The organism is Citrobacter amalonaticus (assembly GCF_018252635.1).
Lineage (GTDB): Bacteria > Pseudomonadota > Gammaproteobacteria > Enterobacterales > Enterobacteriaceae > Citrobacter_A > Citrobacter_A amalonaticus_E.
The window spans coordinates 115,343-346,028 of sequence record NZ_JAGTXM010000003.1 but is presented as its reverse complement, the minus strand read 5'-3'; the positions used below and the strand labels follow the sequence as shown (position 1 = coordinate 346,028).

The following is a 230,686-nucleotide window of genomic DNA, read 5'->3' as shown; positions in this document are numbered from 1 at the left end:
AGTCATCCGCATTCTGATACAGCGACACGGTTTCATCGCTTTTCTCACAGCCCGCCAGCATAAACACAGCGGTAACGGCGAATGCGACAGGTGTCAGATGGCGCGCGCTCCAGCTTTTGCGGAACGAGGCGTGATGGATGGATTTTGTCCGTTTCATTTTCGTCTTTCCTGGACCCAGTGATTATTACTGCTCAGGATAGAGGATGAGTGGTTGAAAATGAAGCGAGAAGAGGCCGGAATGCGTCCCAATGGCGGGATCTTTACGTTGCCTTACGTTCAGACGGGGCCGAAGCCCCGTCATCGCGTTTAATTACGGAATGGATTGTTACCGTTGCTGCTGGTAGCACGTGCTGATGCTGGTTGCGCGGCAGGTGCTGCCGCGTTGGCAGCATAGCCGTCGGCGTTAGCGTCCATCTGCGGGGTTTCCGGCGCGACGTGTTCCGGTGAGGTGGAAATCGGTTTGCCCAGCGTGTTGTTCAACGCTACCAGATCCTGCTCGTTCAACGTACCCAGCGCTGACTTGATATTCAACTGGTTGATCAGGTAGTTATAACGCGCATTCGCCAGTTGCTGCTTGGCGTTGTACAGCGTGGTGGTCGCATCCAGCACATCAACGATAGTACGTGTACCCACGGAGTAGCCCGCTTCCATCGCATCTAATGAGCTCTGGGCGGAAACCACGGCTTGTTTGTACGCGTTAATACTGCTGATCGACGCATTGATGTTGTTAAAGGACGAACGTACGGTCTGCACCACGCTACGGTGGGCGCTTTCCAGTTGCTCGCTGGCGCCAACAAAGTTGTACTGCGCCTGTTTCACCTGCGAGTTCACCATCCCGCCCTGATAAATCGGCAGCGAGAAGCTCAGACCCACTTTATTCTGGCCCATATTGCTGTCGTCATACTGTGCCGAGCCGCGGGTTTTAGAACCGCTGTATGAGGTGTCAGACACACCGGTAGAGGCGGTTAAATCCAGGGTTGGCAGATGGCCATCCTGCGCCTGACGAATCTGCTCGCGTGCCAGATCCTGGCTCAGACGCGCCTGTAACAGCGTCAGGTTACGGTTTTCGGCTTCTTTCAGCAGGGCGTTTACCGCCTGCGGTTTATCAGTTTTAAAGTTGTCGACGTTCAGTGACGCCAGTTCCGGGTAGTAGTTGCCGGTGACCTGACGCAGTTCTTCAACCGCGTTGTCGAGATCGTTACGGGCAGTCACTTCGTTCGCCAGCACGGTATCGTATTGCGAACGGGCGTTTTGCACGTCAGTGATGGCGACCAGGCCCACGTTGAAACGCTGGGTGGTTTGATCCAACTGACGATAAATCGCCTCTTTCTGTGCCTGGGTGTAAGAAAGAACGTCAATGGCGTTCAGCACTTTAAAATAGGCGCTCGCGGTGTTGAGGATCAGCGTTTGCTGGTCCGTCTGGAAGGTGACGTCCTGAATACCCGCCGATTTTTCCTGCAGAGTCAGCGCCCGCCATTTCGACATATCGAAAAGGGACTGCGTTAATTGCAGGGACGCACTGGTGGCGTTTGAGTTCACGCCGTTAGCATCGCGGTAGCCGTTGCTGTAGGTGTAATCGGCACCTAAGCCCAGTTGAGGCAGTAAAGGACTACGTGCTTCGTTGATTTTTTCGAATGCAGCATCGCGATCGGCGGCGGATTTACGCAATTCCGGGTTGCTCAGGCGTGCTTGCTGATAAACTTGCATCAGGTTCTCTGCCTGGCTCAGTGTGCTGAACCCCGACAGGCTCAGGCCGATAAGGATGGGGAGCAATTTCTTCATTTGCATTCCTTGTTGTGAAGCAGTATTTAGCGCTGATCAAATTTTAAAAATAATTGCTGATTCTAGCAGAATCCGCCACCGCAAAAAGTTGGCGTTCTGTGCCATCAGGCGTTAATTTGCACCAATTTACCACAAGGTCGATGAAACGGCAGTCAAACGCCCTTGAAATTCACATTTAAATCACTATTGGTACAGGACGGCACAATGCGCAAATCAGGCAACTCGCCAGTAACTTTCGCCAAAAACGATGTAGAAATTATTGCACGAGAAACGCTATATCGCGGTTTTTTTTCGCTGGATCTTTATCGCTTTCGCCACCGTTTATTCAACGGTGAAATGAGCCAGGAAGTGCGTAGAGAAATTTTTGAGCGCGGTCATGCGGCAGTCTTGCTACCCTTTGACCCTGAGCGGGATGAAGTGGTGTTAGTCGAGCAGGTGCGCATCGCGGCCTATGACACCAGTGAAACACCATGGCTACTGGAGATGGTGGCCGGGATGATCGAAGAAGGTGAAAGCGTTGAGGATGTGGCCCGCCGTGAAGCGATGGAAGAGGCCGGCATCGAGGTAAAACGGACGAAACCGGTGCTCAGTTTTCTGGCAAGCCCTGGCGGCACCAGTGAGCGCTCGTCAATTATGGTGGGTGAAGTGGACGCCACGACCGCGAACGGGATCCACGGTCTGGCTGATGAAAACGAAGACATTCGGGTTCATGTGGTAAGCCGGGAGCAGGCTTACCGTTGGGTAGAAGAGGGGAAAATTGATAACGCGGCTTCGGTCATCGCCCTGCAATGGCTGCAACTGCACTATAAAGAGTTAATACACGAGTGGAAAAAATGAAGCGCTATACACCTGACTTCCCTGAAATGATGCGTCTTTGCGAAACGAATTTTTCGCAACTGCGACGCCTGCTGCCGCGTAATGATGCGCCTGGCGAAACGGTGAGTTACCAGGTGGGCAACGCACAATATCGGATTACGATCGTGGAATCGACCCGATACACAACGCTGGTGACTATCGAGCAGACGGCACCGGCCATCACCTACTGGAGCCTGCCGTCACTGACTGTACGGCTCTACCATGACGCGATGGTCGCCGAAGTGTGTTCAACTCAGCAGATCTTTCGCTTCAAAGCACGGTATGATTATCCAAATAAAAAGTTGCATCAACGCGACGAAAAGCATCAAATTAATCAGTTTCTGGCCGATTGGCTGCGATACTGTTTAGCACATGGAGCGATGGCGATTCCGGTTTACTAGCGTCGTGAAACCTAAGGACACCATTTGGAAAGCCTGTTAAACCTCTCTCTGGCTGGTGAGGCCAGAGTCAGGATCTTGCAAATTACTGATACTCACCTGTTTGCCGAAAAGCACGAAACGCTATTGGGCGTAAACACCTGGGAAAGCTACCAGGCCGTGTTGGATGCCATTCATGCCGAGGGGCAGGAATACGATCTGATCGTGGCGACAGGTGATTTAGCTCAGGATCAAACCGCTGCGGCCTATCAGCACTTTGCTGAAGGTATCGCAAGCTTTCGTGCGCCTTGCGTTTGGTTGCCCGGCAATCATGACTTCCAGCCTGCGATGTACAGCGCGTTACAAGAGGCGGGGATTTCCCCGGCAAAATGCGTCATGGTTGGTGAACAGTGGCAAATCCTGCTGCTGGACAGTCAGGTCTTCGGCGTGCCTCACGGCGAACTGAGTGAATTTCAGCTCGAGTGGCTGGAGCGTAAACTTGCTGCGGACCCTGAGCGTCACACTCTGCTGCTTCTGCATCATCACCCCATGCCTGCGGGATGCAGTTGGCTGGATCAACATAGCCTGCGTAACGCGGCCGAACTGGACAACGTGCTGGTGAATTATCCGCGTGTGAAATATTTACTTTGCGGGCATATTCATCAGGAACTGGATCTCGACTGGAATGGTCGTCGTCTTCTGGCAACGCCCTCCACCTGCGTTCAGTTTAAACCTCATTGTGCGAACTTTACCCTTGATAGCATCGGTCCAGGCTGGCGTACGCTGGAGCTGTTTGCCGACGGTACGTTGAAAACAGACGTCTGTCGTTTGCAGGGTACTGAGTTCCGACCTGATACCGCTTCTGAAGGCTACTGATGTCTACGCTTCTTTATCTGCACGGCTTTAATAGTTCGCCTCGTTCGGCGAAGGCCTGTCTGCTGAAAAACTGGCTGCGCGAACAGTATCCTCATGTCGAGATGATTGTGCCGCAGCTGCCGCCATATCCGGCCGATGCCGCAGAGATGCTGGAATCTATCGTGCTGGAGCACGGCGGCGAGGCGCTGGGCGTGGTGGGATCGTCATTAGGCGGTTATTACGCCACCTGGCTGTCGCAGTGCTTTATGCTGCCTGCGGTAGTTGTCAATCCAGCTGTCCGGCCATTTGAACTGTTGATCGACTACCTCGGTCAGAACGAGAACCCCTACACGGGGCAGCAATATGTGCTAGAGTCACGCCATATTTACGATCTTAAAGTCATGCAGATCGACCCGCTGGAAGCGTCAGATTTAATCTGGCTGCTGCAACAGACGGGAGATGAAGTGCTGGACTACCGCCAGGCAGTGGCGTATTACGCTTCTTGCCGCCAGACTGTTATTGAAGGTGGAAACCATGCTTTCACGGGCTTCGAAGATTATTTCAACCCGATTGTCGATTTCCTTGGACTGCACAGTTGCTGACAATCATTTCGAATTGCTATTAAAACCATGACGCAAACTTATAACGCTGATGCCATTGAGGTACTCACTGGGCTTGAGCCGGTACGCCGTCGCCCAGGGATGTATACCGATACGACCCGCCCCAACCATCTTGGGCAGGAAGTGATTGATAACAGTGTCGATGAAGCACTGGCAGGCCACGCGAAACGCGTGGATGTGATTTTACATGCCGATCAATCTCTGGAAGTTATCGATGACGGTCGCGGCATGCCCGTGGACATTCACCCGGAAGAGGGCGTTCCGGCGGTTGAATTGATCCTTTGTCGGCTGCATGCAGGCGGCAAGTTCTCGAACAAGAACTATCAGTTCTCCGGTGGCCTGCACGGCGTGGGGATCTCTGTAGTGAACGCCCTGTCGAAGCGCGTGGAAGTAAACGTGCGTCGTGATGGTCAGGTGTATAACATTGCGTTTGAGAACGGCGAGAAGGTTCAGGATTTGCAGGTTGTTGGCAACTGCGGCAAGCGTAATACCGGCACCAGCGTCCATTTCTGGCCGGACGAAACCTTTTTCGACAGTCCGCGCTTTTCCGTCTCGCGATTAACGCACGTGCTGAAAGCCAAAGCCGTGCTGTGCCCTGGCGTTGAAATCACCTTTAAAGATGAAGTCAATAACAGCGAACAGCGCTGGTGCTATCAGGATGGTCTGAACGACTATCTGGGCGAAGCGGTAAACGGCCTGCCGACGCTGCCGGAAAAACCGTTCATCGGCAATTTTTCCGGGGATACAGAGACGGTCGACTGGGCGCTGCTGTGGCTACCAGAAGGTGGCGAACTGCTAACCGAAAGCTATGTGAACCTGATCCCGACCATGCAGGGCGGGACGCACGTGAACGGTCTGCGTCAGGGGCTGCTCGACGCGATGCGTGAGTTCTGCGAATACCGCAACATTCTGCCACGTGGCGTGAAGCTCTCGGCGGAAGATATCTGGGATCGCTGCGCTTACGTGCTGTCGGTGAAAATGCAGGATCCGCAGTTTGCCGGACAAACCAAAGAACGTCTGTCGTCACGTCAGTGTGCGGCATTTGTCTCCGGCGTGGTGAAAGATGCCTTCAGCCTGTGGCTGAACCAGAACGTTCAGTCAGCCGAACTGCTGGCGGAGATGGTGATCTCCAGCGCCCAGCGTCGACTGCGTGCGGCGAAGAAAGTGGTGCGTAAAAAACTGACCAGCGGTCCGGCGCTGCCGGGGAAACTGGCGGACTGCACCGCGCAGGATCTGAATCGTACCGAACTGTTCCTGGTGGAAGGGGACTCGGCGGGCGGCTCCGCCAAGCAGGCACGCGATCGTGAATATCAGGCGATCATGCCGCTTAAGGGTAAGATCCTGAACACCTGGGAAGTCTCTTCAGATGAAGTCCTGGCCTCGCAGGAAGTGCACGATATTTCTGTTGCGATCGGTATCGATCCGGACAGCGACGATCTGAGCCAGTTACGTTACGGCAAGATTTGTATTCTGGCGGATGCAGATTCCGATGGTCTGCATATCGCCACGCTGCTTTGCGCCCTGTTTGTGAAACATTTCCGCACGCTGGTGAAACACGGACATGTCTATGTCGCGCTGCCGCCGTTGTACCGTATCGATCTCGGCAAAGAGGTCTATTACGCGCTGACGGAAGAAGAGAAGGCGGGCGTACTGGAACAGTTGAAGCGCAAGAAAGGCAAGCCAAACGTACAGCGCTTTAAAGGGCTGGGCGAAATGAATCCAATGCAGTTGCGCGAAACCACGCTGGATCCTAACACACGTCGTCTGGTCCAACTCGTCATCGATGATGAGGACGACCAGCGTACAAACGCCATGATGGATATGCTGCTGGCGAAGAAACGCTCTGAAGATCGCCGCAACTGGTTGCAGGAAAAAGGCGACCTCGCGGATATCGACGGGTAATCGTGAGTTCCTCTGTTGATCAAAGGGTAAGCCTCTATGGCTTACCCTTTTGCCATTATGATATCTGATTGATCTTGCCAGAGAGGTCTATTAGTCTCAATCGAGGCGAGAACGCGGATTTACGCTATGGCAAGGACCGGGGACGGACGCCAAAAATACATAATAAGGAAACAGGATGAACAACACACATCTGTCTAAGAGCGTTGACGCCCTTAAACCCTCCGCTATCAGGGAATTACTCAAACATAGCAAAATGCCTGGCGTGATATCGCTGGGCGGCGGCATTCCCAGCCCGGAACTGTTTGATAAAACAGGGCTGGAAATGGCCACGCGCAACATGATGGAAAACCAGTTTCAGGATGCGTTCCAGTACGGTCTGAGTGAAGGTTTTCCGCCTCTGCGGGAAGCGATCGTACGGTTGTGCCAGAACCGAGGCATTCAGGCCTCGTCTGACGCCATCCTGGTGACCAATGGGTCACAGCAGTCGCTGGATATTCTGGCGAGAACGCTGATCAATCCGGGCGATAAAGTGGTGGTAGAACGTCCAACCTATCTTGCCGCTTTGCAGGTGCTGCAACTGTCTCAGGCGGATATTCTGTCTGTTGGCACCGATCAAGACGGCATGATCGTGGACGATCTGGAAGTATTGCTACAGAACAATACGATCAAGTTTGTCTATATCGTGCCGACGTTTGGGAACCCCGGTGGTGTGGTCCTCAGTGATTCTCGTCGTCAGAAGTTGGTTCAACTGGCGAAGCAGCATGACTTTGCCATCATCGAAGACGATCCCTACGGTGAAATCAATTTCACCGACGAGACCTATAAAACCCTGTCCCAGCATGCCCGGGAGAGCGGATGCCCTGAGCGAGTGATTTATACCTCGACCTTTTCCAAGATTCTGGCTCCAGGCCTGCGCGTGGGTTGGGTGGTACTACCGGAATGGATCAGACAAAAAGCGACCATCGTTAAGCAGGCGACCGATCTGCATACCAGCGCGCATTCGCAGGCGATGGCAGCCAGCTATTTGATGTTAGATCGTCTGGAAGATCAAATTCAGCTCATTCGCCAGTCGTACCGTGAGAAGTGCAATGTGCTGGCAGATGCGATTCGCAGCGAGCTGGGTGAGCATATCTCATTCCATATGCCGCAGGGGGGAATGTTCCTGTGGGGGACGTTCCGTTACGATTTCGATACCACGGCCTGGCTTTCTCGCACATTGCAGGAAAAGGTGGTGTTCGTGCCGGGAGAGTTTTTCTTCTGTGGTAATCCGGACAAACGCACATTACGTATGTCTTTTGCTACGCCAACGGCGGATGAGCTGGAAGAAGCGGTGCGGAGACTGAAAAAAGCGCTGCCCTGAGGCCGCTTTTGCCGGGTCTGACATTGATGGCGGACCCGGCGCAACGCGGTATGATTAAATACCAGATTCCAGAATACGAATATTCATATCCAGCACGTCACCTTTAACGGCTTCGCTGTAGGCTTTCATATGCGGGGTCTGCAGGTGCGCTTCAAGATGCGCGATGGTTTCCCACTGCTCAATCATCACGATTGAATCAGGCGCCATGGTCTGGAAACTTACGTTTGCCGCATGATCTACCATCGGCGCGTAGCCGTGGCAGCCTTCTTCTTTCAATACGACAGGAACAATTTTCGCAAACTGATCGAGGACGGCCTGACGGTGATGTTGCCCTGGACGGGTGCGGATTTCAGCAATAACTGTAAGCATGGTTAACTCCTTCTAATTCCAGATTACTAGTTAACCAAAAATCGCCTGCAGATGCTCGCGATATTCTGCAACAGAACGTGGTACATCCGGCATTTTAATAACGTCATTGGTAATAAAGGTTGGCAGCGCTTCCATTCCAAGGAATTGATTCGCCTTATGGAACGGCAGATAAACGCCATCCACGCCCACGCCATGGAAGAACTGATCTTTGTCGGTGAAGGCTTCCATCGGCGCGTTCCAGGTCAGAGAAAGCATGTATTTTTTCCCCTGAATCAGGCCGCCGGAACCGTATTTTTTCGAGGCATCTGAGCGAGTACGACCATCGCTGGCATACAGTGTGCCGTGACCTTCGGTGAACACGTCATCAATGTATTTTTTCACGGTCCACGGCGCACCCATCCACCAGCCTGGCATCTGCCAAATCACCACATCAGCCCAGACGAAGTTCTGCACTTCTTCTTTCACGTCGTAATCACCGTCAGCGCGGACGATTTTGACGCTATGCCCGAGATCGCGCAGCGTGCCGTCAGCGACTTCCGTCAGGGTGTCGTTCAATTGGCCGTTGGAGTGTGCGAATTTTTTCGCGCCGTTGATAATCAGGATATTGCTCATTGTTAATCCTCTCAGAAATACGTTTGAGACTAATTTTACGTCAACAGGCGGTAGGGTGAAATTAGCAAAATGTGCAAAGTCTTTTGCATCTGACGCAATAATCGACGATTACCAGCGTACTGTCGCGATAAAACCGCCGTCTGGCGCATTGCCAAACGACACCGTCATGCCGTGCAGGGCGGCAATACGGCGGACAATCGACAGGCCCAGCCCGCTGCCAGTCACATGTTGGCCCGGTGGACGATAAAAGCGCTCACCAATGTGGGGCAGAACTTCCGCTGCGACACCGGGACCGTTATCTCTGACAGTCAACTGCCTGGCATCAAGCGTGACATCAACCACGCTGCCTTTCGGGCTGTAGCGGATGGCATTATCCAGCAGATTGCGCACCAGCAGGCTGAGCAGCAGCGGTTGTCCGGTGCGCGTCACATTGTGGGCGTTAATCTGTAAACGCATATCGATCTGCGCCTGCTGCGCAGGTTGCCAGATGTCCATCACCGCAGACTGAAGCACTTCTTCAAGTGAGAGCGTGGTGACATCCTGGAGGTTATCCAGCGAATCGAGGCGGGAAAGCGTCAGCAACTGATCGACAAGACGTGTGGCGCGATCGATGCCCGTGTGGAGTTGCATCAGCGCTTTCGCGCGTGCCTGTGGATCATCATCGGAAAGCTGTGCGACCTCCGTCTGAACTTTCAGCGCCGTTAACGGACTACGCAGTTCGTGGGCGGCGTCTGAGGTAAAGCGCCGTTCGCGAACCATCATCTTATGGATGCGGGTGAAAAGCTGGTTGAGCGATTCGACCAGCGGGCGCACCTCGCTCGGTACGCCACGCGAACTGAGTGGCTCGCTGGATTCCGGATCGCGCAAGCGCAACGCCAGCGCCAGCTTTTTCAGCGGCATAAGTTCCCGATGTAGCAGCATAATCAACAACAGCAGCATCAGCGGCAGAGCGATAAGCCAGGGAACCAGTTGCGCCATCACAATCGCCAGCGCCATATCTTCACGGTATTCCCACTCCTGACCGACCACGATGCGGTACTTGCCATCGGCGGACGTCAGCCAGATAAAACGCCATTTATCGTCATCGCCGTTGAGCTGACCGTCATCAAACCCTTCCCGACGGTAGCTATAGGGGATGTTCTGCCCATTGTCGCCGTCGTGCAGCACCATCTTGCCATCTGTGGTATAGACGGCAAAGGTCAGTACATCATCATCAACATGACCGTGCTTGAATTTCTTCGGTGTATGCGCCATCCGTTCGGTGGCGTGTAATTCATTGATATCAAGCGTAATCAGGCGTTTGGCGAAGAGCATCAACTGCGTATCAAACAGTTCATCGACGTTATCGGTTGTTTTCTTCCAGGCGACAAAACTCGATGCTGCCCAGGTAAAGGCTGCCAGTATCAGAAAGATGAGGGTTAGCCTGACGCGCAGGCTGAGTTGCCGCGTCACGATGAAGCCTCGCCAAGCGTGTAGCCGATGCCATGGACAGTGCGAATGAAATCGCTGCCCAGTTTGCGCCGCAGATGGTGTACGTGCACTTCAACGGCATTGCTGGTGACCTCTTCGTCCCAGTTATACAGCTTCTCTTCAATGAGCTTGCGTGGCAGAACGCGTCCGGCATTGCGCATCAGCAACTCCAGAAGCGCAAATTCTTTTGGCTTGAGTATCAGCGGCTCACCCCCCAGCGTCGCGACCCGATCGCCGGGGCTTAAGATCACCCGCCCGTGGCGTAATTCACTGCTGGCCTGACCGCTGGCGCGACGCATCAACGCCTCCAGCCTGGCGGCGACTTCTATCAGCGCAAAGGGCTTACACAGATAATCATCCGCGCCGAGACGAAGTCCTTCTACGCGCTCGGCCAGCGCATCGCGTGCGGTGAGGATCAGCACTGGCTCGCGCTTCCCTTGTTCGCGCCAGTCGCGCAGAATATCGCGCCCGTCCATTCCCGGCAGCGTGAGGTCGAGGATCACCGCATCGTAAGGTGCGCTGTAGAGCGCTTCTTTTCCCTGACGACCATCGGTAAACCAGTCGACACTAAAACCCATTTTACTCAATCCGGTCTTAATGCCGTCGCCAATCAACGCATCATCTTCAATCAGTAAAATTCGCATCGCTTCATCCCTGCATCCGTTGGCATAAAGGCAAGTAAACCGCGATGTCGCACGCGTTGTACAGCAAAAATGAGACTTTTTTTTGCCTTAAGAACTCGTTAAGGATTAGCGTGTTTAATGGATATCAAGTGACATCAAAGGGAGAAATGATCATGAAAAAACTGGCTACAATTGTTGCCGTTATGGCGCTCTGCTCTGCACCGGTTTTGGCAGCGCAGCAGGGTGGTTTTTCTGGCCCGTCCGCGACACAAACGCAGAGCGGCGGCTTCCAGGGACCAAACGGCAGTAGCACGACGGTAGAAAGTGCGAAATCCATGCGTGATGACACATGGGTGACGTTGCGCGGCAGCATCGTTGAACGCATTTCCGATGACCTCTATCTGTTTAAAGACGCGACAGGCACCATCAATGTCGATATCGACCACAAACGCTGGAACGGCGTAACGGTCACCCCGCAGGATACCGTTGAAATTCAAGGGGAAGTGGACAAAGACTGGAATTCCGTGGAAATTGACGTGAAGCAAATCAGTAAAGTCAGTAAATAATCCCCATCAGGGCCGCGTTCGCGGCCCTTTTCTTTGTGACTCAACGCGTCAGATAAGGTAGTATCTGCGGCAATATTGCCTGAAAAGATACTGCGTATCTGGCGGGCTTACAGTTGAGGAATCACGATTAATGAGCGATATGGCAGAGCGCCTTGCGCTGCATGAATTCACGGAAAACGCCTATCTGAATTACTCCATGTACGTCATCATGGACAGGGCGTTGCCGTTTATTGGTGATGGTCTGAAACCCGTTCAGCGCCGCATCGTCTATGCGATGTCAGAGCTGGGGCTGAATGCCAGCGCCAAATTTAAAAAATCCGCCCGTACCGTCGGCGACGTGCTGGGTAAATACCACCCGCACGGAGACAGTGCCTGCTATGAGGCCATGGTGCTGATGGCGCAGCCATTCTCTTACCGTTATCCGCTGGTCGATGGCCAGGGAAACTGGGGGGCGCCGGACGATCCGAAATCCTTCGCGGCGATGCGTTATACCGAATCCCGCCTGTCAAAATACGCCGAACTGCTGTTGAGCGAACTCGGTCAGGGAACCGCTGACTGGGTGCCAAACTTCGACGGAACGATGCAGGAGCCGAAAATGTTGCCTGCGCGTCTGCCGAACATCCTGCTTAACGGCACGACCGGCATCGCTGTCGGCATGGCGACCGATATTCCGCCGCACAACCTGCGCGAAGTGGCAAAAGCCGCGATCGCTCTGATTGAGCAGCCGAAAACGACGCTGGACGCGCTGCTGGATATTGTCCACGGCCCGGACTACCCGACCGAAGCGGAAATCATTACCCCGCGCGCCGAAATCCGTAAGATTTATGAAAACGGGCGCGGCTCCGTGCGCATGCGCGCGGTGTGGAAGAAAGAAGACGGCGCGGTGGTGATTACTGCGCTGCCGCACCAGGTTTCCGGCGCGCGCGTGCTGGAGCAAATCGCGGCCCAGATGCGCAATAAAAAGCTGCCGATGGTTGACGATCTGCGCGATGAATCCGATCACGAAAACCCGACCCGTCTGGTGGTGGTGCCGCGTTCCAACCGTGTGGACATGGAGCAGGTGATGAACCACCTGTTTGCCACCACCGATCTGGAAAAGAGCTATCGCATTAACCTCAATATGATCGGTCTTGATGGGCGTCCGGCGGTGAAAAACCTGCTGGAGATCCTCACCGAATGGCTGGCATTCCGCCGTGATACCGTACGTCGCCGCCTGAACTATCGTCTGGAGAAAGTCCTCAAACGCCTGCATATCCTGGAAGGTTTACTGGTGGCGTTTCTCAATATCGACGAAGTCATTGAGATCATCCGTACGGAAGATGAGCCTAAACCCGCGCTGATGTCGCGTTTTGGTATTACCGAAACGCAGGCCGAAGCAATCCTCGAACTGAAATTGCGTCATCTCGCCAAACTGGAAGAGATGAAGATTCGCGGTGAGCAGGATGAACTGGCGAAAGAGCGCGATCAGTTGCAAGCGATCCTCGCGTCTGAACGCAAAATGAATACCCTGCTGAAGAAAGAGCTGCAGGCTGATGCCGACGCCTATGGCGACGATCGTCGTTCGCCGCTGCGCGAACGTGAAGAAGCGAAAGCGATGAGCGAACACGACATGCTGCCGTCTGAGCCGGTCACGATTGTGCTGTCGCAGATGGGCTGGGTGCGTAGTGCCAAAGGTCATGATATTGACGCGCAGGGACTGAATTACAAAGCGGGCGACAGCTTTAAATCCGCAGTGAAAGGTAAGAGCAACCAGCCGGTAGTGTTTATCGATACCACCGGGCGCAGTTACGCCATTGATCCGATCACCTTACCGTCGGCGCGCGGTCAGGGCGAACCGTTGACCGGCAAACTGACGCTGCCGCCAGGCGCGACCGTTGAGCATATGCTGATGGAAGGCGATGAGCAGAAACTGCTGATGGCATCGGATGCGGGTTACGGTTTCGTCTGTACGTTCAACGATCTGGTGGCGCGCAACCGTGCCGGTAAGACGCTCATTACGCTACCGGAAAACGCCCGCGTCATGCCGCCTGTGGTGATTGAAGATGAAACGGACATGCTGCTGGCGATAACGACAGCCGGACGTATGCTGATGTTCCCGGTCAGCGATCTGCCACAGTTGTCGAAAGGTAAAGGCAATAAGATCATCAACATTCCGTCCGCAGACGCTGCACGGGGTGATGATGCGCTGGCGCTGCTCTACGTTCTACCGCCGCAAAGTACGCTGACTATTCACGTCGGGAAACGAAAAATTAAGCTGCGTCCGGAAGAGTTGCAGAAAGTGACCGGTGAGCGCGGTCGTCGTGGAACGTTGATGCGCGGTTTGCAACGCATCGATCGCATCGACATTGATTCGCCGCGTCGCGCCAGCAGCGGCGACAGCGAAGAGTAATTTGCGTGGGCCGGATGGCGGCTTTGCCTTATCCGGCCCACGCAGATGCCCCTTGTGGACTGGATAAGACGTGCCAGTCCACAAGGGACGTGCCTTCGTTCCTGCCGGATGACAGTAATATTTCCCGTAAAACCGTTGTTTATTCGTGAGTCGCGATTAACAATACAGTTTTCCAGAGAGCCACATTAACAATACCCTAACCTGATAGCAGGTGACGTAGAATCCCGGGCTCTTAGGCCTTCAGAGGTTGTTATGCTATTTATTTTTCGACTTATTATTACCGTAATCTATTCCATCCTGGTTTGTGTTTTCGGTTCTCTTTACTGCTTGCTCAGCCCGCGTAACCCAAAACACGTCGCGACCTTCGGGCACATGTTTGGTCGCCTGGCGCCGCTGTTCGGCCTGAAGGTGGAGTGCCGTAAACCCGCGGATGCGGAACGCTACGGCAATGCTATCTATATCGCTAACCATCAGAATAACTACGATATGGTGACTGCCGCGAATATCGTGCAGCCGCCGACCGTGACCGTCGGGAAGAAAAGCCTGCTGTGGATCCCGTTTTTTGGTCAGTTGTACTGGCTGACGGGAAACCTGCTGATCGACCGTAATAACCGCGCAAAAGCGCACGGCACGATTGCTGAAGTGGTGAACCATTTTAAAAAGCGTCGTATCTCTATCTGGATGTTCCCGGAAGGCACCCGCAGCCGGGGGCGTGGCCTGCTGCCATTTAAAACCGGCGCGTTTCATGCCGCGATTGCGGCTGGCGTCCCGATTATTCCGGTGTGCGTTTCCAATACCTCGAATAAAATTAACCTGAATCGCCTGAAGAATGGTCTGGTGATCGTGGAAATGCTGCCGCCGGTGGATATCAGTCAGTATGGTAAAGATCAGGTTCGTGAACTGGCTGCGCACTGCCGCTCGTTGATGGAACAAAAGATTGCTGAACTCGATAAAGAAGTTGCCGAGCGCGAAGCCGCCGGAAAAGTGTGATTCAGCGATAAACGCTTACTCATTCACGCTGCAAGCCAATGTTTCTGCAGCGTAGAGTATGACGAGTTTTTTGCAGGAAACGAGTTCCTGCCCGTAATTTAGCCAGTTTTACATGGAGCATATATGTCATTCAGTCGGCGTCAGTTCATTCAGGCATCGGGGATCGTGCTGTGTGCCGGTGCTGTTCCGCTGAGGGCCAATGCTGCCGGTCAGCAACAGCCGCTGCCCGTCCCGCCGCTACTGGAGTCACGTCGGGGCCAGCCGTTATTTATGACGCTGCAGCGTTCGCACTGGTCCTTTACCCAGGGGACGCGCGCGCCGGTCTGGGGCGTTAACGGGCGTTATCTCGGACCGACGATCCGCGTCTGGAAAGGGGATGACGTTAAGCTGATTTACAGTAACCGTCTGGCTGAAAATGTCTCGATGACAATCGCCGGTTTACAGGTGCCGGGTCCGCTGATGGGCGGTCCGGCGCGCATGATGTCGCCAAATGCCGACTGGGCGCCCGTGCTGCCTATCCGTCAAAACGCCGCCACGCTGTGGTATCACGCCAATACGCCGAACCGTACCGCGCAACAGGTCTACAATGGCCTGGCCGGGATGTGGCTGGTTGAAGATGAGGTCAGTAAATCGCTGCCGATCCCGAACCATTACGGCGTCGATGACTTCCCGATTATTATTCAGGACAAGCGGCTGGATAACTTTGGCACGCCGGAATACAGCGAACCAGGCAGCGGTGGTTTTGTTGGCGATACGCTGTTGGTCAACGGGGTGCAAAGTCCTTACGTGGAAGTGTCCCGTGGCTGGGTACGCCTGCGCCTGCTGAATGCCTCTAACTCCCGTCGTTATCAGTTGCAGATGAGCGATGGTCGCGCGCTACATGTCATCTCCGGCGATCAGGGCTTTTTGCCTGCGCCGGTGTCGGTAAAACAGTTGTCGCTGGCGCCCGGTGAGCGCCGCGAAATTCTGGTTGATATGACCAATGGCGATGAAGTGTCGATTACCTGCGGCGAGGCGGCGAGCATTGTTGACCGAATCCGGGGGTTCTTCGAACCGTCGAGCATTCTGGTGTCCACGCTGGTGTTAACGTTGCGCCCAACCGGTCTGCTGCCGCTGGTGACCGACAGCCTGCCGATGCGCCTGCTGCCGACCGAGATCATGAGCGGTACGCCAATTCGCAGTCGCGATATCAGTCTGGGCGACGATCCAGGCATCAACGGCCAGTTATGGGATGTCAACCGCATTGATATCACCGCCCAGCAGGGCTCCTGGGAGCGCTGGACGGTGCGGGCCGATATGCCACAATCGTTTCACATCGAAGGCGTTTCGTTTCTCGTGCGAAATGTTAACGGTGCGATGCCGTTCCCGGAAGATCGTGGCTGGAAAGACACGGTCTGGGTGGATGGGCAGGTAGAGCTGCTGGTGTATTACGGGCAGCCGTCGTGGGCGCATTTCCCGTTTTACTTCCACAGCCAGACGCTGGAAATGGCGGACCGGGGATCCATCGGTCAAATTTTAGTGAATCCGGCGGCGTAATCCTCCTCTCTCTCGCTGACAGGCGAGAGAGATTATCCTTCGATTTCTCTTTCGTTCCGGCATATAATCGCCGGCCTTTGATTATTTTTTTACCATTTTTGGAAGCACTATGAGCGCAATATCCCTGATCCAGCCAGACAGAGATCTCTTCTCCTGGCCTCAGTACTGGGCGGCCTGTTTTGGTCCTGCTCCTTTTTTGCCGATGTCACGCGACGAAATGGATCAACTTGGCTGGGATAGCTGCGACATTATTCTGGTAACCGGCGATGCGTATGTCGATCACCCGAGTTTCGGTATGGCGATTTGTGGTCGCATGCTGGAAGCACAGGGCTTCCGTGTCGGCATCATTGCGCAGCCGGACTGGAACAGCAAAGACGACTTTATGCGTCTGGGCAAACCGAACCTGTTCTTCGGCGTCACCGCCGGCAATATGGACTCAATGATCAACCGCTACACCGCCGATCGCCGCCTGCGTCATGATGATGCCTATACTCCGGATAACGTGGCGGGCAAGCGCCCGGACCGCGCCACGCTGGTCTATACCCAGCGCTGTAAAGAGGCATGGAAAGATGTGCCAGTGATCCTCGGCGGTATTGAAGCGAGCCTGCGCCGTACCGCGCATTATGATTACTGGTCGGATACCGTACGCCGTTCGGTGCTGGTGGATTCTAAAGCCGACATGTTGATGTTTGGCAACGGTGAGCGTCCGCTGGTGGAAGTAGCGCACCGACTGGCGATGGGCGAAACCATCGACCAGATCCGTGATGTGCGTAACACTGCCATTATGGTGAAAGAGGCGTTACCGGGCTGGAGCGGCGTCGATTCTACGCGTCTGGACACGCCGGGGAAAATCGATCCGATCCCGCATCCGTATGGCGAAGATTTGCCGTGTGCGGACAATAAACCGGTGGCACCGAAAAAGCAGGAGGCGAAAGCCGTTACCGTGCAGCCGCCGCGTCCAAAGCCGTGGGAAAAAACCTACGTTCTGCTGCCGTCCTTCGAAAAAGTGAAGGGCGATAAAGTGCTGTATGCCCACGCCTCGCGCATTCTGCATCATGAAACCAACCCGGGTTGCGCGCGTGCGTTGATGCAAAAGCACGGCGATCGTTATATCTGGATTAACCCGCCGGCAATTCCACTCTCAACCGAAGAGATGGACAGCGTTTTTGCTTTGCCGTACAAGCGTGTGCCGCATCCGGCGTACGGCAACAGTCGTATTCCTGCCTATGAGATGATTCGCTTCTCGATCAACATCATGCGCGGCTGCTTCGGTGGCTGCTCGTTCTGTTCGATCACCGAACACGAAGGGCGCATTATTCAGAGCCGCTCTGAAGATTCGATCATTAATGAGATCGAAGCGATCCGCGATACCGTCCCCGGCTTTACCGGCGTGATCTCCGATCTCGGCGGTCCGACGGCCAACATGTATATGCTGCGCTGCAAATCGCCGCGCGCGGAACAGACCTGCCGTCGCCTGTCGTGCGTCTATCCCGATATCTGTCCGCATATGGATACCAACCACGAGCCGACGATCAATCTGTATCGCCGTGCGCGCGATCTGAAAGGCATCAAGAAGATCCTGATCGCATCCGGCGTGCGTTACGACATCGCCGTGGAAGACCCGCGCTACATCAAAGAGCTGGCGACCCACCACGTCGGCGGTTATCTGAAGATTGCGCCGGAACATACCGAAGAAGGGCCGCTGTCGAAGATGATGAAGCCGGGTATGGGCAGCTATGACCGCTTCAAAGAACTGTTCGATCTCTACTCAAAGCAGGCAGGGAAAGAGCAGTATCTGATTCCATACTTCATCTCCGCGCATCCGGGAACGCGTGACGAGGATATGGTGAATCTGGCGTTGTGGCTGAAAAAACATCGCTTCCGTCTCGATCAGGTGCAGAATTTCTATCCGTCGCCGCTGGCTAACTCGACCACCATGTATTACACCGGCAAAAATCCGCTGGGTAAAATTGGTTATAAGAGTGAAGATGTGGTGGTGCCGAAGGGGGATAAGCAGCGTCGTTTACATAAAGCGCTGTTGCGTTACCACGATCCGGCGAACTGGCCGATGATCCGTCAGGCGCTGGAAGAGATGGGTAAAAAGCACCTGATTGGCGGACGCCGCGAATGCCTGGTACCTGCGCCGACGCTGGAAGAGATGCGCGAAGCGCGTCGTCAGAACCGCCACACCCGTCCGGCATTGACCAAGCACACGCCGGTGGCGCATCAGCGTCAGACGCCAGCAGCCCATAAAAAGCGCGGAAAAGTCGCCGGGCGATAAGCAGGTTTCCGGGTTACATGGTTTGATAAATTGGCTGCTAATGCAGCCAATTTATTATCCGTAGTTGGCAAACGACTAACCGATTCAGGAGACGGTGATGAAAGCAGGGATAATGGCAGGAGTGATGGCGATCGCCCTGTTGCAAAGTGGTTGTGTGGTGCATCACCAGATACTGCCCGAGGTTGGAGGACAGCTTGTCAATAACGCGGGTAACCCGGTATCAGGTGCGGAACTCACTCTGGTGAGTACAGAAGAGTCCATTCAGACATACTCTGATGACAATGGCCGTTTTGCCTTTCAGCCTGCCTATAAATGGACTTTCTTTCTGCCAGTAGGCCCGATGGACTGGTACTTTCACACTTCGTTACATGTGAGTATGAATGGCAAGGACTATGAAACTGAACTAGGCGGTGCCTTTGGTGGGCCGCACGCGCTTGAGGGGCGGAAGTTTAACGTGACCTGTACGTTGCCGGACAAACACGGCGAGGTGACATGCCAGTAATGAACAAAATAAAAGCCCGACATAACGCCGGGCTTGAGGGAAGAGAATTAACCGCCGAACTGGTCTGGATCGGGACCTAAGCGTTTTCCCCGATCGAGTTTGGCAATTTCGCCTAATTCGTCTTTGTCGAGACGGAAATCCCAGACGTCAAAGTTTTCCGCGATACGCGATGGCGTAACGGATTTCGGGATCACCACCAGGCCGTTATCCAGATGCCAGCGGATAACAATCTGTGCCGGGGTTTTTCCGTATTTATCCGCCAGGTCACGAATGATTTTCTGATCGAAAACGCCTTCCCCACCCTGTGCCAGCGGGCTCCAGGACTCCGTCTGGATTTTATGCGTCGCATTCCACGCGTGGAGCTGGCGCTGTTGCATCAGCGGATGCAGTTCGATCTGGTTAATTACCGGTGTGACGCCCGTTTCATCAATCAGACGCTGGAGATGGTTGACCTGGAAGTTACACACACCGATGCTCTTAATCAGTCCCTCTTTTTGCAGCTCGATCATGCCTTGCCAGGCGGAAACATAGTGATCGATTGCCGGAACCGGCCAGTGCATCAGATACAGATCGAGATAATCGAGCTGGAGTTTTTCCAGACTTTCCATCAATGCGTCGCGGGGGCGTTTCTGATCGTCATTCCACAGCTTGGTGGTGATGAACAGTTCATCGCGGGGGAGACCTGCGCTGGCTAACGCTTTGCCGACGCCGTCTTCATTTTTGTAGGCGGCAGCGGTATCGATGGACCGGTAACCGACTTCCAGTGCTTTATGAATGGCGGAGACGACCTCGTCGTTACCGGCTTTCCATACGCCTAACCCCAGTTGGGGCATTACGTTGCCATCCTGAAGCTTAATTACGGTTTGGTTTGCCATTTTTCCTCCTTCATGTGCTCATCACCGGAGGGGGACTCCGGTGATGTAGGGTGACTTAAGTCTGGACGAAATGCCCAAAAACGAAAGCCAGAGGTGAAAAAAGCTTAGCGGGCTGCCTCGTAAATGCGGCGGCTGACGTCCAGGGTAATGTCTTTGTGCTCACCCAGTTGCGTCATGCCGTGTTCTTCAAGTTTCGCCAGCAGTGCCGGGATTGAACTGCCGTCAAGTCCATAGCCAGACAGGCGAGTCGGCACGCCCAGTTGCTCGAAGAAATTACGGGTGGCTGCAATCGCGGCATCAATTCGCTCATCTTCAGACCCGTCGGTGATGTTCCACACGCGCTCAGCATATTGCAGCAGTTTGGCTCGTTTGGTATCGCGTTTTTCATTCCACAGCGCGGGCAGAACCACCGCCAGCGTTTGAGCGTGATCCAGACCGTGCATCGCCGTCAGTTCATGACCCAGCATATGGGTTGCCCAGTCCTGCGGCACGCCTGCGCCAATCAGGCCGTTCAGCGCCTGGGTGGCTGCCCACATGACGTTCGCACGTACATCGTAGTTTTCCGGATCTTTCAGCGCCTTCGGACCATCTTCCACCAGCGTCAGCAGAATGCCCTCCGCGAAGCGATCCTGAATTTTGGCATCAACCGGATAGGTGACGTACTGCTCGACGGTATGCACAAACGCATCAACCACGCCATTCGCCACCTGACGTGGCGGCAGGGTGTAGGTGTACACCGGATCCAGTACCGCAAAGACTGGTTGTACATGGGCAGAATGGAAGGCCTGCTTGTCGCCGGTGGTTTTTCGCGAGATGACTGCGCCTTTGTTGGATTCAGAACCGGTCGCCGGCAGCGTCAGAACAGAGCCCATCGGGATGGCGCTTTTAATGTCACTCCCGCTGGTTTGCAGGATATGCCACGGATCGATGCCATCCGCATAGTGGGCGGCAGCGGCGATGAATTTGGTGCCATCAAGTACAGAGCCACCGCCGACGGCCAGCAGGAAGGTAATGTTCTCGTCACGGGCAATTTTGACGGCGTTCATCAGCGTTTCATACGACGGGTTAGGTTCAATGCCGCCAAATTCACGCACGTCCAGGCCTTTAAGCGCATCCTGTACTTGCGCCAGTACGCCAGTCTTTTTCACGCTGCCGCCGCCATAGGTGATCAGCACGCGTGCGTCCTGTGGGATTTGTGCGCGCAGTTCAGCGATTGCGCCTTTACCAAACAGAATGCGGGTCGGGGTATGCAGATTAAAGTTATTCATTGCTCGTTCCCTTATGTGGGTAAAAAAAGAGGGCAGGTAGGGTCTGCCGGATGGAGAACATTGTGGTCGTGCGCGGCTATCCTCTCAATGCTCATTTCTGCCAATGTCTTGCCCATTTCTCCAGAGTACTGGAGAAAAGCGATAAATTTGCGCACAATCAAGGCGTCGTCATCCGTTGAGAAAATAACCCGTTATGAACCGCGAAGAGATCTGTTTACTGCTGACAGATAAAGTTAAGCAGTTGAAAAACAATGAACCTAAACTCAGTGCGTTACTGCCGGACATCCGTCTGCTGTATGGTACAGAACCGGGTTTACGGACACCCGTGATGTACGACCCCGGCATCATATTTCTCTTTTCCGGACATAAAATTGGTTACATCAATGAGCGGGTTTTCCGTTACGACGCCAATGAATACCTGCTGCTGACTGTACCTTTACCCTTCGAATGTGAAACTTATGCGACACAGGACGTACCGCTCGCCGGATTTCGCCTCAATGTCGATATCCTGCAATTGCAGGAGCTGCTGATGGACATTGGCGAAGACGAACACTTTCAGCCGTCGATGGCGGCAAGCGGGATCAACTCCGCCACGCTCTCCGAGGAGATCCTCTGTGCGGCGGAACGTCTACTCGACGTCATGGAGCGACCGCTGGACGCGCGAATTCTCGGTAAACAGATTATCCGTGAAATCCTCTATCATGTTCTGATCGGGCCACGCGGCGGCGCGCTGCTGGCGTTGGTGAGTCGTCAGACCCATTTCAGCCTGATTAGCCGTGTGCTCAAGCGCATTGAGAATAAGTACACCGAAAATCTCAATGTCGAGCAACTGGCGGCTGAAGCCAACATGAGCGTCTCTGCTTTTCACCATAATTTTAAATCAGTGACCAGCACATCGCCGTTGCAGTACCTGAAAACCTATCGGCTACACAAAGCGCGGATGATGATCATTCACGACGGCATGAAAGCCAGCGCAGCGGCAATGCAGGTGGGCTACGAAAGCGCATCGCAGTTCAGTCGCGAATTCAAGCGCTATTTCGGGGTGACGCCGGGAGAAGATGCGGCGCGGATCCGCACCATGCAGGGGAGTTAATGTGGTTGTGAGGCAGCCGGATACGCGACGTGTCATCCGGCTGGATTCAGGTCAGGCGCTGCAGTATTTCTTCTTAATCACGACTACAACCGTGCCGATCAACCCTGCTGCCAGCAGGAAAATGGGCAGGATCATCAGGAAGGTCATGACCTGATCTTCATGGCGCTTCACAAACGGGATCATGCTAAGCGCATAGCCAAAGCTGGTGACCACACCGACCCACAGCAACCCGCTCAACCAGTTAAAAAACTGGAAGCGGCGGTTAGAGAGGCCGGAAATCCCCGCCATGGTTGGCAGCAGCGTGCGCACGAACGCCAGAAAACGTCCTGCCAGCAGCGCCAGCAGTCCGTGGCGGTCAAACATACAGGTCGCACGCTGGTGGTATTTCGCCGGAAGTTGCGCCAGCCAGCCTTTTACCGTTCGCGTATTGCCCAGCCAGCGTCCCTGAATATAACTCAGCCAACAGCCGAGGCTGGCTGCTGTTGTCAGAATGATCAGGGTCGGGATAAAGCTCATGACGCCCTGCGCGACTAATGCACCCGCCAGTAACAGCAGACTATCGCCAGGTAAAAATGAAGCCGGTAACAGGCCATTCTCTAAAAACAACGTGGCGAACATCACAAAGTAGACGACGCTAACAACGTGTGGGTCCGCCAGCGCGGCAAAATCATGTTGCCAGAGCGCAGCGATAATATCTTGAATGACAGCCATGGACTTTCCTGTGGAACAGCGTTTACGCCTTAATGAACCTATTGTACTCCTGAACAGCCCGGGATGCCTTGATCCCGGGCGCAACTAATGCAGACAATTTTGTTCAACGTGTCTGCACTGATGTCCATGGGCGTCAATTTTACACGAGGCGAGAAAATCCGGCGGCTAAATCTGCAATCAGATCGTCAACATTCTCTAAACCAATGTGGAGACGAATCAGTGTGCCGCTGAAATCCACACCCCCTTGCGGGCGAATTTCTGCAATTTGTTCAGGCTGATTGGCCAGAATCAGCGACTCAAAACCGCCCCATGAATAGGCCATGCTGAAGAGGTTGAAGTGATCCAGATAAGCGGACAGTTCGTCATTATTGAGCTTTTTGTTCAGCACAAACGAGAACAAGCCGCTGCTTCCTGTAAAGTCACGTTTCCAGAATTCGTGCCCTTTACTGCCCGGTAACGCCGGATGATTCACGCGGGCAACCTGCGGATGCGCTGCCAGCCATTCGGCCACCTTCAGACTGCTTTCATGATGCTGACGCAGACGCACGCCCAGGGTGCGCAGCCCGCGGCTGGTCATATAAGCCGTATCGGCATCGACCATTTGCCCCATCAGATAGGCATTCTCACGCAACCGATCCCAGCAGCGGGCGTTCGAAACGGCGGTACCAGCCATCGCATCGGAGTGACCAATCAGGTACTTGGTTCCGGCCTGAATTGAGATATCAACGCCGAAGTCGAGGGCTTTAAACAACACACCCGCCGCCCAGGTGTTATCGATCATAATGATGGCGTCCGGCGTAACGCGTCGGACGGCGGCGACAATCGCCGGGACGTCGTGGACTTCCATGGTCACGGATCCCGGCGACTCGAGGAAAACGACTTTGGTGTTGGGCTGAAGATGTTTAACAATGTCAGCACCGACCAGCGGATCGAACCAGCCAGTGGTTACGCCCAGTTTGCCAAGGATTTTGGTACAGAAATCCTGGCTCGGCTCATAGGCCGTGTTGGTCATCAGCACGTGATCGCCCTGTTCGACAAATGCCAGAATGGTGTTCGCAACGGCGGCAGCACCGCAGGGGAAGAGCGCGCAACCGGCACCGCCTTCGAGTTCGCACATCGCTTCCTGTAACGAGAAATGGGTTAATGTGCCGCGACGGCCATAAAACAATTCGCCGTTGGCGCGATTGCGGGTGGCGTGTTTTTTAGCTTCGACCGTTTCAAAAACCAACGACGAGGCGCGCTGGATCACGCTGTTCACTGAGCCCAGTGTGTATTTTTTACTGCGTCCCGCGCTGACCAGTTTTGTGTCCAGTTGCTTATCTGCCATAGTGTGCTTCCTGTTTTTATACGTCTGGACGTCTAAACTACCACGAATGAAAAAATGCGCATCCTCAGGAATAGGATAAAGCACAATATTTTATCAAAATCGCCTCCCGTGACGTTTTACTGCGTAAGCGCAAGGAAAAGAAACCGAAGGTGCGGCACTATGTAAATAGTAATGAGAACGACTATCAATTCGACGTCGTTTTGATATTATTACGCTCAGATTTTGTGATTTGCGTCCTGGAGATACAGAGTGGGTAATAATTTGATGCAGACGGATCTTTCCGTCTGGGGTATGTATCAGCACGCCGATATCGTGGTTAAGTGCGTGATGATTGGTCTGATTCTGGCGTCAGTGGTCACCTGGGCTATCTTCTTCAGTAAGAGCGTTGAGTTCTTTTCCCAGAAGCGCCGGCTTAAGCGCGAACAGCAACTGTTGGCGGAAGCCCGCTCTCTGGATCAGGCAAGCGATATCGCAGCAAACTTTGGTGCTAAAAGCTTAAGCACCCAATTGCTCAATGAAGCACAGAACGAACTGGAACTGTCTCAGGGCAGTGAAGACAACGAAGGGATTAAAGAGCGTACCGGTTTTCGTCTGGAGCGTCGCGTTGCGGCGGCGGGACGTCATATGGGGCGCGGAAATGGTTACCTGGCGACCATCGGGGCGATTTCACCCTTTGTCGGTCTGTTCGGTACGGTCTGGGGCATCATGAACAGCTTTATCGGGATTGCACAAACGCAAACCACTAACCTCGCCGTCGTTGCGCCAGGTATTGCAGAAGCGCTGCTGGCGACAGCCATCGGTCTGGTTGCGGCCATTCCCGCCGTGGTTATTTATAACATCTTTGCCCGTCAGATTGGCGGTCTTAAAGCGATGCTGGGTGATGTGGCAGCACAGGTGCTGTTGTTGCAAAGCCGTGACCTGGATCTGGATGCTAGCGCATCTGCCCATCCGGTACGTACCGCGCAGAAATTACGTGTAGGGTAATGTTTCATGGCAATGCGTCTTAATGAAAATCTGGACGATAACGGTGAAATGCATGAAATCAACGTGACGCCATTTATCGACGTCATGCTGGTACTGCTGATCATCTTTATGGTGGCTGCGCCGCTGGCGACAGTGGATGTGAAGGTCAATCTGCCAGCCTCCTCCAGTACGCCGCAACCGCGCCCGGAAAAACCGGTTTATCTGTCGGTCAAAGCGGACAACAGCATGTTTATTGGTAACGATCCGGTGACGGACGAGACCATGGTGGCAGAACTGAATGCGTTAACCGACGGGAAGAAAGACACCACGATCTTCTTCCGTGCGGATAAAACCGTCGACTATGAAACCCTGATGAAGGTGATGGACACGCTGCATCAGGCGGGTTATCTGAAGATCGGTCTGGTCGGCGAAGAGGTCGCGAAAGCGAAATAATTGTTGTCGCTACGGGCACAATGAGAAGTAAAGCCGGGTAAGGCGTTATCGCTACCCGGCTTTTTTATTGTCGTCACGCCGGGATTATACCTGGCGTTCATTGAGCGCAACGGTGGTGATGGTCATCGTGCCAGTGTTTCCTTCGGCCAGTTTGCGCGTCAGTCGCAGCGTAGCGGTCTCACGGGCCAGCAAATGCTGCCAGGCGCTCTCCAGTCGCGCCATGATTTTGTCACTCAGCGCTGGGTTCTGTTTGATAATGGCGTTGATCGCCGCGCCATAAATCTCTTCCTTCACCTGAAGCGCGTAAATTTCCCGTCGGTTCTGCCATTTCAGACGAACCAGCGCCGCAGGAATGGAGGTCACTTCTTGCGCCACGCTTTCAAGGACCGCATTTTTATTGGCGATGAGCGCGGCAAGATTCTGCTTTAAGATAAATTGATCGCTTTTATTTTCATCTAAAGCCAAATAGACATTATTATCTTCAACATCTTTAATCATGGTTCATCGTCCAGAGAATAGAAAAGGGGCGAATCTTTCTCCCGGGTAATTAAATTAAGCCAAATATCATTACCGTTTTCATTTATATGTGTGGTCATTTCAGTGATTATTTTACTTAAGGTTTGGGCATCGATATCGCCTTCAGCCTGTAACGCATTAATAACTCGAGCGAAAGTCTCAATTTTCGCCACTCGCTCAAGCCGTTCTTTAAAATGACGATCACGTTCTTCGAGTAGAATATTTTTAGATTGTCCGGTGGCGGTCGTACTCATTAAGACATCGGCTTCATAATCGCTGAGGGTTGTTTTGCCTTGAGTGAAATTGTCATTATTTTCGGCTGTTTCTTTCGTCTGACCTGCGGCTGACAGATGAAAACGTGGTGGGACAAGGTGCTCAGGCAGCATGTCACAATATCCTTTAATATCAAATGAATAGTTATTTTTATTTGGCAGGTCGCGTTGACAATAACATGGGCTAATTTTAGAATCAAAAAAAATGGAGTCATTCTATGAACAGTATTTTTTATTCTGTCATTACCTTGCTATTGCTGACCGGCGGCGTGCTTTTATTAATGCGCGAGTTTAATAAACCGCGCAGCGCTGAAGAACTGGCCTCTGCGACTCAATCAGTACCGCTGACTAAAGAAGAGGGAGAGGATCATTTTTCCGCGCTGATGAATGCTATTACACCGGTATGGTACTGGCGCGTCAATCACGAATATATTGATTTCCTTCACGCAACAATAAAACGCATGACGATGGCGCAATTGAATGACACGCCAGGGCTGTTTGATGCTCAACGGCGTTGCAGCGATCTCAACTCAGCGGTGTACAAATACTACGACACGATAAAAAAGCGCTGCCTCAACGGTGAGAAAGTCCCGCATTCCGATCTTGACGTGTTGAACTTACGCCAGTGCTTCCGGGAGTTTAGCGTCGAAGCGTATCCGTCCCTGGTGGCGCTGGTGTGGCCTGAGTATCAGCGTCCGTGGATCAATCCTGACGAAGTTTGAGGGGGATGTTGATCTGATGTTGCACAGTTGGGATATACTGTCGCTCGGTTTTTGCAACATCACAGGAATTTATGGAACGCTTTCTCGAAAACGTCATGTATGCGTCTCGCTGGCTGCTGGCACCGGTATACTTTGGTTTGTCCCTGGCATTGGTTGCGCTGGCGCTGAAATTCTTTCAGGAAATTTTTCATGTGCTGCCCAATATCTTTTCGATGGCAGAAGCTGATCTGATTCTGGTGCTGCTGTCGCTGGTAGATATGACCCTTGTCGGCGGACTGCTGGTGATGGTGATGTTTTCCGGCTATGAGAATTTCGTTTCGCAACTGGATATCTCTGAGGGACGGGAAAAGCTGAACTGGCTGGGGAAGATGGATGCGACCTCACTGAAAAACAAAGTGGCGGCCTCGATTGTCGCCATCTCTTCCATTCATCTGCTGCGCGTCTTTATGGATGCGAAGAACGTGCCGGATAACAAGCTGATGTGGTACGTCATTATCCATCTCACCTTCGTATTGTCGGCGTTTGTGATGGGCTATCTCGACAGGTTAACCCGCCATAAACACTGACTGAACAGACCGGGTAGCCGCTGTCGCTACCCGGCACTGAACGTTACTTATCGGATGATGCCTGCCAGAGATTCAGTCCACCGTCAGCGACATGCTTATCAATCTGCGTCAGCTCTTCTGCGGTGAACGACAGATTTTTCAACGCCTGAACGTTTTCTTCCAGTTGCTCCGGGCGGCTTGCGCCAATCAGTACGGACGTGACGCGATCGTCTTTCAACAGCCAACTGAGCGCCATTTGCGCCATTGACTGACCGCGCTGCTGCGCCATCTCATTAAGCAGACGCAGGCTATTGAGGTTCGCTTCCGTCAGCATATTTTCCGTCAGACCACGTACCTTCTTCCCTTCGCGCTGCATACGTGAACCGTCCGGGATGCCGTTCAAATACTTCCCGGTGAGCAGTCCCTGTGCCAGCGGCGTAAAGGCGATGCAGCCCACGCCGTTGGCTTTTAACGTATCCAGCAAACCGCTCTTATCAACCCAGCGGTTCAGCAGGTTGTAAGAAGGTTGATGGATAAGCAGCGGGATCTTCCACTCGCGCAATAGCTCAGCCATTTTTTGCGTCCGTTCCGGCGAGTAAGACGAAATACCGACATACAGCGCTTTACCACTTTGCACGGCGTAAGCCAGTGCGGAGGCCGTTTCTTCCATCGGCGTGTTTTCATCCACGCGGTGAGAATAGAAAATATCGACGTAATCCAGACCCATACGCTTCAGGCTTTGATCGAGACTGGCGAGCAAATATTTACGCGAGCCGCCGGAACCATAGGGGCCAGGCCACATGTCATAGCCCGCTTTCGTCGAGATAATCAGTTCATCACGATACTGCGCAAAGTCTTCGCGCAGCAGGCGACCGAAATTTTCTTCCGCGCTACCCGGAGGCGGCCCGTAGTTGTTGGCTAAATCAAAGTGGGTGATCCCTAAATCAAAGGCTTTTCGCAACAGCGCTCGCTGCGAGTCGAGAGTCTGAACGTGACCGAAGCTGTGCCACAGACCGAGCGATAGCGCAGGCAGTCGGAGGCCACTTTTACCGCAGTAGCGGTACTGCATATTCTCATAGCGATCGGGGGAGGCGTTCCAGGACATGATGTCTCCTTTCTTGTGATGAATTTTCGAAACAGCGTTTTCATTCTATGCTTATAAAATCACAAATCCCGGAAATATGCGATGACGCGTCTGACAGCCAAAGATTTTCCGCAAGAATTGCTTGATTATTACGACTACTACGCACACGGAAAAATCTCGAAACGAGAGTTCCTTAATCTCGCGGCAAAGTACGCCGTTGGCGGGGTGACGGCGCTTGCGTTGTTCAATATGCTCAAGCCTGACTACGCGCTGGCGGAACAGGTGAAATTTACCGATCCCGATATTTTGCCTGAGTATATTCGCTATCCATCGCCAAACGGCCATGGCACCGTGCGGGGTTATTTAGTGAAACCGGCTAAAGTGACGGGCAAAGTGCCTGCTGTAGTCGTGGTGCATGAGAACCGGGGGTTGAATCCCTATATTGAGGATGTCGCAAGGCGGGTAGCAAAAGCGGGTTACATTGCGCTGGCGCCCGATGGTTTAAGCTCGGCAGGAGGCTATCCTGGAAACGATGAAGAAGGGAAAGCTTTGCAGCAGAAAGTGGATCCGACGATGTTGATGAATGATTTTTTTGCCGCCGTCGAATTTATGAAACAACACCCTGACGCCAGTGGAAAAGTGGGGATCACCGGGTTTTGCTACGGTGGCGGCGTCTCAAATGCCGCTGCCGTGGCCTATCCGGAACTGTCATGTGCGGTGCCGTTTTATGGCCGCCAGCCTCCTGCAACTGATGTGCCGAAGATAAAAGCACCGATACTGCTGCATTACGCGGAGCTGGATAAAAATATCAATGAAGGCTGGCCGGTGTATGAAGCTGCATTGAAAGAGAATAATAAAGTTTATGAGGCTTATATTTATCCCGGCGTGAATCATGGCTTTCATAATGACTCGACGCCACGATATGACCAGGCCGCTGCTGAACTGGCCTGGCAAAGAACGCTGGCATGGTTTGAAAAATATTTATCATAAATAACAGGATAATCATTCGTTAGGTAATATTCCCGGTGTTTTTCATTGCTAATTATAGGAATATAAGGAGCGGGGATATTGTTTATGAAAGTAAAAAAAATAAAAGTCAGTATATATTCTTCGTTCTTTGCCGATAACGAGATTAAGACTCGCCTACAGGCGACTTATCTCTAACGGCAAGGAACATATATGCACATACTGCGTAATTTCACTATTCGTGTCGTCATGCTGACGATCCTGGGTATTTTCTGTTTAATGTGGGTGGGTGTGGGTTTGTACAGCACCTGGTCTCTTTCCCGTGTCGCTGAAGGCAACGAAGTCGATCGCCATCTTGTTCGTCAGATGACGGTGCTCAGCCAGGGCAACGATCAGTATTTCCGCTTTGTTACCCGACTCAGTCGCGCGATGGAACTGAAAGCCAGCGGCGGTACGCCGGATTTCGCTCCTGTGCAGCAGGCGCTGGATAACATGAGCAAAAAACTGCAAGAGATGAAAAACCTGTCACCGGGCCCGATGGATCCCGAGGTTTCTGGCGCTGTGCTGGCAAGCTGGCAGGATCTGCTCGATAAGGGCGTCACGCCGCAAATGCAACTGGCACAGCAGGGTACCCAGACTGCCTGGAGCGAACAGGCAAACAACGTGACGCCAGTATTGAGCCGGGCATTTGGTGCTAATGCGGAACGTTTTAATAACGCTGCGGGTGTGATGCTTGATCAAACCCGCGTGATGGTGGATGGCAAAACGTCGATCATCCGTACGCTGATCATCGGAGCGGTGATCCTGGGTATTGCGATCCTCTTCTTCACCGATCGCTATCTGGTGACTATGCTGGTGAAACCTCTGGCGCGGATCCGGCAACAGTTTCGTCAGATTGCCCAGGGCGATCTCAGTCAGCCGATTGACGATATTGGGCGCAACTGCGTCGGCCAGCTCGTGCCTTTATTACGGGCAATGCAGGACAGCCTGCGCGATGCGGTAAACACGATCCGTTCTGGCAGCGACAATATCTGGCGCGGCGCCACTGAAATCTCCAGCGGCAACAACGATCTTTCATCACGAACGGAAGAGCAGGCCGCGGCGCTGGAAGAGACTGCTGCCAGCATGGAGCAGCTTACCGCAACGGTGAAACTGAATGCGGATAACGCCCGTCAGGCAAGTCTTCTGGCTGATTCGGCATCGCGCACAGCAGGAAAAGGCGGTTCGCTGGTGTCTGAAGTCGTCGAGACCATGGACGGGATTTCCGCCAGCTCGAAGCAGATTGCGGAAATTACGACCGTCATCAATAGCATTGCTTTTCAGACCAACATTCTTGCATTGAACGCTGCGGTCGAAGCGGCGCGTGCGGGTGAGCAAGGACGTGGATTTGCCGTCGTCGCAGGTGAAGTGCGTAATCTGGCAAGCCGCAGTGCAAACGCGGCAAAAGAGATTGAAACACTCATTGCCGAATCTGTTCGTCGAGTCGACCATGGCGCGGCGCTGGTGAAGGATACCGGTTCAACGATGGAGGCGATCCTGCGCGGCGTGACGGAAGTCGACACCATCATGAAGCAAATTGCCTCGGCGTCTGAAGAACAGAGCAAAGGGATTTCACAGGTCGGCGTCGCGATTACCCAGATGGATGGCGTTACGCAGCAAAACGCCGCGCTGGTGGAGCAGGTTTCCGCCGCCGCCGCTGCGCTGGAAAGGCAAACGGAAGATTTACAACGTTCCGTACAACAGTTCCGGTTGTCGCAAGATGACACACCCAATCTCCCCGCCAAACGTGCGGCTTCCGCCGGTCAACAACGCCCGGCAACCGCAGCGTCAGGCAATGAGTGGGTGGCGTTTTAAGGGACGGTAAAAAAGTCGCTGAACCCTCTGGCCTTTGTTTAAAAGATCGCTATATAATTTCATATATAGCGATTAGGGAGGGGTCATGAGCAATCATTTTGGTAAGGGTCTGATGGCGGGATTAAGCGCCACGCAGGCTGACAGCGCCCGTAATGTAGCGGATTTTTGTTCGGATTATAAACGCGGCTTCGTATTAGGTTTCTCGCATCGCATGTTTGAAAAAACCGGTGACAGGCAACTCAGCGCCTGGGAAGCGGGGATCCTGACGCGCCGTTACGGCCTGGATAAAGAGATGGTGATGGACTTCTTCCGCGAAAATCAATCCAGCACCACAATTCGATTTTTTATGGCCGGTTATCGACTCGAAGGTTGATCTAAAGGGGGTATTATCTTGCTTTAATTACTTACACTAGCCGTCATTCCCTTCGTTTTATTATTCCCGCGCAGTATTATAGGCTACATAACCATAACAAAAGTGTGGTAAATGGCGCACCGATCGCAGTTACGGATTTGTGGTTGGTGCAAAATAAGAGCCAGGTCTTCGTAACGGAATAACTATAAAATGACTGGAGATAACACTCTCATTAATTCCCATGGCGTAAACCGTCGTGATTTCATGAAGCTTTGTGCAGCTCTCGCCGCCACGATGGGGCTCAGTAGCAAAGCCGCCGCCGAAATGGCTGAATCGGTATCCCGTCCGCAGCGCCCACCGGTTGTCTGGATTGGTGCTCAGGAATGCACGGGCTGTACCGAATCCCTCCTTCGCGCGACCCACCCCACGGTAGAAAACCTTGTTCTGGAGACCATCTCTCTGGAATATCATGAGGTACTTTCCGCCGCTTTCGGCCACCAGGTTGAAGAAAACAAACACAATGCGCTTGAGAAGTATAAAGGGCAGTATGTGTTGGTTGTTGATGGTTCCATCCCCTTAAAAGATAACGGTATTTACTGCATGGTTGCCGGTGAGCCGATTGTGGATCATATCCGCAAAGCGGCAGAAGGCGCGGCAGCGATTATCGCTATTGGTTCCTGTGCTGCATGGGGCGGCGTCGCCGCTGCTGGCGTGAACCCGACCGGCGCGGTTGGCCTGCAGGAAGTGCTCCCAGGTAAAACCATCATCAATATTCCTGGTTGTCCGCCGAACCCGCATAACTTCCTGGCGACCGTCGCCCATATCATCACCTGGGGCAAGCCGCCGAAGCTGGATGCGAAAAACCGTCCGACCTTCGCCTACGGACGTCTGATTCACGAACACTGCGAACGTCGCCCGCACTTCGATGCCGGTCGCTTCGCGAAAGAGTACGGCGATGAAGGTCACCGCGAAGGCTGGTGCCTCTACCACCTTGGCTGCAAAGGGCCAGAAACCTGGGGCAATTGCTCCACACTGCAATTCTGCGATGTTGGCGGCGTATGGCCGGTGGCGATTGGTCACCCGTGCTACGGCTGCAACGAAGAAGGCGTTGGTTTCCATAAGGGCATTCACCAACTTGCTCATGTGGAAAATCAGACACCACGCTCCGAAAAACCTGATGTGAATATGAAAGAGGGCGGCAACATTTCTGCCGGCGCTATCGGGTTGCTTGGCGGCGTTGTCGGTCTGGTGGCCGGTGTCAGCGTCATGGCAGTTCGTGAACTGGGGCGTCAGCAAAAGAAAGATAACGCTGACTCACGGGGAGAATAACCGTGAACAGACGTAACTTTATCAAAGCAGCCTCCGGCGGGGCGTTGCTGTTAGGCGCTGCGCCGTCTATCAGCCACGCGGCTGCAGAAAATCGCCCGCCCATCCCCGGTTCTCTGGGCATGTTGTATGACTCGACACTGTGCGTGGGCTGTCAGGCCTGTGTGACCAAGTGTCAGGATATCAACTTCCCGATGCGTAACCCTGAAGGGGCGCAGACCTGGTCGAACAACGACAAGCTGTCACCGTATACCAACAACATCATTCAGGTGTGGCGCAGCGGTACAGGCGTGAATAAAGATCAGGAAGAGAACGGCTATGCATACATCAAGAAACAGTGTATGCACTGCGTCGATCCCAACTGCGTCTCTGTCTGCCCGGTATCCGCACTGAAAAAAGATCCGAAAACCGGCATCGTTCATTACAACAAAGACGTCTGTACCGGCTGCCGTTACTGCATGGTTGCCTGTCCGTACAACGTGCCGAAGTATGACTACAACAACCCGTTTGGTGCGCTTCACAAATGTGAACTGTGTAACCAGAAAGGCGTTGAGCGTCTCGATAAGGGCGGCTTGCCGGGCTGTGTTGAGGTTTGTCCTGCCGGAGCGGTCATTTTTGGTACCCGCGAAGAGTTGATGGCCGAGGCGCAAAAACGCCTGGCGCTGAAGCCTGGTAGCGAATACCACTATCCGCGTCAAACCCTGAAAACGGGCGATACCTACGTGCATACCGTGCCGAAGTACTATCCGCATCTTTACGGTGAAAAAGAGGGCGGTGGGACTCAGGTGTTGGTACTGACCGGGGTGCCTTACGAGAATCTGGATTTGCCGAAGCTGGATGAGATTTCAACCGGCGCGCGTTCCGAACATGTTCAACACACCCTGTATAAAGGCATGATGCTACCACTGGCCGTGCTGGCGGGCTTGACCGTGCTGGTTCGTCGTAATACCAAAAACGACCATCACGACGGAGGAGACGATCATGAGTCATGATCCTAAACCGCTGGGCGGCAAAATTATCAGCAAACCGGTCATCATCTTCGGACCGTTAATCATCCTCTGTATGCTCCTGATCGTGAAGCGTCTGGTATTTGGATTGGGGTCAGTCTCCGATCTGAACGGCGGTTTTCCGTGGGGCGTCTGGATTGCCTTTGACCTGTTAATCGGCACCGGCTTTGCCTGTGGCGGTTGGGCGCTGGCGTGGGCGGTATATGTCTTCAACCGGGGACAATACCATCCGCTGGTACGTCCGGCGCTGCTGGCGAGCCTCTTTGGTTATTCTCTGGGGGGCCTGTCGATCACCATTGACGTGGGTCGTTACTGGAACCTGCCGTACTTCTACATTCCGGGTCACTTTAACGTGAACTCGGTGCTGTTCGAGACGGCGGTCTGTATGACCATCTACATTGGGGTGATGGCGCTGGAGTTTGCCCCTGCGTTGTTTGAACGTCTGGGCTGGAAGGTGTCGCTGAAACGCCTGAATAAGCTGATGTTCTTCATCATCGCCCTCGGCGCGCTGTTACCGACCATGCACCAGTCCTCAATGGGGTCGCTGATGATCTCAGCAGGCTACAAGGTGCATCCGCTGTGGCAAAGCTATGAAATGCTGCCGCTGTTCTCGGTATTGACCGCCTTTATTATGGGCTTCTCGATTGTCATCTTTGAAGGCTCGCTGGTTCAGGCTGGCCTGAGAGGAAACGGGCCGGATGAGAAGAACCTGTTCATCAAGTTGACGAACACCATCAGCGTGATGCTGGCGATCTTTGTCGTGCTGCGCTTTGGTGAGCTGATTTACCGGGACAAGCTATCGTATGCCTTTGCCGGCGATTTCTACTCAGCCATGTTCTGGCTTGAAGTCGTGCTGATGGTCTTCCCGATAGTAGTGCTGCGCGTGGCGAAACTGCGTAATGACTCCCGTATGCTGTACCTGTCTGCGCTGAGTGCGCTGTTAGGTTGTGCTGCATGGCGTCTGTCCTATTCGCTGGTGGCATTTAATCCAGGCGGCGGCTACCACTACTTCCCGACCTGGGAAGAACTGTTGATTTCTATTGGTTTTGTGGCTATTGAGATTTGCGCTTACATCGTACTCATTCGTCTACTGCCGATACTTCCTCCTTTAAAACAAAACGATCACAATCGTCATGAGGCGAGCAAAGCATGAGCCAGAGAATTACTATTGATCCTGTAACCCGTATTGAGGGGCACTTACGTATCGATTGCGAAATCGAGAACGGCGTTGTTTCAAAAGCATGGGCCTCTGGCACCATGTGGCGCGGTATGGAAGAGATCGTGAAGAATCGCGATCCGCGTGACGCGTGGATGATTGTGCAGCGTATTTGCGGCGTTTGTACGACAACGCACGCGATCGCCTCGGTTCGTGCGGCAGAAAGCGCGCTGAATATTGACGTTCCGGTTAACGCTCAGTATATCCGTAACATCATTCTGTCGGCGCATACCACTCATGACCATATCGTTCACTTCTACCAGCTTTCGGCGCTGGACTGGGTGGATATTACTTCTGCGCTGAAAGCCGATCCGGCAAAAGCGTCAGCGATGCTGAACGGCGTGTCGACATGGCATCTGAACAGCGCGGAAGAGTTCACGAAGGTTCAGAATAAGATCAAAGATCTGGTTGCCAGCGGCCAGTTGGGAATTTTCGCCAACGGTTACTGGGGACACCCGGCGATGAAACTGCCGCCGGAAGTGAACCTGATCGCCGTTGCTCACTACCTGCAGGCGCTGGAATGTCAGCGTGATGCCAACCGCGTGGTGGCACTGCTGGGCGGTAAAACACCGCACATCCAGAACCTGGCGGTGGGGGGGGTTGCCAACCCGATCAATCTCGATGGCCTGGGCGTACTGAACCTGGAACGCCTGATGTACATCAAGTCCTTCATCGACAAACTGAGCGACTTTGTTGAACAGGTTTACAAGGTGGATACCGCGGTGATTGCCGCGTTCTACCCGGACTGGCTGGAACATGGTAAAGGGGCGGTTAACTATCTGGCTGCGCCGGAATTCCCGACAGACGGTAAGAACGGTAGCTTCCTGTTCCCTGGTGGTTATATCGAAAATGCGGATCTGTCGAGCTATCGCCCGATCTCCTCTCACTCCGACGAATACCTGATCAAAGGGATTCAGGAGAGCGCCAAACACGCCTGGTATAAAGACGAAGCTCCGCAGGCACCGTGGGAGGGGACGACCATTCCGGAATATAACGGCTGGTCAGATGATGGCAAATATTCATGGGTGAAATCCCCAACGTTCTACGGTAAAACCGTCGAAGTGGGACCGCTGGCAAACATGCTGGTTAAGCTGGCGTCCGGACGTGAGGCCACGAAGGCGAAACTGAATGAAATCATTGCGATTTATCAGAAGCTGACGGGTAAAACGCTGGAAGTGGCACAGTTGCACTCTACGCTGGGTCGCATTATTGGTCGTACCGTTCACTGCTGTGAACTGCAGGGTATCCTACAGAATCAGTACAGTGCGCTGATTGCCAATATCGGCAAAGGTGACCACACCACGTTCGTGAAACCAAATATTCCGGCAACGGGCGAATTTAAAGGCGTTGGTTTCCTTGAAGCGCCGCGTGGAATGCTCTCTCACTGGATGGTGATTAAAGACGGCATTATCAGCAACTACCAGGCGGTAGTACCATCAACCTGGAACTCCGGTCCGCGTAACTTCAATGATGACGTCGGTCCGTACGAACAGTCGCTGGTAGGTACGCCGATTGCCGATCCGGAAAAACCGCTGGAAGTGGTACGTACTATTCACTCCTTCGACCCCTGCATGGCGTGCGCAGTGCACGTTGTTGACGCTGACGGGAACGAAGTTGTCTCTGTGAAGGTTCTGTAATGCGGATTTTAGTCTTAGGGGTTGGCAATATTTTGCTGACCGATGAAGCCATCGGCGTTCGTATCGTTGAAGCCTTAGAGCAGCGATATGAATTACCGGATTTCGTCGAAATCCTCGATGGCGGCACGGCGGGTATGGAGTTGCTCGGCGACATGGCGAACCGGGATCATCTGATCATCGCAGACGCCATTGTGTCGAAAAAAAATGCACCAGGTACCCTCATGATCCTGCGGGATGATGAAGTACCGGCGCTGTTTACTAACAAAATTTCCCCGCATCAACTGGGCCTGGCCGACGTTTTGTCGGCCCTTCGCTTCACCGGTGAGTTTCCGAAAAAACTGACGCTGATTGGCGTCATTCCGGAATCACTGGAGCCGAATATTGGCTTGACGCCAACGGTGGAAGCGATGATTGAACCTGCGCTTGCGCAGGTTCTGGCTGCGCTGCGTGAGTCGGGCGTTGAAGCGATCCCACGGGAGGCGGCTCATGTCTGAGGAGATTTCCGGGTTCCAGACTGCTCCGAAAGCACAGGTTCAGGCTGCGTTTGAAGCGATTGCGCAGCGTTCAATGCATGATCTGTCTTTTCTGCATCCTGATATGCCGGTATATGTCTCTGATTTTACGCTGTTTGAAGGGCAGTGGACGGGATGTGTGATTACGCCGTGGATGCTGAGTGCATTGATTTTCCCGGGGCCAGACCAGCTCTGGCCGGTGCGCAAAGTCAGTGAAAAGCTTGGGTTGCGTCTGCCGTACGGCACGATGACGTTCACGGTGGGTGAGCTGGATGGCGTATCGCAGTACCTGTCCTGCTCCCTGATGTCGCCGCTCAACCACAGTCTGTCTGCGCAAGAGGGTGTGCGTCTGGCCGATGACTGCGCACGGATGTTACTGTCACTGCCGGTCAGCGATCCGGATGCGCCGCAGACAAGTCGTCGCGCGCTGCTGTTCGGGCGTCGGGGTTTGCAGAATGCATGAGCTGTCTCTTTGCCAGAGTGCGGTTGAAATCATTCAACAGCAGGCTGAGCAGCATGGTGTAGAGCGCGTCACCGGCGTGTGGCTGGAGATTGGCGCGCTGTCTTGTGTCGAAGAAAGCGCGGTACGTTTTAGTTTTGACATTGTCTGCCAGGGGACGGTGGCGCAAGGTTGTGAATTGCACATCGATTACAAGCCGGCGCAGGCATGGTGCTGGGATTGTAGCCAGGCGGTTGAAATCATCCGACATGATGCGCAGTGCCCGCGTTGTCATGGCGACCGACTGCGCGTTGATACCGGCGATTCGCTGAAAGTGAAAAGTATTGAAGTTGAATAACCCATGATGTGACATGGGGCGGAGTCAGATATGTGTATAGGCGTTCCGGGCCAGGTTCTGGCCGTCGGTGAAGATATTCACCAGCTTGCGCAGGTTGAAGTATGCGGCATCAAGCGTGATGTGAATATTGCGCTGATCTGTGAGGGTAGTCCTGCAGAACTGGTCGGGCAGTGGGTATTGGTGCATGTGGGGTTTGCGATGAGCATCATCGATGAAGAAGAAGCCAAAGCCACGCTGGATGCGCTACGCCGTATGGAGTACGATGTGACCAGCGCCTGATAATGTATGCCGGACAGGTGATATCCGGCATTTTTCTCGTTTATGCCTGACGCTTATCTTCGGTGTTTGTCTCGAAGTCACCGGCGTCATGACGTTCATGGAGCTGCTCGTTTAGCGGCCCGTTGGTACGATTCACAATTCGCCCACGCTTAACCGCCGGGCGTTCAGCGATCGTTTTCGCCCAGCGCTGCACATTTTTGTAGCTGCTCGCGTCAAGAAATTCTGCCGCGTCGTACACATTGCCCAGCACCACGTTGCCAAACCACGGCCAGATAGCCATATCGGCAATAGTGTACTCATCGCCCGCCACGTAAGCGTTATTCGCCAGCTGCTTATCCAGCACGTCCAGCAGGCGTTTGGCTTCCATCGTAAAGCGGTTGATCGCGTACTCAATCTTCACCGGCGCGTAGTGATAGAAGTGGCCAAAACCGCCGCCGAGGAAGGGCGCAGCGCCCTGGAGCCAGAACAGCCAGTTCAGGGTTTCTGTGCGTTTTGCTCGATCCTGCGGCAGGAAATAGCCAAACTTTTCCGCCAGATACAGCAGGATCGATCCCGACTCAAACACGCGCACCGGCGGATTCTGCGAATGATCGCGTAATGCCGGGATCTTCGAGTTCGGGTTAACCTCTACAAAGCCGCTGGAGAACTGATCTCCTTCGCCAATGCGGATCAGCCAGGCATCGTACTCCGCACCGCTCACTCCCTGCGCCAGCAGTTCTTCCAGCATGATGGTGACTTTCTGACCGTTCGGCGTGCCCAGCGAATAGAGCTGAAGCGGATGCTTACCGATGGGCAGCGTTTTGTCGTGCGTTGGACCGGAGATCGGACGGTTGATGTTGGCGAACGCGCCGCCGCTGGATTTTTCCCACGTCCAGACTTTCGCGGGCTGATAAGTGTTATCTGACATGTTGACCTGCCTTCTGAGTGGTTGTGTTGAAGCAGTGTAGCAGGTCGCCATCCGGACCTTTAACAGATTGGCACATTTACGCCTGGCTAATTTTTGTTGTTGCGCGCGCTCCCGCTGCGTTGAGGTGTATGATGGATGGCGATGTAGAGCAGGCAAGCAGACGCTGCTCAGCGGTATAGTTTTGAGGTAAGGTGCATGAGCAAAGGAACGACCAGTCAGGATGCCCCATTCGGGACATTACTGGGCTATGCCCCCGGCGGTGTAGCGATCTATTCTTCAGATTACAGCTCCCTAGACCCACGGGACTATGACGATGATGCTGCATTTCGTAGCTATATCGACAATGAATATATGGGCCACAAATGGCAGTGCGTTGAATTCGCACGCCGTTTCCTCTTCCTGAATTATGGTGCGGTGTTCACCGATGTCGGTATGGCGTGGGAGATATTCTCGCTGCGTTTCTTGCGCGAAGTGGTGAACGACAACATTTTGCCGTTGCAGGCGTTTCCGAACGGTTCACCCCGCGCGCCGGTCGCCGGAGCGTTGTTGATTTGGCAGAAAGGCGGTGAATTTAAAGACACCGGCCACGTCGCGATTATTACTCAGCTGCTGGAAAACAAAATCCGCATTGCCGAGCAGAACGTGATTCACACACCGCTACCTCCCGGACAGCAGTGGACGCGTGAGCTGGAGATGGTGGTGGAAAATGGCTGCTATACCCTGAAAGATACCTTCGACGACACCACCATTCTGGGCTGGATGATCCAGACCGACGAGACCGAACACAGTCTGCCGCAGCCGGAGATTGCCAATGACTCGCTGAAGATTGGCGCGGCAAGACTGGAAGAAAAGGGACAGTTTGACGGCAAGTGGCTGGACGAGCAGGATCCACTGCAGAAAGCCTATATTGCGGCGAATGGTCACGTAATCAATCAGGATCCGTATCAGTATTTCACAATGACAGAAACTGCCGAACAGGAGCTGATTAAAGCGACCAACGAGCTGCATCTGATGTATCTGCACGCCACTGACAAGGTGCTGAAAGACGACAACCTGCTGGCGCTGTTCGATATTCCCAAAATCCTCTGGCCCCGTTTGCGTCTCTCCTGGCAACGTCGCCGCCACCATATGATCACCGGTCGTATGGATTTTTGTATGGATGAGCGTGGGCTGAAGGTGTACGAATACAACGCCGATTCCGCGTCGTGTCATACCGAAGCGGGGCTGATCCTCGAGCGCTGGGCGGAGCAGGGCTATAAAGGGCAGGGGCACAACCCGGCAGAAGGGTTGATTAACGAGCTGGCAGGAGCCTGGAAACACAGTCACGCGCGTCATTTTGTGCACATCATGCAGGATAAGGATATTGAGGAAAACTATCATGCCCAGTTTATGCAGCAGGCGCTGCATCAGGCCGGGTTTGAAAGCAAGATCCTGCGTGGGCTGGATGAACTGCGCTGGGACGATGCCGGACAACTCATTGACGGTGACGGACGTCTGGTGAACTGCGTCTGGAAAACCTGGGCGTGGGAAACGGCGATTGAGCAGGTGCGCGAAGTCAGTGAAACTGAATATGCCGCCGTGCCGATTCGTACTGGACATACCCACCAGGACGTACGGCTGATTGATGTGCTACTGCGCCCGGAAGTACTGGTCTTTGAGCCGCTGTGGACAGTGATTCCCGGTAACAAAGCGATTCTGCCAATTCTGTGGCAACTCTTCCCGCACCACCGCTACCTGCTGGATACCGATTTCATCGTTAATGATGAACTGGCGCAAACCGGTTATGCGGTAAAACCGATTGCCGGGCGCTGTGGAAGCAATATCGACCTGGTCAGCCATCAGGAAGAGCTACTGGATAAAACCAGCGGGAAATTTGCGGAACAGAAGAATATTTACCAGCAGTTGTGGTGTCTGCCAAACGTCGCCGGTAAATATATTCAGGTATGCACCTTTACCGTCGGCGGAAACTACGGCGGCACCTGTCTGCGGGGTGACGAATCGCTGGTGATCAAAAAAGAGAGCGATATTGAACCGTTGATAGTGGTGAAGGGATAGGATACCTGTATCCATCAGAACCCGCCTGTTGGCGGGTTTTCTGCGTTCGGATGGTGATAACGCAGGGGGAAATTAATTCGGATTGACGCACATTATCGCCGCCGTATATGGCGTACTAATAAGCCATGCGTTATGCAATTTTTTAAACCCCAGGAGGAGAGTGCGTGCTGTGGTATCGATCAAATACTGGTTAAAGAGCTGATTTGGCACATTATCAGAAAGATGAGCATGCACTTTGCTGATGTTGATGGCGATTTTGCTGTCGGCAGCCATCTCAGAGGTCATCCTGAGTTCTCTGCGAACCTGATAGGTCTGATTATTACTCCCATCTTTTAACAGGCCAGTGATATTCATTGTGCCTTCCTTCCCTTGCGTCAGATCAAACACTATCGTGCCGGTAAAGATCTTTTTGTCAGGATAATCAATCCATTTGACGGTAGCTGTACAATTGATTTTTTCCGGAGCAACAGGAAAACGGACGAGCAGGAGCAATGTGATAACACCCATCGCGGCAAGAATAAAAACGGAGATAACGCTTTTTTTAGTTGCTGACATAGATATCCCTACAGCCAGTGAGCTTTTCAGTATTCTTATTTTCAAATGTACAGGCAGTTAAAAATGCGCTTCCTGTCGAGTTGAATACATATAAGTCTTCCGCATCGAAGATCAGAAAAGTGCCGCCGACACAAGAAAAATGCCCCTCTGCCAGTTGGTTAATTTTATTCATGGCTGTCTGACGATACGCCGAAGAAAAAGGCGAGGTGGTAAAAACTGAACATCCATTCAGTGAGCCTAATTGATGGAGCTGAACATTCTCAATCCGTTCAGAGAACAACATGTTGCTCAACAACAGACGCAGAAGATAAGCTACACAGAGGAGGGTAAGCAGCGAGATGCACACCAGCATAAAGCGGGAGCATGGCGTTTTAGACGGGAGATTCGCTGCCGCGACAGCAACCGGCCGGCCTTTATTTTGGCATACATCCTCCGGTGACCGAATTTCCGCTGCCTTGCAGAGCGTCACGGTGGCATTTAATGAAAAACCCAGTTTCGGGATGGTCTGAATGATCTCTTTACAGCCCAGAAGCGCAAAATTCCTGCGTAGCAGCGAAATATATTGATTAAGACTGTTTCCGGAACCAGTGTAACCATACTTATCCCAGACATCATGTATAATGTTATTGCGGGTAAGCACAGTATTGGGTTCATCCAGTAAGTGCGTTAACAGTCGACCTGCCGTTTCTGACAGCAAAATATTATTTTCAGGTGAGACAGCGTGACTCAAAAGTCGACTGTCGCTTTCATAGATAATCTCATTATTAATAAGATATTTCATTCTCTACCCACCCGAGTGTAATTTCCGTTAATTATACATTTTCTATTTATTCCACACTATTCCTTTTTAAACTACAGTGATTGTTATTAATGTTAATAAAAGGTTTTATTTTGTGTTGCTTGATGTTTTTTTTAATGTCAGTACGGTTCATTGGAGCAGGATGAAAAAACGATTGTTTGGAATTTAAATCTATGAAGTCTGTAATTTACGGTTTTTTATTTTATAACGTCATATAATGTTGATTTATTATTTTGTTATCCTGGTGCTGAAGGTAAACTTGCTGGGCCGTATGAAAGGGGGCAGGAATAATGATTGATAATATGTTTAATAATATCCTTGATGAAGTATCCGCGTTTGCTCAACCGATCATTAATATAAAAAGTGGTATGCCCATAGGTCTGGAGATCCTTCTGCGCCGTAAAGCGAAAAATGGGGAAGGATATACCTCACCAGAGACGATTCTGGAAAAAACAACATCTCTTGAGGATCATAACGCGATTACCCTGCGGTTACTGGAAATTGTCTCAGGATATAGGCGTTATGTACATGATCAGAATGTTCATCAAGAACCGTCATTTATCTCATTGAACATCATTGCTGAACAGTTAGCCTGCCCGACACTGGTCGAAAAACTGATTCAGTTTCAACAGGCCTTACCGGAAGGCACAGACTTACTTATCGAATTGCTTGAAGGGCACGGGAAAGATTTAAATGATGGTATAAAATCAACTATAGTGTCTTTAAGCAACTATGGAATCAAATTTGGCATTGATGACTTTGGTAATAATTCAATTTGTCTTAAATATCTCGAAGCCTTGCATTTGAATGTTTTAAAGATGGATATCAGTATGGCCTGTATCAAAGGCGGAAAATTGCTATTCGAAAAGACTATTCAGTCTCTGGTGTATCTGGCAAAAAGAATGAATGTGCTATTGATTGCCGAAGGGGTGGAAACCAAAGAACAACTCATCCTTCTGCAAGCGTGCGGTGTCCAGAACGTACAAGGTTTTTATTTTAAAAAACCTTATCCTCTGGATGTCTTGTTGACATAAAGCGCCCTTTTTCCTCAATGAAATAAACTCCTCCTCCCTGAATCTATTCTTCTCCGTTTTATCACAAATCCTTCCAACCCATTCAATCCTTATGGATTGTTTTACAATAGTATCACACAGATTATTTCCTATTGAGTTTTAACATCACGCTAAGCCACACCTTGTATTATTCTTATAAATAACGATTCATTCTCATTGAGAAGGGTAAGCATACAAGAGTACATTTTCTGATTATCAAGTTATATCCAGGAACAGCATGTTTATTGCTGTTTACAGTTTATGTATTTACTGGTGTACAAGAAAAAAATAATGGTTTTTTTAATCTTATAATTCCTGGTTGTAACTCACTTAAGATAGCTTGTGGAGTTATTTATGTTGCGGGCGATAGATATAACTGAATAATGTCGATGACAATGACGAAATAAACTATCAAAGTAAATATTGTAATATTAGTAATTCTTTGTAAGTTATTGATATTATGGTGTTTTATATTTGTAAAGCAAGGTTTGATATTGCGATTTCACTCGATTTATAGCGTGAGTATAAACAAAATTGATCGCCAGCATTTTTTTAAATAATATAGCTGAGCAAATTTGTTTTACAGAGAGAATATAATAATGAATACGTTCAATAAGTCGTTATCGGCTGTTTGTTTTGCTTTTATTAGTGGCATATCCGGGCAATCGGTAGCGGCTGATGGAACCGTGCACTTTACAGGGACCATTCTTGATCAGGCGTGTGAAGTTGATGGCGGAAGTCAGGATCTAAAAGTCGAGTTGGGGACAATCTCGGCGAAATCTCTCGAAAACCAGGGCGAGTCCGCAGCAACGCCTTTTACCATTGCTTTGCATAATTGCCCGGAGTCAGTGACCAAAGCACAGGTTCGCTTTGACGGCACACCGGATAGCGTAAATAAAGATCTTCTGCAGCTTTCTGGCTATGGCAACGATGGTGTGGCTAAAGATGTCGGTATTATGATCACTGACATGAATAATCACCCCATTCCTGTGTATAAAAATTCAGGTGATTTTGCGCTGAATGGCCCTGACAACACCCTGCAATTTCTGGCGAAATATGTCGGAACCACGAAAGCGATTCCGACGGGTGGCACTGCAGACGGTATTGCTGTTTTCTCCATCGACTATCGCTAAATGACTATCGGGAAATAAATTATGGAGCAAGGACGCTTTTAAGATAATGATACGGTATTTATATAAATGAAAAAATTGTTGATTATTTTTATCGTGTTCTCCTTTCCCTCGTCGGCAGGCGTCTTGATCAACGGAACACGTATTATCTATGCGGAAAGCAATAAATCGGGAAGTATTTCAATTGAAAATCCGGAGGCGTCCCGGGCTTATCTTATTCAGTCATGGGTTGATGGCGGTGATAAAAAAAACACAAGGCAGTTTATTATTACTCCACCCTTGTTAAGAATGGATGCTGGTGACAGAACGGAGCTTAAAATTATTCGCGTGGCGGAGTTGCCCTCAGACAGAGAAAGTCTCTTTTGGCTGAATATTAGGGCGATTCCTTCAGCAAAAAAAGGTCATGACAACAGTCTGCAGATTGCTGTGAAGTCGAGAATGAAGCTTTTCTACAGGCCTCTGGCACTGGCTAAGTCACCAGCCGAAAGCGATAAGAAGCTGGTCGCGCGTTACAATAGCGGGCATGTTGACGTGACCAATCCGACACCCTTTCACCTTGTGTTTTACTCATTTGTGGTAGACGACAATGAGATAAAAGAAGCGGATGTCGTTAAGCCATTTTCAACGGTCAGTTATCCTCTCAGGGGAAATCGTTCACCTAAAACAGTATCCTGGCGTCTTATTGATGATTTTGGGACCGTAACCCATATACAAAAACAGATGCTGTAGTCTTTTTATTCTATGAATATAATAAATGCCTTTTTTAGGGTAGGGTTGGCTTTATTTTTTATTCCGGCATACGGATGTGCTGAGGACTATTTCAACCCCGCATTTCTTACGCTGGATGAGGGCGTCTCGTCTGATGTTGATCTCAGCCAGTTTGAGCAACATGGCGCGCAGGCTCCTGGTCAATATGAGATGAATGTCAAACTTAACCACTTTGATATTCAATCCATGACGATTGATCTAGAACCAGGCGCTCATCAGCCTTTGGTTGCCCGATTCACGAAAAGCCAATTGAGTACACTGGGGATCGATCTCAGGCAATTACCTGAGCTGAATTTACTGTCTGCACAAGCCCTCACGCCACCACTGGAGGAATTGATCTCCGGAGCAATCTCAGAGGTGGATTTTCTCAGCCACACGATTCGCTTATCGGTGCCGCAAAAAAATATTGAAAGACAAGCGCAGGGGACAATCCCTCCTGAAAAGTGGGATGACGGGATTACCACCCTGTTTACAAACTACGCCTTCTCGGGCTCTCTGAACCGACAGCAGGCATATGGATCCCAAAATAACAGCTATCTGAATCTGCATAATGGCCTGAATATGGGAGCATGGAGGGTACGTAATACCGCGATTTGGAGTAACAATCGCTGGGATTCAACAAATACCTATGTGACCCGAAATCTTCTGTTATTCGGCGGAAGTCGCTTCACCCTTGGAGAATACTGGTCCAATAGCCTGCTTTTTGACACTTTTCAGTTCAAAGGTGTGACGCTTGAGTCAGATGATTCAATGCTACCTGAATCCATGAAAGGATTTGCGCCAACCATACGGGGAATCGCAAAAACCGATGCCAGAGTTGAGGTGAAACAAAACGGCTTTACGGTGTATGAGGACTGGGTTCCACCTGGACGTTTCGAAATAAGAGATCTTCATCCGACCACGGCCAGTGGTGATCTCCAGGTCAACATTTATGAATCAACGGGTGAGGTCCGCAGTTTTCAGGAACCCTACTCGGCGGTACCTGTTATGCAGCGCGAAGGACAGGTGAAATATACAGTCTCGTCAGGGATATATGGTGGCAACGCTGAAAGCGCGAATCCTGAATTTGTCCAGAGTACGCTGGCATATGGTGTGTCTACTCGCCTCACGGCCTATGCCGGGATTATCGCGGCAGCCGACTATTTTTCCTGGGGAACTGGTATGGGTTTTGGCCTGGGTTATTTCGGATCGCTATCTACCGATTTCGTCAGAACCCAGGGGCATCCTCAAAAGTCGTCTGTCGATAAAGAGTTAAAGAGCGGTTATATGCACATGCAATATGCCAAAATAATCCAACCCACCAGTACTGGTGTAACGGTAGAAAGTTATTTCTACAATAATAAAAGCTACCGTTCTTTTTCAGACTTTAACTCACGTGTTTATGACGGAAATAATCGCTTTAATCTACAACGGAAAATGAATGCTACGATTAGCCAGCCGCTTCCGGCTGAACTGGGGGAGATATTTTTTTCATCCTCAATAAATAAGTATTGGGAGGAGCAAAAATCGGACACCTCATTTACTCTCGGTTATACCCTATATGATAAGGACGTCAGTTATAACTTAACCTTTGCTCAAACCAGAAGTACTGAAAGTAGCGGAAACGATCGACAGATAGCGCTATCCGTACAAATTCCGTTAGGCGTGTCGCATACAAATACCTGGTTGTCATGGAATGGGCAAAGCTCAAATCATGAACGTTCTCGCCATCAGGTAGGGCTCAATGGCGTGTCGCTGAAGGATAATGCTTTATCCTGGAGCATTCAGCAATCTTTCGGCGCTAACGCTGCAGTCCGCAGTGGAAATATGCAGGCTAATTACCGGTCCCGCTATCATCAAAGTAATGTGGGCTATAGCTACAACCATGATAGTCACAGTCAGCAGCTAAATTATGGCATCAATGGTGGCATTGTGGCGCATCAGGAAGGCGTGACGTTTTCTCAACCCATTGGTGATACATTTGCCCTGATAAGCACAGGTCATGTTCGCGATATCAAACTGGAACATACGACCAATATTTCCACGGATTCTGAGGGATACGCTGTCGTCCCGTATCTGACCCCCTATCATCACAATAGTCTTGCCATCGATCCGACTTCTTTTTCCGCCGAGGTCGAAGCGGACAAGACGCGTAAGGATGCGGTTCCCACAAAGGGGGCGGTAATATTACGGCGATTTGATTTAAAAACCGGGCATAAAGCTTTATTTACTCTACTCAGGAAAAAGCATGTCGTTCCGTTTGGCGCGAACGTTACGCTTCGTGGCAGCGATATAATGAGTATGGTCGGAGATAATGGCGAAGTCTATTTAAGCGGTTTGCCCGATCATGGGGCTCTCCATGTTTCATGGGGGAAGGGGGAAATGGCGAATTGCAGCGCAACCTACCGTATCGATAACCCTGCGTTGACAAATGGGATCTTTATTAACGATCTGGAGTGCCAGTAAGAATGAAATATATATTCTCCGCCATTATTTTCTCAGTCAGCATGAGTGTCAGCGCGGCTGATGGTATTTGCCATTCAACCAGCGGGCAAAATAAGTACACCGTTTTTGTCAATGAGATGCTCGCCGGTCATCGCCAACAGGACAAATCCCTTCCGGATGTAAGATGGTCTGAATCGCCCTATCAACTGAGTTGTGTCTGCTCGCCCGCTTTTCGCCATGATCATGTCACGTGGAAAGCAACCACCAACCTCGCGCCATTTAACGAAAAAAAATATTATTACCAGGTCAATGACTATCTGGCTGTCAGGACCAATGTAAATGTTCAGGGGGAGGAGTGGGAACACTACGTTCCTTTTGATGGCGCGATTGATAGTGCTCCACTCCATGGCGATTGCCAGAGAATGTATGAAACGACAGGCACCAGCGGAAGTTTGTCGTTGTATCTGCGAAAATCCGTCTCCGGTCAAATTCACATTCCCAGAACGCGTCTTTTCCAGTTATTCGCGACCACACATGAATCGTCCGGTGCTCCAAATGATGGATTTGGTCATGAGCCCATCAGCGAACTGTGGCTGGAAGGCGACATTACGGGCCCGGCATCCTGCGTCATCAACGATGGCAATATTATTCATGTTGATCTGCACGCTGTAAACCGTAATGCGCTGAATCAGCGGGGGAAGAAGCCCGATCGCTATAGCGATGAGCGCGTGAAAATATCACTGAAATGTATGAATGTGAATGAAGCCGTGCAGGTTAAACTCCGGCTAAGTGCTGTTTCTGTAGGGCAGGATCTTCCTGCAATCAAAACCAGTAACCCGGATGTCGGGATTGTGCTGGAACATGCGAAGGCAAGAATTATCCCGCAACGCACAGAAATTCCGGTTCCCATTACGGACCAACATGGTGAAGTAGAACTTGAGGTTTATCCTGTCAATGCCCGGGGTAACATTCCAGTCAGTGGGGTTTTTGAAGCGACCGCCGGTCTGGATGTGATTTATAAATAAGCGGCTGCCTGCGTTGCCAAACCCGGTTCACTGCGATCAAAACCCGCCTTTTTGGCGGGATGTCTGAAATAGAATGTCGGGCCCGATTGGTGTATGTCCTTCTTACTGAGGAGGCTACACAGTCGGATAGTGCCTCGCAGCATTATCGTTCATCCTCGGAGATTCATCCGTAACGGTCTTTGCGGTTTTGTTATTAGCAGGCAGATGACGATGCTATGCTTTTTTTCTGTATAAAAGTGAGGCTGGAGGCGTAAATACACCAGTGTATGAATAATTAGTTGCAAATTGTCATAACTTTTTATTTATAGCTCATCAAGACAGCATATTCTTTTGGTAGGTTGGGGTTTTATAAAAGTCAATACCCCATCGTTGTTTTGAATTGGAATCCCGCACTGTAATGAGTCCCAATTGGGATGAGTTTATGGCTTTACAATAAACTTATATATAATTGAGTGGGGTCTGAATAATAGTAAACATAAAATTCATTCATGCATTTAATATTATAAATGTCGACGCCTTGACAGGCCTTCTTGACGTCAGTTCAGGCACCTGTTTATCATGATGCTCATTAAGACGGGCACGTATTGAATTGCTTGTTTTTTATTATGGACATTTCCGTCATGCTTTAGTCACGGAGATGTTTTCTCATTATTGTCACCGGAAGCGCAATGAAAAAAATATTTGCATCGGTTCTCCTGTCGATATTTATCTTGTCAGGAACGGTTCATGCCGCATTAACATTAAACGCGGACCGTCTGGTTTATAACGAAAAAGACGGAGATGCGTCGGTAACGATCCACAGCTCTGAAGAGCGAGCTTACCTTATTCAGTCCTGGATAGACGCGGGAGACAGCTCGGCCACCAAAAAATTGCCCTTTGTGGTAACTCCGCCATTGTTTCGTCTGACGCCAAAGAGCGATAACGTGATTCGGGTGGTTTATCTCGGCAATGGGTTGCCAGCCGATCGCGAAAGCCTGTTCTGGCTGGATGTAAAAGGTGTTCCCGGGCTCACCGACTCAGAAGCTAAAGTGGAAAACCGAATGGTGTTAGCCGTTAATAACCGCATTAAGTTCTTTTTTCGCCCGGCGGGCCTGAAAGGCGATCCGGGTGAGGGGGTGAAGAATTTGCAATGGTCTCGTTCGGGTAATAGTGTCACTGTTAATAACAGCTCACCGTTTAATCTGGTGTTAAGCGATATTATTGTCGATAAAGAATCTGTCCCGGTTTCTGTTGTGAGTAATAACACGGTCATTCCGGCGTTTGGCAATAAGACTTATCAAATTAAACATACACTATCGGCTAATACCCGTGTGGAATGGGATGCGATTAACGATTTTGGCGTAACTTCAAAAAAATATTCACAGCAGCTTAATTGAAAATTTAAGACGTTATGCAACACACAAGGATTTCGTGGCTTGCTTTATTCGTCGCGTCAGTGATATGCCGTCCTCTGCATGCAGGGGAATATTTCGATCCAGGATTGCTGCAAACCGTAAATGGTGGAGCAACAATCAACGATACCACGCTATTAAGCCAGGGTTACCAACCTCCTGGTACTTATCAGGTGCATATTGACGTTAATGGTCAAGCGCGGCTGGTGAGCAGTATCCGGTTTGAACTGAATAAAGATAAACAGCTCATTCCTTGTTTATCTTTTAAAACCTATCAGGAGCTTGGGGTGGATATGAATAAAGTTGACTCAAAAAATGAAGATAACGCGCTGACGAATACCTGCAAGTCAATGGAGGAACAACTGCCGGGTACAAAAGCCGTTTATGACTTTGCCTCACTCCAACTGGATATTTCCATTCCGCAAACGCTGTTACGTGATGAGAGCGAACAGGGGGTTCCTGTAGAAGAGTGGGATGATGGCATTCCTGCGCTCATCACTCAGTACCAGCTGTCAGGACAGCAGTATATCCGTCACAGTACAAATACGACAGATTCTGTTTTCGCAAACCTGACCAATGGCGTGAATATCGGACGCTGGCGATACCGTAATAATTCAACCCTTAGTAACGATACGGGCTGGAAGAGTCTCTCCAGCTATGTGGAGACCGCAGTGCGTTCGCTCAAGGGAGAACTCACTGTGGGGGATGCCAGCACCCCGGCGGATGTTTTCGACAGTCTGCTGGTCCGTGGCGTCCAGCTTAGCTCTGATGACGATATGCTCCCTGAACAACTGAATGGATTTGCGCCACTCATTCGCGGGATTGCAAAAAGTAACGCTCAGGTGACAATCAGAGATAACGGTTATGTCATTTATCAGCGCAACGTGCCGCCAGGCCCTTTTGTCATTGGCGATCTCTCGTCCGTCTCTAACGGTGGCAAGCTGGATGTGACGGTGACGGAAGCGGATGGTTCAGAGTCTCACAGCACGGTCGCTTACTCAAATGTGCCGCAACTGCTGCGCCGTGGACAATTTAAATACAGCCTTGTTGGCGGGCATTTTCTGTCAAACGACGGCGCCGTCATGGATAACCCTGAGATTGCTCAGCTTACGCTGTCCTATGGTTTGCCTCTGAATACCACGCTATATGGCGGCAGTCAGTTGCAGGCGCAATTTAAGGCATTCAGCGCTGGCATGGGGGTTGACTTGCAGCGCCTTGGCGGAATCGCCGTTGATAATACCCATAGCCGCGCGCAGCGTGAAAACACACCAGAATACACGGGGGATATGTTGCGTCTGACTTACCGCAACAGTATCCCGGAATCGAATACACAAATTCAGTTGGACAGTCGTCATTATCGACACGATTACCTCTCATTCAACGACTGGGCCAATACAAAAGATCTGTTTCAGGACAGCCGCAAGCGTCGTGAATACAACTTAACCCTGAACCAGGAGCTCACGACCGAACATAGCCTGTACGCCACGCTGAGCCGGACGGAAAATGCCGATAACAGCATCTCTCGTTCATGGCAGCTCGGCTGGAATGGTTCATGGAAGCTGGTGAGCTTTTCGCTTGCCTGGAGTATGACGCGAAACGAAAGCGATGCTGAATGGGACAAACAACTGGCGTTCACGCTTTCCGTTCCGTTAGGTGAATGGTTCCCGGCCTCTCAGCCCATGATCAACTATACCACCACCTCGGGGATGAAAGGCGACGTGAGCCAGCAGATGGGGATCGCTGGCAAAGTGGGAGAACGACAGGATCTCAACTGGAATATGCAACTCTCCAGTGACACAGGACAAGATGGAGGTGATACGCAGAGCGGTTCTCTGGGTCTCGATTATCAGGGGAAATATGGCGATATGAATGTCACTTACAACGCCGATCACAACCAGTATCTCTCCTGGAATGCATCCGGAAGCCTTATTGCCCACCGTCATGGCATGACGGCAGGCCGCTACTCCAATAACAGTCTGGCACTGGTCGCTATTCCGGGAGCCGCCGACATTCCTCTGGATGGCGGGCAGAATGTCGTGACCGACTGGCGGGGTTATGCGATCGTCCCCGATCTGCAAACTTATCGCCGCAATTCACTCAGTATTGATACCCATACCAGCAAAGCGGTGGATTTTGTCAGCACCTCCGCTCAGGTTGTGCCGACTAAGGACGCCATTGTGCTGGCGAAATTTACGGCGATAAGCGGACGTAAAGTGGTCATGACGGTAACCCGTCAGGGAAAAACAGTGCCATTTGGCGCACGGGCAACTATTGATGGCAGCAACGACACTTATTACGTCGGCGATATGGGGCAAGTTTATCTGAACGCGGCGCCTGACAGCGGAAGCGTAACCTTCCGCTGGGGCGACAAACAAACCTGCTCAGCGCCTTATAGGCTGCCAGCAAAAGAGGGGGAAACGCTCCCCATCGCCATACTCTCCGTTGAGTGCCATTAAGGATAATGATGATGAAATTACGCCTGATGACACTGTTGTTCAGTAGCCTGACGCTTTGGGCGGGAGAGGCTCTGGCGCTGGAAGACGCGTGTACGCTCAATCAGCAGGTAAAACGCCAGAGCCTTACTGTTCCTGTCTCTGTGCAACTACCGACCACAATGACTTCGGTTTCTGTTGGTACCGTACTGTACAAGAAAGAGCAGTCGCTGGCGCAACTTACGGGGACGCATCGGCCAATCCTGCCCGTCTGTATTAAAAAAAACCATCAGACGCTGGTCGGTCGTATTAGCAGTGCTCAACGCGGGAAAAATATCTGGGCTACGTCTTTGCCAGGGCTGGGGGTGCGTATTACGGTGATTTATGACAAACCCGGTATGCCCCATAAAGAGTGGCTGCTGCCTTTTAACGCCGTTCTCGACGACGTAACGCAAAAGGAACTGACCACAGAGGATATTAAATTAAGATTTGAAGCAATAAAAACCGGCCCAATCGAGGGTGGGACGTTCAGCGTAAAGCTACCGTCGTTACTGACCCTAAGCGATAATTCGCTGGTGGTAAATCTGGCGCTCACTGTTATTGCCGCGAAAGCGCATTGTTCAATCTTAATACCTCAACCGCAAATTGATCTCACTCCCATTGATGCAAAAGAGCTACTGGACAATCGTCATGGTGCCGACTGGCCTGTGAGCGTGAATTTACAGTGCCTGAATACTCAGCATGCAAGCATTAATATCGAAGGCGTTTATGCAGCGAATACTCCAACAGTGTTTGCAAATGTGGCAACGGACACCCCGGCAAAAGGCGTCGGAATTGAAATGGCATTTAACGGCATCGTTATGCAGCCAGGCCATCCTGTAGATATTGCCATGCCCCAACAACAAATGGGATTTCCGCTACCGCTTTCCGTTCGCTATGCCAGAACGGAACAATCTGTTTCAGGAGGAAAAGTAAAAGCGCAAATTACGCTCCATATTAATTATCTGTAATCCACTAAACCGTAAATAAAAAATACGGAAGACCACTTGCGCTTTTTAGGGCGCAAGCGTGCTTCGCTTATTTTAATTTCAAGGAAAATACAAGGATATCAGTATGAAGAAGTCACTTTTAGGTTTAGCCGTTTCCGCCATGTTTGTTATGGGTGCTGCCCAGGCACAGGATGTTTCCGCCACGCTGAGCGTAACGGGTACGGTAACCAACAACGACACGGGCTGCGCGATTAACCTGACGCAGAGTTCAGTCAAAGTGAACGGAGACATCACAAGTATGGCTGTTCAGGGGGCTGATGCACTGCCAACCAGCCTTGTTCAACTCAGCGTAACCGGGGCCAGCGCAAGCGCAAACGATGTTTGCGACTCACTTGCGGATGAGGGCAAACTGGCTTATCGCTTCCTTGGCACGGTCGATACTGCGGATGGTAACGTACTGGCTAACACGAATACCGGCGAAGGCGCAGCTACCGGTGTAGGGATTGCTCTGTATAACCTTGGCGGCAAAGTGGTCCCTGTTAACAGTGGAACGCTGCCTGTAGAAAAAGGAACGACAACCGCTCTGGGACTCGGCCTGGTGAAACTCACTGGGCAGACTCCGGTACAGGGTTCAGTACAGGGTTCATTGACCATTCAGCTTGATCGTCTGTGATTTATTTCTCCTCACCACTGGTGAGGAGATTTTTAAATGACATGCAAGGATAGAAAGATGAAAAAATCATTATCCGCAATCAGTGCATTAACGCTACTGATTGCAGGCACGGCCCTGGCGCAAACGGATCCAAAGGACATTTCTGCTGCGCTTTCCATTAGCGGTACCGCTTTTAATCCAGCCACCATCTGTACTGTGAGCATCAATCCCACCACCATTAGTATGGAAGCAAAGATTGAACAACTGGTAGAACAAGGCGTAAAGCAGCTCCCTTCTGATATCGTCAATATTTCTGTTAATGGCGATGAGAATTGCCTCGCGATGGTCGCTGACGGGAAGATGGGCTACCGCTTCACTGGTGCTGGTGATTCCGTTACCGGTCATGTGTTGGCTAACGCAGATACTTCTGCGGCTGCAGCATCAGGTGTTGGCGTGGGTATGTTCTCGATTTATGGCGATCCCATTGCGCTGAATACCGACCTGCTAAAATCGACCGGTGCAGACCATTTAGGCTTAAAACTGGTTTCACTCGACAGAGCGGTTCCTGCAACGCCAGGTAACGTCAGCAGCACGCTGACAGTGCAAATCGAACGCCTGTAATTTTCACCTTAGATAAAACAGCAAGAAAGCCTGCTTTTTTGCTGTTTTTTTCATTCCAGACTGGAATCATCATGAAGAAAAAATCACTGATTCTTGCTGTAAGTTGTGCCTTGATTTCTGTCATCACGCCTTTACGAGCAGCAGAAACCACGCAGGACTCAGGGCAAGATTTCGTTGTTTATGGCCGGCTTGAACGTGTGAAAAGCAGTTGTACCGTGTTGATGAGCAAATACGTTCTCTCTTTGCACCACAGTGCGACCTTGCTTCCTGAACAAGGAAGCCCGGTCACCTCGATGGTGCCCGATGACCATATCTATATACAGTTGGGCGGGGATAACTGCGATGCAGAGGAAGGCTACAAAAATATCGGTCTGAAGTTTGTGGGGAAAGCTGATGATATTGATGGCAGCGTGCTGGAAAATACTGATACCAGTGAATCAGCCGCTACGGGGATCGGGATCCAGCTTTTCGGTATGGATAAGAGTGCGATAGTGCCAAATGTGACTATCGCCAGATTCCCCGCTGCGGTCAGTGGGGACGGGAGTCCAACGACGCACCCGGCCTCATTCCCGCTGAATCTGGCGCTTGTTAAGCTGAAAAACAGTAGCGTGACATTGGGTTCCGTCAAAACCAATCTGACAGTACAAATCGAACGCCTGTAACCATTGCAGGATGACCCATTCTAAGGGAAAAAAATGACAAAAACGCATTTTCGCTTTTTCCTCCTGCCACTCATGCTGGCGGCAGGCATCGGGCAAGCGATCGCTGAAGAGAACACCGCTACGTTGCAGATATCTGGTACAGTCAAGCCAAATACCTTCAGTTGTACGGTAATGCTCAATGAATCCTCAATTTCACTGTTGGAAAAAACGGATACGTTGATCAAACAAGGGGATGAGGCCACCAATCCGATACTCATCCATATTTCAGTCGACAGGACTAACAGCCAGTGTGCCACGCTGGCTGATCAAGGCAAAATTGCCTTTAAAGTGCTCGGCAATGCTGATACCACCGATGCCAATGCGCTGGCTAATTCGCTTACGGATGAAACGGCGGCTAAAGGCGTAGCCATTGGTGTTTTTGACAGCGCCAACAAACCTTTTGCTATCAATAGCGGAACACTACCGCTACAGGACGATACGACGATTGGCATACAAATGGTGCAACTGACGGGGCAGGAAGTGGTGCCGGGAAATATTAACTCCATGGCAACAGTACAAATTGAACGTCTGTAGTCTCATGCCCATCTGATGATGGGCATTTTCTCTCTCATCACTTCTCACTTCGCCACATCTGGACGCTCTTTCTTCTTAACCCCAGATTAAATCAGCCATATTCTCTAATTCAAATCATGTATCGCTGCGCTGGTGCTGAACGCCTGTCATGTCTACGGTCAGAGGGGTAAGCGGATAAGGCATTTGCGCCGTCATCTGGCAATTCCCAACATAGCCCAAAAGCAAAAACCCAGCCATAGGCTGGGTTCTTTAAATAGTGGTGCCCGGACTCGGAATCGAACCAAGGACACGGGGATTTTCAATCCCCTGCTCTACCGACTGAGCTATCCGGGCAACGGGGCGCATTAAAACCGATCCGTCTCGTTTCGTCAACGAAATTTCTTCATTTCAACGCAGACTGCACAATCTATCACCACTTTGCTGTTATTGCACGCATTCTCAGGCGAAATACGCGGTCCAGGCGGCAGAAAGCGGCATGGCGAGGAGCAGCGCCGGGAGCATATTGACCACGGCAAACATTTTAATCCCGCAGATGCGTAAGCCGGTGGCAACCAGCAGTAATCCCCCGACCGAACTGAAATCGGCCATCATCGCAGGGGTGGTGAGCGGCAATATCAGCGCCGCACAGGTCGCCAGTGAAAGCTGGATGAGCAGCATCGGGGCCGAAATAGCCGAAACGGCGATACCCAGCGAGCAGGCGAAGATCATGGCGGTAAAGAAATCGAGGAAGGATTTAGCAATCAGGATACTCGGATCGCCGGTCATCCCTTCGCGCATGGCCCCAAAAATCCCCGTGCCGCTGGCGCAGAATAGAACGATGATCGCGACATAGTTCTGGATAAACGATTCATGGGGCTGCTTTTTCCCGGGCCGCATAAAGAGTGTTTGCGCTTTGGCGACGGCTTTGTTGATCCCTTTTTCCAGATAGCAAAACTCACCAATTAATGCGCCGACCAGCGTTGCCAGCACCATAACCGGAAGATTGGCGCATTTGACCACCAGTAAGATACCAATGCCAAGCGATGCGAGACCGAAAATAGAGGTCATTGAGACACGAATCCGTTCCGGCAAACGTTGGCTCAGAAGGGCGCCAATAACGCCACCCACCAAAACGGCGCTGGCATTAATAAAAGGTCCGATTACCACGTAAGCTCCTGCTAATTATTTTGTCAGATTGCATTATTATGACTTGGTTCTCATTTACAGTGTTGTTTAACCGCAACAAGTGTGCATAAGAATTAACTCTTGCCCCTCCTGGTTAAAGGTGCCATGATTGCGCGAATTTTCTCCAGTCCGTTCGGGGCCGCATGGGATGAACGCAACACCTTCACATCGCCTTTCGCATCGCCGCTTAGCGCGATGTCTGCCCCTTCTCGTAATTCCTTCCCTTTTACTCACCATGCGGTGAGGGCAACGCATGCTCACTGCAGGACAACAGTAAAATCAGAAGCGGTCTGCTTTTACTGATGTCTGGCGGTCGGAGCTGGTGACCAGTTTGGCCTGAACATCTCGTGGGGCAGGGCATTGAGCCTTGTCCGGGACTCTTATTCTCCCGAAACGGGTTTTTGCGCTTATGAAATCAATGAACATTGCCGCCAGTAGTGAACTGGTCTCTCGTTTATCTACTCATCGCGGCGTTGTGGCGCTGGACAGTACAGACTTTACCGATGTTGCTGCCGTCGTCATGACCGTTGCCGATAGCCGTAGCGGTATTCTTGCGCTTCTCAAACGCACGGGCTTTCACCTGCCGGTCTTTATTCTCACTGAAGAGAACATGGATCTGCCCGCAGGCGCGACGGCGGTGATCCGTGGCAATGCGCAGGAGTGGCTCGAGCTGGAATCCGCCGCCTGTCTGTATGAGGAAGATCTTCTGCCGCCGTTTTACGATACGCTGACGCAGTATGTGGAAATGAAAAACAGCACGTTTGCCTGTCCGGGGCATCAGCACGGCGCGTTCTTTAAAAAGCATCCGGCTGGACGTCATTTCTATGATTTCTTTGGCGAAAATATTTTTCGTGCCGACATGTGCAATGCCGACGTGAAATTGGGGGATTTGCTGATTCACGAGGGGTCGGCAAAACATGCGCAGAAGTTTGCCGCCAAAGTCTTCCACGCCGATAAAACCTATTTCGTTCTGAACGGCACGTCGGCGGCGAATAAAGTGGTCACCAATGCGCTGCTAACGCGTGGCGATCTGGTGCTGTTCGATCGCAACAACCACAAGTCGAATCACCATGGTGCGCTGATTCAGGCAGGCGCCACCCCGGTGTATCTGGAGGCTGCCCGTAACCCGTTTGGTTTTATCGGTGGGATCGATGAACACTGTTTTGATGAAGCGTACCTGCGCGAACAGATCCGCGACGTAGCAGTCGAAAAGGCAGAATTGCCGCGTCCCTTCAGGCTGGCAATCATCCAGTTGGGAACCTACGACGGCACGATCTACAACGCCCGTCAGGTGATCGACAAAATCGGTCATCTTTGTGACTACATTCTTTTTGACTCAGCCTGGGTCGGCTATGAGCAGTTTATCCCGATGATGGCCGACGGCTCGCCGCTGCTGCTGGAGCTGAATGAAAACGATCCGGGAATTTTCGTCACCCAGTCGGTGCATAAACAGCAGGCCGGATTCTCACAGACCTCGCAGATCCACAAGAAAGATAATCATATTCGCGGCCAGGCGCGTTTCTGTCCGCATAAGCGGCTGAACAATGCGTTCATGCTGCACGCTTCAACCAGTCCGTTCTACCCCCTGTTTGCCGCGCTGGACGTCAATGCCAAAATCCACGAAGGGGAGAGCGGTCGACGTCTGTGGGCAGAGTGCGTAACGCTGGGGATTGAGGCGCGTAAGGCTATCCTGACCCATTGTAAGCTGCTTGCGCCGTTTATTCCGCCGGTTGTGGATGGTAAGGCGTGGCAGTCGTATCCCACCGAGGTGATTGCCCGCGAACGACGTTTCTTCAGCTTTGCGCCGGGCGCGAAATGGCACGGCTTTGAAGGGTATGACGACGACCAGTATTTTGTCGATCCGTGCAAGCTACTGCTCACCACGCCGGGTATTGATGCGCAGACCGGTCGTTATACTGATTTTGGTATCCCGGCCACTATTCTGGCCCACTATTTGCGCGAAAACGGCATTGTGCCGGAGAAGTGCGATCTCAACTCGATTCTGTTCCTGCTGACGCCCGCTGAGAGTTCAGAAAAGATGGCACATCTGACGGCGATGCTGGCGCAGTTCGAACAGCATATTGAAGACGACACGCCGCTTGCGCAGGTGCTTCCGACTATCTTCAATAAATATCCGGTGCGCTATCGCGACTACACCCTGCGCGAACTGTGTCAGGAGATGCACGATCTGTATGTCAGTTTCGACGTGAAGGATCTGCAAAAATCGATGTTCCGCCAGGAGAGTTTCCCGACGGTGGCGCTGAACCCACAGGACGCCCACAGCGCCTTTATTCGTGGTGATGTTGAACTGGTGCGCATTCGTGATGCTGAAGGCCGTATCGCGGCGGAAGGCGCGCTGCCGTATCCTCCTGGCGTGCTGTGCGTCGTGCCGGGCGAAGTCTGGGGCGGTGCGGTACAGCGTTATTTCCTGGCGCTGGAAGAGGGGGTGAATATGCTGCCGGGGTTCTCACCGGAGTTACAGGGCGTTTACAGTGAAACCGACGCCGACGGAATTAAACGCTTGTACGGGTATGTTTTGAAGTAATCAAAGGAAAATGCCGGATGGCGCTTGCGCTTATCCGGCATGGTGTTTGGTGTAGGCCGGATAAGCGCAAGCGCCATCCGGCAGAGAGATTAATGTGCGACGGTCTGCGTGCCGGCAGGAACGCGAACGTGCTTGTACTTAAACAGCGCCACGAAGGCAAAGGCCAATACCAGTGAGTAGCCGGCAAAAATCAGCCACACGGTCTGCCAGTCGGTAATGCCGTTCAGAGTATAGTGTTCCACCACTTTCCCGCTTACCACACCGCCGAGGATACAGCCGAAGCCGTTGGTCATCATCAGGAACATGCCCTGCGCGCTGGCGCGGATTTCCGGGCGAACTTCTTTCTCAACGAACACCGAACCGGAGATGTTGAAGAAGTCGAAGGCGCAACCGTAAACAATCATCGACAGAACCAACAGTACGGTACCGAACGGGCTCGGGTCGCCGTAGGCGAACAGGCCGAAGCGTAACATCCACGCCACGATACTGATCAGCATCACGTTCTTGATCCCGTAACGGCTCAGGAAGAACGGAATGGTCAGGATGAACAGGGTTTCAGAGATCTGCGAGATCGACATCATCACCGACGCATGCTCAACGATAAAGCTTCCGGAGAACAGCGGATTGTTGTCGAAGCTGTGCAGGAAGGTGTTCCCGAACATGTTGGTAATTTGCAGTTCTGCGCCGAGCATCATCGAGAAGATGAAGAAGATCGCCATGCGCTTGTTTTTAAACAGCGCGAAGGCATCCAGACCCAGCATAGAAGTCCAGCTTTGATTCTTCTGCTGATTCGCCACCGGAATGTGCGGCAGGGTCAACGTAAACAGCACCAGTATCACAGAGAGCGCGGCACCAATATACAGTTGCATATGGCTCAGTTCGAAACCGGAGAAACTGACGGCCCACATGGCGGCGATGAAACCGATGGTGCCCCAGATACGAATCGGCGGGAAGTCGGTGACAATGTCCATGCCTGCGTTCTGCAAGCGGTAATAGGAGATAGTGTTGATCAGCCCAAGCGTTGGCATATAGGCCAGCGAGTTAAGCAGGATCACAAAGAACATCGCTCCCGGCGTTGTGACCTCAGCGGCGATGAACAGCGTCACCGCACCCACCACGTGACAGATGGCGTAGACCCACTTTGCACTGAGCCATTTGTCCGCCACGATCCCCAGAAGGGTCGGCATCAGAACCGCCGCGATCCCCAGCGAGCTGTAAACAGCACCAATAGAAGCACCATCAAATTTGAGAGTGACAAACATATAGGAGCCGAGGGTGGTCAGCCAACTTCCCCACAGGCAGAACTGCAGAAAGGAGAGTATTTTCAGCTGCAGCTTAAGATTCATGTTAATTTCCTCACACAGGAAGGCGAATGGATGTTTCGATTGGCACAAATGCCGTGACTGTATGATGTGATTCTATCAACGACGATGGGGGATTTTTTGTTACCTGTGACAAATAATTGCAAAACAATACCTTTTTGCAATGCGAAAGGGTGATGGTTATCACGATTTTTCAACGCCCGCTCGCCGTTTTACCGGGAGCGGGGAAGAGCAGGATCAGTTCCGCCGATAGGTTTTTTGCGCGGAATTGACTTTATACAGGTAGCGACGGGACTCAGAAGAAGGATGACGCGTGGTTAACGTCTGGTATACATCCCCAGGGGTCATGCTATTGATGATATTCGCCGCCTGCACTTTATCACTGGAGAAGACGCGCAGTACGCTGCCCGCCCCGCCGTTGTAGGCGGTAATTACCGCATAGCGCCGCGAAGTCGGGTTGGAGATTCCGGCCAGATAGACATTATTGAGCATCGCCAGATATGCGGTGCCGGTATCAATGTTGCTGGCCGGATCGAACAGTTCACTGCGACTCGGCGTACCGGAACGGCCTTGTGAGCGATAAACATCTTTCCCGGCAGTATGCTGAACCACCTGCATCAGACCCAGCGCATCGGAACGACTCACGGCGTACGGGTTGAAGGACGATTCCGTTTGCATAATGGCCAGAATCAGCGATTCATCAATGCCATATTTGTGGGACGCCTTGCGCACCATGCCGAGGTATTTATGCGCACGTTTATCCAGGTGGTTCGGCACCAGATTAATTGTCACGCTGAAAATCATACGGATCCCGTTGCTGCGGCTTTTCATCCGCGTTTGCAGCAGGTAATCAGCGAAATTCGTCGCCCGGCCTTCCCAGCGAATCGGTTGTCCTGTGTGATCAAGCACCTGGCCGTACAGGAACGGTTCTCTGGAGATCTGAATATCATCGACGTCAGAGTAGAGGTCGACAGAGGTGGGATCGTCCCCCATCAGTAGCGTTTTAATGATGGCGCGACGCAAATGTGCCGCAGGCTCCGTCCCGGCGATGGTTTCAACGGTAATGGTCCCGTCGTCAAAGTTAATATGGCTGCGGGTCTGGTACTGATCGGTATACTTCACATAGTCCTTCGGACCGGCGATCAGCACTTCCTGATAGCCCCACAGATTTTCAATGTTGTGGGCAAACTGCCCCATCAGAATGTCAAAACCGTTGGTATCCTTGATCCAGGCTTCGTTATAAGAATCGCCTTTTTTGGTCGAGCTGGAACAGGAGATAAGTAACGGCGCAATAACAGCAAGCGCGAGAAATTTTTTCATCATTCCGGGAGTGCGTGTTGTGTTTGTCGTTGTGCGTTGTCGCCGGATAGCGTTGAGCCATCCGGCAACGCGCTTATTTTTTATCTTCCGGTGTATAACCTTCGATATGCACGTCTTTACCTTCAAACAGGAAGTTGATCATCTCCTGTTCCAGTAGTTTGCGGTGATCGACGTTCATCATGTTGAGTTTCTTTTCGTTGATAAGCATGGTCTGCTTATGCTGCCACTGCGCCCACGCTTCCTTTGAAATCTCGTTATAAATGCGTTTCCCCAGTTCGCCAGGGTACAGCTGGAAATCCTGTCCTTCTGCTTCACGCTGCAGGAAAGTGCAAAAAATCGTTCTGCTCATAACTCATCCTCTTTATCGTCCGGTGCGTTAAACAGGGGCACCGGAACGTAACTGCTGTAATAAACGCTCCACCGGAGCCGCCAGGCCAACAGATGGCGGTTGCGCTAAGTTATACCAGAGCGCGTTGCCTTCATCCATGCATGAACCGCATGAAGACACAGTAAGCCACATAGGCACAATATCCAGATGGAAATGGCTGAACGTATGGCGAAACGCGTTAAGTTGGGTCAAATTATCAGCGTTCACATGCCGTTGCGCCAGCCATTCCCGTAATTCCTCTTCACTGGCAAACTGCGGAAAACAGAATAAGCCGCCCCACAATCCGCTTGGCGGGCGCTGAGCCAGTAAGACGTCGTCCTGATGTTGCAGCAGCAGAAAATAACCTGTCCGCTCTGGCAGCGTCTGCTTTGGCTTCTTACCGGGATAGAGCGACCAGCTGTCGTTCGCAAAAGCGATACAGCCGTTCTGCAACGGGCACAGTGAACATTTCGGCTTTGAGCGCGTGCACACCATCGCGCCTAAGTCCATCATCGCCTGGTTAAAACGCTCCACGCCCTTGACTGGCGTAACCTGTTCGCTCAGATCCCAGAGCGTTTTCTCGACCTCTTTTTTACCCGGCCAGCCGCTAACAGCATAGCAGCGCGCCAGCACGCGTTTAACGTTGCCGTCAAGAATAGGAAAAGGTTTACCCAGCGAGAGTGACAGCACGGCGCCGGCGGTTGAGCGTCCGACGCCGGGAAGCGCCGCCACCTCTTCAAAGGTTTCCGGGAAAACACCTTTATGTAGTGTAGCGACCTGTTGCGCCGCCTTGTGCAGATTGCGCGCCCGGGCGTAGTAGCCGAGCCCCGTCCACAGGTGGAGCACTTCGTCCAGAGGCGCGTTGGCGAGATCGGTTACCGTCGGGAAATGGGCCATAAACCGTTCAAAGTAAGGAATGACCGTCGTCACCTGGGTCTGTTGCAGCATCACTTCTGAGAGCCATACTTTGTAAGGCGTCTTATCAATTTGCCAGGGCAGGGTTTTTCGCCCGTATTTATCGTACCAGTCCAGAACCTGGGCTGAAAATTGAGACGCTTGCATGGTCACCGAATTCATTATTGTTGGGGGCAAGATTGCAGCACAGAGGCAACAGGGTGTAAACCGGAACTTTCCGCAGCGTGAGCGCTTCCTTTACTTGCATCCGGCAACTAACTTTGGATAATGCCCGTTTTCAGACCTTAATCACAAGCAGACTTAACTTTTATGAAAAACGACGTCATCTCACCGGAATTTGATGAAAACGGCCGTCCACTGCGCCGGATTCGTAGTTTTGTTCGTCGCCAGGGGCGACTGACCAAAGGGCAGGAGCACGCGCTGGAAAACTACTGGCCGGTGATGGGCGTTGAATTCAGCGAAGAGCCGATGGATTTCGCGACGTTGTTTGCCCGTGAAGCGCCGGTCACGCTTGAGATTGGCTTTGGCATGGGAGCCTCGCTGGTGGCGATGGCGAAAGCGCGCCCGGAGCAAAATTTCCTCGGTATTGAGGTTCACTCGCCGGGCGTGGGCGCCTGTCTGGCGTCGGCCCATGAAGAGGGCGTTGAGAACCTGCGGGTGATGTGCCATGACGCGGTCGAAGTGCTGCATAAAATGATTCCTGACAATTCTTTAACCATGGTTCAGCTCTTTTTCCCTGACCCGTGGCACAAAGCACGTCATAATAAACGCCGTATCGTTCAGGTACCGTTTGCCGAGCTGGTCAAAAGCAAACTGAAGCTGGGCGGCGTGTTCCACATGGCGACCGACTGGGAAGCTTATGCCGAGCACATGCTTGACGTGATGTCCTCCATTGACGGATATAAAAACCTGTCGGAGAGCAATGATTACGTACCGCGCCCACCATCGCGCCCGGTAACCAAATTTGAACAACGTGGCCATCGTCTTGGTCACGGCGTATGGGACTTAATGTTCGAGAGGGTGAAATAATGGCAAAGAACCGTAGCCGTCGTCTGCGTAAAAAAATGCACATCGACGAATTCCAGGAATTAGGATTTTCGGTGGCATGGCGTTTCCCGGAAGGTACATCTGAAGAGCAGGTTGATAAAATCGTTGATGACTTTATCAACGATGTCATTGAACCGAACAAACTGGCCTTTGACGGCAGCGGTTATCTGGCCTGGGAAGGTCTGATCTGCATGCAGGAAATCGGCAAATGCACTGAAGAACATCAGGCGATTGTGCGTAAGTGGCTGGAAGAGCGCAAACTAGAAGAAGTGCGTACCAGCGAACTTTTCGACGTTTGGTGGGACTAACAACGCATACGGGGCCAGCATTTGCTGGCCCGATTTGTCTTGAGGGAAAGTTATGATGCACAAAATGCTGCTGGCGGCAGCCCTTTCTGTCACCGCGATGGCCGCTCATGCAGACTACCAGTGCAGCGTCACGCCGCGTGACGATGTGATTCTGAGCCCGCAGACGGTGCAGGTGAAGGGTGAAAACGGCAACCTGGTGATCACGCCTGACGGCAATGTGATGTTTAACGGTAAGCAATACGCGCTGACCGCTGCACAGCGCGAGCAGGCAAAAGATTACCAGGCCGAACTGCGCAGCGCGCTGCCATGGATTGATGAAGGTGCCAGAAGTCGTGTCGAAAAAGGGCGCGTGGCGCTGGATAAAATTATCGCTAAAGAAGTCGGCGAGAGCAGTAACATGCGGGGGCGTCTGACGAAACTGGATGCCCAGTTGAAAGCGCAGATGAACCGGATTATCGAGCATCGTACCGACGGCCTGACCTTCCACTACAAGGCTATCGATCAGGTTCGCGCCGATGGTCAACAATTGGTGAACCAGGCGATGGGCGGTATTTTGCAGGACAGCATCAACGAGATGGGGGCGAAAGCCGTCCTGAAAGGCGGTGGTAATCCACTGCAGGGCGTGCTTGGTAGCCTTGGCGGACTGCAAACAGCGATTCAGGACGAATGGAAGAATCAGGAAAAAGATTTCCAGCAGTTCGGTAAAGACGTGTGCAGCCGCGTGGTGACGCTGGAAGATAACCGCAAAGCACTGGTCAGTACGCTGAAATAAACTTTTCATATAAAACAATGGCACAGATCGTCTCTGTGCCATTTTGTTTTGCCTTTCTGCTTCGTTTTGATATCCACCTCTAAATTTAACAATCTGAAAAATACATTTGTCTGGTTAATTGGATGAAATCACATTATTCATCTCTGGCATTGGGATAATGCGGCAAATTCACGTAACTGGAGAAATAACATGGAGTTTTTCAGGAAAACGGCGCTGGCTGCACTGGTTATGGGCTTCAGCGGCGCGGCGCTCGCCTTACCTAACGTCACTATTTTAGCGACGGGCGGGACGATTGCCGGTGGCGGTGACTCCGCAACCAAATCCAACTATACGGCGGGGAAGGTTGGCGTAGAGAATCTGGTCAGGGCCGTGCCTCAGCTTAAGGATATCGCTAACGTTAAGGGCGAGCAGGTTGTCAATATTGGCTCGCAGGATATGAACGACGACGTCTGGTTAACCCTGGCGAAGAAAATCAATACCGAGTGTGACAACACCGACGGTTTCGTGATTACGCACGGTACTGACACCATGGAAGAGACGGCTTACTTCCTCGATCTGACCGTGAAATGCAACAAGCCAGTCGTGCTGGTTGGGGCGATGCGTCCGTCTACCGGAATGAGTGCGGATGGCCCGTTCAACCTCTACAACGCCGTGGTCACGGCGGCGGATAAAGCCTCGGCCAATCGTGGCGTGCTGGTGGTGATGAACGATACCGTACTTGATGGACGTGACGTCACTAAAACCAACACCACCGATGTGGCCACCTTCAAATCTGTTAATTACGGTCCGCTGGGCTACATTCATAACGGCAAAATCGACTACCAACGTACGCCTGCGCGTAAGCACACGACCTCCACGCCTTTCGACGTCTCTAAACTGACTGAACTGCCGAAAGTGGGGATCGTGTATAACTACGCGAATGCGTCAGATCTTCCAGCAAAAGCGCTGGTGGATGCGGGTTATGATGGGATTGTGAGCGCCGGTGTGGGTAACGGCAACCTGTACAAAACCGTCTTCGATACGCTGGCAACCGCGGCGCATAAAGGGACGGTTGTGGTGCGTTCTTCCCGCGTACCGACCGGTTCAACCACTCAGGATGCGGAAATCGATGATGCGAAGTACGGTTTCGTTGCCTCCGGTTCTCTGAACCCGCAGAAGGCCCGCGTACTGCTGCAACTGGCGTTGACTCAGACCAAAGATCCGCAACAGATCCAGACGATGTTTAATCAGTATTAATGACTGACGGTAGCAGTTCGCCGGATGGCGGCGCAAGGCCTTATCCGGCCTACAGTGACACATGTTCTGTAGGCCTGATAAGCGCACATTATCCGGTCTACGGATGACACATTTTTCTGTAGGCCTGATAAGCGCAGCGCCATCAGGCAGTTCGCCGGATGGCGGCGCAAGGCCTTATCCGGCCTACAGTGACACATGTTCTGTAGGCCTGATGAGCGCACATTATCCGGTCTATGGGTGACACATTTTTCTGTAGGCATGATAAGCGCAGCGCCATCAGGCAGTTGCCGGATGGCGGCACACATTGACGACCTTACTCGGCGAGAAACAACTCAAGCAGCGAATTTAAAAACAGTTTACCGTGCTGGGTGATCTGCCAGTACGTCTCGCACTCAGTCAGATACCCCTGGGCGATGGCGTAATCAAGCGGCTGACGAATCACCGTCTCCGACAACCCTGTATACTGCGTAAATTCAGCCCGCGGTGCCGCTTCCAGCAGACGGAATCGGTTCATAAAGAATTCAAACGGCTTATCGGCCTGCTCCACATCGCGCTGGCTTTCCAGATAACGCCCCTGCATATAGCCACGTGGATGGCGCGTTTTGGTGGTGCGCAGAATGCGGCCATCAGGGAACGTGACCTTACCGTGCGCGCCGCAGCCAATGCCCAGATAATCGCCAAAGCGCCAGTAGTTCAGGTTGTGCTGACACTGGTAGCCCGGTCTGGCATAGGCTGAGGTTTCATACTGCTGATAACCTGCGACGGTTAACAACTGGTGGCCCTGCTCGAAGATGTCCCACAGCGCATCATCGTCCGGTAACACCGGCGGGCGAGAACCAAACAGCGTATTCGGTTCGATCGTCAACTGATACCACGAGAGATGTGGCGGATTCAGCGCAATTGCCTGGCGCAGGTCATCCAGCGCGTCGTCCAGCGACTGATCCGGCAGGCCGTGCATTAAATCGAGATTAAAGCTGCGAAGGCCTAACCCGCTGGCGAGTTTCGCAGCGCGTCTGGCTTCTTCCGGGCCGTGAATGCGTCCCAGACGCTTCAGTTTGGGTTCGCTAAAGCTCTGCACACCGATAGAAATACGGTTCACCCCGGCATGCTGATAATCGACAAAGCGATCGGCTTCCACGGTGCCGGGGTTCGCTTCCATAGTAATTTCTGCATCTGCTGACAGATTCAGGCGCGCACGCACGCCATCGAGCAGCGTTTGCATCGCCGGGCCGGAAAGCAGACTCGGCGTACCGCCACCGATAAAAATGGTCTTTACTTCACGGTCCTGCGCATACGCAACGTCCGCGTCGAGATCGCTCAGCAGATGCTGGACGTAATCATCGTGCGGGACTTCACCTTTGAGCGCATGCGAGTTGAAGTCGCAATACGGGCATTTCTGCACGCACCATGGGATGTGAATGTAAAGACTCAGCGGCGGCAACTTAACCATTACGTAAGGCTTCCAGCAGCAGCTTCAGCGCCTGTCCACGGTGGGAAATTGCGCTTTTCTCCTCACGCGTCAGTTCGGCGGCGGTTTTGCCTTCCGAAGGCACGAAGAAGATTGGGTCATAGCCAAAACCGCCGTTGCCTGCTGCCGTACGCGCAATCACGCCCGGCCAACTGCCGTGGCACACCAGCGGTGTGGGATCGTCAGCATGACGCAGATAGACCAGCACGCAGTGGAAGCGCGCCTGACGCTGTTCGTCCGGCACATCCTTCAGAGCATGTAACAGCTTTTCCAGGTTCTGTTGGTCGCTCGCGTCTTCACCGGCATAGCGTGCGGAATAGATACCCGGCGCGCCGCCCAGTGCGTCAACGGCCAGACCGGAGTCGTCGGCAATTGCCGGTAACCCGGTTATCTGCGCGGCATGACGCGCTTTCAGGATCGCGTTTTCAATAAAGGTCAGCCCGGTCTCTTCGGCTGAATCGACGCCGAGATCGGTTTGCGCTACCACATCAAGCCCGAAATCGCTGAGCAGCGACGCGAGCTCACGCACTTTACCGGCATTGCCGGTCGCGAGGACAACTTTTTGCATAGGATACCTAATTCGTTAATGCCGCGACTTCTGGCGGGATCTGTTGCGGATGAATGATTTTAACCTGTTTATGGCGGCCCAGTTCGCCCTTTTCAATGACGACCTGGCTCTTTGCCACGCGGAACTGCTTACCGAGAAACTTCACCAGATGACTGTTCGCCTGGCCGTCCACCGGCGGGGCGGTAATGGCGACTTTCAGTTCGTCGCCATGTAAACCGACAATACTGTCGCGGCTGGCTTTCGGCTGAATATAGAGCCGCAAAACCAGTCCGTCATCGCAGCGGGTTACGGCACTCATAGCGCCATCCACAGCCCCGGCAGCAACATGTTACCGGTTGCTTGCAGAACCTCACCAATCCCCATGTTGATGACATACAACAGCAGGACGAGAACCATTGGCGAGAAATCGATCCCGCCCATCCCCGGCAGAATGCGACGAATCGGGCGCAGCAGCGGGTCGGCCAACTGAATCAGTACATACTCAATCGGGCTACGGCCCTGGCTTACCCAGCTCATAATGGCCATCACCAGCAACACCCAGAAGATCAACAAACCGATGGTTTTGAGCACGATCAGCACGGCGGCGATCCAGACGATCGGCAGGAACGTCACCACTTTAAACAGCACTATCGCTTTGATAAAGCTGAGGATAAATGCAACCAGCAGCGATGCGCTGTCGACCGGTCCCATCGGGGGAATAATACGGCGCAGCGGCCCAATAATCGGTTGCGTCACTTTCACCACGAACTGGGAGAAAGGGTTATAAAAGTCACAGCGAGCCCATTGCATCCACACGCGCAATAACAGCACCATGGTGTACAGCTCAATTACCGTTGAGAGCAAGAAGGTCAACGTATTCATGGCGTTCCTCAGATTTCCTTAATTTTTTGTGTAATCACGTGCACCAAAAATGGCGGTGCCGATACGTACCATCGTGCTACCCGCCGCAATGGCGGCTTCCATATCATCTGACATACCCAGCGACAGGGTATCGACGTCAGGATAGCGCGTTTTCAGCCCGGCAAATGCTACCGCCATTTGGCGTGCAACTTCAAACTGCCTTACATAATCTGACTCAGGGGCAGGGATCGCCATCAGACCGCGCAGACGAAGATTCGGTAATTCGACGACCTCTGCGGCAAGCGCGTCCAGTTCCTCCAGTGAAATGCCGGACTTGCTGTTCTCATCGCTGATATTGATTTGAATCAGCACGTTCAACGGCGCCAGCTCCGCCGGACGCTGTTCGCTGAGACGAGTAGCAATGCGCAGACGATCGAGGGTATGGCACCAGTCAAAGTGCTCGGCCACCAGACGGCTCTTGTTGGACTGTAACGGGCCGATAAAGTGCCATTGCAGGCCGGCAATGCCTTTCTCGCGAAAGTGGCGAATTTTCTCCACCCCTTCCTGCACATAGTTTTCACCAAAGGCCAACTGACCGGCAGCGATGGCGTCTTCGATGGCGCTCGCAGGTTTGGTTTTACTCACTGCAAGTAACGTAACTTCTTCGCAAGCGCGCCCGCAACGCGATGCGGCGGCTGAGATTTTGTCCCGGACCTGTGCCAGGTTATGCGCGATATCGTTCATTTTCCGAGGATCTGTATATGAATATGGAAGAAATTGTGGCCCTTAGTGTAAAGCATAACGTCTCGGATCTACACCTAAGCAATGCGTGGCCTGCGCGCTGGCGAAAACAGGGGCGTATGGAGCGTGCGCCCTTCACCGTTGCCGACATTAGCGGACTGCTGGCGGACTGGCTGGATGAAGGGCAGCAGACGGCGTTACGGCAAAACGGGCAACTGGATTTCGCTGTTTCACTTATGGGAAACCTGCGTCTGCGGGCCAGCGCCTTTCACCAGCGGCAGGGGACGTCGCTGGCGCTGCGGCTGCTGCCGACGCAGTGCCCGACGCTGGAAACGCTGGGGACGCCTTCCGTACTGCCCGAACTGCTTTGCAGCGAGAATGGCTTAATACTGGTGACGGGCGCTACGGGCAGCGGAAAATCAACCACGCTGGCGGCGATGGTGGCGTGGCTGAATCAGCATATTGATGGGCATATTCTGACGCTGGAAGATCCGATCGAGTATGTCTACGCCAGCCAGCGCTGTCTGATTCAGCAACGTGAAGTGGGATTACACTGCGCCTCGTTTGCCGCGGGGTTGCGCGCGGCGCTGCGTGAAGATCCGGACGTGATTCTGCTGGGAGAGTTACGCGATAGCGAGACCATTCGTCTGGCGCTGACGGCGGCGGAAACGGGGCATCTGGTGCTGGCGACGCTGCATACGCGTGGCGCCGCGCAGGCGGTTGAGCGGCTGGTGGACTCTTTTCCGGCGCAAGAAAAGGACCCGGTGCGCAGCCAACTGGCAGGCAGTCTGCGCGCCGTGCTGTCGCAGAAACTGGAGTCCGACAAGCAGGAGGGACGCGTTGCACTATTTGAACTGCTGATCAACACCCCGGCGGCAGGGAATTTGATCCGGGAAGGGAAGTCCCATCAGTTACCCCATGTCATTCAGAGCGGACAGCAGATGGGGATGATGACCTTCGCCCAGAGCCTGCAACAGCGGCAGGCGCAGGGAAGGCTTTGAGAAACGCGTAGCTTCAGTAGCCCTGTTCGAAGTAGCTTTCGAGAATAATGACGGCGGAAGCGGAGTCGATCTTCCCTTTATTTAGCGCCCGATAGCCGCCGTGTTCGAACAGCCCTGAGCGCGCTTCTACGGTACTGAGACGTTCATCGTGCAAGGTGACCGTGACGCCGAAACGTCCGTGAATGCGGTTGGCGAACTTGCGCGCGCGGGCTGTAAGCGGTTGCTCGGTACCGTCCATATTCAGCGGCAGGCCAACGATAATCTCATCCGGCTGCCACTCTTTGAGCAGGCGCTCGATCAGGTTCCAGTCTGGCGTACCGTCCTGCGCTTTAATCGCGGGCAGCGCGCGCGCCGTGCCGGTAATGCGCTGACCAATCGCTACGCCGATACTTTTAGTGCCAAAATCAAAGGCCAGTAATGTTTCGCTCATCAGGCATGCCCCGCCACGCCGGGCATCGTCAGGATGTCGATGCCAATCAGTCTGGCAGCGTCACGCCAGCGATCGGCAATCGGTGTTTTAAACAGGATATTGAGATCGGCGGGGGCGGTCAGCCAGGCGTTGTCCAGTAGCTCTTGTTCAAGCTGGCCTTTATCCCAGGAGGAGTAACCAAGTGCGACCAGCACGTCGGCAGGCTGTTCGCTCGTGCCTAAGGTTTCGAGTACGTCGCGTGACGTGGTGATCACGGTGTTATCCGAGATGCGGATACTGGAGGCAAAGCGCGACGGCGGCGTGTGCAGGATAAACCCGCGATCTTCCGCTAACGGACCGCCAAGCATCACGGCTTTATCCAGACGAATCGCCGGATCGCGCGGTTCCGGCGCGATTTTCAGTTTTTCCAGAATCCCTTCAATCTGGAGATTTTCCAGAGGCTTATTCACAATAATCCCCATTGCGCCATCTTCGTTATGTTCGCAAATGTACACCACTGAACGGCGGAAAATCGGATCCTGGAGAGCAGGCATGGCAATAAGAAAGTGATGCTGTAAATTCATTGTCAGAGGTTCTGTTTCCTGGTTCAAAAAAGCAACAGGGGGTCAGTATGTGGGTAAAGCGCACGGATGTCACTACTGTAGGCCGGATAAGACGCCTGTGTCGCCATTCGGCATCGGTGTCTTAATGCCTGATGGCGTTATGCTTATCAGGCCTACAAAGGCATGCTGGATGTCGTCATCCAGCAAACGACTTATTTCTGCAAACGTGCTTCGATAGCGTCCATCAACATCCCGGTGATAGAGACAGGGAATTCGGCTTCAATTTCGCGAATGCAGGTTGGGCTGGTGACGTTAATTTCGGTCAGACGATCGCCAATGATATCCAGACCGACAAAAATCAGCCCTTTGGCTTTCAGCGTTGGTCCGATACGGCGTGCGATTTCCCAATCGCTGTCGGTTAACGGACGCGGTTCGCCGCGACCGCCAGCGGCCAGGTTGCCACGGGTTTCGCCACCCTGCGGAATACGCGCCAGGCAGTAAGGAACCGGTTCGCCATCGACGACCAGCACGCGCTTGTCGCCATCTTTAATGGCTGGCAGATAGTTCTGCGCCATGCAGTAGCGAGTACCGTGCTCGGTCAGGGTTTCCGTAATCACGCCGAGGTTCGGGTCACCTTCTTTAACGCGGAAGATCGACGCGCCGCCCATACCGTCCAGCGGCTTGAGAATGATATCGCTGTGCTTCTGCCAGAAGGCCTTCAACTGCGCTTTGTTGCGAGTGACCAGCGTTTCCGGCGTCAGGTCAGAGAACCAGGCCGTGAACAGTTTTTCGTTACAATCGCGTAGGCTCTGCGGCTTGTTAACAATAAGCGTCCCTTTTTCTTCCGCGCGTTCCAGAATATAGGTGGCGTAGATGAACTCGGTATCAAACGGCGGATCTTTACGCATCAGAATGACGTCGAGGGCGTCCAGCGGCAGATCCTGCTCGCCGGTAAACTCGTACCATTTATCATAGTTCTGTTCGACGCTCAGGGTGCGCGTCCGGGCGCGAGCTTCACCGTTAATCAGATAAAGATCGGCCATCTCCATATAATGAAGTTCGTAACCACGACGTTGCGCTTCCAGCAGCATAGCGAAGCTGGAGTCTTTCTTGATATTGATGCTTGCGATGGGGTCCATCACGATGCCGAGCTTGATCATTATTCTTCTCCGTTAGCCCAGATCGCCAAATCGCACCTGAAGCGCGGTAATGGCGGTGAGCGCAGTTGTCTCAGTACGCAGAACGCGAGGTCCTAACAGGATATCAGTAAACTGATAGCGTGCGGTCATGGCAATCTCCTCTGCGGATAGCCCGCCTTCCGGGCCAATCAACAGACGAACACGCTCAACCGGTAGCGGCAATGTGTTAATGCTGTCGCTGGCGCGGGGATGAAGGTTCAGCTTTAGCCCCTCGTCCTGTTCCGCGCACCAGGCTTCCAGATCCATGGCCGGGCGAATTTCCGGTACCCGGTTGCGACCACACTGTTCACAGGCGGCAATGGCGATTTTCTGCCACTGCTGGCGCTTCTTGTTCAGACGTTCATTGTCCAGTTTAACGCCGCAGCGTTCAGAAAAAAGTGGCGTAATGAGGCTTACACCCAGTTCGATCGATTTCTGAATAGTGAATTCCATCTTCTCGCCGCGCGACATCACCTGACCAAGATGGATGTGCAGCGGTGATTCACGATCGTCAATCTCGCCACGCAGCACCTTTACGTCCACGCTTTTCTTGCTGGCCTGGGTGATTTCAGCGTCGAAAACCTGATTGCTGCCATCAAACAATTGCAGCGCCTGACCCGGTCCCATCCGCAGGACGCGTCCAATGTGGTTGGCGGCGTCTTCGCACAGAGAAATCTGGCTGCCGGAGGTAATGGGGTCAGGGTGATAAATGCGGGGAATGCGCATAGTAAAAAGTCCGCGTAATCAAGAATCCCGCTAGTGTAGGTTAGCTCTTTTGCGCCTGGCAAGCGCGTTGCACGTAAGGATTGTGGTTTCCCTGTATCTTCGCGATACGTTCATCACGTTCGCACTCCCAGTCGGTGACCGGATACAGCTTGTTCCAGGCGTTAAACAACTGGGTTTGCTGGCGGGATAGCGTCAGGCTGTACTGGTCGCGCATATAAAAGTAGGTCCGCGCAATCGCGCCGCGGGCACGGGCGGGCGGTTCGGCGACCTTTTCTTTGAAATCGACTTTCATCGCGCACTGTCCGTACTGGCCTTCGCCGCCGTTCCACTGGCTGTACATGAAGTTACCGCGATCGCCATTCACCTCGCCGACGGCGGGTTGCAGGTTGTGCATGTCGCTTTCCATTTTGCGATAGACCGGATCTTTGGCGCAGTTTTTCCGTCCTCCGTCCTGCCAGCACTGACGCTGGTGGCCAAACTGCCATGCCGGAACCACGTGTTCCCATTCGATTCGGCTGGCGCGATTCTCGTTCTTTCGCACTTTGTAACCGCAGGAGTCGAGATCGACGATCCCTTTCTTGCCCTGCCAGTTGATTTTGCATCCGCAATAGAAGTCGCCAGGAACATCGGCGTTAACCTTGACGCCAGCGGTCTTTGCCTGTGAAAAACTATTAATACCTGCGGCCAACGTCTGGCCGGAAAGGGCTGCTGCAAAAAAGGCGGCAGCCATAGAAAGATGACGGTACATCATGAACTCCGTATCAAAACGAGCCCGCAACGTAACGAAAGTTGATGTGTGATGCAATCAGCCAGATCAGGAAAGTTCCTGATAGTTCTGGCTATTTAAGCGGCACTAGAGGTTCGCCACAGTGAACGCAGCGGTAGGTGGCTTCGCCGCGCATAACGCGATTATGGCGACGGATGGTCAGTTGATGCTCCTGACACTGACAGCGGTAAGGGAAGGTGTTGCGGCGTACCGATTGCAGTTCGAACTGGTGGGTGCGGCGTGCGGGGACACCGAGCACGCTTTCCATCATCCACTTCCACTCTTTTCCGTGCGGCGCAACCCGGCCAAATCGCTTCCACACCAGTAAATGCGCCAGTTCATGCGGCACCACTTCGTTGATAAACGCCTCGACGTTTTCCATCAACAGCACCGGATTAAGGCGAATTTCGTAACTCTCCAGCCAGGCGGTGCCGGCAGAGGTGCCACGTTGCTGATACACCAGCTTTGGTTCGGGATAGCTGCGGCCGAGCTTCAGATTAGCCTGAGCGAGATTTTCCCGCAGGCTGCGCATAACGGCTTGCTGGACGGCGATAGGGAGACGGGCGGTTTTCATAACGGCAGAGAATAGTGCGACAGGGACGGGACTGCAAGAGGAAGGCGTCCTCCCGCGGGGGGAGGACGTAGAAGGGAATTAATCGTGAGCCCCGATTTCGCGCAGCTTACGACCTTTCATCAGGTTACGTTCGATGTGTTCCAGCGAGACGTGTTTGGTTTCCGGAACCAGCCACAGCGTCAGCAGGATAAACAGCACGTTCAGACCCGCGTAGACCCAGAAGGTATTCGCGTTACCGAGGTTTTGCAGCATGGTCAGGAACGTCGCGCCGACAATCATATTGGCAATCCAGTTAGTGGCGGTCGAGCAGGTGATACCGAAATCGCGGCCTTTCAGCGGCTGGATTTCAGAACACAGCACCCAAATCAGCGGACCGGCGCTCATGGCGAAACCAATGATGAACATCAGCAGCATGGCGATAGCAAAGTACTGCGCGGACGGCGAGTGGATGCCAACATGCATCATCGTTCCGAGGATCCCCATTCCGGCCGCCATCACCAGGAAGCCCAGCGTCAGCGTCGGTTTACGACCCCAGCGGTCAACCAGGCCGATAGCGATGAAGGTGGCCAGTACGTTGGTCAAACCGACAATCACGGTGCCCCACATCTGCTCAGAGGTGTTGGTGTATCCCGCCATTTCAAAGATTTTTGGTGCGTAATACATGATGACGTTCATCCCGGTGAACTGCTGCATCACCTGCAACAGCACGCCAAGAAACACCGCGCGACGGAAGTTGCTGTTCTCTTTGAACAGCGCCCAACCACTCTGTTTCACTTGTAGACTTTCGCGGATCTCATCTAACTCGCGTTTGGCTTCCGCGCTGGTATCACGCAGACGCAGCAGCACGCGTTCGGCATCGACAAAGCGACGTTTCGCAGCAAACCAGCGCGGGCTGTCCGGCAGGAAGAAGACGCCAATTAGTAGCAGAATCGCCGGGATGATAATCACGCCCAGCATCCAGCGCCATGCGCCGCTGTAGCTGAAGGCAGTGTCAGAAAGATAAGCCCCCAGGATGCCGATAGTGATCATCAACTGGTACATGGAGATCATACTGCCGCGAATTTTCTCCGGTGCGATCTCAGACAGATACAGCGGGGCGGTGTACGAGGCCACGCCGACGGCCAGCCCCAGCAGGACGCGGGAAAGGATCAACACTTCAACGTTTGGCGCCGCAGCGGAGAACAGCGAGCCGGCGACAAACAGGATCGCGCCGATCATCAGGCTCTTCTTGCGCCCGAGCTTGAAAGAAAGCCAGCCGCTGCCGACCGCACCGACCGCCGCACCGAACATCATGGAGCTGACGACCCACTCCTGGGTGTGTGCGGAGATCTGGAATTCATCCGTGATAAACGGTAATGCGCCAGCGATAACGCCGATATCCAGGCCAAAAAGTAATCCTGCCAGGGCTGCAAGGAAGCAGACAAAAAATGTCATCGCTTTATTGGAACGCCCCTGTTTTTTATTGTCAGGCATTATGCCCTCCGGTTGGGTTATCAGTTTTGTTGATAATTAGGGTAGGTGAGTACACCGCAAAAATATGTGATTGTTATCACGTAAGTGTAATCGGTTACACTAACCATTTATCAATGGTTGATTTAACAAATTGAAAATTATAGATTAATTATATTGAGGTGGTGAGCATTTGTTCTGATTTCAGACTTAGCTCAAATGAAATGTAACAGCAGAGAAAGCCTGAACATGCAAAGTGATTATTCTGAAAATAATGCTTTCACTCCCTGGTGTAAGCGGTTCCAAATGGTGGTGTGCGGAAGCATGTCCAGGCGAGGCGCAAATAAAAAAGGCCAGCACGAGGCTGGCCTTAAGTCACGGATGACGGTCGCTTATTTCAGACCGGCAGCCTCGCGCAGTACCTGCGCTTTGTCGGTTTTTTCCCACGGGAAATGTTCGCGACCAAAGTGACCGTAGGCGGCGGTCTCTTTATAGATCGGGTGCAGCAGATCCAACATCTGAATCAGACCGTATGGACGCAGGTCGAAGAATTCGCGAACCAGCAGGGTCAGTTGTTCAGCCGGCACTTTCTCAGTACCGAAGGTTTCCACCATGATGGACGTTGGTTCAGCCACGCCGATCGCGTAGGAAACCTGAATTTCACAACGATCTGCCAGGCCTGCGGCAACAATGTTTTTCGCGACATAGCGTCCTGCGTAAGCCGCTGAACGGTCCACTTTTGAGGGATCTTTACCGGAGAACGCGCCGCCGCCGTGACGTGCCATGCCGCCGTAGGTATCGACGATGATCTTACGACCGGTCAGTCCGCAGTCACCCATTGGGCCGCCGATAACAAAACGGCCGGTCGGGTTGATGAAGAATTTGGTGGCAGAGTTCAGCCATTCGGTCGGCAGTACCGGTTTGATAATCTCTTCCATCACCGCTTCTTTCAGCGTCGTCTGCTCGATCTCTTCCGCATGCTGGGTGGAGAGCACTACGGCGTCGATGCCGACAATTTTGCCGTCGTCATACTGGAAGGTCACCTGACTTTTCGCATCCGGGCGCAGCCACGGCAGGGTGCCGTTTTTACGCACTTCGGCCTGACGCTGCACCAGTCGGTGCGCGTAGGTGATCGGCGCGGGCATCAGCACGTCGGTTTCGTTGGTCGCATAGCCGAACATCAGACCCTGGTCGCCAGCGCCCTGTTCCAGCGGATCGGCACGGTCAACGCCCTGGTTGATATCCGGGGACTGTTTACCAATGGCGCTCAGGACTGCACACGAGTTGGCATCAAAGCCCATGTCGGAATGCACATAGCCAATTTCGCGCACGGTATTACGCGTGATCTCTTCGATATCGACCCATGCGCTGGTGGTGATTTCCCCGCCAACTAAAACCATACCGGTTTTTACGTAGGTTTCACACGCGACGCGCGCTTTCGGATCCTGTTCCAGGATAGCGTCCAGCACGGCATCAGAGATTTGGTCAGCGATTTTGTCAGGATGCCCTTCTGATACGGACTCGGACGTAAAAAGGTGTTTTGCCATTTTTTGTTTCACCTAAGGAGAATTTGGTTAGCTCAAACTGTTGTGCGGAAAAGCCAAAGCAGAAGATTCTACCAAGGCCTGCAGGTTAGTGACACTGGCAGTCTGAGTGTTAATCAGTATGGATGGATTAACATCTGGATGGCTATTTTAGGTCACTTCTTCACCCGATTTCCAGTATTTTTTGAATCAGCTCTCACTGTGTTGAAAAACCTGATGGAAATTTTTACAGACACTGCTGGCAATGTGCGCATTTATGTTTTGCTTTTTTACCGGGTTGTCGGTATAAAACGCGGCGCGCGGCTCATATCCGTCATACTTCAAGTTGCATGTGCGTTGGCTTCCTCGTTCGCCCCAGTCACTTACTCATGTAAGCTCCCGGGGACTCACTGCGTTGCCGCCTTCCTGCAACTCGAATTATTTTGGATAGACAAAAAGCACACGACGTTTTCTTCGTGTCGCCACTTCCAGCCGGGTTAAAACGTTAGCGTTGGCTTGTGGGTGCGTTCCTGATGGAGCGACCATGGAGGTGATAAGAGATAATGAACCGTTGTATTCTGCTGAATCTGTCGCACCGTTCTGGTGTGCGTATGTCCCCCGCAATTTGCATCTCTGCTTTGCATACCTGCCGATGTTATACCCATCTCGGCGCTTCTCAGGACTCCAGAGCCGGTAACGGGCACTAAGGACTGAACAAGGGCGCTCTTGTGGAAACAAGAGTTTTCTCGTGGTTTCGCCGAACCGTCATACGTAAGTTCGGTTATGTGTTTTACAATGATATGAAAAAGAAACCGGTCGCGCAGGCGGAGTACCAGCACTTTCTGCTGGAAAATCCGACTGTTTATGGGTTGTTATCGCCTCTTCGGATTGCGATAGTAGTCAACTGTTTTACACTTGTTAATAAAATTTGAGGTTCGCTATGTCTGACGACATGTCTTTGGGTTCGCCTTCGTCAGCAGGCGAACAGGGTGTACTACGCTCCATGCAGGAGGTTGCAATGAGCTCCCAGGAAGCCAGCAAGATGCTGCGTACTTACAATATTGCCTGGTGGGGCAATAACTACTACGACGTCAATGAGTTGGGTCACATTAGCGTGTGCCCTGACCCGGACGTGCCGGAAGCGCGTGTCGATCTCGCTAAGCTGGTGAAAGCGCGTGAAGCGCAAGGGCAACGCCTGCCGGCGCTGTTCTGTTTCCCACAGATCCTGCAACACCGCCTGCGCTCTATTAACGCCGCGTTCAAGCGCGCGCGTGAATCGTACGGCTACAACGGTGACTACTTCCTGGTTTATCCCATCAAGGTGAACCAGCATCGTCGCGTGATCGAATCCTTAATCCATTCTGGCGAACCGCTGGGGCTGGAAGCCGGTTCCAAAGCGGAACTGATGGCGGTGCTGGCGCATGCCGGAATGACCCGATCGGTGATCGTGTGTAACGGCTACAAAGACCGTGAATACATTCGTCTGGCGCTGATCGGCGAGAAGATGGGTCACAAGGTCTATCTGGTCATCGAAAAGATGTCTGAAATCGCCATTGTGCTGGACGAAGCCGAACGTCTGAATGTGATTCCGCGCCTGGGCGTGCGTGCCCGTCTGGCCTCGCAGGGGTCCGGCAAATGGCAGTCCTCCGGCGGCGAAAAATCCAAATTCGGCCTGGCGGCAACGCAGGTTCTGCAACTGGTGGAAACGCTGCGTGAAGCCGGGCGTCTCGATAGCCTGCAATTGCTGCATTTCCACCTCGGTTCGCAGATGGCGAATATCCGCGATATCGCTACCGGCGTGCGTGAGTCTGCCAGATTCTACGTTGAGCTGCATAAGCTCGGCGTCAACATCCAGTGCTTTGACGTAGGCGGCGGACTGGGCGTGGACTATGAAGGAACCCGTTCGCAGTCTGACTGCTCGGTGAACTACGGCCTGAATGAGTACGCCAACAACATCATCTGGGCGATTGGCGATGCCTGTGAAGAGAACGGTCTCCCGCATCCGACGGTGATCACCGAGTCTGGTCGTGCGGTGACCGCGCACCACACGGTGCTGGTATCCAACATCATTGGTGTTGAGCGTAACGAATACACCGTGCCTGTCGCGCCTGCTGACGACGCGCCGCGCGCGCTGCAAAGCATGTGGGAAACCTGGCAGGAGATGCACGAGCCGGGTACTCGTCGCTCGCTGCGCGAATGGTTGCATGACAGCCAGATGGATTTGCACGACATTCATATTGGTTACTCATCCGGCACCTTCAGCCTGCAGGAGCGCGCGTGGGCGGAACAGCTTTACCTGAGCATGTGTCACGAAGTGCAGAAACAGCTGGATCCGCAAAACCGCGCGCACCGTCCAATCATCGACGAACTACAGGAGCGTATGGCGGACAAAATGTACGTCAACTTCTCGTTGTTCCAGTCGATGCCGGATGCATGGGGAATCGATCAACTGTTCCCGGTTTTGCCGCTGGAAGGGCTGGATCAGGTCCCTGAACGTCGAGCGGTCCTGCTGGATATTACCTGTGATTCCGACGGCGCTATCGATCACTACATTGATGGCGACGGTATTGCGACCACCATGCCGATGCCAGAGTACGATCCGGATAATCCGCCGATGCTCGGTTTCTTTATGGTTGGCGCGTACCAGGAGATCCTCGGCAATATGCACAACCTGTTTGGCGATACCGAAGCGGTTGACGTATTTGTCTTCCCGGACGGCAGCGTGGAAGTTGAGCTGTCGGATGAAGGGGATACGGTGGCGGATATGCTGCAATATGTGCAGTTGGATCCGAACACGTTGCTGACGCATTTCCGCGATCAGGTGAAACAGACCGGGCTTGACGATGCGCTGCAGCAGCAGTTCCTCGAAGAGTTCGAAGCGGGTCTCTACGGATACACTTATCTCGAAGATGAGTAATAGCTGTGCCCGGGTGACTTGAACCTGAGCAAATAAGCAACGATAATTTAGCCAATTAGTGTGTTTACGAATCAAACCCTTTCTCGTCGGGCCTAACGACGCGGGAGGGTTTTTTTATATCGACGAATATGAGGTTTTTGCCATGAGCACCTTAGGTCATCAGTATGATAACTCCCTGGTTTCTAACGCCTTTGGTTTCCTGCGTCTGCCGCTGAATTTCCAGCCGTATGACAGCGATGCCGACTGGGTGATCACCGGCGTGCCGTTTGACATGGCGACGTCCGGTCGCGCGGGTGGACGTCACGGCCCGGCGGCAATCCGCCTGGTGTCAACGAATCTGGCCTGGGAACATAACCGCTTCCCGTGGAATTTTGACATGCGTGAGCGCCTGAACGTGGTGGACTGCGGCGATCTGGTTTACGCCTTTGGCGATGCGCGTGAAATGAGCGAAAAGCTGCAGGCGCACGCGGAGAAACTGCTGGCCGCCGGTAAACGTATGCTCTCTTTTGGCGGTGACCACTTTGTGACGCTACCGCTGCTGCGCGCGCACGCAAAACACTTTGGCAAAATGGCGCTGGTCCATTTCGATGCGCACACCGACACCTATGCGAACGGCTGTGAGTTTGACCACGGCACGATGTTCTACACCGCACCGAACGAAGGGTTGATCGACCCGAATCACTCCGTGCAAATCGGCATTCGTACGGAATTCGATAAAGACAACGGTTTTACCGTGTTGGACGCCTGTCAGGTGAACGATCGTGGCGTTGATGACATCATCGCGCAGGTGAAGCAGATTGTCGGTGACATGCCGGTCTATCTGACCTTCGATATCGACTGCCTGGATCCGGCATTTGCACCGGGGACTGGCACGCCAGTGATTGGCGGGCTGACCTCCGATCGCGCCATCAAGCTGGTGCGCGGCCTGAAAGATCTCAACATTGTCGGGATGGACGTGGTGGAAGTGGCTCCGGCTTACGATCAATCGGAAATCACTGCCCTGGCGGCGGCCACGCTGGCCCTGGAGATGCTGTATATTCAGGCGGCGAAGAAAGGCGAGTAACGGACTCAGTGCCGGATGACGATGCTAACGCATCTTATCCGGCCTACCGCGCTTCGCCAATAACGCCCGATCACCGGACTAAATTTGTTGTTCTGTAGGCCGGATAAGGCGTTTACGCCGTCATCCGGCACTGCTCAATGGTTACTTAATCCCGTCCGCTTTCATGCGATCGCGAATATGTTGCGCACGTTCGGCGGAGGCCGGGTGATCGTCAAACATCGAGCTTTGACGACCTTCTTCCAGTTTCGCCAGTTTTTCGAAGCTGGTAGCAAGCCCCGCCGGGCTAATACCGCGCTTGCGCAACAGATCGTACGAGTAGTCGTCTGCTTCCGACTCCTGACGCTGAGAGAACTGCGAGTTCACCAGTTTTTCCCCCAGATCGCCAAGCTGTGACTGCGACAGGCTGCCGACGATCCCACCCGCAGAGGCTGCGGCTGCGCGAACGGCGTTGGTGCCCAGCGCCACCTGCATACCTTTCTTAACGTGTCCGAGCGCAACGTGACCCATTTCATGGCCAATCACTGCTTCGACTTCGTTATCCGTCATCATGTCCATCAGGCCGCTATAGACGCGAATGCAGCCGTTCGCCATTGCGAAGGCATTCACGTCTTTCGCCATGTAGACCTTGTAATTCACCGCTTGTCCGTTGATGTTATCGCCGAGCGCTGTGGCGATTTTGCTCAGGCGCTTCGCGTACTCGCTGCTGGCTGGCGCGATGGTCGCCTTACCATCCATTTCCGTACAGGCCTGGTTGCTTAACGCAATCACCTGCGCGTCGCTCAGACTGTAGGCCTGAAAAGCCTCAGCCCCTGAGGAGAGTAGTCCATTGGAGTTCATATTCTGGCAGCCGGTCAGCACCGTCGCCATGCCCATAACAAGCAGTAACGCGCGAATCTTCATGTTTTTTTCTTCCACACGAAATAACGATTGTTCTAAAAGTGCGCGATTTGCAGATGAATCCGCGCTCACGGTAAGTATAAAGAAAAGAACAACAAGCGGGCGAGCAGATTGCGCAACATGCGAGTGTGATCCGGAGATTTCTGAAGCGGCAAAAGGATGCTCCATGTACATGACACGCGGCTTGGGTTACATTGTTCGCACTTTTTTCCGGCGTAGCCCAAAACGCGCTGTCGTCAAGTCGTTGCGGGTATGGCCTTCATCATCCGATCTGGAGTCAAAATGTCCTCACGTAAAGAGCTTGCCAATGCTATTCGTGCGCTGAGCATGGACGCAGTACAGAAAGCCAAATCCGGTCACCCGGGTGCCCCGATGGGTATGGCTGACATTGCCGAAGTCCTGTGGCGTGATTTCCTGAACCACAACCCGAGCAACCCGTCCTGGGCCGATCGTGACCGTTTTGTGCTGTCTAACGGCCACGGCTCCATGTTGATTTACAGCCTGCTGCACCTCACCGGTTACGATCTGCCGATGTCTGAGCTGCAGAACTTCCGTCAGCTGCATTCCAAAACCCCGGGTCACCCGGAAGTGGGTTACACCGCGGGTGTTGAAACCACCACGGGTCCGCTGGGACAGGGTATTGCGAACGCGGTTGGTATGGCTATCGCTGAAAAAACACTGGCAGCACAGTTCAACCGTCCGGGCCACGACATCGTTGACCATTACACCTACGCGTTTATGGGCGACGGCTGCATGATGGAGGGTATCTCTCACGAGGTATGCTCTCTGGCCGGTACGCTGAAGCTGGGCAAACTGGTGGCGTTCTACGATGACAACGGTATCTCTATCGATGGTCACGTTGAAGGCTGGTTCACTGACGATACCGCCAAACGCTTTGAAGCGTACGGCTGGCACGTGGTACGTGGTGTTGATGGGCATGATGCAGACGCTATTAAACGCGCGGTAGAAGAAGCTCGCGCCGTTACCGACAAACCGTCCCTGCTGATGTGCAAAACCATCATTGGTTTCGGTTCCCCGAACAAAGCCGGTACCCACGATTCCCACGGCGCGCCGCTGGGCGATGCCGAAATCGCACTGACCCGCGAACAGTTGGGCTGGAAATACGCGCCGTTCGAAATCCCGTCTGAAATCTATGCCCAGTGGGATGCGAAAGAAGCAGGCCAGGCGAAAGAGTCTGCCTGGAACGAAAAATTCGCGGCCTATGCTAAAGCCTTCCCGCAGGAAGCGGCTGAATTCACCCGTCGTATGAAAGGCGAAATGCCGTCTGACTTCGACGCGAAGGCAAAAGAATTCATCGCTAAGCTGCAGGCTAACCCGGCGAAAATCGCCAGCCGTAAAGCGTCTCAGAATGCGATCGAAGCTTTCGGTCCCTGGCTTCCAGAATTCCTCGGCGGTTCCGCTGACCTGGCGCCTTCTAACCTGACCCTGTGGTCCGGTTCTAAAGCGATCAACGAAGACACGGCCGGTAACTATATCCATTACGGTGTTCGTGAATTCGGTATGACCGCGATTGCCAATGGTATCTCTCTGCACGGTGGTTTCCTGCCGTACACCTCCACCTTCCTGATGTTTGTCGAATATGCGCGTAACGCGGTGCGTATGGCTGCCCTGATGAAACAGCGTCAGGTGATGGTGTACACCCACGACTCCATCGGTCTGGGTGAAGATGGTCCGACTCACCAGCCGGTAGAGCAGGTGGCTTCTCTGCGCGTCACGCCGAACATGAGCACCTGGCGTCCGTGTGACCAGGTTGAATCTGCGGTGGCGTGGAAGTACGGCGTTGAGCGTCAGGACGGTCCGACCGCACTGATCCTCTCCCGTCAGAATCTGGCACAGCAGGAACGTACTGAAGAGCAGCTGGCGAACATCGCTCGCGGTGGCTACGTACTGAAAGATTGCGCGGGCCAGCCTGAGCTTATCTTCATTGCGACCGGTTCTGAAGTTGAGCTGGCGGTTGCCGCATGGGACAAACTGACCGCAGAAGGCGTGAAAGCGCGTGTGGTCTCCATGCCGTCCACCGATGCATTCGACAAGCAGGATGCCGCTTACCGTGAATCCGTGCTGCCGAAAGCGGTTACCGCTCGTGTGGCAGTGGAAGCCGGTATCGCTGACTACTGGTTTAAATACGTGGGCCTGAACGGCGCAATCGTCGGGATGACCACCTTTGGCGAATCTGCTCCAGCAGAACAGCTGTTCGAAGAGTTCGGATTCACCGTCGACAACGTTGTCGCGAAAGCAAAAGCACTGCTGTAATCATCATTACAATAGTCTCTAACGGGTCGCTTCGGCGGCCCGTTATCATCTGGAAAGGTAGTTATTTTTATTCGAGCAAGTGGTTATTGTAGATCTGCTTCACAAAACTGATATTTAACATGTTATTAAATTTGCAACCGTCATCACATAATTACTCTTGCTATTTTATTTTTATTTTGCAACACATTGTTTTTAAATGATTTGATTTATTGCCCGTTTTGTTTGCCCCTGTTTTTACCTCGATTGCTTTCATTTCACCGCGCGCGTATTTTGTTTTTAGCAAGACGTTGTACCCTAAAAATAAAATAAGGACAATTTATGCGGTTGATTGACTATTTTCCTGAAGCATCTATTTCAATAAAACCGGTGGCAAAGAACTGGCAGGAAGCCATTGATTTTTCCATGTCATCGTTGCTGGCAAATCATTATGTGAATGCCAATTATATCCAGGCTATAAAAGATTCGACGATCAACAATGGTCCTTATTATATTCTGGCTCCCGGTGTGGCGATGCCGCATGCTCGCCCGGAATGTGGTGCGTTAAAAACAGGTATGTCATTAACGCTACTTAACCAGGAAGTACAGTTTACCGACGATGACGAACCCGTGAAATTACTTATTGGGTTATCAGCGGCGAATGCCGATTCACATATCGGCGCTATCCAGGCTTTAAGCGAACTATTATGTGAAGAGGAAAACCTGGCAGCATTATTGGCTGCTAAATCAGAAAAACAGCTGGCGGATATTATCGCCCGCGCATAATCATTTTCTCCTCGACAGGATATTATCATGGAACACAAGTCTGCTCGTGCAAAGGTCCAGGCTTTTGGGGGATTTTTGACTGCAATGGTCATCCCTAATATTGGTGCTTTTATTGCCTGGGGTTTTATTACTGCATTATTTATTCCGACAGGGTGGATGCCCAATGAGCATTTTGCCAAAATAGTTGGCCCGATGATTACCTATTTACTTCCCGTGATGATTGGCTCTACCGGTGGGCATCTGGTGGGCGGAAAACGCGGGGCAGTGATGGGAGGGATCGGTACCATCGGTGTGATCATCGGCGCGGACATCCCGATGTTCCTCGGTTCAATGATCATGGGGCCGCTGGGTGGTCTGGTGATTAAATACATTGACCGGCTGCTGGACCAGCGTATTCCCGCGGGCTTTGAGATGGTGATTAATAACTTCTCTTTAGGCATTGCCGGGATGCTGTTGTGCCTGCTGGGGTTTGAAGTCATTGGCCCGGCGGTCCTCATTGCCAATAACTTTGTGAAAGAGTGCATTGAATCACTGGTGCATGCCGGTTATCTACCGCTGCTTTCATTGATTAATGAGCCTGCGAAAATCCTCTTTCTGAATAATGCAATCGATCAGGGGGTCTATTATCCACTGGGAATGCAGCAGGCCTCGGAGACGGGAAAATCCATTTTCTTCATGGTGGCCTCAAACCCTGGCCCCGGTTTAGGTTTACTGCTGGCGTTTACCTTCTTTGGTAAAGGGATGGCGAAGAAATCTGCCCCCGGCGCCATGATTATCCATTTTCTGGGCGGTATTCACGAACTCTACTTCCCGTACGTGCTGATGAAGCCACTGACTCTGATCGGCATGATTGCCGGGGGAATGAGCGGAACATGGGTGTTTAATCTGTTAGGCGGCGGCCTGGTTGCGGGCCCCAGCCCAGGATCGATTTTCGCTTATCTGGCGTTGACGCCAAAAGGCGCTTTCCTTGCCACGATTGCAGGCGTGACGGCGGGAACCGTGGTGACCTTTATCATCACCTCATTGATCCTGAAAATGGAAAGAAATGGTCTGGCCGAGAGTGAAGAGACGTTCAGTGATTCAGCCAAAGCTGTTAAAGCCATGAAGCAGGAAGGTAGTTTTTCATATCGCAATGTCAAACGTATCGCCTTTGTCTGTGATGCGGGAATGGGGTCCAGTGCGATGGGGGCGACGACGTTTCGTAAGCGCCTGGAAAAAGCCGGCTTATCTATCGATGTCAAACATTACGCCATCGAAAATGTTCCTGATGATGCCGATATTATTGTTACGCACGCCAGTCTTGAGGGGCGCGTTAAACGAGTCAGTCATAAGCCCTTAGTGTTGATTAAAAATTATATTGGCGATCCACTGCTTGACGATTTATTTAACCACCTAACGTCGAATTAGCCTTTCTGGTTCCTGGAGTTAATATGAAAACGAAAGTTGCTGCAATATATGGCAAACAGGATGTCCGTATCCGTGAGTTTGAATTACCTGAAATCACGGAAAATGAACTGTTAGTCAGCGTCATTTCCGATAGCGTATGCTTATCCACCTGGAAAGCTGCGACATTAGCCAGTGAACATAAGCGAGTTCCTGATGACCTGGAAAATCACCCGGTGATTACCGGTCACGAATGCGCTGGAATCATTGTCGACGTAGGAAAAAATCTGACCGGGACATATAAGAAAGGGCAACGTTTTGTTTTACAACCTGCAATGGGATTGCCCAGCGGTTATTCCGCAGGATACAGCTACGAATATTTCGGCGGTAATGCCACATATATGATTATTCCGGAAGTTGCGGTAAATCTGGGATGTGTCTTGCCATATCATGGTTCTTATTTTGCGGCCGCCTCGCTGGCGGAACCGATGTGCTGCATTATTGGTGCCTATAAGGCGAATTATCATACGACGCCTTATGTGTATGAGCATCGGATGGGAATTAAGCCCGGTGGCAATATTGCACTTTTAGCCTGCGCCGGGCCAATGGGGATCGGTGCGATTGATTATGCCATCAACGGCGGGATCCAACCGGCACGCGTGGTGGTTGTGGATATCGATGAAACGCGTCTGGCACAGGCTAAAAAACTGCTCCCGGTCGAACTGGCCGCACGCAAGGGAATCGAACTCATCTATGTGAATTCGTCTGGTATGGCCGATCCCGCGACGCAACTGCGTGAATTAACGGGCGGAGCCGGGTTCGATGACGTTTTTGTCTATGCCGCCGTGCCGGCTGTCGTGGAGATGGCTGACGATATTCTGGCAGAAGATGGCTGTCTGAACTTCTTCGCCGGTCCGACGGAGAGCCGTTTCAAAGTGCCTTTTAATTTCTACAACGTGCATTACAACAGTACGCACGTCGTCGGAACCTCCGGCGGTTCGACCGATGATATGAAAGAGGCGATTGCACTGAGCGCGACGGGCCAGCTTCAGCCGTCGTTTATGGTGACCCATATTGGCGGTCTCGATGCGGTGCCAGATACCGTTCTGAATTTGCCGGATATTCCGGGCGGCAAGAAGCTTATCTATAACGGAGTGACGATGCCGCTAACTGCCATTGCTGATTTCGCTGAGAAAGGCAAAACCGATCCGTTGTTCAGGGAGCTGGCGCGTTTAGTAGCCCAGACGCACGGTATCTGGAACGAGAAGGCGGAAAGATACCTGCTGGCGCAGTTTGGTGTGGATATCGGGGAGGCGGCGGCATGAAGTCGTTGGCATGGCCGCTGTTTCGCATCACGGAGCAGGCAGCGCTGGCTGCCTGGCCGCAAACCGGCTGCGGCGATAAGAACAAAATCGATGGTCTGGCAGTGAACGCGATGCGCGCGGCCCTGAATGATATTGCCATTCGCGGGCGCATCGTCATTGGTGAGGGCGAGATCGATAACGCGCCGATGCTGTGGATTGGCGAAGAGGTCGGCAGCGGCAGCGGGCCTGAGGTTGATATCGCTGTTGATCCTATTGAAGGCACCCGGATGGTCGCGATGGGCCAGAGCAATGCGCTGGCGGTGATGGCATTTGCGCCGCGGGGAAGTTTGTTACATGCCCCTGATATGTACATGAAAAAATTGGTTGTTAATCGGCAGGCGAAAGGGGTGATTAACCTGGCGCGGCCACTGGCGGATAATTTGCGTCAGGTAGCGAAAGCGCTGGGCAAACCGCTGGATCGACTGCGCATGGCTACGCTGGATAAACCGCGCCTTCAGCCAGCGATTATCGAAGCCACGCAACTGGGGGTGAAAGTCTTTGCCCTGCCAGATGGCGATGTGGCCGCCAGCGTTCTGGCCTGTTTGCAGGATAATCCTTATGACCTGATGTATACCATTGGCGGTGCGCCAGAAGGCGTCATCTCCGCCTGCGCGGTGAAAGCGTTGGGAGGTGATATGCAGGCCGAGCTGATCGATTTTTGCGAAGCGAAAGGCGACACCGCGGAGCATCGGCTTATCGCCGCCCAGGAGCGCCAGCGCTGCGCGGACATGGGCGTCGAGGTTAATCGGGTCTATACGCTCGATGAAATGGTGGCGGGACAGGACGTCCTCTTTAGCGCGACCGGAGTCACCGGCGGCGATCTTGTGAATGGGATCCAACAGGTTGCAAAGGGGGTACGGACGCAAACTTTACTGATCGGCGGCGCGGATCGAACGTGTAATATAATAGACTCTCTGCATTCATGGTGATTGATCGGGAAACAAATGACGACGCTGACAGAAGACGATGTGCTGGAGCAACTGGATGCTCAAAATAACTTACTTTCGTTTATGACGACGGCACATTCCATTTTGCTACAGGGCATTAAGCGCTTTCTGCCGTCGCTATTTGTCGATAACGATGAAGAGATTGTGGAATATGCAGTGAAGCCGTTACTTGCCCAGAGTGGGCCGCTTGATGATATTGACGTTGCGCTACGCCTGATTTACGCGCTGGGAAAAATGGACAAATGGCTTTATGCCGATATTACGCATTTTTCGCAGTTTTATCAGTACGTCAGCGAACGGGATGAGATCCCGGGGTTTGCCGATGACATCACCTGGGATTTTATCAGCAACGTCAACAGTATCACCCGAAATACGACCTTATATAGCGCGCTGGAGTCGATGAAATTTGCCGACTTTGCCGCGTGGTCTGAGGTGCGTTTTTCCGGAATGGTCAAGACGGCAATGACGCTGGCGGTGACGTCAATTTTGAAGGAATTAACACCGTGAAAATCGGACTGATGGTTAATGGGTTGCCGGTTGAAGCCCATTATCATGATGATGAGATAGAAAACGTTCATAAACCGTTATTACAGCGACTGGCAAACGTCCATTCCGCGAACGCCAGGCGACGCACGATTGTGTTTCTGAGTGCGCCGCCCGGAACGGGGAAATCCACACTGACCACGTTCTGGGAATGGCTTTCTCGTCAGGACGCCTCTTTACCGTCGATCCAGACGCTCCCGATGGATGGTTTCCATCATTACAATGACTGGCTGGATACTCACCATCTGCGTGCGTTCAAAGGGGCGCCAGAAACGTTTGACGTTGAAAAACTGGCGCAGAATCTGCGGCAGATTAGAGAAGACGAGGGAACCTGGCCACAGTATGACCGGCAAAAGCACGATCCGGTCGAAGACGCGATTGTGGTGAGCGCGCCGATTGTCATTGTGGAAGGAAACTGGCTGCTGCGGGATGACGAGAGATGGCGAGCGCTGGCGGCGTTCTGCGATTTTTCCCTGTTCATTCGTGCGCCAGCGGAGGCCCTGCGTACACGGCTGGTAGGGCGTAAGTTGGCCGGAGGATTATCGCCAGCTGATGCCGAGGCGTTTTACACGCGCACGGATGGACCGAATGTGGAGCGTGTGCTGCGCCAGAGCCGCCCGGCCGATCTGTTGCTGGAGATGAACGCCTGCGGGGAATACCGTCTCGCCTGACGATAAATTATTCCAGCTACGTCGTGATGGTTATTACGCCTTACTGGAATAATTCCCCCATCCTTCGCGGGTAAAATGTGATGCAGGTCATATAGCTGGCTTTATGCTCTGGACAATCGTTCCTTTTATTCCCCGTTTCGCTTATTCTAGCTGAAGCGTTTCAGTCGATTAAATGTTCGACAAATAATCAATCAGTCGCAGTTTGCGACAGGTAAGGTTTCCCTGAACGATGCGCTGGATTACTCTGTCAGCCACATCTGAATCGGGATAGCCTTGCAGGAGATCTATGACCGTACGCGTAGCGATTAATGGCTTCGGTCGCATCGGACGTAATGTGGTTCGTGCTTTATATGAATCCGGACGTCGGGCGGAAATCACCGTGGTGGCAATCAATGAACTGGCGGATGCTTCAGGCATGGCGCATTTGTTGAAATATGACACCAGCCATGGACGTTTTGCATGGGACGTTCGCCAGGAGCGCGAGCAGCTCATGGTTGGCGACGACGCGATTCGCATTCTGCATGAGTCTTCGCTTGACGCGCTACCCTGGCGCGAGCTCGGCATTGATATCGTACTGGACTGTACAGGCGTCTACGGGAACCGTGAACACGGCGAGGCGCATATCGCCGCCGGCGCGAAGAAAGTGCTCTTTTCACATCCTGGCAGCAACGATCTCGACGCCACCGTGGTATTTGGCGTCAATCATGATCAACTGCGTGCGGAACACCGCATCGTCTCCAATGCTTCGTGTACCACGAATTGTATTATTCCCATTATCAAATTATTGGATGATGCCTATGGCATAGAGTCCGGTACGGTGACGACCATTCACTCCGCGATGCACGATCAGCAGGTGATTGATGCGTACCACTCTGATCTGCGCCGTACGCGTGCGGCGAGTCAGTCAATCATTCCGGTCGATACCAAACTGGCGGCAGGCATCACCCGTATTTTCCCGCAGTTTAACGATCGTTTTGAAGCGATTGCGGTGCGGGTACCGACGATAAACGTCACGGCAATCGACCTAAGCGTCACGGTGATGAAACCCGTAAAAGCGAATGAAGTCAACCAGTTGCTGCAAAAAGCGGCACAAGGTGCATTTCATGATATAGTTGACTATACGGAATTACCGTTGGTCTCCGTCGATTTTAATCACGATCCGCATAGCGCCATTGTTGATGGCACACAAACGCGGGTCAGTGGCGCGCACCTTATTAAGACCCTGGTCTGGTGTGACAATGAATGGGGCTTTGCTAACAGAATGCTCGATACCACGTTAGCGATGGCTGCAAAAGGTTTCAGGTAGGGCGCAAGAGCGTCTGCAAAACTTTATCAAGAATCAACGAGAGGATTCACCATGTCTGTAATCAAGATGACCGATTTGGATCTTGCTGGTAAACGTGTTTTTATCCGTGCGGATCTGAACGTACCAGTTAAAGAAGGGAAAGTGACCAGCGATGCGCGTATCCGTGCTTCTCTGCCGACCATCGAACTGGCCCTGAAACAAGGTGCTAAAGTGATGGTAACTTCCCACCTGGGTCGTCCTACCGAAGGCGAGTACAACGAAGAATTCTCTCTGCTGCCGGTTGTAAATTATCTGAAAGACAAACTGTCTAACCCGGTTCGCCTGGTAAAAGATTACCTCGACGGCGTTGAAGTCGCTGCCGGTGAACTGGTGGTTCTGGAAAACGTTCGCTTCAACAAAGGCGAGAAGAAAGACGACGAAGCGCTGTCCAAAAAATATGCCGCGCTGTGTGACGTGTTTGTAATGGACGCTTTTGGTACGGCTCACCGTGCGCAGGCTTCCACTCACGGTATCGGCAAATTTGCCGATGTCGCGTGTGCCGGTCCGCTGCTGGCCGCAGAACTGGACGCGCTGGGTAAAGCGCTGAAAGAGCCGGCTCGTCCGATGGTCGCTATCGTGGGTGGTTCTAAAGTTTCTACTAAACTGACCGTTCTGGATTCCCTGTCCAAAATCGCTGATCAGCTGATCGTTGGCGGCGGCATCGCGAACACCTTCGTTGCCGCTCAAGGCCACAGTGTGGGTAAATCTCTGTACGAAGCGGATCTGGTTGACGAAGCGAAACGTCTGCTGACCACGTGCGATATCCCGGTTCCGACTGACGTTCGCGTCGCGACCGAGTTCTCTGAAAGCGCTGCCGCCACGCTGAAATCTGTCAACGACGTGAAAGAAGACGAGCAGATCCTGGATATCGGCGATGCGTCTGCACAGCAGCTGGCTGAAATCCTGAAGAATGCAAAAACCATTCTGTGGAACGGCCCGGTTGGCGTGTTCGAATTCCCGAACTTCCGTAAAGGGACTGAAATCGTGGCTAACGCGATTGCTGACAGTGACGCGTTCTCTATCGCAGGCGGCGGTGATACGCTGGCGGCTATCGACCTGTTCGGTATTGCTGACAAAATCTCCTACATCTCCACTGGCGGCGGCGCATTCCTTGAATTCGTGGAAGGTAAAGTTCTGCCTGCAGTAGCGATGCTCGAAGAGCGCGCTAAGAAGTAAGACACTCATGGGCAGGGAAACCTGCCCAATTTTCAGCGCGCTATAGTGGCACGCACCCCTTTCCAAGGCCGAAGATACAGGACTCGTAACATGTCTAAAATTTTTGATTTCGTAAAACCTGGCGTGATCACCGGTGATGACGTACAGAAAGTTTTCCAGGTAGCAAAAGAAAACAACTTCGCTCTGCCAGCAGTTAACTGCGTGGGTACCGACTCTATCAACGCCGTTCTGGAAACCGCTGCAAAAGTTAAAGCACCGGTCATCGTACAGTTCTCCAATGGCGGCGCAGCGTTCATCGCCGGTAAAGGCGTGAAGACCGACGTTCCTCAGGGCGCTGCTATTCTGGGCGCAATCTCTGGTGCGCATCACGTTCACCAGATGGCTGAGCACTACGGTGTTCCGGTTATCCTGCACACTGACCACTGCGCGAAGAAACTGCTGCCGTGGATCGACGGTCTGCTGGACGCGGGTGAAAAACACTTTGCAGCAACCGGTAAGCCGCTGTTCTCTTCTCACATGATTGACCTGTCTGAAGAGTCTCTGGAAGAGAATATCGAAATCTGCTCCAAATACCTGGCGCGCATGTCCAAAATGGGCATGACCCTGGAAATCGAACTGGGTTGCACCGGTGGTGAAGAAGATGGCGTGGACAACAGCCACATGGACGCTTCTGCCCTGTACACCCAGCCGGAAGACGTGGATTACGCGTACACCGAGCTGAGCAAAATCAGCCCGCGCTTCACCATTGCAGCTTCCTTCGGTAACGTACACGGTGTTTACAAGCCGGGTAACGTGGTTCTGACCCCGACTATCCTGCGCGACTCTCAGGATTATGTTTCTAAGAAACACAACCTGCCGCACAACAGCCTGAACTTCGTCTTCCACGGTGGTTCTGGTTCTACCGCTCAGGAAATCAAAGACTCCGTAAGCTACGGCGTAGTCAAAATGAACATCGATACCGATACCCAATGGGCGACCTGGGAAGGTGTTCTGAACTACTATAAAGCGAACGAAGCGTATCTGCAGGGTCAGCTGGGTAACCCGAAAGGCGAAGATCAGCCGAACAAGAAATACTACGATCCGCGTGTATGGCTGCGTGCTGGCCAGACTTCTATGATCACCCGTCTGGAACAGGCTTTCAAAGAACTGAACGCCATCGACGTGCTGTAATCGGGTCCGCTGATTGTAAAAATGGCTTCCTTCGGGAAGCCTTTTTTATGCTTTGCTGTCGGCGGATATTGTAGGCCGGATAAGACGCTTAAGCGTCTTATCCGGCAATGACAAACGGCAAGGTATTTACTGTGTTACGCAGGTGCCTTTCTCACCCATTAATATCTGCGGCGCATCCTTCAGGGCGCCAATAAACGCCGAACTTCCGGTTTGCTTCACAAACTGGATCACCGCCGCGGCTTTGGGTCCCATTGCGCCGTCTGGTGCGGCAAACGGTGCCAGCTCTTCTGTCGTGACGTGCCGTAATGCACGCGCCTGCGGGGTTCCCCAGTGTTCATAAACGGCATCGGCATCGGTCAGGATCAGCAGGTGATCGGCGTTGATGGCATTAGCCAGCACCGCCGCGGTGAGATCTTTATCGATCACCGCTTCGACACCCTGATATCCTTCCCCTTGCGGAACTACCGGCACTCCGCCACCGCCGCAGCAAATCACCGTATGTCCTGCTTCCATCAGCATCTGGATGGCCTCGCTGTCGAGGATGTTTTGCGGTATCGGCGAGGGAACCACCCGGCGAATATATTGCCCATCTGCCTTCATTGTCCAGCCATAACGTTGTTCCAGTTCAGCCTGTTGATCCGGTTGATAGACGGGGCCAATGTACTTACCCGGAGCGGCAAACGCCTCATCCTGCGGATCGACTTCTACCCGTGTCATCAGCGTGGTTACGGGGCAACCCGCCGTTTTTTGCGTCAGCGCCTGGGCGATGGCGACACCAATCATTCCCTGACTTTCGGCTACCAGGATATCCAGCGGCCAGGCGGGTGATTCTGTGTACGCCGCGTTCTGCAACGCCAGCAGCCCGACCTGAGGACCGTTTCCGTGAACAATCACCAGTTGATAATCGCGGGCCAGCATCGCCACCCATTGCGCAAAAACCTGAATGCTGCGTTGTTGGTTTTCCGCACTCAGAATTTCTCCGCGCTGTAATAATGCATTCCCACCCAGCGCAATGACCAGTTTCTTTTTCATTATGACCTCAATGTGCAAAAAATATCTCGTGGTCAAAATAACGTTCCTGACTTTTTATAATGTGATTTATTCGACAGCTTATTGACTGATAAAAATAACGTGTTAATTAGGATTGTTTTTAATTTCTTTGTTTAAATTATTTGAAAAATGATTGTTAGACTTTTTTTAATAATGCTACGGCCAGTTCCCAGGAATTTATAACAATGAATTTTGTGTGACTTTGCTCAAACGAAATGATGGCGCAGCCCGATATGGTGAACAGAGTTAAAACATCAAGCCTCATCAATCGTCAGATAACCTGAGGTGTTCAACGGTAAATATTACCGGGAGATTGCTTATGTCTGAATCATGTGAAGTGACTGAGGTCACAAAGAAAAAAGGAATACCGGCCTGGTGGGTGACCATTTTCCTGTTCTGGCTGGGGTGGATTTTCATGTATGCCGACCGGACAGTATTGAACCCGGTGATGGGCGAACTGGAGAAGGAATTTGGCTTAAGTGGAACGCAATTAGGCATTCTTAATTCAGTGTTTTATTTTTCTTATGCGTTATTACAGGTTCCGGCCGGAATACTGGGTGACAAAATCGGCAAGAAAAAAGTGCTGGTGCCTGGGTTTATTCTCTTTGGCGTTTTTACTGCCGTTACCGGTTGGGCTAAAAGTTGGTACATGCTGCTGTTTGCCCGCGTGGTCACGGGCGCGGGAGAAGGGACCTATTACGGCCCACAGTACGGCCTTTCTTCCGAGCAAATTCCCAAAAAATACCGTTCGCTCGGCAGCGCCATTATCAATAGCGGTATGGCCTTCGGTATTGCGCTGGGGCTGATGACGTCAAGCTGGCTGGTGTACGATCAGGGTCATTCATGGCGGATGCCGTTCTACGCGATGGCTGTTCCTTCGGTACTCGTGGGAATTGCGATTTGGCTGTTTGTGAAAGAAAAGAAACGCACCGTAGATACCGATGGTCAACCGGTGAAAAAAGGCAAATTCAGCGATCTCCTGAGAAACCGCAACCTCGTTCTGACCTATATTATGGTGTTTTGCAGCCTGTTTGGTTTCTTCGTTATTCTGACCTGGCTTCCCTATTATCTTCAAAGTGAACGCGGTATTGCCGGTAGCGAAACCGGGTTTATCTCTTCGCTGGTGGCCTGGATTTCAATACCCGGCGCACTGTTATTCTCCAGCCTGTCCGACAAATTAGGTAAGCGTAAACCGTTAATTATGTTCCTTGTGCCGGTGGCGATCCTCAGCATGCTGTCCATTGTCTGGATGCCAAATATGACCGGCGTGATTGTCGCCCTGTGTATTTATGGTCTCGTTGGCAAACTGGCGCTGGATCCCGTGCTGGTTGCGTTGGTTGCTGATAGCGTTGATGAAAATAATTACAGCACCGCGTTTGGCTTATTTAATTTCATCGGTATGAGCTCTTCCATTCTGGCTCCCATTATTGCCGGTGCGGCGCGCGATATAACGGGCAGCCTGGCATCCAGTTTTTATGTATCAGCCATTCTGTTAGCGATTGGATTGGTTGCCATGCTGTTTTTGAAAGAAAAACGTACATAAGAGGTAGCGGTAATGATTTACGCCTTTATTAAAAAGGGAAGCTTTCAGGACTCCGTCAGCCTGATGATCATTTCCCGGAAATTAAGTGAGCGTCCGGAAGTTGATCAGGTTTCCGTCATGATGGGAACGCCAGCGAATAAAGCGATGCTGGATTCCACAGGCTTCTGGCATAACGATTTTGCCGAAGCCACGCCGAACGATATTTGTGTGGCGGTACGAACGCATGACGAGCAGCCCGGGATCCTCGAACTCATTCGCGAACAGCTGGAAAAAGAGTTGAGCGCCATTGCCAGCGCCTCGGGCAGTTCACAGCAACTGCTGAAGGCACGTCGCTGGGAGAGCGCGTGTCAGAAATTACCGCAGGCCAATCTGCTGCTGGTGTCGGTTGCCGGGGAGTATGCGGCCTCCGTAGCAAAAGAGGGACTGCTGGCCGGTAAAAACGTGATGATGTTCTCCGATAACGTCCCGCTGGAGAAGGAAGTCGAGCTGAAAACGTTGGCTCGCGAAAAAGGGCTTATCGTGATGGGACCGGACTGCGGGACGGCGATGATTGCCGGAAGCCCACTGGCTTTCGCGAACGTGTTACCCGACGGCGGGATTGGCGTGATAGGGGCCTCGGGGACGGGGATTCAGGAGGTCACCTCGCAGATTGCGCTACATCAGCAGGGGATCAGCCATGCCATCGGCTTAGGGGGACGCGATCTGAGCGCGGAAGTGGGTGGCATCAGCGCGTTAACGGCGCTGGAAATGCTGGCTGCCGATGATGCCACGCGGGTGATCGCCTTTGTCTCCAAGCCGCCGTCGCCGCAGGTCAGAACCCGCATTATCCATGCGATGCAAAAAGTGGGTAAACCGGTGGTCGCGCTCTTTCTCGGGAATAAACCGGATCAGCGCCGTGAGGGGAATGTCTGGCTGGCGAATTCGCTCTCGGATGCTGCCCAACTGGCAGTGCTGCTGATGCGCGTGGCGCAGCAGCGCCTGATTCAACCCGAGGTGGCTGGAAAAGGCATTTATGGTCTGTATGCCGGTGGAACCCTTGCGGCTGAAGCGGCGATGCTGCTTTCGGCCGGGTTGGGTGTACCGGTGAGCGAAAGCCACGCCGCTGGCGTGATGCTTGACGCACAGGGCCATCGCATTGTCGATCTGGGGGATGACAGCTACACGCTGGGTCGACCACACCCGATGATCGACCCGACAACCCGCAGCATTGAAATCGAAAAGCTGGCAGCGATGCCGGATGTGGGCGTGCTGCTGCTGGATGTGGTGCTGGGCTATGGCGCCTGTGCTGACCCGGCTGGCGCCGTCGTGGAGGCTGTCCAACAGGTTCGAGCAACGCGGAACGCGCCGCTGGTCACCATCGCCACCCTGACCGGAACCGATGCCGACCCACAGGGACGCAGTGGACAAACTGACATTCTGCGTGAAGCAGGAATCGCCGTGGTGGAAACCCTGGAAGAGGCCGTGTTACTCGCCATCAGCCTGACACATCATCAGGACGCCCGTTCCTCAGACGCACCTAACCCCTTGCTGGATGGGGTGCAGGTGATCAATGCCGGACTGCGTAGCTTCGCGCTGGATCTGCAAAGCAGCGGCACGCCGGTTGTGCATTATCAGTGGGCGCCGATTGCCGGTGGCAACGCGCGTCTCGCCAGTTTACTCAAGCAGTTACATTAATTCAGAGGTACCGATATGTATTCATCAATTGCACAGGCTAACGACGCCATTATTGAACGCATCAAAGCCGCCCGCCCACACTGGGTTGCTGTTCGTCCTGCGAAAGAGGCGGTGGTTGAATTGTCCACCGGGCGTAAATTGCTGCACGCCGGCCCGCCGATTGCCTGGGAAGAGATGACGGGCCCCATGCGCGGCGCCTGTATCGGCGCATCGCTGTTTGAGGGGTGGGCGGCCAGTGAAGAAGAGGCCATCGGTCTCCTGAGTCAGGGAGAAGTGGAATTTATCCCGTGTCATCATGTTGGCGCCGTCGGCCCGATGGGCGGGATTACCTCGGCCAACATGCCTGTGCTGGTAGTCCGGGACGTGGTACACGGCAATCAGTCCTGCTGCAACCTGAATGAAGGGATCGGCAAGGTTATGCGTTTCGGCGCCTACGGTGAGGATGTACAGACGCGTCTACGCTGGATGCGCGATACGCTGGCTCCGGTGTTACAGGAGGCCCTGACTCGCATGGAAAACGGGGTGGATCTGACGGCGATGATGGCCCAGGCGATTACAATGGGGGATGAATTTCATCAGCGTAATATCGCGGCCTCGTCGCTACTGTTGCGCACGCTGTCCCCTGTGATCGCCGGTCTTGACCGCCCGAAAGCCGAAATCATTGCGGTACTCCAATTCCTGAGCGTGACCGATCAGTTCTTCCTCAACCTGGCAATGGCTTACAGCAAAGCGGTGATGGATGCGGCGGCAGTAATTAAAGCAGGCTCTATCGTGACGGCAATGACGCGTAATGGTCGTGATTTTGGTATTCGCGTCAGCGGCACCGGCGACCGGTGGTTTACCGCGCCGGTAAATACGCCACAGGGTTTATTTTTTACCGGCTACAGTCAGGCTGACGCTAACCCGGATATTGGTGATAGCGCCATTACCGAGACGCTGGGCATTGGTGGCGCAGCCATGATTGCTGCACCCGGCGTGACGCGTTTCGTCGGTGCGGGCGGTATGGGTGCCGCGCTGGAAACGTCCGAAGAGATGGCGGAAATCTACCTCGCTAATAACCCTTTGTTTCAGATCCCTTCCTGGGATTTCAAAGGGGCGTGTCTGGGGCTGGATATCCGTCGCGTCGTGGAAACGGGGATAACGCCGCTGATCAACACCGGTATCGCTCACCGCGACGCCGGGATCGGTCAGGTTGGTGCGGGGACCGTACGCGCACCGCTGCTGTGCTTTGAAAAAGCGCTGGAAGCGCTGGCGGAAGAGCACCACATCACGGCATAAGTGACGAGTAAAAGGGGCGGCAATGCCGCCCCGGAGTGGAGCGATGAATACATTCAATGCCCTGGCCTGCGCCGGGCTTTATCGACTTCCTGATGGTGAATGGACGCTGCACAGTCGCTTCTCGCAGGCGATCAATTTCAGCCATGCAAACGGCGAGTTACTGACCTTATACCGCTACGGTAAAGGGATGGGGCCGACCGGTGTGTTGTTGAGCCATACTCAGTTTTCCCGCCTGAAGACGGTTTCGCGCTTGTGCAAAAACGGGGATCTACTGACCGGGCAAGGGGTAACCCTTCGCCCTCAGCGCCAGCTCCGGTTACAACTGATTCCTTCCGCCATCGCACTTCTCGACCTGTCTTCTTGCGCTCAGCAAACGGGTCTGGGTGGTGCGCTCAACCAGCCACTCAATACCGTGGCGTGTTATCCGCAGATCGTCGCCGGGCTGGAGCGTTGGGCGAGTGGGGCCGCGCCTGACTGGCATTGGCTCATCGGACGAGGCCCCGGGCTCACGCCCAGCGGTGATGATATGTTGACGGGAATGCTGGCGGTCCTTATAGCTGCCGGGATACCGGTTAACCTTTTTTTACCCCCGGCGGATCAACTCGCGCGGCTGACAACTTCGGTAAGCTGTAGCTATCTTAACAGTGCCAGAGTAGGCGAATTTTCGACGCCGGTGTTAGGTGTCATGCGCAGCTTGCAAACCGGGCGTGATGCCGGCCGCGCGCTTCGTCGTTTGCTCACGGTGGGGCACACTTCCGGCGCTGACACAGTGTTGGGGATGGCGCTGGCGCAACGCTGGTTACAGATGGCTGACTCAAGGGGAATGCATGCTCGACCAGGAAACAATACGTACGTTTATTCGGGTGGCTGAGACGGAAAGTTTTTCCCGTGCCGCCAGTTCGCTGCATAAGACGCCTGCGGCAATCAGCTATCGCATAAAAACGCTGGAGGAACAGGTGGGGACGCAGCTTTTTTTGCGTACCACGCGTTCCGTCAGCCTGACGCTGGCCGGGCAGCATCTGCTCGAACATTGCCGACAGTGGCTTAACTGGCTGGACGCCATGCCCGATGAGCTGCAGCAAATCAATGCGGGCGTTGAGCGTCAGGTCAATATTGTCGTCAATAACTTGCTGTATCAGCCGCAGACGACTGCTGATTTACTGACATGGCTGCATCAACAGTTTCCCTTCACCCGATTTCAGATCTCCCGCCAGGTTTATATGGGCGTGTGGGATTCGCTGCTGTATGACGATTATCAACTGGCGATTGGGGTGACCGGTTCCGAATCCCTGTCAAACAACATTTCGCTGCTGCCGCTGGGGGATATTAGCTGGCAGTTTGTGGTGGCGCAGAATCATCCATTGGCCAGTCATCCGGCAACGGTTTTATCGGACGACATGCTGCGTCGCTACCCCGCCATCAATATTGAAGATACGTCGCGCACGCTCACTCGTCGTGTGGCCTGGCTGTTGAGCGGGCAAAAGGAGATTAAGGTGCCGGATCTCAGCACCAAGCTGGCCTGTCACTTAAGTGGCCTTGGCGTCGGTTTCTTACCGGAACGTCTGTGCCGTCCTTATGTGGAGTCCGGCGCACTGGTGGCCCGTTCGGTGGTGAACCCTCGCCAACCGTCACCGCTCTCTATTGCCTGGAAGAATGCCGGCAGTGGAAAAGTGGTCAGCGAAATTGCCGCTATTTTTAAACAAAAACATGCGCTGGTGGGCGGATTCTTGCGGATGGTAGATCGTCCCGCAGAACGGCAATAATCGTGATATCCAGAATTGGAACATAACGAAAATGGCATATTCATCCATTATTGTTTACCTTTAACGGGGTGTTTTCGTGAGATTGATCTCATTTGCTCTGATTTGTTATGACCAAGGAACATGTAATGGAAGATTTGAATGTTGTCGACAGCATCAACGGTGCGGGGACCTGGCTGGTCCGCAACCAGGCATTGCTGTTGAGTTATGCCGTCAACATCGTGGCGGCAATTGCTATTGTTATTGTCGGGATGATCGTGGCGCGTCTGGTGTCGAATACGGTTAACCGCCTGATGGTGGCGCGTCATATCGATGCCACCGTGGCAGACTTCCTTTCCGCGCTGGTGCGCTACGGGATTATCGCCTTCACGCTGATTGCGGCGCTCGGTCGGGTCGGGGTACAAACGGCGTCAGTAATTGCGGTGCTCGGCGCCGCTGGTTTAGCGGTCGGTCTGGCGTTGCAGGGATCGTTATCTAACCTTGCCGCAGGCGTTCTGCTGGTCATGTTCCGTCCGTTCCGTGCCGGTGAGTATGTTGATCTTGGCGGCGTTGCGGGGACGGTGCTGAATGTGCAGATTTTCTCCACCACCATGCGAACTGTAGACGGGAAAATTGTCGTCATCCCGAACGGTAAAATCATTGCCGGCAATATCATCAACTTTTCCCGCGAGCCGGTACGCCGTAATGAATTTATTATCAGCGTCGCTTACGACTCTGACATCGATAAGGTAAAACAGATCCTCACCGGGATTATCGAGTCGGAAGACCGTATTCTGAAAGATCGCGAAATGACGGTGCGTTTGAATGAACTGGGGGCATCATCGATTAACTTTGTGGTGCGCGTCTGGAGCAACAGCGGCGATCTGCAAAACGTATACTGGGACGTGCTGGAGCGGATTAAGCGTGAGTTTGATGCCGCTGGAATCAGCTTCCCGTATCCGCAGATGGACGTAAATTTCAAACGCGTGAAAGACGTCGCAGCAGAGTAATTATCAGCCGGATGAGCGTTGTGCCATCCGGCAAAATTCCCCCGCATTAATTTCCCTAATCCACGATTAATATTATCCATTTCCGCTAATGATCATCCCGCGCTATAGTCTGCGCTATAGAGACAACGCTCAGGATGATTACCGTGATATCGTATTATTTTCAAGGCCTTGTGCTTGGCGCAGCCATGATACTTCCGCTCGGCCCACAGAATGCTTTTGTGATGAATCAGGGGATCCGTCGCCAGTATCACATCATGATTGCACTGCTGTGCGCCGTCAGCGATCTGCTGCTGATTTGCGCCGGGATTTTTGGCGGCAGCGCATTACTGATGCAGTCACCGTGGCTGTTGGCGCTGGTGACCTGGGGCGGTGTGGCCTTTTTGCTGTGGTACGGCTTTGGCGCCTTAAAGACGGCGATGAGCAGCAATCTGGAACTGGCTAGCGCGGAAGTGATGAAGCAGGGGCGCTGGAAGATAATCGCCACCATGCTGGCGGTGACATGGCTGAATCCGCACGTCTACCTGGATACCTTCGTGGTGCTGGGTAGCCTGGGCGGACAACTGGATGTGGAACCCAAACGCTGGTTCGCGCTCGGCACCGTCAGCGCCTCCTTCCTGTGGTTCTTCGGTCTGGCGCTGCTGGCGGCATGGCTCGCGCCGCGACTGCGGACGGCTAAAGCGCAGCGGATCATCAATTCGCTGGTCGGTCTGGTGATGTGGTTCATCGCTTTTCAACTGGCAAAAGAAGGCGTTGCGCATGTTCACGCCTTGTTCAACTAAGCGTTGTCTGATGGACAACAGTCTATTTCGCGCTAAGCTTGCCTGCATGCGCCCTGAAATTTGGGCTAACTCACGTAACATGGAGGAGCGACAGTGAAGTTCAAAGTGATAGCCCTGGCGGCATTAGTGGGATTCAGTGCAATGTCGGTGCAGGCGGGCGAATTGCCTGATGGACCGCACATCGTGACTTCCGGGACGGCAAGCGTGGATGCTGCGCCTGATATTGCCACGCTGGCAATTGAGGTGAATGTGGCGGCGAAAGATGCGGCTACGGCGAAGAAACAGGCTGATGAGCGCGTTGCGCAATATCTTTCTTTCCTTGAGCAAAATCAGATCGCAAAAAAAGACATCAGCTCGGCGAACTTGCGTACTCAGCCGGATTACGACTATCAGAACGGGAAAAGCGTTCTGAAAGGGTACCGTGCGGTTCGTACTGTCGAAGTGACGCTGCGTCAGTTAGATAAACTCAACCCGTTGCTGGACGGCGCGTTGAAAGCGGGGCTGAACGAAATTCGTTCCGTTTCGTTAGGCGTGGCGCAACCGGATGCTTATAAAGACAAAGCGCGTAAAGCGGCGATTGATGATGCCATTCATCAGGCGCAAGAACTGGCGGCCGGTTTTAACAGCAAGCTGGGGCCGGTTTACAGCGTGCGTTACCATGTCTCGAACTATCAGCCAAGCCCGATGGTGCGGATGATGAAAGCGGATGCGGCGCCGGTGTCAGCGCAGGAAACTTACGAGCAGGCGGCAATTCAGTTTGATGATCAGGTCGATGTGGTGTTCCAGTTGGAACCTGCGGCTGGTCAGCAACCGGCAACGGCTAAAGCGCAATAATCGAAAATGCCGGATGGCGCTGCGCTTATCCGGCCCACAGATATGCGTCCTGTAGGCCGGATAAGGCGTTTACGCCGTCATCCGGCATTACTAACAATTACTTCGCAATACGTTTGTACTTGATACGCTTTGGCTCCAGCGCGTCAGCGCCCAGCGTGCGTTTCTTGTACTCTTCGTATTCGGTGAAGTTACCTTCGAAGAACTCCACTTTCCCTTCATCCTGGTAGTCCAGAATGTGGGTGGCGATACGGTCAAGGAACCAACGGTCGTGCGAGATAACCATCGCACAGCCCGGGAACTCCAGCAGGGCGTTTTCCAGCGCGCGCAGGGTTTCGATATCCAGGTCGTTGGTCGGTTCATCGAGCAGCAGCATGTTGCCGCCAACCTGCAACAGTTTCGCCAGATGCAGACGACCACGCTCACCGCCGGACAGTTCGCCGACGCGCTTGCCCTGATCAACACCCTTGAAGTTAAAGCGGCCAACATAGGCGCGGCTTGGCATTTCGGTGTTGCCGATCTTCATGATATCCAGCCCGCCGGATACTTCCTCCCACACGGTTTTGCTGTTATCCATGGCGTCACGGAACTGATCGACGGAGGCCAGCTTGACGGTTTCCCCCAGTGTGATGGTGCCGCTGTCAGGCTGTTCCTGACCGGACATCATACGGAACAGGGTGGATTTACCCGCGCCGTTCGGGCCGATAATGCCGACAATAGCGCCTTTCGGGACGGAGAAGCTCAGATCGTCAATCAGCACGCGGTCGCCATAAGATTTACGTAGATGGCTGACTTCAACGACTTTATCGCCCAGACGCGGTCCCGGTGGAATAAACAGTTCGTTGGTTTCGTTACGTTTCTGGTACTCGGTGCTGTTCAGTTCTTCAAAGCGGGCCAGACGGGCTTTGCCCTTAGACTGACGGCCTTTCGCGCCCTGACGAACCCACTCCAGCTCTTTCTCAATAGATTTACGACGCGCTGCTTCCTGAGAGGCTTCCTGCGCCAGACGCTGATCTTTCTGCTCAAGCCAGGAGGAGTAGTTACCTTCCCACGGAATACCTTCGCCGCGGTCAAGTTCGAGGATCCAGCCCGCGACGTTGTCGAGGAAGTAACGGTCGTGGGTAATCGCCACCACGGTGCCTTCGAAGTCGTGCAGGAAGCGTTCCAGCCAGGCCACGGATTCTGCATCCAGGTGGTTGGTCGGTTCGTCGAGCAGCAGCATGTCTGGTTTTTCTAACAGCAGACGGCACAGTGCGACACGGCGACGTTCACCCCCGGAGAGGGTCGCGATTTTGGCGTCCCAGTCTGGCAGACGCAGGGCGTCGGCAGCGCGTTCCAGTTGCACGTTCAGGTTATGACCGTCGTGCGCCTGAATGATCTCTTCAAATTTGCCCTGTTGCGCGGCCAGTTTATCGAAATCGGCATCCGGCTCAGCGTATTTCGCGTAAACCTCATCCAGACCTTTCAGTGCGTTGACCACTTCCGCCACCGCTTCTTCGACAGACTCACGTACGGTGTGTTCAGGGTTTAGCTGAGGTTCCTGCGGCAGGTAACCAATTTTGATGCCTGGCTGCGGGCGGGCTTCGCCTTCAATATCTTTATCGATGCCCGCCATGATGCGCAGCAGGGTGGACTTACCGGCACCGTTAAGGCCCAGTACGCCGATTTTTGCGCCAGGGAAGAAGCTCAGCGAGATGTTTTTAAGAATATGACGTTTCGGCGGAACGACTTTGCCGACACGATGCATGGTATAAACGAATTGGGCCACGTTGGACTCGCCTCTGTATTTATCGTGATGAATATACCCGCCATACTTCAAGCTGCATGTACGTTGGCTGCACTCGTTCACCCCAGTCACTTACTTATGTAAGCTCCTGGGGATTAATGAGAGACATCCTGTCTCTCACCGAAGGCCAGCCTGCGGCTGGTCAAATTCGTTCCCGACGAATTTGTCACTCCCTTGCCGCGTGACTCAGCCTTCGGCTTCACCCCTCCGGGGCCAGCGCTAGCGCTGTTCAAAGCCCTTTGGGCTTTGTCCTGCAACTCGAATTATTTAGGGTATAGATGTTTTCAAAGGCGAAGTGTAGCCTTTTTCCCCTCTCAATCCCAGCCAGCAGATCTCACTCGCAGTAAAAGTAAAAAAGTGTCCGCGACGTGGCGTAAATGCCAATGACTGGTTAGCATGAAATCATTAGGCGGCATGAGGCTGCAACGACGTATCATATTTAGAGGAAGAGCTTGTGGACAAAGCCCAACGATTTACCTGGCGTCTGATTGCCGCCGGTGTGTGCCTGCTGACGTTAAGTCAGGCTGCGCGAGCCGATTCACTGGATGAACAGCGTAATCGTTACGCACAAATTAAGCAGGCCTGGGATAACCGACAGATGGATGTCGTGGAGCAGATGATGCCGGGCCTGAAGAATTACCCCCTGTATCCCTATCTGGAATATCGGCAAATCACCGATGATCTGATGAATCAGCCGACCGTCACGGTGACCAACTTTGTCCGTGCCAATCCAACCCTGCCGCCAGCGCGTACGCTGGAATCGCGTTTCGTTAACGAGCTGGCACGACGTGAAGACTGGCGCGGGTTATTAGCGTTTAGTCCGGAGAAACCGAGAACCACCGAGGCGCAGTGCAATTATTACTACGCGAAGTGGAATACCGGACAGGCAGAAGAGGCCTGGCAAGGCGCAAAAGCGCTGTGGTTAACCGGGAAGAGTCAGCCGAATGCCTGTGACAAACTGTTCAGCGTCTGGCGCGCTTCCGGCACTCAGGACCCGCTCTCTTACCTGGAGCGCATTCGTCTGGCGATGAAAGCGGGAAATACCGGACTGGTGACGGTACTGGCCGGGCAGATGCCGGCGGAGTATCAGACGATCGCATCAGCGATTATCTCACTGGCAAACAATCCGAACAGCGTCATGACCTTTGCGCGCACCACCGGTGCGACTGATTTTACCCGCCAGATGGCCGCCGTAGCCTTTGCCAGCGTTGCTCGCCAGGATGCGGAAAACGCGCGTCTGATGATCCCGTCACTGGTGCAGGCGCAGCAATTGAATGAGGATCAAACCCAGGAGCTACGCGATATTGTCGCCTGGCGATTAATGGGCAACGACGTTACCGACGAGCAGGCGAAATGGCGCGATGATGCAATTATGCGCTCGCAATCCACGACGCTGGTGGAACGCCGGGTGCGCATGGCGCTCGGGACCGGCGATCGCCGTGGCCTGAACACCTGGCTGGCGCGTCTACCGATGGAAGCGAAGGAAAAGGACGAATGGCGCTACTGGCAGGCCGATTTGCTGCTGGAGCGGGGACGTGAAGCGGAAGCAAAAGAGATCCTGCATGCGTTGATGCAGCAGCGCGGTTTCTATCCAATGGCGGCCGCGCAGCGCCTTGGAGAAGAATACGTTCTGCAAATTGATAAAGCACCTGACAATGTAAATAACACGTTGACCCAGGGGCCGGAAATGGCGCGCGTCCGTGAACTGATGTACTGGAATCTGGATAACACTGCCCGTAGCGAATGGGCGAACCTGGTTACCAGCCGGACGAAGACGGAGCAGGCGCAACTGGCGCGTTATGCCTTCAATAATCAGTGGTGGGATCTGAGCGTGCAGGCGACGATCGCCGGTAAACTCTGGGATCATCTGGAAGAACGCTTCCCGCTGGCGTATCAGGATCTCTTCGCCCGCTATACCCGTGGCAAAGATATTCCGCAAAGCTATGCGATGGCGATCGCACGTCAGGAGAGCGCCTGGAACCCGAAGGTGAAATCGCCGGTCGGCGCCAGCGGGCTGATGCAGATAATGCCAGGCACCGCGACGCACACGGTGAAGATGTTCTCTATTCCGGGTTACAGTAGCCAGAATCAGTTACTGGATCCGGAAACCAATATCAACATCGGCACCAGCTACCTGCAGTACGTCTACCAGCAGTTTGGCAATAATCGGATCTTCTCGTCAGCCGCCTACAACGCCGGACCAGGGCGTGTGCGTACCTGGCTTGGCAACAGTGCGGGACGGATCGACGCCGTAGCATTTGTCGAGAGTATTCCCTTCTCGGAAACCCGAGGCTATGTGAAGAACGTGCTGGCCTATGATGCCTATTATCGCTATTTCATGGGGCAGAAAGACACCCTGATGAGCGATTCTGAGTGGCAGAGACGTTATTAATCCGGTGGGTTATGTTATGATTTGTACTCGTGAGTGAGTACAACAGGGCGGCATAACATGACCCAGCATTCCCCTTATTCATCGGCGATGGCCGAACAACGTAATCAGGAGTGGCTTCGTTTTGTGGAGTTGCTCCGCCAGTCTTACGCAGAGGAGCTGCACTTACCGCTGTTGCAACTGATGCTAACCCCGGATGAGCGCGAAGCGCTGGGGACGCGTGTACGCATTATCGAAGAGTTATTACGTGGCGAGATGAGCCAGCGTGAGCTTAAAAACGAGCTGGGCGCAGGAATTGCTACGATCACCCGCGGTTCTAACAGCCTGAAATCTGCCCCTGTTGAACTGCGTCAGTGGCTGGAAGCCGTATTGTTGAAAAACGCCTGAAACGTGTTTTCGTAGGTCTGATAAGCGTAGCGCCATCAGGCTCGCAGTCGCCCCCTCGCTGGATGACGACTTCGTCTTATCCGCCTACAAACTCAACGATAAATCGCGTTATGAAACGGACTGAGCGCCAGAATTACCGCCTGGTGGTAGACGCTGGCGCGCGTCAGTTTCCCGGCGGTAAATACGCCAATCGCCCCTTCTTTTCGGCCAATCTTATCAATACCCGTGTAGTGTGACATCACCGGCCCAAGCGCCTCACCCTGACGGACTTTTTCGAGAATGACTTCTGGAAGTGGCAGCGTTGCAGAACGCGCTTCACCGCGCTGGTCGGCGTTTTCGATCACTACCCAGCTAAAGGTTGCACCTTCATCAATGCCTGCTTCAATGGCCACCCAAAAATCAGCGTCTGGCCGCGCACGACGGGCATTTTCGACCCGATTCCGTGCGCCAGCACGCGTTTCAGGACTTCCGAAGGGTTGTTCTGGTACGCCACTATCGACGTCTACAGACTCAATATGGCAGGATCCTTCACCGAAGATCTCGTTAAATGCCTGCAGAATCGCCTGAATTTTGGCGGGATTGGTGGTTGCTGAGACAACATGGTGCATAATTAAGCTCGATTTTATAAAAACTCTTTGCAGTATACGGAAAAATAGCATGTTACAGGTATACCTTGTTCGCCACGGTGAAACGCAGTGGAACGCCGAGCGACGCATTCAAGGCCAGTCCGACAGTCCGCTGACCGCTAAAGGTGAGCAACAAGCTATGCAGGTAGGTGACCGCGCGAAAAGCCTCGGCATCACCCACGTCATTAGTAGCGATTTGGGACGTACACGCCGCACCGCTGAAATCATCGCCCAGGCCTGTGGCTGTGATATCACCTTAGACGCCCGCCTGCGCGAGCTGCACATGGGAGTGCTGGAAAAACGTCATATTGATACCCTGACTGAAGAAGAAGAGAACTGGCGCCGCCAGTTAGTCAACGGCACCGTTGACGGACGTATTCCTGAAGGGGAGTCGATGCAGGAGTTGAGCGATCGTGTTCATGGCGCGCTCGCCGCCTGTCTGGATCTGCCGCAGGGGAGTCGTCCGCTGTTGGTCAGTCATGGCATTGCACTGGGCTGTCTGGTCAGTACGATCCTGGGGCTTCCTGCGTACGCGGAGCGTCGTTTACGCCTGCGTAACTGCTCGATTTCGCGGGTGGATTATCAGGAGAGCCTGTGGCTGGCGCCGGGATGGGTGGTCGAAACGGCGGGGGATGTCTCACATCTGGACGCCCCCGCACTGGATGAACTGCAGCGTTAACGGCGAATCGGAATCAGGAATTCGCAGCGTAGGTTAATCGGGCGGTCACCGGCTTTGGCATCTTCAGCCGGGTAGTACCGTTCGATATCCTGCCCTTTGCGACGCGTCAGATTCAGCATCGGCATGCAGGTACCATAGACAGTCAGAATGAACTCCTGAACGCCCGTTCCCAGCCCTTCGTAGGTAAACATCACATACTCGCCACCCTGTAACAGCACGGGTTGTGCGGATTGCACATAACCATTGGCCTGCTCCTGAGGCAGCGCGGTGGTGTAGAACACTTCCTGCTCGTCATCTTTTTCAAGACTGGGGCGCGTTTCGTTCAGGCCATACAGCACGGGCGGGATCACAGGCGCGTTGCCAAGGAAATCGTGCCAGAACTGGATGCGCATTTCGTGGCGGAAATCGGAGATTTGTTCCAGCGAACACGAGTAACTCTGGGTAACGCCAAGCAGAGGTGTATCTTCCAGCGTGACAAACTTATGCTCAGGCAGGGCAAACTCACCCAGCCGCAACGGAGGACGAATCCCGAATGCGCTCCATTCCGGTGAGCGACGATACAGCGCAGGCGTTTGGGAAAACTGTTTCTTAAAGGCGCGGGTGAACGTTTGTTGAGAGTCGAAGCGGTATTGCAGAGCAATATCCAGAATCGGGCGAGCCGTCAGGCGAAGCGCAACAGCGGATTTCGATAAGCGGCGTGCACGGATATAGGCACCAATCGCGTGGCCCGTCACGTCCTTAAACATTCTCTGCAGGTGCCACTTGGAATAACCCGCTTTTGCCGCCACGTTGTCAAGCGACAGGGGCTGATCCAGATGACCTTCCAGCCAGATTAAGAGGTCGCGAATAATGCCGGCCTGATCCATAAAATATCCTCATCCTTTCAACTACAAACACCTGACATCAGATTATTGGATAATAGCATTTTTTGCTGTTTTAGCATTCAGTGTTTTTTTTGCGCATTAATGCTTTTTTTGAATTCGATAAAACGAGATTATTGTAATCCTGTGATCTTTAAACAGTTTCTTTTACAATGTCGAATAATTGCACAGTGTTATTTTTAAGAATGGTAACAATATGAAATACAAGCGTTTAATCTTATCCACCCTGTTGGTCATGCTGGCACCGCTGGCCTCTGCCGAACAGATCGGTTCCGTCGATACGGTGTTCAAGATCTTTGGACCGGATCATAAAATTGTCGTAGAGGCGTTCGACGATCCTGATGTCAAAAACGTGACTTGCTACGTCAGTCGCGCCAAGACCGGTGGCATTAAAGGCGGACTGGGGCTGGCTGAAGACACTTCTGATGCCGCCATCTCCTGTCAGCAGGTAGGACCGGTAGAACTGAGCGACAGAATCAAGAATGGCAAAGCGCAGGGTGAAGTGGTGTTTAAGAAACGCACTTCGCTGGTCTTCAAATCCTTACAAGTCGTGCGTTTCTATGATGCCAAACGCAACGCGCTGGCCTATCTGGCCTATTCCGACAAGGTTGTCGACGGGTCGCCGAAAAATGCCATTAGCGCGGTACCTATCATGCCGTGGCGAGAATAACAGGGAAGCACTATGCAGCAGGTGTCGGTCTGGCTGGTGGAAGATGAGCAGGGCATCGCGGATACCCTGATTTATATGCTCCAGCAGGAAGGATTTATCGTGGAAGCCTTTGAGCGTGGATTGCCCGCGCTGGATAAAGCGCGTCATCAGTGCCCGGATGTGGCGATTCTTGATGTCGGGTTGCCGGATATCAGCGGTTTTGAGCTATGCCGACGATTGCTGGAACACCATCCGGCATTACCGATCCTCTTTCTGACGGCGCGCAGTGACGAGGTGGACCGCCTGCTGGGGCTGGAAATCGGTGCCGACGATTACGTCGCCAAACCGTTTTCACCGCGGGAAGTGTGCGCCAGAGTACGCACGCTGCTACGCCGGGTGAAGAAGTTTTCCACGCCATCACCCATCGTCAAAACCGGTCATTTTGAGCTGAATGAACCTGCTGCCGAGGTGGCCTGGTTTGGCACACCTCTGTCACTCACGCGCTATGAGTTTTTGCTGCTGAAAACGCTGCTGCTGTCGCCAGGCCGTGTCTATTCGCGTCAGCAACTGATGGATATCGTCTGGGCCGATGCGCAGGATACTTACGACCGGACAGTCGATACGCACATCAAAACGCTGCGTGCCAAACTGCGCGCCATCAATCCGACGCTTTCGCCGATCAACACGCATCGTGGGATGGGCTACAGCCTGAGGAGCCTCTGATGCGCATTGGCATGCGTTTGCTGCTGGGCTACTTCCTGATTGTCGCCGTTGCCGCGTGGTTTGTTCTCTCTATTTTTGTACAGGAGATTAAACCTGGCGTACGGCGCGCAACGGAAGGGACGCTGATCGATACCGCCACGCTGCTGGCGGCGCTGGCGCGTGACGATCTCCTGTCGGGTAACCCGGCGCATGGCCAGCTGGCGCAGGCGTTTACGCAACTGCATAACCGTCCCTTTCGCGCCAACATCAGCGGCATCAATAAGGTTCGCAACGAGTACCATGTCTACATGACGGACGTGCAGGGAAAAGTGGTGTTTGATTCCGTCAATAAAGCGGTTGGTCAGGATTACTCCCGCTGGAATGATGTCTGGCTAACGCTGCGTGGGCAGTATGGTGCGCGCAGTACACCACAGGATCCCGCCGATCCGGAAAGCTCGGTCATGTACGTTGCCGCGCCGATTGTCGACAACGGAAAGATCATCGGCGTGCTCAGCGTCGGAAAACCCAATGCCGCGATGGCACCGGTGATTAAACGCAGCGAGCGCCGGATCCTCTGGGCCAGCGCGATTCTGCTTGGCATTGCGCTGGTGATTGGCGTCGGGATGGTCTGGTGGATTAACCGTTCGATTGCTCGCCTGACGCGCTACGCGGATTCCGTAACCGAAAACCAGCCGATGCGGCTACCAGAACTCGGCAGCAGTGAGTTGCGCAAGCTGGCTCAGGCGCTGGAGAGCATGCGCCTGAAGCTGGAAGGCAAGAATTACATCGAACAGTACGTGCACGCACTGACCCACGAGTTAAAGAGTCCGCTGGCGGCCATTCGCGGCGCGGCGGAAATTTTGCGGGAAAATCCGCCTCCGGACATTGTTAAGCGCTTTACCCATAATATTCTCAGCCAAAACGCACGCATGCAGGCGCTGGTTGAAACCCTGCTGCGCCAGGCGCGGCTGGAAAACCGTCAGGATGTTGTGCTTTCTGGGGTGGCGGTCGATGAGGTGTTTGCGCAAATCCGCGACGCGCGCGCCATTCAACTGGCGACGAAGGCGATAACGCTGGTGAGTGTCCCCTCGACGTTAAGCGTTTCTGCGGATCCGGCATTGCTGGAACAGGCGTTGGGTAATCTGCTGGATAATGCCATTGATTTCACCCCGGCAGGCGGAACCATCACCCTCAGCGCACAGGCGCATGCAGAGAGGGTGACGCTGACGGTGGCCGATTCCGGTACGGGCATTCCTGATTTTGCTTTACCGCGGATTTTCGAGCGTTTTTACTCACTGCCGCGTGACAATGGCCTCAAAAGCAGCGGGCTGGGGCTGGCGTTCGTCCGCGAAGTGGCGCGGCTGCTGAAGGGGAGTGCGGAATTGCGTAACCGGCCGGAAGGCGGTGTCGAGGCAAGGCTCACACTTCACCGTCACTTCACATAACTTCAAATTCTCTCCACATAGCGTGCGTACTTTGCGGGTATTGCATAAGGAGAACGCTATGTTGAAATCCCCCCTGTTCTGGAAAATTGTCACCCTGGGCGGTGCGATTGTGTTACTGCTGATCCCCCTGATGATGGTCCGGCAGATTATTGTGGAACGTGCTGATTATCGCGATGCCGTAGAGGATGCGATTCGGCAGAGTACCAGCGGACCGCAAAAAGTGGTTGGCCCGCTAATTGCCATACCTGTGACCGAGTTATACACCGTGCTGGAAAACGAGAAAGAGGTGCAGCACAGGCGCAGCTTTATCCACTTCTGGTTGCCAGAGTCACTGATGGTGGAGGGTAACCAGAACGTTGAACCGCGAAAAGTGGGCATCTACGAGGGACAGGTCTGGCATACCGATGTCACGCTGAAAGCGGAGTTTGATGTCGCGCGACTGAGTGAACTCAACCGGCCCAACGTAACTCTCGGAAAACCGTTTATCGTGGTTGGCGTGGGTGATGCGCGGGGTATCGGCGTGGTGAAAGCGCCGAAGGTGAACGGAATGGCGCTTGCTGTCGAACCGGGAACAGGATTAACGGACCGCGGGGAAGGGCTCCACATTCCGCTTCCGGATGCGCAATGGGCGAAGCGCGATGTGGACCTGGCGATGTCACTCAATTTAAGCGGAACCGGTTCTTTCTCTGTGGTTCCGGTGGGGCGTAGCAGTCAAATGACGCTCACCAGCAACTGGCCGCATCCCAACTTCCTCGGTGATTTTTTGCCTGATAAGCGCGAAATCAGCATGTCAGGGTTTCAGGCGCAGTGGCAAAGCAGTTGGTTTGCCAATAACCTGGGCGATCGGTTTGTCGATGCGCGAAAAAACGGGTGGTATAACCTGCCGTCATTTAGCGTCGCGGTTGCCACGCCTGCCGATCAGTATCAACTGACGGATCGGGCGACAAAATATGCCATTCTGCTGATTACGCTGACCTTTATGGCCTTCTTTGTGTTCGAAACGTTGACCGGGAAAAAACTCCACCCGATGCAGTATCTGCTGGTGGGGCTGTCGCTGGTGATGTTTTATCTGTTGCTGCTGGCACTCTCAGAACACATCGGTTTCACCCTGGCATGGATTGTCGCAAGCCTGGTGGGTGCGCTGATGAATGGGGTTTATCTCCAGGCGGTGCTGCAAGGCTGGCGTAGCAGCGTGGTCTTTACACTGGCACTGCTGGCGCTGGATGGCGTGATGTGGGTACTGTTGCGCTCGGAAGACAGCGCCTTACTGCTGGGAACGAGCGTGCTGCTGTTGGCGCTGGGGAGTGTGATGTTCCTGACGCGGCATCTGGACTGGTATGCGTTCTCGCGGGTGAAATCGACACCAACGCCGACGAAACCGACAGCACCGATGGACGATGCGCTACGCGTGTGGAAGTAAATTCAGCTAAAAGCAGATAAGAAAAACGGCGCATTGCGCGCCGTTTTTTTGACGGTGGTAACCCGATTAATCCTGCAGATCGCCACAGAAACGGTAACCTTCACCGTGAATGGTGGCAATGATTTCCGGCGTATCCGGCGTGGATTCGAAATGCTTACGAATGCGTCGGATAGTCACATCAACGGTACGGTCATGCGGTTTCAGCTCACGGCCAGTCATTTTCTTCAGCAGCTCAGCACGAGACTGGATCTTGCCCGGGTTCTCGCAGAAATGAAGCATGGCGCGGAACTCGCTGCGTGGCAGTTTGTACTGTTCGCCATCAGGCCCGATCAGAGAACGGCTGTTGATGTCCAGTTCCCACCCGTTGAACTTGTAGCTTTCAACGCTACGGCGTTCTTCGCTGACGGTACCCAGGTTCATGGTACGAGACAGAAGGTTGCGGGCACGGATAGTCAGTTCGCGCGGGTTAAACGGTTTGGTGATGTAATCGTCCGCACCGATTTCGAGGCCGAGGATTTTATCGACTTCGTTATCGCGACCGGTCAGGAACATCAGCGCAACGTTAGCCTGCTCGCGCAGTTCACGCGCCAGCAGAAGACCGTTTTTGCCTGGCAGGTTGATATCCATGATCACCAGGTTGATGTCATACTCAGAGAGGATTTGATGCATTTCCGCGCCATCAGTCGCTTCGAATACATCATAGCCTTCCGCTTCGAAAATACTTTTTAACGTGTTGCGTGTTACCAACTCGTCTTCAACGATAAGAATGTGCGGGGTCTGCATGTTTGCTACCTAAATTGCCAACTAAATCGAAACAGGAAGTACAAAAGTCCCTGACCTGCCTGATGCATGTCGCAAATTAACATGATCGGCGTAACATGACTAAAGTACGTAATTGCGTTCTTGATGCACTTTCCATCAACGTCAACAACATCATTAGCTTGGTCGTGGGTAGTTTCCCTCTGGACCCGACAGTGTCAAAAACGGCTGTCATCCTAACCATTTTAACAGCAACATAACAGGCTAAGACGTACCGGACACCCAATAAAACTACGCTTCGTTGACATATATCAAGTTCAATTGTAGCACGTTAACAGTTTGATGAAATCATCGTATCCAAATGCTAGCTTTCATCACAAAATTGCAATAATCCAACTAGTTGCACAAGATAACTAATTAACACGGTGAATCCTATGAATGAGATTCATTTTAAATCAAATTATCTCTGATAAACAGAAGGATATACTGTTTCTGTTAACATAAAAAACATTAGTAAAGTAAGGAAATAGTTTAGCTGCTTTTATGAAAGGTGAAACGGTTTTCCACTGATTTTCGTTAAAATTTTGTAAATTCGCTCCGCGTAATATCTTGACACAGTTCACACAATTACCTGCGGACAGGCAAAAAGAGTAGAAAAATGCGCATTACTATTATCCTCGTCGCTCCCGCCAGAGCGGAAAACATTGGTGCTGCGGCTCGCGCCATGAAAACCATGGGATTTACCCAGTTGCGTATCGTTGACAGTCAGGCGCATCTTGAACCCGCCACACGGTGGGTGGCGCATGGCTCCGGTGATGTTATTGATAATATTGCTGTTTTCCCAACCCTTGCGGATGCGCTTGTCGATGTTGATTTTACCGTCGCCACCACGGCGCGCAGTCGGGCAAAATTTCACTACTACGCGACGCCGGCGGAGCTGGTTCCACTGCTGGAAGAAAAATCGTCCTGGATGAATCATGCTGCGCTGGTTTTTGGTCGTGAAGATTCCGGGCTAACCAATGATGAACTGGCACTGGCGGATGTTCTGACCGGGGTGCCAATGGTTGCAGATTATCCTTCGTTGAATCTGGGCCAGGCGGTAATGGTCTATTGCTATCAATTAGCAAATTTAATGCAACAACCTGCTAAAGAAGTCGATTCATCTGATGAATTTCAGTTACAGGCATTACGCTCGCGCATCATGACCCTATTGACCACTCTGGAGGTTGCAGATGACATCAAACTGGTCGACTGGCTGCAACAGCGTCTGGGGCTATTAGGGCAGCGAGACACGGCAATGTTGCACCGCCTGGTCCATGATATCGAAAAAAATGTCACAAAATAATAATTTGTCTTTGGTTTTGTTTGTGGTGATAACTGCTGATTTCAAGAGGGGTTTTCCTGCGGGTTTGGTTGAAAATAAAGCCTTCGCCAGCAGCTCATGAACAAGTTTCGTAAGGGTAATAAATCAAATATTTATTGACTTAGGTCACCAGATACTTTAACCAATATAGACATACAGCACAGACAGATAAAAATTACAGAGTACACAACATCCATGAAACGCATCAGCACCACCATTACCACAACCATCACCATTACCACAGGTAACGGTGCGGGCTGACGCGTACAGGAAACACAGAAAAAAGCCCGCACCTGAACAGTGCGGGCTTTTTTTTCGACCAAAGGTAACGAGGTAACAACCATGCGAGTGTTGAAGTTCGGCGGTACATCAGTGGCAAATGCAGAACGTTTTCTGCGGGTTGCCGATATTCTGGAAAGTAATGCCAGGCAGGGGCAGGTAGCGACCGTTCTTTCTGCCCCCGCTAAAATTACCAACCATCTGGTGGCGATGATTGAAAAAACCATCGGAGGTCAGGACGCATTACCCAATATCAGTGATGCAGAACGTATTTTTGCCGAACTTTTGACCGGACTCGCCGACGCCCAGCCGGGCTTTCCACTGGCGCAGTTGAAAGTGTTTGTTGAGCAGGAATTTGCTCAAATCAAACATGTGCTGCATGGGATCAGCCTGCTTGGCCAGTGTCCGGACAGCATTAACGCTGCGCTCATCTGCCGTGGCGAAAAGATGTCGATCGCCATCATGGCGGGGTTACTGGAAGCGCGAGGCCACCACGTTACTGTCATTGACCCGGTCGAAAAACTGCTGGCAGTAGGGCACTACCTCGAATCTACCGTCGACATCGCCGAATCGACTCGCCGTATTGCAGCCGGGCGTATTCCCGCCGATCACATGGTACTCATGGCCGGTTTTACCGCCGGTAATGAGAAAGGCGAACTGGTGGTACTGGGACGTAACGGCTCAGATTACTCTGCTGCGGTTCTGGCAGCCTGCTTACGGGCCGACTGTTGCGAGATCTGGACGGATGTCGACGGGGTGTATACCTGCGATCCGCGCCAGGTGCCTGACGCCAGGTTACTGAAGTCGATGTCTTATCAGGAAGCGATGGAGCTCTCCTATTTCGGCGCAAAAGTGCTTCATCCTCGTACCATCACTCCCATCGCACAGTTCCAAATCCCTTGTCTCATCAAAAATACAGGTAACCCGCAGGCGGCAGGCACGCTGATCGGCGCCAGTCGCGATGAAGACGAACTGCCGGTGAAAGGCATTTCTAATCTCAACAATATGGCGATGTTCAACGTCTCCGGTCCTGGTATGAAAGGAATGGTGGGGATGGCGGCGCGGGTGTTTGCGGTGATGTCTCGCGCGGGGATTTCCGTGGTACTGATTACTCAGTCTTCGTCTGAGTACAGCATCAGCTTTTGCGTGCCGCAGGCGGACTGTTCCCGCGCACAGCGTGCTTTGCAGGATGAGTTCTATCTCGAGCTGAAAGAGGGGGTTCTGGAACCGCTGGCGGTTACCGAGCGGCTGGCGATTATCTCCGTCGTTGGGGATGGCATGCGAACGCTGCGTGGTATTTCGGCGAAATTCTTTGCCGCACTGGCGCGCGCGAATATCAATATCGTGGCTATCGCTCAGGGCTCCTCCGAGCGTTCTATTTCGGTAGTAGTTAACAATGATGACGCCACGACGGGCGTACGCGTCACCCATCAGATGCTGTTCAATACCGATCAGGTGATCGAAGTGTTCGTCATTGGCGTTGGTGGGGTCGGCGGTGCGTTACTGGAGCAGCTTAAGCGTCAGCAAAGCTGGCTGAAGAAAAAACATATCGATCTGCGCGTCTGCGGCGTGGCGAATTCCCGAGCGCTATTGACCCATGTGCATGGCCTGAACCTGGAAAACTGGCAGGCTGAACTGGCTGAAGCGAAAGAGCCGTTTAATCTCGGACGCTTAATCCGCCTGGTGAAGGAATATCACCTGTTGAACCCGGTGATTGTGGACTGTACTTCCAGTCAGGCGGTAGCCGATCAATACGCGGACTTCCTGCGTGAAGGGTTCCACGTGGTCACCCCGAACAAAAAAGCGAACACCTCGTCGATGGATTACTACCATCAATTGCGTTTCGCTGCCGCGAAGTCACGGCGCAAATTCCTCTATGACACTAACGTAGGGGCCGGTCTTCCGGTGATTGAAAACCTGCAAAACTTGTTGAATGCGGGCGATGAATTATTGAAATTCTCCGGTATTCTGTCCGGTTCGCTGTCGTTTATTTTCGGTAAGCTCGACGAGGGCATGAGCCTCTCTGAAGCAACCCGTATCGCGCGTGAAATGGGGTATACCGAACCAGACCCGCGTGACGATCTTTCGGGGATGGACGTGGCGCGTAAGCTGCTGATCCTCGCCCGTGAAACCGGACGCGAGCTGGAACTGTCTGACATCGTCATTGAACCGGTGCTGCCGAAAGCGTTTGATGATTCAGGCGACGTTGACGCGTTCATGGCGAATTTGTCGCAGCTTGACGATGCCTTTGCCGCTCGAGTGGCAAAAGCCCGTGATGAGGGCAAAGTATTGCGCTATGTTGGCAATATCGAAGAAGACGGCGTCTGTCGGGTGAAGATCTCTGAAGTGGACGGTAACGATCCGTTGTACAAAGTGAAAAACGGCGAAAACGCGCTGGCGTTTTACAGCCACTACTATCAGCCGCTACCGCTGGTTCTGCGCGGTTATGGCGCGGGTAACGACGTCACGGCGGCGGGGGTGTTTGCTGACCTGCTGCGTACCCTCTCATGGAAGCTAGGAGTCTGACATGGTTAAAGTTTATGCCCCGGCTTCCAGCGCCAATATGAGCGTTGGATTTGATGTGCTCGGGGCGGCGGTGACCCCCGTTGACGGTTCACTGCTGGGCGACGTGGTGGCGGTCGAGGCGGCGGACAGTTTCAGTCTGAACAATCTGGGCCGCTTTGCTGACAAACTGCCGCCAGAACCGCGTGAAAATATTGTTTACCAGTGCTGGGAGCGTTTTTGTCAGGAACTGGGTAAGTCCGTTCCGGTGGCAATGACGCTGGAAAAGAACATGCCGATCGGTTCCGGATTAGGTTCCAGTGCCTGCTCGGTGGTGGCGGCACTGGTCGCGATGAATGAGCACTGCGGCAAACCGCTGAATGACACGCGTCTGCTGGCGCTAATGGGGGAACTGGAAGGGCGTATTTCTGGCAGCATTCATTATGATAACGTCGCGCCGTGTTTCCTCGGCGGTATGCAGTTGATGATCGAAGAAAACGGCATTATCAGTCAGCAGGTGCCAGGCTTTGATGAGTGGCTGTGGGTACTGGCCTATCCGGGCATTAAAGTCTCTACGGCGGAAGCGCGGGCAATTCTGCCTGCACAGTATCGTCGCCAGGATTGCATTGCCCACGGGCGACACCTGGCCGGGTTTATTCACGCCTGTTATTCCCGTCAGCCTGGGCTTGCGGCGAAACTGATGAAGGATGTTATTGCCGAACCGTACCGCGAACGTCTGTTGCCTGGTTTTGCTCAGGCGCGTCAGGCCGTCGCGGAAATTGGCGCGCTGGCCAGCGGTATATCCGGTTCAGGGCCAACGCTGTTTGCGCTCTGTGATAAAACGGAGACGGCACAGCGCGTGGCGGACTGGCTGGGCAGTCACTACCTGCAAAATCAGGAAGGCTTTGTTCATATTTGCCGGCTGGACACGGCGGGCGCACGAGTACTGGGATAATTGATGAAACTCTACAATCTTAAAGATCACAACGAACAGGTTAGTTTTGCGCAGGCCGTCACGCAGGGGCTGGGCAAAAATCAGGGGCTGTTTTTCCCGCACGAACTGCCGGAATTCAACCTGACAGAAGTTGATGAGATGCTGAGCCAGGACTTCGTCAGCCGTAGCGCAAAGATCCTTTCCGCGTTCATCGGCGATGAAATCCCGCAGGAGATTCTGGAAGAGCGCGTGCGCGCTGCCTTTACTTTCCCTGCACCGGTTGCTCAGGTAGAAGGCGATATCGGCTGTCTGGAGCTGTTCCATGGCCCGACGCTGGCGTTTAAAGATTTCGGTGGCCGTTTTATGGCGCAGATGCTGACCCACATCAGCGGCGACAAGCCGGTGACTATTCTGACGGCAACCTCAGGTGATACCGGCGCGGCCGTGGCGCATGCGTTTTATGGTCTGCCGAACGTGCGCGTGGTGATCCTCTATCCGAATGGCAAAATCAGTCCGTTGCAGGAAAAACTGTTCTGCACGCTGGGTGGCAACATTGAAACCGTTGCCATCGACGGCGATTTTGACGCCTGCCAGGCGCTGGTCAAACAGGCGTTTGATGATGAGGAACTGAAAGCGGCGCTGGGGCTGAACTCAGCGAACTCCATTAATATCAGTCGCCTGCTGGCGCAGATTTGCTACTACTTTGAAGCGGTTGCGCAATTGCCGCAGGAATCGCGGAATCAGCTGGTTGTATCTGTCCCGAGCGGTAACTTTGGCGACCTGACGGCGGGACTGCTGGCAAAATCCCTCGGCCTGCCGGTGAAGCGTTTTATCGCCGCTACCAACGTTAACGATACCGTGCCACGCTTCTTACAGGACGGGCAGTGGGCGCCAAAAGCAACCCAGGCGACGTTATCTAACGCGATGGATGTGAGTCAACCGAACAACTGGCCACGCGTTGAGGAGTTGTTCCGCCGTAAAATCTGGCGTCTGAATGAGCTTGGTTATGCGGCTGTGGATGATGAAACCACGCAGGAAACGATGCGCGAACTGAAAGCGAAGGGCTACACCTCTGAGCCTCATGCTGCCGTGGCCTACCGCGCCCTGCGTGACCAACTCAACCCGGGCGAATACGGTCTGTTCCTCGGCACTGCCCACCCGGCGAAGTTTAAAGAGAGCGTGGAAGCGATCCTGAATGAAACGCTGGATTTGCCAAAAGCGCTGGCAGAGCGTGCGGATCTGCCGTTGCTTTCGCAACATTTGCCGGCGGATTTTGCCGCCCTGCGTAAGCTGATGATGACGCGCGGATAAGTTTTCCACTGTTGTGAATAAGCCGGGGATACCCGGCTTATTTTATGGAGAAAATAAGGAGAAATTACGCAGAGAAAAAGCAGGAATTCCCAATAAATGCGCATACTTAGAGATTAGGATTGCGGAGAATAACAACTCTCGTTCCCATCACGTACTCTCCTTTCATCAACCCAACACGGGCAATGACAGAAAGGAGTACCTCATGAACAAATTGAAACCTGTGCTTCTGGCACTCTCCATGATGTTGGTGACTCCACTCGCCGTGCAGGCGGCTGAAATCACGCTGGTTCCAGCCGTTAAATTACAAATTGGCGATCGCGATAATCACGGTAACTACTGGGATGGTGGAAACTGGCGCGATCACGGCTGGTGGAATAAACATTATGAGTGGCGCGGAAATCGTTGGCAGCCGCACGGACCACGCCCGCAGCCGCACTATGATAAACACGATGACCGTCGTCACGACGATCATCGTCCAGGTCCTGACAGGAAACATCATTAACGCAGATGTCGGGCAGGTGTGCGCCTCCCGGCATCGTATTACTGTTCGTGACGCTTAAACACCAGTTCGCCATCCCCGGAGGCAGCTTCATCAAAGAAGTAACCTTCGTTGTGGAAGTCGGTGAGCTGTTCAGGCTTCGTCAGGCGGTTTTCAATGATGTAGCGGCTCATCAGGCCGCGTGCTTTTTTGGCATAGAAGCTGATGACTTTGAACTTGCCGTTTTTCTCATCGAGGAAGACAGGTTTAATTATCTCTGCGTTCAGTTTCTTTGGCTTCACGGAGCGGAAGTATTCATCCGACGCAAGATTAATCACGATCTGGTCGCCCTGTGCGGCGAGCGCTTCGTTAAGCTTATCGGTAATGATATCGCCCCAGAAATGATACAGATCCTTCCCTTTGGCGTTCTCCAGACGAATGCCCATTTCCAGACGATAAGGCTGCATCAGATCCAGTGGACGCAGCACGCCGTACAGGCCTGAGAGCATACGCAAATGCTGCTGGGCAAAATCGAAATCGGCTTCGCTGAAGGTTTCGGCCTGTAATCCGGTATAAACATCGCCTTTGAAGGCCAGAATAGCCTGACGCGCGTTTTCCGGCGTGAAGTCCGGCTGCCAGTCGTGAAAGCGGGTGGCGTTCAAATCGGCGAGCTTGTCGCTGATGCCCATTAGCTTACCGATTTGCGGAGCCGAGAGTTTGCGCGCCACATGAATCAACTGCTGGGAGTGGTCCAGCAGTTCAGGCAACGTATGGCGCGTAGTCGCCAGAGGGCTCTGGTAATCGAGCGTTTTTGCAGGTGAAATCAGAATCAGCATATCCAGTCCTTGCAGGAAATTTACTGCGACTGTAGCAAAAAACACGACTGAATTGATCGATAGTTGTGATTAGTCTCGCGGGATATCGTCCCAGGCATCGGGTGCCAGTTGCTGCTCGATATCCGGGTAGCGCAGTGGATCAAATACCGGACGGACTCCCAGTTTTCGCTGACGCAAATAATCACTTGCCAGAGTATGCACCACCGGTGAGAGCAACAATATTGCTGTCAGGTTAGTGATCGCCATACAGGCCATGATGATATCCGCCAGTTGCCACAACAGCGGGAAGCTAAGCAAGGTTCCGGCCACCACCGTAGAGCAGGTGGCAACGCGTAAAATCCAGATGGCGCGCTTATTGTCCAGGTTCAGAAAATACAGGTTGTTTTCCGCGTAGATGTAGTTGACCACAATGGAACTGAAGGCAAACAGAATCACGATGACCGCGACGAACGCAGCCCCCCAGTCACCAACCAGCACATTCATTGCTTTCTGCACCAGTTGGATGCCTTCCATCGACGCATAGGTCGTGCCGTTGCCTGCCAGTAAAACCAGCATCGCCGTTGCGCTACAGACGACCAGCGTATCGATAAAAATACCGATCATCTGCACTATCCCTTGCGCCGCAGGGTGCGGGGGCCAGGATGCCGCAGCGGCGGCAGCGTTAGGCGTTGAGCCCATTCCGGCTTCATTGGAAAACATGCTGCGTTGAAAACCGCTGGTGATTGCCTGGCTCAGCGTATATCCCGCCACGCCGCCCGCCGCTTCTTGCCAGCCAAACGCGCTTTTAACGATAGAAATGATGATATCAGGCAGTTGGTCGATGTTGATCAGACAAACTACCAGGCTGGTGGTTATCCACAACAGCGCCATCATGGGGACGAACCACTGCATCATCCGCGCCACGCCTTTTATCCCCCGCACGATGACCAGCAGGGCGGCAATCGCCATGACAATACCGGTGATAACCGGTGGGAAGTCGAAAGCGAATTTGAGGGCGCGGGACACCGAGTTGGCCTGTACGCTGTTGAACACCAGCCCGTAGGCGATCAGCAAAAAGATGGCGAATAACACGCCCATCCAGCGCATGCCTAACCCACGCGCCATATACCAGGCGGGGCCACCGCGAAACTGACCGTGGCGATCCCGCTCTTTATACAGTTGCGCGAGGGCACATTCGGCGAACGAAGTCGCCATACCAATGATGGCGGCGACCCACATCCAGAACACGGCGCCAGGCCCGCCTGCGGTAATGGCCAGCGCCACGCCCGCCAGGTTGCCGCTACCGATACGGGCGGCAAGGCTGGTACAGAGCGACTGAAACGAGGTTAACCCTCCTGGCTGCGGGCTGACACTGTTTTTCAGACTTCTGCCAAACTGGCGGATATAGCGAAATTGTACGAAGCCTGTGCGCCAGGTAAACCAACACCCTGCCCCGAAGAGCAGGTAGATCATTACCGATCCCCAGAGTACATCATTAATAAACGTGAAAAAATCAGGCATTAACATCCCTCTTGTTGCTGCCGGTACGCTGTAACAACCCTGTGTAAGCGTTACCAATTGCCGAATAGTATATACGCTGCCGGACAATTGATAATGACCGTGTAGTATACATAAGCATAAGCGTCTGAATGACGTGTCATATCAAGGCCCGACCAGAAATTGTCGACAGGTGCCGTGAAGGGGATAACCGCATTGTCTGCGGTTGCGCTGCCACAACGTCGTGTTATCATCAGGGCAGACCGGTTACATCCCCCTAACAAGCTGTTTAAAGAGAAACACTATCATGACGGACAAATTGACCTCCCTTCGTCAGTTCACCACCGTGGTGGCCGACACCGGAGACATCGCGGCAATGAAGCTGTATCAGCCGCAGGATGCCACAACCAACCCTTCTCTCATTCTTAACGCAGCGCAGATCCCGGAATATCGTAAGCTGATCGACGACGCTGTTGCATGGGCTAAGCAGCAGAGCAGCGACCGTGCGCAGCAGATTGTTGATGCGACCGACAAACTGGCCGTGAACATCGGTCTGGAGATCCTGAAACTGGTCCCGGGTCGTATCTCCACGGAAGTGGATGCTCGCCTGTCCTATGACACCGACGCGTCTATCGCCAAAGCGAAACGTATCATCAAGCTGTATAACGACGCAGGCATCAGCAACGATCGCATTCTGATCAAACTGGCTTCAACCTGGCAGGGCATCCGCGCTGCTGAGCAGTTGGAAAAAGAAGGCATCAACTGTAACCTGACGCTGTTGTTCTCCTTTGCGCAGGCGCGTGCTTGTGCTGAGGCGGGCGTGTTCCTCATCTCCCCGTTCGTGGGTCGTATTCTTGACTGGTATAAATCCAATACGGATAAGAAAGAGTATGCGCCGGCAGAAGATCCGGGCGTGGTTTCCGTAACGGAGATCTACGAATACTACAAACAGCATGGCTACGAGACCGTTGTGATGGGCGCAAGCTTCCGTAACATCGGTGAAATTCTTGAGCTGGCTGGCTGTGATCGCCTGACTATCGCACCGGCGCTGCTGAAAGAACTGGCGGAAAGCGAAGGTGCTATCGAGCGTAAACTGTCCTTCTCTGGCGAAGTGAAAGCGCGTCCGGAACGCATCACCGAGTCTGAGTTCCTGTGGCAGCACAACCAGGATCCAATGGCGGTAGACAAACTGGCGGATGGTATCCGTAAATTTGCTGTCGACCAGGAAAAACTGGAAAAAATGATCGGCGATCTGCTGTAATCATTGATGCGTGACCGGTACGCCGGTCACGCTACCTCTTCTGAACCCTGTCTGTCCTTCCCCTCGCAGTGTATCATTCTGTTTAACGAGACTGTTTAAATGGAATAATCATGAACACCTTACGTATTGGCTTAGTTTCCGTTTCTGACCGCGCCTCCAGCGGTGTCTATCAGGATAAAGGTATTCCGGCGCTGGAAGCGTGGCTGTCGACGGCGCTGACCACTCCTTTCGAAGTGCAGACGCGCTTGATTCCTGACGAACAGGCCATCATCGAACAGACGCTGTGTGAGCTGGTGGACGAGATGAGTTGTCATCTGGTGCTGACCACCGGCGGCACCGGTCCTGCGCGTCGCGATGTGACGCCGGATGCCACCCTCGCGGTTGCCGATCGCCAGATGCCAGGCTTTGGCGAACAGATGCGGCAGATCAGCCTGCACTTTGTGCCGACGGCGATCCTGTCGCGCCAGGTTGGGGTGATCCGTAAACAGGCGTTAATCCTCAACTTACCGGGCCAGCCGAAATCCATTCAGGAGACCCTGGAAGGAGTGAAGGATGCCGAAGGGAATGTTGTCGTGGCGGGTATCTTCGCAAGTGTACCGTATTGTATACAGCTCCTTGAAGGACCGTATGTGGAAACTGCGCCGGAAATCGTAGCATCTTTTCGCCCAAAAAGTGCAAGACGTGAAATAAACACCTGAAGTTAACCTTTTCATACGATAAGTGACGGTGAAAGTGGCGTGTTGTTTTGTTTACGTTATAGTAATTATAACTTTACAGATGTCATTCATAACATCCAACACTCCACTGACTTATGGTTCGCTATGTCACAACAGATACGCCCCCTGAATCGCCAGGATTATAAAACGCTGACGCTGGCCGCCCTTGGCGGCGCGCTTGAGTTTTACGACTTTATTATCTTCGTCTTTTTCGCGGCAGTGGTGGGAGAGTTGTTTTTCCCCTCCGATATTCCCGACTGGCTTCGTCAGGTACAAACCTTTGGCATCTTCGCAGCCGGGTATCTGGCACGTCCGTTAGGCGGCATCATCATGGCGCATTTTGGCGATCTGGTCGGGCGCAAAAAAATGTTCACGCTGAGCATTTTGCTGATGGCGGTTCCCACGCTGGCGATTGGTCTGCTGCCAACTTACGCCTCTATAGGGATTGTTGCGCCGCTATTATTACTGCTAATGCGTATTTTACAGGGGGCGGCGATTGGCGGTGAAGTGCCGGGCGCATGGGTGTTTGTGGCCGAGCACGTTCCCGAACGTCGTATCGGCATCGCCTGCGGCACGCTAACGGCAGGTCTGACGGTGGGGATCCTGCTGGGTTCCGTAGTGGCCACTCAGGTAAACACTCTTTTGACGCAACAGGCCGTGCATGACTATGGCTGGCGAATTCCGTTCCTGTTGGGCGGGGTTTTTGGTCTGGTGGCGATGTACTTACGCCGTTGGTTACAGGAAACACCGGTCTTTCTGGAGATGCAACAGCGCAAGACGCTGGCGCAGGAGCTGCCGGTGAAGTCGGTGGTGGTGAAACACCAGAAGGCAGTGGTGATCTCCATGCTTCTGACCTGGCTGCTCTCCGCAGGGATTGTGGTGGTGATTTTAATGTCGCCGGTCTGGCTGCAAAAGCAGTACGGACTGGCCCCGGCCCTGACGTTGCAGGCAAACAGCGTGGCGACCATTATGCTTTGCGTGGGTTGCCTGTTGGCGGGCTTTATCGTCGACCGTGTTGGCGCCAGCAAAACCTTTATTGTTGGCAGCCTATTATTGGCCTGTTCGAGCGGGTTGTTCTATCACCTGTCGGGCGCATATCCGCAATACCTGTTCCTGCTCTACGGGCTGGTGGGGCTCTGCGTGGGCGTGGTGGGCGCTGTACCATACGTGATGGTGCGCGCGTTTCCTGCGGAAGTCCGCTTTACCGGTATTTCATTTTCCTACAACGTCTCTTACGCCATTTTTGGTGGGCTGACACCGATTGCCGTCACGCTGCTGATGCGCGTCTCGCCGATGGCGCCGGGCTGGTATGTGCTGGCGTTGTCGCTGGTGGGATTGGGTCTGGGAATCTGGCTGCGACAGGATATGTATTATCGCGATACGGAAATGCAGGCTGAGCTACAACAGCCGTAATAATGATCCCCCCTTAACGGGGGGATACTGATGATCAGTGTTTTTCGCCAATCGGCAGAATGGTACGACCAAACTGTTCGTTCAGCACTTCACCCATCGCCAGATAAATGGCGCTGGCACCACACACTAAGCCAACCCAGCCAGCAAAGTGGATCACGGCTTCGTTACCCGCGATATTACCTACGGCCAACAGAGCGAACAGAACCGTCAGGCTCAGGAACACGAACTGCAGGGCGCGTGCGCCTGTCAGCGTGCCGAAGAACATAAACAGAGTGAATACCCCCCACAGACCCAGGTAGGCACCGAGGAACTGCGCATTAGGGGCTTCGGTCAGACCCATTTTCGGCATCAGCAGGATCGCGACCAGCGTCAGCCAGAACGAGCCGTAAGAGGTGAAAGCGGTCAAACCGAAGGTGTTCCCTTTTTTGTATTCCAGCAGGCCGGCAAAAATTTGCGCGATACCGCCGTAGAAAATCCCCATCGCGAGAATAATACCGTCAAGTGCGAAAAAACCCGCGTTATGCAGGTTAAGCAGAATGGTGGTCATGCCGAAGCCCATCAGGCCCAGCGGTGCCGGGTTAGCCAACTTAGTGTTGCCCATAAATCCTCAAGATCATCATTAATTGAATGGTGAAATAGCTATCCCCGCTAAAACATGACGCCGTTCGGGGCGCGGCATAATAATCAGGAGAGAAGGGGCTGTCTATGATCTCATCGGGGGAAAAGGATGAATTTCTGCCGTGATCGTCCTCACACACCGTCCAGGCGATTTATTTCAACAAAAGCAAAAATTTTTTCATTCCCCCCCTTGATGAAGTGGGTTACGACCCCACTTAGTAGTCAACCGCAGTGGTGAGTCTGAAAAAAAACGAATCAGGGTAGTTGAAACCGCACGTTTCGCCCTTATTACAGACTCACAACCACATGTTGACCGAATTTTTAGTGGAGACGTTTAGATGGGTAAAATTATTGGTATCGACCTGGGGACTACCAACTCTTGTGTAGCGATTATGGATGGAACTCAAGCACGTGTGCTGGAGAATGCCGAGGGCGATCGCACCACGCCTTCTATCATTGCTTATACCCAGGATGGTGAAACTCTGGTTGGTCAGCCGGCTAAACGTCAGGCAGTGACAAACCCGCAAAACACCCTGTTTGCGATTAAACGCCTGATTGGCCGCCGCTTCCAGGACGAAGAAGTTCAACGTGACGTTTCCATCATGCCGTACAAAATCATTGGCGCCGATAACGGCGACGCATGGCTGGATGTGAAAGGTCAGAAAATGGCACCGCCGCAGATCTCGGCTGAAGTGCTGAAAAAAATGAAGAAAACGGCTGAAGATTACCTGGGTGAACCAGTAACTGAAGCAGTTATCACCGTACCTGCTTACTTTAACGATGCTCAGCGTCAGGCAACCAAAGACGCCGGCCGTATCGCAGGTCTGGAAGTGAAACGTATCATCAACGAACCGACTGCCGCCGCGCTGGCCTATGGTCTGGATAAAGAAGTCGGTAACCGTACTATCGCGGTTTACGACCTCGGTGGTGGTACTTTTGATATCTCTATTATCGAAATCGACGAAGTTGACGGCGAAAAAACCTTCGAAGTTCTGGCAACCAACGGTGATACCCACCTGGGTGGTGAAGACTTCGACAGCCGTATGATCAACTATCTGGTTGAAGAATTTAAGAAAGATCAGGGCATTGACCTGCGTAACGACCCGCTGGCCATGCAGCGCCTGAAAGAAGCGGCAGAAAAAGCGAAAATCGAGCTTTCTTCTGCACAGCAGACCGACGTGAACCTGCCGTACATCACTGCAGATGCCACCGGTCCGAAACACATGAACATCAAAGTGACTCGCGCGAAACTGGAAAGCCTGGTCGAAGATCTGGTGAACCGTTCCATCGAGCCGCTGAAAGTCGCTCTGCAGGACGCTGGTCTGTCCGTATCTGATATCAACGACGTTATCCTCGTTGGTGGTCAGACGCGTATGCCAATGGTGCAGAAGAAAGTGGCTGAGTTCTTTGGTAAAGAACCGCGTAAAGACGTGAACCCGGACGAAGCAGTGGCTATCGGCGCTGCTGTTCAGGGTGGTGTATTGACCGGTGATGTGAAAGACGTACTGCTGCTGGACGTTACCCCGCTGTCTCTGGGTATCGAAACCATGGGCGGTGTGATGACGGCACTGATCAGCAAAAATACCACCATCCCGACCAAGCACAGCCAGGTGTTCTCTACCGCTGAAGACAACCAGTCTGCGGTAACCATCCATGTGCTACAGGGTGAACGTAAGCGTGCGTCTGATAACAAATCTCTGGGTCAGTTCAACCTGGATGGGATCAACCCGGCACCGCGCGGCATGCCGCAGATCGAAGTCACCTTCGATATCGATGCTGACGGTATTCTGCACGTTTCCGCAAAAGACAAAAACAGCGGGAAAGAGCAGAAGATTACCATCAAGGCGTCTTCTGGCCTGAACGAAGAAGAAATTCAGAAAATGGTTCGCGAAGCGGAAGCGAACGCCGAGTCTGACCGTAAGTTCGAAGAACTGGTTCAGACCCGTAACCAGGGCGACCATCTGTTGCACAGCACTCGCAAGCAGGTTGAGGAAGCAGGCGAACAGCTGCCAGCTGACGACAAAACTGCTATCGAGTCTGCACTGAGCGCACTGGAAACAGCGCTGAAAGGTGAAGACAAAGCGGCTATCGAAGCGAAGATGCAGGAGCTGGCGCAGGTTTCCCAGAAACTGATGGAAATCGCTCAGCAGCAGCACGCGCAGCAGCAGGCGGGCTCCGCTGATGCTTCCGCAAACAACGCGAAAGATGACGATGTTGTCGACGCTGAGTTTGAAGAAGTGAAAGATAAAAAATAATCGCCCTGATGCAGGGTAATTAATCGGCACGGGCGAAGAGGGTTTCCTCTCCGCCCGTGCTCGCATGTTAAGGGGCTGAAAAAAACCAATGGCAAAGCAAGACTATTACGAGATTTTAGGCGTTTCCAAATCAGCGGAAGAGCGTGAAATCAAAAAGGCCTACAAGCGCCTGGCCATGAAATTTCACCCGGACCGTAACCAGGGTGATAAAGAGGCCGAGGCCAAGTTTAAAGAGATCAAAGAAGCGTATGAAGTCCTGACCGACTCGCAGAAACGCGCAGCCTATGATCAGTACGGTCATGCCGCGTTTGAGCAAGGCGGGATGGGCGGCGGCGGCGGTTTTGGCGGCGGCGCTGACTTCAGTGATATCTTTGGTGACGTTTTTGGCGATATCTTTGGCGGTGGTCGGGGTCGTCAACGTGCTGCGCGTGGGGCCGATTTACGTTACAACATGGATCTCACCCTGGAAGAAGCCGTACGTGGCGTGACCAAAGAGATCCGCATTCCGACGCTGGAAGAGTGTGATGTTTGCCACGGCAGCGGGGCGAAAGCGGGCACGCAGCCGCAGACCTGTCCGACCTGTCACGGTTCCGGCCAGGTGCAGATGCGCCAGGGGTTCTTCGCCGTTCAGCAAACTTGTCCGCACTGTCAGGGGCGCGGTACGCTGATCAAGGATCCCTGCAATAAGTGTCACGGTCATGGTCGCGTCGAGAAGAGCAAAACGCTGTCGGTTAAAATCCCGGCAGGCGTGGATACCGGCGACCGTATTCGTCTTTCAGGCGAAGGGGAAGCGGGCGAACACGGCGCACCGGCAGGGGATCTGTACGTTCAGGTGCAGGTGAAACAGCATCCGATCTTCGAACGTGAAGGTAATAACCTGTACTGCGAAGTGCCGATTAACTTTGCGATGGCAGCACTCGGCGGCGAGATTGAAGTCCCGACGCTGGATGGTCGAGTTAAGCTGAAAGTGCCAAGCGAAACGCAAACCGGAAAACTGTTCCGCATGCGTGGCAAAGGCGTGAAATCGGTTCGAGGTGGCGCGCAGGGGGATTTGCTGTGCCGCGTCGTGGTCGAAACACCGGTCGGTCTGAATGAAAAGCAGAAGCAACTGCTGAAAGACCTGCAGGAAAGCTTTGGCGGCCCAACCGGCGAAAAGAACAGCCCGCGCTCCAAGAGCTTCTTTGACGGCGTGAAAAAGTTCTTTGATGATTTGACCCGTTAATTACGTCTGCCGTATCGGCCAAGAGCCTGAGATTGCGAGATCTCAGGCTTTTTTTATGCCTCTATGATTCGGTAAAAGCGAATGTTTTGCCATGAATAATCTAATTTTAACGATTATTCATGCGGAGTATGATAGTAATTACGAAGTATTCACCCTATAGAGAGAATAAAAAGTGAAACATCTGCATCGTTTCTTTAGCAGCGATGCCTCTGGAGGCATCATTCTTATCATCGCCGCTGCCATGGCCATGCTGATGGCCAATATGAGTGTGACCAGTGGATGGTACCACGCTTTCCTTGAGACGCCGGTTCAGTTACGGGTTGGCGCGCTTGAGATCAATAAAAACATGCTGTTGTGGATCAACGACGCCCTGATGGCGGTATTTTTCCTGCTGATTGGCCTTGAGGTGAAGCGCGAGCTAATGCAGGGCTCCCTGGCGAGCCTGCGTCAGGCGGCATTCCCAGTGATTGCCGCCATCGGCGGAATGATTGTCCCCGCGCTGCTGTACCTGGCCTTCAACTATGCCGATCCGATCACCCGCGAAGGCTGGGCGATCCCAGCGGCTACGGATATCGCCTTTGCCCTCGGCGTGCTGGCTTTGCTCGGCAGTCGGGTGCCGCTGGCGTTGAAAATTTTCCTGATGGCGCTGGCGATTATTGATGACCTGGGGGCGATCATTATTATCGCCGTCTTCTATACCCACGATCTGTCGATGGTGTCATTGGGTGTGGCGGCATTCGCCATTGCGATTCTGGCACTGCTGAACCTGTGCGGTGTTCGGCGCACGGGCGTATACATCCTCGTTGGGGTGGTGCTGTGGACGGCGGTACTGAAATCTGGCGTCCATGCGACGCTGGCAGGCGTAATTGTCGGCTTCTTTATACCGCTGAAAGAGAAGTACGGACGTTCCCCGGCAAAGCGTCTGGAACATGTTCTGCATCCGTGGGTGGCTTATTTGATTCTGCCGTTGTTTGCTTTCGCCAATGCGGGTGTTTCATTACAGGGCGTAACGATGGACGGTCTGACCTCCATTCTGCCGCTCGGCATTATTGCGGGCCTGTTGGTGGGTAAACCACTGGGGATCAGCCTGTTCTGCTGGCTGGCGCTGCGTTTGAAGTTGGCGCAATTGCCAGAGGGAACCTCCTTCCCGCAAATCATGGCGGTCGGCATCCTGTGCGGCATTGGCTTTACGATGTCGATTTTTATCGCCAGCCTGGCCTTTGGCAATGTGGATCCGGAGCTGATTAACTGGGCGAAGCTGGGGATCCTGATTGGCTCCTTGTTGTCGGCGGTAATTGGTTACAGCTTGCTGCGCGCTCGTTTACGCCCGTCGGTCTGATTGGGCGAGTTAGCAAGGGAGCCTCTTCCGGCTCCCCCTTTGTAATATTTATCAGAGAGAATGTATGTCCCACATTAATTACAACCATCTCTATTACTTTTGGCACGTCTATAAAGAGGGGTCCGTGGTCGGTGCGGCGGAAGCGCTCTATTTAACGCCGCAAACTATCACCGGACAGATTAAAGCGCTTGAAGAACGCCTGCAGGGCAAACTCTTCAAGCGTAAGGGGCGTGGTCTGGAGCCCAGCGAACTTGGCGAACTGGTTTTTCGCTATGCGGATAAAATGTTCACCCTAAGCCAGGAGATGCTGGATATCGTGAACTACCGCAAAGAGTCCAATCTGTTATTTGATGTGGGCGTGGCGGATGCGTTGTCGAAACGGCTGGTCAGCAACGTACTGGATGCCGCCGTCGTTGAAGGTGAGCAGATCCACCTGCGCTGTTTTGAATCAACCCACGAGATGCTGCTTGAGCAGCTCAGCCAGCACAAGCTGGACATGATTATCTCGGATTGCCCGATTGACTCGACGCAGCAGGAAGGGCTGTTTTCGGTGAAGATTGGCGAGTGTAGCGTGAGCTTCTGGTGTACCCAGCCATTACCGGAAAAACCCTTTCCGGCCTGTCTGGAAGAGCGACGTTTGCTGATCCCCGGACGGCGTTCAATGTTAGGACGCAAGTTGTTGAACTGGATTAATTCCCAGGGGCTGAAGGTTGAAATTTTGGGAGAGTTTGACGACGCCGCATTGATGAAAGCCTTTGGCGCGACACACAACGCGATTTTTGTGGCTCCGACGCTCTATGCGCATGACTTTTACGCAGACGATTCCATCGTCGAAATTGGTCGCGTGGAGAATGTGATGGAGGAATATCATGCCATCTTTGCTGAAAGAATGATTCAGCACCCGGCGGTCCAGCGTATCTGTAATACAAACTATTCGGCGTTATTTACACCCCAGAACAAATAGTCCAGACATAAAAAAACCCGCTTGCGCGGGTTTTTTTACAAAGCAACAATCAACAGGCGATTAAGCCAGTTTGTTGATCTGTGCAGTCAGGTTAGCTTTATGACGTGCAGCTTTGTTTTTGTGGATCAGACCTTTAGCAGCCTGACGGTCCACGATTGGTTGCATTTCGTTAAATGCTTTCAGTGCAGTAGCTTTGTCGCCAGCTTCGATAGCTGCGTATACTTTCTTGATGAAAGTACGCATCATAGAGCGACGGCTTGCGTTGTGCTTACGAGCCTTTTCAGACTGAACGGCGCGCTTCTTAGCTGATTTGATATTAGCCAAGGTCCAACTCCCAAATGTGTTCTATATGGACAATTCAAAGGCCGAGGAATATGCCCTTTTAGCCTTCTTTTGTCAATGGATTTGTGCAAATAAGCGCCGTTAATCTAGCGGCACTCGTTACGTAGTGATGGCGCAGGATTCTACCAGCTTGCGGTCTGTGAATACAGCTTTTCAGCGATAAAAATTGAATTGCTTTGTCAGTTTGTGGTTGGTATTTGCCTCAGGGTAATGAAATTCATCTGCTTTCTGTTTCGCCACATCAATCGCCGGTTAACCTTGACCGCTGTACAAGGTATACTTTGGCGATTTTCACTGTTTTGAGCCAGACATGAAGCTGATACGCGGCATACATAATCTCAGTCAGGCCCCGCACGGGTGTGTGCTGACTATTGGTAATTTCGACGGCGTGCATCGTGGGCATCGTGCGCTGCTGCACGGTTTGCAGGAAGAAGGGCGCAGGCGTGGCTTACCGGTGATGGTGATGATTTTTGAACCGCAGCCGCTCGAACTGTTTGCGACAGATAAAGCGCCTGCGCGGCTGACCCGCCTGCGTGAAAAATTGCGTTATCTCGCGCAATGCGGCGTCGACTATGTGCTGTGCGTGCGATTCGATCGACGTTTTGCGGCCCTTACGGCACAGACCTTTATCAGTGAACTGCTGGTGAATCGTCTTGGGGTGCAATTTCTCGCGGTGGGGGATGATTTCCGCTTTGGCGCTGGTCGCGAAGGCGATTTCTTGTTATTACAGAAGGCGGGTGCGGAATATGGTTTTGATGTTACCAGCACCCAAACCTTCTGCGAAGGCGGTGTACGTATCAGCAGTACCGCCGTGCGTCAGGCGTTGGCACAGGACAACCTGGCCCTCGCCGAAAGCCTGCTGGGTCATCCGTTTACCATTTCTGGCCGTGTTGTACACGGTGATGAACTCGGACGCACCATTGGTTTCCCGACGGCAAACTTACCGCTGCGTCGTCAGGTTTCCCCGGTAAAAGGGGTCTATGCGGTTGAAGTGATGGGGCTTGGCGAGAAGCCATTGCCCGGCGTGGCGAACATCGGAACCCGACCGACGGTTTCGGGCGTGCGTCAGCAACTGGAAGTGCATCTGCTGGATGTTGCAATGGACCTCTATGGTCGCCATATAGATGTTGTGCTGCGTAAAAAAATACGCAATGAACAGCGATTTGCCTCGCTGGATGAACTCAAAGCGCAGATTGCGCGAGATGAATTAACTGCCCGTGATTTTTTTGGGCTATCAAAACCGGCTTAAATGCCTACGTAATCAATACGGAACCGAGAATCTGATGAGTGACTTTAAATCAACCCTGAATTTGCCGGAAACAGGGTTCCCGATGCGCGGCGATCTCGCCAGGCGCGAACCGGGAATGCTGGCGCGTTGGACTGATGATGACCTGTACGGCATCATTCGTGCGGCCAAAAAAGGCAAAAAAACCTTCATTCTGCATGATGGCCCTCCTTATGCGAATGGCAGCATTCATATTGGTCACTCGGTTAACAAGATTCTGAAAGACATTATCGTGAAGTCCAAAGGACTCGCGGGATATGACTCGCCTTACGTTCCGGGTTGGGACTGCCACGGTCTGCCGATCGAACTAAAAGTGGAGCAGGAATTCGGTAAGCCGGGTGAAAAATTCACCGCGGCGGAGTTCCGTGCGAAATGCCGTGAGTACGCGGCAACTCAGGTTGACGGACAGCGTAAAGACTTTATCCGTCTGGGCGTGCTCGGAGACTGGTCGCATCCGTATCTGACGATGGACTTCAAAACCGAAGCCAACATCATCCGCGCGCTGGGTAAAATCATTGGCAATGGTCACCTGCACAAAGGCGCGAAGCCGGTGCACTGGTGCGTAGACTGCCGTTCTGCGCTGGCAGAAGCGGAAGTGGAATATTACGACAAAACCTCCCCGTCCATTGACGTGGCCTTTGCTGCCGTGGATCAGGATGCAGTGAAAGCGAAATTTGGCGTGGCTAGCGTCAACGGCCCAATCTCGCTGGTTATCTGGACCACCACGCCGTGGACGCTGCCGGCAAACCGCGCGATTTCCCTTGCGCCGGACTTTGACTACGCGCTAGTACAGATCGACGGGCAGGCGGTGATCCTGGCGAAAGATCTGGTTGAAAGCGTGATGCAACGCATTGGCGCGACAGACTATACCGTTCTCGCAACCGTAAAAGGGGCGGAGCTTGAGCTGCTGCGCTTTACCCATCCGTTTATGGGCTTCGACGTTCCGGCGATCCTCGGCGATCACGTGACGCTGGATGCGGGTACTGGCGCGGTACATACCGCGCCAGGCCATGGTCCGGATGACTATGTCATCGGCCAGAAATACGGTCTGGAAGTTGCTAACCCGGTAGGTCCAGACGGCGCATATCTGGCGGGTACGTATCCGACGCTGGACGGTGTGAACGTCTTTAAAGCGAACGATATTGTAGTTGAACTGCTGCGTGAAAAAGGCGCGCTGCTGCACGTTGAGAAAATGCAGCACAGCTATCCGTGCTGCTGGCGTCACAAGACGCCGATCATCTTCCGTGCGACCCCGCAGTGGTTTATCAGCATGGATCAGAAAGGTCTGCGCGAGCAGTCGCTGAAAGAGATCAAAGGCGTGCAGTGGATCCCGGACTGGGGTCAGGCGCGTATCGAATCGATGGTAGCGAACCGTCCTGACTGGTGTATCTCCCGTCAGCGTACCTGGGGCGTACCGATGTCTCTGTTCGTTCACAAGGACACTGAAGAGCTGCACCCGCGCGCCATCGAACTGATGGAAGAAGTAGCGAAACGCGTTGAAGTTGACGGTATTCAGGCCTGGTGGGATCTCGACCCGAAAGACATTCTGGGTGACGAAGCCGATCAGTATGTGAAAGTGCCGGATACCCTGGACGTCTGGTTTGACTCTGGTTCAACGCACGCCTCCGTTGTGGATGTACGCCCGGAGTTCGCCGGCCATGCGGCAGATATGTATCTGGAAGGTTCCGACCAGCATCGTGGCTGGTTCATGTCGTCTCTGATGATCTCCACCGCGATGAAAGGCAAAGCGCCGTATCGCCAGGTACTGACGCACGGCTTTACCGTTGATGGTCAGGGCCGCAAGATGTCCAAGTCCATCGGTAACACCGTTTCGCCGCAGGATGTGATGAACAAACTGGGCGCCGACATTCTGCGTCTGTGGGTGGCATCAACCGACTATACCGGTGAAATGGCCGTTTCGGATGAGATCCTCAAACGTGCTGCCGACAGCTATCGTCGTATCCGTAACACTGCGCGTTTCCTGCTGGCGAACCTGAACGGGTTTGATCCGGTTAAAGACATGGTGAAACCGGAAGAGATGGTGGTACTGGACAGATGGGCGGTGGGCTGCGCGAAAGCGGCGCAGGAAGACATCCTGAAAGCGTACGAAGCCTACGATTTCCACGAAGTGGTACAGCGCCTGATGCGCTTCTGCTCCGTCGAAATGGGGTCGTTCTATCTCGATATCATTAAAGACCGTCAGTACACCGCGAAAGCGGAAAGCCGGGCGCGTCGTAGCTGCCAGACGGCGCTGTATCATATCGCGGAAGCGCTGGTACGCTGGATGGCGCCGATCATGTCCTTCACCGCAGATGAAATCTGGGGCTACCTGCCGGGTGACCGTGAAAAATATGTTTTCACTGGCGAATGGTATGACGGTTTGTTCGGTCTGGCTGATACTGAAGCAATGAACGATAGCTTCTGGGACGAGCTGCTGAAAGTACGCGGCGAAGTGAACAAAGTGATCGAACAGGCGCGTGCGGATAAGAAAGTGGGCGGTTCTCTGGAAGCGGCAGTGACCCTGTACGCGGAACCTGAACTGGCTGCGAAGCTGACGGCACTGGGCGATGAATTGCGATTTGTCCTGTTGACCTCTGGCGCGAAAGTCGCTGATTATGCCGGCGCTTCTGCTGATGCGCAGCAGAGCGAACTGCTCAAAGGGCTGAAGATCGCTCTGAGCAAAGCCGAAGGTGATAAATGCCCGCGTTGCTGGCATTACACGACGGATGTCGGCAAGGTAGCGGAACACGCAGAAATCTGCGGCCGCTGTGTCAGCAACATCGCCGGTGATGGCGAAAAACGTAAGTTTGCCTGATGAGTAAGCCTCTTTGTTCAACAGGGCTACGCTGGCTGTGGCTGGTGGTAGTCGTGCTGATTATCGATTTGGGCAGCAAGTACCTGATCCTCCAGAATTTTGCTCTGGGGGATACGGTGCCGCTGTTCCCGTCGCTTAATCTGCATTATGCGCGTAACTATGGTGCGGCGTTTAGCTTCCTCGCCGATAGCGGCGGCTGGCAGCGCTGGTTCTTTGCCGGTATCGCGATCGGTATCTGCGTCATTCTGGCGGTGATGATGTACCGCTCCAGAGCGACGCAGAAGTTGAATAATATCGCGTATGCGCTAATCATTGGCGGCGCGCTGGGGAACCTGTTCGACCGCCTGTGGCATGGCTTCGTGGTCGATATGATCGATTTCTACGTCGGGGAGTGGCATTTTGCTACGTTTAACCTCGCCGATAGTGCGATTTGTGTCGGCGCGGCAATGATTGTGCTGGAAGGTTTCCTGCCGAAAAAGCAGGCGTAATAAAATGCCGGGTGGCGCTTATGTTTACCCGGCCTACAAAAATTTGCTTTCTGTAGGCCCGATAAGCGTAAGCGTCATCGGGCAAACAAGATGGCGAAACACGTGAGCAACCTGCATGTCTAAATCAGTACAGAGTAACAGTGCGGTGCTGGTGCACTTCACCTTAAAACTCGACGATGGCTCCACCGCAGAGTCAACCCGTAATAACGGCAAGCCCGCGCTCTTCCGCCTGGGGGATGGCTCTCTGTCTGAAGGACTGGAGCAACATCTTCTCGGACTGAAAGACGGCGATAAAACCACGTTTTCCCTGGAGCCGGATGCCGCGTTTGGCATCACGACGCCTGACCTGATTCAGTACTTCTCGCGCCGTGAATTTATGGACGCAGGCGAACCTGAAATCGGGGCGATAATGCTCTTTACCGCAATGGACGGCAGTGAGATGCCTGGTGTGATCCGCGAAATCAACGGTGACTCCATTACCGTCGATTTCAACCATCCGCTGGCCGGGCATACCGTTCATTTTGATATTGAAGTGCTGGAAGTCGATCCGGCACTGGAGGCATAACATGCAGATCCTGTTGGCCAACCCGCGCGGTTTTTGCGCTGGTGTAGACCGCGCTATCAGCATTGTTGAAAATGCGCTGGCCATTTACGGCGCGCCGATTTACGTTCGTCACGAAGTGGTGCACAACCGTTATGTGGTCGACAGCCTGCGCGAACGCGGGGCGATTTTCATCGAGCAGATCAGTGAAGTACCGGACGGCGCGATCCTGATCTTCTCCGCACACGGTGTGTCTCAGGCGGTGCGCAACGAAGCGAAAGGCCGCGATCTCACCGTCTTTGATGCAACCTGTCCGCTGGTGACCAAAGTGCATATGGAAGTGGCGCGTGCCAGTCGTCGTGGCGAAGAGTCGATCCTGATTGGTCACGCCGGGCATCCGGAGGTCGAAGGCACAATGGGGCAGTACAGCAACCCGGAAGGGGGCATGTACCTGGTCGAATCCCCGGAAGATGTTTTTTCGCTTAAGGTGAAAAACGAAGGCAAGCTTTCCTTTATGACCCAGACCACGCTCTCCGTGGACGATACGTCAGACGTGATCGACGCACTGCGTAAGCGTTTCCCGAAAATCGTCGGACCGCGTAAAGATGACATTTGCTACGCCACTACCAACCGGCAGGAAGCGGTGCGTGCGCTGGCGGAACAGGCGGATGTCGTGCTGGTGGTCGGTTCCAGGAACTCATCTAACTCCAACCGTCTGGCTGAACTGGCGCAGCGAATGGGGAAAGCGGCATTTTTGATTGACGATGCGACCGATATTCAGGAAGCCTGGGTGAAAGAGGCGAAATGCGTCGGTGTCACCGCTGGGGCTTCTGCGCCGGATATTCTGGTGCAAAACGTGATCGCTCGTTTGCAAGAACTGGGTGGCGGCGAAGCCATTCCGCTGGAAGGTCGTGAAGAGAACATCGTTTTCGAAGTGCCGAAAGAGCTGCGTGTGGATGTTCGTGAAGTAGAATGATTTAGTTCACGCTAATCTATGCGAAGATGCCGGGTCTGATACCCGGCATTTTTTTATGGAGGAATTATGCGCCTGCCCATTTTTCTCGACACCGACCCTGGCATTGATGATGCGGCGGCAATTGCTGCCGCGCTGTTTGCCCCTCAGATCGATCTGCAACTCATGACCACGGTCGCCGGTAACGTCTGTGTGGAGAAAACCACGCGCAACGCCCTGCAACTGCTGCATTTCTGGAATGCTGATATTCCCCTCGCGCAGGGTGCGGCTACACCGCTGCTGCGTTCGCTACGCGACGCGGCCTATGTACACGGTGAATCTGGTATGGAAGGTTATGATTTTGTCGAACATGACCGACAGCCGTTGGCGAAACCAGCGTTCATCGCCCTGCGTGACGCGCTGATGAGCGCTCCGGAGCCCATCACACTGGTGGCGATTGGCCCGCTGACGAATATTGCGCTGCTGCTGATGCACTATCCGGAGTGCACCTTCAACATCCGCCGTCTGGTGATCATGGGCGGTTCCGCCGGGCGGGGGAACTTCACCCCTAACGCTGAATTTAATATCGCCGTTGATCCTGAGGCGGCTGCCCACGTATTCCAGAGCGGAATTGAAATTGTGATGTGTGGGCTGGATGTCACTAATCAGGCCATGCTGACCCCGGATTATCTGGCAACGCTTCCCATGCTGAACCGCACCGGGAAGATGCTGCACGCGCTGTTCAGCCACTATCGCAGCGGGACTATACGTACTGGTGTGCGCATGCACGATCTTTGCGCGATAGCCTGGCTGGTGCGCCCGGATCTGTTTACCGTCAAACCGTGCTTTGTCGCCGTCGAAACCCAGGGAGAATATACCGCCGGGACCACCGTGGTGGATCTTGAGGGGCGGATGAACAGACCGGCAAACGTGCAGGTCGCTTTGGATATCGATGTTGCGGGTTTCCAGCAGTGGGTGGCGGAAGTACTCGCGCTGGCGCCCTAAGAGTGTGATACGACCCACAACATATTGAGAGATATAGCAGGTTAATCGATTAATCTGCTATTTTAATGATGTTGTTCTCCTCGGGCCGGAGACACATATGAATCTTCCTTTTATTCAGCCACCGCGAGTGGACTGGGCGAGCGGCGCATTTGCTGATGGTCCGGTCGTACGCAAATCAACGCGAATAGCGGATCTCACAGGGGTCTTTGCCGATGAGTCAGCTCACCGGATTCTGCCTGGCGAACAGGTCGTCTATGACGTAGAGATGCTCAACACGTCTCCCGCAGAAGGCGGACTTTATACCGGCGTCACCCATCTTTATCCTGGCTTTGTCGGCGGCGAATATTTTATGACCCGCGGACATTTTCACGCTCGTCGCGAACAGGGCGAAGTCTATTTCGGTCTTCGCGGGGAAGGGCTTTTGCTGTTGCAGGACGAGCGGGGCGACGCGAGGTTTGAAAAGGTCTTTGCCGGTTCTGTCCATATTATTCCGGGTTTTACGGCGCACCGCTTAATTAACACGGGTGCAGAGGTGCTCTCAGCGCTGGCGGTGTGGCCTGCTGTTGCCGGGCATGATTATGCTGCATTAGCAAACGGCTTTCGGCTGCGGGTTTTCGCAAATAACCAGAACATTGAGGTGAGGGAGGTTCAGAATGGTTGACTCTGTGCATCCTTATGGCCTGGATATGACGGTGCATCAGCATCCGCCTGGATTTAGCTACGGCGAAGATGTGACAGGACCAATGCCTGAAATTCGCCGACTCGATCAGATTCGCGAATCGCTGCGCGATCCGCACAGTCACGGGCCGGAAGAGGTTTATGCCATTGCAATGGATGTCGCTCGTCTTCAGGATCGCGAGGAACTGAAAAAGCGAATGCTGCTGTTCGGCGTGGTCACCTATGCGGCGGGTCAACTGGGTGAAGAGCCGATTCGCAGCCAGGGACACGTCCATCGAATCAGCCAGCACAGCGGTTGGTCTCCGCCCGAGCTTTATGAAATTTGGCAGGGAAAGGCGGTTGTCTATATGCAGGAGTATGTCGAGGACGATCCAGGACGCTGCTTTGCGGTGATTGCGGGACCCGGTGAGAAAGTGCTGGTTCCGCCGGGCTGGGGGCATGCAACGATCTCTGCCGATCCCGATACGCCTTTAACCTTCGGCGCATGGTGCGACCGGGAATACGGTTTTGAATATGACGCAGTGCGCGCTCACAAGGGGCTGGCGTGGTATCCGTTACTGCAAGGGCGAAATATTATCTGGCAGCACAATCCACACTATATACCCGGACGACTACAGGCTGTGACACCCCGTCAATACAGTGAGTTTGGCATTACGACGGCGCCGATTTATCAACAATTCATTGAAGACCCGGCGCGTTTTCAGTTTATTTCACGACCGGATAAAACGGCAGAGTTATGGCGTAACTTCCATCCTTAATCAAACCGGGGCTGTGCCCCGGTTTTCCGTTTTGCATCATCCGCTGAACAAACCGCTGGCGACGCCCAGTGCTGCGAGGACGAGTAATAACAGCATCGATTTTACCGGCGACACGCCGCGTTTTGCCATCAGATACCAGGTGCCCAGCACCACACTCAGCGGTAAAAGCTGTGGGAAGATCCCATCCAGCATTTGCTGGACATGAATGTTCACTCCATCTTTGGTAACAAATTCCAGGCCGGTTCCCAGCTTCACATAGCTTGCCGCCACGCCGCCCATCACAAACACCCCCAGCAGTGACAACGCTTCGCGCAGCCTTGCTGATTTACTGCTTACCAGCATTTCCACGGAGCCTGACCCCATCTGGTAGCCTTTCAGGAACAGGAACCATGAGCCTGGAATGATGATCGCCAGCCACGCGACGGTATAAAATAGCGGGCCAAGAACACTGCCGCCTGCTGCCAGCGCCATACCGATACTGAGCAGGATAGGGATGAGCATCCCCGGGATCATCGAGTCGCCGATCCCGGCAATCGGCCCCATCAGGCCCACTTTCAGAGTGTTGATCGTCTCGCCGTCAATCGGTTCGCCGTTGGCTTTTTTCTCTTCCAGCCCCAGCGCCATACCGTTGACGATCGCGCCAATCTGCGGTTCGGTATTGTAGAAGGAGGCGTGACGGCGCAGCATTTCTGTGCGCTGCCCGATGTCAGGATAGAGCTTTTTCGCCACGGGTAGCATGCTCAGACAAAAACCAAATGACTCCAGACGTTCAAAACTCATTGATGAGAGGTTGTGCATCATCCACGCACGCCAGCAGCGGCGCAAATCTTTACGGGTCAGGGTACGTTCTTCCATCAGAATTCATCCTCATCATCTGCAACCGGTTTGCTGCCTGCGACAGTCTGTGGCTCCGGTTTGTAGTTATAGTGGATGAGCGCCAGTAATGAGCCGACGATCACCAGCGCGACCATATTGAGCTTTAAAAAGACGATGCACACAAAGCCGACAAGAAAATAGATCAGCATGGTGTAGTTTTTGATGATCTGCTTAAGCAGAATAGCGATCCCCACGGCAGGCAGGATGCCGCCCAGCACGTTCATCGTCGACAGTACCATCTTCGGCAGACTGTCCATAAAGCCGCTGATGTACTGTGCGCCGAAATAGACGGCGATAAACGTTGGCACGAACCGCAAAATAAAGTTGGTGGCCTGGGGCCAGATGGCGCTATTAAGATAAATTCCGCGCTCGTCGCCACGATCCAGCGCCACGTCGGCCCGGTGGTTCCAGAACGAGTTCAGTACCATCATCGCGTTGAACAAAATGGTTCCGGCGATGCCGATAGTCGCCGCCAGCGCCACTGCAACCTCAGGTTCTTTTCCTGACAGGATCCCCAGTGCGATGGCGGGATAAGCGACGAAGTTCAGATCGGCAGGCATCGAGCCGCCGGGTGTGACCATCGCAATGTATACGGCCTGAACCGCTACGCCTATCATGATCCCGGTTTTCATATCGCCTAAAATGATGCCGACCAGCATACCGGAGACCAGCGGTCGGGTTATCAGATACCAGCCGCCAGTGAGGCCCAGTAACCAGGGACTGCTGAGGGCGCCGAGGTAGCAGAGAATGCCAATCAGCGTGGCTTCAATAAACATGGTGCGCTCCTTATTTCAGCTTCTGGCAGGCATCTTGCCAACTGTAGCAACTGGCATCCGGTACCAGGCGGAATTCAACCTGATGACCGCGCTGGGTCAACCAGTTGAACGCGGCGATCTCCTCGCTATTCACCGACTGATTGGGGCCAATCGTCCTGGTATCCGCGCGGGCGCTCATTGGGCCAACGTTGATCTTGCCGTTGCTGTTTTGCAAACTGATGCCTGCTTCTTCGAGTCGCTGCAACGTGACGGGCGACTTGCCGATCACGAAGTAGCGTTTTTCACTGGCGATCACTTTGGGTAATTTTTCAATGGCTGTTGCTGTGTCAAAGAGCCACACTTTTGTGTCCTGAACTGCCCCTTTCATCACCGAGGAGAGCAGCGGATCGGCCGCCACGGCGTCGTCAATAGCGACGATGCCGTCGCAGGGCAGCTCTTTGGCCCAGCGTGTGACGAGCTGCCCGTGGATAACGCGGTCATCGATACGTACAAAAGAAATACTCATCGTGGTTTCCTTTAAAAATCATCTGACTGAGCGGATAAAACCGGGGCGGCTTTCATCAGCGTGGGAAGCGTTAATGCCAGTAGCGCATCGGCGGCGGCATGAACGCTCATCAAAGAACAGATCTCTTCGCTTTGCAGCAGCATGGGGAAATTGACGCCAGCCAGCACCGCCACTGGCGGCTGCGTTTCAGCTGAAAACGCATGACGACAGGCCACGTTCCAGGGGGTGCCATTTTGCATGTCACACAGGACCAGCACACCATCCGCATCTTCTCCCGCCTGTTTCAGTACACGAGAAAAGTCTTCTTTAAACCCTTCAATGCCTGCCTGCTCGCTGAGCGTAACGGTATAAACATGCGGTAACTCGCCGTACACCATTTTGCTGCTGGTCAGCAGGGCATTTGCCAGGGGGCCGTGGGTCGCAACAATCACATTAATCATCGGCTTATCCTCTTACCCAGGCTTTTATTGTGGCGAGTCGCTGGCCGACACCTTTACCGGAAGGCGAAATACGGTATTCCCCCACAGCCGCAGGAATAATAAATGTCTCGGCGTAGTGAACGATAAAGGGAGCAAACGCGCCGCTCGGGCTCTCAACAACCGCTTGTGCGCCTTCCACCAGATTCAGGACGTTAACGCCGCCGTGCGTGTGGTGCGTAACGGATCCGGTAAACCAATGACGACGCGTCTCAATAAATTCTCTCTCGTGCATCCCGGTTCTCTCTTCCCGCCAGCCTTCGCCTTCGGCAACGGGCTCGATGCAATTCACCAGGTTGTCGTAAACCCATTGCGTGTCGCGTTGCCAGTCGATGACCTGTTCGCCGTGGTGTAAATGCACGGGGCGGGGAAGACCGTCCAGACCTAAGCGTCCCCAGTCCCATAGTTTGAAGGTGAAAATGTATGGCGTTGCGCTGATCTCAAGCACCATCGTGCCCGCACCTGAACAGTGTACCGTCCCGGCAGGGATGAGGAAGTGATCGTGTTTACGGGCCGGGATCTGATTGACGAAGCGCACATCATCAAACGTTTTTTCCCCTCGTGCAGCCGCATGGAGATCGTTCAACATCTCCTGGGGTTGTATCCCGGTTTTTGTTCCCAGGTAGACCACGGCATTGGGTTCGGCATCGAGAATGTAGTAGCTCTCATCCTGGGTATAGTGCATCCCGAACTCCTGCTGGATGTACTCAGTTAGCGGATGGACCTGAAAACTCAGGTTCTGCCCGCCAATGGTGTCGAGAAAATCAAAACGGATCGGGAATTCTGCACCAAAGCGGGCATGCACTTTTTCACCCAGCAGAGGGCGAGGATGCAACAGCACCAAATCCTGAGAGGGGATCTCGATCCGCACAGTGCCAAAACGCAGTAACAGGCTGTTTTCCTCGGGCACGCAATCAAAACACCACGCGTAATTGGGTGCTGAGGGATCGAGATCAAATCGTTGTTTCATCCATTGTCCGCCCCAAATCCCCGGATCGAAGAAAGGGACCACGCGAAACGGTTGCGTGGTGGTTTGTTGCAGCCCGGCACGCAGCGCTTCGCCGCTGACCATTGCAGGGGCATCGCCCACTGTGGTATCCAGCAAATAATCAGTACGTTTAAGCAGCGGCGTTTTGTGCCGGTCAAAGACCCGCCATTCAATAAAAAAGGCGCGTTTGTAACGACGCAGAATATCTTCATTCTGGTTTTCTGCCCCCCAGTTACCCATACCGTCATGGCGCATGCGTTGTTGAATTTCCCAGCGCGGCAGATCGGCATAAACCAGCACATCGCCTGCATGCGCCAGCGCTGCGCCGGAGCCGTACACGATGACAAGGCCGTCGCTTACTGCATCAATTTTCTGACGGATGCCATGGAGTTTGTCGGCATCAAAAAACTCGTCGAGATGATGGCAAGAGAGGACGCCGAAAACGCGATCGTCAGTGAGGTTACGCGCCAGTAACTCGTGCAACGCCTGCTCATCCCGACGGGCCGTTTCAATATTCACGACCAGAGAGGTTGGTAATCGTTTGATGAGCTGCTGCTCCAGCTCCTCAAGCCTGACGCCCGGATAGCAATCGACAATCAATACCGTTTTAGCGGATCCCGTCACCCTGGCGTTAAGGACAGAAAGGACAGATTCCCAGCCCTGCCAGGCCTGGTTGTCATAGCCCTGAACGTGGACTTCAGGGTGTTTATTATAGGTTGTAGGCATTTTTTCTCTCCGTGTTGGCTTTATAAAGATTAATCGATTAACCTTGTTTTTATAGAGTGGTTAACGCGATTAACCCGCCATAAACAGAAAGTCATTGGTCAGAATGCACGCTGGTGTGATGCCAGTCACAGGTAAAAACGCACTGGTAAGGTTATTCGATTAACCTTGTGTGCAACATCGGGAGGAGTGGATGGCGACAATAACGTTGGCGCAGGTGGCGCAACGTGCAGGCGTTTCGACAGCAACAGTATCAATGGTCCTTCGCAACCGGGGGCGAATTTCACAGGCAACGCGAGAACGCGTACTCAAAGCGCTGGATGAATCCGGCTATGTCTACAACCAGACGGCGGCGAATTTGCGTAACCGCAGCAGCAACCAGGTTGGGCTCTTGTTGCATGATATTACCAACCCTTTTTACGGTGAGATGACAGCGGGCCTGAGCCATGAGATGGAACGACATGACCTGCTGCTGTTTCTGGCAAACAGCGAAGAGTCAGGTGAGCGCCAGCAAAAGTTTGTCGACTCGCTGATGCGCAATAACGCCTGTGGAATGGTGTTGTGCGCCGCGCGGGAAACGCCGGCATCGTTCTTTGAGGCGCTCAAGCGGCGCAATATTCCCGCCATCCTGGTGGTTCGCCCGCCCAGCGATCCGGATTTTGATTTTGTGGGTACCGATAACTTTCTCGGGACACAAATGGCCACGACGCATTTAGTCAACATGGGGCATAAAAATATCGCCTTCATCGGCGGCAGTCCGAATTCGGGAAGCCGGGCCCAGCGTATCGGCGGTTTCACCAGCACGTTGCTGGAACATGGCATTTCACCGAACCCGGACTGGATCGTGGCCGCGCAGGCGAGCCAGATTGATGGCGCGAAAGTCGCGGAAGCGTTGCTGCTGGATAACCCGCAAATTACCGCCACCGTGTGTTATCAGGATATTGTCGCGTTGGGGGTGATGCAGGCGCTACGTAAAATGGGGCGAGAACCCGGGCGTGACTTTGCATTAGTCGGGTTCGATGATATTACCGAAGCGGCGTTGGTTCAGCCTGCGCTCACTACCGTATCGGTGGCGGCTAAAGAGATTGGTCGTAAGGCGGGGGAGTTACTTTACAGCCGTATTCAGGGAAACGATGAGCCGCCGAAACGCATTATATTGCCCCCGGCGCTGGTGGTCAGAGAGTCATGCGGTTTTTGCTGAGGATCATGCCTTTTACTGATATCTCTCCCTGTTTATCATTAAATTCTAATTATCGACGTTTTCAGATGACAGCATTGTCACTGGCTGGTTAATCTGAAAACGATTTACATCATTTTAACGTAAGAGAATAACTATGCATGATGCACAGATCCGGGTCGCGATAGCGGGCGCGGGTGGCCGTATGGGCCGCCAGTTAATTCAGGCAGCGCTACAGATGAATGGCGTTGCGCTTGGTGCGGCGCTGGAGCGCGAGGGATCGTCACTGTTGGGCAGCGATGCCGGAGAACTGGCGGGTGTCGGGAAAACCGGCGTTACCGTGCAAAGCAGCCTTGAGGCAGTAAAAGATGATTTCGATGTGTTCATCGATTTTACCCGTCCGGAAGGCACGCTGAATCATCTGGCGTTTTGTCGTCAGCATGGCAAAGGGATGGTCATTGGCACCACCGGTTTTGACGATGCGGGAAAACAGGCGATTCGCGACGCCGCTCAGGACATTGGCATTGTCTTCGCGGCGAACTTTAGCGTCGGCGTCAACGTGATGCTTAAGCTGCTGGAAAAGGCGGCGAAGGTGATGGGCGACTATACCGACATCGAAATCATTGAAGCGCACCACCGCCATAAAGTTGATGCGCCGTCAGGCACCGCGCTGGCGATGGGGGAGGCGATTGCCCATGCGCTGGATAAAGATCTGAAAGAATGCGCCGTGTACAGTCGCGAAGGCTACACCGGCGAACGTGTACCGGGAACGATTGGTTTCGCGACGGTACGCGCCGGGGACATCGTGGGCGAACATACTGCCATGTTTGCAGATATCGGCGAACGCGTCGAAATTACTCACAAAGCGTCCAGCCGTATGACTTTTGCCAATGGTGCGGTGAGATCGGCGCTTTGGGTCAGTACAAAGCAAAATGGCCTTTTTGACATGCGAGATGTCCTTGATCTCAACAATTTGTAGTCAATTATTACCTTTCGTGATGTGGTTATTGTAATCTCAATTTATTGATTACAAAGGGCAATATTTTTATTGCCCTTTTATTTTTTATGTTATGTTCGGTTTTTATCGTAAGTTCTGTAAAAAGTCTTCTTTTCTCTCTGTTTTACGTTGCCTGAATGTAAATTTTTACCAAACGGTCTACTTTTTTGAAAGGTGAGGCTGTTTATTCCGCATAATTGCTCGCGCAAGCGTTTTCCTGCCAGGGTTAGGTGATCTTTTTGCCGGTTAAATCGTGTGAATTCCTTCTGAGTCGCAAAAGAATATAAAAAATACCGCCTTTAAGTTGACTTTTGCCTGCCTTATCTCCAGAATGCCGCCGTTTGCCAGAAATCCACGGGTAAGCAAATTTGCATTGATTCATGCTATGCGAATGCATTAATATGCAAATAAAGTGAGTGAATATTCTCTGGAGGGTGTTTTGATTAAGTCAGCGCTATTGGTTCTGGAAGACGGAACCCAGTTTCACGGTCGGGCCATAGGGGCAACAGGTTCGGCGGTTGGGGAAGTCGTTTTCAATACTTCAATGACCGGTTATCAAGAAATCCTCACTGATCCTTCCTATTCCCGCCAAATCGTTACTCTTACTTATCCCCATATCGGCAATGTCGGCACCAATGCCGCCGATGAAGAATCCTCCCAGGTCCATGCGCAAGGCCTTGTCATTCGTGACCTGCCGCTGATTGCCAGCAACTTCCGTAATACCGAAGACCTCTCTTCTTACCTGAAGCGCCATAACATTGTGGCGATTGCCGATATCGATACCCGTAAGCTGACGCGTCTGCTTCGCGAGAAAGGGGCGCAGAACGGTTGCATCATCGCGGGCGATAACCCGGATGCTCAGCTTGCGCTGGAAAAAGCGAAGGCCTTCCCGGGTCTGAATGGGATGGATCTGGCGAAAGAAGTGACCACCACGGAATCGTATAGCTGGACCCAGGGGAGTTGGACGCTGGCGGGTGACCTGCCGGAAGCAAAGAAAGAAGACGACCTGCCGTTCCACGTTGTCGCTTACGACTTTGGTGCCAAGCGCAACATCCTGCGTATGCTGGTCGACAGAGGCTGTCGCCTGACGGTTGTCCCGGCAAAAACATCGGCAGAAGACGTGCTGAAGATGAATCCGGACGGGATTTTCCTGTCAAACGGTCCAGGTGACCCGGCACCATGCGATTACGCTATCGCCGCCATTCAGACATTCCTCGAGACCGATATTCCGGTGTTCGGCATCTGCTTAGGCCATCAACTGCTGGCGCTGGCGAGCGGGGCGAAAACCGTGAAGATGAAGTTCGGTCACCACGGTGGTAACCATCCGGTCAAAGATATTGATAACAATACCGTGATGATTACGGCCCAGAACCACGGCTTTGCGGTGGATGAGGCGTCAATGCCTGCCAATCTGCGTGTGACCCACAAGTCGCTGTTTGATGGCACCCTGCAAGGGATTCATCGCACCGACAAACCCGCATTCAGCTTCCAGGGGCACCCGGAAGCGAGCCCGGGTCCTCACGATGCCGCACCGTTGTTCGACCACTTTATCGAGTTAATTGAGCACTACCGTCAGTCCGCGAAATAATCAGGAGTTAAGAGAGCCATGCCAAAACGTACAGACATAAAAAGTATCCTGATTCTGGGCGCGGGTCCGATTGTTATCGGTCAGGCGTGTGAGTTTGACTACTCCGGCGCGCAGGCGTGTAAAGCGCTGCGTGAAGAGGGGTACCGCGTAATTCTCGTGAACTCCAACCCGGCAACCATCATGACCGACCCGGAGATGGCCGATGCGACCTACATTGAGCCGATTCACTGGGAAGTGGTGCGCAAGATCATTGAAAAAGAACGTCCGGACGCAGTGTTGCCGACCATGGGCGGTCAGACGGCGTTGAACTGCGCGCTGGAGCTTGAACGTCAGGGCGTGCTGGAAGAATTCGGCGTCACCATGATTGGTGCGACCGCCGACGCAATTGATAAAGCTGAAGACCGTCGTCGCTTTGACATTGCGATGAAGAAAATTGGTCTCGACACCGCGCGTTCGGGTATTGCCCATACGATGGAAGAGGCGCTGGCGGTAGCGGCAGACGTCGGTTATCCGTGCATTATCCGTCCTTCCTTTACCATGGGCGGCACCGGTGGCGGTATCGCTTACAACCGCGAAGAGTTTGAAGAGATTTGTACCCGCGGTCTGGATCTCTCCCCCACCAACGAGCTGCTGATTGATGAATCACTGATTGGCTGGAAAGAGTACGAGATGGAAGTGGTGCGTGATAAAAACGACAACTGCATCATCGTCTGCTCCATTGAAAACTTCGACGCCATGGGTATCCACACCGGTGACTCCATCACCGTTGCACCGGCCCAGACGCTGACCGACAAAGAATATCAAATCATGCGTAACGCCTCGATGGCGGTACTGCGTGAAATCGGCGTAGAAACCGGCGGCTCTAACGTTCAGTTCGCGGTCAACCCGAAAAACGGTCGCCTGATTGTGATCGAAATGAACCCGCGCGTATCCCGCTCCTCGGCGCTGGCGTCGAAAGCCACCGGCTTCCCGATTGCGAAAGTGGCGGCGAAACTGGCGGTGGGTTACACCCTCGATGAACTGATGAATGACATCACTGGCGGTCGTACGCCAGCGTCTTTCGAACCGTCCATCGACTATGTGGTCACTAAAATTCCTCGCTTCAACTTCGAAAAATTCGTGGGTGCCAACGACCGTCTGACTACTCAGATGAAATCGGTCGGCGAAGTGATGGCGATTGGTCGCACCCAGCAGGAATCCTTGCAGAAAGCGCTGCGCGGCCTGGAAGTGGGGGCCACTGGTTTCGACCCGAAAGTGAGCCTCGACGATCCGGAAGCGCTGACTAAAATCCGCCGCGAGCTGAAAGATGCTGGCGCTGAGCGTATCTGGTATATCGCTGACGCGTTCCGTGCGGGCCTGTCCGTCGACGGCGTGTTTAACCTGACCAACATTGACCGTTGGTTCCTGGTACAAATTGAAGAGCTGGTGCGTCTGGAAGAGAAAGTGGCAGAACTGGGTATTAACGGCCTGACCCCTGACTTCCTGCGCCAGTTGAAACGCAAAGGCTTTGCCGATGCGCGTCTGGCTAAACTGGCTGGCGTGCGTGAAGCGGAAGTCCGCAAACTGCGCGACCAATACGACCTGCACCCGGTCTACAAGCGTGTGGACACCTGTGCGGCAGAATTCGCCACCGATACTGCCTACATGTACTCCACGTATGAAGATGAGTGCGAAGCGAACCCGTCCATTGACCGCGATAAAATCATGGTGCTTGGCGGTGGTCCAAACCGTATCGGCCAGGGGATCGAATTCGACTACTGCTGCGTACACGCCTCTCTGGCGCTACGTGAAGACGGTTATGAGACCATCATGGTCAACTGTAACCCGGAAACGGTCTCCACCGACTATGACACTTCTGATCGCCTCTACTTTGAGCCGGTGACGCTGGAAGACGTGCTGGAGATCGTGCGTATCGAGAAGCCGAAAGGTGTGATCGTGCAGTACGGCGGTCAGACCCCGCTGAAACTGGCGCGTGCGCTGGAAGCGGCAGGTGTACCGGTTATCGGTACCAGCCCGGATGCGATTGACCGCGCAGAAGATCGCGAGCGTTTCCAGCATGCGGTTGACCGCCTGAAGCTGAAACAACCGGCTAACGCCACGGTGACCGCCATTGAACAGGCCGTTGAAAAAGCGAAAGAGATTGGATACCCGCTGGTGGTGCGTCCGTCTTATGTGCTGGGCGGTCGGGCGATGGAAATTGTCTATGATGAAGCTGACCTGCGCCGCTACTTCCAGACCGCAGTCAGCGTTTCCAACGACGCGCCGGTTCTGCTCGACCGCTTCCTGGATGACGCGGTAGAAGTGGATGTGGATGCCATTTGCGACGGTGAAATAGTGCTGATTGGCGGCATCATGGAGCACATCGAACAGGCGGGTGTCCACTCGGGTGACTCAGCCTGTTCTCTGCCAGCCTACACCCTGAGCCAGGAAATTCAGGATGTGATGCGCCAGCAGGTGCAGAAACTGGCTTTCGAACTGCAGGTTCGCGGTCTGATGAACGTCCAGTTTGCAGTGAAAGATAACGAAGTCTACCTGATTGAAGTCAACCCACGTGCGGCGCGTACTGTCCCGTTCGTCTCCAAAGCGACCGGCGTACCGCTGGCGAAAGTGGCGGCGCGTGTGATGGCCGGTAAATCGCTGGCCGAGCAGGGCGTGACCAAAGAAATCATCCCGCCGTACTACTCGGTGAAAGAGGTGGTTCTACCGTTCAACAAGTTCCCGGGCGTCGACCCGTTGTTAGGGCCAGAAATGCGTTCCACCGGGGAAGTGATGGGCGTGGGACGTACCTTTGCGGAAGCGTTCGCCAAAGCGCAACTGGGCAGCAACTCCACCATGAAGAAACAGGGCCGTGCGCTGCTCTCTGTACGTGAAGGTGATAAAGAGCGCGTGGTGGATCTGGCGGCGAAACTGCTGAAGCAGGGCTTTGAACTGGATGCCACCCACGGTACGGCGATTGTGCTGGGCGAAGCCGGTATCAACCCGCGTCTGGTGAACAAGGTGCATGAAGGTCGTCCGCATATTCAGGACCGTATCAAAAATGGCGAGTATACCTACATCATCAACACCACCGCAGGACGTCGCGCAATCGAAGACTCCAGGGTGATTCGCCGTAGCGCGCTGCAGTACAAAGTCCACTACGACACCACGCTGAACGGAGGCTTTGCCACCGCAATGGCGCTGAATGCCGACGCGACGGAGAAAGTGACCTCCGTTCAGGAAATGCACGCGCAAATTAAAAAATAAACGACGGCATCATTGGCCGCGGTTTTAAAAACGGTTCCGGAAACGGAGCCGTTTTTTTATGCACTCAGTTCATTCCTCTGGGATATATTGCGCATCAGGACAAATTTCAATGTAACAAGCAAGATTTGGCTCACACTAATGCGCTGCTAAGTTGCTTACTATGATTAAATCCCACAATTTAAATAGGGTCTTGTTTTGTATTATTACGGACAGGGCATAACAAGATTTTTAATTTGTGAAATGGTGTGCTTATGTGTGAAGAATATGTTGAAAAGCCGCTTTACCTGTTGATCGCCGATTGGGTGATGGCAGAAAAGCGCTGGGTAAGTGCGAAAGAGATTGCGAAGCACTTTAATATGGATCACTGCAAAGCGATCAATACCGTCTCTTATATTCTCGCTGAGGTCGGGGAGATAAATTGCGAGACTAAGACCATTCCTAATCAACTGGAAGGTCGTGGATGCCAGTGTCAGCGCCTGGTCAGAGTGACACATATTGATCCACAACTGTATGCCCGTCTTGGGCATAGCGCGCAGGAGAAGATGGCCAGCAAATCGCCACGGATGTCGGCAGTGCCGCCATCAGAACTGAACCGCGAGCAAAAATGGCAGATGATGCTGTCAAAAAGTATGCGCCGGTAATATCCATGTAACAATCCCGGATGGCAATTGACTCCCAGGCCGGATAAGCGTTAGCGCCATCCGGCATATTCACGAAGTCGCTTTCGGTTTCACCTCCGTAGTCCCCTTCAGGCGCGGCCGGTTCTCTTCAACTTCCGTTAATGGCTGTGTTTCTTGCAACGATGCCCGAGAGCGTACGGCGAGATCCTGATATTCCTGCGTATTCAGACGTTTCCAGTGCAGTTCCTGTTCGCTGACCTCGCGAATGACGCGGGCTGGTGCGCCAACCAGCAACTGCCGTGCGGCACCGGTAAACCCGGCTTTTACAAAGCTCATGGCGGCGACAATGCTTTCATCACCGATCACCGCACCGTCCATGATCACGCTGTTCATGCCGACCAGCGCGTCCCGGCCAATCACGCAACCGTGCAGGATAGCACCGTGTCCGATGTGTCCATTTTCGCGTATCACCGTGTCCGTATCACAGTATCCATGCATGATACAGCCATCCTGAAGGTTAGAACCGGCTTCAAGGATCAGGCGGCCATAGTCACCGCGTAGTGAGGCGTGCGGGCCGATGTAGACACCAGCCCCCACGATCACATCGCCAATCAGTACGGCGCTGGGATGTACATACGCCTCGGGATGGACCACGGGTATCAGGCCTTCAAAGGCGTAGAAACTCATCGATATTCCTCAATGTTTTTTGCCGGATGGCGGCGTAAACGCCTTATCCGGCCTACGGGATAACATCTGTTTTTCCGGATGGTGGCGTAAACGCCTTATCCGGCCTACGGGATGACATCTGTTTTGCCGGATGGCGGCGTAAACGCCTTATCCGGCCTACGGGATGACATCTGTTTTGCCGGATGGCGACGTAAACGCCTTATCCGGCCTACGGGATAACATCTGTTTTTCCGGATGGCGACGTAAACGCCTTATCCGGCCTACGGGATAACATCTGTTTTTCCGGATGGCGGCGTAAACGCCTTATCCGGCCTACGGGATAACATCTATTTTGCCGGATGGCGGCATGAACGCCTTATCCGGCCTACGGGAAAGCGGCGTAGGCCTGATAAGCGCAGCGCCATCAGGCATTACCGTCCTTTCCAGACCGGATCGCGTTTTTCAGCAAACGCCAGAGGCCCTTCAAACGCATCTTCGGAGTGCAGTACGGACGGATAGTGCTTCAGCACGCCGCTGCGGATGAAGCGATAAGCTTCTTCCACGGGCATTTCACTGGTCGAGCGGTAAATCTCTTTCAGCGCAGCAATCGCCAGCGGTGCGCTGTTCACCAGTTGTTGTGCCAGTTCACGCGCGCTGTCCATCAGTTCGGCCTGGCTGACCACGCGGTTGACGATCCCCCAACGCAGCGCCTCGTCGGCGTTCATGCGTCTGCCGGTCATGACCATTTCGTTGACGATGGCGGGAGGCAGTATCTTCGGTAAACGCAGGACGCCGCCGCTGTCCGGTACGATCCCGAGTTTGGCTTCAGGTAGCGCAAAGCTGGCGTTATCGGCGCAAACAATAAAGTCTGCTGCCAGCGCCAGTTCAAAGCCGCCGCCGAAGGCGTAGCCATTGACGGCGGCGATCACCGGTTTGTCGAGATTGAATATTTCGGTCAGGCCAGCGAATCCGCCAGGGCCGAAATCCGCATCCGGTGCTTCACCTTCCGCCGCCGCTTTTAAATCCCAGCCGGCGGAAAAGAATTTTTCGCCCGCGCCGGTGACGATCGCCACGCGTAATTCAGGATCGTCACGGAAATGAAGAAAAACCTCACCCATTTGAAAGCTGGTTTTAGCATCGATCGCATTTGCTTTTGGTCGATCCAGCATAATTTCCAGAATCGATCCGTTGCGGGTTAAATGTAAAGATTCACTCATGGTTCATCTCCAAAAATAGGATGTCTGGCAGGAGTTATTCCTGCCTGTAGGGTTATTTCAGATTTTTTTTGATTATTTTTCCTGAACAATTTCGGGGCAGGTCGGTTCTAATCTCCATAATTGAAGGGACTTTGAATTTCGCCATATTTTTTTCGCAGAAGCTGAAAAACTCTTCTTCACTGAGCGTTTCACCCTCGTTGAGTACCACAAAGGCTTTTATCGCTTCGTCACGGATCGAATCTTTAATTCCGATAACGACGATGTCCTGAATTTTGGGGTGAGCTGAAATAATATTTTCCAGTTCTACGCAGGAGACGTTTTCTCCACCACGCTTAATCATGTTGCAGCGGCGATCGACAAAATAGAAAAAACCGTCTTCGTCGCGGTAGCCGGAATCACCGGTATGCAGCCAGCCGGTCGGCTCGAGCGCTTTGGCAGTGGCGTCCGGTCTGCCGTAGTACTCTTTGAAAATCGTTTTACCCGGCACGCCCTTGATACAGATCTCCCCAATTTCACCGGCGGGCAGCGCACGGTTTTGTTCATCGCGAATTTCTGCTTCGTAACAAAAGCCCGGGCGTCCAATGGATGGCCAGCGCCGCTTATCACCGGGACGATCGCCGATGATGCCGACAATGGTTTCCGTCATGCCGTAGGAGGTCAGCAAACGCACGCCGAAGCGTTCAAGAAATGCATCTTTTTCCTGCACTGACAGGTTGAGGTAATACATCACTTCCCGTAAGCAGTGCTCTCTGTCCTGCGGCGAGGCGGGTTGAACCATCAACGTTCTGATCATCATCGGAATACACTCCGTGACGGTCGCGCGGTATTTACGCACTTGTCCCCAGAAAGCGCGTGCGCTGTATTTTTCAATCAGCACAAAGGTTGCGCCCGCCGAGAAGGCGGCCATGGCGGCAGTGCACTGGCAGTCGATGTGAAACGCAGGCATGACCGTCAGGTAAACGTCGTCATCGCGCAGAGCGCATTGCCACGACGAGTAGTAGCCGGCAAAACGCAGATTGTAATGGGTGATCACCACCCCTTTGGGGCGAGAAGTGGTACCGGAGGTGAACAGGATCTCAGCCATGTCGTCCGTGGACAATGCAGGGGCATAGCGCAATGTCGTCGGCTGTTGGTCCTTTAACGGCGTGAAATGGCTCACGTCGTCAGTCACCGGCAACGCCTCTCCTATCAAACAGATATGGTTAAGCTGCGTCGCGTTTTCCTGTTGGATTTGGCGATACATCGGATAAAAAGCGGCACTGGTTACCAGCAGCTCAACGTCGCTGTTTTGCAGGATCCATGCGCTTTCGTCGCCCAGCAGACGGGCATTGATTGGCACCATGACCGCCCCTATTTTTGCCAGCCCGAACCAGCAAAAGAAAAACTCCGGGCAGTTATCCAGATGCAGGGCGACCTTATCGCCTTTGCGGATCCCCAACATGTGGAAAAGGTTTGCTGTCCGATTGATTTCCTCGTTAAGCGAGGTATAGCTGTACTGGCGCACGACCCCTTCGCTGGATTCGCAAATCAGCGCCGTTTTACTGCCATAAACTTCGGCCAGATCGTCCCACATCTGACGTAAGTGTTGTCCGCCAACAATATCCATTGCACTCCTGTCCATCTTTACTGGCGTTGTGCTAACCGGGCAAGCCGGTCAGCATTTCGCAACTAGTTCTCAATTTTGGCCAGACCTTTACTGACCAGTTCCTTAATGTCTGCGTCGTTGTAACCGATATTTTTCAGAATGGCGGCGGTATCCATGCCGTGCGACGGCATGCCACGCCAGATTTTCCCCGGGTTGTTTTTGAATTTCGGCATGATGTTTGGCCCTTTGCAGGTGCGGCCATCCATCGTTTGCCACTGGGTAATGGATTCGCGGGCAACGTACTGCGGATTGCCTTCCAGTTCCGGAATGGTCAACACTTTGGCGCAGGCGATGTTCAGCTCGGCGAAACGCGCCTGCACTTCCGCTATGGTATGGGCGGCCAGCCACGCATCCAGTTTCTCTTCGACCAGCGGTCCGTAGGGGCACTCGACGCGATGAATCAGCTGTGTTCCTTCCGGCACTTCCGGCGTACCGAGAATGTGGGCCAGACCGATGTCTTTAAAGCATTCGGTGACCTGCGTAATCCCGACCAGCTCCATCACGATGTAACCGTCGGCGCATTTATATAGCCCACAACCGGCGTAGTAGGGGTCTTTACCTTTGGTCATGCGCGGGCAAATTTCACCGCCGTTGAAGTAATCCATCATGAAGTACTGACCCATGCGCAGCATTACTTCGTACATCGCCACATCGATGCTTTCGCCTTTGCCGGTTTCTCGCACCTTGTGCAATGCCGCCAGCGCGGCGGTGGTGGCCGTCATGCCGGAGAAGTAGTCGGCGGTGTAGGGGAAGGCGGGCATCGGCTGGTCGACATCGCCGTTTTGGATCAGGTAACCGCTGAAGGCCTGAGCGATGGTGTTATAGGCAGGAAGGTTGGTGTACTCCTCTGTGCCGTACTGACCGAAACCGGACAGATGCGCGATAACCAGTTTCGGGTTATGTTGCCACAGGACATCATCGGTGATTCCGCGACGGGCAAATGCCGGACCTTTACTGGCTTCAATGAAGATATCGGTGGTTTCCATCAGTTTAAGAAACGCTTCCCGGCCTTCATCTTTAAAAATATTCAACGAGAGTGCGTGCAGATTACGCCGCGACAGCTGCGGATAGTTCGGCTGAACGCGGATGGTATCAGCCCAGGCGACGTTCTCAATCCAGATAACTTCAGCGCCCCATTCAGCAAACATCTGCCCGGCGAATGGCCCGGCGATTTCAATTCCGGAGAAGACAACCCGTAACCCGGAAAGCGGCCCAAAAGCAGGCATTGGTAGACGATCCATAAAATACTCCTGAACAATTTGTAGGCCTGATAAGACGCAAGGCGTCGCCATCAGGCAATCGACGCCGGATGGCGGCGCAAACGCCTTATCCGGCCTACAAAACATTGACCCGGTAAGCGCTGCGTCACCGGGCATGTCGCTGACTTAACGGTATTGCTTCAACACGGCGCGACCGAGCGTCAGGATCTGCATTTCGTCAGAGCCGCCGGATACGCGGTCAACGCGCAGGTCACGCCAGAAGCGGGTGATGCGATGGTTGCCCGCAATCCCCACGCCGCCGAGAACCTGCATGGAGGTATCCACCACGTCAAACGCCGCATTGGCGCAGAAGTATTTGCACATCGCCGCATCACCCGAGGTGATGGTGCCGTTGTCAGCTTTCCACGCGGCTTCCAGCAGCATGTTTTTCATGGAGTTTAATTTGATCGCCATATGAGCGAACTTCTCTTGGATCAGCTGGAAACGACCGATCGTTTCACCAAACTGCACGCGTTGGTTGGCGTAGCGCGCCGCGTCTTCAAAGGCGCACATTGCGGTACCGTAGTTGGTGAGGGCTACCAGGAAACGCTCGTGGTCGAACTCTTCTTTTACGCGGTTAAAGCCGTTACCTTCCCGACCGAACATGTCTTTTTCGTCCAGCTCGACATCGTCAAAGTTGATTTCACAGCAGCTGTCCATACGCAAACCCAGCTTCTCAAGTTTGTTGACCTTGATGCCGGGTTTGCTCATGTCGACAAACCATTCGGTATAGATGGGTTTATCCGGGGAAGCGCCGTCTCTTGCCATCACCACGATATAAGGGGTATAGGCGCTACTGGTGATAAAACACTTACTCCCATTAAGATAAACCTTACCATTTTTGCGGGTATAAGTGGTTTTCAGACTGCCGACATCCGATCCCGCTCCCGGTTCGGTGATGGCGGAGTTCCACATTTGTTTCCCGGTTCCTTGGAACGCCATGATTTTATCGATCTGCTCCTGGGTCCCTTCGCGCAGGAAGGTATTAAAACCGCCCGGCAGTTGATACAGCACGTAGGTGGGCGCGCCGAGGCGGCCCAGTTCCATCCAGACGGCGGCGACGGTGACGAATCCGGCTTCCAGGCCGCCATGTTCTTCCGGGATCAGCAGGCTATCGATACCCATGTCCGCCAGCGCTTTCACGAAACGCTCCGGATACACGCTGTCGCGATCGCACTCGGCAAAGTAGGCTTCCCAGTTCTCACTGGCCATCAACTCACGAATACCGGCGACAAACAGTTCCTGCTCATCATTGAAATTGAAATCCATCTTCTAACCTCTATGTCATGGGGTAATTAGGTTTATTTATCTTTCCAGTGCACTTTGGCGTCTTTGATAAAGGAGAGCGTCACCATAATGTTGACGAAAAACAGCGGGCAGCCTCCGGCGATAATCGCGGTTTGTATTGGCTTCAGGCCGCCGAGCGCCAGCAGCACGATGCCAATCACGCCGACCAGCACCGACCAGCCGATACGCACCAGCAGCGGCGGCTCTTCGCCATCGCGCACTTCACGGCAGGTCGACATTGCCAGAGTGTAAGAACAGGCGTTGATAAGCGTAACGGTGGCAATAAAGCAGAGAATAAAGAATCCCCACATCGTGGCAGTGCTGAGCGGTAGGGCGGCCCAGGTTTCTATAATCGCGCGCGGCACGCCGTGATCGGCAATCAGTTGTGGGATGTTGATGATGTTTTTATCCATCAACAGCAGGGTGTTACTGCCCAGCACGGTCCACAGGATCCAGGTGGAGGCCGTCAGGCCCAGCACCATGCCAAAGCACAGTTCACGCACGGTACGACCACGGGAGATACGCGCCAGGAAGATGCTCATCTGGATGGCGTAAATCACCCACCATGCCCAGTAGAAGACCGTCCAGCCCTGCGGGAAGCCGCCTTTGGCGATTGGGTCGGTGTAGAACAGCATGCGCGGCAGGTACATCAGCAGCGTCCCGACGGAGTCGGTGAAGTAGTTCATGATGAAGCTGGCGCCGCTGACGATGAATACCCAGCCGAGCATCAGGAAACTCAGATAGCTGCGCACGTCACTGGCGATCCTGACCCCTTTTTGCAGGCCGCAGGCTACGCAAATAGCGTTCAGAATGATCCAGCAGGTAATGATGATCGCATCCAGTTGCAGCGTATGCGGGATACCAAACAGGTATTGCATACATTCGGTTACCAGCGGTGTCGCCAGCCCAAGACTGGTGCCCATCGCGAAGATCAGCGCCACCAGATAGAAGTTATCAATGATGGTCCCCAACAACCCTTTGGCGTGCTTTTCGCCGACCAGCGGTACCAGCGTGGAGCTGGGACGAATGACATCCATCTTGCGCACAAAGAAGAAGTACGCGAAGGCCACGGAGAGGAAGCTATAAGTCGCCCACGGCAGGGGGCCCCAGTGGAACAGGCTGTAAGCGAGGCCAATCTCTTTGGCCCCGGTGGAGTTTGGTTCGAGGCCAAACGGAGGCGTGGAGATGTAGTAGTAAATCTCTATCGATCCCCAGAACAGTACGGCGGCAGAAGTACAGGAGGCGAACATCATGAAAATCCAGCTTGCGGTGCTGAATTCCGGTTTCTCGTCACCTAATTTCTTTTTCGCATAGGGACCAAACACCAGCCAGAACCAGCCGATGAGCATAATGACCATATACCACTCAAATGCCCATCCCCAGACATTGGTGACATAACTGAAGACGGCATTAATAACGACGTTTGCGGCATCGAGATCGCGTACCGTTAGCCAGCAAAGTATTCCGACTATTATTAGCGGCGGAAAAAAAACCTTTGGCTCAATTCCAGTCTTTCTCTTTTCATTTTTCATGAGTGAATTCCAGGTTGAAAACGAAATTTATTTGGCGTTCCCGTTTGTTTTATTTTTGTTTATTTTTATTAAATATTTGTTGATACCCGTTTAACCTCAGGACGCGTTAGCGAGTAACTCATAATGGGTATTCATTTTGCGGCATTCTGTAATCTTCGTCACACTTTTACTCTGGGGCGTTTTGTCGCTAATTATCCTTAAAAACAGCGTTAAATCATTGCGTTAGATTTTTGTTTGCTGGGTTTTTCGCCGTTTGGCGTTCAATATTGGTGATCTGCCAGACAATATTGAAAATATTTCTTTTTGACAGCGAATTTCAATATTGGTGAGGGGGTTAACAATATTGAAAGTTGCGAATATCAGTGTGTGACATTTTCAATATTGGTGATTATGGTTTTATTTCCGAATTAAAGAGCGTGATATCTGTATTTAACACCGCCGATATAAATACGTTTCCTTCATGATATCTGGAGATGCAATGAAGATAATTACTTGCTACAAGTGTGTACCTGATGAACAGGATATTGTCGTCAATCACGCAGATGGTTCATTAGATTTCAGCAAAGCGGATGGCAAAATCAGCCAGTACGATCTGAATGCAATTGAAGCGGCCTGCCAACTGAAACAGCAGGTCAGCGACGCGCAGGTGATCGCCCTGAGCGTGGGCGGCAAAGCGTTAACCAACGCGAAGGGGCGCAAAGATGTCCTTTCCCGCGGCCCGGACGAGCTGGTGGTGGTCATTGACGACCAGTTCGAGCAGTCGCTGCCACAACAGACCGCTGCGGCGCTAGCCGCTGCTGCACAAAAATCGGGGTTTGACCTGATTCTCTGCGGCGACGGCTCTTCCGATCTCTACGCCCAGCAGGTCAGTCTTCTGGTGGGGGAAACGCTGAATATTCCCGCTATCAATGGTGTGAGCAAAATCCTTTCACTGACGGAAAACACACTGATCGTTGAACGTGAACTGGAAGATGAAATTGAAACACTGAGCATTCCTCTTCCGGCGGTCGTGGCCGTCTCTACCGACATTAACTCCCCACAAATTCCGTCGATGAAAGCCATTCTGGGCGCGGCAAAAAAACCGGTTCAGGTCTGGTCGGCGGCTGATATTGGCTTCAGCGCCGGGGACGCCTGGTCCACACAAACGGTGGCCGCACCGAAACAACGTGAGCGTCAACGCATTGTGATTGAAGGCGATGGTGAAGATCAGATCGCTGCGTTTGCCGATAGTCTGCGCAAAATCATTAATTAAGAAGGGGATGTTATGAGCAAGTTTTCCAGCGTCTGGGTATTCAGCGATACCGCGTCTCGCCTGCCGGAACTGATGAGCGGCGCGCAGATTTTAGGTGAACAGGTTAACGCATTTGTGCAAAGCGCCGATGAGACGACCGCAGCGATTCAACTGGGCGCGCATCACGTCTGGCAACTGAGCGGCAAACCGGACGATCGCATGGTGGAAGAGTATGCGGACGTAATGGCACAGACCGTTCGTCAACAGGGCGATTCAGGCCTGCTGCTGCTACCCAACACCCGTCGCGGCAAGCTGCTGGCGGCAAAACTGGGTTATCGCCTCGCCGCAACGGTATCTAATGATGCCAGCGTCGTGACGCAGCAGGATGGTCGGGCGACGGTTAAACATATGGTGTATGGCGGTCTGGCGATGGGCGAAGAGACGATCTCCACGCCGTTTGCGGTGCTGACGCTCAGTAGCGGCACTTTTGAGCCGCAACAGCCAGATGCCACCCGCAACGGCGAGACGCACAGCGTGGCCTGGCAGGCACCGGCAATATCCGTCACCCGCACTGCCACTCAACCACGTCAAAGTAATAGCGTCGATCTCGACAAAGCCCGGCTGGTGGTTAGCGTGGGACGCGGCATCGGCAGCAAAGAGAATATCTCACTGGCGCAAGCGCTGTGTCAGACCATTGGCGCGGAGCTGGCCTGCTCGCGTCCGGTCGCCGAAAACGAGAAGTGGATGGAACATGAGCGCTATGTTGGGATCTCGAATCTGATGCTCAAGCCGGAACTTTACCTGGCGGTAGGGATCTCCGGACAGATCCAGCACATGGTTGGGGCGAACGGCGCGCAGACTATTTTTGCCATCAACAAAGACAAAAATGCGCCGATATTTCAGTACGCGGATTACGGCATTGTCGGCGATGCGCTGAAGATCCTGCCCGCGCTGACGACCGCACTGGCACGCTAACCCATTCAGGCAGGGAGTACGTATGTCCGAAGATATCTTTGATGCGATCATCGTGGGCGCGGGGCTAGCTGGTTCTGTCGCGGCCCTGGTGCTCGCCCGCGAAGGGGCGCAGGTGTTGGTTATCGAGCGCGGAAATTCCGCTGGCGCGAAGAATGTCACCGGTGGGCGTCTGTACGCCCACAGCCTGGAGCGTATTATTCCAGGCTTTGCTGAGCAGGCCCCTGTTGAACGAGTCATTACTCACGAAAAGCTCGCCTTTATGACCGACAACGGGTCGATGACCGTGGACTATCTCAACGGTGAAAAGGCGGCTCCGTCGCAGGTCTCTTATTCGGTGTTGCGCAGTAAATTTGACGCCTGGCTGATGGAACAGGCGGAAGAGGCGGGTGCGCAACTGATCACCGGGATCCGTGTGGACAATGTCGTGCAGCGCGATGGCAAAGTCATTGGCGTGGAAGCGGATGGCGACGTCATCGAATCGAAAGTGGTGATCCTCGCTGATGGCGTCAACTCCCTGCTGGCGGAAAAACTGGGAATGGCGAAACGCGTTGAGGCCGCGCACGTGGCGGTCGGCGTGAAAGAGCTGATCGAATTGCCGAAGTCGGTAATTGAAGATCGCTTCCAGTTGCAGGGCAACGAAGGGGCTGCCTGCCTGTTCGCTGGCTCACCCACAGATGGCCTGATGGGCGGCGGCTTCCTGTATACCAACGAAACGACCCTGTCATTGGGGCTGGTATGCGGGCTTCATCATCTGAAAGAGGCGAAAAAGTCGGTCCCGCAAATGCTGGAAGATTTCAAACAGCATCCGGCCGTTGCCCCGCTAATCGCTGGCGGCAAACTGGTAGAGTACGCCGCGCACGTGGTGCCAGAAGCGGGAATGAATATGCAACCTGAGCTGGTGGGTGACGGCGTGCTGATTGCCGGCGACGCGGCGGGTATGTGTATGAACCTCGGCTTTACCATTCGCGGGATGGATCTCGCGGTGGCCGCGGGTGAAGCGGCGGCGAAAACAGTGCTCTCTGCCATGCAACGCAACGACTTTAGCCGGCAGGGGCTGGCGGAATATCGCCAGCATCTTGATGACGGCCCGATGCGCGATATGCGCATGTACCAGCGACTGCCCGCGTTCCTCGATAACCCGCGCATGTTTACCCGTTATCCGGAAATGGCTGTTGGTATCGCACGCGACCTCTTTACCGTCGACGGCAGCGCGCCGGTACCGATGCGTAAGAAGATCCTGCGCCATGCGAAGAAGGTGGGTTTCATCAACCTGATGAAGGATGGCATTAAAGGAGTGACCGTATTATGACTTCTCCCGTCAACGTAGACGTCAAGCTGGGCGTCAACAAATTCAATGTCGATGAAGAACATCCGCACATCATCATGAAGACCGCACCGGACAAACAGGTGCTGGAGGTGTTGATCAAAGCCTGTCCTGCGGGGTTATACAAAAAGCAGGATGACGGCAGCGTGCGCTTTGATTATGCCGGATGCCTGGAGTGTGGAACGTGCCGAATTCTCGGACTCGATACGGCGCTGGAAAAATGGGAGTACCCGCGCGGCACCTTCGGCGTGGAGTTTCGTTACGGTTAAACCTGGTGCCGGATGGCGGCGAAAATGCCTTATCCGGCCTTCAGGGGACAACCAGGTCTGATAAGCGCAGCGCCATCAGGCAGTTAAGCACTAATGCCGAATGTCGGCAAACAGGACATTGCCATGCAACAGCCCAGGAACTTTGATGACATCCAGTTCTCCTCAATTCACCGCAGGATTATGCTGTGGGGAAGCGGCGGCCCGTTTCTGGACGGTTATGTGCTGGTGATGATTGGCGTCGCGCTGGAACAGCTCACGCCAGCGCTGAAGCTGGATGCCGACTGGATTGGTTTGCTGGGCGCGGGAACGCTGGCCGGACTGTTTGTCGGTACCTCTTTGTTCGGATATATCTCGGATAAAGTGGGGCGGCGCAAAATGTTCCTCATCGATATCGTTGCCATCGGGGTGATATCGGTCGCCACTATGTTTGTCTCGTCTCCAGTTGAGTTGCTGGTGATGCGGGTGCTGATAGGGATCGTGATTGGTGCGGATTATCCCATTGCCACCTCAATGATCACTGAATTTTCCAGCACCCGACAACGCGCTTTCTCGATCAGTTTTATTGCGGCGATGTGGTATGTCGGCGCGACTTGCGCCGATCTGGTTGGCTATTGGTTGTATGACGTCGAAGGCGGCTGGCGCTGGATGCTGGGGAGCGCGGCGATCCCCTGTCTTCTGATCCTGATCGGTCGCTTTGATCTGCCCGAATCCCCGCGCTGGCTGTTGCGCAAAGGGCGGGTCAAAGAGTGCGAAGCAATGATGATCAAGCTGTTCGGCGAGCCGGTGGCATTCGATGAAGACACGGCGCAGGAGACGCGTTTTATGCAGTTGTTTAATCGCCGTCACTTTCCGTTCGTGCTGTTTGTCGCCGCGATCTGGACCTGTCAGGTGATCCCAATGTTTGCCATTTACACTTTTGGTCCGCAGATTGTCGGTCTGTTGGGACTAGGCGCCGGGAAGAGCGCGGCGCTGGGAAACGTGGTGATCAGCCTGTTCTTTATGCTGGGCTGTATCCCGCCGATGTTCTGGCTGAACAGCGCGGGGCGGAGGCCGCTGCTGATTGGCAGCTTCGTGATGATGACGCTGGCGCTGGCAGTGCTGGGGCTGATCCCGGAAATGGGCATCTGGCTGGTGGTGACGGCATTCGCGGTGTATGCCTTTTTCTCCGGTGGTCCGGGGAATCTACAGTGGCTCTATCCCAATGAGCTGTTTCCGACCGATATTCGCGCTTCCGCTGTGGGGGTGATCATGTCGTTGAGCCGTATCGGCACCATTCTCTCCACCTGGGCGCTGCCGATTTTCATCACTAAATATGGCATCAATCAGGTGATGTTGATGGGGGCAGGGATCTCGTTGATCGGGCTGCTGGTCTCCATTGCCTTTGCACCAGAAACACGTGGCCTGACGCTTGCCCAGACCAGTACGATGACGATTCGCAGGAAACCGCTGTGTTAAGGTGAGCCTTCAGAGTGTTCTGTATTTGCCCTCAGCCTCAGTCAGCGCGTCTACAGTTAATGGGTATATGACTGAAAAGCAGGGAGAACACCATGCAAAAGAAACTATTACTCGCTTCCATTTTTGCCGCAGCAACCGTCTTCACTCTCGCCGGCTGCTCCTCGAATCAGGCCGTGCGTACGACGGATGGTCGAACCATTGTCACCGATGGAAAACCGCAGGTGGACGATGACACGGGCCTGGTCTCCTACAAAAATGCAGAAACGGGTCAGACGGAGCAAATTAACCGCGATCAGGTGAAAAATATGAGCGAGCTGGATAACTAGTTCAATTTTCCCCATTCATCCGCTCAATAATATTCACTATTAGCCTGTTGGTTTACTGACTACACTCTCTTATAAAACAGAGTGGTAAAATAACAGGCTAATCATGATTCTCATCATTTATGCGCATCCTTATCCGCAGCATTCGCATGCGAATAAACGGATGCTTGAGCAGGCAAGGACGCTGGAAGGCGTCGAAGTTCGTTCGCTCTATGAACTCTATCCTGACTTCAATATCGATATCGCTGCCGAACAAGAGGCGCTTTCTCGCGCTGACCTGATCGTCTGGCAGCATCCGATGCAGTGGTACAGCGTTCCCCCCCTACTCAAACTGTGGATGGACAAAGTGCTTTCTCACGGCTGGGCCTATGGTCACGGTGGGACCGCGCTGCGCGGTAAACAGGTGATGTGGGCGGTGACGACTGGTGGCGGCGATAATCACTTCGACATCGGCTCACACCCCGGTTTTGACGTGCTCTCTCAACCGCTTCAGGCGACAGCGATCTACTGCGGGCTAAACTGGCTTGAGCCGTATGCAATGCATTGTACGTTTATCTGCGACGATGAAACGCTGCAGGCGCAGGCGCGTCATTACAAGCAACGACTGATGGAATGGCAGGAGGCGCACAATGGATAGCCATACGCTCATACAGGCGCTGATTTATCTTGGATCGGCGGCGCTGATCGTGCCGATTGCCGTCCGGTTGGGTTTAGGCTCGGTGCTGGGCTATCTCATCGCCGGTTGTATCATCGGCCCCTGGGGTTTACGTCTGGTGACGGATGCCGAATCTATTCTGCACTTTGCTGAAATCGGCGTGGTGCTGATGCTGTTCGTGATTGGTCTGGAGCTCGATCCCCAGCGGTTATGGAAACTGCGCGCCTCGGTGTTTGGTGGCGGTGCGCTGCAGATGGTGGTCTGCGGCGGCCTGATTGGTCTGTTCTGCATGTTCCTCGGCCTGCGCTGGCAGGTGGCGGAACTGATCGGGATGACGCTGGCGCTCTCCTCCACGGCGATAGCCATGCAGGCGATGAATGAGCGCAACCTGACCGTTTCGCAGATGGGGCGTAGCGCTTTTGCCGTGTTGCTGTTCCAGGATATCGCGGCGATTCCGCTGGTGGCAATGATCCCGCTACTGGCGACCAGCGGGGCATCCACGACGTTGGGGGCGTTTGCGCTGTCGGCACTGAAGGTGGCGGGGGCGTTGGTCCTGGTGGTACTGCTGGGACGCTATGTGACCCGCCCGGCACTGCGTTTCGTTGCACGTTCTGGCCTGCGCGAAGTATTCAGCGCCGTGGCGCTGTTTCTGGTTTTTGGCTTCGGGCTGTTGCTGGAAGAAGTAGGGCTGTCGATGGCGATGGGGGCGTTCCTGGCCGGCGTATTGCTGGCAAGCTCTGAGTATCGCCATGCGCTGGAAAGCGACATCGAGCCGTTCAAAGGGCTGCTGCTGGGGCTGTTTTTCATCGGCGTCGGTATGTCTATCGACTTCGGGACGCTTATCGATAATCCGTTACGAATCATTATTCTGCTGGTCGGTTTCCTGGTGATTAAAACCGGGATGCTGTGGCTGATTGCCCGTCCTCTACAGGTGCCGAATAAACAGCGGCGCTGGTTTGCCGTACTGCTCGGGCAGGGCAGTGAGTTCGCGTTTGTGGTGTTTGGCGCGGCGCAAATGGCAAACGTACTCGATCCGCAATGGGCGAAGGCGCTGACGCTGGCGGTGGCGCTGTCGATGGCGGCGACGCCGATTTTCCTGGTCATCCTCACGCGAATGGAAAAATCGGCTACCGGTGAAGCGCGGGAAGCCGATGAAATTGATGAAGAACAGCCGCGGGTGATCATTGCCGGATTTGGACGTTTCGGGCAGATCACCGGTCGTTTGCTGCTTTCCAGCGGTGTGAAGATGGTCGTCCTCGATCACGATCCGGACCATATCGAAACGCTGCGCAAATTTGGGATGAAGGTATTTTACGGCGATGCGACGCGAATGGATCTGCTGGAGTCCGCCGGGGCGGCGAAAGCGGAAGTGCTGATCAACGCTATCGACGATCCGCAGACCAGTCTGGAGCTGACGGAGATGGTAAAAGACCATTTTCCGAACCTGCAAATTATTGCCAGGGCGCGTGATGTCGATCATTACATTCGCCTGCGCCAGGCGGGCGTGGAGCAACCGGAACGTGAAACGTTTGAAGGCGCGCTCAAAACCGGGCGTCTGGCGCTGGAAAGCCTCGGGCTTGGTCGTTATGAAGCGCGTGAACGCGCTGACCTGTTTCGCCGCTTTAATACGCAAATGGTGGAAGAGATGGCGAAGGGTGAGGATGATGCGACTTCCCGAGCGGCCGTCTATAAGCGTACCAGTGCGATGCTGAGCGAAATCATTACTGAGGATCGCGAACATCTGTCGCTAATTCAGCGTCATGGCTGGCAGGGAACCGATGAAGGCAAGCACACGGGAGACGTTGCCGATGAGCCAGAAGTCAAACCGTCAACCTGAGTCAAAAGTGTGATGTACTGCAAACTTTACTGTTAACCGATTGATTTTGTACTACTGTAATGCCGGGAGTCCACTGCGAAGTCGTGGACTCGCCAGCAGATCGGAAAATTTTCGTGCTCTTCTTCTGTTCGTTAGTCGACGAAAGATTGCTCTTTCCGTATAGTGGCGACAATTTTTTTTGCTTCCGGGAATTATTCAATGATCAGTCTGATTGCTGCGTTAGCGGTAGATCGCGTTATTGGTATGGAAAACGCCATGCCGTGGAATCTACCTGCGGATCTCGCCTGGTTTAAACGTAATACGTTAAATAAACCTGTCGTTATGGGACGCCATACCTGGGAATCCATTGGCCGACCGTTGCCGGGACGTAAGAACATCGTCATTAGCAGCCAGCCGGGTACTGACGATCGCGTGCAGTGGGTGAAATCGGTTGATGAAGCGATTGCAGCCTGTGGTGATGCGCCAGAAATTATGGTGATTGGCGGTGGTCGCGTGTACGAGCAGTTCCTGCCCAAAGCGCAGAAACTGTATTTGACGCACATCGATGCGATCGTTCCAGGGGATACGCATTTCCCGGACTACGAACCGGACGACTGGGAATCGGTGTTCAGCGAATTTCACGACGCTGACGGTCAGAACTCACACAGTTATTGCTTCGAAATTCTGGAACGTCGCTAAGCGATGAGTGCCGGATGGCGGCGTAACGCCTTATCCGGCCTACAAAACCAGCCGTAGGTCTGATAAGCGCAGCGCCATCAGGCGGAAAGACGACATTTATATCGGATGGCGGCGTGAATGTCTTATCCGGCCTATAAAATCAGCCGTAGCCTGATAAGCGTAGCGCCATCAGGCATTAACAATCTCAGGCGTTGACCGCCGCACCTTCATCAAGATCCATTTGCCGGTTTGACGGCTGTACAAAGTACTGCTTATCTTCCCAGCGCAGGCAGGTTAAATTTCCTCCCCAGCAGCATCCGGTATCCAGCGCATAGATCCCGTCCGGTGTCCCTTTACCTTCCAGAGAGGCCCAGTGACCAAACGCGATGCTGTAGGCCTCGCTGACCGGTCCGGGGATGGCAAACCACGGTTTTAATGGTGCCGGGGCATCCTCCGGAGACTCTTTGCTGTACATATCCAGTTGCCCGTTCGGGAAGCAGTAACGCATCCGGGTAAAGGCGTTGGTGATAAAGCGCAGACGCGCCAGTCCGGTCAGTTCGGGCGTCCAGTTATTTGGCATGTCGCCGTACATGGCGTCCAGGAAGAAGGGGTAAGAGTCACTCGACAGCACCGCTTCAACATCGCGTGCGCAGTCTTTGGCAGTCTGTAAATCCCACTGCGGTGTGATACCCGCATGCGCCATCACCAGTTTTTTCTCTTCATCTATCTGCAACAGCGGTTGACGACGCAGCCAGTTGAGCAGTTCATCTGCGTCTGGCGCTTCCAGCAGCGGGCTCAGACGATCTTTCGGTTTGTTACGACTGATACCGGCAAAGACCGCCAGCAGATGCAGGTCGTGATTGCCCAGCACCAGGCGCACGCAGTCGCCGAGAGATTTCACATAACGCAGCACGTCCAGTGAGCCGGGGCCACGGGCAACCAGATCCCCCGTCAGCCACAGGGTATCGCTTTCAGGGGTAAAATTGACTTGTTGTAGCAATGCGATCAGTTCGTCGTAGCAACCGTGAACGTCGCCAATAAGGTATGTTGCCATAGCTATTGTTTTAGTGAATGAGAGTGGAAACGGCGAGTCGGAAAACCGGAATATCGATGGTAAAGGCGACGCCGTTCTCATCAATCATTTCGTAATGACCCTGCATCGTGCCCAGCGGCGTTTCGATCACGGCGCCGCTGGTATACTGGTACTCTTCGCCAGGGGCAATGTGCGGTTGCACTCCAACCACACCTTCGCCCTGGACTTCAGTTTCTCGGCCATGACCGTTGGTGATCAACCAATAGCGTCCCAGTAGTTGTACGGGCGCTCGCCCCAAATTGCGGATGGTTACGGTGTAGGCAAAAACGTAACGTTCATCATCAGGTGAGGATTGCGCCTCAATATAGACGCTCTGGACCTGAATACACACTCGGGGCGAATTGATCATGCTTAACTCTCCTTCGATGGCGCGTTTTCTGACAGATAGTTAGCCATCTGGCAGTACTGCGCGACAGAGATATTTTCCGCTCGCATTGCCGGGTCAATACCCAGTTCCGTTAAGACCTCAACGCTGAACAGATTGCCGAGGCTGTTACGAATCGTTTTACGGCGCTGGTTGAACGCTTCAGTGGTGATGCGGCTCAACAGGCGAATATCGTTGACCGGGTAGGGCATCGTGGTATGCGGCACCAGGCGCACCACGGCGGAGTCCACTTTTGGCGGCGGCGTGAAGGCGGACGGCGGCACTTCAAGCACCGGGATCACGTTGCAATAATATTGCGCCATGACGCTTAAGCGACCATACGCCTTACTGTTTGGTCCTGCAACCAGACGATTCACCACCTCTTTTTGCAACATAAAGTGCATATCGGCAATGGCATCAGTATAGCTAAACAAATGGAACATCAGCGGCGTAGAGATGTTATAAGGCAGGTTACCGAACACGCGCAGCGGTTGTCCCATCTTTTCAGACAATTCGCCAAAATTCATGGTCATGGCGTCTTGCTGATAGATTGTCAGCTTGGGTCCCAGGAAGGGATGCGTTTGCAGACGCGCTGCCAGATCACGGTCAAGTTCAATGACCGTCAGCGCATCCAGACGTTCGCCAACCGGCTCCGTCAACGCAGCCAGACCGGGGCCGATTTCGACCATCGCCTGGCCCTTTTGCGGGTTAATGGCGGAGACAATACTGTCGATCACAAACTGATCGTTGAGGAAGTTTTGCCCGAAGCGTTTACGGGCTAAGTGGCCCTGATGGACTCGATTATTCATTGGGTATTAACAATCATTTTGATGGCGAGATTAAGCGCCGTAATAAAACTGCCGACATCAGCTTCACCCCGGCCCGCCAGTTCAAGCGCGGTGCCGTGATCCACCGAGGTACGAATAAAGGGCAGGCCTAGCGTGATATTCACGCCGCGACCAAATCCCTGGTATTTTAGCACGGGGAGGCCCTGATCGTGGTACATCGCCAGCACGGCATCGGCATGTTCCAGGTATTTAGGCTGAAACAAGGTGTCAGCCGGTAGCGGGCCAATTAATTTCATTCCCTGAGCGCGTAGCGTATCGAGAACCGGCACGATCGTGTCGATCTCTTCGCTGCCCATATGCCCCCCTTCACCGGCATGTGGGTTCAGGCCACAGACCAGCACGCGCGGATCGTCTATACCAAATTTGGTGTGAAGATCGTGATGCAGAATGCCTATCACTTCGTGCAGTAGCGCTGGCGTAATGGCATCGGCGACATCACGCAGCGGCAGGTGGGTCGTCGCCAGTGCGACGCGTAACTCCTCCGTCGCCAGCATCATCACCACTTTTTTCGCCTGCGAGCGCTCTTCAAAAAACTCGGTGTGGCCGGTGAAAGGCACGCCCGCATCGTTGATAACGCCCTTATGCACTGGGCCTGTGATCAGCGCTGCAAATTCACCTTCTACACAACCGTCACAGGCGCGTGCCAACGTCTGCACCACATACTCGCCATTTTCCACGGCTAACAGCCCGGGAACGACAGGTGCACGAAGCGCGATCGGTAACAGCGTAAGCGTGCCAGCAGCCTGCGGTTTGGCAGTGCGTTGTGGGGAGTAAGGGTGTAACGTGAGGGGAAGACCGAGCACAGCTGCCCGGTCAGTCAGTACGGAAGCGTCGGCACAGACCACCAGTTCAACCGGCCAGTCGCGCTGGGCAAGTTGAACGACGAGATCCGGACCAATCCCGGCGGGCTCGCCGGGAGTGATTACTACGCGTTGCGTAACCGTCATTAATTGCTCAGGATTTTAACGTAAGCGCTGGCGCGCTGTTCCTGCATCCAGGTTGCGGCTTCTTCTGAGAACTTCCGGTTCATCAGCATACGGTAAGCTCTGTCTTTCTGCGCAGCGTCGGTTTTATCGACGTTACGCGTATCCAGCAGTTCGATCAGGTGCCAGCCGAAAGAGGAGTGCACCGGTGCGCTCATCTGGCCTTTGTTCATGCGGGTTAACGCATCACGGAATGCCGGATCGAAAATATCCGCAGCCGCCCAGCCCAGATCGCCGCCCTGGTTAGCTGAACCAGGATCCTGAGAGAACTCTTTCGCTGCGGCAGCAAAGGTGGTTTTACCGCTCTTAATATCCGCTGCAATCTGCTCAAGCTTCAGACGCGCCTGCTGATCGGTCATGATCGGCGATGGCTTCAGCAGAATATGGCGAGCGTGGACTTCAGTCACAGAAATGCTCTGGCTCTGGCCGCGCATATCGTTCACTTTCAGGATATGGAAACCGACACCGGAACGAATTGGACCTACGATGTCGCCTTTCTTCGCGGTGCTCAGCGCCTGCGCAAAAATGCCTGGTAGTTCCTGAATACGACCCCATCCCATCTGGCCACCTTTCAACGCCTGCTGGTCAGCAGAGTAGGTGATCGCCAGTTTGCCGAAGTCGCTGCCGTTACGGGCTTGATCGACAATAGAACGCGCCTGAGATTCAGCTTCGTTCACCTGGTCAGACGTTGGGTTTTCCGGCAGTGGGATCAGTATGTGGCTCAGGTTCAGCTCCGTGCTGGCATCATTTTGATTGCCAACCTGCTGCGCCAGCGCGTCGACTTCCTGCGGCAGGATCGTCACGCGGCGGCGCACTTCGTTATTGCGCACTTCAGAGATGATCATTTCTTTACGGATCTGATTACGATAGGTTGAGTAGCTCAGACCATCGTAAGCCAGACGGCTGCGCATCTGATCCAACGTCATGTTGTTCTGTTTTGCAATATTGGCAATTGCCTGATCAAGCTGATCGTCAGAGATTTTAACGCCCATCTTCTGACCCATTTGCAGGACAATCTGATCCATGATCAGACGTTCCAGGATCTGATGACGCAGCGTAGCATCGTCCGGGAGTTGTTGACCTGCCTGGTTGGCGTTCAGTTTGACAGACTGCATCAGGCCATCAACGTCGCTTTCCAGTACGACACCGTTATTTACGACGGCTGCGACTTTATCGACTACCTGCGGGGCAGCGAAACTGGTATTCGCGATCATGGCGATACCGAGAAGCAGCGTTTTCCAGTTCTTCATACTTTTTCCATTTCAATTAACCGCACTGCGGATTACGTGGTAAATCAATCAGATCACAAAGAGTTTTGATATGGCAAAATGTTGGAACGCAACATCTCGCTCGTGCCGAGACCGTAGTTGGAGCTCAGGCCACGAAGTTCGATGTTAAAGCCAATCACGTTGTCATATACCGCGTGTTCTTTATCGCTATCCCAACCGTTCAGCTTACGCTCATAACCGACGCGGATTGCATAACAGCAGGAGTTGTACTGCACGCCTAACATCTGGTCGGCAGCTTTGTTCACGTTGGTATCATAGTAGTAAGCACCAACAATGGACCAGCGGTCAGCGATCGGCCAACTGGCAACAGCACCGACCTGGTTGATCCCGTTTTTGTACTGCTCTGCGGTGGAATAGTACGACGGCAACGTCGCCTGAATATATTCCGGGCTGGCGTAACGGTAGTTCAACTGCACCAGACGATCTTCATCACGACGGTATTCAATACTGGAGCTGCTGGTCGCTACGCTATCCAGACGAGTGTCGTACTGAACCCCACCGCGCAGGCCCCAGCGTTCCGAAATACGCCAGTAGGTGTCACCTGCCCAAACTAACGAACCTGTCTGGTCATCTTTCTCCCATTGGATATTGTCATCGCCGGTGCGAGACTCCGTGAAATAGTAGATTTGACCAACAGAAACGTTAAAACGTTCAACGGCAGAGTCATCATAAACGCGAGATGTGACGCCGGTCGTGACCTGGTTAGCGGAAGCAATGCGGTCGAGGCCACCGTAGGTACGATCGCGGAACAGGCCGGTATAGTCTGATTGCAGCAGAGAGGAGTCATAGTTATAAATTTTACTCTGATCGCGATACGGCACGTAGAGATACTGCGCGCGCGGCTCCAGCGTCTGGGTATAACCCGGCGCGAGCATATTCATATCACGTTCAAAGACCATCTTACCGTCGACTTTAAACTGCGGCATCACGCGGTTAGCGGAGTCGTCAAGGTCAGTTGCATTGTTGGCGTTGTACCACTTCAGATTGGTTTGCTGATAATGGGTCGCCAGCAGTTTCGCTTCGGTGTTGATGCTGCCCCACTGATTTGACAGCGGCAGGTTGATGGTCGGTTCCAGGTGCAGACGCGTCGCTTCCGGCATGTTGTCATTCGTATTCACAAAATGCACGGCCTGACCGTAAATACGGGTATCGAAAGGACCCAGATCGTTCTGATAGAAGTTGACGTCTAACTGCGGCTGCGCCGAATAGCTGTTACTGTTTCGCGTATCGAAAACCTGGAACTGTTTGGTGGAGACCGTCGCGTCAAAGTTCTGTACCGCGTAGCCGACGCTGAATTTTTGCGTCGCATAACCATCGGTACTGGAACCGTACTTGTTATCGAAATCGTTAAAGTAGCTGGGGTCGCTGACCTTGGTGTAGTCGACGTTGAAACGCCACACCTGGTCCATCACGCCCGAATGCTGCCAGTAAAATAACCAGCGGCGCGAGTTACTATCGTTCGGGTGTTCATCCTCGTAAACGCGATCGGAATTGAGATAGTCGAACTCCATCAGGCCAGCGCCAGCCTGGCTCAGGTAACGGAATTCATTCTCCCACATCACGCCGCCACGACGGTGCATATAGTGCGGCGTCAGGGTCGCATCCATGTTTGGCGCGATGTTCCAGTAATACGGGAGATAAAATTCGAAATAGTTCTTTGACGAATACTTGGCGTTGGGGATCAGGAAACCGGAGCGGCGTTTATCACCCACCGGAAGCTGCAGGTACGGACTATAAAAGACCGGCACCGGACCCAGTTTAAAGCGGGCGTTCCAGATTTCCGCAACCTGTTCTTCACGGTCATGGATCACTTCGCTACCGACAACGCTCCAGGTATCCGAACCCGGCAGACAGGAGGTGAAACTCCCGTTTTCAAGAATGGTATAGCGGTTCTCGCCGCGCTGTTTCATCAGATCCGCTTTACCGCGGCCCTGACGTCCCACCATCTGGTAGTCGCCTTCCCACACGTTGGTATCTTTGGTGTTCAGGTTCGCCCAACCCTTCGGTCCTTTCAGGATAACCTGGTTGTCATCGTAATGGACGTTGCCGAGCGCATCGACGGTACGCACGGGCTCAGGCTGGCCCTGAGCCTCTTTCTGATGAAGCTGCACCTCATCGGCCTGCAGACGGCTGTTGCCCTGCATGATGTCCACATTGCCGGTAAACACCGCGTCATCAGGATAATTTCCTTTCGCGTGATCGGCATTAATCGTGACGGGGAGTTCATTTGTCTCGCCCTGCACCAGAGGACGGTCATAGCTTGGCACGCCTAACATACATTGTGAGGCGAGACTGGCTGCCAGACCCTGTTGACTGTAAAGGGCAGTGGCAATCATGGTGGCCAGGAGGGTGGGAATACGTTTTTTCATACGTTGTATTTTATTGTTCCATCATCAGTAGCGTCGCGCGTGACAAACCGCCACAGCCTAACTTACTCATGTTCTTAGCGCTAGTGTTAATCCTGCCGCTATAGCGTCAGTGGTGTTAGTCACGGCTGTGAATGACAGGTATGATAATGCAAATTATAGGCGATGTCCCACAATTGACCGTAGCCGAAAGATCGTAGAAAGCCGCTTATTTTGTGGGACCTGGCCTCACCGGGAGTGAGACAAATTGGGGAGTCTATGCAGTACTGGGGAAAAATAATTGGCGTGGCCGTGGCGCTGATCATGGGCGGCGGCTTTTGGGGCGTAGTTCTGGGGCTGTTGGTAGGCCACATGTTCGACAAAGCCCGCAGCCGAAAAATGGCGTGGTTTGCCAACCAGCGCGAGCGTCAGGCGCTGTTTTTTGCCACCACCTTTGAGGTGATGGGACACTTAACTAAATCGAAAGGACGCGTTACCGAAGCCGATATCCATGTTGCTAATGTGCTGATGGATCGGATGAATTTGCACGGTGAATCGCGATCGGCTGCGCAAAATGCGTTTCGTATCGGAAAATCAGATAATTACCCGTTACGTGAAAAAATGCGCCAGTTTCGTAGCGTCTGTTTTGGTCGCTTCGATCTTATTCGCATGTTTCTTGAAATTCAGATTCAGGCGGCGTTTGCCGATGGTTCGCTGCATCCCAACGAGCGTGAAGTACTGTATGTGATCGCCGAAGAGCTGGGTATTTCCCGTACTCAGTTCGATCAGTTCCTGCGCATGATGCAGGGGGGCGCACAGTTTGGCGGCGGCTATCAGCAGCAGTCCGGCGGCGGTGGCTGGCAGCAGGCGCAGCGCGGCCCGACGCTGGAGGATGCCTGCAACGTACTGGGGGTTAAGCCCACCGACGATGCGACCACCATTAAACGCGCTTACCGTAAGCAGATGAGCGAGCACCATCCGGATAAACTGGTGGCGAAAGGCCTGCCGCCCGAAATGATGGAAATGGCGAAGCAAAAAGCGCAGGAAATTCAGAAAGCGTACGAGCTAATTAAAGAGCAGAAAGGTTTCAAGTAAGTTCCGGGCTATTTTACTTGCCATTTTGAACCTGGGCAGTGCTCACCACAGTCACGTACTACGTGTACGCTCCTGCGGTTGCGCGCTGTCCGTGTTCAAACTGGCTGCGCCAATAACGCCCGGTGAGGAAAGTCTGTACCTTAAAATTCAGATCGTAGGCCGGATAAGCGAAGCGCCATCCGGCGGTGATGCTAAAAATCCGCCGGGGCTTTAAAGGTCATGCTGTTGCCGTAAGCGGGATGAGTGATGGTCAGCATCTCGGCATGCAGCAGCAGTCGCGGGGCCATTGCCAGCGCCTCTGGCGGCGCATAAAAACGGTCGCCGAGGATCGGGTGGCCTAACGCCAGCATATGGACGCGCAGCTGGTGCGAACGCCCGGTGATGGGCTTCAACACCACGCGCGCGGTGTTATCTTCCATAAACTCCACGACGTCATATTCGGTCTGCGCCGCTTTGCCGGTTTCATAACACACTTTCTGCTTCGGCCGATTCGGCCAGTCGCAGATCAGCGGTAAATCCACCAGTCCCTCGGCGGGCGCGGGATGTCCCCATACCCGCGCCACATACTGTTTTTTCGGCTCGCGCTCGCGAAACTGACGCTTCAACTCCCGTTCTGCCGCTTTGGTAAGGGCCACTACAATCACACCGCTGGTCGCCATATCCAGACGATGCACGGACTCCGCCTGTGGATAGTCGCGTTGAATACGCGTCATTACGCTGTCTTTATGTTCCTCAAGACGACCCGGTACGGACAACAGGCCGCTGGGCTTGTTGACGACCATAATGTGCTCATCCTGATACAGGATCACCAGCCAGGGATCCTGCGGTGGATTGTAGTTTTCCATCCCCATAATCGACTCCGTTACTGATGCGTGACGACGATGAGACGCAGCGCGTCCAGACGCCATCCCGCCTGGTTCAGGCTTTCCAGCACCTGCTGACGGTTGCTTTCAATCGCCGCGAGCTCGTCATCACGAATGTTCGGGTTGACGGCGCGCAGCGCTTCCAGGCGCGACAGTTCAGCAGACAGTTTTTCATCTGCTTCATTACGCGCGGCATCAATCAGGGCGCGAGCGGACTTCTCAACCTGCGCTTCACCCAGTTGCAGAATTGCATGAACATCCTGTTGCACCGCGTTGACCAGCTTGCTGCCGGTGTGGCGGTTAACGGCGCTCAACTGGCGGTTGAAGGTTTCAAACTCCACCTGCGCTGCGAGGTTATTGCCGTTCTTATCCAGCAGCATGCGCACCGGCGTTGGCGGCAGGAAGCGGTTAAGCTGAAGCTGTTTCGGCGCCTGAGCTTCCACAACGTATACCAGTTCCAGCAGCAGCGTACCGACCGGCAGCGCTTTATTTTTCAACAGGGAAATGGTGCTGCTGCCGGTATCACCGGAGAGGATCAGATCCAGGCCGTTACGAATGAGCGGGTGTTCCCAGGTAATAAACTGGGCATCTTCACGCGACAGCGCCACGTCACGTTCAAAGGTGATGGTACAACCGTCTTCCGGCAGCCCTGGAAAGTCCGGAACCAGCATATGATCGGATGGCGTCAGCACAATCAGGTTTTCACCGCGATCGTCCTGGTTAATCCCCACAATATCAAACAGGTTCATGGCAAAGGCGATAAGGCTGGTGTCGTCGTCCTGCTCTTCAATACTTTCAGCCAGTTGCTGCGCTTTTTCACCGCCGTTGGAGTGGATCTCCAGCAGACGGTCGCGGCCCTGTTCCAGCTGGGCTTTCAACGCTTCATGTTGTTCGCGGCAGGTTTTGATCAGCTCATCAAAGCCTTCTGTCTCTTCTGGCGCCGCCAGATAGTTAATCAGGTTGCTGTAAACCGAGTCATAAATAGCGCGGCCGGTGGGGCAGGTGTGTTCGAACGCATCCAACCCTTCGTGATACCAGCGAACCAGCACCGACTGGGCCGTTTTCTCCAAATACGGGACGTGGATTTGGATATCGTGCGCCTGGCCGATGCGGTCGAGACGACCAATACGCTGCTCCAGAAGATCCGGATTAAACGGCAGGTCGAACATCACCAGGTTGCTGGCAAACTGGAAGTTACGACCTTCCGAGCCGATTTCTGAACACAGCAGCACCTGCGCGCCGCTGTCCTCTTCGCCGAACCAGGCGGCGGCGCGGTCGCGTTCGATAATCGACATCCCTTCGTGGAAGACGGCAGCGCGGATCCCTTCGCGCTCGCGCAGTACTTGCTCCAGTTGCAGCGCAGTGGTTGCTTTCGCACAGATCACCAGTACTTTCTGCGAACGATGACTGGTCAGGTAGCCCATCAGCCACTCAACGCGCGGGTCGAAGTTCCACCAGGTCCCGGTATCGCCTTCAAATTCCTGATAAATCTGTTCCGGATAGAGCATATCGCGCGCTCTGTCTTCGGCGTTTTTACGGGCGCCCATGATGCCGGACACTTTAATGGCCGTCTGATACTGCGTCGGCAGCGGCAGCTTAATGGTGTGCAGTTCGCGTTTCGGGAAGCCTTTTACGCCGTTACGGGTGTTACGGAACAGTACGCGGCTGGTGCCGTGACGGTCCATCAGCATGGAGACCAGTTCCTGACGTGCGTTCTGCGCTCCGTCGCGATCGCTGTTCGCGGTTTGCAACAGCGGCTCAATATCCTGCTCGCCAATCAGCTCACCCAACATGTTGAGCTCTTCATTGCTAAGCTTGTTACCCGCCAGCAGCATGGCGACGGCATCGGCAACCGGTCGATAGTTTTTCTGCTCTTCGACAAATTGCGCGAAATCGTGGAAACGGTTGGGATCCAACAGGCGCAGACGGGCAAAGTGGCTTTCCATACCCAGTTGTTCCGGGGTGGCGGTTAGCAACAGTACGCCTGGCACACGTTCCGCCAGTTGTTCTATCGCCACATATTCACGGCTCGGCGCTTCTTCACTCCAGACGAGGTGGTGAGCTTCATCGACAACCAGCAGATCCCACTCGGCATCACACAGGTGCTCCAGACGCTGTTTGTTGCGACGGGCGAAATCAAGCGAACAGATGACCAGTTGCTCGGTTTCAAATGGATTTAGGGCATCGTGCTGCGCTTCGGCGTAGCGTTCGTCGTCAAACAGAGCAAAACGCAGGTTGAAGCGGCGCAACATTTCGACCAGCCACTGATGCTGTAAGGTTTCCGGCACAATGATCAGCACGCGCTCCGCCGCGCCAGAGAGCAGTTGCTGATGCAGGATCATCCCGGCTTCAATGGTTTTGCCCAGACCCACCTCATCTGCCAGCAGTACGCGCGGCGCATGACGACGGCCCACGTCGTGGGCGATATTGAGCTGATGGGGGATCAGGCTGGTGCGCTGACCGCGCAGACCGCTCCACGGCATGCGGTACTGTTCGCTCTGAAATTTACGTGCGCGGTAGCGCAGCGCAAATCGATCCATACGGTCAATCTGACCAGCAAACAGACGATCCTGCGGTTTGCTGAACGCCAGTTTACTGTCGAGCAGAACTTCACGCAGCGTCACACCGGTTTCTTCGGTATCAAGACGGGTACCAATATAGCTAAGCAAACCATTTTCTTCTGTTACTTCATCGATTTGTAGCTGCCAGCCCTCATGGCTGGTAATGGTGTCGCCAGGATTGAACATCACGCGGGTCACGGGGGAGTCACTGCGCGCATACAGACGGTTTTCACCGGTAGAGGGGAAAAGTAAAGTGACGGTGCGCGCATCCATGGCGACGACGGTTCCAAGTCCCAGTTCGCTTTCTGTATCGCTGATCCAGCGTTGACCAAGTGTAAAAGGCATATTTGTTCGGCTCTATATCTTTAATTGCAGGCAATAATCACCCTCTGCCAGGGAGATGCTATGACAGAACGGTAAATGGGGTCCAGGAATGGAAAGGGCGCTATGGTAATGGATGGCGACGGATTCGTCACGTGTCAAAATAACCCTAATTGGCCTGTCAGTAGTGTAGCAAAGTTATCATCAATGAAGGGAAGAATTCCTTCCGCAACAGGCTGAAGCTGGCGCGTCAGGTAATGTTCATAATCCAGAGGCGAATGTTGATAATCCTTTGGCTCCGGGCCATTCAGGGTCCAGACATAGTGAATGGTGCCGCGGTTCTGATATTGCGCCGGACGTCCCCGCTTCAGGTTTTCTTCATCGGCCAGACGGGCGGCGCGTACGTGCGGTGGCACGTTGCGCTGGTATTCGCTCAACGGTCGACGCAGGCGCTTGCGATAAACCAGACGATCGTCCAGCTCGCCCGCCATCAGCCGATCGATGGTGTCGCGAACATAATCCTGGTAGGGTTCGTGCCGAAAAATGCGCAGATACAGCTCTTGCTGGAACTGTTGCGCCAGCGGCGTCCAGTCGGTACGCACGGTTTCCAGCCCTTTAAACACCATCCGCTGTTTTTCGCCTTCCTGAATCAGGCCTGCGTAGCGTTTTTTGCTGCCGGTATCCGCACCGCGGATGGTCGGCATCAGAAAGCGACAGAAATGCGTTTCATACTCCAGTTCCAGCGCGCTGGTAAGGTTCTTTTCTTGTAGCGACTGCGCCCACCAGGCGTTGACGTGCTCCACTAATGACTGGCCAATTTTCGCGGCTTCCTCTTCCGTATGAGCGCGTTTCAACCAGACGAAGGTGGAGTCGGTGTCACCATAAATCACGTCATACCCCTGTGCTTCAATGAGCGCTTTGGTCTGGCGCATGATTGCGTGACCGCGCATGGTGATTGACGAAGCCAGACGTGGATCAAAGAAACGGCAGGCCGTGGTGCCGAGCACGCCGTAAAAGGCATTCATGATGATTTTGAGCGCCTGAGAAAGCGGTTTGTTGCCCTGTCGTTTGGCGTCGTCGCGCCCGTGCCAGATAGACGTTACGATCTCGGGCAAGCAGTGTTTTTCCCGTGAGAACCAGGCGTCGAGAAATCCTTCAGTGCTGTGTTCGGGATCCGGGTGCGCCATCCCTTCCACCAGTCCGACAGGGTCGATCAAAAAGGTACGAATGATCGAGGGATACAGACTTTTGTAATCCAGCACCAGCACCGAATCATACAAACCGGGGCGCGAATCCATCACGTAACCGCCGGGACTGGCGTGAGGCGGCACTTCACCGAGATTTGGCGCGACGTACCCGGCGCGGTGCATACGCGGGAAGTAGAGGTGACCGAACGCGGCGACCGAACCGCCGTGACGATCGACAGGTAATCCGTTGACTGTGGCACGTTCTAACAAGAATGGCACGATCTCGGTTTTATGAAAGATTCGCGTCACCAGCTCGCAATCTTTCAGGTTATAGGTGGCGAGCGCAGGTTTATCCTCGGCAAAGCGTCTGTCGATCTCATCCATGCGATCCCATGGATTATCGATCGATTTACCTTCCCCGAGCAGCTCCTGTGAAACGGTCTCCAGCGAAAACGACGAGAAATTCCAGAAGGCAGATTTCAGCGCCTCAATACCATCAACGATCAGCCGTCCTTTAGCCTGAGCAAAAAAGACGCCATTTTTAAAGCCGTGCTCACGCCATTCCAGCTCACTGTTATCACGACCAAAACGTAACGGGATTCGATAACGTTCAGCATGTTTTTGCAACACGCGCAGGTCGAATTGCACCAGATTCCAGCCGATAATGAGGTCGGGATCGTGGCGGGCAATCCACTCGTTTAGCTTTTCCAGCAGTTGCGGGCGGCTGTTGACGTACTCAAGCTGGAAATCGAGCGCTGATGGATCGCCATTTTCGGGGCCGAGCATATAAACAACGCGCTGCCCGCAGCCTTCCAGGCCAATGCAGTACAACTCACCGTGACGGGTGGTCTCAATGTCAAGAGACAACCATTTGAGCGGCGGACGAAAGTCGGGATGGGGTTTTAATCGCGCGTTGACAATCGCACCATTGCGCGTCTCGCCTTCAACCCACACCGGCGAGGTGATAAAGCGTTCCATCAGATAACGTTCTGGCGGGCGGACATCGCCTTCATAAACCGTCACGCCATTCTCACGCAACAGCTTTTCCAGGCGCATTAGCTGACGATGCGAGCGACAGTAAAGACCCGAAACCGGCTGACGATGGAAATCTTTGAGGCTGAGCGGGGTCAGGCGGTAGCCATTTTCACTGCTTAATAACGAGCTGACGCGGGGGATTTGCGCGGTAGGGATAAACGCCACGGATTCCTGCGGCGCAAGCGTGACCTGCAAAGGCCCGCTGTCTGTTGCCAGCCAGAATGAAACTTCTGTTCCCTGAGACGTATCCCGCCAGTGCCGGGTTAAGATAAAACCTGCCTGCGCCACGCTGTTTATCCAAACAAAAAACCAGGCCTGATTATAGCCTGGTTGAGAATGTTTTGCTGGGGTTTTATACAGTCATTAGCAGTACTATTGCCCGTAATAGGCTTTAGCCCCGTGCTTGCGCAGATAGTGTTTATCCAGCAGCGTTTGCTGCATATCCGGTAGCTGCGGCGCGAGCTGGCGACAGAAAATGCCCATATAGGCCACTTCTTCCAGGACGATGGCGTTATGCACGGCATCCTCGGCATTTTTCCCCCACGCGAAGGGGCCGTGCGAATGAACCAGCACGCCGGGCATTTGGGCCGCGCCGATCCCATGCATCTTAAAGGTTTCGACGATCACCTTGCCTGTTTCCCACTCATACTCGCCGTTAATCTCGTGGTCGGTCATTTTGCGGGTGCAGGGAATGGCACCGTAAAAATAGTCGGCGTGCGTGGTACCCGTTGCCGGAATGGATTGCCCGGCCTGCGCCCAGATGGTGGCATGACGTGAATGGGTATGCACAATGCCGCCAATGGAAGGGAACGCCTGGTACAGCAAGCGATGGGTCGGGGTATCTGATGACGGCTTTTTAGTCCCTTCAATCACTTCACCCGTGTCGATACTGACCACCACCATATCTTCTGCGGCCATTACGCTGTAATCGACGCCGGAAGGTTTGATAACAAAGACGCCATGCTCGCGGTCCACCGCGCTGACGTTGCCCCAGGTGAGAGTAACCAGGTTATGTTTCGGCAGTGCCAGATTGGCTTCTAACACCTGGCGTTTAAGATCTTCAAGCATATTTTTCTCCCTGCCTGATGGCGGCGTAAACGCCTTATCAGGCCTACGCAGAGAGGTAGGCCCTGCAGCGTGCGCCATCAGGCAACCATTCGCTTAACGTTTAAAGCCGTAATACACCTCGTTCCAGCGCAGCGCGTCCTTGAAGGCGGGCAGGCGGGTATCGTTATTAATCACGGTGATTTCGATATCGTGCATTTCAGCAAACTGACGCATGTCGTTGAGATCCAGCGCATGGCTGAAGACGGTGTGGTGCGCGCCGCCGGCCAGGATCCACGCTTCAGAAGCGGTGGGCAGATCCGGCTGGGCTTTCCACAGCGCGTTGGCGACCGGCAGTTTCGGCAATGCGTGTGGCGTTTTCACGGTGTCGATGCAGTTGACCAGCAGACGAAAGCGATCGCCAAGGTCAATCAGGCTGGCCACGATTGCCGGGCCGGTTCTGGTATTGAAGATCAGGCGAGCGGGATCGTCTTTACCGCCGATGCCGAGATGTTGGACGTCGAGGATCGGTTTTTCGTCCACGGCGATCGACGGGCACACTTCCAGCATGTGGGAACCCAGTACCAGATCGTTGCCTTTCTCGAAGTGGTAGGTGTAATCCTCCATAAAGGAGGTGCCGCCCTGCAGACCGGTTGACATCACTTTCATGATGCGAAGCAGAGCGGCAGTTTTCCAGTCGCCTTCGCCAGCAAAGCCATAGCCCTGCTGCATCAGACGCTGTACGGCTAGCCCCGGAAGCTGTTTCAGACCGTGCAAATCTTCAAAAGTGGTGGTGAACGCGTGGAATCCGCCCTGTTCCAGGAAGCGCTTCATGCCCAGCTCAATACGCGCTGCTTCCAGCACATTCTGACGTTTTTCACCGTGAACCTGAGTGGCCGCGGTCAGGGTGTAGCAGCTTTCGTATTCATCAACCAGGGCATTGATGTCGCCGTCACTGATGGAATTCACCACCTGAACCAGATCGCCCACCGCCCAGGTATTGACCGAGAAGCCGAACTTGATCTGCGCGGCGACTTTATCGCCATCGGTGACCGCCACTTCACGCATGTTGTCGCCAAAACGGCATACTTTCAGATGACGGGTATCCTGTTTCGATACCGCATGACGCATCCAGGCACCGATACGTTGGTGAGCCTGTTGATCCTGCCAGTGACCAGTGACTACCGCGTGTTGCTGGCGCATACGCGCGCCAATGAAGCCGAACTCCCGACCGCCGTGCGCAGTCTGGTTCAGGTTCATAAAGTCCATATCGATGCTGTCCCACGGCAGGGCGGCGTTGAACTGCGTGTGGAATTGCAGCAGCGGCTTGTTGAGGATCGTCAGGCCGTTGATCCACATTTTGGCTGGAGAGAAGGTATGCAGCCAGACCACCAGACCCGCGCAACGATCGTCATAGTTCGCGTCCCGGCAAATGGCGGTGATCTCATCCGGCGATGTCCCCAGCGGTTTTAACACCAGTTTACAGGGCAATTTCGCTTCGGTGTTCAGCGCCTTGACGACGTGCTCAGCGTGCTGAGTGACCTGACGCAGCGTCTCAGGGCCGTACAAATGCTGGCTGCCAATTACAAACCACACTTCATAGTTATCAAAAATAGTCATTGTCGTGTCCTTAGTGAGTCAGGGTTGCCTGGTCAACCGGCGCGGTATTAACCGGGGTGGCAGTCGGGAGATAATGTTGCTCAGCGCTTACCGCCCACTGCTGGTAGCGGCGATAAAGCTGTTCAAAACGGTGTGCCTGTTCGGGGCGTGGTTGCAGGGTATTTTCCACCGCGCTGGCCATTTTTTGCTGCGCCGCAGGGATATCGGCATGCACGTTGGCCGCCACAGCGGCGAAGATGGCCGCGCCCAGCGCACAGCACTGATCGGAGGCGACGATTTGTAGTGGACGGTTCAGGACATCGCAGCAGGCCTGCATAATGACCTGGTTTTTCCGGGCGATGCCCCCCAGCGCCATGACGTTGTTGACCGCAATACCCTGTTCGGTAAAGCATTCCATAATGGCCCTTGCGCCAAAGGCGGTGGCGGCGATCAGCCCGCCGAACATCGCCGGGGCGTCTGTGGCCAGATTCAGATCGGTCATCACCCCTTTCAGACGCTGATTTGCGTTTGGCGTACGGCGACCGTTAAACCAGTCAAGTACCACCGGCAGGTGATCCAGCGACGGATTTTTCGCCCAGGCTTCTGTTAATGCTGGCAGCAGTTGTTTCTGGCTGGCGTTTATTTGCGCTTTCAGTTCCGGGTGCTGCGCGGCGAGTTGCTCCAGCGGCCAGCCGAGAATACGGCCAAACCACGCGTAGATATCGCCAAAGGCAGACTGGCCCGCCTCCAGACCGATAAAACCGGGCACCACACTGCCATCGACTTGCCCACAGATGCCTTTCACCGCGCGCTCGCCGACGCTCTGTTTATCCGCAATCAGGATGTCGCAGGTTGAGGTTCCAATCACTTTCACCAGCGTATTGGGCTGCGCGCCTGCGCCAACGGCTCCCATATGGCAGTCGAACGCGCCACCGGAGATGACGACGTTTTCCGGCAGGCCGAGACGCTGCGCCCATTCGCGACACAACGTTCCAACCGGCAGATCGGCAGTGAACGTGTCTGTAAACAGAGGGTATTGCAAATGCTGGTTAATCAGCGGATCGAGTGCGTCGAAGAAACTGGCGGGTGGAAGACCGCCCCAGCTTTCATGCCACAGCGATTTATGCCCGGCGCTACAGCGACCCCGGCGGATATCCTGCGGGCGCGTGGTGCCAGAAAGCAGGGCAGGCACCCAGTCGCACAGTTCAATCCAGGAGACAGCGGCCTGGGCAACCGCGCTGTCTTCACGGGTGACATGGAGGATCTTGGCCCAGAACCATTCGCTGGAGTAAATGCCGCCGATGTAGCGGGAGTAATCGACGTTGCCCGGCGTATGGCACAAACGGGTGATGGCTTCGGCTTCTTCCACTGACGTGTGGTCTTTCCACAGAACGAACATCGCGTTTGGGTTTTCCGCGAACTCTTCCCTGAGCGCCAGCACATTACCATCGGCGTCAATCGGCGCTGGCGTTGAGCCCGTACTGTCGACGCCAATCCCAACGACCTCCGCGCGTTGCGCCGCGCTGAGTTCTGCCAGTACGCTTTTCAGCGCGGCTTCCATCGATTCCATGTAGTCGCGGGGATGATGGCGGAACTGGTTGTTCGGGGCGTCACAAAAACGTCCTTCCTGCCAGCGTGGGTACCACTCAACGCTGGTGGCGATCTCTTCGCCGGTGGCGCATTCCACTGCCAGCGCGCGCACAGAATCACTGCCAAAATCGAGGCCAATTGCAATTGCCATCCTCTTGCTCCATCCAGAAATACGGGTATGGAGAAACAGTAGTGAGTAGGGAAAAAAACCGTCAGGTTGGATCCGCTAATCTTATGGATTAAAATGCTATGGCATCGCAAAGTGTGACGCCGTGCAAATAATCAATGTGGACATTTCTGCTCCAGTTATAGACACTTTTGTTACCCGTTTTTGCCGCAGTCATCGCGTAGAGTCGTGACATAATGCTTTTCACAAGCGGGATTGATGGGGCCGCTCGTAATGGTGCGGCGACAAGGCGGGGCGTAAACCATGCCGTCCTGCGTAATATGGACAATTTGTTTCCTCACCGAACCTCGGGAGTCGTGAAATTATGGCTGAACCGCAAAATGACCCTCTCCTGCCAGGGTACTCGTTTAACGCGCATCTGGTCGCCGGTTTAACGCCGATAGACGCCAACGGGTATCTGGATTTTTTTATCGACAGGCCGTTGGGGATGAAAGGCTATATCCTTAACCTCACGATTCGGGGGGAAGGGGTGATTAAAAATCAGGGCAGAGAGTTTGTTTGCCGACCCGGTGACATTTTATTGTTTCCGCCAGGCGAAATTCATCACTACGGACGCCATCCGAATGCCAGCGAGTGGTATCACCAGTGGGTTTACTTTCGTCCCCGCGCCTACTGGCAGGAGTGGCTGACCTGGCCATCCATTTTTGCGCAGACTGGTTTCTTCCGCCCGGACGAAGCGCATCAGCCGCACTTTAATGAGCTGTTCGGCCAGATTATCCACGCCGGACAGGGGGAAGGCCGCTACTCTGAACTGTTGGCGATCAACCTGCTGGAACAGTTACTGCTGCGGCGTATGGAAGCGATCAACGCCTCGCTGCACCCGCCAATGGATAACCGCGTGCGCGATGCTTGTCAGTACATCAGCGATCATCTGGCGGACAGTCATTTTGATATCGCAAGCGTAGCCCAGCACGTCTGCCTGTCGCCATCGCGCCTGTCTCACCTGTTCCGGCAGCAGTTGGGTATCAGCGTATTGAGCTGGCGTGAGGATCAGCGAATCAGTCAGGCGAAACTACTGCTCAGTACGACACGCATGCCGATTGCCACCGTCGGACGCAATGTCGGGTTCGACGATCAGCTCTATTTTTCCCGCGTTTTTAAAAAATGTACCGGTGCCAGTCCGAGCGAGTTCCGTGCCGGTTGTGAAGAAAAAGTGAATGATGTGCCCGTGAAGATGTCATAACCTGTAACTATTCAGTCAATTGATGCCTTGACGAAGCAGGGATGGGTTAGCAGAATCCCTGTTTCGTAAATCTGACGGACGCCTTATGCAAGCATTTCTGGAACACTTCATTCTCCAGTCCGCCATGTACGCGTTGATTGCCGTGGCGCTGGTCGCTTTCCTGGAATCGCTGGCGCTGGTGGGATTGATTCTACCGGGAACGGTCCTGATGGCCGGACTTGGCGCGCTGATTGGTAGTGGGGAACTCAACTTCTGGCATGCCTGGCTGGCGGGGATTATCGGCTGTCTGCTGGGCGACTGGATTTCGTTCTGGCTGGGCTGGCGCTTCAAAAAACCACTGCATCGCTGGTCGTTCCTGAAGAAGAACAAGGCGCTGCTGGATAAAACCGAGCACGCGCTGCATCAGCATAGTATGTTCACCATTCTGGTTGGGCGCTTTGTCGGACCAACACGCCCGCTGGTGCCGATGGTCGCCGGCATGCTGGATTTGCCGGTGGCGAAATTTATCACGCCCAATATCATTGGCTGCCTGCTCTGGCCGCCGTTCTACTTTCTGCCGGGGATTCTGGCCGGTGCGGCAATTGATATTCCGGCGGGAATGCAAAGCGGTGAGTTTAAGTGGCTTTTGCTGGCGACAGCCGTCCTGTTGTGGTTCGGTGGTTGGCTGTGCTGGCGCCTGTGGCGTAGCGGAAAAGCCGCGACGGACCGCTTAACCCACTACCTGCCAAAAGGTCGTCTGCTCTGGCTGGCTCCCGTGGTGCTGGGGATGGGGATTGTCGCGCTGGTGACATTGCTCCGCCACCCGCTAATGCCGGTGTATATCGATATTCTGCAAAAAGTGGTGGGCTACTGATATTTCTGCCAGATGGCGTGTATCCCGAAGGCCGGATAAGCGTCAGCGCCATCCGGCACCACCATTTAGCCAGCCTTAATTCCCAACAGCGCTGAGGCGCTGGCTCTGCCACTCAGTAAGTCATCTGTTTTGCCTTGCCACGCGATGCGACCGTCGGCGACGACGACTGAGCGCGGGGCGATACGCGCCGCATCTTCGACACTGTGTGAAACCATCAGCAGCGTCAGCTGCCGGGCGTGGCAAATATCGCTTACCAGGGTCAGCATCTCCTGGCGTAACGCGGGGTCGAGAGCTGAAAAGGGTTCGTCGAGCAGCAGGACCGGTTGTTCGCGCACCAGACAACGCGCCAGTGCTACACGCTGGCGCTGACCGCCGGAAAGCTCGTCAGGCAGACGGGTCATCAACGTCTCGATCCCCATTTGTTGCGCGATATGTCGGCGTTTCTCTTTTTGTTCGGCGCTTAATTTAAGTCCCGGATCTAACCCCAGACCGATGTTTTGCTCAACGTTTAAATGGCTAAACACATTGTTTTCCTGAAACAGCATCGAAACCGGACGACGTGACGGCGGCGTGGTGGTGTGGTCTTCCCCTTCAATCAGCAGGGTTCCGCGGGCAGGCGTGAGGAAACCGGCGATCAGACTCAGCAACGTACTTTTCCCTGCGCCGCTTGGCCCCAGAATCGCGACCTGTTCACCGCGCGCCACGGACAGCGTAAAGCGCATGGGCAGATGGTGATAGAGCCAGGTGATATCAGTCAGTTTTAGCATTTCGCCCCGGTAACGTCTCAATAACGGTAAATAAGATAAAGCACAGGATCAGCAGCAAGAGCGCAGTCACGGCGCCATCCTGACTGCGATAAGAACCAATTTGCTGATACAGATAAAACGGCAGAGTGCGGAAATCATCGTTGCCGAACAGCGCCACTACGCCAAAATCGCCGATAGATAGCACGCAGGCAAAGGCCAGCGCCTGCGCCAGAGGACGCTTCAATGCGCGCAGTTCCACCACTTTTAGCCGCTGCCAGCCTTCAATCCCTAATGACTGACACAGTGTGGTGTAACGGGCGGTAATATCGCGCATTGGGTTTTCCAGCACTTTCAGCGCATAGGGAATGGCCATTAGCGCATTGGTGAAAATCACGATGCCGTCAGCGGACTCCGGCAGGCCGATGCTGTTGTTGAGCAGCAGAAAGAAGCCGGTGGCCAGCACGATGCCTGGCATCGCCAGAATCAGCATCCCGCTTAGCTCCAGCGCTTGTCCTGCCAGCATCTGCTGACGGGCGCGCAGTTCGCGACTGCTCCACAGCAGCATCATCGTCAGGATCACGCACAGCAGACCTGCCGCCAGCGCAATACGCAGCGAAGTCCACACCGCCTGCCACAAGATAGGCTGTGCGAGTACGTCCAGTAGATGGCGATTCACCCCGTCGACCATCACCGCCAGCAGCGGTGGGAGTAACAGCAGCAGCGCGAGGACGATCAGCAGCGTATCGGTTAAGCGACTGTATAGCCGATCGTCCGGATCGCGCCATCCCTGAACCAGCGTAGTGCCGGGAGCGATAGCTTTACTCAACCGCTGACTGAGGAGCACCAGCGCCAGACAGCACACCATCTGGATCAACGCCAGCATGGCTGCACGGGCGGGATCGTAGTCGAAATTCAATGCCTGATAAATGGCCAGCTCAATGGTCGTCGCCTGCGGACCTCCGCCCAGCGACAGTACGGTGGCAAAGCTGGCAAAGCAGAGCATAAAAATTAGCGCCGCGACCGGCGGGATTTGGCGGCGCAGCCACGGCCACTCGACAAAGCGGAAGAACTGCCAGCCACGGATACCCAACTGGGCGGCAAGCTGACGCTGCTCGCCGGGGATATTCTCCAGCGACTGCAACAGCAGTCGGCTTGCCATCGGCAGATTAAAAAAGATGTGGGCAAGCAAGATGCCCTGCAAACCGTATGGCGAGAAGGTCCACTCCAGCCCAAGCATATGCCAGAGCGCGGCCAGCCACCCCTGACGTCCATAGACGCTGAGAATACCGAACACCGCGACCAGCACCGGGAGGATCAACGTCATGGCGCACAGGCGCAGCAGCGCCAGTCGCCCCGGAAAGCGGCGGCGATAGAGCGCGCGGGCCAGGAAGATGGCCGGAACGACAGAAAGCACCGCCGACAGGAAGGCCTGCCAGAAGGAAAAGCGCACCACGTGCCACAGGTAACTGTCCTGCCACAACGAGGACCACGCCGTCTGCGGTGCGTTGAACCACAATGCCAGAAAAGCGGCCAGCGCCACCGCCACCATCAGCGTGGCGGCAAAAAGGCCCGGTATCAGCCAGCCGGCAATTAACGGCTGACGGCGCGTTGCCATTCGCTAATCCATGCCTGACGTTGTGCCGCCACTTCCGCTGATGTGAATTCCAGGGTCGTTGCGGGTTTCGTCAGTTGTTCAAATCCGGCAGGCAGGGTGACATTCGCCACCGGATACATCCAGTTGCCGGTCGGTATCGCATTCTGAAACGCGGGTGAGACCATGAATTTGAGGAACTTTTCTGCCAGTTCAGGCTGCTTACTGGCCGCAGTACGCGCGGCGACTTCCACCTGCAGGTAATGGCCTTCGCTAAAGTTGGCTGCCACGTAGTTCTCTTTTTTCTCTTCGATGATGTGATACGCCGGAGAGGTGGTGTAGCTCAGCACCAGATCGCTTTCACCTTTCAGGAACAAGCCATAAGCTTCGCTCCAGCCTTTGGTGACGGTGACGGTTTTTGCTGCCAGTTTCTGCCATGCCTGCGGTGTTTTATCGCCATACACTTTCTGCATCCACAGCATCAGCCCAAGTCCTGGCGTGCTGGTGCGTGGATCCTGATAAATCACCCGCCATTTTTGATCGCTCTCGACCAGTTCCTTCAGGCTCTTCGGCGGGTTTTTGAGTTTGTTTTTGTCATACACGAAAGCGAAGTAGCCGTAATCAAACGGGACGAAGGTGTCATTCTTCCAGCCGCCAGGGACATTGACTGCCTCACTGGCGACACCGCTTTTCGCGAACAGCTGGGTTTGCGTCGCCGCTTCCAGCAGGTTGTTATCCAGCCCCAGCACCACGTCGGCCTTGCTGTTTTTCCCTTCCATCCGCAGGCGGTTGAGGAGTGAAACGCCATCTTCAAGCGCCACCAGTTTCAGCTCGCAGTTGCAGTCGGCTTCAAAGGCTTTTTTAACCGCCGGGCCAGGGCCCCAGTCAGCGGCGAACGAGTCGTAGGTGTAGACGGTGAGAACGGGTTTTGCGAAAGCAGGCGCTGCGCACAGGAGTATAAGGGGAAGATATTTTTTCAACACTTTGCACCTCAAAAGATGGGTGGCAAAGGATTTTGAGCGGTAGCCTCAAATCCCTTCGCCGGCGTTATCCGGATCAGGTTCGACGGGTATTTTCTCAGCCCATACACTTCATCATTCAAGCAGCCTCTGTGTTGGCTGCGTTCGCTCACCCCAGTCACATAGTGTTCTATGCTCCTGGGGATTCACTCGCTTGCCGCCTTGATGCAGCTGGAATGATTTTATGTATGTTTAATTAGCACCCCGTTGAGAACAGCGGTAGTGTAGTGATTTTGCCGCGTTGCGGCAATCATGGATCCGGCGGGGCAAACCACGCGGATTTAAAGTCGAACCAGCCGAGGGTGTTCATGCGCAAACCGCGCATACTGCGCTGGCCCTGAATGATCAGCCAGTGGTGGATCAGCGGGACAATCGCTTTGCTGGCAAGCAGTTGCTGGCACCACACGGCCAGATTCATCTCACCAGTGCGCCAGCGCGCGGCGTCGGCTTCCCAGTCCCGCGGAATGCAGTGCTGCAACAGTGGGACTTCACACAGATGCGCAAACAAAGAGAAGTCGAGCGGCAGGGTGAAGTTGGCGCTGTTAAGCCAGATGTCGCTTTCAATTTCTCCGGCATGCCATTGATCGTAGTCGATCTCCTGAATTTCCAGCTTCACCTGATGCTCAGCCAGGAGTTGACTCATGATCTTTGCAATCACCTGGTGTTCGATGTGTTCGTGGTAATAGGTCAGCGTGAGTGTCTCCAGCCCGGCGGGTTTCTCGCCGTGGCCCGGTCTTGCGTGATGCCAACGGGGCAGCAGGCCATAGGCCGGGAACCAGTGGCGCTGATACTGTTCATCGGCATAGTAAAGCAGGTTGCTTGGTGACAGTACGCGACTGACCCACTCCCGGACCTCCTGACTGACGCCGCGATGGGTACGGGCGTCGAACAGCAGGTAATAGCACCCCTCTTCCAGACGACTTTCGATGGCTTTTTCGTCGTCAGTGGGGCCTTTCAACGTCAGACCGCCGTTCGGCTCGTCGCCGATATCAGGCAGTACCCAGACGTTTACTTCATCAATCAGGGCCCGAAAGCCGAAGAAATCGTCAAAGGCATGGATCTTCAACTGATTGCGCGTATTCCGTATCACCGCGTACGGGCCGGTGCCGATCGGATGGCTGGAAAAGTTGCTCAGCGTTTCCCATTCACGCGGCAGGATCATCGCCGGAACCTGGCCCAGCAGCCACGGCAGCCAGCGATCGGGTTGTGAAAGATGAATGTCTAGCGTCCAGGGCGTTGGCGAGACGATCTCGCTGATGTGTGAATAGAGCGGTAAAACGTTAATACGCGTCAAGGACGACACCACGTCGTCCATTTCCAGTTCACGCCCGTGGTGAAAATGGATCCCTGGACGCAGAAAAAAGCGCCAGTGCAGGGGAGAAATTTGCTGCCAGTGGTGGGCAATATCCGCTTCCAGTTCCCCATTTTCCTCATTTACGCGGGTCAGGGCGCTGAATATTTGGCGGGCAATGTGGGTTTCTGAACGACGCAGCGCCGTGCCCGGCAGCAGATTTTGCATCGGACGGTAGTAAAGCACGCGCAGGATATGACGGCCCTGGCGGAAACTGCGGCCCAGATGGGAAACCAGCATCTGCCGCACGGCCGCTTTGTCGCCGACCAGTTGCACCAGTTGATCGATTCTGTCCTGTTCGAGCAGGTCTTCCGCACGCTGCTGCTGGAGCGCCAGTCCGGTATACAGGAAGGTCAAGCGTGAACGTTTTCCGCGCCCCACCTCCGCTTCCCACGTCAGCCAACCGCGCTCCTGCATGGTATTGAGCAGTGTGCGCATATGACGGCGCGAGCAGCTCAGCAGATCCGCCAGTTCGTTAAGCGTGGTGTCCTGCGTTTTGCCGTCGCAGCATTGCCACAAGCGGATGAACTGTTGTTGCAGACGGCCAGAAGACATAAAAGGGGAACTCCAGCGGAAAACTCAGCAATTTTATTATCCCTATATTAGGCCAATAATACATTCCGATGAAGCACTATGACGGGGTCATCGATATGCGCCAGTTTTATCAGAAGTACTTTGCCGCGACAGAAGGGTTGTCCTGGTTGGCTTGCCTGAGCGCGCCGCAGCGCTTAAAGATGCTGGAAGAACTGATGCAGTGGGAGGTGACAGCCTGACCCTGAAGTAGCAGACATCATGTGTGACTGAGTATTGGTGTTAATCGCCGCGCCAGCAGGTATCATCTGCTGGCTTTTTTCTTTTCCGTTGCGCTGATAAGGGAGAGTTATGCTCTGGTTAATGACGATGGGACGGCGTCTCAACGGTGTTTACGCGGCATTCATGCTGGTCGCATTTATGATGGGCATCGCGGGAGCGCTACAGGCCCCGACGCTTAGCCTGTTTCTTAGTCGCGAGGTTGGGGCGCAGCCGTTTTGGGTGGGGTTGTTCTACACCGTTAACGCCATCGCCGGGATTGGCGTAAGCCTTGCGCTGGCAAAACGCTCAGACAGCCAGGGAGACCGCCGCAAGCTGATCTTGTTTTGTTGTCTGATGGCCGTCGGTAATGCGTTGTTGTTTGCCTTCAATCGTCACTACCTGACGCTTATCACCTGCGGCGTCCTGTTGGCGTCGCTGGCAAATACCGCGATGCCGCAGCTGTTCGCCCTGGCGCGGGAATATGCTGATAGTTCGGCGCGTGAAGTGGTGATGTTCAGCTCAGTAATGCGTGCTCAGCTCTCACTGGCGTGGGTGATTGGCCCACCGCTGGCGTTTATGCTGGCGCTGAATTATGGCTTCACGATGATGTTTTCGATTGCTGCCACGATTTTTGCGCTCAGTTTCATCCTGATAGCCTTTATGCTGCCGTCCGTCGCCCGCGTTGAACAACCTGCGGATGTGCCGGTCAGTCAGGTTGGTGGCTGGCAGGATAAAAACGTCCGCATGCTGTTTATTGCCTCCACGCTGATGTGGACCTGCAACACCATGTACATCATCGATATGCCGCTATGGATTAGTTCAGAGCTTGGATTGCCAGATAAGCTTGCCGGGATCCTGATGGGCACCGCCGCAGGACTGGAAATTCCGATCATGATCCTTGCCGGCTTCTACGTAAAACGCTTCGGTAAGCGCCGGATGATGCTTATTGCCGTCACCGGGGGCGTGCTGTTTTATCTCGGGCTGATTTTCTTCCACAGCCATCAGGCGCTGCTGATGTTGCAACTGTTTAATGCGGCGTTTATCGGAATTATTGCCGGTATTGGCATGCTCTGGTTTCAGGACCTGATGCCCGGCAGGGCGGGGTCAGCGACGACATTATTTACTAATAGCATTTCGACGGGCGTCATTCTGGCCGGGGTAATTCAGGGCGCAGTGGCGCAGAGCTATGGTCACTTCGCAGTGTATTGGGTGATTGCGGTGATTTCTCTGGTGGCGCTGGTGATGACCGGGCGGGTGAAAGACGTTTGATTTATGGATTGCTGGATGTCGGTTAACGCCTTATCCGACCTACAGAAATTCGCAGGTCGGATAAGCGCAGCGCTAGCGCATAAACGCGGGCTGCTTGTCTTCGTACTCGGTGATGGCGGCTTCGTGCTGCAACGTCAACCCGATGCTGTCCAGACCGTTCAGCATGCAGTGGCGGCGGAAGGCGTCGATATTAAAGCTGTAAGACTTATCGCCTGCTTTCACTACCTGCGCGACCAGATCCACTTCAAATGTCATCCCCGGATTGGTTTTGACCAGGTTGAACAGCTCATCGACCTGTTCGTCGCTTAATTTCACTGGCAGCAGTTGGTTGTTAAAACTGTTGCCGTAGAAAATGTCCGCGAAGCTCGGCGCAATCACCACTTTGAAACCGTAGTCCGTCAACGCCCACGGTGCGTGCTCGCGGGATGAGCCGCAGCCGAAGTTTTCGCGCGCCAGCAGAATCGAGGCTCCCTGGTATTCAGGGAAGTTCAGGACGAATTCCGGATTCGGCTGCTGGCCTTTTTCATCCAGAAAACGCCAGTCATTGAACAGGTGCGCGCCAAAACCGGTACGGGTGACCTTCTGCAAAAACTGCTTAGGAATGATCGCGTCGGTATCGACGTTGGCGGCATCCAGCGGGACAACCAGGCCTGTATGTTGGGTAAATTTCTCTGCCATGGGAGTCTCCTTATTTGATGCTGCGAATGTCGGCAAAATGACCGGTAACGGCTGCGGCAGCGGCCATTGCCGGGCTAACCAGATGAGTACGCCCACCGCGACCCTGACGCCCTTCAAAGTTGCGGTTGCTGGTCGATGCGCAACGCTCACCCGGATTCAGGCGGTCATTATTCATGGCCAGACACATGGAGCATCCCGGCAGACGCCACTCGAAACCGGCTTCGATAAAGATCTTATCCAGTCCTTCCGCTTCCGCCTGCGCCTTCACCGGACCAGAACCAGGAACCACCAACGCCTGAACGCCCGGCGCGACTTTGCGACCTTTGGCGACCTCTGCGGCAGCGCGCAAATCTTCAATACGCGAGTTGGTGCATGAACCGATGAACACTTTATCGATCGCCACTTCCGTTAACGGCACGCCCGGTTTCAGACCCATATAGGCCAGGGCTTTTTCGGCGCTGGCGCGCTCAACCGGATCGGTAAACGACGCCGGATCGGGAATGCTGTCAGTCACGGAGATCACCTGGCCCGGGTTGGTTCCCCAGGTCACCTGCGGGGCAATCTCTTCGGCCTGTAAGGTGACAACCGTATCAAAGCGCGCGTCGGCGTCGGTTTGCAGCGTTTTCCAGTACGCAACCGCATCATCATAATCTTTGCCTTTCGGCGCGTGCAGACGACCTTTTACATAGTTAAAGGTGGTTTCATCCGGAGCGACTAATCCGGCTTTGGCACCCATTTCGATCGCCATGTTGCACAGGGTCATGCGACCTTCCATGCTCAGGGCGCGGATGGCATCACCACAAAACTCAACGACGTGGCCGGTGCCGCCGGCGCTACCGGTTTTACCGATAATTGCCAGCACGATATCTTTCGCGGTAATCCCCGGCGCGGCGGTGCCGTTGACTTCAATCTTCATGGTTTTGGCGCGGCCCTGCTTCAGGGTCTGGGTCGCCAGCACGTGCTCTACTTCCGAGGTGCCGATACCGAACGCCAGCGCGCCAAACGCGCCGTGGGTCGCGGTATGCGAGTCGCCGCAGACGATGGTCATTCCCGGCAAGGTAACGCCTTGTTCCGGCCCCATCACGTGAACGATGCCCTGATATGGGTGGTTCAGATCGTACAGCTCAACGCCAAATTCGTTGCAGTTCTTAATCAGTTCCTGCATCTGAATACGCGCCATCTCGCCGGACGCATTGATATCTTTGGTCTGCGTGGAGACGTTGTGATCCATCGTGGCAAAGGTTTTGCCCGGCTGGCGAACCGGACGACCATGCGCACGCAGGCCGTCGAACGCCTGCGGAGAGGTCACTTCATGCACCAGATGTCGGTCGATGTACAGCAGCGGGGTTTCGTTTTGCGCTTCATAGACGACGTGCGCATCAAACAATTTTTCGTATAACGTTTTAGCCATGATTACACCCCTTGTGCGACATAACGAGCAATGATGTCGCCCATCTCATCGGTACCAACGGCAGCCGCGCCACGGGCCAAATCACCGGTGCGGATACCTTCTTCTAATGCGCGGTTTACCGCACGTTCAATGGCGGATGCCGCGTCATCGGCATCCAGGCTGTAGCGCAGCAGCAGCGCCAGCGACAAAATTTGCGCAATCGGGTTTGCAATATTCTTGCCGGCAATATCCGGCGCGGAGCCACCTGCGGGTTCATACAGCCCAAAGCCTTGCTCGTTCAGGCTGGCAGAGGGCAGCATGCCCATGGAACCCGTGATCATCGCGCATTCGTCAGACAGAATGTCGCCAAACAGGTTGGAGCACAGCAGCACATCAAACTGGGACGGATCTTTAATCAACTGCATAGTGGCATTGTCGATGTACATATGTGCCAGCTCTACGTCCGGATACGCTTTCGCGATTTCATTGACGATTTCGCGCCACAAAATAGAGGTTTGCAGAACGTTAGCTTTGTCGATGGAGGTCACTTTACGGCGGCGTTTACGCGCAGATTCAAATGCAATGCGCGCGATACGTTCAATTTCAAAGCGGTGATACACCTCTGTATCGAACGCTTTTTCATGCTGGCCGCTGCCTTCGCGACCTTTTGGCTGGCCGAAGTAGATCCCGCCGGTCAGTTCACGGACGCACAAAATGTCGAAACCATTCGCGGCGATGTCGGCGCGCAGAGGGCAGAAGGCTTCCAGTCCCTGATAAAGTTTCGCCGGACGCAGGTTGCTGAACAGCTTGAAGTGCTTGCGCAGCGGAAGCAGCGCGCCGCGTTCCGGCTGGCTGTCCGGCGGCAGATGTTCCCATTTCGGGCCGCCGACGGAACCAAACAGAACGGCATCGGCGTGTTCACAGCCTTCAACTGTCTCCGGCGGCAGCGGTTGACCGTGATTGTCGATCGCCGCACCGCCCACATCGTACTGACTGGTAGTAATGCGCATGTTAAATCGGTTGCGAACTGCGTCCAGGACTTTAAGGGCCTGCGCCATCACTTCCGGACCAATACCGTCACCCGGCAAAACAGCAATATGGTAATTCTTCGACATCACACGGTTTCCTTGTTGTTCTCGTTGTTCTGAGCTTTACGTTGCAACTCTTTTTCGACTTCTGCCGCACGCCAAATGTTGTTCAGCACGTGCACCATCGCTTTCGCGGAAGATTCAACAATGTCTGTCGCCAGACCGACGCCGTGGAAACGACGCCCGTTATAGTTTGCGACGATATCGACCTGACCCAGCGCGTCTTTGCCGTGCCCTTTGGCGGACAGACTGTATTTCACCAGTTCAATGTCGTAATCAGTAATGCGGTTGATGGCCTGGTAAATGGCATCGACCGGGCCGTTACCGTTAGCCGCTTCGGCTTTCACATCACTGCCACAGGCCAGCTTGACAGAGGCAGTGGCGATATCGTTAGAGCCAGACTGGACGCTGAAATAATCCAGGCGGAAGTGCTCGGGCTCTTCCTGTTGCTTGCCAATAAACGCCAGCGCTTCCAGATCGTAATCAAACACCTGACCTTTCTTGTCGGCCAGCTTCAGGAAAGCGTCGTACAGATTGTCCAGACTGTATTCACTCTCTTTATAGCCCATCTCATCCATACGGTGTTTCACCGCTGCACGCCCGGAACGGGAGGTCAGGTTCAGTTGCACCTGATTCAGTCCGATGGATTCCGGCGTCATGATTTCGTAATTTTCGCGGTTTTTCAGCACGCCGTCCTGGTGGATCCCGGAGGAGTGAGCAAACGCGCCGCTGCCGACAATCGCTTTGTTCGCGGGGATCGGCATGTTGCAGATCTGGCTGACCAACTGGCTGGTACGCCAGATCTCCTGATGGTTAATGCGGGTGTTGACGTTCAGAATGTCATGGCGAACTTTAATCGCCATGATCACCTCTTCCAGCGAACAGTTACCGGCACGCTCGCCAATTCCATTCATCGCGCCTTCTACCTGACGTGCGCCAGCGTGAACCGCAGCCAGTGCGTTGCCGACGCCCAGACCTAAGTCGTCATGGGTGTGGACGGAAATGACCGCTTTATCGATGTTTGGTACGCGTTCATACAGGCCAGAGATAATACCTGCGAACTCAAAGGGCATGGTGTAGCCGACGGTGTCAGGGATGTTGATGGTCTTAGCGCCAGCATTAATGGCGGCTTCCACAACCCGGGCCAGATCGGCAATAGGCGTACGGCCTGCATCTTCGCATGAGAATTCAACATCGTCAGTGTAGTTGCGTGCGCGCTTCACCATGTAAACGGCGCGCTCAATCACCTCGTCCAGCGTGCTGCGTAATTTAGTGGCGATATGCATCGGTGAGGTGGCGATAAAGGTATGAATACGGAAGGCTTCGGCAACCTTCAGTGACTCAGCCGCAACGTCGATATCTTTTTCCACGCAGCGGGCTAATGCGCAAACCCGGCTGTTCTTAACCTGACGAGCGATGGTCTGTACAGACTCAAAGTCGCCGGGTGAGGAAACCGGGAAGCCGACTTCCATTACGTCAACACCCATACGCTCAAGGGCCAGCGCAATCTGCAGCTTCTCTTTCACACTCAGGCTTGCCTGTAACGCCTGTTCACCGTCGCGTAAAGTGGTATCGAAAATAATGACTTGCTGGCTCATGTTTTAGGTCCTTAGTCTTTAGGGCGCCTTGCTTCGAGCATAAAAAAACCCGCGCAACGGCGCGGGTTTTTTATCTTACTGGATACGACTTAATGCTGAATGCCGCTCACCAGTCTACCGCGCAACGAGGATGCGTTTAGTAGTAGTAGACCGTTAAAGCGAGCGATACGAATCATTAAATCAACTCCAGGCGAATGCGATATGCTTTTAGTGGTACTGGATACAGTGTCTGATGTCAACCCCATCGTCGAAAACACCACGACAGGCGGAAGAAAATGGCGGGGCTGATTTAGCTAATTGTGCTGAAGTTTTTTTGTTATGCCCTATAAAAAGAGGCAAGCCTCTTCACACTTTTCATTGTTTGACATAATTAAACACGCCTTTTTGCAATTATCGATAATGTTGCTGCACGGTATGGAGCGGAGAAGGGATTGCTATCTGTATGATTTCAATATGAATATAGAAGAGGTAAATGAGAAGGGGGCGGTTCTGATTATCCTGATGATAAATCAGTGTTAAGCGTTAAGGTATAAACAATAACAATATTCAATAAAAGCTCGGCGTATTATTGGTCAAACACATGATTGTGTATTTTCATCGCTTATGTTTATATTGCTCACATGATTAAAATTTTATGATTTGCCGTGCGGTGAAAGAGACGACATCGTTCTGATGGCGGTTTCTTACGCATTCGCACTGCTGTCTTTATGTTTTCCTAAATTTAATCTCTACCCTTTTTCTTATTATATATGCATGGTAAATCATATTTTCTGAGATTATTTTTCTGCATTTCGGCAAGAATAAAGGGAGTTAAGCGTGACAGTGGAGTTAACTATGCCAGAAGTAACCGTCGATAAACCCAATCCCCATCATTTAGAGATGGATAAACCGCAACTTCGAATGGTTGATCTTAACCTATTGACTGTATTTGATGCGGTCATGCAGGAGCAGAATATTACCCGTGCCGCGCATGCCCTCGGGATGTCGCAGCCAGCGGTAAGTAACGCTGTGGCACGTCTTAAGGTGATGTTTAATGATGAGCTTTTTGTCCGTTATGGCCGTGGGATCCAACCCACTGCGCGGGCTTTCCAGCTTTTCGGGTCCGTCCGCCAGGCGCTGCAATTGGTGCAGAATGAATTGCCCGGTTCCGGTTTTGAACCCGGCAGCAGCGAGCGTATTTTTCATCTCTGCGTTTGCAGTCCGTTGGATAATATCCTGACCTCTTTAATTTATAATCGTGTTGAAAAAATCGCACCTAATATACATGTTGTATTTAAGTCATCCTTAAATAAAGACACTGAACACCAGTTACGTTATCAGGAGACGGAGTTTGTTATTAGTTATGAGGAATTCCGTCGTCCTGAATTTACGAGTATTCCATTATTTAATGATGAAATGGTGCTGGTAGCCAGTCGTAAACATCCTCGTATTAATGGGCCACTGGTTGAAAGTGAAGTCTATAATGAACAGCATGCTGTTGTTTCACTTGACCGTTTTGACTCATTTAGTCAACCCTGGTATGACACGGCTGACTCTCAATCGTGTGTGGCCTATCAGGGGATGGCATTAATCAGTGTTCTTAATGTTGTTTCGCAAACGCATCTGGTGGCAATTGCGCCACGCTGGTTAGCTGAAGAGTTCTCTCCCACTCTGGATCTCCAGATATTACCGTTACCTTTAAAACTGAATAGCAGAACTTGTTATCTTTCATGGCATGAGGCTGCCGGTCGGGATAAAGGGCATCAGTGGATGGAAGAATTGTTAGCGTCCGTCTGCACACGTTAGGCATGAACAGGATAAACCGGATGCGAACATCTGGTTTATCCTGATACTTATCTATTCAATGGTATTTTGTGCTGAATTTGGCTGGCTATTCTTTTTTCTATCCATGAAAAAATTGATGATTCGCTGTATGTACCTATTTTGAGCCGATTAATTATCAATAGCTGAGCAAAATGTAGTTTAATTCGCCGTTTCTCCGTCACTTTCCTCTCATTTGTGCTTATTTTCCGGCTCATTTGCCTCTTTCTCCGAATTGCCTGCATCCAGGGGAGCGGTTAAGGTGTTTTACACATCAGTAATCGTCATTCAGTGAGGCAAGCCATGGAGATGTTATCTGGAGCCGAAATGGTCGTCCGGTCGCTTATCGATCAGGGCGTTAAGCAGGTATTCGGTTATCCCGGGGGCGCAGTCCTCGATATTTATGATGCGTTGCATACGGTCGGCGGGATCGATCATGTGCTTGTCCGCCATGAACAGGCTGCCGTGCATATGGCTGATGGCCTGGCGCGGGCAACCGGAGAAGTGGGCGTGGTGCTGGTCACTTCCGGCCCGGGCGCAACCAATGCAATTACTGGCATCGCAACGGCGTATATGGATTCTATTCCGTTAGTGATTCTTTCGGGTCAGGTCGCGACCTCGTTGATTGGCTACGACGCTTTTCAGGAATGCGACATGGTGGGGATCTCTCGACCAGTTGTGAAACATAGTTTTCTGGTGAAGCAAACGGAAGATATTCCACAGGTGCTGAAAAAGGCCTTCTGGCTGGCGGCGAGCGGTCGTCCGGGACCGGTGGTGGTGGATTTGCCGAAGGACATTCTCAATCCCGGCAAAAAATTACCTTATTCCTGGCCTGCATCAGTCAGCATGCGGTCGTATAACCCGACGACGGCGGGCCATAAAGGGCAGATTAAGCGTGCCCTGCAAACGCTGGTTTCGGCAAAGAAACCGGTTGTCTATGTTGGCGGCGGGGCGGTGACGGCGGGTTGCCATGAACAACTACATCAGGCCATCGAAACGCTCAACCTGCCGGTGGTCTCTTCGCTGATGGGACTCGGGGCATTTCCCGCTACGCACCGTCAGTCGCTCGGAATGCTGGGCATGCATGGTACATACGAAGCCAACATGACGATGCATAACGCCGACGTGATTTTTGCCGTTGGGGTCCGTTTTGACGATCGCACGACGAATAATCTGGCCAAGTATTGCCCGAATGCGACGGTACTGCACATTGATATCGACCCGACATCAATCTCCAAAACGGTGACGGCAGATATCCCTATTGTCGGTGATGCGCGCCAGGTGCTGGAGCAGTTGCTGGAGTTATTGCCGCAGGAATCCGCCCAGCAACCGCTGGATGATATACGCGACTGGTGGCAACAAATTGAACGCTGGCGCGCCCGTCAGTGCCTGAAATATGACACGCATAGCGAAAGCATCAAGCCACAGGCGGTTATCGAGGCGATCTGGCGCCTGACCAATGGGGATGCTTATGTGACCTCGGATGTAGGTCAGCATCAAATGTTTGCCGCTCTATATTATCCCTTCGATAAACCGCGCCGTTGGATCAACTCTGGCGGTCTCGGCACGATGGGCTTCGGTTTGCCTGCGGCCCTAGGGGTGAAAATGGCGTTGCCGGAGGAAACGGTGGTCTGCGTGACGGGTGACGGCAGTATTCAGATGAACATTCAGGAGTTGTCGACCGCGCTGCAGTATAAACTGCCGGTACTGGTGCTAAACCTGAACAACCGTTATCTGGGGATGGTGAAGCAGTGGCAGGACATGATTTATTCGGGTCGTCACTCTCAATCGTATATGCAGTCGTTACCCGATTTTGTTCGCCTGGCGGAAGCCTACGGACATATCGGTATTCAGATCTCCCGTCCTGATGAGCTGGAAAGCCAATTGAGTGAGGCGCTAACGCAAGTGAAAAACGGTCGTCTGGTGTTTGTTGACGTCACCGTCGATGGCAGCGAACACGTCTACCCGATGCAGATTCGCGGCGGCGGGATGGATGAAATGTGGTTAAGTAAAACGGAGAGGACTTGATTATGCGCCGGATATTATCAGTACTGCTGGAGAACGAATCCGGTGCGCTGTCGCGCGTGATCGGCCTTTTTGCTCAGCGGGGTTACAACATTGAGAGCCTGACCGTTGCGCCGACGGACGATCCGACGCTCTCTCGCATGACTATCCAGACGGTGGGCGACGAGAAAGTCCTGGAGCAGATTGAAAAGCAACTGCACAAGCTGGTGGATGTGTTGCGGGTCAGCGAACTTGGGCACGGCGCGCACGTCGAGCGCGAGATGATGCTGGTGAAAATTCAGGCCAGCGGCTATGGCCGGGAAGAGGTGAAACGCAACACGGAGATTTTTCGTGGGCAGATTATTGATGTCACGCCAAACCTCTATACCGTACAACTGGCTGGGACCAGCGATAAGCTTGACGCTTTTCTGGCAACGCTGCGCGAAGTGGCGAAAATCGTTGAGGTTGCCCGTTCCGGTGTCGTGGGGCTATCCCGCGGCGACAAGATAATGCGCTGATCGTTCTCTTTGCGTTAATTCAACTGCCCAACCTCTTCCGTTGGGCATTTTTTTGCGAAATCCGTGGTAACCCGGAATAAAAGCGGTTGCCGCAGTAACTATTCTGCGCTTAGATGTTACCGATTTTAACCCATGCCGTTACAATGGTTATGGTTTGTACATTTTACGCAAGGGGCAATTGTGAAACTGGATGAAATCGCTCGGCTGGCGGGTGTATCGCGAACGACTGCAAGCTACGTTATTAACGGAAAAGCAAAGCAATACCGCGTGAGCGACAAGACTGTCGAAAAAGTCATGGCGGTGGTGCGTGAGCATAATTACCACCCGAACGCTGTGGCTGCCGGGCTACGTGCTGGACGCACACGTTCTATCGGTCTGGTGATCCCGGATCTTGAGAACACAAGCTATACCCGTATTGCGAATTATCTTGAGCGTCAGGCGCGTCAACGTGGTTACCAACTGCTGATTGCCTGTTCGGAAGATCAGCCTGATAACGAAATGCGTTGCATTGAGCATCTTTTACAGCGTCAGGTTGATGCGATCATTGTCTCCACCTCGCTGCCGCCGGAACATCCGTTCTATCAACGCTGGGCCAATGATACCTTCCCAATCGTAGCGCTGGATCGTGCATTAGATCGTGAACATTTTACCAGCGTCGTGGGTGCCGATCAGGACGATGCCGAAATGCTGGCCGGAGAGTTGCGTAAGTTCCCCGCTGACACCGTACTCTATCTGGGCGCGTTGCCGGAGTTGTCCGTCAGCTTCCTGCGAGAGCAGGGCTTCCGTACCGCCTGGAAAGACGATCCGCGTGAAGTGAATTTTCTGTATGCCAATAGCTATGAGCGTGAAGCAGCGGCACAGCTATTTGAAAAATGGCTGGAGACGCATCCGATGCCGCAGGCGCTGTTCACCACCTCATTCGCCCTGTTGCAGGGGGTGATGGATGTGACGCTGCGTCGTGATGGCAAGCTGCCTTCCAACCTGGCGATAGCAACCTTTGGCGACAATGAACTGCTGGATTTCCTGCAGTGCCCGGTCCTGGCCGTGGCGCAGCGCCATCGGGATGTCGCTGAGCGCGTGCTGGAAATTGTCCTGGCGAGTCTGGATGAGCCGCGTAAACCAAAACCAGGTTTAACGCGCATTAAACGTAACCTTTATCGTCGGGGCGTATTAAGCCGCAGCTAGTCAATTTCTGAATTCTGCGTCAGAAGGCAAATTTTTCTGGCGCAGATTATCGAACTCCTCTCCGCAATACCCTCATCGTAATTAAGATTATTCCTTAGAATTTTCTCAACTTTACCAAAATAATCCGTATTTAAACGAAACAGGGTCGGTTTCAGGTTATTGAGACGTAACGGCAGGTTAGATTTGTATTATTTTGTTACATGCTTGTCGTGAATTGCCGAATTAACAAACACTTTTTGTCGCCGCAGCGTGAATGTCTCGGCAGGCTTGTCGGTGCGCGGTGTTAGCAGCCATAAACAGGGACTGTATTCATGATGCAATATGTCCTAAAATGCCGCTCGCGTCGCAAACTGACACTTTATATTCTCTCCCGAGAATAATTGTTCGTTTTAAAACGGTGATGAGTTTTGGGATTTTTTTCTTACAAATATTCATGACGTTAATTTGCTTCGTTCGTTGGACAGAATTTAATCAACGCTGATATTAGCCGTAAACATTGGGTTTTTTACTCAGGTAAGCGTTGTGACTCGCTTGACAAGCTTTTCCTCCGCTCCGTAAACTCCTTTGAGTGGGAATTTGTGGGGTAAAGTGGTAATGAGGGGAGAGACTGGCATGTTCCGGGGAGCAACGTTAGTCAATCTCGACAGTAAAGGGCGTTTGTCTGTGCCTACCCGTTACCGGGATCAACTGATCGAGAGCGCTACCGGTCAAATGGTTTGTACCATTGACATCCATCACCCGTGCCTGCTGCTTTACCCCCTGCCTGAATGGGAAATTATCGAGCAAAAATTATCGCGTCTGTCGAGCATGAACCCAGTAGAGCGCCGTGTGCAGCGTTTACTGTTGGGGCATGCCAGTGAATGTCAGATGGATAGCGCCGGACGATTGCTGGTGGCGCCTGTCCTGCGGCAACATGCCGGGCTGACTAAAGAAGTGATGCTGGTTGGACAGTTCAACAAGTTTGAACTGTGGGATGAAACGACCTGGTATCAACAGGTCAAGGAAGATATCGACGCTGAGCAGAGTGCGACCGGAACGTTGTCGGAGCGCCTGCAGGACTTGTCTCTATAAGATGATGGAAAATTTTAAACACACCACGGTGCTGCTGGACGAGGCCGTAAACGGCCTGAATATTCGCCCTGATGGCATCTACATTGATGGCACATTTGGTCGCGGTGGTCACTCGCGTCTCATTCTCTCGCAGCTTGGCGAAGAGGGACGTCTGCTGGCAATCGATCGCGATCCGCAGGCGATCGCCGTCGCCCAGACCATCAATGATCCCCGCTTCTCCATCATTCATGGACCTTTCTCGGCGCTGGCTGATTATGTTGGCGAGCGCGAACTGACCGGCAAGATCGATGGGATTCTTCTCGATCTTGGTGTCTCTTCTCCGCAACTTGACGACGCTGAGCGCGGTTTCTCCTTCATGCGCGACGGCCCGCTGGATATGCGCATGGATCCCACTCGTGGTCAGTCGGCTGCTGAATGGCTGCAAACCGCTGAAGAAGCGGATATCGCCTGGGTGCTGAAGACCTTTGGCGAAGAGCGTTTTGCCAAGCGTATCGCCCGCGCCATCGTTGAGCGCAACCGCGAACAGCCCATGACCCGCACCAAAGAACTGGCGGAAGTGGTCGCCGCGGCAACGCCGGTGAAAGACAAATTCAAACATCCCGCGACCCGTACCTTCCAGGCGGTGCGCATCTGGGTGAACAGTGAACTGGAGGAGATAGAGCAGGCGCTAAAAAGCTCGCTCAGCGTACTGGCCCCGGGTGGACGGCTTTCTATCATCAGTTTCCATTCGCTGGAAGACCGGATTGTGAAGCGCTTTATGCGTGAGCAAAGTCGCGGTCCGCAGGTTCCAGCCGGATTACCGATGACGGAAGAGCAGCTCAAAAAACTGGGCGGTCGTGAGTTAAGAGCATTAGGCAAGTTGATGCCGGGTGAAGAAGAGGTTGCAGAGAATCCTCGTGCCCGTAGTTCAGTTCTGCGCATTGCAGAGAGGACGAACGCATGATCGGCAGAGTGACAGAAGCCCTCAGCAAAGTTAAGGGATCGATTGGAAGCAACGAGCGCCATGCCTTGCCTGGCGTGATCGGTGACGATCTTTTGCGATTTGGGAAGCTGCCACTCTGCCTGTTCATTTGCATCATTGTGACAGCGGTGACGGTGGTCACAACCGCGCACCACACACGGTTACTGACCGCGCAACGTGAACAACTGGTTCTGGAACGTGATGCGCTGGATATCGAGTGGCGCAACCTGATCCTTGAGGAGAACGCGCTCGGCGATCATAGCCGGGTGGAACGGATCGCAACGGAGAAGCTGCAAATGCAGCATGTTGATCCCTCACAAGAAAATATCGTAGTGCAAAAATAAGGAAAAACGCGACGCATGAAAGCAGCGGCAAAAACGCTAAAACCAAAACGTCAGGAAGAACAGGCCAACTTTATCAGTTGGCGTTTTGCGTTGTTGTGCGGCTGCATTTTATTGGCGCTGGGTTTCCTGCTGGGCCGCGTTGCCTGGCTGCAGATTATCGCGCCGGACATGCTGGTGCGTCAGGGCGACATGCGCTCGCTGCGCGTACAGGAAGTGGCGACCTCGCGCGGTATGATTACCGACCGTTCGGGCCGTCCCCTGGCCGTCAGCGTACCGGTGAAGGCGATCTGGGCCGATCCGAAAGAAGTCCATGCTGCGGGTGGCGTTAGCGTTGGCGATCGCTGGAGAGCGCTCTCTACTGCTCTGAATATCCCTCTTGATCAGCTCGCTGCTCGTATCAACGCTAACCCGAAAGGGCGCTTTATCTATCTGGCGCGTCAGTTAAACCCGGATATGGCGGATTACATCAAAAAGCTGAAGCTGCCGGGCATTTATCTGCGCGAAGAGTCCCGTCGTTACTATCCTTCCGGTGAAGTAACCGCTCACCTCATTGGTTTCACCAACGTCGATAGTCAGGGGATTGAAGGCGTTGAGAAGAGTTTTGACAAATGGCTTACCGGTCAACCGGGCGAGCGTATTGTGCGTAAAGACCGCTATGGTCGCGTCATTGAAGATATCTCCTCTACCGACAGCCAGGCGGCGCATAACCTTGCGCTGAGCATTGACGAACGCCTGCAGGCGCTGGTGTATCGCGAGCTAAACAATGCCGTGGCGTTTAACAAGGCGGAATCCGGAAGCGCGGTACTGGTGGATGTCAGTACCGGTGAAGTGCTGGCAATGGCGAACAGTCCCTCCTATAACCCGAATAACCTGAGCGGCACGCCGAAAGATGCGATGCGTAACCGTACCATTACCGATGTTTTTGAGCCGGGCTCAACCGTCAAACCGATGGTGGTGATGACCGCGCTCCAGCGTGGCGTGGTGCGGGAAAACAGCGTGCTCAATACCGTCCCATACCGAATTAACGGTCACGAAATCAAAGACGTGGCGCGTTACAGCGAATTGACCCTGACCGGGGTTTTACAGAAGTCGAGTAACGTCGGTGTTTCTAAGCTGGCGTTAGCGATGCCGTCCTCAGCGTTAGTAGATACTTACTCACGTTTTGGGCTGGGAAAGGCGACCAATTTGGGGTTGGTCGGAGAACGCAGTGGCTTATATCCTCAAAAACAACGGTGGTCTGACATAGAGAGGGCCACCTTCTCTTTCGGCTACGGGCTAATGGTAACGCCGTTACAGTTAGCGCGAGTCTACGCAACGATTGGCAGCTACGGCGTATATCGCCCACTGTCGATCACCAAAGTTGATCCTCCGGTTCCCGGTGAGCGTATTTTCCCGGAATCGACCGTACGTACCGTTGTGCACATGATGGAAAGCGTGGCGCTGCCGGGCGGCGGCGGTGTGAAGGCAGCGATTAAAGGCTATCGCATTGCCATTAAAACCGGTACGGCAAAAAAAGTTGGCCCCGATGGCCGCTACATCAATAAATACATTGCTTATACCGCAGGCGTTGCGCCTGCGAGTCAGCCGCGCTTCGCGCTGGTTGTTGTGATCAACGATCCGCAGGCGGGTAAATACTACGGTGGCGCCGTTTCCGCGCCGGTATTTGGTGCCATCATGGGCGGCGTTCTGCGCACCATGAACATCGAACCAGATGCGCTGGCAACGGGCGAAAAAAGTGAATTCGTAATTAATCAAGGCGAGGGAACAGGTGGCAGATCGTAATTTGCGCGACCTTCTTGCTCCGTGGGTATCAGGTTTACCTGCGCGAGAACTGCGAGAGATGACACTCGACAGCCGTGTGGCTGCGTCGGGCGATCTCTTTGTGGCAGTGGTTGGTCATCAGGCGGACGGGCGTCGATATATCCCGCAGGCGATAGCGCAAGGTGTGGCTGCCATTATTGCAGAGGCGAAAGATGAGGCGACCGATGGCGAAGTGCGTGAAATGCATGGCGTACCGGTTATCTATCTCAGCCAGCTTAACGAGCGCTTATCTGCACTGGCGGGCCGTTTTTATCACGAGCCATCTGAAAATATGCGTCTGGTTGGTGTAACCGGCACGAACGGTAAAACCACCACAACCCAACTGCTGGCCCAGTGGAGCCAACTGCTCGGTGAAACCAGCGCAGTGATGGGCACGGTCGGTAACGGTCTGCTTGGTAAAGTGATCCCAACGGAAAATACCACTGGCTCGGCCGTTGACGTCCAGCAAGCGCTGGCAGGACTGGTCGAACAGGGTGCTACCTTATGCGCGATGGAAGTCTCTTCCCACGGTCTGGTCCAGCATCGCGTCGCGGCGCTGAAATTTGCCGCCTCGGTATTTACCAATTTAAGCCGCGACCATCTGGATTATCACGGTGATATGGAGCATTACGAAGCCGCGAAATGGCTGCTCTTCTCTACGCACCATTGCGGGCAGGCGATTATTAATGCGGATGATGAAGTGGGTCGCCGCTGGTTGGCAAATCTGCCGGATGCCGTGGCCGTTTCGATGGAAGACCATATCAACCCTAACTGCCACGGTCGCTGGCTGAAGGCGGTTGAGGTGAATTATCACGACAGCGGCGCGACTATCCGCTTTGCCTCAAGCTGGGGCGAGGGTGAGATTGAAAGCCACCTGATGGGGGCGTTTAACGTAAGCAATCTGCTGCTGGCGCTGGCAACCCTTCTGGCGCTGGGCTATCCACTCGCTGACCTGCTGAAAACTGCCGCACATCTGCAGCCGGTTTGTGGGCGCATGGAAGTCTTTAGCGCGCCGGGTAAAACCACCGTGGTGGTTGATTACGCCCATACCCCTGATGCGCTGGAAAAAGCGCTGCAGGCAGCACGTCTGCACTGCACCGGACAACTCTGGTGCGTTTTTGGCTGCGGCGGCGATCGCGATAAAGGTAAGCGCCCACTCATGGGGGCGATTGCCGAAGAGTTTGCTGACGTTGTGGTCGTAACGGACGACAATCCGCGTACGGAAGAGCCGCGCGCCATTATCGACGACATTCTGGCGGGTATGCTGGATGCCGGTCGGGCAAAAGTGATGGAAGGCCGCGCAGAAGCGGTGACCAACGCCATTATGCAGGCGAAAGACAACGATGTGGTGCTGGTGGCGGGCAAAGGCCACGAGGATTACCAGATTGTGGGGACTCAGCGTCTCGACTATTCCGATCGGGTCACTGCGGCGCGTCTGCTGGGAGTTATCGCATGATTCGCGTAACGCTCAGCCAACTTGCCGGTATTCTCGGCGGCGAACTGAAAGGGGACGATCTGTCTCTCGATGCCGTCACCACCGATACGCGTAAGCTCACGCCAGGCTGCCTTTTTGTGGCGCTCAAAGGCGAACGTTTTGATGCTCATGATTTTGCCGAACAGGCAAAAGCGGGCGGGGCGGGTGCGCTGCTGGTCAGCCGTCCGCTGGCGGTTGATTTGCCGCAGGTGATTGTGAAAGACACCCGTCTGGCCTTTGGCGAACTGGCCGCGTGGGTGCGCTCACAGGTGCCGGCGCGCGTAGTGGCGCTCACCGGATCGTCGGGTAAAACCTCGGTAAAAGAGATGACGGCGGCGATCCTCAGCCAGTGTGGCAAAACGCTCTACACTGCAGGAAATCTTAACAACGATATCGGCGTGCCGATGACGCTGTTGCGCTTAACCCGTGATGATGACTTTGCCGTCATTGAACTTGGTGCCAATCACCAGGGTGAAATCGCCTGGACCGTTAGCCTGACGCGTCCGGAAGCCGCGCTGGTCAACAATCTGGCAGCGGCGCATCTGGAAGGTTTCGGCTCTCTGGCCGGTGTGGCGAAAGCGAAAGGTGAGATTTATACCGGTTTGCCTGACAACGGCATCGCCATTATGAATGCTGACAACAATGACTGGCTGAACTGGCAAAGCATTATTGGCGAGCGCAAGGTCTGGCGTTTTTCACCGAATGCCACCAATAGCGATTTCACGGCGACCAACGTACATGTGACCTCGCACGGTACCGAGTTTTCGTTACAGACACCAGGTGGAAGCATTGACGTACTGCTGCCGTTGCCGGGGCGTCACAATATCGCCAATGCGCTGGCGGCTGCCGCGCTGTCGATGGCCGTTGGTGCGACGCCTGAAGCCATTAAAACCGGTCTTGCGAACTTAAAAGCGGTGCCAGGGCGTCTGTTCCCTGTTCAGTTAGCGGAAAACCAACTGTTGCTCGATGACTCGTATAACGCCAACGTCGGCTCAATGACCGCCGCGGTACAGGTGCTGTCCGAAATGCCGGGATACCGGGTACTGGTTGTTGGTGATATGGCCGAACTGGGCGCAGAGAGCGAAGCCTGTCATGTGCAGGTGGGTGAGGCGGCGAAAGCGGCGGGCATCGACTGCGTATTGAGTTCAGGAAAACTGAGCAAAGCTATCAGCAAGGCAAGCGGCGTCGGTGAACATTTTGCGGATAAGCCCGCGCTGATCGCTCGTCTGCGCACGCTAATTGTAGAGCAACAGATTATTACCATTTTGGTGAAGGGTTCACGTAGTGCCGCCATGGAAGAGGTCGTACGCGCATTACAGGAGAAAGGATCATGCTAGTTTGGCTGGCCGAACATTTGGTCAAATATTATTCCGGCTTTAACGTCTTTTCCTATCTGACGTTTCGCGCCATTGTCAGCCTGCTGACCGCGCTGTTCATCTCATTGTGGATGGGCCCGCGCATGATCGCCCGTCTGCAAAAACTCTCCTTCGGCCAGGTCGTGCGTAACGATGGTCCGGAGTCCCACTTCAGCAAACGCGGCACGCCAACGATGGGCGGGATCATGATCCTCACCGCGATCGTCATTTCTGTTCTGCTGTGGGCCTATCCGTCAAACCCGTATGTCTGGTGCGTGTTGGTGGTGCTGATTGGTTACGGCATTATCGGCTTCGTCGATGACTACCGCAAAGTGGTTCGCAAAGACACCAAGGGCCTGATTGCGCGCTGGAAATACTTCTGGATGTCGGTCATTGCGCTGGGTGTGGCCTTCGCGCTGTACCTCGCCGGGAAAGATACGCCGGCGACAGAGCTGGTGGTGCCGTTTTTCAAAGACGTGATGCCGCAACTGGGGCTGTTCTACGTGTTGCTGGCGTACTTCGTGATTGTCGGCACCGGCAACGCGGTGAACCTGACTGACGGTCTGGATGGTCTGGCGATCATGCCCACTGTTTTTGTGGCAGCCGGTTTTGCGCTGGTGGCGTGGGCGACCGGTAACATGAATTTTGCCAACTATTTGCATATTCCGTACTTACGCCATGCTGGCGAACTGGTGATTGTCTGTACGGCGATTGTCGGGGCGGGCTTAGGCTTCCTGTGGTTTAACACCTATCCGGCGCAGGTCTTCATGGGCGACGTCGGATCGCTGGCGCTGGGCGGCGCGCTTGGCATTATCGCCGTACTACTGCGTCAGGAGTTCCTGCTGGTGATCATGGGTGGGGTGTTTGTGGTTGAGACGCTGTCGGTGATTCTGCAGGTCGGCTCCTTCAAACTGCGCGGTCAGCGCATTTTCCGCATGGCGCCGATTCATCATCACTACGAACTGAAAGGCTGGCCGGAACCGCGCGTGATTGTGCGCTTCTGGATTATTTCGCTGATGCTGGTCCTGATTGGCCTGGCAACGCTGAAGGTACGTTAATCATGGCTGATTACCAGGGTAAAAACGTCGTCATTATCGGTCTGGGGTTAACCGGACTCTCTTGCGTGGACTTTTTCCTCGCCCGTGGCGTAACCCCTCGTGTGATGGATACCCGGGCGACACCGCCGGGGCTGGATAAGTTACCAGAAGCGGTAGAGCGCCATGTCGGCAGTCTGAACGACGACTGGTTATTGGCGGCGGATCTGATTGTGGCAAGCCCTGGTATCGCCCTCGCGCATCCGTCACTGAGCGCAGCGGCTGATGCGGGCGTTGAGATCGTTGGCGATATCGAGTTGTTTTGCCGTGAAGCGCAGGCACCCATTGTGGCGATCACCGGTTCTAACGGGAAAAGTACCGTCACGACCCTGGTCGGTGAAATGGCGAAAGCGGCAGGTGTGAACGTCGGCGTTGGCGGCAATATTGGTCTGCCTGCCTTGATGTTGCTGGATGCTGAACGCGAGCTGTATGTGCTTGAACTCTCCAGCTTCCAGCTGGAAACCACGTTCAGCCTGCAGGCGGTCGCAGCCACCATTCTGAACGTTACCGAAGATCACATGGACCGGTATCCGTTTGGTTTACAGCAGTATCGCGCGGCAAAACTGCGCGTATACGAGCATGCAAAAGTCTGTGTGGTCAATGCTGATGATGCGTTGACGATGCCGATTCGTGGTGCCGATGAGCGCTGCGTGAGCTTTGGCGTCAACATGGGCGATTACCACCTTAACCGCCAGCAGGGCGAGACCTGGCTGCGGGTAAAGGGGGAGAAAGTGCTGAATGTGAAAGAGATGAAACTTTCCGGCCAGCATAACTACACTAACGCCCTGGCGGCGCTGGCGCTGGCGGATGCGGCAGGTTTACCGCGTTCCAGCAGCCTGAAAGCATTGACGACGTTCACCGGTCTTGCGCATCGCTTCCAGCTCGCACTGGAGCATAACGGCGTACGCTGGATTAACGACTCGAAAGCGACCAATGTCGGCAGCACCGAAGCGGCGCTGAACGGCCTGCATGTTGACGGTACGCTGCACCTGCTGCTGGGCGGCGATGGTAAGTCGGCGGACTTCTCTTCGCTGAGCCGTTATCTGGAAGGCGATCGCGTGCGTTTGTACTGCTTTGGTCGCGATGGCGCACAACTGGCGGCGCTGCGTCCGGAAATTGCGGAACAAACCGAAACGATGGAAGAGGCGATGCGTCTGCTGGCGCCGCGTCTACAGGCGGGCGATATGGTGCTGTTGTCTCCGGCCTGCGCCAGCCTCGATCAGTTTAAGAATTTTGAACAACGGGGCGATGTCTTTACCCGTCTGGCGAAGGAGTTGGGTTGATGCGTTTATCTCTCCCTCGCCTGAGGCTACCGCGCTTACCGGGATTTGGCATCCTGGGATGGATCTTTGCGGCGCTTAAAGGCTGGGTGATGGGCTCGCGGGCTAAAGATTCCGACAGTCTGATCATGTACGATCGCGTGCTGCTGTGGCTGACGTTAGGCCTCGCGGCGATCGGTTTTATCATGGTGACGTCGGCATCCATGCCGGTAGGTCAACGTCTGGCGGGCGATCCGTTCCTGTTTGCCAAGCGTGATGCGCTCTATATTTTTCTGGCATTTTGTCTGGCGATGATCACGCTGCGTCTGCCCATGGAGTTCTGGCAGAAGTACAGCACCACGATGCTGATCGCCTCGATCATTATGCTGCTGATCGTGCTGGTGGTGGGTAGTTCGGTGAACGGGGCATCGCGTTGGATCGCATTAGGTCCTCTGCGTATTCAGCCAGCGGAATTTACCAAGCTGTCGCTGTTCTGCTATCTGGCGAACTACCTGGTGCGCAAGGTTGACGAAGTTCGTAATAACCTGCGCGGCTTCCTGAAGCCGATGGGCGTGATTCTGGTACTGGCGATCCTGCTGCTGGCGCAGCCTGACCTCGGTACGGTGGTGGTGTTATTTGTGACCACGCTGGCGATGCTGTTTCTGGCCGGGGCAAAGTTATGGCAGTTCATTGCCATTATCGGCATGGGGATTTCAGCGGTCGTGCTGCTGATTCTCGCCGAACCGTATCGTATTCGCCGCGTAACCTCGTTCTGGAACCCGTGGGAAGATCCGTTTGGTAGCGGATACCAGCTTACTCAGTCGCTGATGGCGTTTGGTCGCGGTGAAATGTGGGGACAGGGACTGGGCAACTCGGTACAGAAACTGGAGTATCTGCCGGAAGCACATACGGACTTTATCTTCGCCATCATTGGGGAAGAACTGGGTTATATCGGTGTGGTATTGGCGCTTTTAATGGTATTCTTCGTCGCTTTTCGCGCGATGTCGATAGGCCGCAAAGCGCTGGAGATCGACCACCGTTTTTCCGGATTTTTGGCCTGTTCCATCGGGATTTGGTTTAGTTTTCAGGCACTGGTGAACGTCGGCGCGGCGGCAGGCATGCTGCCAACCAAAGGTCTGACGCTGCCGCTCATCAGTTATGGTGGCTCGAGTTTGCTGATTATGTCGACGGCCATCATGTTTTTGTTGCGAATTGATTATGAAACGCGTCTGGAAAAAGCACAGGCGTTTACACGAGGTTCACGATGAGTGGTCAAGCGAAGCGGTTAATGGTGATGGCTGGCGGTACCGGCGGACACGTGTTCCCGGGGCTGGCGGTCGCACACCATTTGATGGCCCAGGGCTGGGAAATTCGCTGGCTGGGCACCCCAGACCGTATGGAAGCGGATTTAGTCCCTAAGCATGGGATCGATATTGATTTCATCCGTATCTCCGGATTGCGCGGAAAAGGTGTGAAAGCGTTGTTGGCCGCTCCTTTGCGTATTTTCAACGCATGGCGTCAGGCGCGCGCCATCATGAAACGTTTTAAACCCGATGTGGTGCTGGGAATGGGCGGTTATGTTTCCGGTCCTGGCGGCCTGGCGGCCTGGTCACTGGGTATTCCGGTCGTCCTGCACGAACAAAATGGTATCGCCGGATTAACTAACAAATGGCTGGCGAAAATTGCAACAAAGGTCATGCAGGCGTTTCCCGGCGCGTTTCCGAATGCGGAAGTGGTCGGAAACCCGGTACGTACCGACGTGTTGGCGCTGCCGCTGCCGCAGGATCGTCTGGCCGGACGCGAAGGTCCGATTCGCGTACTGGTGGTTGGAGGGTCGCAGGGCGCTCGCGTGCTGAATCAGACCCTGCCGCAGGTTGCCGCCAGACTGGGTGATGCGGTAACTCTCTGGCATCAGAGCGGGAAAGGCGCGCAGCAGACGGTAGAACAGGCTTATGCCGATGCGGGACAGCCGCAGCATAAGGTGACGGAATTTATTGATGACATGGCGGCTGCCTACGCGTGGGCCGATGTGGTGGTCTGTCGTTCTGGCGCATTAACGGTAAGTGAAATCGCTGCCGCCGGTTTACCCGCGCTGTTTGTGCCGTTTCAACATAAAGACCGACAGCAGTACTGGAATGCGTTGCCGTTGGAAAAAGCGGGCGCAGCCAAAATTCTCGAGCAGCCGCAGTTTACTGTGGATGCCGTCGCCAGCACCCTGTCCGGGTGGTCGCGAGAAAGTTTGTTAACCATGGCAGAACGTGCCCGCGCTGCATCCATTCCGGATGCCACCGAGCGTGTTGCAAATGAAGTGAGCCGGGCTGCCCGGACGTAATTGTAGCGGTGCCTTTTGCATCGCAGAATTTTTTGAAGTTAATGGCGTAAAGAATGAATACACAACAACTGGCAAAACTGCGTTCCATCGTGCCCGAAATGCGTCGCGTTCGGCACATCCACTTTGTCGGCATCGGTGGTGCCGGTATGGGCGGTATTGCCGAAGTTCTGGCCAATGAAGGCTATCAGATCAGTGGTTCCGATTTAGCGCCAAACCCGGTGACGCAGCAGTTGACGAACCTGGGGGCAACAATTTATTTCAACCATCGCCCGGAAAACGTGCGTGATGCGAGCGTGGTTGTGGTTTCCAGCGCCATCTCTGCCGATAACCCGGAGATCGTGGCGGCCCATGAAGCACGCATCCCGGTGATTCGTCGCGCGGAAATGCTGGCGGAGTTAATGCGTTTTCGTCATGGCATCGCGATTGCCGGGACGCACGGTAAAACGACCACTACCGCCATGGTCTCCAGTATCTACGCGGAAGCGGGACTGGATCCAACCTTCGTCAACGGGGGGCTGGTGAAAGCGGCAGGCGTGCATGCGCGTCTGGGTCATAGCCGTTACTTGATTGCGGAAGCGGATGAGAGCGACGCATCGTTCCTGCATTTGCAACCGATGGTGGCGATTGTCACCAACATCGAAGCCGACCACATGGATACCTACCATGGCGATTTCGAAAATTTAAAGCAGACGTTTATTAATTTCCTACATAACCTGCCGTTTTATGGGCGTGCGGTGATGTGTGTTGATGATCCGGTGATCCGCGAGCTACTGCCGCGTGTGGGCCGTCAGACCACAACTTACGGCTTTAGCGATGATGCTGACGTTCGTGTGCAGGATTATCAGCAGGTGGGTCCGCAGGGGCACTTCACCCTGTTGCGCCAGGGGATGCAGGACCTGCGCGTAACGCTGAATGCGCCGGGTCGCCATAATGCGCTGAACGCGGCGGCGGCCGTGGCGGTTGCGACGGAAGAAGGTATTGCAGACGACGCGATCCTGCGGGCGCTGGAGAGCTTCCAGGGTACCGGGCGACGCTTCGACTTCCTTGGTGAATATCCGCTCGAGCCGGTTAACGGTAAAGCCGGAACAGCAATGCTGGTGGATGATTACGGACATCACCCGACGGAAGTGGATGCGACGATTAAAGCCGCGCGGGCGGGCTGGCCGGACAAAAATCTGGTGATGCTGTTTCAGCCGCACCGTTTCACGCGTACGCGCGATCTGTATGACGACTTTGCCAACGTGCTGACCCAGGTTGATGCGTTATTGATGCTGGATGTCTACGCGGCAGGCGAAGCGCCGATTCCAGGGGCGGACAGCCGTTCGCTGTGCCGTACCATTCGTGGTCGCGGTAAAATTGACCCGATTCTGGTATCCGATCCGGCGCAAGTTGCAGAAATGCTGGCACCGGTATTAACCGGCAACGATTTGATTCTGGTGCAGGGCGCAGGAAATATCGGCAAAATCGCCCGTTCCTTAGCGGAAATCAAACTGAAGCCGCAAATTCAGGAGGACGAACAACATGGCTGATAAAATCGCGGTCCTGCTGGGCGGTACCTCTGCTGAACGTGAAGTGTCGCTGAATTCCGGCGCGGCCGTGCTGGCCGGATTACGTGAAGGCGGCGTGGATGCGCATCCGGTGGATCCAAAAGAGGTCGACGTTACGCGGCTGAAGTCGATGGGCTTTCAGAAAGTCTTTATCGCCCTGCATGGTCGTGGTGGGGAAGACGGAACCTTACAGGGGCTGCTGGAGCTGGTTGGCTTGCCTTATACCGGCAGCGGCGTGATGGCATCGGCTATCTCAATGGATAAACTGCGCAGCAAACTGCTGTGGCAGGGGGCAGGGCTACCTGTCGCGCCATGGGTCGCGCTGACGCGGTCTCAGTTTGAAAACGGTCTTAATGAAGAGCTGGTTACGCAAATCTCTGCGCTGGGTTTACCGCTGATTGTGAAGCCCAGCCGTGAAGGATCCAGCGTTGGAATGTCGAAAGTGTCAGAATATGATGCTTTACAAGATGCATTATCGCTGGCATTTCAGCATGATGAGGAAGTTCTGATCGAGAAATGGCTCAGCGGTCCGGAATTTACGGTAGCGATGCTGGGTGAAGAAATTTTACCCGCAATTCGTATCCAACCCGCTGGAACCTTCTATGATTATGAGGCGAAGTATCTGTCTGATGAAACACAGTATTTCTGCCCTGCAGGTCTGGAAAGCGAACAAGAGGCTATTTTGCAGGCAGTAGTGCTGAAAGCATGGACAACCCTGGGCTGTAAAGGCTGGGGACGTATTGACGTTATGCTGGATAGCGATGGCCAGTTTTATCTGCTGGAAGCGAATACCTCACCGGGTATGACCAGCCACAGCCTGGTGCCGATGGCGGCGCGTCAGGCGGGGATGAGTTTCTCGCAGTTGGTGGTACGAATTCTGGAGTTGGCGGACTGATATGTCGCAGGCTGCGCTGAACACGCGAAACAGTGATGAAGAGGTGTCTTCCTCACGTCGCAATAATGGAACGCGTCTTGCAGGTATTTTCTTCCTGCTGACGGTGCTGTGCACCGTGCTGGTCAGCGGCTGGGTGGTGTTGGGGTGGATGGAAGACGCACAGCGTTTACCGCTGTCAAAGCTGGTGTTAACCGGTGAACGCCATTACACGAAGAATGATGATATTCGCCAGTCGATTCTGGCCCTGGGCGCGCCGGGTACCTTTATGACCCAGGACGTGAATATCATCCAGAGTCAGATCGAACGCTTGCCGTGGATCAAGCAGGCTAGCGTCAGAAAGCAGTGGCCTGATGAATTGAAGATTCATCTGGTTGAATATGTGCCGATTGCGCGTTGGAATGATCAGCATATGGTAGACGCCGAAGGAAATGCCTTCAGCGTGCCGGCCGATCGCACCAGCAAGCAGGTTTTACCCATGTTATCTGGCCCGGAAGGCAGCGCGAGTGAAGTGTTGCAAGGGTATCGTGACATGTCGCAGGTGCTGGCGAAGGACCGGTTTACCCTGAAGGAAGCGGCAATGACCGCTCGTCGCTCCTGGCAGTTGACGCTTAATAACGATATTAAGCTCAACCTGGGCAGGGGCGACACGATGAAACGTTTGGCTCGCTTTGTAGAACTTTACCCGGTTTTACAGCAGCAGGCGCAAACCGATGGCAAACGGATTAGCTACGTTGATTTGCGTTATGACTCAGGAGCGGCAGTAGGGTGGGTTCCCTTACCTCCTGAGGAATCTAATCAGCAACAGAATCAGGTACAGGCAGAACAACAATGATCAAGGCGACGGACAGAAAACTGGTAGTTGGACTGGAGATTGGCACCGCGAAGGTCGCCGCTTTAGTAGGGGAAGTTCTGCCCGACGGTATGGTTAATATCATTGGCGTGGGCAGTTGCCCGTCACGGGGGATGGATAAAGGCGGGGTTAACGACCTCGAATCCGTGGTGAAATGTGTACAGCGCGCCATTGACCAGGCAGAACTGATGGCAGATTGTCAAATCTCTTCGGTCTATCTGGCGCTTTCGGGCAAACACATTAGCTGTCAGAATGAAATCGGCATGGTGCCGATTTCGGAAGAAGAAGTGACGCAGGAAGACGTGGAAAACGTCGTGCATACCGCGAAGTCAGTGCGCGTTCGCGATGAGCACAGGGTGTTGCACGTAATCCCGCAGGAATATGCGATTGACTATCAGGAAGGGATCAAAAACCCGGTCGGTCTTTCCGGTGTTCGTATGCAGGCAAAAGTGCATTTGATCACCTGCCACAACGATATGGCGAAAAACATTGTTAAAGCCGTGGAACGTTGTGGCCTGAAAGTTGACCAACTGATATTTGCCGGGCTGGCGGCCAGCTATTCCGTATTGACGGAAGATGAACGTGAACTGGGCGTCTGCGTCGTCGATATTGGTGGTGGTACAATGGACATCGCCGTTTATACTGGCGGGGCTTTGCGCCACACCAAAGTGATCCCTTATGCAGGGAATGTGGTCACCAGCGACATCGCGTATGCCTTCGGCACACCGCCGAGTGACGCCGAAGCGATTAAAGTTCGCCACGGCTGCGCGCTGGGATCCATCGTCGGGAAAGACGAAAGCGTTGAAGTGCCAAGCGTAGGCGGACGTCCGCCGCGCAGTCTGCAACGACAGACGCTGGCAGAGGTGATTGAGCCGCGTTATACCGAACTGCTCAACCTGGTCAACGAAGAGATATTGCAATTACAGGAACAGCTTCGTCAGCAGGGTGTGAAACATCATCTGGCGGCGGGGATTGTACTGACCGGTGGCGCGGCGCAAATTGAAGGTCTTGCCGCCTGTGCCCAGCGCGTGTTCCATACGCAAGTGCGTATCGGTGCGCCGCTGAATATTACTGGTTTGACGGATTACGCTCAGGAGCCGTATTACTCAACGGCGGTGGGGCTGCTTCACTACGGGAAAGAGTCCCATTTAAGTGGTGAAGCTGAAGTAGAGAAGCGTGTTACGGCTTCAGTTGGCTCTTGGATTAAACGTCTTAATAGCTGGCTGCGAAAAGAGTTTTAATTTTTTATGAGGCCGGCGAAAATTACGGCCTCAGGCGACAGGCACAACGGAGAGAGAAACTATGTTTGAACCTATGGAACTGACCAACGACGCGGTGATTAAAGTCATCGGCGTCGGTGGCGGCGGCGGTAATGCCGTTGAACACATGGTGCGCGAGCGCATTGAGGGTGTTGAATTCTTCGCGGTAAATACCGACGCTCAGGCGTTGCGTAAGACGGCGGTTGGCCAGACTATTCAGATCGGTAGCGGTATTACCAAAGGTCTGGGTGCGGGCGCGAACCCGGAAGTCGGTCGCAATGCAGCAGACGAAGATCGTGAAGCTCTGCGTGCAGCGCTTGACGGTGCAGACATGGTGTTTATCGCAGCAGGCATGGGCGGCGGTACCGGTACCGGTGCCGCGCCAGTGGTTGCTGAAGTGGCAAAAGATTTAGGGATCCTGACCGTTGCGGTCGTGACCAAGCCTTTCAATTTTGAAGGCAAAAAGCGTATGGCTTTCGCGGAGCAGGGAATCACTGAACTGTCCAAGCATGTGGACTCGCTGATCACCATCCCGAATGACAAACTGCTGAAAGTGCTGGGTCGCGGTATCTCCCTGCTTGACGCGTTTGGCGCGGCAAACGACGTGCTGAAAGGCGCAGTACAGGGTATCGCCGAACTGATTACCCGTCCTGGCCTGATGAACGTCGACTTTGCTGACGTGCGCACCGTGATGTCCGAAATGGGCTACGCGATGATGGGGTCCGGCGTGGCGAGCGGTGAAGACCGTGCTGAAGAAGCCGCTGAAATGGCGATCTCTTCTCCGCTGCTGGAAGATATCGATCTGTCTGGTGCGCGTGGCGTACTGGTCAACATCACAGCGGGCTTCGACCTGCGTCTGGATGAGTTCGAAACCGTGGGTAACACCATCCGTGCCTTTGCATCGGATAACGCGACCGTGGTGATCGGTACCTCTCTGGACCCGGATATGAACGACGAACTGCGTGTGACCGTTGTTGCTACCGGTATCGGTATGGACAAGCGTCCTGAAATCACTCTGGTCACCAACAAACAGGTGCAGCAGCCAGTGATGGATCGTTACCAGCAGCACGGTATGGCGCCGTTGACACAAGAGCAGAAACCGGTCGCGAAAGTGGTGAACGACAATACGCCGCAAACCGCGAAAGAGCCGGATTATCTGGATATCCCTGCGTTCCTGCGTAAGCAAGCCGATTAAGAATCGACTGGAATTTGGGATTCGAGGCTCTTTGTGCTAAACTGGCCCACCGAATGTATAGTACACTTCGGTTGGATAGGTAATTTGGCGAGATTATACGATGATCAAACAAAGGACACTTAAACGTATCGTTCAGGCGACGGGTGTCGGTTTACATACCGGCAAGAAAGTCACCCTGACATTACGCCCTGCGCCGGCTAACACCGGGGTCATCTATCGTCGCACCGACTTGAATCCACCGGTAGATTTCCCGGCCGATGCCAAATCTGTGCGTGATACCATGCTCTGTACGTGTCTGGTTAATGAGCATGATGTACGGATTTCAACCGTTGAGCACCTTAATGCTGCTCTGGCGGGTCTGGGTATCGATAACATTGTTATCGAAGTCGATGCTCCGGAAATCCCGATCATGGATGGCAGTGCTGCTCCGTTCGTCTACCTGCTGCTTGATGCAGGTATTGAAGAACTGAACAGCGCCAAGAAATTTGTTCGCATCAAAGAGACCGTTCGGGTCGAAGATGGCGACAAGTGGGCCGAGTTCAGACCGTACAATGGTTTTACGTTGGATTTCACCATCGACTTTAACCATCCGGCGATCGACTCCAGCACTCAGCGCTATGCGATGAATTTCTCTGCTGATGCGTTCATGCGCCAGATTAGCCGCGCGCGTACTTTCGGTTTCATGCGTGATATCGAATATCTGCAGTCCCGTGGCCTGTGCCTGGGCGGCAGCTTCGATTGTGCCATCGTTGTTGACGATTATCGCGTACTGAACGAAGACGGCCTGCGTTTTGAAGATGAATTCGTTCGTCACAAAATGCTCGACGCCATTGGCGACCTGTTCATGTGTGGTCACAACATTATTGGTGCATTTACCGCGTATAAATCCGGGCATGCGCTGAATAACAAACTGCTACAGGCTGTCCTGGCAAAACAGGAAGCCTGGGAATATGTGACCTTCCAGGACGACGCAGAACTGCCGCTGGCTTTCAAAGCGCCTTCGACCGTACTGGCATAACGACACAGGTTGTCGCATAAATTCGACTGGTTAATCTGGCACTCTCTCCGGCCAGGTAAGCCAGTCGTTTTTTTTGGCTTTTTTTTCTGCCCTGCCTGTTGTCGTTAGCGTATCTCTGCCGTGTTCTTTCGCGTACTGTATTGCGATGCTGTGCGAACGCTGCTTTCTTAAACACTTTTACCCGCAACTTCTCATCAATACTGCTGTAGTGCCTGCGCATTAATGATAAGATTTGTGCGCAAAAAACGTTTTGAATAATACGATTGGGATGGCAATAACGTGAGTGGAATACTGACGCGCTGGCGACAGTTAGGTAGACGCTATTTCTGGCCGCATCTCTTATTAGGGATGGTCGCGGCGAGTTTTGGCATGCCCGCGCTCGCAAATGCCGTTGAGCCGACGACGTCGGCAAAGGCGACCGCCAGCAGCCACGAACAACGCGTTAAAGTTAATTTTAGTCAACTGGCGCTGTTGGAGGCGAGCAATCGTCGCCCCAATTTCACCGTCGATTACTGGCATCAGCATGCTATTCGTACGGTCATCCGTCATCTTTCTTTCGCAATGGCACCGCAGACGCTGCCCGTTGCTGAAGAACCGTTACCGCTTCAGGCACACCATTTAGCCTTACTGAACACGCTCAGCGCGATGCTGACGCAGGAAGGTACGCCCCCGACAAGTGCGTCGCGCGTAACGTATGCCTGTTTTACGCCTCAGGCCGTTTTCACCGTTCCCGCCTGGATCAGTCAGGCGCAGGGGATCCGCGCCGGCCCTCAACGCCTTAGCTAAAATAA

At 53.7% G+C, this 230,686-nt stretch carries 215 protein-coding genes, 1 tRNA gene, 2 pseudogenes and 1 other annotated feature (1 of these 219 only partly in view); of the genes and pseudogenes, 140 read left to right on the top strand and 78 right to left on the bottom strand.

The genetic code is table 11. The features are described 5' to 3' along the window. Together KE671_RS11370 and tolC are read right to left on the bottom strand one after the other, a co-directional pair. Positions 1-157: the 5' portion of a DUF1190 family protein gene (locus KE671_RS11370; RefSeq protein ID WP_206163048.1), read on the bottom strand. The gene continues 509 nt to the left of window position 1, outside the view; the window shows 157 of its 666 coding nt (coding positions 1-157); the start codon lies at positions 155-157; its stop codon lies off the left edge, out of view. A gap of 149 nt (positions 158-306) precedes the next feature. Then, positions 307-1,782 (bottom strand): outer membrane channel protein TolC, encoded by a 1,476-nt coding sequence (gene tolC / locus KE671_RS11365; RefSeq protein ID WP_206163047.1) that lies wholly within the window; start codon positions 1,780-1,782, stop codon positions 307-309. A gap of 204 nt (positions 1,783-1,986) precedes the next feature. Here tolC and nudF point away from each other — a divergent pair, with 204 nt between their 5' ends. The 6 genes from nudF to KE671_RS11335 all read left to right on the top strand — a co-directional run bounded on the left by nudF (position 1,987) and on the right by KE671_RS11335 (position 7,751). After that, positions 1,987-2,619 carry an ADP-ribose diphosphatase gene (nudF, locus tag KE671_RS11360; RefSeq protein ID WP_206163046.1) on the top strand — a complete coding sequence of 211 codons (633 nt, stop codon included), beginning with the start codon at positions 1,987-1,989 and terminating at the stop codon, positions 2,617-2,619. Next, entirely contained in the window at positions 2,616-3,038 is a 423-nt protein-coding gene (locus KE671_RS11355; protein WP_206163045.1) for a DUF1249 family protein, read from the top strand. The genes nudF and KE671_RS11355 overlap by 4 nt, the downstream gene beginning before the upstream one ends. 24 nt (positions 3,039-3,062) lie before the next feature. Further along, a complete protein-coding gene (gene cpdA, locus KE671_RS11350) occupies positions 3,063-3,890 on the top strand; it encodes a 3',5'-cyclic-AMP phosphodiesterase (RefSeq protein WP_206163044.1) in 828 nt (275 codons plus the stop codon). Then, positions 3,890-4,471, top strand: coding sequence for an esterase YqiA (gene yqiA / locus KE671_RS11345; protein ID WP_042324257.1), 582 nt, complete (start codon positions 3,890-3,892; stop codon positions 4,469-4,471). Before cpdA ends, yqiA begins: the two co-directional genes overlap by 1 nt. Positions 4,472-4,498: 27 nt before the next feature. Beyond that, on the top strand, positions 4,499-6,391 hold the full coding sequence (gene parE / locus KE671_RS11340; RefSeq protein ID WP_206163043.1) for a DNA topoisomerase IV subunit B: 1,893 nt from the start codon (positions 4,499-4,501) through the stop codon (positions 6,389-6,391). Positions 6,392-6,566: 175 nt separating this feature from the next. Further along, a complete protein-coding gene (locus tag KE671_RS11335; RefSeq protein ID WP_206163042.1) occupies positions 6,567-7,751 on the top strand; it encodes a PLP-dependent aminotransferase family protein in 1,185 nt (394 codons plus the stop codon). A gap of 54 nt (positions 7,752-7,805) precedes the next feature. On the opposite strand, the gene KE671_RS11330 is transcribed toward KE671_RS11335, so the two are convergent. The 4 genes from KE671_RS11330 to qseB form a co-directional block, all read right to left on the bottom strand. Further along, positions 7,806-8,120, bottom strand: coding sequence for a putative quinol monooxygenase (locus KE671_RS11330; RefSeq protein WP_206163041.1), 315 nt, complete (start codon positions 8,118-8,120; stop codon positions 7,806-7,808). A 30-nt stretch (positions 8,121-8,150) separates the two neighbouring features. Then, positions 8,151-8,732, bottom strand: a complete 582-nt coding sequence (locus KE671_RS11325; protein ID WP_206163040.1) for an NAD(P)H-dependent oxidoreductase — start codon at positions 8,730-8,732, stop codon at positions 8,151-8,153. 108 nt (positions 8,733-8,840) lie between these two features. Next, positions 8,841-10,187 carry a quorum sensing histidine kinase QseC gene (qseC, locus tag KE671_RS11320; protein ID WP_283093114.1) on the bottom strand — a complete coding sequence of 449 codons (1,347 nt, stop codon included), beginning with the start codon at positions 10,185-10,187 and terminating at the stop codon, positions 8,841-8,843. Next, the gene (gene qseB, locus KE671_RS11315; protein ID WP_206163038.1) at positions 10,181-10,846 is read right to left on the bottom strand and encodes a quorum sensing response regulator transcription factor QseB; all 666 of its coding nucleotides are present in this window, start codon (positions 10,844-10,846) and stop codon (positions 10,181-10,183) included. The genes qseC and qseB overlap by 7 nt, the downstream gene beginning before the upstream one ends. Before the next feature lie 152 nt (positions 10,847-10,998). On the opposite strand from qseB, the gene KE671_RS11310 reads away from it, so the two are divergent. The 6 genes from KE671_RS11310 to KE671_RS11285 all read left to right on the top strand — a co-directional run bounded on the left by KE671_RS11310 (position 10,999) and on the right by KE671_RS11285 (position 19,089). Further along, complete coding sequence (locus KE671_RS11310) at positions 10,999-11,391, top strand: YgiW/YdeI family stress tolerance OB fold protein (protein WP_206163037.1); 393 nt, start codon at positions 10,999-11,001, stop codon at positions 11,389-11,391. Positions 11,392-11,521: 130 nt separating this feature from the next. Continuing rightward, positions 11,522-13,780 carry a DNA topoisomerase IV subunit A gene (parC, locus tag KE671_RS11305; protein WP_206163036.1) on the top strand — a complete coding sequence of 753 codons (2,259 nt, stop codon included), beginning with the start codon at positions 11,522-11,524 and terminating at the stop codon, positions 13,778-13,780. A 252-nt stretch (positions 13,781-14,032) separates the two neighbouring features. After that, on the top strand, positions 14,033-14,770 hold the full coding sequence (gene plsC / locus KE671_RS11300; RefSeq protein WP_206163035.1) for a 1-acylglycerol-3-phosphate O-acyltransferase: 738 nt from the start codon (positions 14,033-14,035) through the stop codon (positions 14,768-14,770). Positions 14,771-14,893: 123 nt separating this feature from the next. Further along, positions 14,894-16,306 carry a cell division protein FtsP gene (gene ftsP / locus KE671_RS11295; protein ID WP_206163034.1) on the top strand — a complete coding sequence of 471 codons (1,413 nt, stop codon included), beginning with the start codon at positions 14,894-14,896 and terminating at the stop codon, positions 16,304-16,306. 109 nt (positions 16,307-16,415) lie between these two features. After that, positions 16,416-18,587, top strand: coding sequence for a YgiQ family radical SAM protein (locus KE671_RS11290; protein WP_206163033.1), 2,172 nt, complete (start codon positions 16,416-16,418; stop codon positions 18,585-18,587). 97 nt (positions 18,588-18,684) lie between these two features. Further along, on the top strand, positions 18,685-19,089 hold the full coding sequence (locus KE671_RS11285) for a carboxypeptidase-like regulatory domain-containing protein (RefSeq protein ID WP_206163032.1): 405 nt from the start codon (positions 18,685-18,687) through the stop codon (positions 19,087-19,089). A gap of 47 nt (positions 19,090-19,136) precedes the next feature. On the opposite strand, the gene dkgA is transcribed toward KE671_RS11285, so the two are convergent. Beyond that, positions 19,137-19,964, bottom strand: a complete 828-nt coding sequence (dkgA, locus tag KE671_RS11280) for a 2,5-didehydrogluconate reductase DkgA (protein ID WP_206163031.1) — start codon at positions 19,962-19,964, stop codon at positions 19,137-19,139. Between the two features lie 104 nt (positions 19,965-20,068). Continuing rightward, a complete protein-coding gene (yqhD, locus tag KE671_RS11275; protein ID WP_206163030.1) occupies positions 20,069-21,232 on the bottom strand; it encodes an alcohol dehydrogenase in 1,164 nt (387 codons plus the stop codon). A gap of 193 nt (positions 21,233-21,425) precedes the next feature. On the opposite strand from yqhD, the gene KE671_RS11270 reads away from it, so the two are divergent. Continuing rightward, complete coding sequence (locus KE671_RS11270; RefSeq protein WP_206163029.1) at positions 21,426-22,325, top strand: AraC family transcriptional regulator; 900 nt, start codon at positions 21,426-21,428, stop codon at positions 22,323-22,325. 51 nt (positions 22,326-22,376) lie between these two features. On the opposite strand, the gene yghB is transcribed toward KE671_RS11270, so the two are convergent. Then, positions 22,377-23,036 carry a DedA family general envelope maintenance protein YghB gene (gene yghB, locus KE671_RS11265; RefSeq protein ID WP_206163028.1) on the bottom strand — a complete coding sequence of 220 codons (660 nt, stop codon included), beginning with the start codon at positions 23,034-23,036 and terminating at the stop codon, positions 22,377-22,379. A 139-nt stretch (positions 23,037-23,175) separates the two neighbouring features. Next, entirely contained in the window at positions 23,176-24,363 is a 1,188-nt protein-coding gene (metC, locus tag KE671_RS11260) for a cystathionine beta-lyase (protein ID WP_206163027.1), read from the bottom strand. Positions 24,364-24,612: 249 nt separating this feature from the next. Here metC and exbB point away from each other — a divergent pair, with 249 nt between their 5' ends. Beyond that, a complete protein-coding gene (exbB, locus tag KE671_RS11255) occupies positions 24,613-25,347 on the top strand; it encodes a tol-pal system-associated acyl-CoA thioesterase (RefSeq protein ID WP_042324209.1) in 735 nt (244 codons plus the stop codon). A gap of 6 nt (positions 25,348-25,353) precedes the next feature. Further along, positions 25,354-25,779, top strand: a complete 426-nt coding sequence (gene exbD / locus KE671_RS11250) for a TonB system transport protein ExbD (protein WP_206163026.1) — start codon at positions 25,354-25,356, stop codon at positions 25,777-25,779. Between the two features lie 84 nt (positions 25,780-25,863). Here exbD and KE671_RS11245 read toward each other — a convergent pair whose 3' ends face one another. Both KE671_RS11245 and KE671_RS11240 read right to left on the bottom strand, forming a co-directional pair. Continuing rightward, complete coding sequence (locus KE671_RS11245) at positions 25,864-26,274, bottom strand: cytoplasmic protein (RefSeq protein WP_206163239.1); 411 nt, start codon at positions 26,272-26,274, stop codon at positions 25,864-25,866. Then, entirely contained in the window at positions 26,274-26,681 is a 408-nt protein-coding gene (locus tag KE671_RS11240) for a hypothetical protein (protein ID WP_206163025.1), read from the bottom strand. Before KE671_RS11240 ends, KE671_RS11245 begins: the two co-directional genes overlap by 1 nt. Before the next feature lie 104 nt (positions 26,682-26,785). Here KE671_RS11240 and KE671_RS11235 point away from each other — a divergent pair, with 104 nt between their 5' ends. Next, positions 26,786-27,289: an ESA_00282 family adhesion-associated protein gene (locus KE671_RS11235; RefSeq protein ID WP_206163024.1), complete on the top strand. Its 504-nt coding sequence runs from the start codon at positions 26,786-26,788 to the stop codon at positions 27,287-27,289. Between the two features lie 71 nt (positions 27,290-27,360). Then, the gene (locus tag KE671_RS11230) at positions 27,361-27,855 is read left to right on the top strand and encodes a TIGR00645 family protein (RefSeq protein WP_206163023.1); all 495 of its coding nucleotides are present in this window, start codon (positions 27,361-27,363) and stop codon (positions 27,853-27,855) included. Between the two features lie 43 nt (positions 27,856-27,898). Here the strand turns inward: KE671_RS11230 and KE671_RS11225 are convergent, their stop codons facing one another. Then, positions 27,899-28,939 (bottom strand): aldo/keto reductase, encoded by a 1,041-nt coding sequence (locus KE671_RS11225; RefSeq protein ID WP_206163022.1) that lies wholly within the window; start codon positions 28,937-28,939, stop codon positions 27,899-27,901. Between the two features lie 81 nt (positions 28,940-29,020). Here KE671_RS11225 and yghX point away from each other — a divergent pair, with 81 nt between their 5' ends. From yghX to hybG, 11 genes are all read left to right on the top strand, one after another. After that, positions 29,021-29,908, top strand: a complete 888-nt coding sequence (gene yghX / locus KE671_RS11220) for a YghX family hydrolase (RefSeq protein ID WP_206163021.1) — start codon at positions 29,021-29,023, stop codon at positions 29,906-29,908. A 189-nt stretch (positions 29,909-30,097) separates the two neighbouring features. Then, entirely contained in the window at positions 30,098-31,738 is a 1,641-nt protein-coding gene (locus KE671_RS11215; protein WP_206163020.1) for a methyl-accepting chemotaxis protein, read from the top strand. A gap of 85 nt (positions 31,739-31,823) precedes the next feature. Then, entirely contained in the window at positions 31,824-32,111 is a 288-nt protein-coding gene (locus KE671_RS11210) for a DUF2623 family protein (protein ID WP_206163019.1), read from the top strand. A gap of 189 nt (positions 32,112-32,300) precedes the next feature. Further along, the gene (gene hybO / locus KE671_RS11205; protein WP_206163018.1) at positions 32,301-33,419 is read left to right on the top strand and encodes a hydrogenase 2 small subunit; all 1,119 of its coding nucleotides are present in this window, start codon (positions 32,301-32,303) and stop codon (positions 33,417-33,419) included. Positions 33,420-33,421: 2 nt separating this feature from the next. Continuing rightward, positions 33,422-34,408: a hydrogenase 2 operon protein HybA gene (hybA, locus tag KE671_RS11200; RefSeq protein ID WP_206163017.1), complete on the top strand. Its 987-nt coding sequence runs from the start codon at positions 33,422-33,424 to the stop codon at positions 34,406-34,408. Beyond that, entirely contained in the window at positions 34,398-35,576 is a 1,179-nt protein-coding gene (gene hybB, locus KE671_RS11195; RefSeq protein WP_152406024.1) for a Ni/Fe-hydrogenase cytochrome b subunit, read from the top strand. The genes hybA and hybB overlap by 11 nt, the downstream gene beginning before the upstream one ends. After that, positions 35,573-37,276, top strand: a complete 1,704-nt coding sequence (gene hybC, locus KE671_RS11190; protein WP_061076303.1) for a hydrogenase 2 large subunit — start codon at positions 35,573-35,575, stop codon at positions 37,274-37,276. Before hybB ends, hybC begins: the two co-directional genes overlap by 4 nt. Further along, complete coding sequence (locus KE671_RS11185) at positions 37,276-37,770, top strand: HyaD/HybD family hydrogenase maturation endopeptidase (RefSeq protein ID WP_206163016.1); 495 nt, start codon at positions 37,276-37,278, stop codon at positions 37,768-37,770. Before hybC ends, KE671_RS11185 begins: the two co-directional genes overlap by 1 nt. Then, positions 37,763-38,251 (top strand): hydrogenase-2 assembly chaperone, encoded by a 489-nt coding sequence (gene hybE, locus KE671_RS11180; RefSeq protein ID WP_061076305.1) that lies wholly within the window; start codon positions 37,763-37,765, stop codon positions 38,249-38,251. The genes KE671_RS11185 and hybE overlap by 8 nt, the downstream gene beginning before the upstream one ends. Then, the gene (hypA, locus tag KE671_RS11175; RefSeq protein WP_206163015.1) at positions 38,244-38,585 is read left to right on the top strand and encodes a hydrogenase maturation nickel metallochaperone HypA; all 342 of its coding nucleotides are present in this window, start codon (positions 38,244-38,246) and stop codon (positions 38,583-38,585) included. Before hybE ends, hypA begins: the two co-directional genes overlap by 8 nt. Positions 38,586-38,615: 30 nt before the next feature. Next, positions 38,616-38,864 carry a hydrogenase maturation factor HybG gene (gene hybG, locus KE671_RS11170; RefSeq protein ID WP_042998137.1) on the top strand — a complete coding sequence of 83 codons (249 nt, stop codon included), beginning with the start codon at positions 38,616-38,618 and terminating at the stop codon, positions 38,862-38,864. A gap of 40 nt (positions 38,865-38,904) precedes the next feature. Here hybG and yghU read toward each other — a convergent pair whose 3' ends face one another. Then, positions 38,905-39,771, bottom strand: a complete 867-nt coding sequence (gene yghU, locus KE671_RS11165) for a glutathione-dependent disulfide-bond oxidoreductase (protein ID WP_206163014.1) — start codon at positions 39,769-39,771, stop codon at positions 38,905-38,907. A 195-nt stretch (positions 39,772-39,966) separates the two neighbouring features. On the opposite strand from yghU, the gene gss reads away from it, so the two are divergent. Next, positions 39,967-41,826 (top strand): bifunctional glutathionylspermidine amidase/synthase, encoded by a 1,860-nt coding sequence (gene gss, locus KE671_RS11160; RefSeq protein WP_206163013.1) that lies wholly within the window; start codon positions 39,967-39,969, stop codon positions 41,824-41,826. A gap of 72 nt (positions 41,827-41,898) precedes the next feature. Here gss and KE671_RS11155 read toward each other — a convergent pair whose 3' ends face one another. After that, positions 41,899-42,381 (bottom strand): hypothetical protein, encoded by a 483-nt coding sequence (locus tag KE671_RS11155; RefSeq protein ID WP_206163012.1) that lies wholly within the window; start codon positions 42,379-42,381, stop codon positions 41,899-41,901. Then, positions 42,368-43,162 carry a winged helix-turn-helix domain-containing protein gene (locus KE671_RS11150; RefSeq protein ID WP_206163011.1) on the bottom strand — a complete coding sequence of 265 codons (795 nt, stop codon included), beginning with the start codon at positions 43,160-43,162 and terminating at the stop codon, positions 42,368-42,370. Before KE671_RS11150 ends, KE671_RS11155 begins: the two co-directional genes overlap by 14 nt. 308 nt (positions 43,163-43,470) lie before the next feature. On the opposite strand from KE671_RS11150, the gene KE671_RS11145 reads away from it, so the two are divergent. The 12 genes from KE671_RS11145 to KE671_RS11090 all read left to right on the top strand — a co-directional run bounded on the left by KE671_RS11145 (position 43,471) and on the right by KE671_RS11090 (position 56,899). Further along, entirely contained in the window at positions 43,471-44,214 is a 744-nt protein-coding gene (locus KE671_RS11145) for an EAL domain-containing protein (protein WP_206163010.1), read from the top strand. Positions 44,215-44,831: 617 nt separating this feature from the next. Continuing rightward, positions 44,832-45,365, top strand: coding sequence for a fimbrial protein (locus KE671_RS11140; protein ID WP_206163009.1), 534 nt, complete (start codon positions 44,832-44,834; stop codon positions 45,363-45,365). Positions 45,366-45,431: 66 nt separating this feature from the next. Further along, a complete protein-coding gene (locus tag KE671_RS11135; RefSeq protein WP_206163008.1) occupies positions 45,432-46,091 on the top strand; it encodes a fimbrial biogenesis chaperone in 660 nt (219 codons plus the stop codon). Positions 46,092-46,103: 12 nt separating this feature from the next. Continuing rightward, positions 46,104-48,575 carry a fimbria/pilus outer membrane usher protein gene (locus KE671_RS11130; protein WP_206163007.1) on the top strand — a complete coding sequence of 824 codons (2,472 nt, stop codon included), beginning with the start codon at positions 46,104-46,106 and terminating at the stop codon, positions 48,573-48,575. Between the two features lie 2 nt (positions 48,576-48,577). Then, positions 48,578-49,579, top strand: coding sequence for a fimbrial protein (locus KE671_RS11125; protein ID WP_206163006.1), 1,002 nt, complete (start codon positions 48,578-48,580; stop codon positions 49,577-49,579). A gap of 668 nt (positions 49,580-50,247) precedes the next feature. Next, positions 50,248-50,955, top strand: coding sequence for a fimbrial biogenesis chaperone (locus KE671_RS11120; RefSeq protein WP_206163005.1), 708 nt, complete (start codon positions 50,248-50,250; stop codon positions 50,953-50,955). A gap of 14 nt (positions 50,956-50,969) precedes the next feature. Continuing rightward, positions 50,970-53,426: a fimbria/pilus outer membrane usher protein gene (locus KE671_RS11115; RefSeq protein WP_206163004.1), complete on the top strand. Its 2,457-nt coding sequence runs from the start codon at positions 50,970-50,972 to the stop codon at positions 53,424-53,426. A gap of 5 nt (positions 53,427-53,431) precedes the next feature. Continuing rightward, positions 53,432-54,412: a fimbrial protein gene (locus tag KE671_RS11110; RefSeq protein WP_241029831.1), complete on the top strand. Its 981-nt coding sequence runs from the start codon at positions 53,432-53,434 to the stop codon at positions 54,410-54,412. 103 nt (positions 54,413-54,515) lie between these two features. Then, positions 54,516-55,064, top strand: a complete 549-nt coding sequence (locus KE671_RS11105; RefSeq protein WP_206163003.1) for a fimbrial protein — start codon at positions 54,516-54,518, stop codon at positions 55,062-55,064. A 57-nt stretch (positions 55,065-55,121) separates the two neighbouring features. Then, complete coding sequence (locus KE671_RS11100; RefSeq protein ID WP_206163002.1) at positions 55,122-55,664, top strand: fimbrial protein; 543 nt, start codon at positions 55,122-55,124, stop codon at positions 55,662-55,664. Between the two features lie 71 nt (positions 55,665-55,735). Beyond that, complete coding sequence (locus KE671_RS11095) at positions 55,736-56,326, top strand: fimbrial protein (RefSeq protein WP_206163001.1); 591 nt, start codon at positions 55,736-55,738, stop codon at positions 56,324-56,326. 33 nt (positions 56,327-56,359) lie between these two features. Beyond that, positions 56,360-56,899: a fimbrial protein gene (locus KE671_RS11090; RefSeq protein WP_206163000.1), complete on the top strand. Its 540-nt coding sequence runs from the start codon at positions 56,360-56,362 to the stop codon at positions 56,897-56,899. Between the two features lie 257 nt (positions 56,900-57,156). Here KE671_RS11090 and KE671_RS11085 read toward each other — a convergent pair. Continuing rightward, positions 57,157-57,232, bottom strand: a tRNA-Phe gene (locus KE671_RS11085). A gap of 105 nt (positions 57,233-57,337) precedes the next feature. Beyond that, the gene (locus KE671_RS11080) at positions 57,338-58,045 is read right to left on the bottom strand and encodes a DUF554 domain-containing protein (RefSeq protein ID WP_206162999.1); all 708 of its coding nucleotides are present in this window, start codon (positions 58,043-58,045) and stop codon (positions 57,338-57,340) included. Positions 58,046-58,472: 427 nt separating this feature from the next. Here KE671_RS11080 and KE671_RS11075 point away from each other — a divergent pair, with 427 nt between their 5' ends. After that, positions 58,473-60,608: an ornithine decarboxylase gene (locus tag KE671_RS11075; protein ID WP_206162998.1), complete on the top strand. Its 2,136-nt coding sequence runs from the start codon at positions 58,473-58,475 to the stop codon at positions 60,606-60,608. A gap of 89 nt (positions 60,609-60,697) precedes the next feature. Here the strand turns inward: KE671_RS11075 and KE671_RS11070 are convergent, their stop codons facing one another. The 4 genes from KE671_RS11070 to mutY form a co-directional block, all read right to left on the bottom strand. Then, a complete protein-coding gene (locus tag KE671_RS11070) occupies positions 60,698-61,954 on the bottom strand; it encodes a nucleoside permease (RefSeq protein WP_206162997.1) in 1,257 nt (418 codons plus the stop codon). Between the two features lie 213 nt (positions 61,955-62,167). Further along, entirely contained in the window at positions 62,168-63,253 is a 1,086-nt protein-coding gene (mltC, locus tag KE671_RS11065; RefSeq protein ID WP_206162996.1) for a membrane-bound lytic murein transglycosylase MltC, read from the bottom strand. Positions 63,254-63,323: 70 nt separating this feature from the next. Then, entirely contained in the window at positions 63,324-63,599 is a 276-nt protein-coding gene (locus tag KE671_RS11060) for an oxidative damage protection protein (RefSeq protein WP_042324122.1), read from the bottom strand. Positions 63,600-63,626: 27 nt separating this feature from the next. Next, a complete protein-coding gene (gene mutY, locus KE671_RS11055) occupies positions 63,627-64,679 on the bottom strand; it encodes an A/G-specific adenine glycosylase (protein WP_206162995.1) in 1,053 nt (350 codons plus the stop codon). Between the two features lie 162 nt (positions 64,680-64,841). Here mutY and trmB point away from each other — a divergent pair, with 162 nt between their 5' ends. The 4 genes from trmB to ansB all read left to right on the top strand — a co-directional run bounded on the left by trmB (position 64,842) and on the right by ansB (position 67,895). Further along, entirely contained in the window at positions 64,842-65,561 is a 720-nt protein-coding gene (trmB, locus tag KE671_RS11050; RefSeq protein WP_206162994.1) for a tRNA (guanosine(46)-N7)-methyltransferase TrmB, read from the top strand. Beyond that, positions 65,561-65,887: a YggL family protein gene (locus KE671_RS11045; RefSeq protein WP_206162993.1), complete on the top strand. Its 327-nt coding sequence runs from the start codon at positions 65,561-65,563 to the stop codon at positions 65,885-65,887. Before trmB ends, KE671_RS11045 begins: the two co-directional genes overlap by 1 nt. Positions 65,888-65,939: 52 nt before the next feature. After that, a complete protein-coding gene (locus KE671_RS11040; protein WP_206162992.1) occupies positions 65,940-66,659 on the top strand; it encodes a DUF2884 domain-containing protein in 720 nt (239 codons plus the stop codon). 189 nt (positions 66,660-66,848) lie between these two features. Further along, the gene (ansB, locus tag KE671_RS11035; RefSeq protein ID WP_206162991.1) at positions 66,849-67,895 is read left to right on the top strand and encodes an L-asparaginase 2; all 1,047 of its coding nucleotides are present in this window, start codon (positions 66,849-66,851) and stop codon (positions 67,893-67,895) included. Between the two features lie 313 nt (positions 67,896-68,208). On the opposite strand, the gene hemW is transcribed toward ansB, so the two are convergent. Genes hemW through KE671_RS11010 form a run of 5 tightly spaced genes read right to left on the bottom strand, consistent with a single transcriptional unit; the run spans position 68,209 to position 71,515 of the window. Next, positions 68,209-69,345 (bottom strand): radical SAM family heme chaperone HemW, encoded by a 1,137-nt coding sequence (gene hemW / locus KE671_RS11030; RefSeq protein WP_206162990.1) that lies wholly within the window; start codon positions 69,343-69,345, stop codon positions 68,209-68,211. After that, positions 69,338-69,931, bottom strand: a complete 594-nt coding sequence (locus KE671_RS11025; RefSeq protein ID WP_206162989.1) for an XTP/dITP diphosphatase — start codon at positions 69,929-69,931, stop codon at positions 69,338-69,340. The genes hemW and KE671_RS11025 overlap by 8 nt, the downstream gene beginning before the upstream one ends. A gap of 7 nt (positions 69,932-69,938) precedes the next feature. After that, positions 69,939-70,229, bottom strand: coding sequence for a DUF167 family protein YggU (gene yggU / locus KE671_RS11020; RefSeq protein ID WP_206162988.1), 291 nt, complete (start codon positions 70,227-70,229; stop codon positions 69,939-69,941). Beyond that, positions 70,226-70,792 (bottom strand): YggT family protein, encoded by a 567-nt coding sequence (locus tag KE671_RS11015; RefSeq protein WP_046497238.1) that lies wholly within the window; start codon positions 70,790-70,792, stop codon positions 70,226-70,228. Before KE671_RS11015 ends, yggU begins: the two co-directional genes overlap by 4 nt. Before the next feature lie 18 nt (positions 70,793-70,810). Beyond that, positions 70,811-71,515 carry a YggS family pyridoxal phosphate-dependent enzyme gene (locus KE671_RS11010; protein WP_206162987.1) on the bottom strand — a complete coding sequence of 235 codons (705 nt, stop codon included), beginning with the start codon at positions 71,513-71,515 and terminating at the stop codon, positions 70,811-70,813. A gap of 17 nt (positions 71,516-71,532) precedes the next feature. Between KE671_RS11010 and KE671_RS11005 the strand changes: the two genes are divergently transcribed. Next, the gene (locus KE671_RS11005) at positions 71,533-72,513 is read left to right on the top strand and encodes a type IV pilus twitching motility protein PilT (RefSeq protein ID WP_206162986.1); all 981 of its coding nucleotides are present in this window, start codon (positions 71,533-71,535) and stop codon (positions 72,511-72,513) included. Between the two features lie 13 nt (positions 72,514-72,526). Here the strand turns inward: KE671_RS11005 and ruvX are convergent, their stop codons facing one another. From ruvX to metK, 8 genes are all read right to left on the bottom strand, one after another. Further along, positions 72,527-72,943 (bottom strand): Holliday junction resolvase RuvX, encoded by a 417-nt coding sequence (gene ruvX, locus KE671_RS11000; protein WP_206162985.1) that lies wholly within the window; start codon positions 72,941-72,943, stop codon positions 72,527-72,529. Beyond that, a complete protein-coding gene (locus KE671_RS10995; protein ID WP_206162984.1) occupies positions 72,943-73,506 on the bottom strand; it encodes a YqgE/AlgH family protein in 564 nt (187 codons plus the stop codon). Before KE671_RS10995 ends, ruvX begins: the two co-directional genes overlap by 1 nt. A 191-nt stretch (positions 73,507-73,697) precedes the next feature. Then, the gene (gene gshB, locus KE671_RS10990) at positions 73,698-74,645 is read right to left on the bottom strand and encodes a glutathione synthase (RefSeq protein ID WP_206162983.1); all 948 of its coding nucleotides are present in this window, start codon (positions 74,643-74,645) and stop codon (positions 73,698-73,700) included. Between the two features lie 12 nt (positions 74,646-74,657). Next, positions 74,658-75,389, bottom strand: coding sequence for a 16S rRNA (uracil(1498)-N(3))-methyltransferase (gene rsmE / locus KE671_RS10985; RefSeq protein WP_206162982.1), 732 nt, complete (start codon positions 75,387-75,389; stop codon positions 74,658-74,660). Between the two features lie 40 nt (positions 75,390-75,429). Further along, complete coding sequence (gene endA / locus KE671_RS10980) at positions 75,430-76,137, bottom strand: deoxyribonuclease I (RefSeq protein ID WP_206163237.1); 708 nt, start codon at positions 76,135-76,137, stop codon at positions 75,430-75,432. Between the two features lie 91 nt (positions 76,138-76,228). Continuing rightward, positions 76,229-76,729, bottom strand: a complete 501-nt coding sequence (locus KE671_RS10975) for a SprT family zinc-dependent metalloprotease (RefSeq protein WP_206162981.1) — start codon at positions 76,727-76,729, stop codon at positions 76,229-76,231. A gap of 78 nt (positions 76,730-76,807) precedes the next feature. Beyond that, entirely contained in the window at positions 76,808-78,202 is a 1,395-nt protein-coding gene (gene galP / locus KE671_RS10970; protein ID WP_042324088.1) for a galactose/proton symporter, read from the bottom strand. A gap of 368 nt (positions 78,203-78,570) precedes the next feature. Next, positions 78,571-79,725 carry a methionine adenosyltransferase gene (gene metK / locus KE671_RS10965; protein ID WP_206162980.1) on the bottom strand — a complete coding sequence of 385 codons (1,155 nt, stop codon included), beginning with the start codon at positions 79,723-79,725 and terminating at the stop codon, positions 78,571-78,573. Positions 79,726-79,863: 138 nt separating this feature from the next. Between metK and KE671_RS10960 the strand changes: the two genes are divergently transcribed. The 5 genes from KE671_RS10960 to speB all read left to right on the top strand — a co-directional run bounded on the left by KE671_RS10960 (position 79,864) and on the right by speB (position 83,681). Beyond that, positions 79,864-80,202, top strand: coding sequence for a hypothetical protein (locus KE671_RS10960; protein WP_206162979.1), 339 nt, complete (start codon positions 79,864-79,866; stop codon positions 80,200-80,202). 62 nt (positions 80,203-80,264) lie between these two features. Next, positions 80,265-80,408, top strand: a complete 144-nt coding sequence (locus tag KE671_RS22930) for a hypothetical protein (RefSeq protein ID WP_283093113.1) — start codon at positions 80,265-80,267, stop codon at positions 80,406-80,408. A gap of 93 nt (positions 80,409-80,501) precedes the next feature. Continuing rightward, positions 80,502-80,633 (top strand): acid stress response protein YqgB, encoded by a 132-nt coding sequence (gene yqgB / locus KE671_RS10950; protein WP_043001726.1) that lies wholly within the window; start codon positions 80,502-80,504, stop codon positions 80,631-80,633. 8 nt (positions 80,634-80,641) lie between these two features. Further along, a complete protein-coding gene (speA, locus tag KE671_RS10945) occupies positions 80,642-82,618 on the top strand; it encodes a biosynthetic arginine decarboxylase (RefSeq protein WP_206162977.1) in 1,977 nt (658 codons plus the stop codon). Between the two features lie 142 nt (positions 82,619-82,760). Further along, positions 82,761-83,681, top strand: coding sequence for an agmatinase (gene speB / locus KE671_RS10940; protein WP_206162976.1), 921 nt, complete (start codon positions 82,761-82,763; stop codon positions 83,679-83,681). A gap of 141 nt (positions 83,682-83,822) precedes the next feature. Here speB and KE671_RS10935 read toward each other — a convergent pair whose 3' ends face one another. After that, a complete protein-coding gene (locus tag KE671_RS10935; RefSeq protein WP_206162975.1) occupies positions 83,823-84,581 on the bottom strand; it encodes a M48 family metallopeptidase in 759 nt (252 codons plus the stop codon). A gap of 279 nt (positions 84,582-84,860) precedes the next feature. Here KE671_RS10935 and tkt point away from each other — a divergent pair, with 279 nt between their 5' ends. The 10 genes from tkt to fbaA all read left to right on the top strand — a co-directional run bounded on the left by tkt (position 84,861) and on the right by fbaA (position 96,213). Further along, the gene (gene tkt / locus KE671_RS10930) at positions 84,861-86,852 is read left to right on the top strand and encodes a transketolase (protein WP_206162974.1); all 1,992 of its coding nucleotides are present in this window, start codon (positions 84,861-84,863) and stop codon (positions 86,850-86,852) included. A gap of 318 nt (positions 86,853-87,170) precedes the next feature. Further along, positions 87,171-87,614 (top strand): PTS mannitol transporter subunit IIA, encoded by a 444-nt coding sequence (gene cmtB / locus KE671_RS10925; protein WP_206162973.1) that lies wholly within the window; start codon positions 87,171-87,173, stop codon positions 87,612-87,614. 27 nt (positions 87,615-87,641) lie between these two features. Continuing rightward, on the top strand, positions 87,642-89,021 hold the full coding sequence (locus KE671_RS10920) for a PTS mannitol transporter subunit IICB (RefSeq protein WP_206162972.1): 1,380 nt from the start codon (positions 87,642-87,644) through the stop codon (positions 89,019-89,021). A gap of 23 nt (positions 89,022-89,044) precedes the next feature. Next, positions 89,045-90,322 carry a zinc-binding dehydrogenase gene (locus tag KE671_RS10915; RefSeq protein WP_206162971.1) on the top strand — a complete coding sequence of 426 codons (1,278 nt, stop codon included), beginning with the start codon at positions 89,045-89,047 and terminating at the stop codon, positions 90,320-90,322. Further along, a complete protein-coding gene (glpX, locus tag KE671_RS10910) occupies positions 90,319-91,290 on the top strand; it encodes a class II fructose-bisphosphatase (protein ID WP_206162970.1) in 972 nt (323 codons plus the stop codon). Before KE671_RS10915 ends, glpX begins: the two co-directional genes overlap by 4 nt. Positions 91,291-91,305: 15 nt before the next feature. Then, a complete protein-coding gene (locus KE671_RS10905) occupies positions 91,306-91,815 on the top strand; it encodes an MltR family transcriptional regulator (protein WP_042998043.1) in 510 nt (169 codons plus the stop codon). Beyond that, on the top strand, positions 91,812-92,522 hold the full coding sequence (locus KE671_RS10900; protein WP_206162969.1) for a nucleoside/nucleotide kinase family protein: 711 nt from the start codon (positions 91,812-91,814) through the stop codon (positions 92,520-92,522). The genes KE671_RS10905 and KE671_RS10900 overlap by 4 nt, the downstream gene beginning before the upstream one ends. A gap of 286 nt (positions 92,523-92,808) precedes the next feature. Further along, entirely contained in the window at positions 92,809-93,828 is a 1,020-nt protein-coding gene (gene epd / locus KE671_RS10895; protein WP_206162968.1) for an erythrose-4-phosphate dehydrogenase, read from the top strand. Between the two features lie 51 nt (positions 93,829-93,879). After that, positions 93,880-95,043, top strand: coding sequence for a phosphoglycerate kinase (gene pgk, locus KE671_RS10890; RefSeq protein ID WP_206162967.1), 1,164 nt, complete (start codon positions 93,880-93,882; stop codon positions 95,041-95,043). A 90-nt stretch (positions 95,044-95,133) separates the two neighbouring features. Continuing rightward, positions 95,134-96,213 (top strand): class II fructose-bisphosphate aldolase, encoded by a 1,080-nt coding sequence (gene fbaA, locus KE671_RS10885; protein ID WP_042998040.1) that lies wholly within the window; start codon positions 95,134-95,136, stop codon positions 96,211-96,213. Between the two features lie 126 nt (positions 96,214-96,339). On the opposite strand, the gene KE671_RS10880 is transcribed toward fbaA, so the two are convergent. Then, complete coding sequence (locus KE671_RS10880) at positions 96,340-97,245, bottom strand: carbamate kinase (RefSeq protein WP_206162966.1); 906 nt, start codon at positions 97,243-97,245, stop codon at positions 96,340-96,342. Positions 97,246-97,582: 337 nt separating this feature from the next. Here KE671_RS10880 and KE671_RS10875 point away from each other — a divergent pair, with 337 nt between their 5' ends. The 8 genes from KE671_RS10875 (at position 97,583) to KE671_RS10840 (ending at position 106,120) form a co-directional block, all read left to right on the top strand. Further along, positions 97,583-98,806 carry an MFS transporter gene (locus tag KE671_RS10875; RefSeq protein WP_206162965.1) on the top strand — a complete coding sequence of 408 codons (1,224 nt, stop codon included), beginning with the start codon at positions 97,583-97,585 and terminating at the stop codon, positions 98,804-98,806. 12 nt (positions 98,807-98,818) lie between these two features. Then, a complete protein-coding gene (locus KE671_RS10870) occupies positions 98,819-100,480 on the top strand; it encodes an acyl-CoA synthetase FdrA (RefSeq protein WP_206162964.1) in 1,662 nt (553 codons plus the stop codon). A gap of 15 nt (positions 100,481-100,495) precedes the next feature. Beyond that, entirely contained in the window at positions 100,496-101,758 is a 1,263-nt protein-coding gene (locus tag KE671_RS10865) for a DUF1116 domain-containing protein (RefSeq protein ID WP_206162963.1), read from the top strand. A 43-nt stretch (positions 101,759-101,801) separates the two neighbouring features. After that, positions 101,802-102,629 (top strand): DUF2877 domain-containing protein, encoded by an 828-nt coding sequence (locus tag KE671_RS10860; RefSeq protein WP_206162962.1) that lies wholly within the window; start codon positions 101,802-101,804, stop codon positions 102,627-102,629. Continuing rightward, positions 102,586-103,521, top strand: coding sequence for an HTH-type transcriptional activator AllS (gene allS / locus KE671_RS10855; RefSeq protein ID WP_206162961.1), 936 nt, complete (start codon positions 102,586-102,588; stop codon positions 103,519-103,521). The genes KE671_RS10860 and allS overlap by 44 nt, the downstream gene beginning before the upstream one ends. A gap of 125 nt (positions 103,522-103,646) precedes the next feature. Then, the gene (locus KE671_RS10850; protein ID WP_206162960.1) at positions 103,647-104,507 is read left to right on the top strand and encodes a small-conductance mechanosensitive channel MscS; all 861 of its coding nucleotides are present in this window, start codon (positions 103,647-103,649) and stop codon (positions 104,505-104,507) included. A 143-nt stretch (positions 104,508-104,650) separates the two neighbouring features. Then, on the top strand, positions 104,651-105,286 hold the full coding sequence (argO, locus tag KE671_RS10845; RefSeq protein ID WP_206162959.1) for an arginine exporter ArgO: 636 nt from the start codon (positions 104,651-104,653) through the stop codon (positions 105,284-105,286). A gap of 93 nt (positions 105,287-105,379) precedes the next feature. Continuing rightward, positions 105,380-106,120, top strand: a complete 741-nt coding sequence (locus KE671_RS10840) for an oxidative stress defense protein (protein WP_206162958.1) — start codon at positions 105,380-105,382, stop codon at positions 106,118-106,120. Between the two features lie 97 nt (positions 106,121-106,217). Here KE671_RS10840 and ettA read toward each other — a convergent pair whose 3' ends face one another. After that, a complete protein-coding gene (ettA, locus tag KE671_RS10835; protein ID WP_042324039.1) occupies positions 106,218-107,885 on the bottom strand; it encodes an energy-dependent translational throttle protein EttA in 1,668 nt (555 codons plus the stop codon). A gap of 472 nt (positions 107,886-108,357) precedes the next feature. Between ettA and sltY the strand changes: the two genes are divergently transcribed. Beyond that, positions 108,358-110,295, top strand: coding sequence for a murein transglycosylase (sltY, locus tag KE671_RS10830; protein ID WP_206162957.1), 1,938 nt, complete (start codon positions 108,358-108,360; stop codon positions 110,293-110,295). Between the two features lie 57 nt (positions 110,296-110,352). Beyond that, the gene (trpR, locus tag KE671_RS10825) at positions 110,353-110,679 is read left to right on the top strand and encodes a trp operon repressor (protein WP_206162956.1); all 327 of its coding nucleotides are present in this window, start codon (positions 110,353-110,355) and stop codon (positions 110,677-110,679) included. A 92-nt stretch (positions 110,680-110,771) separates the two neighbouring features. Here the strand turns inward: trpR and yjjX are convergent, their stop codons facing one another. Then, positions 110,772-111,287, bottom strand: a complete 516-nt coding sequence (gene yjjX / locus KE671_RS10820) for an inosine/xanthosine triphosphatase (protein ID WP_206162955.1) — start codon at positions 111,285-111,287, stop codon at positions 110,772-110,774. Between the two features lie 49 nt (positions 111,288-111,336). On the opposite strand from yjjX, the gene gpmB reads away from it, so the two are divergent. Next, a complete protein-coding gene (gene gpmB / locus KE671_RS10815; RefSeq protein WP_206162954.1) occupies positions 111,337-111,984 on the top strand; it encodes a 2,3-diphosphoglycerate-dependent phosphoglycerate mutase GpmB in 648 nt (215 codons plus the stop codon). Here the strand turns inward: gpmB and robA are convergent. Then, entirely contained in the window at positions 111,981-112,850 is an 870-nt protein-coding gene (gene robA, locus KE671_RS10810) for an MDR efflux pump AcrAB transcriptional activator RobA (protein WP_206162953.1), read from the bottom strand. The genes gpmB and robA overlap by 4 nt on opposite strands. A gap of 211 nt (positions 112,851-113,061) precedes the next feature. Here robA and creA point away from each other — a divergent pair, with 211 nt between their 5' ends. The 4 genes from creA to creD are packed head-to-tail and all read left to right on the top strand — an operon-like array spanning position 113,062 to position 117,081. Then, positions 113,062-113,535, top strand: a complete 474-nt coding sequence (creA, locus tag KE671_RS10805) for a protein CreA (protein WP_206162952.1) — start codon at positions 113,062-113,064, stop codon at positions 113,533-113,535. A gap of 12 nt (positions 113,536-113,547) precedes the next feature. Beyond that, entirely contained in the window at positions 113,548-114,237 is a 690-nt protein-coding gene (gene creB, locus KE671_RS10800; RefSeq protein ID WP_206162951.1) for a two-component system response regulator CreB, read from the top strand. Further along, positions 114,237-115,661, top strand: a complete 1,425-nt coding sequence (gene creC, locus KE671_RS10795) for a two-component system sensor histidine kinase CreC (protein ID WP_206162950.1) — start codon at positions 114,237-114,239, stop codon at positions 115,659-115,661. Before creB ends, creC begins: the two co-directional genes overlap by 1 nt. Before the next feature lie 58 nt (positions 115,662-115,719). Continuing rightward, positions 115,720-117,081, top strand: coding sequence for a cell envelope integrity protein CreD (creD, locus tag KE671_RS10790; RefSeq protein ID WP_206162949.1), 1,362 nt, complete (start codon positions 115,720-115,722; stop codon positions 117,079-117,081). Between the two features lie 66 nt (positions 117,082-117,147). Here creD and arcA read toward each other — a convergent pair whose 3' ends face one another. Further along, on the bottom strand, positions 117,148-117,864 hold the full coding sequence (gene arcA, locus KE671_RS10785; RefSeq protein WP_001194359.1) for a two-component system response regulator ArcA: 717 nt from the start codon (positions 117,862-117,864) through the stop codon (positions 117,148-117,150). Between the two features lie 95 nt (positions 117,865-117,959). Between arcA and yjjY the strand changes: the two genes are divergently transcribed. The 7 genes from yjjY to KE671_RS10750 all read left to right on the top strand — a co-directional run bounded on the left by yjjY (position 117,960) and on the right by KE671_RS10750 (position 124,731). Next, positions 117,960-118,100, top strand: coding sequence for a protein YjjY (gene yjjY / locus KE671_RS10780; RefSeq protein ID WP_042998021.1), 141 nt, complete (start codon positions 117,960-117,962; stop codon positions 118,098-118,100). A 398-nt stretch (positions 118,101-118,498) separates the two neighbouring features. Then, positions 118,499-119,185, top strand: a complete 687-nt coding sequence (locus tag KE671_RS10775; RefSeq protein ID WP_206162948.1) for a tRNA/rRNA methyltransferase — start codon at positions 118,499-118,501, stop codon at positions 119,183-119,185. A gap of 213 nt (positions 119,186-119,398) precedes the next feature. Continuing rightward, on the top strand, positions 119,399-119,464 hold the full coding sequence (thrL, locus tag KE671_RS10770) for a thr operon leader peptide (RefSeq protein WP_001386572.1): 66 nt from the start codon (positions 119,399-119,401) through the stop codon (positions 119,462-119,464). Beyond that, positions 119,400-119,520: a sequence feature (Thr leader region), on the top strand. Its footprint overlaps the gene before it by 65 nt. 25 nt (positions 119,521-119,545) lie before the next feature. After that, positions 119,546-122,008 (top strand): bifunctional aspartate kinase/homoserine dehydrogenase I, encoded by a 2,463-nt coding sequence (gene thrA, locus KE671_RS10765; protein ID WP_206162947.1) that lies wholly within the window; start codon positions 119,546-119,548, stop codon positions 122,006-122,008. 1 nt (position 122,009) lies between these two features. Continuing rightward, positions 122,010-122,939 (top strand): homoserine kinase, encoded by a 930-nt coding sequence (gene thrB / locus KE671_RS10760; protein WP_206162946.1) that lies wholly within the window; start codon positions 122,010-122,012, stop codon positions 122,937-122,939. Between the two features lie 3 nt (positions 122,940-122,942). Then, on the top strand, positions 122,943-124,229 hold the full coding sequence (thrC, locus tag KE671_RS10755; RefSeq protein WP_206162945.1) for a threonine synthase: 1,287 nt from the start codon (positions 122,943-122,945) through the stop codon (positions 124,227-124,229). Between the two features lie 202 nt (positions 124,230-124,431). Then, positions 124,432-124,731 carry a DUF2502 domain-containing protein gene (locus KE671_RS10750; RefSeq protein WP_206162944.1) on the top strand — a complete coding sequence of 100 codons (300 nt, stop codon included), beginning with the start codon at positions 124,432-124,434 and terminating at the stop codon, positions 124,729-124,731. A gap of 38 nt (positions 124,732-124,769) precedes the next feature. Here KE671_RS10750 and yaaA read toward each other — a convergent pair whose 3' ends face one another. Together yaaA and KE671_RS10740 are read right to left on the bottom strand one after the other, a co-directional pair. Beyond that, positions 124,770-125,543, bottom strand: a complete 774-nt coding sequence (gene yaaA / locus KE671_RS10745) for a peroxide stress protein YaaA (RefSeq protein WP_206162943.1) — start codon at positions 125,541-125,543, stop codon at positions 124,770-124,772. A 69-nt stretch (positions 125,544-125,612) separates the two neighbouring features. After that, entirely contained in the window at positions 125,613-127,043 is a 1,431-nt protein-coding gene (locus tag KE671_RS10740) for an alanine/glycine:cation symporter family protein (RefSeq protein ID WP_206162942.1), read from the bottom strand. A gap of 283 nt (positions 127,044-127,326) precedes the next feature. Between KE671_RS10740 and tal the strand changes: the two genes are divergently transcribed. The 3 genes from tal (at position 127,327) to KE671_RS10725 (ending at position 130,409) form a co-directional block, all read left to right on the top strand. Next, positions 127,327-128,280, top strand: coding sequence for a transaldolase (gene tal / locus KE671_RS10735; RefSeq protein ID WP_152405941.1), 954 nt, complete (start codon positions 127,327-127,329; stop codon positions 128,278-128,280). A 110-nt stretch (positions 128,281-128,390) separates the two neighbouring features. Then, positions 128,391-128,978: a molybdopterin adenylyltransferase gene (gene mog, locus KE671_RS10730; RefSeq protein WP_206162941.1), complete on the top strand. Its 588-nt coding sequence runs from the start codon at positions 128,391-128,393 to the stop codon at positions 128,976-128,978. A gap of 123 nt (positions 128,979-129,101) precedes the next feature. After that, positions 129,102-130,409 (top strand): MFS transporter, encoded by a 1,308-nt coding sequence (locus KE671_RS10725; protein WP_206162940.1) that lies wholly within the window; start codon positions 129,102-129,104, stop codon positions 130,407-130,409. 34 nt (positions 130,410-130,443) lie between these two features. Here the strand turns inward: KE671_RS10725 and satP are convergent, their stop codons facing one another. Beyond that, the gene (gene satP / locus KE671_RS10720) at positions 130,444-131,010 is read right to left on the bottom strand and encodes an acetate uptake transporter (protein WP_046475236.1); all 567 of its coding nucleotides are present in this window, start codon (positions 131,008-131,010) and stop codon (positions 130,444-130,446) included. A 355-nt stretch (positions 131,011-131,365) separates the two neighbouring features. Here satP and dnaK point away from each other — a divergent pair, with 355 nt between their 5' ends. The 4 genes from dnaK to nhaR all read left to right on the top strand — a co-directional run bounded on the left by dnaK (position 131,366) and on the right by nhaR (position 136,807). Further along, complete coding sequence (dnaK, locus tag KE671_RS10715) at positions 131,366-133,282, top strand: molecular chaperone DnaK (protein ID WP_206162939.1); 1,917 nt, start codon at positions 131,366-131,368, stop codon at positions 133,280-133,282. 88 nt (positions 133,283-133,370) lie between these two features. Beyond that, positions 133,371-134,504, top strand: coding sequence for a molecular chaperone DnaJ (dnaJ, locus tag KE671_RS10710; protein ID WP_061076371.1), 1,134 nt, complete (start codon positions 133,371-133,373; stop codon positions 134,502-134,504). A gap of 172 nt (positions 134,505-134,676) precedes the next feature. Beyond that, positions 134,677-135,843 (top strand): Na+/H+ antiporter NhaA, encoded by a 1,167-nt coding sequence (gene nhaA, locus KE671_RS10705; protein WP_206162938.1) that lies wholly within the window; start codon positions 134,677-134,679, stop codon positions 135,841-135,843. 64 nt (positions 135,844-135,907) lie between these two features. Further along, the gene (gene nhaR, locus KE671_RS10700; protein WP_206162937.1) at positions 135,908-136,807 is read left to right on the top strand and encodes a transcriptional activator NhaR; all 900 of its coding nucleotides are present in this window, start codon (positions 135,908-135,910) and stop codon (positions 136,805-136,807) included. 60 nt (positions 136,808-136,867) lie between these two features. On the opposite strand, the gene rpsT is transcribed toward nhaR, so the two are convergent. After that, positions 136,868-137,131, bottom strand: a complete 264-nt coding sequence (gene rpsT, locus KE671_RS10695; RefSeq protein WP_003018940.1) for a 30S ribosomal protein S20 — start codon at positions 137,129-137,131, stop codon at positions 136,868-136,870. Between the two features lie 108 nt (positions 137,132-137,239). On the opposite strand from rpsT, the pseudogene KE671_RS22810 reads away from it, so the two are divergent. The 9 genes and pseudogenes from KE671_RS22810 to KE671_RS10655 form a co-directional block, all read left to right on the top strand. Further along, positions 137,240-137,452: pseudogene (locus tag KE671_RS22810) on the top strand (DUF2575 domain-containing protein); the annotation flags it as partial. Positions 137,453-137,459: 7 nt separating this feature from the next. Further along, a complete protein-coding gene (gene ribF, locus KE671_RS10690) occupies positions 137,460-138,398 on the top strand; it encodes a bifunctional riboflavin kinase/FAD synthetase (protein WP_206162936.1) in 939 nt (312 codons plus the stop codon). A gap of 34 nt (positions 138,399-138,432) precedes the next feature. Then, positions 138,433-141,249 (top strand): isoleucine--tRNA ligase, encoded by a 2,817-nt coding sequence (ileS, locus tag KE671_RS10685; protein WP_206162935.1) that lies wholly within the window; start codon positions 138,433-138,435, stop codon positions 141,247-141,249. Continuing rightward, positions 141,249-141,737: a signal peptidase II gene (lspA, locus tag KE671_RS10680; protein ID WP_206162934.1), complete on the top strand. Its 489-nt coding sequence runs from the start codon at positions 141,249-141,251 to the stop codon at positions 141,735-141,737. The genes ileS and lspA overlap by 1 nt, the downstream gene beginning before the upstream one ends. A 115-nt stretch (positions 141,738-141,852) precedes the next feature. Beyond that, positions 141,853-142,302, top strand: a complete 450-nt coding sequence (fkpB, locus tag KE671_RS10675) for an FKBP-type peptidyl-prolyl cis-trans isomerase (protein ID WP_042998001.1) — start codon at positions 141,853-141,855, stop codon at positions 142,300-142,302. 1 nt (position 142,303) lies between these two features. Further along, a complete protein-coding gene (gene ispH, locus KE671_RS10670; protein WP_206162933.1) occupies positions 142,304-143,254 on the top strand; it encodes a 4-hydroxy-3-methylbut-2-enyl diphosphate reductase in 951 nt (316 codons plus the stop codon). A gap of 66 nt (positions 143,255-143,320) precedes the next feature. Further along, positions 143,321-144,235 (top strand): ribonucleoside hydrolase RihC, encoded by a 915-nt coding sequence (gene rihC, locus KE671_RS10665; protein ID WP_206162932.1) that lies wholly within the window; start codon positions 143,321-143,323, stop codon positions 144,233-144,235. Positions 144,236-144,332: 97 nt separating this feature from the next. Beyond that, complete coding sequence (locus tag KE671_RS10660; RefSeq protein ID WP_206162931.1) at positions 144,333-144,896, top strand: glucose-6-phosphate isomerase family protein; 564 nt, start codon at positions 144,333-144,335, stop codon at positions 144,894-144,896. Further along, positions 144,889-145,671, top strand: coding sequence for a glucose-6-phosphate isomerase family protein (locus KE671_RS10655; protein WP_206162930.1), 783 nt, complete (start codon positions 144,889-144,891; stop codon positions 145,669-145,671). The genes KE671_RS10660 and KE671_RS10655 overlap by 8 nt, the downstream gene beginning before the upstream one ends. Positions 145,672-145,707: 36 nt before the next feature. On the opposite strand, the gene KE671_RS10650 is transcribed toward KE671_RS10655, so the two are convergent. From KE671_RS10650 to KE671_RS10630, 5 genes are read right to left on the bottom strand one after another with little or no spacing between them, the layout of a single operon-like run. After that, a complete protein-coding gene (locus tag KE671_RS10650; protein ID WP_206162929.1) occupies positions 145,708-146,526 on the bottom strand; it encodes a PTS system mannose/fructose/sorbose family transporter subunit IID in 819 nt (272 codons plus the stop codon). Further along, positions 146,526-147,323: a PTS mannose/fructose/sorbose/N-acetylgalactosamine transporter subunit IIC gene (locus KE671_RS10645; RefSeq protein ID WP_206162928.1), complete on the bottom strand. Its 798-nt coding sequence runs from the start codon at positions 147,321-147,323 to the stop codon at positions 146,526-146,528. Before KE671_RS10645 ends, KE671_RS10650 begins: the two co-directional genes overlap by 1 nt. Positions 147,324-147,333: 10 nt before the next feature. Beyond that, entirely contained in the window at positions 147,334-147,828 is a 495-nt protein-coding gene (locus tag KE671_RS10640; protein ID WP_206162927.1) for a PTS system mannose/fructose/N-acetylgalactosamine-transporter subunit IIB, read from the bottom strand. A gap of 11 nt (positions 147,829-147,839) precedes the next feature. After that, a complete protein-coding gene (locus KE671_RS10635) occupies positions 147,840-148,268 on the bottom strand; it encodes a PTS sugar transporter subunit IIA (RefSeq protein WP_206162926.1) in 429 nt (142 codons plus the stop codon). A 4-nt stretch (positions 148,269-148,272) separates the two neighbouring features. After that, entirely contained in the window at positions 148,273-150,018 is a 1,746-nt protein-coding gene (locus tag KE671_RS10630; RefSeq protein ID WP_206162925.1) for a class I mannose-6-phosphate isomerase, read from the bottom strand. Between the two features lie 190 nt (positions 150,019-150,208). Here KE671_RS10630 and KE671_RS10625 point away from each other — a divergent pair, with 190 nt between their 5' ends. The 5 genes from KE671_RS10625 to caiF all read left to right on the top strand — a co-directional run bounded on the left by KE671_RS10625 (position 150,209) and on the right by caiF (position 157,661). After that, complete coding sequence (locus KE671_RS10625; protein ID WP_206162924.1) at positions 150,209-151,216, top strand: LacI family DNA-binding transcriptional regulator; 1,008 nt, start codon at positions 150,209-150,211, stop codon at positions 151,214-151,216. A gap of 133 nt (positions 151,217-151,349) precedes the next feature. After that, complete coding sequence (dapB, locus tag KE671_RS10620; RefSeq protein WP_206162923.1) at positions 151,350-152,171, top strand: 4-hydroxy-tetrahydrodipicolinate reductase; 822 nt, start codon at positions 151,350-151,352, stop codon at positions 152,169-152,171. Positions 152,172-152,628: 457 nt separating this feature from the next. Further along, entirely contained in the window at positions 152,629-153,777 is a 1,149-nt protein-coding gene (gene carA, locus KE671_RS10615) for a glutamine-hydrolyzing carbamoyl-phosphate synthase small subunit (RefSeq protein ID WP_206162922.1), read from the top strand. An 18-nt stretch (positions 153,778-153,795) separates the two neighbouring features. Next, positions 153,796-157,020, top strand: a complete 3,225-nt coding sequence (gene carB / locus KE671_RS10610; protein WP_206162921.1) for a carbamoyl-phosphate synthase large subunit — start codon at positions 153,796-153,798, stop codon at positions 157,018-157,020. A 251-nt stretch (positions 157,021-157,271) separates the two neighbouring features. After that, positions 157,272-157,661 (top strand): carnitine metabolism transcriptional regulator CaiF, encoded by a 390-nt coding sequence (gene caiF, locus KE671_RS10605; protein ID WP_200082060.1) that lies wholly within the window; start codon positions 157,272-157,274, stop codon positions 157,659-157,661. A gap of 69 nt (positions 157,662-157,730) precedes the next feature. On the opposite strand, the gene caiE is transcribed toward caiF, so the two are convergent. The 7 genes and pseudogenes from caiE to caiT all read right to left on the bottom strand — a co-directional run bounded on the left by caiE (position 157,731) and on the right by caiT (position 165,246). Further along, a complete protein-coding gene (gene caiE / locus KE671_RS10600) occupies positions 157,731-158,327 on the bottom strand; it encodes a carnitine operon protein CaiE (RefSeq protein ID WP_206162920.1) in 597 nt (198 codons plus the stop codon). A gap of 312 nt (positions 158,328-158,639) precedes the next feature. Continuing rightward, positions 158,640-158,741, bottom strand: a pseudogene (locus tag KE671_RS23060) (hypothetical protein); the annotation flags it as partial. After that, positions 158,738-159,523 (bottom strand): crotonobetainyl-CoA hydratase, encoded by a 786-nt coding sequence (gene caiD, locus KE671_RS10595; protein ID WP_206162919.1) that lies wholly within the window; start codon positions 159,521-159,523, stop codon positions 158,738-158,740. The gene caiD and the pseudogene KE671_RS23060, both read right to left, overlap by 4 nt. Positions 159,524-159,575: 52 nt before the next feature. After that, positions 159,576-161,129, bottom strand: coding sequence for a crotonobetaine/carnitine-CoA ligase (gene caiC, locus KE671_RS10590; RefSeq protein WP_206162918.1), 1,554 nt, complete (start codon positions 161,127-161,129; stop codon positions 159,576-159,578). Between the two features lie 62 nt (positions 161,130-161,191). Continuing rightward, positions 161,192-162,409: an L-carnitine CoA-transferase gene (gene caiB, locus KE671_RS10585; RefSeq protein WP_206162917.1), complete on the bottom strand. Its 1,218-nt coding sequence runs from the start codon at positions 162,407-162,409 to the stop codon at positions 161,192-161,194. 144 nt (positions 162,410-162,553) lie between these two features. Continuing rightward, positions 162,554-163,696, bottom strand: a complete 1,143-nt coding sequence (gene caiA / locus KE671_RS10580; RefSeq protein ID WP_061076386.1) for a crotonobetainyl-CoA dehydrogenase — start codon at positions 163,694-163,696, stop codon at positions 162,554-162,556. A 32-nt stretch (positions 163,697-163,728) separates the two neighbouring features. Beyond that, a complete protein-coding gene (caiT, locus tag KE671_RS10575; RefSeq protein WP_102602640.1) occupies positions 163,729-165,246 on the bottom strand; it encodes an L-carnitine/gamma-butyrobetaine antiporter in 1,518 nt (505 codons plus the stop codon). 478 nt (positions 165,247-165,724) lie between these two features. Here caiT and KE671_RS10570 point away from each other — a divergent pair, with 478 nt between their 5' ends. The 9 genes from KE671_RS10570 to folA all read left to right on the top strand — a co-directional run bounded on the left by KE671_RS10570 (position 165,725) and on the right by folA (position 173,993). Continuing rightward, the gene (locus KE671_RS10570; protein WP_206162916.1) at positions 165,725-166,498 is read left to right on the top strand and encodes an electron transfer flavoprotein FixA; all 774 of its coding nucleotides are present in this window, start codon (positions 165,725-165,727) and stop codon (positions 166,496-166,498) included. 12 nt (positions 166,499-166,510) lie between these two features. Beyond that, the gene (locus tag KE671_RS10565; protein WP_206162915.1) at positions 166,511-167,452 is read left to right on the top strand and encodes an electron transfer flavoprotein subunit alpha/FixB family protein; all 942 of its coding nucleotides are present in this window, start codon (positions 166,511-166,513) and stop codon (positions 167,450-167,452) included. Between the two features lie 22 nt (positions 167,453-167,474). After that, a complete protein-coding gene (locus KE671_RS10560) occupies positions 167,475-168,761 on the top strand; it encodes an FAD-dependent oxidoreductase (RefSeq protein ID WP_206162914.1) in 1,287 nt (428 codons plus the stop codon). Beyond that, positions 168,758-169,045 carry a ferredoxin-like protein FixX gene (fixX, locus tag KE671_RS10555; protein WP_042997977.1) on the top strand — a complete coding sequence of 96 codons (288 nt, stop codon included), beginning with the start codon at positions 168,758-168,760 and terminating at the stop codon, positions 169,043-169,045. The genes KE671_RS10560 and fixX overlap by 4 nt, the downstream gene beginning before the upstream one ends. 123 nt (positions 169,046-169,168) lie before the next feature. Next, positions 169,169-170,500, top strand: a complete 1,332-nt coding sequence (locus KE671_RS10550; protein ID WP_206162913.1) for an MFS transporter — start codon at positions 169,169-169,171, stop codon at positions 170,498-170,500. A gap of 92 nt (positions 170,501-170,592) precedes the next feature. Continuing rightward, complete coding sequence (locus KE671_RS10545) at positions 170,593-170,826, top strand: YgdI/YgdR family lipoprotein (RefSeq protein WP_206162912.1); 234 nt, start codon at positions 170,593-170,595, stop codon at positions 170,824-170,826. Between the two features lie 103 nt (positions 170,827-170,929). Beyond that, positions 170,930-171,460, top strand: a complete 531-nt coding sequence (gene kefF / locus KE671_RS10540; protein WP_206162911.1) for a glutathione-regulated potassium-efflux system oxidoreductase KefF — start codon at positions 170,930-170,932, stop codon at positions 171,458-171,460. After that, the gene (gene kefC / locus KE671_RS10535) at positions 171,453-173,315 is read left to right on the top strand and encodes a glutathione-regulated potassium-efflux system protein KefC (RefSeq protein WP_206162910.1); all 1,863 of its coding nucleotides are present in this window, start codon (positions 171,453-171,455) and stop codon (positions 173,313-173,315) included. Before kefF ends, kefC begins: the two co-directional genes overlap by 8 nt. Before the next feature lie 198 nt (positions 173,316-173,513). After that, positions 173,514-173,993, top strand: coding sequence for a type 3 dihydrofolate reductase (gene folA / locus KE671_RS10530; RefSeq protein ID WP_206162909.1), 480 nt, complete (start codon positions 173,514-173,516; stop codon positions 173,991-173,993). A gap of 184 nt (positions 173,994-174,177) precedes the next feature. On the opposite strand, the gene apaH is transcribed toward folA, so the two are convergent. Genes apaH through lptD form a run of 6 tightly spaced genes read right to left on the bottom strand, consistent with a single transcriptional unit; the run spans position 174,178 to position 180,918 of the window. Then, the gene (gene apaH, locus KE671_RS10525; RefSeq protein ID WP_206162908.1) at positions 174,178-175,026 is read right to left on the bottom strand and encodes a bis(5'-nucleosyl)-tetraphosphatase (symmetrical) ApaH; all 849 of its coding nucleotides are present in this window, start codon (positions 175,024-175,026) and stop codon (positions 174,178-174,180) included. Positions 175,027-175,036: 10 nt separating this feature from the next. After that, positions 175,037-175,414 carry a Co2+/Mg2+ efflux protein ApaG gene (gene apaG / locus KE671_RS10520; RefSeq protein ID WP_206162907.1) on the bottom strand — a complete coding sequence of 126 codons (378 nt, stop codon included), beginning with the start codon at positions 175,412-175,414 and terminating at the stop codon, positions 175,037-175,039. A gap of 2 nt (positions 175,415-175,416) precedes the next feature. Continuing rightward, positions 175,417-176,238, bottom strand: coding sequence for a 16S rRNA (adenine(1518)-N(6)/adenine(1519)-N(6))-dimethyltransferase RsmA (gene rsmA / locus KE671_RS10515; protein WP_061076396.1), 822 nt, complete (start codon positions 176,236-176,238; stop codon positions 175,417-175,419). Beyond that, positions 176,235-177,224 (bottom strand): 4-hydroxythreonine-4-phosphate dehydrogenase PdxA, encoded by a 990-nt coding sequence (gene pdxA / locus KE671_RS10510; RefSeq protein WP_206162906.1) that lies wholly within the window; start codon positions 177,222-177,224, stop codon positions 176,235-176,237. Before pdxA ends, rsmA begins: the two co-directional genes overlap by 4 nt. Continuing rightward, positions 177,224-178,510: a peptidylprolyl isomerase SurA gene (surA, locus tag KE671_RS10505; protein ID WP_206162905.1), complete on the bottom strand. Its 1,287-nt coding sequence runs from the start codon at positions 178,508-178,510 to the stop codon at positions 177,224-177,226. The genes pdxA and surA overlap by 1 nt, the downstream gene beginning before the upstream one ends. A gap of 53 nt (positions 178,511-178,563) precedes the next feature. Next, the gene (gene lptD / locus KE671_RS10500; RefSeq protein ID WP_206162904.1) at positions 178,564-180,918 is read right to left on the bottom strand and encodes an LPS assembly protein LptD; all 2,355 of its coding nucleotides are present in this window, start codon (positions 180,916-180,918) and stop codon (positions 178,564-178,566) included. 255 nt (positions 180,919-181,173) lie between these two features. On the opposite strand from lptD, the gene djlA reads away from it, so the two are divergent. Beyond that, a complete protein-coding gene (gene djlA / locus KE671_RS10495) occupies positions 181,174-181,989 on the top strand; it encodes a co-chaperone DjlA (protein ID WP_206162903.1) in 816 nt (271 codons plus the stop codon). Positions 181,990-182,180: 191 nt separating this feature from the next. Here the strand turns inward: djlA and rluA are convergent, their stop codons facing one another. The 6 genes from rluA to araB all read right to left on the bottom strand — a co-directional run bounded on the left by rluA (position 182,181) and on the right by araB (position 192,340). Next, on the bottom strand, positions 182,181-182,840 hold the full coding sequence (rluA, locus tag KE671_RS10490) for a bifunctional tRNA pseudouridine(32) synthase/23S rRNA pseudouridine(746) synthase RluA (RefSeq protein ID WP_206163236.1): 660 nt from the start codon (positions 182,838-182,840) through the stop codon (positions 182,181-182,183). An 11-nt stretch (positions 182,841-182,851) separates the two neighbouring features. Next, complete coding sequence (gene rapA, locus KE671_RS10485) at positions 182,852-185,758, bottom strand: RNA polymerase-associated protein RapA (protein WP_206162902.1); 2,907 nt, start codon at positions 185,756-185,758, stop codon at positions 182,852-182,854. A gap of 134 nt (positions 185,759-185,892) precedes the next feature. Then, positions 185,893-188,244 (bottom strand): DNA polymerase II, encoded by a 2,352-nt coding sequence (gene polB / locus KE671_RS10480; protein ID WP_206162901.1) that lies wholly within the window; start codon positions 188,242-188,244, stop codon positions 185,893-185,895. 84 nt (positions 188,245-188,328) lie between these two features. Then, positions 188,329-189,024 (bottom strand): L-ribulose-5-phosphate 4-epimerase, encoded by a 696-nt coding sequence (gene araD / locus KE671_RS10475; protein WP_206162900.1) that lies wholly within the window; start codon positions 189,022-189,024, stop codon positions 188,329-188,331. 93 nt (positions 189,025-189,117) lie between these two features. Beyond that, entirely contained in the window at positions 189,118-190,620 is a 1,503-nt protein-coding gene (araA, locus tag KE671_RS10470) for an L-arabinose isomerase (RefSeq protein WP_206162899.1), read from the bottom strand. A gap of 10 nt (positions 190,621-190,630) precedes the next feature. Then, on the bottom strand, positions 190,631-192,340 hold the full coding sequence (gene araB, locus KE671_RS10465; protein WP_206162898.1) for a ribulokinase: 1,710 nt from the start codon (positions 192,338-192,340) through the stop codon (positions 190,631-190,633). Positions 192,341-192,680: 340 nt separating this feature from the next. On the opposite strand from araB, the gene araC reads away from it, so the two are divergent. Together araC and KE671_RS10455 are read left to right on the top strand one after the other, a co-directional pair. Next, positions 192,681-193,559 carry an arabinose operon transcriptional regulator AraC gene (gene araC, locus KE671_RS10460; protein ID WP_206162897.1) on the top strand — a complete coding sequence of 293 codons (879 nt, stop codon included), beginning with the start codon at positions 192,681-192,683 and terminating at the stop codon, positions 193,557-193,559. A gap of 85 nt (positions 193,560-193,644) precedes the next feature. Beyond that, a complete protein-coding gene (locus KE671_RS10455) occupies positions 193,645-194,412 on the top strand; it encodes a DedA family protein (protein ID WP_206162896.1) in 768 nt (255 codons plus the stop codon). 65 nt (positions 194,413-194,477) lie between these two features. Here KE671_RS10455 and thiQ read toward each other — a convergent pair whose 3' ends face one another. The 4 genes from thiQ to sgrR all read right to left on the bottom strand — a co-directional run bounded on the left by thiQ (position 194,478) and on the right by sgrR (position 199,674). Continuing rightward, the gene (thiQ, locus tag KE671_RS10450) at positions 194,478-195,179 is read right to left on the bottom strand and encodes a thiamine ABC transporter ATP-binding protein ThiQ (RefSeq protein ID WP_206162895.1); all 702 of its coding nucleotides are present in this window, start codon (positions 195,177-195,179) and stop codon (positions 194,478-194,480) included. Continuing rightward, positions 195,163-196,773: a thiamine/thiamine pyrophosphate ABC transporter permease ThiP gene (gene thiP / locus KE671_RS10445; protein WP_206162894.1), complete on the bottom strand. Its 1,611-nt coding sequence runs from the start codon at positions 196,771-196,773 to the stop codon at positions 195,163-195,165. The genes thiQ and thiP overlap by 17 nt, the downstream gene beginning before the upstream one ends. Continuing rightward, a complete protein-coding gene (thiB, locus tag KE671_RS10440; protein WP_206162893.1) occupies positions 196,749-197,732 on the bottom strand; it encodes a thiamine ABC transporter substrate binding subunit in 984 nt (327 codons plus the stop codon). Before thiB ends, thiP begins: the two co-directional genes overlap by 25 nt. A gap of 286 nt (positions 197,733-198,018) precedes the next feature. Further along, on the bottom strand, positions 198,019-199,674 hold the full coding sequence (sgrR, locus tag KE671_RS10435; RefSeq protein WP_206162892.1) for an HTH-type transcriptional regulator SgrR: 1,656 nt from the start codon (positions 199,672-199,674) through the stop codon (positions 198,019-198,021). A gap of 95 nt (positions 199,675-199,769) precedes the next feature. Here sgrR and sgrT point away from each other — a divergent pair, with 95 nt between their 5' ends. Together sgrT and KE671_RS10425 are read left to right on the top strand one after the other, a co-directional pair. Continuing rightward, on the top strand, positions 199,770-199,892 hold the full coding sequence (gene sgrT / locus KE671_RS10430; RefSeq protein WP_042323887.1) for a glucose uptake inhibitor SgrT: 123 nt from the start codon (positions 199,770-199,772) through the stop codon (positions 199,890-199,892). 109 nt (positions 199,893-200,001) lie between these two features. Further along, positions 200,002-201,180, top strand: a complete 1,179-nt coding sequence (locus KE671_RS10425; RefSeq protein WP_206162891.1) for a sugar efflux transporter — start codon at positions 200,002-200,004, stop codon at positions 201,178-201,180. A gap of 72 nt (positions 201,181-201,252) precedes the next feature. On the opposite strand, the gene leuD is transcribed toward KE671_RS10425, so the two are convergent. From leuD to leuL, 5 genes are all read right to left on the bottom strand, one after another. Further along, complete coding sequence (leuD, locus tag KE671_RS10420) at positions 201,253-201,858, bottom strand: 3-isopropylmalate dehydratase small subunit (protein WP_206162890.1); 606 nt, start codon at positions 201,856-201,858, stop codon at positions 201,253-201,255. A gap of 10 nt (positions 201,859-201,868) precedes the next feature. Continuing rightward, positions 201,869-203,269 carry a 3-isopropylmalate dehydratase large subunit gene (gene leuC, locus KE671_RS10415; RefSeq protein ID WP_206162889.1) on the bottom strand — a complete coding sequence of 467 codons (1,401 nt, stop codon included), beginning with the start codon at positions 203,267-203,269 and terminating at the stop codon, positions 201,869-201,871. A 2-nt stretch (positions 203,270-203,271) separates the two neighbouring features. Further along, entirely contained in the window at positions 203,272-204,363 is a 1,092-nt protein-coding gene (leuB, locus tag KE671_RS10410) for a 3-isopropylmalate dehydrogenase (RefSeq protein ID WP_206162888.1), read from the bottom strand. Further along, on the bottom strand, positions 204,363-205,934 hold the full coding sequence (gene leuA / locus KE671_RS10405; protein WP_206162887.1) for a 2-isopropylmalate synthase: 1,572 nt from the start codon (positions 205,932-205,934) through the stop codon (positions 204,363-204,365). The genes leuB and leuA overlap by 1 nt, the downstream gene beginning before the upstream one ends. A gap of 89 nt (positions 205,935-206,023) precedes the next feature. Continuing rightward, positions 206,024-206,110, bottom strand: coding sequence for a leu operon leader peptide (gene leuL / locus KE671_RS10400; RefSeq protein WP_042323878.1), 87 nt, complete (start codon positions 206,108-206,110; stop codon positions 206,024-206,026). A 658-nt stretch (positions 206,111-206,768) separates the two neighbouring features. On the opposite strand from leuL, the gene leuO reads away from it, so the two are divergent. The 21 genes from leuO to secM all read left to right on the top strand — a co-directional run bounded on the left by leuO (position 206,769) and on the right by secM (position 230,681). Next, entirely contained in the window at positions 206,769-207,719 is a 951-nt protein-coding gene (gene leuO, locus KE671_RS10395; protein WP_206162886.1) for a transcriptional regulator LeuO, read from the top strand. A 318-nt stretch (positions 207,720-208,037) separates the two neighbouring features. Continuing rightward, positions 208,038-209,762: an acetolactate synthase 3 large subunit gene (ilvI, locus tag KE671_RS10390; RefSeq protein WP_206162885.1), complete on the top strand. Its 1,725-nt coding sequence runs from the start codon at positions 208,038-208,040 to the stop codon at positions 209,760-209,762. Between the two features lie 2 nt (positions 209,763-209,764). After that, positions 209,765-210,256 (top strand): acetolactate synthase small subunit, encoded by a 492-nt coding sequence (ilvN, locus tag KE671_RS10385; protein WP_206162884.1) that lies wholly within the window; start codon positions 209,765-209,767, stop codon positions 210,254-210,256. 180 nt (positions 210,257-210,436) lie between these two features. Then, positions 210,437-211,441 (top strand): catabolite repressor/activator, encoded by a 1,005-nt coding sequence (gene cra, locus KE671_RS10380; protein ID WP_206162883.1) that lies wholly within the window; start codon positions 210,437-210,439, stop codon positions 211,439-211,441. 612 nt (positions 211,442-212,053) lie between these two features. Then, complete coding sequence (gene mraZ, locus KE671_RS10375; protein ID WP_044255498.1) at positions 212,054-212,512, top strand: division/cell wall cluster transcriptional repressor MraZ; 459 nt, start codon at positions 212,054-212,056, stop codon at positions 212,510-212,512. Position 212,513: 1 nt separating this feature from the next. Beyond that, positions 212,514-213,455, top strand: a complete 942-nt coding sequence (rsmH, locus tag KE671_RS10370; RefSeq protein ID WP_206162882.1) for a 16S rRNA (cytosine(1402)-N(4))-methyltransferase RsmH — start codon at positions 212,514-212,516, stop codon at positions 213,453-213,455. After that, a complete protein-coding gene (gene ftsL, locus KE671_RS10365; protein ID WP_046475442.1) occupies positions 213,452-213,817 on the top strand; it encodes a cell division protein FtsL in 366 nt (121 codons plus the stop codon). The genes rsmH and ftsL overlap by 4 nt, the downstream gene beginning before the upstream one ends. A gap of 15 nt (positions 213,818-213,832) precedes the next feature. Continuing rightward, positions 213,833-215,599: a peptidoglycan glycosyltransferase FtsI gene (ftsI, locus tag KE671_RS10360; RefSeq protein WP_042323864.1), complete on the top strand. Its 1,767-nt coding sequence runs from the start codon at positions 213,833-213,835 to the stop codon at positions 215,597-215,599. After that, complete coding sequence (gene murE / locus KE671_RS10355; RefSeq protein WP_042323862.1) at positions 215,586-217,073, top strand: UDP-N-acetylmuramoyl-L-alanyl-D-glutamate--2,6-diaminopimelate ligase; 1,488 nt, start codon at positions 215,586-215,588, stop codon at positions 217,071-217,073. Before ftsI ends, murE begins: the two co-directional genes overlap by 14 nt. Beyond that, positions 217,070-218,428 (top strand): UDP-N-acetylmuramoyl-tripeptide--D-alanyl-D-alanine ligase, encoded by a 1,359-nt coding sequence (gene murF / locus KE671_RS10350; RefSeq protein WP_206162881.1) that lies wholly within the window; start codon positions 217,070-217,072, stop codon positions 218,426-218,428. The genes murE and murF overlap by 4 nt, the downstream gene beginning before the upstream one ends. Further along, positions 218,422-219,504 (top strand): phospho-N-acetylmuramoyl-pentapeptide-transferase, encoded by a 1,083-nt coding sequence (gene mraY / locus KE671_RS10345; RefSeq protein ID WP_012904478.1) that lies wholly within the window; start codon positions 218,422-218,424, stop codon positions 219,502-219,504. Before murF ends, mraY begins: the two co-directional genes overlap by 7 nt. 2 nt (positions 219,505-219,506) lie before the next feature. Continuing rightward, entirely contained in the window at positions 219,507-220,823 is a 1,317-nt protein-coding gene (gene murD / locus KE671_RS10340; protein ID WP_206162880.1) for a UDP-N-acetylmuramoyl-L-alanine--D-glutamate ligase, read from the top strand. Beyond that, complete coding sequence (ftsW, locus tag KE671_RS10335) at positions 220,823-222,067, top strand: cell division protein FtsW (RefSeq protein WP_206162879.1); 1,245 nt, start codon at positions 220,823-220,825, stop codon at positions 222,065-222,067. Before murD ends, ftsW begins: the two co-directional genes overlap by 1 nt. Then, a complete protein-coding gene (gene murG, locus KE671_RS10330; RefSeq protein WP_206162878.1) occupies positions 222,064-223,131 on the top strand; it encodes an undecaprenyldiphospho-muramoylpentapeptide beta-N-acetylglucosaminyltransferase in 1,068 nt (355 codons plus the stop codon). The genes ftsW and murG overlap by 4 nt, the downstream gene beginning before the upstream one ends. A gap of 53 nt (positions 223,132-223,184) precedes the next feature. After that, the gene (gene murC, locus KE671_RS10325; RefSeq protein ID WP_206162877.1) at positions 223,185-224,660 is read left to right on the top strand and encodes a UDP-N-acetylmuramate--L-alanine ligase; all 1,476 of its coding nucleotides are present in this window, start codon (positions 223,185-223,187) and stop codon (positions 224,658-224,660) included. After that, entirely contained in the window at positions 224,653-225,573 is a 921-nt protein-coding gene (locus tag KE671_RS10320; protein WP_206162876.1) for a D-alanine--D-alanine ligase, read from the top strand. Before murC ends, KE671_RS10320 begins: the two co-directional genes overlap by 8 nt. Position 225,574: 1 nt before the next feature. Further along, positions 225,575-226,405, top strand: a complete 831-nt coding sequence (gene ftsQ / locus KE671_RS10315) for a cell division protein FtsQ (RefSeq protein WP_042997932.1) — start codon at positions 225,575-225,577, stop codon at positions 226,403-226,405. Beyond that, positions 226,402-227,664, top strand: a complete 1,263-nt coding sequence (gene ftsA / locus KE671_RS10310; RefSeq protein ID WP_003018755.1) for a cell division protein FtsA — start codon at positions 226,402-226,404, stop codon at positions 227,662-227,664. Before ftsQ ends, ftsA begins: the two co-directional genes overlap by 4 nt. Positions 227,665-227,725: 61 nt before the next feature. Then, positions 227,726-228,877 carry a cell division protein FtsZ gene (gene ftsZ / locus KE671_RS10305; protein ID WP_004857884.1) on the top strand — a complete coding sequence of 384 codons (1,152 nt, stop codon included), beginning with the start codon at positions 227,726-227,728 and terminating at the stop codon, positions 228,875-228,877. Positions 228,878-228,977: 100 nt separating this feature from the next. Next, positions 228,978-229,895, top strand: a complete 918-nt coding sequence (gene lpxC, locus KE671_RS10300) for a UDP-3-O-acyl-N-acetylglucosamine deacetylase (protein WP_000595473.1) — start codon at positions 228,978-228,980, stop codon at positions 229,893-229,895. Positions 229,896-230,174: 279 nt separating this feature from the next. Beyond that, positions 230,175-230,681, top strand: coding sequence for a secA translation cis-regulator SecM (gene secM, locus KE671_RS10295; RefSeq protein WP_206162875.1), 507 nt, complete (start codon positions 230,175-230,177; stop codon positions 230,679-230,681). Positions 230,682-230,686 lie beyond the last annotated feature (5 nt).

Excerpts from the sequence above, each read along its gene's own strand:
- caiT (WP_102602640.1), bottom strand. The coding sequence starts at position 165,246 with ATGAAAAATGAAAAGAGAAAGACTGGAATTGAGCCAAAGGTTTTTTTT.
- glpX (WP_206162970.1), top strand. The coding sequence starts at position 90,319 with ATGAAGTCGTTGGCATGGCCGCTGTTTCGCATCACGGAGCAGGCAGCG.
- KE671_RS11110 (WP_241029831.1), top strand. The coding sequence starts at position 53,432 with ATGATGATGAAATTACGCCTGATGACACTGTTGTTCAGTAGCCTGACG.
- yghU (WP_206163014.1), bottom strand. The coding sequence starts at position 39,771 with ATGTCAGATAACACTTATCAGCCCGCGAAAGTCTGGACGTGGGAAAAA.
- KE671_RS22930 (WP_283093113.1), top strand. The coding sequence starts at position 80,265 with ATGAACCGTTGTATTCTGCTGAATCTGTCGCACCGTTCTGGTGTGCGT.
- parE (WP_206163043.1), top strand. The coding sequence starts at position 4,499 with ATGACGCAAACTTATAACGCTGATGCCATTGAGGTACTCACTGGGCTT.
- KE671_RS10565 (WP_206162915.1), top strand. The coding sequence starts at position 166,511 with ATGAGCAAGTTTTCCAGCGTCTGGGTATTCAGCGATACCGCGTCTCGC.
- KE671_RS11040 (WP_206162992.1), top strand. The coding sequence starts at position 65,940 with ATGATGCACAAAATGCTGCTGGCGGCAGCCCTTTCTGTCACCGCGATG.
- KE671_RS11225 (WP_206163022.1), bottom strand. The coding sequence starts at position 28,939 with ATGTCCTGGAACGCCTCCCCCGATCGCTATGAGAATATGCAGTACCGC.
- cmtB (WP_206162973.1), top strand. The coding sequence starts at position 87,171 with ATGCGGTTGATTGACTATTTTCCTGAAGCATCTATTTCAATAAAACCG.
- fkpB (WP_042998001.1), top strand. The coding sequence starts at position 141,853 with ATGTCTAAATCAGTACAGAGTAACAGTGCGGTGCTGGTGCACTTCACC.
- nudF (WP_206163046.1), top strand. The coding sequence starts at position 1,987 with ATGCGCAAATCAGGCAACTCGCCAGTAACTTTCGCCAAAAACGATGTA.
- dapB (WP_206162923.1), top strand. The coding sequence starts at position 151,350 with ATGCATGATGCACAGATCCGGGTCGCGATAGCGGGCGCGGGTGGCCGT.
- thrA (WP_206162947.1), top strand. The coding sequence starts at position 119,546 with ATGCGAGTGTTGAAGTTCGGCGGTACATCAGTGGCAAATGCAGAACGT.
- KE671_RS11310 (WP_206163037.1), top strand. The coding sequence starts at position 10,999 with ATGAAAAAACTGGCTACAATTGTTGCCGTTATGGCGCTCTGCTCTGCA.
- KE671_RS10425 (WP_206162891.1), top strand. The coding sequence starts at position 200,002 with ATGCTCTGGTTAATGACGATGGGACGGCGTCTCAACGGTGTTTACGCG.
- ftsZ (WP_004857884.1), top strand. The coding sequence starts at position 227,726 with ATGTTTGAACCTATGGAACTGACCAACGACGCGGTGATTAAAGTCATC.
- qseB (WP_206163038.1), bottom strand. The coding sequence starts at position 10,846 with ATGCGAATTTTACTGATTGAAGATGATGCGTTGATTGGCGACGGCATT.
- KE671_RS10625 (WP_206162924.1), top strand. The coding sequence starts at position 150,209 with ATGGCGACAATAACGTTGGCGCAGGTGGCGCAACGTGCAGGCGTTTCG.
- fbaA (WP_042998040.1), top strand. The coding sequence starts at position 95,134 with ATGTCTAAAATTTTTGATTTCGTAAAACCTGGCGTGATCACCGGTGAT.
- endA (WP_206163237.1), bottom strand. The coding sequence starts at position 76,137 with ATGTACCGTCATCTTTCTATGGCTGCCGCCTTTTTTGCAGCAGCCCTT.
- KE671_RS10650 (WP_206162929.1), bottom strand. The coding sequence starts at position 146,526 with ATGGAAGAACGTACCCTGACCCGTAAAGATTTGCGCCGCTGCTGGCGT.
- metC (WP_206163027.1), bottom strand. The coding sequence starts at position 24,363 with ATGGCAGATAAGCAACTGGACACAAAACTGGTCAGCGCGGGACGCAGT.
- KE671_RS11045 (WP_206162993.1), top strand. The coding sequence starts at position 65,561 with ATGGCAAAGAACCGTAGCCGTCGTCTGCGTAAAAAAATGCACATCGAC.
- leuA (WP_206162887.1), bottom strand. The coding sequence starts at position 205,934 with ATGAGCCAGCAAGTCATTATTTTCGATACCACTTTACGCGACGGTGAA.
- KE671_RS10905 (WP_042998043.1), top strand. The coding sequence starts at position 91,306 with ATGACGACGCTGACAGAAGACGATGTGCTGGAGCAACTGGATGCTCAA.
- surA (WP_206162905.1), bottom strand. The coding sequence starts at position 178,510 with ATGAAGAACTGGAAAACGCTGCTTCTCGGTATCGCCATGATCGCGAAT.
- creC (WP_206162950.1), top strand. The coding sequence starts at position 114,237 with ATGCGCATTGGCATGCGTTTGCTGCTGGGCTACTTCCTGATTGTCGCC.
- yjjX (WP_206162955.1), bottom strand. The coding sequence starts at position 111,287 with ATGCACCATGTTGTCTCAGCAACCACCAATCCCGCCAAAATTCAGGCG.
- caiD (WP_206162919.1), bottom strand. The coding sequence starts at position 159,523 with ATGAGTGAATCTTTACATTTAACCCGCAACGGATCGATTCTGGAAATT.
- KE671_RS10915 (WP_206162971.1), top strand. The coding sequence starts at position 89,045 with ATGAAAACGAAAGTTGCTGCAATATATGGCAAACAGGATGTCCGTATC.
- caiE (WP_206162920.1), bottom strand. The coding sequence starts at position 158,327 with ATGAGTTTCTACGCCTTTGAAGGCCTGATACCCGTGGTCCATCCCGAG.
- pdxA (WP_206162906.1), bottom strand. The coding sequence starts at position 177,224 with ATGACGGTTACGCAACGCGTAGTAATCACTCCCGGCGAGCCCGCCGGG.
- mog (WP_206162941.1), top strand. The coding sequence starts at position 128,391 with ATGAACACCTTACGTATTGGCTTAGTTTCCGTTTCTGACCGCGCCTCC.
- mltC (WP_206162996.1), bottom strand. The coding sequence starts at position 63,253 with ATGATGAAAAAATTTCTCGCGCTTGCTGTTATTGCGCCGTTACTTATC.
- hybB (WP_152406024.1), top strand. The coding sequence starts at position 34,398 with ATGAGTCATGATCCTAAACCGCTGGGCGGCAAAATTATCAGCAAACCG.
- murF (WP_206162881.1), top strand. The coding sequence starts at position 217,070 with ATGATTCGCGTAACGCTCAGCCAACTTGCCGGTATTCTCGGCGGCGAA.
- KE671_RS10630 (WP_206162925.1), bottom strand. The coding sequence starts at position 150,018 with ATGCCTACAACCTATAATAAACACCCTGAAGTCCACGTTCAGGGCTAT.
- KE671_RS11060 (WP_042324122.1), bottom strand. The coding sequence starts at position 63,599 with ATGAGCAGAACGATTTTTTGCACTTTCCTGCAGCGTGAAGCAGAAGGA.
- KE671_RS10875 (WP_206162965.1), top strand. The coding sequence starts at position 97,583 with ATGTCTGAATCATGTGAAGTGACTGAGGTCACAAAGAAAAAAGGAATA.
- KE671_RS10775 (WP_206162948.1), top strand. The coding sequence starts at position 118,499 with ATGCGCATTACTATTATCCTCGTCGCTCCCGCCAGAGCGGAAAACATT.
- yqgB (WP_043001726.1), top strand. The coding sequence starts at position 80,502 with ATGAAAAAGAAACCGGTCGCGCAGGCGGAGTACCAGCACTTTCTGCTG.
- hemW (WP_206162990.1), bottom strand. The coding sequence starts at position 69,345 with ATGGTTAAGTTGCCGCCGCTGAGTCTTTACATTCACATCCCATGGTGC.
- KE671_RS11335 (WP_206163042.1), top strand. The coding sequence starts at position 6,567 with ATGAACAACACACATCTGTCTAAGAGCGTTGACGCCCTTAAACCCTCC.
- KE671_RS10960 (WP_206162979.1), top strand. The coding sequence starts at position 79,864 with ATGGCTATTTTAGGTCACTTCTTCACCCGATTTCCAGTATTTTTTGAA.
- KE671_RS11095 (WP_206163001.1), top strand. The coding sequence starts at position 55,736 with ATGAAGAAAAAATCACTGATTCTTGCTGTAAGTTGTGCCTTGATTTCT.
- KE671_RS11355 (WP_206163045.1), top strand. The coding sequence starts at position 2,616 with ATGAAGCGCTATACACCTGACTTCCCTGAAATGATGCGTCTTTGCGAA.
- KE671_RS10865 (WP_206162963.1), top strand. The coding sequence starts at position 100,496 with ATGTATTCATCAATTGCACAGGCTAACGACGCCATTATTGAACGCATC.
- leuC (WP_206162889.1), bottom strand. The coding sequence starts at position 203,269 with ATGGCTAAAACGTTATACGAAAAATTGTTTGATGCGCACGTCGTCTAT.
- folA (WP_206162909.1), top strand. The coding sequence starts at position 173,514 with ATGATCAGTCTGATTGCTGCGTTAGCGGTAGATCGCGTTATTGGTATG.
- gpmB (WP_206162954.1), top strand. The coding sequence starts at position 111,337 with ATGTTACAGGTATACCTTGTTCGCCACGGTGAAACGCAGTGGAACGCC.
- KE671_RS10880 (WP_206162966.1), bottom strand. The coding sequence starts at position 97,245 with ATGAAAAAGAAACTGGTCATTGCGCTGGGTGGGAATGCATTATTACAG.
- tkt (WP_206162974.1), top strand. The coding sequence starts at position 84,861 with ATGTCCTCACGTAAAGAGCTTGCCAATGCTATTCGTGCGCTGAGCATG.
- murD (WP_206162880.1), top strand. The coding sequence starts at position 219,507 with ATGGCTGATTACCAGGGTAAAAACGTCGTCATTATCGGTCTGGGGTTA.
- kefC (WP_206162910.1), top strand. The coding sequence starts at position 171,453 with ATGGATAGCCATACGCTCATACAGGCGCTGATTTATCTTGGATCGGCG.
- KE671_RS11210 (WP_206163019.1), top strand. The coding sequence starts at position 31,824 with ATGAGCAATCATTTTGGTAAGGGTCTGATGGCGGGATTAAGCGCCACG.
- araB (WP_206162898.1), bottom strand. The coding sequence starts at position 192,340 with ATGGCAATTGCAATTGGCCTCGATTTTGGCAGTGATTCTGTGCGCGCG.
- plsC (WP_206163035.1), top strand. The coding sequence starts at position 14,033 with ATGCTATTTATTTTTCGACTTATTATTACCGTAATCTATTCCATCCTG.
- lpxC (WP_000595473.1), top strand. The coding sequence starts at position 228,978 with ATGATCAAACAAAGGACACTTAAACGTATCGTTCAGGCGACGGGTGTC.
- satP (WP_046475236.1), bottom strand. The coding sequence starts at position 131,010 with ATGGGCAACACTAAGTTGGCTAACCCGGCACCGCTGGGCCTGATGGGC.
- KE671_RS11130 (WP_206163007.1), top strand. The coding sequence starts at position 46,104 with ATGAATATAATAAATGCCTTTTTTAGGGTAGGGTTGGCTTTATTTTTT.
- KE671_RS11330 (WP_206163041.1), bottom strand. The coding sequence starts at position 8,120 with ATGCTTACAGTTATTGCTGAAATCCGCACCCGTCCAGGGCAACATCAC.
- ispH (WP_206162933.1), top strand. The coding sequence starts at position 142,304 with ATGCAGATCCTGTTGGCCAACCCGCGCGGTTTTTGCGCTGGTGTAGAC.
- arcA (WP_001194359.1), bottom strand. The coding sequence starts at position 117,864 with ATGCAGACCCCGCACATTCTTATCGTTGAAGACGAGTTGGTAACACGC.
- hybE (WP_061076305.1), top strand. The coding sequence starts at position 37,763 with ATGTCTGAGGAGATTTCCGGGTTCCAGACTGCTCCGAAAGCACAGGTT.
- ribF (WP_206162936.1), top strand. The coding sequence starts at position 137,460 with ATGAAGCTGATACGCGGCATACATAATCTCAGTCAGGCCCCGCACGGG.
- galP (WP_042324088.1), bottom strand. The coding sequence starts at position 78,202 with ATGCCTGACAATAAAAAACAGGGGCGTTCCAATAAAGCGATGACATTT.
- KE671_RS10635 (WP_206162926.1), bottom strand. The coding sequence starts at position 148,268 with ATGATTAATGTGATTGTTGCGACCCACGGCCCCCTGGCAAATGCCCTG.
- dkgA (WP_206163031.1), bottom strand. The coding sequence starts at position 19,964 with ATGGCAAACCAAACCGTAATTAAGCTTCAGGATGGCAACGTAATGCCC.
- hypA (WP_206163015.1), top strand. The coding sequence starts at position 38,244 with ATGCATGAGCTGTCTCTTTGCCAGAGTGCGGTTGAAATCATTCAACAG.
- gshB (WP_206162983.1), bottom strand. The coding sequence starts at position 74,645 with ATGATCAAGCTCGGCATCGTGATGGACCCCATCGCAAGCATCAATATC.
- tal (WP_152405941.1), top strand. The coding sequence starts at position 127,327 with ATGACGGACAAATTGACCTCCCTTCGTCAGTTCACCACCGTGGTGGCC.
- trmB (WP_206162994.1), top strand. The coding sequence starts at position 64,842 with ATGAAAAACGACGTCATCTCACCGGAATTTGATGAAAACGGCCGTCCA.
- yjjY (WP_042998021.1), top strand. The coding sequence starts at position 117,960 with ATGACTAAAGTACGTAATTGCGTTCTTGATGCACTTTCCATCAACGTC.
- trpR (WP_206162956.1), top strand. The coding sequence starts at position 110,353 with ATGACCCAGCATTCCCCTTATTCATCGGCGATGGCCGAACAACGTAAT.
- fixX (WP_042997977.1), top strand. The coding sequence starts at position 168,758 with ATGACTTCTCCCGTCAACGTAGACGTCAAGCTGGGCGTCAACAAATTC.
- robA (WP_206162953.1), bottom strand. The coding sequence starts at position 112,850 with ATGGATCAGGCCGGCATTATTCGCGACCTCTTAATCTGGCTGGAAGGT.
- KE671_RS10860 (WP_206162962.1), top strand. The coding sequence starts at position 101,802 with ATGAATACATTCAATGCCCTGGCCTGCGCCGGGCTTTATCGACTTCCT.
- KE671_RS11215 (WP_206163020.1), top strand. The coding sequence starts at position 30,098 with ATGCACATACTGCGTAATTTCACTATTCGTGTCGTCATGCTGACGATC.
- caiA (WP_061076386.1), bottom strand. The coding sequence starts at position 163,696 with ATGGATTTCAATTTCAATGATGAGCAGGAACTGTTTGTCGCCGGTATT.
- thiP (WP_206162894.1), bottom strand. The coding sequence starts at position 196,773 with ATGGCAACGCGCCGTCAGCCGTTAATTGCCGGCTGGCTGATACCGGGC.
- ftsW (WP_206162879.1), top strand. The coding sequence starts at position 220,823 with ATGCGTTTATCTCTCCCTCGCCTGAGGCTACCGCGCTTACCGGGATTT.
- yggU (WP_206162988.1), bottom strand. The coding sequence starts at position 70,229 with ATGAGTGCCGTAACCCGCTGCGATGACGGACTGGTTTTGCGGCTCTAT.
- araA (WP_206162899.1), bottom strand. The coding sequence starts at position 190,620 with ATGACTATTTTTGATAACTATGAAGTGTGGTTTGTAATTGGCAGCCAG.
- KE671_RS11285 (WP_206163032.1), top strand. The coding sequence starts at position 18,685 with ATGAAAGCAGGGATAATGGCAGGAGTGATGGCGATCGCCCTGTTGCAA.
- KE671_RS11115 (WP_206163004.1), top strand. The coding sequence starts at position 50,970 with ATGCAACACACAAGGATTTCGTGGCTTGCTTTATTCGTCGCGTCAGTG.
- araD (WP_206162900.1), bottom strand. The coding sequence starts at position 189,024 with ATGCTTGAAGATCTTAAACGCCAGGTGTTAGAAGCCAATCTGGCACTG.
- KE671_RS11155 (WP_206163012.1), bottom strand. The coding sequence starts at position 42,381 with ATGTCAGCAACTAAAAAAAGCGTTATCTCCGTTTTTATTCTTGCCGCG.
- KE671_RS10740 (WP_206162942.1), bottom strand. The coding sequence starts at position 127,043 with ATGCCTGATTTTTTCACGTTTATTAATGATGTACTCTGGGGATCGGTA.
- rapA (WP_206162902.1), bottom strand. The coding sequence starts at position 185,758 with ATGCCTTTTACACTTGGTCAACGCTGGATCAGCGATACAGAAAGCGAA.
- caiF (WP_200082060.1), top strand. The coding sequence starts at position 157,272 with ATGTGTGAAGAATATGTTGAAAAGCCGCTTTACCTGTTGATCGCCGAT.
- ruvX (WP_206162985.1), bottom strand. The coding sequence starts at position 72,943 with ATGAGCGAAACATTACTGGCCTTTGATTTTGGCACTAAAAGTATCGGC.
- ftsI (WP_042323864.1), top strand. The coding sequence starts at position 213,833 with ATGAAAGCAGCGGCAAAAACGCTAAAACCAAAACGTCAGGAAGAACAG.
- yqiA (WP_042324257.1), top strand. The coding sequence starts at position 3,890 with ATGTCTACGCTTCTTTATCTGCACGGCTTTAATAGTTCGCCTCGTTCG.
- KE671_RS10975 (WP_206162981.1), bottom strand. The coding sequence starts at position 76,729 with ATGAAAACCGCCCGTCTCCCTATCGCCGTCCAGCAAGCCGTTATGCGC.
- ftsL (WP_046475442.1), top strand. The coding sequence starts at position 213,452 with ATGATCGGCAGAGTGACAGAAGCCCTCAGCAAAGTTAAGGGATCGATT.
- mraY (WP_012904478.1), top strand. The coding sequence starts at position 218,422 with ATGCTAGTTTGGCTGGCCGAACATTTGGTCAAATATTATTCCGGCTTT.
- creA (WP_206162952.1), top strand. The coding sequence starts at position 113,062 with ATGAAATACAAGCGTTTAATCTTATCCACCCTGTTGGTCATGCTGGCA.
- hybO (WP_206163018.1), top strand. The coding sequence starts at position 32,301 with ATGACTGGAGATAACACTCTCATTAATTCCCATGGCGTAAACCGTCGT.
- KE671_RS10850 (WP_206162960.1), top strand. The coding sequence starts at position 103,647 with ATGGAAGATTTGAATGTTGTCGACAGCATCAACGGTGCGGGGACCTGG.
- creD (WP_206162949.1), top strand. The coding sequence starts at position 115,720 with ATGTTGAAATCCCCCCTGTTCTGGAAAATTGTCACCCTGGGCGGTGCG.
- nhaR (WP_206162937.1), top strand. The coding sequence starts at position 135,908 with ATGTCCCACATTAATTACAACCATCTCTATTACTTTTGGCACGTCTAT.
- sgrT (WP_042323887.1), top strand. The coding sequence starts at position 199,770 with ATGCGCCAGTTTTATCAGAAGTACTTTGCCGCGACAGAAGGGTTGTCC.
- murG (WP_206162878.1), top strand. The coding sequence starts at position 222,064 with ATGAGTGGTCAAGCGAAGCGGTTAATGGTGATGGCTGGCGGTACCGGC.
- thrC (WP_206162945.1), top strand. The coding sequence starts at position 122,943 with ATGAAACTCTACAATCTTAAAGATCACAACGAACAGGTTAGTTTTGCG.
- KE671_RS10550 (WP_206162913.1), top strand. The coding sequence starts at position 169,169 with ATGCAACAGCCCAGGAACTTTGATGACATCCAGTTCTCCTCAATTCAC.
- yghB (WP_206163028.1), bottom strand. The coding sequence starts at position 23,036 with ATGGCTGTCATTCAAGATATTATCGCTGCGCTCTGGCAACATGATTTT.
- rihC (WP_206162932.1), top strand. The coding sequence starts at position 143,321 with ATGCGCCTGCCCATTTTTCTCGACACCGACCCTGGCATTGATGATGCG.
- carB (WP_206162921.1), top strand. The coding sequence starts at position 153,796 with ATGCCAAAACGTACAGACATAAAAAGTATCCTGATTCTGGGCGCGGGT.
- araC (WP_206162897.1), top strand. The coding sequence starts at position 192,681 with ATGGCTGAACCGCAAAATGACCCTCTCCTGCCAGGGTACTCGTTTAAC.
- ilvN (WP_206162884.1), top strand. The coding sequence starts at position 209,765 with ATGCGCCGGATATTATCAGTACTGCTGGAGAACGAATCCGGTGCGCTG.
- KE671_RS11015 (WP_046497238.1), bottom strand. The coding sequence starts at position 70,792 with ATGAATACGTTGACCTTCTTGCTCTCAACGGTAATTGAGCTGTACACC.
- thiQ (WP_206162895.1), bottom strand. The coding sequence starts at position 195,179 with ATGCTAAAACTGACTGATATCACCTGGCTCTATCACCATCTGCCCATG.
- KE671_RS10920 (WP_206162972.1), top strand. The coding sequence starts at position 87,642 with ATGGAACACAAGTCTGCTCGTGCAAAGGTCCAGGCTTTTGGGGGATTT.
- murC (WP_206162877.1), top strand. The coding sequence starts at position 223,185 with ATGAATACACAACAACTGGCAAAACTGCGTTCCATCGTGCCCGAAATG.
- KE671_RS10655 (WP_206162930.1), top strand. The coding sequence starts at position 144,889 with ATGGTTGACTCTGTGCATCCTTATGGCCTGGATATGACGGTGCATCAG.
- KE671_RS10870 (WP_206162964.1), top strand. The coding sequence starts at position 98,819 with ATGATTTACGCCTTTATTAAAAAGGGAAGCTTTCAGGACTCCGTCAGC.
- sgrR (WP_206162892.1), bottom strand. The coding sequence starts at position 199,674 with ATGTCTTCTGGCCGTCTGCAACAACAGTTCATCCGCTTGTGGCAATGC.
- creB (WP_206162951.1), top strand. The coding sequence starts at position 113,548 with ATGCAGCAGGTGTCGGTCTGGCTGGTGGAAGATGAGCAGGGCATCGCG.
- mraZ (WP_044255498.1), top strand. The coding sequence starts at position 212,054 with ATGTTCCGGGGAGCAACGTTAGTCAATCTCGACAGTAAAGGGCGTTTG.
- KE671_RS11125 (WP_206163006.1), top strand. The coding sequence starts at position 48,578 with ATGAAATATATATTCTCCGCCATTATTTTCTCAGTCAGCATGAGTGTC.
- KE671_RS10570 (WP_206162916.1), top strand. The coding sequence starts at position 165,725 with ATGAAGATAATTACTTGCTACAAGTGTGTACCTGATGAACAGGATATT.
- KE671_RS11145 (WP_206163010.1), top strand. The coding sequence starts at position 43,471 with ATGATTGATAATATGTTTAATAATATCCTTGATGAAGTATCCGCGTTT.
- KE671_RS11100 (WP_206163002.1), top strand. The coding sequence starts at position 55,122 with ATGAAAAAATCATTATCCGCAATCAGTGCATTAACGCTACTGATTGCA.
- rsmA (WP_061076396.1), bottom strand. The coding sequence starts at position 176,238 with ATGAATAATCGAGTCCATCAGGGCCACTTAGCCCGTAAACGCTTCGGG.
- pgk (WP_206162967.1), top strand. The coding sequence starts at position 93,880 with ATGTCTGTAATCAAGATGACCGATTTGGATCTTGCTGGTAAACGTGTT.
- KE671_RS10750 (WP_206162944.1), top strand. The coding sequence starts at position 124,432 with ATGAACAAATTGAAACCTGTGCTTCTGGCACTCTCCATGATGTTGGTG.
- hybG (WP_042998137.1), top strand. The coding sequence starts at position 38,616 with ATGTGTATAGGCGTTCCGGGCCAGGTTCTGGCCGTCGGTGAAGATATT.
- apaH (WP_206162908.1), bottom strand. The coding sequence starts at position 175,026 with ATGGCAACATACCTTATTGGCGACGTTCACGGTTGCTACGACGAACTG.
- KE671_RS11105 (WP_206163003.1), top strand. The coding sequence starts at position 54,516 with ATGAAGAAGTCACTTTTAGGTTTAGCCGTTTCCGCCATGTTTGTTATG.
- ftsA (WP_003018755.1), top strand. The coding sequence starts at position 226,402 with ATGATCAAGGCGACGGACAGAAAACTGGTAGTTGGACTGGAGATTGGC.
- caiB (WP_206162917.1), bottom strand. The coding sequence starts at position 162,409 with ATGGATCGTCTACCAATGCCTGCTTTTGGGCCGCTTTCCGGGTTACGG.
- rsmH (WP_206162882.1), top strand. The coding sequence starts at position 212,514 with ATGATGGAAAATTTTAAACACACCACGGTGCTGCTGGACGAGGCCGTA.
- KE671_RS11075 (WP_206162998.1), top strand. The coding sequence starts at position 58,473 with ATGAAATCAATGAACATTGCCGCCAGTAGTGAACTGGTCTCTCGTTTA.
- KE671_RS11090 (WP_206163000.1), top strand. The coding sequence starts at position 56,360 with ATGACAAAAACGCATTTTCGCTTTTTCCTCCTGCCACTCATGCTGGCG.
- lptD (WP_206162904.1), bottom strand. The coding sequence starts at position 180,918 with ATGAAAAAACGTATTCCCACCCTCCTGGCCACCATGATTGCCACTGCC.
- allS (WP_206162961.1), top strand. The coding sequence starts at position 102,586 with ATGCTCGACCAGGAAACAATACGTACGTTTATTCGGGTGGCTGAGACG.
- KE671_RS11235 (WP_206163024.1), top strand. The coding sequence starts at position 26,786 with ATGAACAGTATTTTTTATTCTGTCATTACCTTGCTATTGCTGACCGGC.
- KE671_RS11120 (WP_206163005.1), top strand. The coding sequence starts at position 50,248 with ATGAAAAAAATATTTGCATCGGTTCTCCTGTCGATATTTATCTTGTCA.
- ftsP (WP_206163034.1), top strand. The coding sequence starts at position 14,894 with ATGTCATTCAGTCGGCGTCAGTTCATTCAGGCATCGGGGATCGTGCTG.
- KE671_RS10935 (WP_206162975.1), bottom strand. The coding sequence starts at position 84,581 with ATGAAGATTCGCGCGTTACTGCTTGTTATGGGCATGGCGACGGTGCTG.
- KE671_RS10560 (WP_206162914.1), top strand. The coding sequence starts at position 167,475 with ATGTCCGAAGATATCTTTGATGCGATCATCGTGGGCGCGGGGCTAGCT.
- KE671_RS11240 (WP_206163025.1), bottom strand. The coding sequence starts at position 26,681 with ATGCTGCCTGAGCACCTTGTCCCACCACGTTTTCATCTGTCAGCCGCA.
- KE671_RS11010 (WP_206162987.1), bottom strand. The coding sequence starts at position 71,515 with ATGAACGATATCGCGCATAACCTGGCACAGGTCCGGGACAAAATCTCA.
- thrB (WP_206162946.1), top strand. The coding sequence starts at position 122,010 with ATGGTTAAAGTTTATGCCCCGGCTTCCAGCGCCAATATGAGCGTTGGA.
- KE671_RS11150 (WP_206163011.1), bottom strand. The coding sequence starts at position 43,162 with ATGAAATATCTTATTAATAATGAGATTATCTATGAAAGCGACAGTCGA.
- KE671_RS11270 (WP_206163029.1), top strand. The coding sequence starts at position 21,426 with ATGAACCGCGAAGAGATCTGTTTACTGCTGACAGATAAAGTTAAGCAG.
- ansB (WP_206162991.1), top strand. The coding sequence starts at position 66,849 with ATGGAGTTTTTCAGGAAAACGGCGCTGGCTGCACTGGTTATGGGCTTC.
- epd (WP_206162968.1), top strand. The coding sequence starts at position 92,809 with ATGACCGTACGCGTAGCGATTAATGGCTTCGGTCGCATCGGACGTAAT.
- rluA (WP_206163236.1), bottom strand. The coding sequence starts at position 182,840 with ATGGGGATGGAAAACTACAATCCACCGCAGGATCCCTGGCTGGTGATC.
- apaG (WP_206162907.1), bottom strand. The coding sequence starts at position 175,414 with ATGATCAATTCGCCCCGAGTGTGTATTCAGGTCCAGAGCGTCTATATT.
- leuB (WP_206162888.1), bottom strand. The coding sequence starts at position 204,363 with ATGTCGAAGAATTACCATATTGCTGTTTTGCCGGGTGACGGTATTGGT.
- KE671_RS10725 (WP_206162940.1), top strand. The coding sequence starts at position 129,102 with ATGTCACAACAGATACGCCCCCTGAATCGCCAGGATTATAAAACGCTG.
- KE671_RS11025 (WP_206162989.1), bottom strand. The coding sequence starts at position 69,931 with ATGCAAAAAGTTGTCCTCGCGACCGGCAATGCCGGTAAAGTGCGTGAG.
- speA (WP_206162977.1), top strand. The coding sequence starts at position 80,642 with ATGTCTGACGACATGTCTTTGGGTTCGCCTTCGTCAGCAGGCGAACAG.
- gss (WP_206163013.1), top strand. The coding sequence starts at position 39,967 with ATGAGCAAAGGAACGACCAGTCAGGATGCCCCATTCGGGACATTACTG.
- djlA (WP_206162903.1), top strand. The coding sequence starts at position 181,174 with ATGCAGTACTGGGGAAAAATAATTGGCGTGGCCGTGGCGCTGATCATG.
- KE671_RS11005 (WP_206162986.1), top strand. The coding sequence starts at position 71,533 with ATGAATATGGAAGAAATTGTGGCCCTTAGTGTAAAGCATAACGTCTCG.
- lspA (WP_206162934.1), top strand. The coding sequence starts at position 141,249 with ATGAGTAAGCCTCTTTGTTCAACAGGGCTACGCTGGCTGTGGCTGGTG.
- yaaA (WP_206162943.1), bottom strand. The coding sequence starts at position 125,543 with ATGCTGATTCTGATTTCACCTGCAAAAACGCTCGATTACCAGAGCCCT.
- kefF (WP_206162911.1), top strand. The coding sequence starts at position 170,930 with ATGATTCTCATCATTTATGCGCATCCTTATCCGCAGCATTCGCATGCG.
- caiC (WP_206162918.1), bottom strand. The coding sequence starts at position 161,129 with ATGGATATTGTTGGCGGACAACACTTACGTCAGATGTGGGACGATCTG.
- tolC (WP_206163047.1), bottom strand. The coding sequence starts at position 1,782 with ATGAAGAAATTGCTCCCCATCCTTATCGGCCTGAGCCTGTCGGGGTTC.
- exbD (WP_206163026.1), top strand. The coding sequence starts at position 25,354 with ATGGCAATGCGTCTTAATGAAAATCTGGACGATAACGGTGAAATGCAT.
- ilvI (WP_206162885.1), top strand. The coding sequence starts at position 208,038 with ATGGAGATGTTATCTGGAGCCGAAATGGTCGTCCGGTCGCTTATCGAT.
- KE671_RS10995 (WP_206162984.1), bottom strand. The coding sequence starts at position 73,506 with ATGAATTTACAGCATCACTTTCTTATTGCCATGCCTGCTCTCCAGGAT.
- dnaK (WP_206162939.1), top strand. The coding sequence starts at position 131,366 with ATGGGTAAAATTATTGGTATCGACCTGGGGACTACCAACTCTTGTGTA.
- KE671_RS11230 (WP_206163023.1), top strand. The coding sequence starts at position 27,361 with ATGGAACGCTTTCTCGAAAACGTCATGTATGCGTCTCGCTGGCTGCTG.
- leuD (WP_206162890.1), bottom strand. The coding sequence starts at position 201,858 with ATGGCAGAGAAATTTACCCAACATACAGGCCTGGTTGTCCCGCTGGAT.
- parC (WP_206163036.1), top strand. The coding sequence starts at position 11,522 with ATGAGCGATATGGCAGAGCGCCTTGCGCTGCATGAATTCACGGAAAAC.
- ileS (WP_206162935.1), top strand. The coding sequence starts at position 138,433 with ATGAGTGACTTTAAATCAACCCTGAATTTGCCGGAAACAGGGTTCCCG.
- mutY (WP_206162995.1), bottom strand. The coding sequence starts at position 64,679 with ATGCAAGCGTCTCAATTTTCAGCCCAGGTTCTGGACTGGTACGATAAA.
- leuO (WP_206162886.1), top strand. The coding sequence starts at position 206,769 with ATGCCAGAAGTAACCGTCGATAAACCCAATCCCCATCATTTAGAGATG.
- KE671_RS11135 (WP_206163008.1), top strand. The coding sequence starts at position 45,432 with ATGAAAAAATTGTTGATTATTTTTATCGTGTTCTCCTTTCCCTCGTCG.
- KE671_RS11070 (WP_206162997.1), bottom strand. The coding sequence starts at position 61,954 with ATGAATCTTAAGCTGCAGCTGAAAATACTCTCCTTTCTGCAGTTCTGC.
- KE671_RS11325 (WP_206163040.1), bottom strand. The coding sequence starts at position 8,732 with ATGAGCAATATCCTGATTATCAACGGCGCGAAAAAATTCGCACACTCC.
- rsmE (WP_206162982.1), bottom strand. The coding sequence starts at position 75,389 with ATGCGCATTCCCCGCATTTATCACCCTGACCCCATTACCTCCGGCAGC.
- KE671_RS10320 (WP_206162876.1), top strand. The coding sequence starts at position 224,653 with ATGGCTGATAAAATCGCGGTCCTGCTGGGCGGTACCTCTGCTGAACGT.
- yqhD (WP_206163030.1), bottom strand. The coding sequence starts at position 21,232 with ATGAATAACTTTAATCTGCATACCCCGACCCGCATTCTGTTTGGTAAA.
- KE671_RS10645 (WP_206162928.1), bottom strand. The coding sequence starts at position 147,323 with ATGTTTATTGAAGCCACGCTGATTGGCATTCTCTGCTACCTCGGCGCC.
- KE671_RS11290 (WP_206163033.1), top strand. The coding sequence starts at position 16,416 with ATGAGCGCAATATCCCTGATCCAGCCAGACAGAGATCTCTTCTCCTGG.
- speB (WP_206162976.1), top strand. The coding sequence starts at position 82,761 with ATGAGCACCTTAGGTCATCAGTATGATAACTCCCTGGTTTCTAACGCC.
- leuL (WP_042323878.1), bottom strand. The coding sequence starts at position 206,110 with ATGATTCGTATCGCTCGCTTTAACGGTCTACTACTACTAAACGCATCC.
- hybC (WP_061076303.1), top strand. The coding sequence starts at position 35,573 with ATGAGCCAGAGAATTACTATTGATCCTGTAACCCGTATTGAGGGGCAC.
- KE671_RS10660 (WP_206162931.1), top strand. The coding sequence starts at position 144,333 with ATGAATCTTCCTTTTATTCAGCCACCGCGAGTGGACTGGGCGAGCGGC.
- KE671_RS11185 (WP_206163016.1), top strand. The coding sequence starts at position 37,276 with ATGCGGATTTTAGTCTTAGGGGTTGGCAATATTTTGCTGACCGATGAA.
- KE671_RS10545 (WP_206162912.1), top strand. The coding sequence starts at position 170,593 with ATGCAAAAGAAACTATTACTCGCTTCCATTTTTGCCGCAGCAACCGTC.
- dnaJ (WP_061076371.1), top strand. The coding sequence starts at position 133,371 with ATGGCAAAGCAAGACTATTACGAGATTTTAGGCGTTTCCAAATCAGCG.
- KE671_RS11140 (WP_206163009.1), top strand. The coding sequence starts at position 44,832 with ATGAATACGTTCAATAAGTCGTTATCGGCTGTTTGTTTTGCTTTTATT.
- KE671_RS10455 (WP_206162896.1), top strand. The coding sequence starts at position 193,645 with ATGCAAGCATTTCTGGAACACTTCATTCTCCAGTCCGCCATGTACGCG.
- KE671_RS10640 (WP_206162927.1), bottom strand. The coding sequence starts at position 147,828 with ATGAGTATTTCTTTTGTACGTATCGATGACCGCGTTATCCACGGGCAG.
- ftsQ (WP_042997932.1), top strand. The coding sequence starts at position 225,575 with ATGTCGCAGGCTGCGCTGAACACGCGAAACAGTGATGAAGAGGTGTCT.
- yghX (WP_206163021.1), top strand. The coding sequence starts at position 29,021 with ATGACGCGTCTGACAGCCAAAGATTTTCCGCAAGAATTGCTTGATTAT.
- metK (WP_206162980.1), bottom strand. The coding sequence starts at position 79,725 with ATGGCAAAACACCTTTTTACGTCCGAGTCCGTATCAGAAGGGCATCCT.